This window comes from Bradyrhizobium sp. 147, from assembly GCF_023073935.1.
GTDB lineage: Bacteria > Pseudomonadota > Alphaproteobacteria > Rhizobiales > Xanthobacteraceae > Bradyrhizobium.
This window is the reverse complement of sequence record NZ_JADPKL010000097.1, coordinates 1-228,216: the sequence shown is the minus strand read 5'-3', so window position 1 is coordinate 228,216 and position 228,216 is coordinate 1. Positions and strand designations below refer to the sequence as shown.

Annotated in this window: 196 protein-coding genes, 1 tRNA gene, 2 other RNA genes and 8 pseudogenes; 128 read left to right on the top strand and 79 right to left on the bottom strand. The window is 63.7% G+C overall.

Annotation, left to right across the window (positions count from 1 at the left end; translation table 11 throughout):
• Positions 1-228: 228 nt before the first annotated feature.
• Positions 229-753, top strand: coding sequence for a PRC-barrel domain-containing protein (locus IVA87_RS25295; protein WP_247335593.1), 525 nt, complete (start codon positions 229-231; stop codon positions 751-753).
• Positions 754-851: 98 nt separating this feature from the next.
• On the opposite strand, the gene IVA87_RS25290 is transcribed toward IVA87_RS25295, so the two are convergent.
• The 8 genes from IVA87_RS25290 to IVA87_RS25255 all read right to left on the bottom strand — a co-directional run bounded on the left by IVA87_RS25290 (position 852) and on the right by IVA87_RS25255 (position 10,571).
• Complete coding sequence (locus IVA87_RS25290; RefSeq protein ID WP_247335592.1) at positions 852-2,066, bottom strand: ABC transporter substrate-binding protein; 1,215 nt, start codon at positions 2,064-2,066, stop codon at positions 852-854.
• Between the two features lie 158 nt (positions 2,067-2,224).
• Positions 2,225-3,055: an ABC transporter permease gene (locus IVA87_RS25285; protein WP_247335590.1), complete on the bottom strand. Its 831-nt coding sequence runs from the start codon at positions 3,053-3,055 to the stop codon at positions 2,225-2,227.
• The gene (locus tag IVA87_RS25280) at positions 3,052-4,314 is read right to left on the bottom strand and encodes an ABC transporter permease (RefSeq protein ID WP_247335588.1); all 1,263 of its coding nucleotides are present in this window, start codon (positions 4,312-4,314) and stop codon (positions 3,052-3,054) included. The genes IVA87_RS25285 and IVA87_RS25280 overlap by 4 nt, the downstream gene beginning before the upstream one ends.
• Before the next feature lie 281 nt (positions 4,315-4,595).
• A complete protein-coding gene (locus tag IVA87_RS25275; RefSeq protein WP_247335587.1) occupies positions 4,596-5,654 on the bottom strand; it encodes an ABC transporter substrate-binding protein in 1,059 nt (352 codons plus the stop codon).
• A gap of 76 nt (positions 5,655-5,730) precedes the next feature.
• The gene (locus IVA87_RS25270) at positions 5,731-6,840 is read right to left on the bottom strand and encodes an ABC transporter ATP-binding protein (RefSeq protein ID WP_247335584.1); all 1,110 of its coding nucleotides are present in this window, start codon (positions 6,838-6,840) and stop codon (positions 5,731-5,733) included.
• A gap of 132 nt (positions 6,841-6,972) precedes the next feature.
• A complete protein-coding gene (locus tag IVA87_RS25265) occupies positions 6,973-8,541 on the bottom strand; it encodes a DUF4403 family protein (protein ID WP_247335582.1) in 1,569 nt (522 codons plus the stop codon).
• 141 nt (positions 8,542-8,682) lie between these two features.
• Positions 8,683-9,321, bottom strand: a complete 639-nt coding sequence (locus IVA87_RS25260) for a PQQ-binding-like beta-propeller repeat protein (RefSeq protein WP_247335579.1) — start codon at positions 9,319-9,321, stop codon at positions 8,683-8,685.
• 29 nt (positions 9,322-9,350) lie between these two features.
• Positions 9,351-10,571, bottom strand: coding sequence for a helix-turn-helix domain-containing protein (locus IVA87_RS25255; RefSeq protein WP_247335575.1), 1,221 nt, complete (start codon positions 10,569-10,571; stop codon positions 9,351-9,353).
• Positions 10,572-10,721: 150 nt separating this feature from the next.
• Between IVA87_RS25255 and IVA87_RS25250 the strand changes: the two genes are divergently transcribed.
• Both IVA87_RS25250 and IVA87_RS25245 read left to right on the top strand, forming a co-directional pair.
• Positions 10,722-11,516 carry a thioredoxin family protein gene (locus IVA87_RS25250; RefSeq protein WP_247335572.1) on the top strand — a complete coding sequence of 265 codons (795 nt, stop codon included), beginning with the start codon at positions 10,722-10,724 and terminating at the stop codon, positions 11,514-11,516.
• Entirely contained in the window at positions 11,513-11,791 is a 279-nt protein-coding gene (locus tag IVA87_RS25245) for a hypothetical protein (protein WP_247335570.1), read from the top strand. Before IVA87_RS25250 ends, IVA87_RS25245 begins: the two co-directional genes overlap by 4 nt.
• Before the next feature lie 218 nt (positions 11,792-12,009).
• Here the strand turns inward: IVA87_RS25245 and IVA87_RS25240 are convergent, their stop codons facing one another.
• The 3 genes from IVA87_RS25240 to IVA87_RS25230 form a co-directional block, all read right to left on the bottom strand.
• A complete protein-coding gene (locus tag IVA87_RS25240) occupies positions 12,010-12,423 on the bottom strand; it encodes a c-type cytochrome (protein ID WP_247335568.1) in 414 nt (137 codons plus the stop codon).
• A 109-nt stretch (positions 12,424-12,532) separates the two neighbouring features.
• Positions 12,533-13,234, bottom strand: coding sequence for a L,D-transpeptidase (locus IVA87_RS25235; protein ID WP_247335566.1), 702 nt, complete (start codon positions 13,232-13,234; stop codon positions 12,533-12,535).
• Positions 13,221-13,376 carry a hypothetical protein gene (locus IVA87_RS25230; RefSeq protein ID WP_247335564.1) on the bottom strand — a complete coding sequence of 52 codons (156 nt, stop codon included), beginning with the start codon at positions 13,374-13,376 and terminating at the stop codon, positions 13,221-13,223. Before IVA87_RS25230 ends, IVA87_RS25235 begins: the two co-directional genes overlap by 14 nt.
• Positions 13,377-13,507: 131 nt before the next feature.
• Between IVA87_RS25230 and IVA87_RS25225 the strand changes: the two genes are divergently transcribed.
• The 3 genes from IVA87_RS25225 (at position 13,508) to IVA87_RS25215 (ending at position 16,179) form a co-directional block, all read left to right on the top strand.
• A complete protein-coding gene (locus tag IVA87_RS25225) occupies positions 13,508-14,560 on the top strand; it encodes a glycosyltransferase family 1 protein (RefSeq protein ID WP_247335561.1) in 1,053 nt (350 codons plus the stop codon).
• Between the two features lie 33 nt (positions 14,561-14,593).
• Complete coding sequence (locus tag IVA87_RS25220) at positions 14,594-15,283, top strand: methyltransferase domain-containing protein (protein ID WP_247278441.1); 690 nt, start codon at positions 14,594-14,596, stop codon at positions 15,281-15,283.
• 236 nt (positions 15,284-15,519) lie between these two features.
• On the top strand, positions 15,520-16,179 hold the full coding sequence (locus IVA87_RS25215; RefSeq protein WP_247335559.1) for a hypothetical protein: 660 nt from the start codon (positions 15,520-15,522) through the stop codon (positions 16,177-16,179).
• Between the two features lie 221 nt (positions 16,180-16,400).
• Here IVA87_RS25215 and IVA87_RS25210 read toward each other — a convergent pair whose 3' ends face one another.
• Positions 16,401-18,065, bottom strand: coding sequence for an aminotransferase class III-fold pyridoxal phosphate-dependent enzyme (locus IVA87_RS25210; RefSeq protein WP_247335558.1), 1,665 nt, complete (start codon positions 18,063-18,065; stop codon positions 16,401-16,403).
• A gap of 35 nt (positions 18,066-18,100) precedes the next feature.
• Here IVA87_RS25210 and asd point away from each other — a divergent pair, with 35 nt between their 5' ends.
• Positions 18,101-18,964 carry an archaetidylserine decarboxylase gene (gene asd / locus IVA87_RS25205; protein ID WP_247335557.1) on the top strand — a complete coding sequence of 288 codons (864 nt, stop codon included), beginning with the start codon at positions 18,101-18,103 and terminating at the stop codon, positions 18,962-18,964.
• 58 nt (positions 18,965-19,022) lie between these two features.
• The gene (locus IVA87_RS25200) at positions 19,023-19,580 is read left to right on the top strand and encodes an NUDIX hydrolase (protein ID WP_247335556.1); all 558 of its coding nucleotides are present in this window, start codon (positions 19,023-19,025) and stop codon (positions 19,578-19,580) included.
• A gap of 33 nt (positions 19,581-19,613) precedes the next feature.
• On the opposite strand, the gene IVA87_RS25195 is transcribed toward IVA87_RS25200, so the two are convergent.
• Entirely contained in the window at positions 19,614-20,390 is a 777-nt protein-coding gene (locus tag IVA87_RS25195) for a DUF2147 domain-containing protein (RefSeq protein ID WP_247335555.1), read from the bottom strand.
• Between the two features lie 456 nt (positions 20,391-20,846).
• On the opposite strand from IVA87_RS25195, the gene IVA87_RS25190 reads away from it, so the two are divergent.
• Positions 20,847-22,058, top strand: coding sequence for an extensin family protein (locus IVA87_RS25190; RefSeq protein WP_247335554.1), 1,212 nt, complete (start codon positions 20,847-20,849; stop codon positions 22,056-22,058).
• A 50-nt stretch (positions 22,059-22,108) separates the two neighbouring features.
• Here IVA87_RS25190 and IVA87_RS25185 read toward each other — a convergent pair whose 3' ends face one another.
• Positions 22,109-22,444: a DUF6665 family protein gene (locus IVA87_RS25185; protein ID WP_247335552.1), complete on the bottom strand. Its 336-nt coding sequence runs from the start codon at positions 22,442-22,444 to the stop codon at positions 22,109-22,111.
• Between the two features lie 55 nt (positions 22,445-22,499).
• Positions 22,500-23,135 carry a TetR/AcrR family transcriptional regulator gene (locus IVA87_RS25180; protein WP_247335549.1) on the bottom strand — a complete coding sequence of 212 codons (636 nt, stop codon included), beginning with the start codon at positions 23,133-23,135 and terminating at the stop codon, positions 22,500-22,502.
• A 191-nt stretch (positions 23,136-23,326) separates the two neighbouring features.
• Between IVA87_RS25180 and IVA87_RS25175 the strand changes: the two genes are divergently transcribed.
• From IVA87_RS25175 to IVA87_RS25155, 5 genes are all read left to right on the top strand, one after another.
• A complete protein-coding gene (locus IVA87_RS25175; RefSeq protein WP_247335547.1) occupies positions 23,327-24,652 on the top strand; it encodes an HlyD family secretion protein in 1,326 nt (441 codons plus the stop codon).
• A gap of 202 nt (positions 24,653-24,854) precedes the next feature.
• A complete protein-coding gene (locus IVA87_RS25170) occupies positions 24,855-26,441 on the top strand; it encodes a DHA2 family efflux MFS transporter permease subunit (RefSeq protein ID WP_247335545.1) in 1,587 nt (528 codons plus the stop codon).
• Positions 26,438-26,959 carry a hypothetical protein gene (locus tag IVA87_RS25165; protein WP_247335544.1) on the top strand — a complete coding sequence of 174 codons (522 nt, stop codon included), beginning with the start codon at positions 26,438-26,440 and terminating at the stop codon, positions 26,957-26,959. Before IVA87_RS25170 ends, IVA87_RS25165 begins: the two co-directional genes overlap by 4 nt.
• Before the next feature lie 72 nt (positions 26,960-27,031).
• Positions 27,032-28,831: an ABC transporter ATP-binding protein gene (locus IVA87_RS25160; RefSeq protein WP_247335543.1), complete on the top strand. Its 1,800-nt coding sequence runs from the start codon at positions 27,032-27,034 to the stop codon at positions 28,829-28,831.
• 53 nt (positions 28,832-28,884) lie between these two features.
• Positions 28,885-30,291, top strand: a complete 1,407-nt coding sequence (locus tag IVA87_RS25155) for an MATE family efflux transporter (RefSeq protein ID WP_247335542.1) — start codon at positions 28,885-28,887, stop codon at positions 30,289-30,291.
• A 48-nt stretch (positions 30,292-30,339) separates the two neighbouring features.
• On the opposite strand, the gene IVA87_RS25150 is transcribed toward IVA87_RS25155, so the two are convergent.
• Positions 30,340-31,083, bottom strand: coding sequence for a sulfite exporter TauE/SafE family protein (locus IVA87_RS25150; RefSeq protein ID WP_247335541.1), 744 nt, complete (start codon positions 31,081-31,083; stop codon positions 30,340-30,342).
• 237 nt (positions 31,084-31,320) lie between these two features.
• Here IVA87_RS25150 and IVA87_RS25145 point away from each other — a divergent pair, with 237 nt between their 5' ends.
• Positions 31,321-31,587 carry a hypothetical protein gene (locus IVA87_RS25145; RefSeq protein WP_247335540.1) on the top strand — a complete coding sequence of 89 codons (267 nt, stop codon included), beginning with the start codon at positions 31,321-31,323 and terminating at the stop codon, positions 31,585-31,587.
• Between the two features lie 7 nt (positions 31,588-31,594).
• Here the strand turns inward: IVA87_RS25145 and IVA87_RS25140 are convergent, their stop codons facing one another.
• Entirely contained in the window at positions 31,595-32,965 is a 1,371-nt protein-coding gene (locus IVA87_RS25140) for a PLP-dependent aminotransferase family protein (protein ID WP_247335539.1), read from the bottom strand.
• A 79-nt stretch (positions 32,966-33,044) separates the two neighbouring features.
• Here IVA87_RS25140 and IVA87_RS25135 point away from each other — a divergent pair, with 79 nt between their 5' ends.
• Positions 33,045-33,473, top strand: a complete 429-nt coding sequence (locus IVA87_RS25135) for a DUF983 domain-containing protein (protein ID WP_247335537.1) — start codon at positions 33,045-33,047, stop codon at positions 33,471-33,473.
• 239 nt (positions 33,474-33,712) lie between these two features.
• On the opposite strand, the gene rnpB is transcribed toward IVA87_RS25135, so the two are convergent.
• Positions 33,713-34,143, bottom strand: an RNA gene (gene rnpB / locus IVA87_RS25130) — RNase P RNA component class A.
• 149 nt (positions 34,144-34,292) lie between these two features.
• On the opposite strand from rnpB, the gene IVA87_RS25125 reads away from it, so the two are divergent.
• Together IVA87_RS25125 and IVA87_RS25120 are read left to right on the top strand one after the other, a co-directional pair.
• Complete coding sequence (locus tag IVA87_RS25125; RefSeq protein WP_247335535.1) at positions 34,293-34,646, top strand: YciI family protein; 354 nt, start codon at positions 34,293-34,295, stop codon at positions 34,644-34,646.
• A 132-nt stretch (positions 34,647-34,778) separates the two neighbouring features.
• A complete protein-coding gene (locus IVA87_RS25120; RefSeq protein WP_247335612.1) occupies positions 34,779-36,014 on the top strand; it encodes an RNA polymerase sigma factor in 1,236 nt (411 codons plus the stop codon).
• Between the two features lie 99 nt (positions 36,015-36,113).
• Here the strand turns inward: IVA87_RS25120 and IVA87_RS25115 are convergent, their stop codons facing one another.
• On the bottom strand, positions 36,114-36,977 hold the full coding sequence (locus IVA87_RS25115; RefSeq protein ID WP_247306832.1) for an N-acetylmuramoyl-L-alanine amidase: 864 nt from the start codon (positions 36,975-36,977) through the stop codon (positions 36,114-36,116).
• A gap of 444 nt (positions 36,978-37,421) precedes the next feature.
• Here IVA87_RS25115 and rsmH point away from each other — a divergent pair, with 444 nt between their 5' ends.
• The 18 genes from rsmH to recN all read left to right on the top strand — a co-directional run bounded on the left by rsmH (position 37,422) and on the right by recN (position 61,030).
• Positions 37,422-38,411, top strand: coding sequence for a 16S rRNA (cytosine(1402)-N(4))-methyltransferase RsmH (gene rsmH, locus IVA87_RS25110; RefSeq protein ID WP_247335534.1), 990 nt, complete (start codon positions 37,422-37,424; stop codon positions 38,409-38,411).
• Between the two features lie 3 nt (positions 38,412-38,414).
• Positions 38,415-38,807: a hypothetical protein gene (locus IVA87_RS25105; RefSeq protein ID WP_247335533.1), complete on the top strand. Its 393-nt coding sequence runs from the start codon at positions 38,415-38,417 to the stop codon at positions 38,805-38,807.
• Positions 38,804-40,558 (top strand): penicillin-binding protein 2, encoded by a 1,755-nt coding sequence (locus tag IVA87_RS25100; RefSeq protein WP_247335532.1) that lies wholly within the window; start codon positions 38,804-38,806, stop codon positions 40,556-40,558. The genes IVA87_RS25105 and IVA87_RS25100 overlap by 4 nt, the downstream gene beginning before the upstream one ends.
• Before the next feature lie 83 nt (positions 40,559-40,641).
• Positions 40,642-42,099, top strand: coding sequence for a UDP-N-acetylmuramoyl-L-alanyl-D-glutamate--2,6-diaminopimelate ligase (locus tag IVA87_RS25095; RefSeq protein ID WP_247335531.1), 1,458 nt, complete (start codon positions 40,642-40,644; stop codon positions 42,097-42,099).
• Positions 42,096-43,475: a UDP-N-acetylmuramoyl-tripeptide--D-alanyl-D-alanine ligase gene (gene murF / locus IVA87_RS25090; RefSeq protein ID WP_247335530.1), complete on the top strand. Its 1,380-nt coding sequence runs from the start codon at positions 42,096-42,098 to the stop codon at positions 43,473-43,475. The genes IVA87_RS25095 and murF overlap by 4 nt, the downstream gene beginning before the upstream one ends.
• A 169-nt stretch (positions 43,476-43,644) precedes the next feature.
• A complete protein-coding gene (gene mraY / locus IVA87_RS25085; RefSeq protein WP_247306744.1) occupies positions 43,645-44,748 on the top strand; it encodes a phospho-N-acetylmuramoyl-pentapeptide-transferase in 1,104 nt (367 codons plus the stop codon).
• Positions 44,749-44,755: 7 nt separating this feature from the next.
• Positions 44,756-46,156: a UDP-N-acetylmuramoyl-L-alanine--D-glutamate ligase gene (murD, locus tag IVA87_RS25080; RefSeq protein WP_247335529.1), complete on the top strand. Its 1,401-nt coding sequence runs from the start codon at positions 44,756-44,758 to the stop codon at positions 46,154-46,156.
• A gap of 196 nt (positions 46,157-46,352) precedes the next feature.
• A complete protein-coding gene (gene ftsW / locus IVA87_RS25075) occupies positions 46,353-47,504 on the top strand; it encodes a putative lipid II flippase FtsW (RefSeq protein WP_247278465.1) in 1,152 nt (383 codons plus the stop codon).
• A gap of 163 nt (positions 47,505-47,667) precedes the next feature.
• Positions 47,668-48,768: an undecaprenyldiphospho-muramoylpentapeptide beta-N-acetylglucosaminyltransferase gene (gene murG / locus IVA87_RS25070; RefSeq protein ID WP_247335528.1), complete on the top strand. Its 1,101-nt coding sequence runs from the start codon at positions 47,668-47,670 to the stop codon at positions 48,766-48,768.
• Positions 48,769-48,891: 123 nt separating this feature from the next.
• On the top strand, positions 48,892-50,295 hold the full coding sequence (murC, locus tag IVA87_RS25065) for a UDP-N-acetylmuramate--L-alanine ligase (protein ID WP_247335527.1): 1,404 nt from the start codon (positions 48,892-48,894) through the stop codon (positions 50,293-50,295).
• Positions 50,296-50,299: 4 nt separating this feature from the next.
• The gene (murB, locus tag IVA87_RS25060; RefSeq protein ID WP_247335524.1) at positions 50,300-51,220 is read left to right on the top strand and encodes a UDP-N-acetylmuramate dehydrogenase; all 921 of its coding nucleotides are present in this window, start codon (positions 50,300-50,302) and stop codon (positions 51,218-51,220) included.
• 105 nt (positions 51,221-51,325) lie between these two features.
• The gene (locus tag IVA87_RS25055) at positions 51,326-52,312 is read left to right on the top strand and encodes a D-alanine--D-alanine ligase (protein ID WP_247335521.1); all 987 of its coding nucleotides are present in this window, start codon (positions 51,326-51,328) and stop codon (positions 52,310-52,312) included.
• A gap of 344 nt (positions 52,313-52,656) precedes the next feature.
• Entirely contained in the window at positions 52,657-53,685 is a 1,029-nt protein-coding gene (locus IVA87_RS25050) for a cell division protein FtsQ/DivIB (RefSeq protein WP_247306732.1), read from the top strand.
• On the top strand, positions 53,682-55,004 hold the full coding sequence (ftsA, locus tag IVA87_RS25045; protein WP_247335519.1) for a cell division protein FtsA: 1,323 nt from the start codon (positions 53,682-53,684) through the stop codon (positions 55,002-55,004). Before IVA87_RS25050 ends, ftsA begins: the two co-directional genes overlap by 4 nt.
• 90 nt (positions 55,005-55,094) lie before the next feature.
• Complete coding sequence (gene ftsZ / locus IVA87_RS25040) at positions 55,095-56,885, top strand: cell division protein FtsZ (RefSeq protein WP_247306727.1); 1,791 nt, start codon at positions 55,095-55,097, stop codon at positions 56,883-56,885.
• Between the two features lie 363 nt (positions 56,886-57,248).
• Complete coding sequence (gene lpxC / locus IVA87_RS25035) at positions 57,249-58,211, top strand: UDP-3-O-acyl-N-acetylglucosamine deacetylase (protein WP_247306725.1); 963 nt, start codon at positions 57,249-57,251, stop codon at positions 58,209-58,211.
• 241 nt (positions 58,212-58,452) lie between these two features.
• Positions 58,453-59,343: an outer membrane protein assembly factor BamD gene (locus IVA87_RS25030; RefSeq protein WP_247306721.1), complete on the top strand. Its 891-nt coding sequence runs from the start codon at positions 58,453-58,455 to the stop codon at positions 59,341-59,343.
• 13 nt (positions 59,344-59,356) lie between these two features.
• Positions 59,357-61,030 (top strand): DNA repair protein RecN, encoded by a 1,674-nt coding sequence (recN, locus tag IVA87_RS25025; protein WP_247335516.1) that lies wholly within the window; start codon positions 59,357-59,359, stop codon positions 61,028-61,030.
• 89 nt (positions 61,031-61,119) lie between these two features.
• Here the strand turns inward: recN and IVA87_RS25020 are convergent.
• Positions 61,120-61,405 (bottom strand): annotated as a pseudogene (locus IVA87_RS25020) (GIY-YIG nuclease family protein).
• 111 nt (positions 61,406-61,516) lie between these two features.
• Between IVA87_RS25020 and ligA the strand changes: the two are divergent.
• A complete protein-coding gene (gene ligA / locus IVA87_RS25015; protein ID WP_247335514.1) occupies positions 61,517-63,667 on the top strand; it encodes an NAD-dependent DNA ligase LigA in 2,151 nt (716 codons plus the stop codon).
• A 36-nt stretch (positions 63,668-63,703) separates the two neighbouring features.
• Here the strand turns inward: ligA and IVA87_RS25010 are convergent.
• A pseudogene (locus IVA87_RS25010) lies at positions 63,704-64,977 on the bottom strand (multidrug effflux MFS transporter).
• A gap of 302 nt (positions 64,978-65,279) precedes the next feature.
• Complete coding sequence (locus IVA87_RS25005; RefSeq protein ID WP_247335512.1) at positions 65,280-67,109, bottom strand: aminopeptidase P family protein; 1,830 nt, start codon at positions 67,107-67,109, stop codon at positions 65,280-65,282.
• Between the two features lie 187 nt (positions 67,110-67,296).
• On the opposite strand from IVA87_RS25005, the gene IVA87_RS25000 reads away from it, so the two are divergent.
• Positions 67,297-67,476 (top strand): hypothetical protein, encoded by a 180-nt coding sequence (locus tag IVA87_RS25000; RefSeq protein ID WP_247306711.1) that lies wholly within the window; start codon positions 67,297-67,299, stop codon positions 67,474-67,476.
• A 66-nt stretch (positions 67,477-67,542) separates the two neighbouring features.
• On the opposite strand, the gene IVA87_RS24995 is transcribed toward IVA87_RS25000, so the two are convergent.
• Positions 67,543-68,430: a 50S ribosomal protein L11 methyltransferase gene (locus IVA87_RS24995; protein WP_247335509.1), complete on the bottom strand. Its 888-nt coding sequence runs from the start codon at positions 68,428-68,430 to the stop codon at positions 67,543-67,545.
• 155 nt (positions 68,431-68,585) lie between these two features.
• Between IVA87_RS24995 and IVA87_RS24990 the strand changes: the two genes are divergently transcribed.
• Positions 68,586-68,750: a Flp family type IVb pilin gene (locus tag IVA87_RS24990; RefSeq protein ID WP_247278481.1), complete on the top strand. Its 165-nt coding sequence runs from the start codon at positions 68,586-68,588 to the stop codon at positions 68,748-68,750.
• 291 nt (positions 68,751-69,041) lie between these two features.
• On the opposite strand, the gene IVA87_RS24985 is transcribed toward IVA87_RS24990, so the two are convergent.
• On the bottom strand, positions 69,042-70,652 hold the full coding sequence (locus IVA87_RS24985) for an NAD(P)/FAD-dependent oxidoreductase (protein ID WP_247335507.1): 1,611 nt from the start codon (positions 70,650-70,652) through the stop codon (positions 69,042-69,044).
• Between the two features lie 267 nt (positions 70,653-70,919).
• On the opposite strand from IVA87_RS24985, the gene IVA87_RS24980 reads away from it, so the two are divergent.
• Positions 70,920-73,199 carry a fused MFS/spermidine synthase gene (locus IVA87_RS24980; RefSeq protein WP_247335505.1) on the top strand — a complete coding sequence of 760 codons (2,280 nt, stop codon included), beginning with the start codon at positions 70,920-70,922 and terminating at the stop codon, positions 73,197-73,199.
• 134 nt (positions 73,200-73,333) lie between these two features.
• Here the strand turns inward: IVA87_RS24980 and IVA87_RS24975 are convergent, their stop codons facing one another.
• From IVA87_RS24975 to IVA87_RS24960, 4 genes are all read right to left on the bottom strand, one after another.
• Positions 73,334-74,257, bottom strand: coding sequence for a glycerophosphodiester phosphodiesterase (locus IVA87_RS24975; RefSeq protein ID WP_247335502.1), 924 nt, complete (start codon positions 74,255-74,257; stop codon positions 73,334-73,336).
• Between the two features lie 92 nt (positions 74,258-74,349).
• Positions 74,350-75,132 (bottom strand): L,D-transpeptidase, encoded by a 783-nt coding sequence (locus IVA87_RS24970; protein ID WP_247335500.1) that lies wholly within the window; start codon positions 75,130-75,132, stop codon positions 74,350-74,352.
• Between the two features lie 339 nt (positions 75,133-75,471).
• Positions 75,472-76,233: an ABC transporter permease gene (locus IVA87_RS24965; protein WP_247278486.1), complete on the bottom strand. Its 762-nt coding sequence runs from the start codon at positions 76,231-76,233 to the stop codon at positions 75,472-75,474.
• Positions 76,230-77,153, bottom strand: coding sequence for an ABC transporter ATP-binding protein (locus IVA87_RS24960; protein ID WP_247335499.1), 924 nt, complete (start codon positions 77,151-77,153; stop codon positions 76,230-76,232). Before IVA87_RS24960 ends, IVA87_RS24965 begins: the two co-directional genes overlap by 4 nt.
• A gap of 288 nt (positions 77,154-77,441) precedes the next feature.
• Here IVA87_RS24960 and IVA87_RS24955 point away from each other — a divergent pair, with 288 nt between their 5' ends.
• Complete coding sequence (locus IVA87_RS24955) at positions 77,442-78,161, top strand: hypothetical protein (protein ID WP_247335498.1); 720 nt, start codon at positions 77,442-77,444, stop codon at positions 78,159-78,161.
• On the opposite strand, the pseudogene IVA87_RS24950 reads toward IVA87_RS24955, so the two are convergent.
• Positions 78,158-78,460 (bottom strand): annotated as a pseudogene (locus tag IVA87_RS24950) (cytochrome P450); the annotation flags it as partial. The gene IVA87_RS24955 and the pseudogene IVA87_RS24950 sit on opposite strands and share 4 nt — an antisense overlap.
• A 240-nt stretch (positions 78,461-78,700) precedes the next feature.
• Here IVA87_RS24950 and IVA87_RS24945 point away from each other — a divergent pair.
• The gene (locus tag IVA87_RS24945) at positions 78,701-79,642 is read left to right on the top strand and encodes a LysM peptidoglycan-binding domain-containing protein (protein ID WP_247306693.1); all 942 of its coding nucleotides are present in this window, start codon (positions 78,701-78,703) and stop codon (positions 79,640-79,642) included.
• A gap of 154 nt (positions 79,643-79,796) precedes the next feature.
• On the opposite strand, the gene IVA87_RS24940 is transcribed toward IVA87_RS24945, so the two are convergent.
• On the bottom strand, positions 79,797-80,870 hold the full coding sequence (locus IVA87_RS24940; protein ID WP_247335497.1) for a tartrate dehydrogenase: 1,074 nt from the start codon (positions 80,868-80,870) through the stop codon (positions 79,797-79,799).
• A 142-nt stretch (positions 80,871-81,012) separates the two neighbouring features.
• Between IVA87_RS24940 and IVA87_RS24935 the strand changes: the two genes are divergently transcribed.
• The gene (locus IVA87_RS24935; RefSeq protein WP_247335496.1) at positions 81,013-81,837 is read left to right on the top strand and encodes an aspartate dehydrogenase; all 825 of its coding nucleotides are present in this window, start codon (positions 81,013-81,015) and stop codon (positions 81,835-81,837) included.
• A gap of 4 nt (positions 81,838-81,841) precedes the next feature.
• On the opposite strand, the gene IVA87_RS24930 is transcribed toward IVA87_RS24935, so the two are convergent.
• From IVA87_RS24930 to IVA87_RS24895, 8 genes are all read right to left on the bottom strand, one after another.
• A complete protein-coding gene (locus IVA87_RS24930) occupies positions 81,842-83,143 on the bottom strand; it encodes a sorbosone dehydrogenase family protein (protein ID WP_247335494.1) in 1,302 nt (433 codons plus the stop codon).
• Between the two features lie 142 nt (positions 83,144-83,285).
• Positions 83,286-83,495, bottom strand: coding sequence for a hypothetical protein (locus IVA87_RS24925; RefSeq protein ID WP_247306666.1), 210 nt, complete (start codon positions 83,493-83,495; stop codon positions 83,286-83,288).
• A 169-nt stretch (positions 83,496-83,664) separates the two neighbouring features.
• The gene (locus IVA87_RS24920) at positions 83,665-84,291 is read right to left on the bottom strand and encodes an isoprenylcysteine carboxylmethyltransferase family protein (RefSeq protein ID WP_247278494.1); all 627 of its coding nucleotides are present in this window, start codon (positions 84,289-84,291) and stop codon (positions 83,665-83,667) included.
• A gap of 27 nt (positions 84,292-84,318) precedes the next feature.
• Positions 84,319-85,350 (bottom strand): NAD-dependent epimerase/dehydratase family protein, encoded by a 1,032-nt coding sequence (locus IVA87_RS24915; RefSeq protein WP_247335492.1) that lies wholly within the window; start codon positions 85,348-85,350, stop codon positions 84,319-84,321.
• Positions 85,351-85,380: 30 nt separating this feature from the next.
• A complete protein-coding gene (locus tag IVA87_RS24910; protein ID WP_247335491.1) occupies positions 85,381-85,899 on the bottom strand; it encodes an Mpo1-like protein in 519 nt (172 codons plus the stop codon).
• A gap of 173 nt (positions 85,900-86,072) precedes the next feature.
• Positions 86,073-86,741, bottom strand: a complete 669-nt coding sequence (locus IVA87_RS24905) for an OmpA family protein (protein WP_247335489.1) — start codon at positions 86,739-86,741, stop codon at positions 86,073-86,075.
• Positions 86,741-87,157 (bottom strand): hypothetical protein, encoded by a 417-nt coding sequence (locus IVA87_RS24900; protein ID WP_247306656.1) that lies wholly within the window; start codon positions 87,155-87,157, stop codon positions 86,741-86,743. Before IVA87_RS24900 ends, IVA87_RS24905 begins: the two co-directional genes overlap by 1 nt.
• A 92-nt stretch (positions 87,158-87,249) precedes the next feature.
• On the bottom strand, positions 87,250-89,817 hold the full coding sequence (locus IVA87_RS24895) for a UvrD-helicase domain-containing protein (RefSeq protein WP_247335487.1): 2,568 nt from the start codon (positions 89,815-89,817) through the stop codon (positions 87,250-87,252).
• 237 nt (positions 89,818-90,054) lie between these two features.
• Between IVA87_RS24895 and IVA87_RS24890 the strand changes: the two genes are divergently transcribed.
• Positions 90,055-90,228 (top strand): DUF1328 domain-containing protein, encoded by a 174-nt coding sequence (locus IVA87_RS24890; RefSeq protein ID WP_008556598.1) that lies wholly within the window; start codon positions 90,055-90,057, stop codon positions 90,226-90,228.
• A gap of 3 nt (positions 90,229-90,231) precedes the next feature.
• On the opposite strand, the gene IVA87_RS24885 is transcribed toward IVA87_RS24890, so the two are convergent.
• Positions 90,232-90,738 carry a thioesterase family protein gene (locus IVA87_RS24885; protein WP_247335484.1) on the bottom strand — a complete coding sequence of 169 codons (507 nt, stop codon included), beginning with the start codon at positions 90,736-90,738 and terminating at the stop codon, positions 90,232-90,234.
• A gap of 85 nt (positions 90,739-90,823) precedes the next feature.
• Between IVA87_RS24885 and IVA87_RS24880 the strand changes: the two genes are divergently transcribed.
• Both IVA87_RS24880 and IVA87_RS24875 read left to right on the top strand, forming a co-directional pair.
• Positions 90,824-92,248 carry an FAD-linked oxidase C-terminal domain-containing protein gene (locus IVA87_RS24880; RefSeq protein ID WP_247278501.1) on the top strand — a complete coding sequence of 475 codons (1,425 nt, stop codon included), beginning with the start codon at positions 90,824-90,826 and terminating at the stop codon, positions 92,246-92,248.
• 100 nt (positions 92,249-92,348) lie between these two features.
• Entirely contained in the window at positions 92,349-93,647 is a 1,299-nt protein-coding gene (locus IVA87_RS24875; protein WP_247335481.1) for a Spy/CpxP family protein refolding chaperone, read from the top strand.
• A gap of 99 nt (positions 93,648-93,746) precedes the next feature.
• Here the strand turns inward: IVA87_RS24875 and IVA87_RS24870 are convergent, their stop codons facing one another.
• Positions 93,747-95,225, bottom strand: coding sequence for a caspase family protein (locus tag IVA87_RS24870; RefSeq protein WP_247335479.1), 1,479 nt, complete (start codon positions 95,223-95,225; stop codon positions 93,747-93,749).
• A gap of 417 nt (positions 95,226-95,642) precedes the next feature.
• Between IVA87_RS24870 and IVA87_RS24865 the strand changes: the two genes are divergently transcribed.
• The 4 genes from IVA87_RS24865 (at position 95,643) to IVA87_RS24850 (ending at position 100,995) form a co-directional block, all read left to right on the top strand.
• Positions 95,643-96,674 (top strand): TRAP transporter substrate-binding protein, encoded by a 1,032-nt coding sequence (locus IVA87_RS24865; protein ID WP_247335477.1) that lies wholly within the window; start codon positions 95,643-95,645, stop codon positions 96,672-96,674.
• Positions 96,675-96,696: 22 nt separating this feature from the next.
• A complete protein-coding gene (locus IVA87_RS24860; RefSeq protein WP_247335611.1) occupies positions 96,697-98,550 on the top strand; it encodes a TRAP transporter large permease subunit in 1,854 nt (617 codons plus the stop codon).
• 12 nt (positions 98,551-98,562) lie between these two features.
• Complete coding sequence (locus IVA87_RS24855; protein WP_247335473.1) at positions 98,563-99,540, top strand: NAD(P)-dependent oxidoreductase; 978 nt, start codon at positions 98,563-98,565, stop codon at positions 99,538-99,540.
• A gap of 156 nt (positions 99,541-99,696) precedes the next feature.
• Positions 99,697-100,995, top strand: a complete 1,299-nt coding sequence (locus tag IVA87_RS24850; protein WP_247335471.1) for an MFS transporter — start codon at positions 99,697-99,699, stop codon at positions 100,993-100,995.
• A gap of 98 nt (positions 100,996-101,093) precedes the next feature.
• Here IVA87_RS24850 and IVA87_RS24845 read toward each other — a convergent pair whose 3' ends face one another.
• Positions 101,094-101,705 (bottom strand): TetR/AcrR family transcriptional regulator, encoded by a 612-nt coding sequence (locus IVA87_RS24845; protein WP_247335468.1) that lies wholly within the window; start codon positions 101,703-101,705, stop codon positions 101,094-101,096.
• 130 nt (positions 101,706-101,835) lie between these two features.
• Here IVA87_RS24845 and IVA87_RS24840 point away from each other — a divergent pair, with 130 nt between their 5' ends.
• The 6 genes from IVA87_RS24840 (at position 101,836) to IVA87_RS24815 (ending at position 109,968) form a co-directional block, all read left to right on the top strand.
• Complete coding sequence (locus tag IVA87_RS24840) at positions 101,836-103,080, top strand: cytochrome P450 (RefSeq protein ID WP_247335466.1); 1,245 nt, start codon at positions 101,836-101,838, stop codon at positions 103,078-103,080.
• Between the two features lie 261 nt (positions 103,081-103,341).
• Complete coding sequence (locus IVA87_RS24835; protein ID WP_247335464.1) at positions 103,342-106,977, top strand: AsmA-like C-terminal region-containing protein; 3,636 nt, start codon at positions 103,342-103,344, stop codon at positions 106,975-106,977.
• A gap of 414 nt (positions 106,978-107,391) precedes the next feature.
• Entirely contained in the window at positions 107,392-108,510 is a 1,119-nt protein-coding gene (locus tag IVA87_RS24830) for a DUF2336 domain-containing protein (protein ID WP_247306612.1), read from the top strand.
• Between the two features lie 31 nt (positions 108,511-108,541).
• Complete coding sequence (locus tag IVA87_RS24825) at positions 108,542-108,778, top strand: hypothetical protein (protein ID WP_247335462.1); 237 nt, start codon at positions 108,542-108,544, stop codon at positions 108,776-108,778.
• Positions 108,779-108,833: 55 nt separating this feature from the next.
• Positions 108,834-109,082, top strand: coding sequence for a hypothetical protein (locus IVA87_RS24820; protein ID WP_247306606.1), 249 nt, complete (start codon positions 108,834-108,836; stop codon positions 109,080-109,082).
• A gap of 157 nt (positions 109,083-109,239) precedes the next feature.
• On the top strand, positions 109,240-109,968 hold the full coding sequence (locus tag IVA87_RS24815; protein ID WP_247335459.1) for a Crp/Fnr family transcriptional regulator: 729 nt from the start codon (positions 109,240-109,242) through the stop codon (positions 109,966-109,968).
• Between the two features lie 27 nt (positions 109,969-109,995).
• Here IVA87_RS24815 and IVA87_RS24810 read toward each other — a convergent pair whose 3' ends face one another.
• From IVA87_RS24810 to IVA87_RS24800, 3 genes are all read right to left on the bottom strand, one after another.
• A complete protein-coding gene (locus IVA87_RS24810) occupies positions 109,996-111,702 on the bottom strand; it encodes a response regulator (RefSeq protein WP_247335456.1) in 1,707 nt (568 codons plus the stop codon).
• Entirely contained in the window at positions 111,699-113,213 is a 1,515-nt protein-coding gene (locus IVA87_RS24805) for an ATPase domain-containing protein (RefSeq protein WP_247335452.1), read from the bottom strand. The genes IVA87_RS24810 and IVA87_RS24805 overlap by 4 nt, the downstream gene beginning before the upstream one ends.
• Before the next feature lie 143 nt (positions 113,214-113,356).
• Complete coding sequence (locus IVA87_RS24800) at positions 113,357-113,854, bottom strand: GNAT family N-acetyltransferase (protein WP_247335449.1); 498 nt, start codon at positions 113,852-113,854, stop codon at positions 113,357-113,359.
• A 220-nt stretch (positions 113,855-114,074) separates the two neighbouring features.
• Here IVA87_RS24800 and IVA87_RS24795 point away from each other — a divergent pair, with 220 nt between their 5' ends.
• Both IVA87_RS24795 and IVA87_RS24790 read left to right on the top strand, forming a co-directional pair.
• Complete coding sequence (locus tag IVA87_RS24795; RefSeq protein WP_247335446.1) at positions 114,075-114,677, top strand: hypothetical protein; 603 nt, start codon at positions 114,075-114,077, stop codon at positions 114,675-114,677.
• A 36-nt stretch (positions 114,678-114,713) separates the two neighbouring features.
• A complete protein-coding gene (locus IVA87_RS24790; protein ID WP_247335445.1) occupies positions 114,714-116,705 on the top strand; it encodes an EAL domain-containing protein in 1,992 nt (663 codons plus the stop codon).
• 203 nt (positions 116,706-116,908) lie between these two features.
• Here IVA87_RS24790 and IVA87_RS24785 read toward each other — a convergent pair whose 3' ends face one another.
• The 7 genes from IVA87_RS24785 to ssrA all read right to left on the bottom strand — a co-directional run bounded on the left by IVA87_RS24785 (position 116,909) and on the right by ssrA (position 122,491).
• Complete coding sequence (locus IVA87_RS24785; protein ID WP_247335444.1) at positions 116,909-118,780, bottom strand: ferrous iron transporter B; 1,872 nt, start codon at positions 118,778-118,780, stop codon at positions 116,909-116,911.
• A 23-nt stretch (positions 118,781-118,803) separates the two neighbouring features.
• Positions 118,804-119,079, bottom strand: a complete 276-nt coding sequence (locus IVA87_RS24780; protein ID WP_247278520.1) for a FeoA family protein — start codon at positions 119,077-119,079, stop codon at positions 118,804-118,806.
• A 111-nt stretch (positions 119,080-119,190) separates the two neighbouring features.
• Positions 119,191-119,442 carry a ribbon-helix-helix domain-containing protein gene (locus IVA87_RS24775; RefSeq protein WP_247306579.1) on the bottom strand — a complete coding sequence of 84 codons (252 nt, stop codon included), beginning with the start codon at positions 119,440-119,442 and terminating at the stop codon, positions 119,191-119,193.
• Positions 119,439-119,627 (bottom strand): DUF4169 family protein, encoded by a 189-nt coding sequence (locus IVA87_RS24770; RefSeq protein ID WP_247306577.1) that lies wholly within the window; start codon positions 119,625-119,627, stop codon positions 119,439-119,441. Before IVA87_RS24770 ends, IVA87_RS24775 begins: the two co-directional genes overlap by 4 nt.
• Positions 119,628-119,902: 275 nt before the next feature.
• Entirely contained in the window at positions 119,903-121,381 is a 1,479-nt protein-coding gene (gene fumC, locus IVA87_RS24765) for a class II fumarate hydratase (protein ID WP_247335443.1), read from the bottom strand.
• Positions 121,382-121,487: 106 nt separating this feature from the next.
• Positions 121,488-122,006 carry a ClpXP protease specificity-enhancing factor SspB gene (locus tag IVA87_RS24760; protein WP_247306571.1) on the bottom strand — a complete coding sequence of 173 codons (519 nt, stop codon included), beginning with the start codon at positions 122,004-122,006 and terminating at the stop codon, positions 121,488-121,490.
• Positions 122,007-122,123: 117 nt separating this feature from the next.
• Positions 122,124-122,491, bottom strand: a transfer-messenger RNA (tmRNA) gene (ssrA, locus tag IVA87_RS24755).
• A gap of 292 nt (positions 122,492-122,783) precedes the next feature.
• Here ssrA and IVA87_RS24750 point away from each other — a divergent pair.
• The 10 genes from IVA87_RS24750 (at position 122,784) to IVA87_RS24705 (ending at position 132,270) form a co-directional block, all read left to right on the top strand.
• Positions 122,784-123,545 (top strand): tripartite tricarboxylate transporter TctB family protein, encoded by a 762-nt coding sequence (locus IVA87_RS24750; RefSeq protein ID WP_247335442.1) that lies wholly within the window; start codon positions 122,784-122,786, stop codon positions 123,543-123,545.
• Between the two features lie 4 nt (positions 123,546-123,549).
• Positions 123,550-125,067, top strand: coding sequence for a tripartite tricarboxylate transporter permease (locus tag IVA87_RS24745; protein ID WP_247278527.1), 1,518 nt, complete (start codon positions 123,550-123,552; stop codon positions 125,065-125,067).
• 140 nt (positions 125,068-125,207) lie between these two features.
• Positions 125,208-126,188, top strand: a complete 981-nt coding sequence (locus IVA87_RS24740) for a tripartite tricarboxylate transporter substrate binding protein BugD (RefSeq protein WP_247278528.1) — start codon at positions 125,208-125,210, stop codon at positions 126,186-126,188.
• 170 nt (positions 126,189-126,358) lie between these two features.
• Positions 126,359-127,153 carry a thymidylate synthase gene (locus IVA87_RS24735; protein WP_247335441.1) on the top strand — a complete coding sequence of 265 codons (795 nt, stop codon included), beginning with the start codon at positions 126,359-126,361 and terminating at the stop codon, positions 127,151-127,153.
• A 5-nt stretch (positions 127,154-127,158) separates the two neighbouring features.
• Complete coding sequence (locus IVA87_RS24730; protein ID WP_247335440.1) at positions 127,159-127,644, top strand: GNAT family N-acetyltransferase; 486 nt, start codon at positions 127,159-127,161, stop codon at positions 127,642-127,644.
• A complete protein-coding gene (locus IVA87_RS24725; RefSeq protein WP_247335439.1) occupies positions 127,644-128,153 on the top strand; it encodes a dihydrofolate reductase in 510 nt (169 codons plus the stop codon). The genes IVA87_RS24730 and IVA87_RS24725 overlap by 1 nt, the downstream gene beginning before the upstream one ends.
• A 155-nt stretch (positions 128,154-128,308) precedes the next feature.
• Complete coding sequence (hflK, locus tag IVA87_RS24720; protein ID WP_247335438.1) at positions 128,309-129,451, top strand: FtsH protease activity modulator HflK; 1,143 nt, start codon at positions 128,309-128,311, stop codon at positions 129,449-129,451.
• The gene (locus tag IVA87_RS24715; protein WP_247278533.1) at positions 129,448-130,344 is read left to right on the top strand and encodes a protease modulator HflC; all 897 of its coding nucleotides are present in this window, start codon (positions 129,448-129,450) and stop codon (positions 130,342-130,344) included. Before hflK ends, IVA87_RS24715 begins: the two co-directional genes overlap by 4 nt.
• Positions 130,345-130,414: 70 nt before the next feature.
• Positions 130,415-130,621 (top strand): DUF2065 domain-containing protein, encoded by a 207-nt coding sequence (locus tag IVA87_RS24710; protein ID WP_027560516.1) that lies wholly within the window; start codon positions 130,415-130,417, stop codon positions 130,619-130,621.
• A 143-nt stretch (positions 130,622-130,764) separates the two neighbouring features.
• Positions 130,765-132,270: a Do family serine endopeptidase gene (locus IVA87_RS24705; protein WP_247335435.1), complete on the top strand. Its 1,506-nt coding sequence runs from the start codon at positions 130,765-130,767 to the stop codon at positions 132,268-132,270.
• 77 nt (positions 132,271-132,347) lie between these two features.
• On the opposite strand, the gene serB is transcribed toward IVA87_RS24705, so the two are convergent.
• Positions 132,348-133,253, bottom strand: coding sequence for a phosphoserine phosphatase SerB (gene serB / locus IVA87_RS24700; RefSeq protein WP_247335432.1), 906 nt, complete (start codon positions 133,251-133,253; stop codon positions 132,348-132,350).
• 11 nt (positions 133,254-133,264) lie between these two features.
• Here serB and miaA point away from each other — a divergent pair, with 11 nt between their 5' ends.
• The 8 genes from miaA to IVA87_RS24660 all read left to right on the top strand — a co-directional run bounded on the left by miaA (position 133,265) and on the right by IVA87_RS24660 (position 141,797).
• Positions 133,265-134,221, top strand: coding sequence for a tRNA (adenosine(37)-N6)-dimethylallyltransferase MiaA (miaA, locus tag IVA87_RS24695; RefSeq protein ID WP_247335431.1), 957 nt, complete (start codon positions 133,265-133,267; stop codon positions 134,219-134,221).
• A gap of 328 nt (positions 134,222-134,549) precedes the next feature.
• Entirely contained in the window at positions 134,550-136,325 is a 1,776-nt protein-coding gene (locus IVA87_RS24690; RefSeq protein ID WP_247335430.1) for an acetolactate synthase 3 large subunit, read from the top strand.
• 144 nt (positions 136,326-136,469) lie between these two features.
• On the top strand, positions 136,470-137,012 hold the full coding sequence (gene ilvN, locus IVA87_RS24685; protein WP_247278538.1) for an acetolactate synthase small subunit: 543 nt from the start codon (positions 136,470-136,472) through the stop codon (positions 137,010-137,012).
• A gap of 3 nt (positions 137,013-137,015) precedes the next feature.
• Positions 137,016-137,711 carry a class I SAM-dependent methyltransferase gene (locus IVA87_RS24680; RefSeq protein WP_247335429.1) on the top strand — a complete coding sequence of 232 codons (696 nt, stop codon included), beginning with the start codon at positions 137,016-137,018 and terminating at the stop codon, positions 137,709-137,711.
• 45 nt (positions 137,712-137,756) lie between these two features.
• Positions 137,757-138,647 carry an EamA family transporter gene (locus IVA87_RS24675; RefSeq protein ID WP_247335428.1) on the top strand — a complete coding sequence of 297 codons (891 nt, stop codon included), beginning with the start codon at positions 137,757-137,759 and terminating at the stop codon, positions 138,645-138,647.
• A 7-nt stretch (positions 138,648-138,654) separates the two neighbouring features.
• A complete protein-coding gene (locus tag IVA87_RS24670) occupies positions 138,655-139,257 on the top strand; it encodes a LysE family translocator (protein WP_247335427.1) in 603 nt (200 codons plus the stop codon).
• A 133-nt stretch (positions 139,258-139,390) separates the two neighbouring features.
• Positions 139,391-140,410, top strand: a complete 1,020-nt coding sequence (gene ilvC / locus IVA87_RS24665; RefSeq protein WP_247335426.1) for a ketol-acid reductoisomerase — start codon at positions 139,391-139,393, stop codon at positions 140,408-140,410.
• Between the two features lie 538 nt (positions 140,411-140,948).
• Positions 140,949-141,797, top strand: a complete 849-nt coding sequence (locus IVA87_RS24660) for an SDR family oxidoreductase (protein WP_247335425.1) — start codon at positions 140,949-140,951, stop codon at positions 141,795-141,797.
• An 11-nt stretch (positions 141,798-141,808) separates the two neighbouring features.
• Here IVA87_RS24660 and IVA87_RS24655 read toward each other — a convergent pair whose 3' ends face one another.
• Positions 141,809-142,429, bottom strand: coding sequence for a hypothetical protein (locus tag IVA87_RS24655; protein WP_247335424.1), 621 nt, complete (start codon positions 142,427-142,429; stop codon positions 141,809-141,811).
• A gap of 104 nt (positions 142,430-142,533) precedes the next feature.
• Between IVA87_RS24655 and IVA87_RS24650 the strand changes: the two genes are divergently transcribed.
• Both IVA87_RS24650 and IVA87_RS24645 read left to right on the top strand, forming a co-directional pair.
• Positions 142,534-143,184 carry a TetR/AcrR family transcriptional regulator gene (locus IVA87_RS24650; protein WP_247335421.1) on the top strand — a complete coding sequence of 217 codons (651 nt, stop codon included), beginning with the start codon at positions 142,534-142,536 and terminating at the stop codon, positions 143,182-143,184.
• A 210-nt stretch (positions 143,185-143,394) separates the two neighbouring features.
• Positions 143,395-145,107: an LTA synthase family protein gene (locus IVA87_RS24645; RefSeq protein WP_247335418.1), complete on the top strand. Its 1,713-nt coding sequence runs from the start codon at positions 143,395-143,397 to the stop codon at positions 145,105-145,107.
• Positions 145,108-145,223: 116 nt separating this feature from the next.
• Here IVA87_RS24645 and IVA87_RS24640 read toward each other — a convergent pair whose 3' ends face one another.
• A complete protein-coding gene (locus IVA87_RS24640; RefSeq protein ID WP_247335416.1) occupies positions 145,224-146,783 on the bottom strand; it encodes a glycine betaine ABC transporter substrate-binding protein in 1,560 nt (519 codons plus the stop codon).
• On the bottom strand, positions 146,780-147,562 hold the full coding sequence (locus tag IVA87_RS24635; protein ID WP_247335414.1) for an ABC transporter ATP-binding protein: 783 nt from the start codon (positions 147,560-147,562) through the stop codon (positions 146,780-146,782). The genes IVA87_RS24640 and IVA87_RS24635 overlap by 4 nt, the downstream gene beginning before the upstream one ends.
• A 136-nt stretch (positions 147,563-147,698) precedes the next feature.
• On the opposite strand from IVA87_RS24635, the gene IVA87_RS24630 reads away from it, so the two are divergent.
• On the top strand, positions 147,699-148,517 hold the full coding sequence (locus tag IVA87_RS24630; RefSeq protein WP_247335412.1) for an ABC transporter ATP-binding protein: 819 nt from the start codon (positions 147,699-147,701) through the stop codon (positions 148,515-148,517).
• Positions 148,517-149,305, top strand: a complete 789-nt coding sequence (locus tag IVA87_RS24625) for an ABC transporter permease (RefSeq protein WP_247335411.1) — start codon at positions 148,517-148,519, stop codon at positions 149,303-149,305. The genes IVA87_RS24630 and IVA87_RS24625 overlap by 1 nt, the downstream gene beginning before the upstream one ends.
• 44 nt (positions 149,306-149,349) lie before the next feature.
• Here the strand turns inward: IVA87_RS24625 and IVA87_RS24620 are convergent, their stop codons facing one another.
• A complete protein-coding gene (locus IVA87_RS24620) occupies positions 149,350-149,799 on the bottom strand; it encodes a cupin domain-containing protein (protein WP_247335408.1) in 450 nt (149 codons plus the stop codon).
• 138 nt (positions 149,800-149,937) lie between these two features.
• On the opposite strand from IVA87_RS24620, the gene IVA87_RS24615 reads away from it, so the two are divergent.
• The 12 genes and pseudogenes from IVA87_RS24615 (at position 149,938) to IVA87_RS24560 (ending at position 164,482) form a co-directional block, all read left to right on the top strand.
• Positions 149,938-150,963: an ABC transporter substrate-binding protein gene (locus tag IVA87_RS24615; protein ID WP_247335405.1), complete on the top strand. Its 1,026-nt coding sequence runs from the start codon at positions 149,938-149,940 to the stop codon at positions 150,961-150,963.
• A 29-nt stretch (positions 150,964-150,992) separates the two neighbouring features.
• Positions 150,993-151,697, top strand: a complete 705-nt coding sequence (locus IVA87_RS24610; RefSeq protein WP_247335401.1) for an NUDIX hydrolase — start codon at positions 150,993-150,995, stop codon at positions 151,695-151,697.
• Positions 151,698-151,792: 95 nt separating this feature from the next.
• Positions 151,793-153,103, top strand: coding sequence for an ABC transporter substrate-binding protein (locus IVA87_RS24605; RefSeq protein ID WP_247335400.1), 1,311 nt, complete (start codon positions 151,793-151,795; stop codon positions 153,101-153,103).
• Between the two features lie 15 nt (positions 153,104-153,118).
• Positions 153,119-153,889: an ABC transporter ATP-binding protein gene (locus tag IVA87_RS24600; RefSeq protein ID WP_247335397.1), complete on the top strand. Its 771-nt coding sequence runs from the start codon at positions 153,119-153,121 to the stop codon at positions 153,887-153,889.
• On the top strand, positions 153,889-154,593 hold the full coding sequence (locus tag IVA87_RS24595) for an ABC transporter ATP-binding protein (protein WP_247335609.1): 705 nt from the start codon (positions 153,889-153,891) through the stop codon (positions 154,591-154,593). The genes IVA87_RS24600 and IVA87_RS24595 overlap by 1 nt, the downstream gene beginning before the upstream one ends.
• A gap of 6 nt (positions 154,594-154,599) precedes the next feature.
• Positions 154,600-155,481, top strand: a complete 882-nt coding sequence (locus IVA87_RS24590) for a branched-chain amino acid ABC transporter permease (protein ID WP_247335395.1) — start codon at positions 154,600-154,602, stop codon at positions 155,479-155,481.
• Positions 155,478-156,525 (top strand): annotated as a pseudogene (locus IVA87_RS24585) (branched-chain amino acid ABC transporter permease). The gene IVA87_RS24590 and the pseudogene IVA87_RS24585 overlap by 4 nt, the downstream one beginning before the upstream one ends.
• Entirely contained in the window at positions 156,458-157,387 is a 930-nt protein-coding gene (locus IVA87_RS24580; protein ID WP_247335393.1) for a polyphosphate kinase 2 family protein, read from the top strand. The pseudogene IVA87_RS24585 and the gene IVA87_RS24580 overlap by 68 nt, the downstream one beginning before the upstream one ends.
• Positions 157,384-158,421: a patatin-like phospholipase family protein gene (locus IVA87_RS24575; protein ID WP_247335392.1), complete on the top strand. Its 1,038-nt coding sequence runs from the start codon at positions 157,384-157,386 to the stop codon at positions 158,419-158,421. The genes IVA87_RS24580 and IVA87_RS24575 overlap by 4 nt, the downstream gene beginning before the upstream one ends.
• Before the next feature lie 996 nt (positions 158,422-159,417).
• Positions 159,418-161,748, top strand: coding sequence for a mechanosensitive ion channel domain-containing protein (locus tag IVA87_RS24570; RefSeq protein WP_247335391.1), 2,331 nt, complete (start codon positions 159,418-159,420; stop codon positions 161,746-161,748).
• A 540-nt stretch (positions 161,749-162,288) separates the two neighbouring features.
• On the top strand, positions 162,289-163,941 hold the full coding sequence (locus IVA87_RS24565) for an NAD-dependent malic enzyme (RefSeq protein ID WP_346658379.1): 1,653 nt from the start codon (positions 162,289-162,291) through the stop codon (positions 163,939-163,941).
• A 316-nt stretch (positions 163,942-164,257) separates the two neighbouring features.
• Positions 164,258-164,482, top strand: coding sequence for a hypothetical protein (locus tag IVA87_RS24560; protein ID WP_247335390.1), 225 nt, complete (start codon positions 164,258-164,260; stop codon positions 164,480-164,482).
• 281 nt (positions 164,483-164,763) lie between these two features.
• On the opposite strand, the gene IVA87_RS24555 is transcribed toward IVA87_RS24560, so the two are convergent.
• Complete coding sequence (locus tag IVA87_RS24555; protein WP_247335389.1) at positions 164,764-165,801, bottom strand: P63C domain-containing protein; 1,038 nt, start codon at positions 165,799-165,801, stop codon at positions 164,764-164,766.
• Positions 165,802-167,134: 1,333 nt separating this feature from the next.
• Between IVA87_RS24555 and IVA87_RS24550 the strand changes: the two genes are divergently transcribed.
• Complete coding sequence (locus IVA87_RS24550) at positions 167,135-167,731, top strand: hypothetical protein (protein WP_247335388.1); 597 nt, start codon at positions 167,135-167,137, stop codon at positions 167,729-167,731.
• Here IVA87_RS24550 and IVA87_RS24545 read toward each other — a convergent pair whose 3' ends face one another.
• Positions 167,732-168,022 (bottom strand): hypothetical protein, encoded by a 291-nt coding sequence (locus tag IVA87_RS24545; RefSeq protein ID WP_247335387.1) that lies wholly within the window; start codon positions 168,020-168,022, stop codon positions 167,732-167,734.
• Positions 168,023-168,358: 336 nt separating this feature from the next.
• Here IVA87_RS24545 and IVA87_RS24540 point away from each other — a divergent pair.
• Together IVA87_RS24540 and IVA87_RS24535 are read left to right on the top strand one after the other, a co-directional pair.
• Positions 168,359-168,760: pseudogene (locus IVA87_RS24540) on the top strand (septal ring lytic transglycosylase RlpA family protein); the annotation flags it as partial.
• A 100-nt stretch (positions 168,761-168,860) separates the two neighbouring features.
• Positions 168,861-169,037 carry a hypothetical protein gene (locus IVA87_RS24535; protein WP_247335386.1) on the top strand — a complete coding sequence of 59 codons (177 nt, stop codon included), beginning with the start codon at positions 168,861-168,863 and terminating at the stop codon, positions 169,035-169,037.
• Between the two features lie 48 nt (positions 169,038-169,085).
• Here the strand turns inward: IVA87_RS24535 and IVA87_RS24530 are convergent, their stop codons facing one another.
• From IVA87_RS24530 to IVA87_RS24520, 3 genes are all read right to left on the bottom strand, one after another.
• The gene (locus IVA87_RS24530) at positions 169,086-169,391 is read right to left on the bottom strand and encodes a hypothetical protein (protein ID WP_247306442.1); all 306 of its coding nucleotides are present in this window, start codon (positions 169,389-169,391) and stop codon (positions 169,086-169,088) included.
• Between the two features lie 85 nt (positions 169,392-169,476).
• Positions 169,477-169,749: a hypothetical protein gene (locus IVA87_RS24525; protein WP_247335385.1), complete on the bottom strand. Its 273-nt coding sequence runs from the start codon at positions 169,747-169,749 to the stop codon at positions 169,477-169,479.
• A gap of 135 nt (positions 169,750-169,884) precedes the next feature.
• A complete protein-coding gene (locus tag IVA87_RS24520; RefSeq protein WP_247335384.1) occupies positions 169,885-172,575 on the bottom strand; it encodes an alpha/beta hydrolase fold domain-containing protein in 2,691 nt (896 codons plus the stop codon).
• A 227-nt stretch (positions 172,576-172,802) separates the two neighbouring features.
• Between IVA87_RS24520 and IVA87_RS24515 the strand changes: the two genes are divergently transcribed.
• Together IVA87_RS24515 and IVA87_RS24510 are read left to right on the top strand one after the other, a co-directional pair.
• Positions 172,803-173,012: a hypothetical protein gene (locus IVA87_RS24515; RefSeq protein WP_247335383.1), complete on the top strand. Its 210-nt coding sequence runs from the start codon at positions 172,803-172,805 to the stop codon at positions 173,010-173,012.
• An 80-nt stretch (positions 173,013-173,092) separates the two neighbouring features.
• Positions 173,093-174,565, top strand: coding sequence for a carboxylesterase family protein (locus tag IVA87_RS24510; RefSeq protein ID WP_247335382.1), 1,473 nt, complete (start codon positions 173,093-173,095; stop codon positions 174,563-174,565).
• A 7-nt stretch (positions 174,566-174,572) separates the two neighbouring features.
• Here IVA87_RS24510 and IVA87_RS24505 read toward each other — a convergent pair whose 3' ends face one another.
• Positions 174,573-174,752, bottom strand: coding sequence for a hypothetical protein (locus IVA87_RS24505; RefSeq protein ID WP_247278567.1), 180 nt, complete (start codon positions 174,750-174,752; stop codon positions 174,573-174,575).
• 155 nt (positions 174,753-174,907) lie between these two features.
• Between IVA87_RS24505 and IVA87_RS24500 the strand changes: the two genes are divergently transcribed.
• Positions 174,908-175,705, top strand: a complete 798-nt coding sequence (locus tag IVA87_RS24500; protein WP_247335381.1) for a class III extradiol ring-cleavage dioxygenase — start codon at positions 174,908-174,910, stop codon at positions 175,703-175,705.
• Between the two features lie 32 nt (positions 175,706-175,737).
• On the opposite strand, the gene IVA87_RS24495 is transcribed toward IVA87_RS24500, so the two are convergent.
• From IVA87_RS24495 to glgC, 3 genes are read right to left on the bottom strand one after another with little or no spacing between them, the layout of a single operon-like run.
• Positions 175,738-175,998, bottom strand: a complete 261-nt coding sequence (locus IVA87_RS24495; protein WP_247306424.1) for a SemiSWEET transporter — start codon at positions 175,996-175,998, stop codon at positions 175,738-175,740.
• Positions 175,999-176,029: 31 nt separating this feature from the next.
• Positions 176,030-177,484 carry a glycogen synthase GlgA gene (glgA, locus tag IVA87_RS24490; protein ID WP_247335380.1) on the bottom strand — a complete coding sequence of 485 codons (1,455 nt, stop codon included), beginning with the start codon at positions 177,482-177,484 and terminating at the stop codon, positions 176,030-176,032.
• The gene (glgC, locus tag IVA87_RS24485) at positions 177,481-178,743 is read right to left on the bottom strand and encodes a glucose-1-phosphate adenylyltransferase (RefSeq protein ID WP_247335379.1); all 1,263 of its coding nucleotides are present in this window, start codon (positions 178,741-178,743) and stop codon (positions 177,481-177,483) included. Before glgC ends, glgA begins: the two co-directional genes overlap by 4 nt.
• A 362-nt stretch (positions 178,744-179,105) precedes the next feature.
• Here glgC and IVA87_RS24480 point away from each other — a divergent pair, with 362 nt between their 5' ends.
• The gene (locus IVA87_RS24480; protein ID WP_247335378.1) at positions 179,106-179,546 is read left to right on the top strand and encodes a hypothetical protein; all 441 of its coding nucleotides are present in this window, start codon (positions 179,106-179,108) and stop codon (positions 179,544-179,546) included.
• Between the two features lie 125 nt (positions 179,547-179,671).
• Here the strand turns inward: IVA87_RS24480 and IVA87_RS24475 are convergent.
• Positions 179,672-180,654 (bottom strand): annotated as a pseudogene (locus tag IVA87_RS24475) (ABC transporter substrate-binding protein).
• Between the two features lie 474 nt (positions 180,655-181,128).
• Here IVA87_RS24475 and IVA87_RS24470 point away from each other — a divergent pair.
• From IVA87_RS24470 to IVA87_RS24435, 8 genes and pseudogenes are all read left to right on the top strand, one after another.
• Positions 181,129-182,232, top strand: a complete 1,104-nt coding sequence (locus tag IVA87_RS24470; RefSeq protein ID WP_247335376.1) for an ABC transporter substrate-binding protein — start codon at positions 181,129-181,131, stop codon at positions 182,230-182,232.
• Positions 182,210-183,232, top strand: a complete 1,023-nt coding sequence (locus IVA87_RS24465) for an ABC transporter permease subunit (protein WP_247335374.1) — start codon at positions 182,210-182,212, stop codon at positions 183,230-183,232. The genes IVA87_RS24470 and IVA87_RS24465 overlap by 23 nt, the downstream gene beginning before the upstream one ends.
• Positions 183,226-184,017: an ABC transporter ATP-binding protein gene (locus IVA87_RS24460; protein WP_247335371.1), complete on the top strand. Its 792-nt coding sequence runs from the start codon at positions 183,226-183,228 to the stop codon at positions 184,015-184,017. The genes IVA87_RS24465 and IVA87_RS24460 overlap by 7 nt, the downstream gene beginning before the upstream one ends.
• Positions 184,011-185,183 (top strand): acyl-CoA dehydrogenase family protein, encoded by a 1,173-nt coding sequence (locus tag IVA87_RS24455; RefSeq protein WP_247335368.1) that lies wholly within the window; start codon positions 184,011-184,013, stop codon positions 185,181-185,183. The genes IVA87_RS24460 and IVA87_RS24455 overlap by 7 nt, the downstream gene beginning before the upstream one ends.
• A gap of 27 nt (positions 185,184-185,210) precedes the next feature.
• Positions 185,211-186,311 (top strand): LLM class flavin-dependent oxidoreductase, encoded by a 1,101-nt coding sequence (locus tag IVA87_RS24450; protein WP_247335366.1) that lies wholly within the window; start codon positions 185,211-185,213, stop codon positions 186,309-186,311.
• 261 nt (positions 186,312-186,572) lie between these two features.
• A pseudogene (locus IVA87_RS24445) lies at positions 186,573-187,420 on the top strand (CmcJ/NvfI family oxidoreductase).
• Between the two features lie 102 nt (positions 187,421-187,522).
• On the top strand, positions 187,523-187,834 hold the full coding sequence (locus IVA87_RS24440; protein WP_247335365.1) for a septal ring lytic transglycosylase RlpA family protein: 312 nt from the start codon (positions 187,523-187,525) through the stop codon (positions 187,832-187,834).
• 48 nt (positions 187,835-187,882) lie between these two features.
• Positions 187,883-189,052 carry a Gfo/Idh/MocA family oxidoreductase gene (locus IVA87_RS24435; protein WP_247335364.1) on the top strand — a complete coding sequence of 390 codons (1,170 nt, stop codon included), beginning with the start codon at positions 187,883-187,885 and terminating at the stop codon, positions 189,050-189,052.
• A gap of 274 nt (positions 189,053-189,326) precedes the next feature.
• On the opposite strand, the gene IVA87_RS24430 is transcribed toward IVA87_RS24435, so the two are convergent.
• From IVA87_RS24430 to IVA87_RS24400, 7 genes and pseudogenes are all read right to left on the bottom strand, one after another.
• The gene (locus tag IVA87_RS24430) at positions 189,327-190,637 is read right to left on the bottom strand and encodes an ABC transporter substrate-binding protein (protein ID WP_247306393.1); all 1,311 of its coding nucleotides are present in this window, start codon (positions 190,635-190,637) and stop codon (positions 189,327-189,329) included.
• 181 nt (positions 190,638-190,818) lie between these two features.
• A complete protein-coding gene (locus IVA87_RS24425) occupies positions 190,819-192,054 on the bottom strand; it encodes an ABC transporter substrate-binding protein (protein WP_247335363.1) in 1,236 nt (411 codons plus the stop codon).
• Positions 192,055-192,094: 40 nt separating this feature from the next.
• Positions 192,095-193,576 (bottom strand): ATP-binding cassette domain-containing protein, encoded by a 1,482-nt coding sequence (locus tag IVA87_RS24420; RefSeq protein ID WP_247306388.1) that lies wholly within the window; start codon positions 193,574-193,576, stop codon positions 192,095-192,097.
• Complete coding sequence (locus tag IVA87_RS24415; protein ID WP_247335362.1) at positions 193,576-194,502, bottom strand: branched-chain amino acid ABC transporter permease; 927 nt, start codon at positions 194,500-194,502, stop codon at positions 193,576-193,578. The genes IVA87_RS24420 and IVA87_RS24415 overlap by 1 nt, the downstream gene beginning before the upstream one ends.
• 1 nt (position 194,503) lies before the next feature.
• Positions 194,504-195,379, bottom strand: coding sequence for a branched-chain amino acid ABC transporter permease (locus IVA87_RS24410; protein ID WP_247306385.1), 876 nt, complete (start codon positions 195,377-195,379; stop codon positions 194,504-194,506).
• Between the two features lie 434 nt (positions 195,380-195,813).
• On the bottom strand, positions 195,814-196,914 hold the full coding sequence (locus IVA87_RS24405; protein ID WP_247335361.1) for an FAD-dependent oxidoreductase: 1,101 nt from the start codon (positions 196,912-196,914) through the stop codon (positions 195,814-195,816).
• 91 nt (positions 196,915-197,005) lie between these two features.
• Positions 197,006-198,256: pseudogene (locus IVA87_RS24400) on the bottom strand (SMP-30/gluconolactonase/LRE family protein).
• Positions 198,257-198,434: 178 nt separating this feature from the next.
• On the opposite strand from IVA87_RS24400, the gene IVA87_RS24395 reads away from it, so the two are divergent.
• From IVA87_RS24395 to IVA87_RS35180, 6 genes are all read left to right on the top strand, one after another.
• Positions 198,435-198,701, top strand: a complete 267-nt coding sequence (locus IVA87_RS24395) for a hypothetical protein (RefSeq protein ID WP_247335605.1) — start codon at positions 198,435-198,437, stop codon at positions 198,699-198,701.
• A gap of 462 nt (positions 198,702-199,163) precedes the next feature.
• Positions 199,164-200,726: a 2-isopropylmalate synthase gene (locus IVA87_RS24390; RefSeq protein ID WP_247278588.1), complete on the top strand. Its 1,563-nt coding sequence runs from the start codon at positions 199,164-199,166 to the stop codon at positions 200,724-200,726.
• A gap of 216 nt (positions 200,727-200,942) precedes the next feature.
• Positions 200,943-201,944 carry a TRAP transporter substrate-binding protein gene (locus IVA87_RS24385; protein WP_247335359.1) on the top strand — a complete coding sequence of 334 codons (1,002 nt, stop codon included), beginning with the start codon at positions 200,943-200,945 and terminating at the stop codon, positions 201,942-201,944.
• A gap of 192 nt (positions 201,945-202,136) precedes the next feature.
• On the top strand, positions 202,137-202,733 hold the full coding sequence (locus IVA87_RS24380) for a Spy/CpxP family protein refolding chaperone (RefSeq protein WP_247278590.1): 597 nt from the start codon (positions 202,137-202,139) through the stop codon (positions 202,731-202,733).
• 167 nt (positions 202,734-202,900) lie between these two features.
• Positions 202,901-202,976, top strand: a tRNA-Lys gene (locus tag IVA87_RS24375).
• 438 nt (positions 202,977-203,414) lie between these two features.
• Complete coding sequence (locus IVA87_RS35180) at positions 203,415-203,543, top strand: hypothetical protein (protein WP_256466502.1); 129 nt, start codon at positions 203,415-203,417, stop codon at positions 203,541-203,543.
• A gap of 176 nt (positions 203,544-203,719) precedes the next feature.
• On the opposite strand, the gene IVA87_RS24370 is transcribed toward IVA87_RS35180, so the two are convergent.
• Complete coding sequence (locus IVA87_RS24370; protein WP_247335355.1) at positions 203,720-203,935, bottom strand: hypothetical protein; 216 nt, start codon at positions 203,933-203,935, stop codon at positions 203,720-203,722.
• Between the two features lie 709 nt (positions 203,936-204,644).
• On the opposite strand from IVA87_RS24370, the gene IVA87_RS24365 reads away from it, so the two are divergent.
• From IVA87_RS24365 to IVA87_RS24355, 3 genes are all read left to right on the top strand, one after another.
• Entirely contained in the window at positions 204,645-204,890 is a 246-nt protein-coding gene (locus tag IVA87_RS24365) for a hypothetical protein (protein WP_247335353.1), read from the top strand.
• Positions 204,891-205,171: 281 nt separating this feature from the next.
• A complete protein-coding gene (locus IVA87_RS24360; protein ID WP_247335350.1) occupies positions 205,172-206,212 on the top strand; it encodes a PqqD family peptide modification chaperone in 1,041 nt (346 codons plus the stop codon).
• A complete protein-coding gene (locus IVA87_RS24355) occupies positions 206,199-207,278 on the top strand; it encodes a nucleotidyltransferase family protein (protein WP_247335347.1) in 1,080 nt (359 codons plus the stop codon). The genes IVA87_RS24360 and IVA87_RS24355 overlap by 14 nt, the downstream gene beginning before the upstream one ends.
• 160 nt (positions 207,279-207,438) lie before the next feature.
• On the opposite strand, the gene IVA87_RS24350 is transcribed toward IVA87_RS24355, so the two are convergent.
• Entirely contained in the window at positions 207,439-207,822 is a 384-nt protein-coding gene (locus IVA87_RS24350; protein WP_247335344.1) for an H-NS histone family protein, read from the bottom strand.
• A 727-nt stretch (positions 207,823-208,549) separates the two neighbouring features.
• Between IVA87_RS24350 and IVA87_RS24345 the strand changes: the two genes are divergently transcribed.
• Positions 208,550-208,918: an H-NS histone family protein gene (locus IVA87_RS24345; RefSeq protein WP_247335342.1), complete on the top strand. Its 369-nt coding sequence runs from the start codon at positions 208,550-208,552 to the stop codon at positions 208,916-208,918.
• Between the two features lie 42 nt (positions 208,919-208,960).
• Here IVA87_RS24345 and IVA87_RS24340 read toward each other — a convergent pair whose 3' ends face one another.
• The 3 genes from IVA87_RS24340 to IVA87_RS24330 all read right to left on the bottom strand — a co-directional run bounded on the left by IVA87_RS24340 (position 208,961) and on the right by IVA87_RS24330 (position 215,018).
• Positions 208,961-210,427, bottom strand: a complete 1,467-nt coding sequence (locus IVA87_RS24340; protein WP_247335339.1) for an exopolysaccharide biosynthesis polyprenyl glycosylphosphotransferase — start codon at positions 210,425-210,427, stop codon at positions 208,961-208,963.
• A gap of 168 nt (positions 210,428-210,595) precedes the next feature.
• Positions 210,596-212,593, bottom strand: a complete 1,998-nt coding sequence (locus tag IVA87_RS24335; protein ID WP_247335336.1) for a hypothetical protein — start codon at positions 212,591-212,593, stop codon at positions 210,596-210,598.
• A 100-nt stretch (positions 212,594-212,693) separates the two neighbouring features.
• Positions 212,694-215,018: an AAA family ATPase gene (locus IVA87_RS24330; RefSeq protein WP_247335334.1), complete on the bottom strand. Its 2,325-nt coding sequence runs from the start codon at positions 215,016-215,018 to the stop codon at positions 212,694-212,696.
• Between the two features lie 532 nt (positions 215,019-215,550).
• Here IVA87_RS24330 and rfbC point away from each other — a divergent pair.
• From rfbC to IVA87_RS24305, 5 genes are read left to right on the top strand one after another with little or no spacing between them, the layout of a single operon-like run.
• The gene (gene rfbC, locus IVA87_RS24325) at positions 215,551-216,108 is read left to right on the top strand and encodes a dTDP-4-dehydrorhamnose 3,5-epimerase (protein ID WP_247335602.1); all 558 of its coding nucleotides are present in this window, start codon (positions 215,551-215,553) and stop codon (positions 216,106-216,108) included.
• A gap of 14 nt (positions 216,109-216,122) precedes the next feature.
• Positions 216,123-217,181 carry a dTDP-glucose 4,6-dehydratase gene (gene rfbB / locus IVA87_RS24320; protein WP_247281178.1) on the top strand — a complete coding sequence of 353 codons (1,059 nt, stop codon included), beginning with the start codon at positions 216,123-216,125 and terminating at the stop codon, positions 217,179-217,181.
• Between the two features lie 8 nt (positions 217,182-217,189).
• A complete protein-coding gene (gene rfbD / locus IVA87_RS24315) occupies positions 217,190-218,176 on the top strand; it encodes a dTDP-4-dehydrorhamnose reductase (RefSeq protein ID WP_247335331.1) in 987 nt (328 codons plus the stop codon).
• A complete protein-coding gene (rfbA, locus tag IVA87_RS24310; RefSeq protein ID WP_247335329.1) occupies positions 218,085-218,960 on the top strand; it encodes a glucose-1-phosphate thymidylyltransferase RfbA in 876 nt (291 codons plus the stop codon). The genes rfbD and rfbA overlap by 92 nt, the downstream gene beginning before the upstream one ends.
• A 54-nt stretch (positions 218,961-219,014) precedes the next feature.
• On the top strand, positions 219,015-220,184 hold the full coding sequence (locus IVA87_RS24305) for a hypothetical protein (protein WP_247335326.1): 1,170 nt from the start codon (positions 219,015-219,017) through the stop codon (positions 220,182-220,184).
• 22 nt (positions 220,185-220,206) lie between these two features.
• On the opposite strand, the gene IVA87_RS24300 is transcribed toward IVA87_RS24305, so the two are convergent.
• Entirely contained in the window at positions 220,207-221,112 is a 906-nt protein-coding gene (locus tag IVA87_RS24300; protein ID WP_247335324.1) for a glycosyltransferase, read from the bottom strand.
• 179 nt (positions 221,113-221,291) lie between these two features.
• Here IVA87_RS24300 and IVA87_RS24295 point away from each other — a divergent pair, with 179 nt between their 5' ends.
• The 6 genes from IVA87_RS24295 to IVA87_RS24270 all read left to right on the top strand — a co-directional run bounded on the left by IVA87_RS24295 (position 221,292) and on the right by IVA87_RS24270 (position 227,910).
• The gene (locus IVA87_RS24295) at positions 221,292-222,086 is read left to right on the top strand and encodes a WecB/TagA/CpsF family glycosyltransferase (protein ID WP_247335322.1); all 795 of its coding nucleotides are present in this window, start codon (positions 221,292-221,294) and stop codon (positions 222,084-222,086) included.
• Positions 222,087-222,089: 3 nt separating this feature from the next.
• Positions 222,090-223,214, top strand: a complete 1,125-nt coding sequence (wecB, locus tag IVA87_RS24290; RefSeq protein WP_247281172.1) for a UDP-N-acetylglucosamine 2-epimerase (non-hydrolyzing) — start codon at positions 222,090-222,092, stop codon at positions 223,212-223,214.
• Positions 223,207-224,469: a UDP-N-acetyl-D-mannosamine dehydrogenase gene (wecC, locus tag IVA87_RS24285; protein ID WP_247335320.1), complete on the top strand. Its 1,263-nt coding sequence runs from the start codon at positions 223,207-223,209 to the stop codon at positions 224,467-224,469. Before wecB ends, wecC begins: the two co-directional genes overlap by 8 nt.
• Before the next feature lie 34 nt (positions 224,470-224,503).
• Entirely contained in the window at positions 224,504-225,670 is a 1,167-nt protein-coding gene (locus IVA87_RS24280) for a DegT/DnrJ/EryC1/StrS family aminotransferase (protein WP_247335318.1), read from the top strand.
• Between the two features lie 19 nt (positions 225,671-225,689).
• On the top strand, positions 225,690-226,688 hold the full coding sequence (locus tag IVA87_RS24275; RefSeq protein WP_247335315.1) for an NAD-dependent epimerase/dehydratase family protein: 999 nt from the start codon (positions 225,690-225,692) through the stop codon (positions 226,686-226,688).
• 169 nt (positions 226,689-226,857) lie between these two features.
• A complete protein-coding gene (locus tag IVA87_RS24270) occupies positions 226,858-227,910 on the top strand; it encodes an SDR family oxidoreductase (protein WP_247335313.1) in 1,053 nt (350 codons plus the stop codon).
• The last annotated feature ends 306 nt before the right edge of the window (positions 227,911-228,216 follow it).

The following is a 228,216-nucleotide window of genomic DNA, read 5'->3' as shown; positions in this document are numbered from 1 at the left end:
AGCTGAGCTGAGCGACGTTCGGTCGGCGCGTTGTTCGCCGCGATCGTGCTTCTCTCCAGGGCGCGTGGGCGGGAATCGTGCGCTGCAATATGTTCCTGAGTGACGCAGGAACATGCCCTAGGCGCTTTTCGGCTCGCGCATCGCGCGACGAAATTGCCGTCCGCACGGAACTGGGCGTGATCAGCGCTGTTTTCTCCGCACAAGGTTTCTGTCGAAGGAGAGGACAACATGATGAAGTCGATCGTCGCCGGTCTTGCCGGCACAGCACTGCTCGCGACCGCTGCGTTCGCGCAAACGCCGCCCGCCACCACCGACAAGGCGCCGACCGCGGCCACCGCCACGACGACGAGCGCGTCCGACCAGTGGCGCGTGTCGAAAATGTCGGGCGTCAAGGTCTATAACGAGGCTAACGAGAACATCGGCTCGATCAACGACCTCTTGATGGACAAGAGCGGTAACATCAAGATCGCCGTGATCGGCGTCGGCGGCTTCCTCGGCATGGGCGAGCATCTGGTCGCGGTGCCCTATGAGAAGCTGAAGTTCGTCAACGAGGCCGTCGCCTACTCCGGCACAGGAGCCACCAACCCGCCCGGCCGGCCGGCTGCAACCACGACGACTGGCGCAGCGACCGGCACCGACAAGACCGCGACGACCACGACCTCGTCGGCGTCGAAATGGTATCCGGATCATGCCGTGTTCAACGCCAGCAAGGACGAGCTGAAGAACATGCCGGAGTTCAAGTACTCGGAGTAATGGACTTCTAAATACTTCAACGAAGCGCGCCCGGCTTTCCCCGGGCGCGCCGTCGTGTCTTTTCGTCATTGCGGCGAACTTGCGTATGACGACGCAGTTCAATGCCCCTTCACCAGAGGGCAGCCGCCCTTGTCGAGCGGACGGAAGGCCTCGTCGCCGGGCACGGTGGCGATCAGCTTGTAGAGGTCCCACTCGCCCTTGGATTCCTCGGGCTTCTTGACCTCGAACAGATACATGTCGTGGACCATGCGGCCGTCGATGCGGATCTTGCCACCTTTGGCGAAGAAGTCGTTGATCGGTGTCTTGCGCATCTCCTCCATCACCTTCGGCGCCTCGTCGGACTTGATGGCGTCGATCGCCTTCAGATAGTGCATGGTCGCCGAGTAGAGGCCGGCCTGGATCATCGTCGGCATGTGGCCGACCTTCTCGTTGAAGCGCTTGGAGAAGGCGCGCGTCTCCTCGTTCATGTCCCAGTAGAAGGCGTCGGTGACGATCAGGCCTTGGGTCGCCTTGATGCCGAGCGAATGCGTGTCGGTGATCTCCTGCAACAGCGCGATCATTTTCTGACCGCCCTGGGTCAGGCCGAACTCGGAAGCCTGCTTCAAGGCGTTGGTGGTGTCGCCGCCGGCATTCGCCAGTGCGACCACCTTGGCCTTGGAGGCCTGGGCCTGGAGCAGGAAGGAGGAGAAGTCCGACGAGTTGAGCGGATGGCGGACCTCGCCGAGCACCTTGCCGCCGCTCTCCTTCACCACGTTGGCGGCGTCGCGTTGCAGCGCCATGCCGAAGGCGTAGTCGGCGGTGACGAAGAACCAGCTGTCCTCGCCGCGCTTGACCATCGCCTTGCCGGCGACGTTCGACAGCGCATAGGTGTCGTAGGTCCAGTGCACCGTGTTGGGCGAGCAGGCGGTGCCGGTGATGTCGGACGAGCCGCCGCCGGAATTGATGTGGATCTTGTTCTTCTCGCGTGTCAGCGCCGAGACCGGCAGCGCCACCGAGGACGTCGGCACGTCGAAGATCGCGTCGACCTTGTCGTTGTCGTACCAGTTGCGGGCGATGTTGACGCCGACGTCGGGCTTGTTCTGGTGATCGGCGGCGACGACCTGAATCGGCTTGCCCGCAACCTTGCCGCCGTAATCGGCGACCGCCATCTCGATCGCGGCGAGCGAGCCCTTGCCGGTCGCGTCCGCATAGAGGCTCGACATGTCCGTGAGCACGCCGATCTTGACGATGTCATCGGAAATCTGGGCCTGTGCGGTGCTGCATGTTGCGGCAAGCGTGAAGCCCGCTGCGACCGCGGCGATGAGTTTTTGCACGTTCTTTCTCCCTGTGTGTTGTTGTTTGGGTTTTGTTGCGCGCCTGTTCTAGCCGCAATCGGCGCCGCCGGCTAAGCCAGGAGCGCCGTAGCGGAATGCAAAAAGGCGGGGGCTAGGCGGGGTATAGGGAGTTCTTCGAGATCGTTTGGCGACGCCGGTCAGGCGCTGCTGCTCTTGAGCCGTTCGTTGCGCCGACGCAAGCCTTCCAGGGTAGCGAGGAGGACGACCGATACCGCCGTCAGCACCACCGCCGCTGCCGTGATCGTCGGACTGATGTTCTCGCGGATGCCGGCGAACATCTCGCGCGGCAGGGTGCGCTGCTCGGGACCTGCCATGAACAGCACGATCACCACCTCATCGAAGCTGGTCGCGAAGGCGAACAGCGCACCCGACGCCAGGCCGGGCAAGATCAGCGGCAGGATCACGCGGCGAAACGCTTGAAGCGGCGAGGCGCCGAGTGAGGCGGCGGCGCGCGCCAGGTTGGTGTCGAAGCTTTGCAGCGTCGCGCCGACCGTGATCACCACAAACGGCGTCGCCAGCGCCGTATGGGCCAGGATCAAGCCGAGATAGCTGCCGGTCAGTCCGATCGGCGCGAAGAAGAAATACAGACCGACCGCGGTGATGACGCCAGGTACCACGACCGGCGACAGCACGAAGGCCAGCACGAGCGGCTTGAACCGGCTCCTCCACTGCGCCAGTCCCAGGGCGGCCAATGTGCCGAGCACCATGGACAGCACGGTCGAAGCTATGCCTATGATCATGCTGTTCTTCAGCGAATTCATCCAGCGCGGCGAATTGATGAAATCGTCGTACCAGCGCAAGGAGAGGCCGGGCAGCGGATAGGTCAAGTAGGAGCCTGAGCTGAAGGACAGCGGCATGATCGCCAGGATTGGCGCGATCAGGAAGATGAACACCAGCGTCGAGACAATGATCGTCGCGGTCCACGCGATGCGCTGGCTGGGCGTGCGGAGGGGGGAATTGTCGCTCAATTCTTCATTCCTCCCGTAACCTGCTGCCCATGCGCCAGCTTTCCGTAGACGAGAGCGAGCAGAAGAGTGGCCAGCAGCAGCACCGCGCCCAACGCCGAGGCAAGGCCCCAATTGGCGGTCTCGGTTGTGTAGAGCGCGATGAAGTAGCTGATCATCTGATCGGCGGCGCCGCCGACGAGCGCCGGCGTGATGTAATAGCCAAGCGCCAGGATGAAGACGAGCAGGCTTCCCGCGCCGATGCCGGGCAGGGTCTGTGGCAGGTAGATGCGCAGGAAGGCAGTCAGTGGTGGCGCACCGAGCGAAGCGGCCGCACGCATGTAAGCAGGCGAGATCGCCTTCATGCTGCTGTACAGCGGCAGGATCATGAACGGCAGGAGAACGTGGGTCATCGCCACGCAGACACCGAAGCGGTTGTAGATCAGGCGCAACGGCTCGTCGATGACGCCAAGCCAGCGTAGACTGTCGTTCACGACGCCCTTGCTCTGCAACAGCACGATCCAGGCGCACGTGCGGACCAGAAGCGACGTCCAGAACGGGAGCAGGACGAAGATCATCAGCAGGTTCGACCGGCCGGGCGGCAGCGTGGCCAGCAGGTAGGCGACCGGGAAGCCGAGGATCAGGCAGAGCGCCGTGACGCTGATGCTGATGAGGAAGGTGCGGGCGAAAACATCGCGGTAGATGGCCTGATCCGGCGGGGCCGCGACGATCGCGCCGTCCGCGTTTCGCGTCAGGTCGAGCGCCGCCAGAAGGTAGAAGCCGGTCACCGGACCGCTGGCGTCCTTGATCGTCGTCCAGGTGGCGCGTTCGCGCCAGGCCGGATTGATCTTGCCCAGCGTCTCCTTGGCCGTGCCGGGCTCCGGCACCGCCTTCAGATTGCGTGCCGTGCTGGTCAGGATCGTGCGGAAGCCATTCAATGCGTAGTTCAGCCGCTTGGCCGCAATGGCGATGGTGCCGGAGGCGCGCGCCGCCAGGATGTCGCTGGCCAGCGCCGCATAAGCCTTTTCATCCGGCAGGTCCCTGCCATCCCAACTGGCGAGCGCAGCTACCGCGTGAGGAAAGACCTGGCGTACCTCCCTGTCCTCGACCGAGCGCCACAACATGCCGGCGATGGGCCCGGCGAACGTGAAGAGCAGGAAGACGAGAAGCGGTGCCAGCAGCGCCAATGCCTTGACCTGCCGTGTCCGCTCAGCACGCCTCAGCCGGCGCTTAAGCGGCACCTCGGTCGACGCATTGGCGCCAGTCAAGAGCGCGTCCGTCACGGCAAGAGCCCCTTTGAACGGATATCCCTCGCTAATTTGGGTAGGTCAATCGCATGTGGCCTTTTGGAGCGGCCGGTGCAAGCGCCTCGTCCTTCGAGACGACTGCTTCGCGGTCTCCTCAGGATGAGGCTTATTGACATAGGTGCCTGTAAGGTCGCTGCCACAGACTCAGACCTCATCCTGAGGGCCCGCCGTAGGCGGGCGTCTCGAAGGATGCGCCACGGGCGAGTTGTCCGCCACGCACCCTATACCTCCTGCGTAAGTCGGGTTGCCGCCGCGCGCTACTTCGCCGCCCATTTGTTGAAGCGCTCGGTCAGGCGGTCGATGTTCTCGAGCCAGAAGCCAACGTTGATCTCGACCGCGTCCTTGATGTTGTCAGGCGCCGTCGGCAGGTCTTTCAGAACGGCGGGCTGTAGCCGCGCGGCTGCGTCCTTGTTCGAGGTGCCGTAAGCAATGTTCTCCGACAATCTTGACTGGTTCTCCGCCTTGCCGACGAAGTCCAGGAACTTGTAGGCGGCGTCCTTGTTCGGGCTCCCCTTCAGAATGACCCAGCTGTCGAGAGTGAAGAGCGCTCCATCCCATACGATGCCAAAGTTCTTCTTCTCGTTCTTGTTCGCGGTGTCGATGCGGCCATTGTAGACCGAGGTCATCGCCACCTCGCCGGACGCGAGCAATTGCGGCGGCTGGGCGCCGGCTTTCCACCAGACGAGGTCGCCCTTGATCGTGTCCAGCTTCTTGAACGCGCGATCGATGCCCTCGTCGGTCGCCAGCACCTTGTAGACGTCCTTCGGTGCGACGCCGTCGGCCATGAGGGCGATCTCCAGCGTTGTCTTCGGGCCCTGGCGCAAGGCGCGCTTGCCGGGAATCTTCTTGGTATCGAAGAAGTCGGCCCAGCCCTTCGGCGCCTCCTTCAGCTTGTCCTTGTCGTAGCCGAGAACGAAATCATAAAGGATCGCGCCGACGCCGCAGGGATTGACCGCCGGTGGGATATAGGCGGACTCGCCGCCGATCCTGGAATAATCCAACTTCTCGAACAGCCCTTCCTCGCAGCCGACCGCGAGTTCGTCGCTTTCGACCTGGACCACATCCCATGTGGCGGCGCCCCCCTGCACCTTGGCGCGCAGCACCCCGATGCCGCCGTCCCAGGACTCGTCGTTCATCGCAATCCCGGCCGCCTTCTTGAAAGGCTCGAAATAGACCTTCTTCTGGGCATCCTGATAGGCGCCACCCCACGATACGACGGTGAGGTCACGCGCCTGCGCCATTGTCGTCAGCGCGGCGCTGGCGGTGAGCGCCGCGGCGAAACCCAAGACAATCTTGCCAATCTTGCGCTTCAGCATGGTCTTTGTTCCTTCTTCATGTGAGTTGCGTTGAGATGCCCGACCGCTTGTTTTGGATGAAGGCTGCAGGGTTGGATCAGACGGGATCGAGGGCCAGGCAGTCCTCTGGGCGAAAGGTGATCGACACGCTTTCGCCTTGTCTCAGACTGTGATGAGCCCCGGGCTGAAGCTTGACCATGAACTCCGCATTGCCGGCGACATCGAGCACGGCCAGCGCGTGATCGCCGAGATAGATGGTGCTCTGCACCTTGGCCGGCAGGCGGTTCGGTCCGTCGTTGGAGGTGCCATCCGGGACAATGGAGATCCGCTCCGGCCGCACCGAGAGGGAAGTCGATGCGCCTGCGCGTGATACATTGACCGCCCGCGCGGTCACGGCGCCGCCACCGGCCAGCGCGACGCGGCAATATTCTTTTTCGATCGTTTCGACGGTGCCGGCCAGCACATTGTTCTCGCCGATGAAGTGGGCGACGAAGCTGTTCACCGGATGCTCGTAAAGCGAGTCGGGCGTATCGATCTGCTGCACAATGCCGTCGTTGAATACGGCGATACGATCCGACATCGTGAGCGCTTCACTCTGATCGTGGGTCACGTAGACGATCGTGATGCCCATTGTCTCGTGGAGTTGCTTGATCTCCAGCTGCATCTGCTCCCGCAGACGCTTGTCCAGCGCGCCCAAGGGCTCGTCCATCAGCACGAGCTGCGGATTGAAGACCAGCGCACGGGCCAGTGCGACGCGTTGCTGCTGACCGCCGGACAACTGCCCGGGCCGCCGGTGTGCCAGGCTTTCCATCTTGATCATGCGCAACGCCGCGCTGACGCGCTCCTGCGCTTCCGCCTTGTTGATTTTGCGGACGGATAGCGGGAAGGCGATATTCTCCGCAATCGTCAGATGCGGAAACAAGGCATAGTTCTGGAATACCATGCCGATGTCGCGCCTATGCGGCGGCACGTTCTTGATCGGCCGGTCAGCGAGGTAGATCTCGCCATGGGTCGGAACCTCGAAGCCAGCGAGCATCATCAGCGTGGTCGTCTTGCCCGAGCCCGACGGGCCGAGCAGGGTAATGAACTCGCCCTTTTTGATCTCGAGGTCGAGGTTCTTCACCACGAGGTGCTCGCCATCGTAGGTCTTCTGAATGCCTGAAAGGCGTACCAGTGCCGGCGCAGGCGTGACCATGCCGGCTTCCATGTCGTCCTCGCGTTATCAGCTACGATGCTGTCAGCGCCTCGTTCGAGGTTGCGAGGAACAGCTTAGCATCCTCCGATGAGAATGCCAGCGGTGCAAGCGAAGACGCGCACGGACCCGGTGAGCAAAGGCGGGCTACATCCCCGACAGCTTCGTCACAACCACCTTCAGCGAGCCGCCGGCTTCAGCGACGACGCGCAGGGTCTTGGAATCGAAGGCGATGTCGGCAAGCGTCAGGCTGTCGATCTTGGCTTCGACCTTGAGGCCATCCTCGCTCTTCTGGTAGTCTGCGATCGCGGCTGCGATCTTCTCGCGGGCGTTGGCGGCGATCGGCTTCAGGTCGAGCGTCGCCTTCTGCAGCAGGGCCTGCTGCATCTGCGGCACCACGGCACGCGCCGCCGCTCCTAACAGGCCGAACGCCGCCTCGGATTCCACCGCGAGCTGGATGTCGGCGAGCCGCAGCGTTTGCTGCGCCTGGTCGAGCATCGGCCGGCCCCAGATGTGCACAGTCGCCTCGGCGCCGAGGCCGAACCAGCTCTTCTTCTCGTTGGCGCGCACCAGCAGCGAGATCAGCAGGCGGTCGCCCGAGGGGGTCACGTTGACGGTCTTGACGGTCACGTCGACCGGGCCGGAGCCGTCCTCGGGATAGGTATGACCGACCATCTGCGCCGCGATCAGCTTGTTGATCTCGGTGAAGGGCACATCGATCGGCACGCCAATGTTCACGCCCGTGCCGGTCGGCGGCACGATCGAGATCTTGTCGGGAAACGGACACTCCGGCTTGGTCGGCGTCGAGGTCACGCGTGTCTCGGCCTCGAGGCCGAGCAGCAGCGTCACGGCCTGCGCATCGACGCGCGGCTGCGCCGCGATTGCGCGCACCGGCTTCATCTCGAGCCAGAGCGGCGGCAGTGCGGCCGATGAGCCCGAGCCTTGCAGCAAGATCGAGCGGCACGCCTTGGCCCATTGCACCCTGGCATTCTCTCGCAGCGAGGGATCGTTGCGGATGCGTTCGGAGACGGCGTTGATCTGCTCGCCGACATTCTTGTCGATCAATGGCTTCACCTGCGCCGGCACGTTGACCTTCGCGCCCGCGACGGCAACGTTGGTGTCGCCGAGATTGACCTGGGCGCCGAGATTGGGCTCGAGATACCAGTTGGCCGCGAGCTTGGGGCGCGAGGTGACGACCACGTTGCCCTTGATTTCGGCGCTGGCGTTCAGGTTCTTGATGTTGACCGCGCCGATCCGTTTCGCGGCGTCGCCGCCGAGCACACTGCCGAGCGCGTCGCCAAGCGCGCCGGTGGCCTTCGAGGACAGCGATCCCGTCACGTTCAGCCTGCCGGTGAGCGGCGTCGACAGCGTCAGCACGTCCTTGTCGCCTGTTGCCGCCATCGGTCCGCGCGCCGCCATCCATCCGATGTCGGCGTTCTCCAGGATCTGCGAGATCGGGTTGTCGGCCTTCCCTGCGAAATTGCGCGGCGAAGCCCTCTCGGCCTGCTCGCGGATCGCCGACAGCGCGATCGCGACCGGCGCGATCACGATGGAACTCTTCGAGGCCGGCGGCAGCGGCGGCAGTTGCGCGACCGTCGGCGCCGAATTGGTCCCGCGCGGCGACAGCAAGTCCATGGCCTTCAGGCTGATGAAGAACGACGCCGCGAGCACTGCGACGGCGATCAGGATCGTCTTCAGATTCAACGTTAGTCGCATCAATCCCCCAAGCCGCCCCGACGGGGGTTTTACAGGGCCGGCGAGGAGGGCGCTAGAGCGCACAGGTGGGGTGGAATTGGGGCGAACAGGTTAACGGCTGCGAACGCCCCGTTGCCGCGCGTTCAAATCGTCATCGCGAGGCTAGCTGCGTCGCGGACGGCGGATCGCCCTCACATTGCCGCGACCGCCGCCGCCGCAGAAGAAGCGATCGCCGCCGTCCGACTCCAAACCTGAGACCATCGTCCCGGCGGGCAGGTCGAGCTGCTCGAGAATCTTGCCCGTATCAGGGTCGATCCGCCGCACGTCACTCTCTTCGTTCTCCCAGGTGCCATGCCAGAGTTCGCCATCGACCCAGGTCACGCCGGTCACGAAGCGCTTGCTCTCGATGGTGCGGAGGACCTTTCCCGTTTCGGGATCGACCTGATGGATCTTGCGCTCGCGATATTGCCCGACCCAGAGCGACCCTTCGGCCCAGGCCAATCCGGAATCGCCACCGCCGCCGGGCGCCGGAATGGTGCTGAGCACCCTGCCGGTGGCGGCGTCGATCTTCTGGATGCGATCTTCGGCGATCTGGAACAGGTGCCGGCCGTCGAACGCCGTTCCCGCATGCGCGGCGACATCGATGGAGCGCGCGATCTTGCCGTCGGCCGGATCGACCGCGTTCAGCTTGTCGCCGGACGCGAACCAAACATGTTTGCCGTCATAGGTGACGCCATGCACGGCTTCGACGCCCGCGAAAGGCCCATACTCCTTGATGATCTCGGCGGCTGTACGCTTCATGTGCTTGATCCCTGTGATGTGACCTCACCCTACGTCTTCAGGAGCGGCGTGGGGAGTAACAAGCCTGTCGGGAAACCCGGGACGGGCGGGGTCATCCAACGCTTCGCCCGGCCATGTCCGAAGGACTGCACCTTGTGTGATCGCGCCAGGTCTTCGAGGGCCCGCTGCACGGTGCGGGCGCTCATTCCGAGCGCCAGCGCGAGCGCCGAGCTCGACCAGGGCTCGCCGTCGGACAGGAAGGCGAGCACTGCGGCGTGCTTCTCCTCGACCGGCCGCGCCAGCACAAGAACCTGTCGCGTTTTGCGCGGTGTCAGCGCAAAGCCGTGTTTGGTCGCGCTCACATCGGCAAGAGGCTTGAGCTTGGCGCGGAGCCGACCGATCTCGACCCGCAGCCGGGCGCGATGCGATTCATCGACGTGCCTGGCGCGAAACGCGGCGGTCATCAGAGCCTCTCGGGACACGTCCGCGGGCCACGCCTGCGCCAGGCGGCGGGCGAGCGCGAACAGCACCGGCCGCGTTCCCAGCGACACGACGATGCCCCCCTTCCGAACGGTGTGATGGAACGTGTCCACGACGAGCGCGTGAGACGCCGCCAGCGCTTCGACCTGTCCAAGCAACAGTGGATGCTCCTTGCCGCGTGCGATCAGGCGAGCCGCGGGCGTGTCGAGCACGAGGTTCGTGCTTTCGACTTCGGCCGTGAGCGCTGGAATCCCGGCCGACCGTGCCGCGTCGGCGGCGCGGTCGAGCGCCGCGCGCGCATCTTTGGTTTTGAGCCGCCGGATTGCGATGCCGGCGACCACGAGTTCACGGATGACCTGAGACGCAGGCGGAAGAGGGCCTGCGCCGAGCTCCGCCAGCGTGCGCTCGGCCTCGTCGAGGCGCCCGAGCAGAAGAAGGCGGCGGGCCTCGATGTGACCGGCATGGGCGGCATTGGCGAGATCGCCGTGCCTTGCGAGTGTCGCGCGCGCCGCTGCAAGCGTCCTCGCCGGCCAGCTCAGGTCGCGCGAGACCAGCGCGATCTCGGCCTCGGCCACGACGCATCTTGCGCGCGCCACCGCCTCTCTCGGACCGAAGGCACGTGCGGCGCTCCGCAGCAGCGTCTTGGCCTTGGCGAAATCGCCGAGCTGCGCCATCGCGATGCCGCGCAACGCCAGCGACGGTGCGTCGTTGCGCAGCGCAACGCGGTTCAGCGCACCGAGCGGATCGCCCGCCTCGAGCGCGCGCGCCGCGGCCGTGATCAGCGACTCCATTCAAATCCCGCCACACTTGTTACTCCCACCCCGCGACCGCGAGATGCCAGAAACAGTTTACGACCGACGATGTGCGGTGAAGGGCGAGGGGTTCCGCGTCTGTCATAACGCGATGCGGAATGATCGCCCAGGCAAGAGGTTTGGAGAGCCATGATGACATCAGTTGAAAGCGCAGGGACGAACGGACATTCCGCCATGCAGACACCGCCCGTGGTGTCGCCGCAGGACTGGGAGGCAGCCCGTCTGCAACTGCTCGTGAAGGAAAAAGCGCATACCCGTGCCCGCGATGCCCTGGCCGCCGAGCGGCGACGCATGCCCTGGATGGCGGTGGACAAAACCTATGCGTTCGAGGGCCCCGGCGGCAAGCTCAGTCTGGTCGACCTATTCCAGGGCCGGCGGCAATTGATCGTCTACCGCGCCTTCTTCGAGCCGGGGGTGTTCGGCTGGCCCGACCATGCGTGCCGGGGCTGCTCCATGGTCGCCGACCAGGTCGCCCATGTCGCGCACCTCAATGCCCGCGACACTACCCTTGTCTTCGCCTCGCGCGCGCCGCAGGCCGATATCGCGCGGCTGAAGCAGCGGATGGGCTGGATCATGCCCTGGGTCACCATCACCGACAGCTTCGATGCTGATTTCGGCGTTGACGAATGGCACGGGACGAACGTGTTCTACCGTGACGGCGACCGCGTCTTCCGCACCTATTTCGTCAAGAGCCGGGGCGATGAGCAGATGGGCGGTACCTGGAATTATCTCGACATCACGCCGCTCGGCCGCCAGGAGGTCTGGGAGGATTCGCCGAAAGGCTATCCGCAGACGCCGACCTACAAATGGTGGAATTGGCACGACAGCTACACGGAAGGTGCAGCGCCCGACGAGAAGTGGGTCGAGATCTCGACCGCCGGCGAGAAGGCTTTTCGCAAGGAGGCTGCGGGAGAACGGAAATGACCGCTTCCGCAAGCGCGGCCGCCAGCGTCAACCGCGACATCGTCGCGGCCGCGCGTCACCTCGCCCGATGGCTGGGACTGGCGGCCACGCCGACCTTCGCGATCATGGCCCTGCTGACCGCCGCGCTCGGCGGCGGTGCGGCGGACATGCTCTGCTCCGCCGGACAAGGATCCGTGCTCGTTGGCATGGTGCCGATGTATCTGTTGATGAGCGCGTTTCATTCCGCGGCGTGGCTGAGATTGATTGCGGAGCGAGGGCGCGGCGGTGAGCGGTAACGGACCGCCCGGTGTGAACGCCTCGTCCTTGGGGACGCGCGCAAGCGCGCTCCTCAGGATGAGGCTAACCGGCATCTTCGCCTCGGTGCAAGCGCTTCGTAGGGAACGGCGGGCCGCCACACTCCGCCCTCATCCTGAGGGCCCGCCGCAGGCGGGCGTCTCGAAGGATGGCCACGATGACCGACATCAAACAAAAACGACCCGCTTAGCGTAGGTCGTTACTGCGAAGCCGCCTGCAGATAAGCAATCACCTTAGCGGCTTCCTCCGCCGAGATGCCGCCATAAGGCTGCATCTTGTTGCCCCGCACCACCTCGTCCGACTTGACCATGAAGCGGGTGAGCTTGTCTTGGTCCCAGATGAAGCCGGCTTCCTTCATCGGCGACGAGTAATTGTAGTTCGGCAGCGCGCCGGCCTTGCGTCCGACGATCTTGTTAAGATTGGGACCGAGGCGATTGTCGCCCTCTTTCATGGAGTGGCAGGTGCGGCAGGAATTGTTGAAGGCCTGCTGGGCTGCATCGTCGCTCGCCGGCTGCTGCGCGCGCGAGAGAGGCGGTGACAAGAGCAACGTCAATGCCCCCGTGCCGATTGCGAGCAGCCATGCGCTTGACGAACGTTGCGTGCGTGCTTGCATCTGCGCCTCCATGCAATCGCGCTGCAGCAAGCGCGCTTCGGGATGTCGAGGGCAAACGAACACGGCCCCGGTGGGTTCCGGGGCCGTTTGCGTCACAATGTCCTGTCGCTCAGCGCATCGCAACTCCAAGCTCGGCTCGCCGCTCCGTCATCGGCAGCACGATCACCTTGGTGCCGACGTTGACGCGGGCGTAGAGGTCGGTGACGTCTTCATTGGTCATGCGGATGCAGCCGGACGAGACGTGCTTGCCAATGGTCTCGGGCGCGTTGGTGCCGTGAATGCGGTAGATGGTGCTGCCGAGATACATGGCGCGGGCCCCCAATGGATTGCCGGGGCCGCCGGCCATGTGGCGCGGCAGATAGGGCTGGCGGGCGATCATTTCCGGCGGCGGAGTCCAGGCCGGCCATTCGGCCTTCCGGCTCACCGATTGGATGCCGGACCAAGTGAAGCCGTCACGGCCGACGCCGATGCCGTAGCGCAGCGCCTGGCCGCCTCCGAGCACGTAGTAGAGATAGGTGTTGGGCGTGTCGATGATGATGGTGCCTGGCGCCTCCCGCGTTGCATAGGAAACGGTCTGGCGGCGGAAGCGGGCCGGCATCTCGACCGCGTCCTGATCCTCGGACGGCGCGGCTTGATAGGGCTGGTACGGCTGGAGCGGCTGCGGCGCCGTCATCGGCGGCAGCGGTTGGAAGAAGGGGAAGAGCTGCACCGGCGCAGCGTTGGCTGTATCTGCGAACGCGATTGCAGAGATCGCGACTGCACTGATCGCAATGGCGCGCGAATAGTTCTTGAACGTGTCAAGATTGATCATTGATCGCCCCTGTTTGCTCGGTGTTGTTGATCACCGCGGCACCGTTTCGGTGCTCCGTTGGGGTGATGACTAACGGCAGAACATTTCGGGACATTTGCGTGGAAAACCAAAAACGGCTTCGTGGCGGCAAGAATTGTTTCATGACAGTTTCGTGGCCGCGCGGGCCCGTTAACGAACAAAACAGAGCGCCGACACTTCTGTGACGTCATACGCCTGAAATATCCTTCGTTGATGGTCGGAAACCGAGAATCATCAAACTCTCGGGATTTTCCGATGCGGGTATTAATCGCGACCGACGCCTGGCATCCGCAGGTCAACGGCGTGGTGCGGACGCTGACCTCGCTGGCGAGCGCGGCCAAGGCCCTCGATGTCGAGATCGACTTCCTGACCCCGGACGGTTTTCCGTCATGGCCGCTGCCGACCTATCCGGGCCTGCGCATCGCGTTGCCGAGCTTCAGGGAAATCGCACGGCGGATCGACAAGGCCGCTCCCGAGGCGCTGCACATCGCGACCGAAGGCCCGATCGGCTGGGCCGCGCGAGCCTATTGCCGGCGCAACCGGCTCGCCTTCACCACGTCCTATACGACGCGCTTTCCCGAATATGTTTCGGTGCGAACCGGCATCTCCGCGAGCATCGGCTATGCCGTGCTGCGCCACTTTCACGATGCCGCCGCGATGACCATGGTGGCGACGCCCTCGCTGCGGCAGGAACTGTCTGAACGTGGTTTCAAGCGGCTCGGCTTCTGGACGCGCGGCGTCAACACCGAGCTGTTCCATCCCGACAGCCCGGCAGCTCTCGACCTGCCACGCCCCATCTTCATGACGATGGGCCGGGTCGCGGTGGAGAAGAATCTCGAAGCGTTCCTCGCGCTCGACCTGCCCGGCACCAAGGTCGTCGTCGGCGACGGCCCGCAGAAGCCTGCGCTGGAAAAGAAATATCCCGGCGCCGTCTTCCTCGGCGAGAAGAAGGGGGCGGATCTCACCGCGCACCTCGCCGCCGCCGACGTCTTCGTGTTTCCCAGCCTGACCGACACCTTCGGCGTGGTGCAACTCGAGGCGCTGGCCTGCGGCACGCCGGTTGCGGCGTTCCCGGTGACGGGCCCCAAGGACGTCATCGCCGATCATCCGATCGGCGCGATCGACCATGATCTGCGCACCGCGTGCCTGCGCGCGCTCACGATGTCGCGCCAGACCTGCCGCAACTTCGCGCTGGAGCGTTCCTGGGAAAACAGCGCGCGCCAGTTCGTCGGCAATCTCACCTCACTTCAGCCCAGCCGCACCTTGCGCGCCTCGCCTCGCATGGCGCGGCGGCCGGTGCGCGGTTGATCGTCCATTTGAACCACAGCGAGAACCTCATCGATGGCTAAGATCATGAACCTTGATGGCACCCAGCAGCTCGACCTCACCCGCGGCACGGTCGAGCAGGCCTATGACCGCTGGGCGCCGGTCTACGACCTCGTGTTCGGCGGCGTCTTCGCCAAGGGCCGGCAGGCGGCGATCGCGGCCACCAACAAGATCGGCGGCCGGGTGCTCGAGGTCGGCGTCGGCACTGGCATCTCGCTGCCGCTCTACGCGCCGAACTTGCGCATCTTCGGCACCGACATCTCGGAGGCGATGCTCGACAAGGCGCGCCGCCGCGTGAGCGAGCAGAAGCTGAAGAACGTCGAGGGCCTCGCGGTGATGGACGCCGAGAAGCTCGAATTCCCCGACAACTCCTTCGACGTCGTCATGGCGCAATACGTCGTCACCGCAGTGCCCAATCCGGAGAAGGCGCTCGACGAATTCGTCCGCGTGCTGCGCCCGGGCGGCGAGCTGATCATCCTCACCCGCGTCAGCGCCGATACCGGCATGCGCCGCTTCATCGAGCAGAAGCTGCAGCCGGTGGTGCGTCCGCTCGGCTTCCGCACCGCCGAATTCGCCTGGTCGCGCTATGCGAAGTGGCTGGCCGGCGCCCGCGGCATCGAGCTTGCCGAGCGCCGTCTGATTCCGCCGCTCGGCCATTTCTCGCTGGTGCGCTTCCGCAAAGTCGACGTCGCCAAGGCGGCGTAGCATCGCTGTTGCCCCTCAGGAGGCGCGCAAGCGCCGTCTCGGACCATGCAGGCCCGCCTGCTGCGGACGGGCCTCGCCCTTCGAGACGCTTGCTGCGCAAGCGCCTCAAGGTGAGGGGAGAAAGTAACCGTGCGTCATCGCGCCGCTGCATATCGTCACATGACAAAATGATGATGTCACACGGCCTACATCGAATCCGTTTAAATCCCGTACCCGAAAGCATCTTAGGGAAGAGCATGATCAAGAATTATCTCGAGCAGCTGCGCATCCAGCGCTGGGACGACCATCGCTACTATCACCACAGCCGCATCAATCAGAGCCTGCACTTCGTCAGCGCGCTGAGCTTTCTCTTTGCCTATGTCTGGCTGTTCATCGACCCCGTAGTGTCCGCGCTGGTCGGCTGGCTGGTCTCGATGACCTCGCGCCAGGCCGGTCACTTCTTCTTCGAGCCGCACGGTTACGACCACATCAACCAGGCGACGCACGAGCACAAGGAAGAGATCAAGGTCGGCTACAATCTTCAGCGCAAGGTGGTGCTGATGGCGATCTGGGCGCTCTCGCCGCTGGTGCTGTTCGCCGATCCCACGCTGTTCGGCCTGTTCACGCCCTGGGCGAGCGCGACCGACTTCATGCGGCAGGTCGCCAAGATCTGGCTCCTGGTCGGTGGCGGCGGTCTGTTGTTCCGTACCGTGCACCTGTTCTTCATCCGCGATGTCGAGACCGGTCTCGTCTGGATGACCAAGATCCTGACCGATCCGTTCCATGATCTGATGCTCTATCGCAAGGCTCCGCTCGCGCTGATGCGTGGCGAGCTGATGGACCCCGGCCTGCACCTCAACCCCGAGCACACGCTGGGCCTCATCGGCGAGCCGACGCTCGAAGAGCAGCACGCCTGAGCGCGCTGCGCATATCCAATACTCTGATGTCTGATGCTTGCGTCATGCCCGGGCTCGTCCCGGGCATCCACGTGTGTGGGGGTGCCTTAAGCGCCGTCATTCCGGGGCGGTCCGTAGGACCGAGCCCGGAAGCTCGAGATTCTCAGGTGCGCAATTGCGCACCGGAGTTCGATGCTTCGCATCGCCCCGGAATGACAGTGGTTATATGGAAAGAATCGGCCTCAACGCCCGAACCGCTTGGCCAGCATCTCTTTCAGGATCTGCCGCTTGATGCTCTTGTTGGTGAGCGTGCCGTCGTGCCACCAGAAACCGTCGGCCTTCATCTTCTGGGCCGCGCGGACGAAGCGCTCGGCGACCTCGGTGAAGTCGGCGTCGGTGTAGTTCAGACTGAAGATCAGCCGGCCGGTGCCGACCCAGCTCAGCGCCAGGCCTTCGGCGCGCAGATAATATTGCAGCATCCAATTGTAGCGGGACGGGGTGGTGTATTTCACCGTCCAGATCGAGGAGAAGTTGGCGAACCGCACCGGCAGGTCGGCATCGCTCATCATGTGGTTGAGCGTCTGGACCCGGCCGTTCCAGGTCGCCTCCAGCGCGTCATAGACGGCGCGGAAGTTGGGGCTGGCGAGGCGGCTCAAGAACTCGTCCATCGCCGTCATGACGTAGGGATGCGAGTTGAAGGTGCCGCGGGCGAAGCAGATGTCGGCGGGACGGTCGTCGCGGAAGCGGCGCATCAATTCGCGTCTGCCGCAGACCACGCCGACCGGCAGGCCGCCGGCGAGGCTCTTGCCGTAAGTCACCATGTCGGCGCGCACGCCGAAATATTCCTGGGCCCCGCCGGCGGCGAGACGGAAGCCGACGAACACCTCGTCGAAGATCAGCACGATGCCGCGTTGGTCGCAGACCTCGCGCAGCTTCTTGAGCCACTCGGTGTACGCCGCGCGGTCGAAATTGCCGCCACGGGAGGAATCGACCAGCGAGGAATCGCCAGGGGCATTGGCGTTCGGATGCAGGCCCTGCAGCGGGTTGACCAGCACGCAGGCGATGTCCTTGCGGGTCCGCAGCACGTGCAGGGTCCTCTCCGACATCTCGGCGAGGGTGTAGGTCTCGTGCGCGGGAATCGGATTGCCGACGCCGGGCTGCACGTCGCCCCACCAGCCGTGATAGGCGCCGGCGAAGCGGACGAGATGCGTGCGCTTGGTGTGGTAGCGCGCGAGCCGCACCGCCTGCATCACGGCTTCGGTGCCGGACATGTGGAACGAGACCTCGTCGAGGCCCGAGATTCGGCAGAGCCGCTGCACGTTGTCGAGGATGACGGGATGATAGGGACCGAGCACGGGGCCGAGCGCGTGCGCCCGCTTCTCGGCGCCCTCGATGCACTCCTTGTAGAAGTCGTTGCCGAAGATGTTGACGCCGTAGGAGCCGGTGAGGTCGTAGAAGCTGTTGCCGTCGATATCCGTGACGGTGACGCCGCGCGAGGATTCCATGAAGGTCGAGGTGCCCAGATGCTCGCGGACCAGTCGCGAGAACTGGAACGGCACGCGGTAGCTCTCGGTGAAGTTCAGATCGGAGATCCTCTCCGCGGCCTCCTTCGTCATCGCGCGTCCCCTGGGATAGCGCTCGGCGTAGAGGCCGGCGAGGCGGAAGAAGCCCTCCTTGCGCTGAGCCGCGATATTCACCGGCGCGCCATCGCAGGAGAAGTAGTCGTCGTTTCCGAACTCGTAGAACGGGATCAGCCGCGCCACGCGGCGCGACATCTTGGAATGCCCGGAGAGCGAGCGGTGCTTGGCGCGGGAGAGCTCGATGCGCGCCTTGAGCTTCGGGAAGGCGGCGGCAGCGGACGCTGCGGCGGCCACGGACATCGAGAGAATCGGGAGTGTCGTTTCCATGACAACAAGCGCTAACCCTGCGAGCTGACAGATTCATGACAGTCAAAGCCCTCATCGCCTCTTTCACCCAGCAGGAAGACCTCAACTTCCTGTTGACCAACCGCATCCCGCGCGCGGCCCTGACCCGCTTCATGGGCTGGTTCTCCAAGATCGAGAACCCGTTTGTGCGGGACTTCTCGATCGCGCTGTGGAAGCTGTTCTCCGACCTCGATCTGTCGGAGGCGCGAAAAGATCGTTTCAAGAGTCTGCACGACTGCTTCACCCGGGAGCTCAAGCCGGATCTGCGGCCGTTCGATCCGGACCCGGCGGTGGTCGCGAGCCCCTCCGACGGCATTGTCGGCGCCCATGGTCGGATCGCTGACACCGAACTGTTTCAGGTCAAAGGCGCGCCGTATTCTCTGCTCGATCTCGTCGGCGATTCCGCTCTGGTCGACCAGCACCGCAACGGAAGCTTCGTCACGCTGCGGCTGACCTCGAGCATGTATCACCGTTTCCACGCGCCTTATGATGCGCATATCGAGCGCGTCACGCTGATTCATGGCGACGTTTGGAACGTCAATCCCATCGCGCTGAAGCGCGTCGAGCGGCTGTTCTGCAAGAACGAGCGCGCGGTCATTCGCACGCATTTGCCGACCCGCGAGGCGGTGACGCTGGTGCCGGTCGCCGCCATCCTGGTCGCGAGCATCCGCCTGCACTTTCTCGACATGGTGCTGAACGCGCAGACCCATGGCCCCGTCAATTTTCCCTGCGACGTCAACGTGATCAAAGGCGAGGAGCTCGGCTGGTTCGAGCACGGCTCGACCATCATCATCCTGGCGCCCGGCGATTTCACGTTCTGCGACGGCATCACGGAGGGCACGCGCATCCGCGCCGGTCAAGCGCTGCTGAAGAGAAAGTAGCCTTCAATCCGCCGCGCCCGCCGCCTATATCGTCCGCGGGGACAACTGGATGTGAGTGATGGCGCGGGCGCCGGTGATGGCGGCGGGTGGTATTGTGCTGCGTCGATGTTCGACGCCGCTGATCGCCGTGGTGCGCCAGCGCAAGCGCAACGAATGGGTCTTGCCCAAGGGTAAGCTCGACGACGGCGAGACGCCGAAGGAGGCCGCGCATCGCGAGGTGCTGGAAGAGACCGGGCACGACGTCGCGGTGCACGAATTTCTGGGTACGCTGGGCTATCAATCGGGCGGGCGCACCAAGGTCGTGCATTTCTGGCGCATGGAGGCCGATGGCGGGCCGGTCCGCAAACCGATGAACGACATCAAGGCGGTGGACTGGCTGACGTTGGACGACGCAATCGCGCGGCTGTCGCGCGAATATGAGCGCGCGTTCCTGGCGCAGATCGGTCCGATTGCGCTCGCCGCTGCCGGTGTTGCGCCTTCGCCCGAGCCGACGCCGCCGGCCGATCACATCGATGCGGCCTTGCAGACGCTGACACCAGCCCAAGCCGCCTCGGTCGACGACTTGCGGCACGGCTTGTTGCAGAAGGTGAAGGCGTGGCTGCGCGGCGAGGCGTGAGCGCGCGCCGCGCGCTGGTCGAGACCTTCGATGTCAGCTCACGCGCTTCCAGGTCTGGCCCCCGCAGAACATACCGCCGAAGGCGCAGCCCTGCACGCGCATTGCATTCGGACCTTTCATCGCGATGGTCGAGTCGTAATTGCGGCCAGAGTTGGGATCGTGGATGCGGCCGCTCCACTTCGAGCCGTCGGGCTTCATGTTGATCAGGATGCGCTCATTGGTCTTCACGGCATAACCGCAGAGATTGGCGCCGCACTGTTCGACACGGACATTGCCTTTGTTCTCTTCGGTCGCCCACACGCCGATCGGCGAGTTTGGTGGCGCCACGGGCGCCGCGGCAACCGGAGCCGGGGCCGGCGCGGGAGCAGCAGCGATGGGAGCGGGTGCGGCGACGGGAGCAGGCGCCGCAACAGGTGCAGGCTGCGTGGTGTCGAGGCCGGCGGACGCGGCGGCGGGAGCCGTCGGGTCCGTTGCGGCGGGCGCAGCCGCCTGGACCGGCGCCTGTGGCACTGGCTGCTGCTGCACCGGAGCCGGCGCCGGCTGCGCATTCGTGGTCGCCGGAGCCGGCGTGGTGTCGACGTCATCCTCCTTGGAGCCGCCCAGGCCCTTGAGGTTGATGTTGTTCAGCTTGATCGGCTTGTCCGACAGCCCCGGCGCCACGATGGTCACGCAATTGAGTGAGGCGCAATTGCGCGGCGTCTCGATGCGGATGTGCTGGCCTTCGACCTGGAACGAGATCGAATTGCCCGCATGCGCGGCGGCGGTCGAAGCAACGAAGAGCGCCGTGGCGGCGATGGTGAGCTTGTTCATGACAACCTCCGTGGTCCCCGTATGGACTGGTGTCGCTGGTGGACTGAGCGTAGTTCGACCCTACGCCCCGGCTGTCCCTTCTTCCGTGATGGACATCACTACATCTGACCGTCGCCTGCGTGAACCGGCGCACATTCGGCTATCTTGGCCTAATGTTGGTGACGATCCATGAGATGGAGCGCGGCCCTATATGATGCCGAGCACGATGGCGCCGACGAAGGCCATGGCGAGGTACGCGGTGATAATGCTCAGTCTGCCGGCGAACGTCATGAGATCGCTCCCGCTGTCGCGCCGCGTTGCGCGAGCTTTATGGTTAACAGAGAGTCTCCTTCCGAAAAAGTCAGTCGTCCTGTCGCTCAGTCTGGCAGCATTTCGGCGCACGCGGGCCGGCATGGTTAAAGAAGGCTGAAACGACACGTTGAAGAGTCTTTAAGTAAATTCACCGAACGTGCGTTCATGACGCGCGGAGTTCGTTTGTATCTCGTCGGCTCCTTCGTCCTTGTTTCGCTTGCGGGTTGCGGACGCGGCTTCTTCCAGGCCGAACGCGAACCGTGGCGGGCCGAGGCGGAAGCGGCGTGCCTGAAATCTGGAGCGGTCAAGGAGAGTGCGGACATCGTCCGCATCGATCCGATCTCCGGCCCTGGCCAATGTGGCGCCGAATTTCCGCTGAAGGTCGCCGCCATCGGCGAAGCCTCCAACAGCTATGGCTTTGCCGACGAGGAGCTGCGTCCGCCGGGGAGCATCGGCAACCAGCCGCGCTGGCCGGTCACGCAGCCGCGATCGAACTATCCGCAGAGCCAGAATTATCCGGCACCCTCCCACCCGCAGCGATCGAACTATCCGGAGAGCGCGGTGCAGCAGCCTTCCGGCTATGGCACTTCAACCGGACCGATGTCGCTGAACGCGCCCGGCGTGGTGCCGCAGGAAGACGAGATCGATCTGCCGCCCGAGGGCACCGATGCCGCGGCGACCGCGCGCTACATGAATGCGCCGAGCTATCCGGCACGGCCGGCCGGTGCGGCACCCTACGGGCAACCGCCCGCGCAGCAGCCGCTGCCGCGTCTTGGCCCGGCGCAGGGCAATCCCGTCACCGCCGTCGGTCCGGTTGCGATCAAGCCGACCGCGACGCTGGCCTGTCCGATCGTGTCCGAGCTCGACCGCTGGCTCGCCGACACCGTGCAGCCCTCGGCCATGCGCTGGTTCGGGGTCCGCGTCGCCGAAATCAAGCAGATCTCTGCCTATTCCTGCCGCGGCATGAACGGCAACTCGCGCGCCCACATTTCCGAGCACGCCTTCGGCAATGCGCTCGATATTTCCGCCTTCGTGCTCGCCGACGGCCGCCGTGTCACTGTGAAGGAAGGCTGGCGCGGCATGCCGGAAGAGCAGGGATTTTTGCGCGACGTGCAGTCCGGTGCCTGCGCGCATTTCACCACGGTGCTCGCGCCCGGCTCCAACGTCTATCATTACGATCACATCCACGTCGATCTGATGCGCCGCGCCAGCCGTCGCCTGATCTGCCAGCCCGCCGCCGTCTCCGGCGATGAGGTCGCTGCGCGTGCGCAGTCACGCAGCCCCTATGCGAATGCACGCGATCCTTCCGTGACTGGTTCGCTCGGCCGCAAGAGCGCCGCGCACAAGCGCGAAGAAGACGAGTACGCCGACGATTGAGGCTTGCGCAAAACCCGTGGCTACGATGGGGGGCGTAGCCCGCCAGCAAGTCATTTCGAGGCCGGCTTCGATGGTGGGAGCCCCATGCACCGCTGCACCTCGCCAGGGACGTTGTAGGTTCGCATGATGTGACGGCTGTCGCGAAGACCCGACGCCTCGCGTTGCACTACGAACATCCACAGCGCATGGCCGGCCTCATGCACCAGCCTACGTCTGGCCGGTTGCAGTGAGGCCGGTATCTCCGAGGCCGCGTGGGCGGCGTCGAACTCGCGCAAACGCGTGAGGCTCTGTTCCAGCGCGCGGCCCATTCGTCCAAGCGCCGAGGCCTGCTCCTGGATGATCTCATAATGGAGAATATCGACAGGGGGGCGAAGATCACGAGGCATGGACGCAAATATAACCGCCCGCGACGCGCCTGCGCAACGCGTAGCCCGCTTGCAGTTACTTCACCCGATACGTCGCGAGGAACATCCGCGTCGCGCTGTCGACGACTTCGGTCATGCGCTCTTGCGACGGTGCGGGAGCAGCCTGGAAGACGAACGGCAGGAACAGCGAGGCCTTGCATAGTTCCATGAATTGCGAGGCGGCCAGATCGCAATCGTCGATGTCGAGATCGCCGGAAGCGACATGGGCTTTGAGATAATCGGACAACCGGTGGATGGTCTTGTCCAGCACCCGCGCATAGTAACGGCGGCCGACGTCGGGCATGCGCTCGGCGATTGCCATCACGGTGCGGATTGCCGATCCGCCGCCGGGCCGGCAGAGCAAATGGATATAGGCCTGGCCGAAATCCTTCAGCGTGGTCTCGGCATCGCGCGCGGGATCGAAATTGAACACGACCTGGCCGTGCTGGAGCGCCTCCTCTTCGAGAATGGCTTCGAACAGCGCGGATTTGTCGGCGAAATAGACGTAGAGCGTGCCCTTGGAAACCTGTGCCGCGCGCGCGATCTCGCCCATGCTGGCGCCGTCGAAACCGAGAGCCATGAACACTTTGCGAGCACCGTCCAGGATTTGACGTCGCTTGGAGCTGTCCTCCTCCGGGACGATGTGAAGACGTTCGCTGGCAGCTACAACCATTGGTTTAGGGTCTCGGAAGGTTTTTGGATCCGCGTCTGGGGCTATGAACCCGAATAAAGGATTCCGGCTATTAAGATGACACCGGGAATATTATGTAGATTGACCGAACCGTTCGGTCAAGGTATTCAGGACGAGCGAAAAGGGGGCGTGCCGTGGCGGCCACCCCTGCTCGCGCTTTTGGGGAGGCCTTTATGGCCGTATCGAGAGACCAGGCTGCGCGCGTCCTTCGCCAGGAAGCGGTGGAGACGACGCCGGAGCAGGCGAGCGGTGACGCGGCGAGCGAGAAACCCGCCGTCCTGGCTGAGAAATTGCGCTCTCATGTGGTCGAGGAAACCGAGCACCGCAGCGTCGAGGTGGCCGAGAAGCCCGCGACTGACAGGGCGGCCCCGGCTGCCCCTGTCCATAGCGCTGCTGCCGCCGCGCCCAAATCCGGCAAGCGCAAATTCGTCCTGATGGGCGTTGGCTTGCTGCTGGCGCTCGCGGTCGCGAGCTATGCCGGTTACTACACCTTGGTCGGCCGCTTCTACATCTCCACCGACGATGCCTATGTCCGCGCCAACAACACCATGCTCGGTGCGCGCGTCGCCGGCCACATCTCCGCGGTCCTCGCCGGCGACAACTCGCCGGTGCGCGCGGGCGACGTCGTCTTCCGCATCGACGACGGCGACTACAAGATCGCAGTCGATGCCGCCGCGACCAAGATCGCGACCCAGCAGGCCACGATTGACCGCATCAGCCGCCAGGTCGCAGCACTCGATAGCCAGGTCGCGCAAGCAAAGGCGCAGCTCGTCTCGGCTGAAGCAGGCCTCAAGCGTGCCGATCTCGACTATGAGCGCCAGCAGGCGCTGAGCAGCAAGGGCTTTGCCTCGCGCGCCACCTTCGAGAGCTCGGAAGCCGGACGCGACCAGGGCGCGGCCGCGGTCAAGGCCGCGCAGGCCGCCTACGACGTCGCGGTCAGCAATGTCGACGTCGCCAAGGCGCAGCAGGCCGAAGCGCAGGCGCAGCTCGCCGAGCTCAAGACCACGCTCGCCAAGGCTGAGCGCGATCTCGGATTCACCACGGTGCGCGCGCCGGTCAACGGCACGTTCTCGAATCGCCTGGTCAATACGGGCGACTTCGTCGCGGTCGGCCAGCGCCTCGGCAACATCGTGCCGCTCGACGATGTCTATATCGACGCCAATTTCAAGGAAACGCAGCTCAAGCGCATTCGCCCCGGCCAGCCGGTGACGATCAAGGTCGATGCCTATGGCATGCGCAAGTTCTCCGGCGTCGTCGACAGCATCGCGGCGGGCGCGGGCTCGGTGTTCACGCTGCTGCCGCCTGACAATGCCACCGGCAACTTCACCAAGATCGTGCAGCGCGTGCCGGTGCGCATCCGCGTGCCGAAATCGGTGGCGAAGCAGAACCTGCTCCGCGCCGGCATGTCGGTCTACGCGACCGTCGACACCAACAAGGGTGCCGCCGATGCCGACAGCGAGGTCGATCTCGACGATCCCATCGCGGTTCACCCGCAGTAGGCGCGGTGATATGAATCACGCTGCAGCCGCGAATGCAGGTGCGCTCCCTCTCCCGCTTGCGGGAGAGGGCTGGGGAGAGGGTGTTTCCAGAATGGGACAATCCCCTAGAGGAGAGAACCCTCACCCGCGCCTTCGGCGCGACCTCTCCCGCAAGCGGGAGAGGTGCCGCCAACTCGCAGCTTGCTCCTATCAGAGCTGACAAATGGCCGACACCTCCACCGCTTCACCTGCCATGATGGCGGCACCGGCTTCCGAGCGTATCGCGCCGAAGCGGCTGTTTGCCTTCATCATCATGGTGTTCGGGATGTTCATGTCGATCCTGGACATCCAGATCGTCTCGGCCTCCTTGAGTGAGATTCAGGCCGGATTGTCGGCAAGCTCCAGCGAAGTCTCCTGGGTCCAGACCGCCTATCTGATAGCCGAGGTCATCGCCATTCCGCTCTCGGGATTCCTGTCGCGCGCCTTTGGCACGCGGCTGTTGTTCGCGATCTCGGCCGCCGGCTTCACCGCCTCGAGCCTGCTCTGCGGCTTTGCCAGCACCATCGAGGAGATGATCCTTTGGCGCGCGCTCCAGGGATTCCTCGGCGCCGGGATGATCCCGACGGTATTCGCCTCGGCCTATACCGTGTTCCCGCGCTCGAAATTCCACATCGTCGGCCCCATCATCGGGCTTGTTGCGACCCTCGCACCCACGATCGGACCGACGGTCGGCGGTTACATCACCGACGCGATGTCCTGGCACTGGCTGTTCTACATCAACGTTCTGCCTGGCATCGGCATCACCGTCGGCGTGCTGGCGCTGGTCGATTTCGACGAGCCGCATCTCGAACTGCTCGACCGCTTCGACTGGTGGGGCCTGTTGTTCATGGCCGGCTTTCTCGGCACGCTCGAATACGTGCTGGAGGAAGGCCCGCAATATGAATGGATGCAGGAAACCTCGGTCGCGATCTGCGCCTGGATCTGCGCGGTCTCGGGAGTCGCCTTCTTCTGGCGCGTCTTCACCGCGGCCGAGCCGATCGTGAACTTGCGCACCTTCTCGGACCGCAATTTCGCCGTCGGCTGCACGCTGCAGTTCTGCATCGGGATCGGGCTCTATGGCCTGACCTATATCTATCCGCGCTATCTCGCCGAAGTGCGCGGCTACAGCGCGTTGATGATCGGCGACACCATGTTCGTCTCCGGCATCACCATGTTCCTGGTCGCGCCGCTGGTCGGCCGGCTCATGGCGAAGGTCGACATGCGCTACATGATCGCGTTCGGTCTTGTCGTGTTCGCGCTCGGCTCCTACCAGATGACCTGGATGACGCGAGACTATGATTTCTATGAACTGCTGGTGCCGCAGATCCTGCGCGGCATCGGCATGATGTTCGCGATGGTGCCGACCAACAACGTCGCCCTCGGTACGCTGGCACCCGAGAAGGTGAAGAACGCGAGTGGCGTGTTCAACCTGATGCGCAATCTCGGCGGCGCGCTCGGCCTCGCCGTCATCAACACCGTGCTCAACGATCGCACCGACCTCCACATCACCCGCCTCCAGGAGCGCGTGACGTGGGGCAATGCGACCGCGACCGAAACCCTGACCATGTTCATGCAGAAGTTTCAAGGGCTTGGCGATGCCACGCTGATGGCCATGAAGCAGCTCTCCCAGCTGGTTCATCGCCAGGCCGTGGTGATGAGCTTTGGCGACGCCTTCTTCGTGCTGACGCTGTTCTATCTCGCGCTCAGCGTCCTGGTCGCGCTGCTGAAGAAGCCGCCTTCGCCGTTTGGCGCCAGCGGCGACGCGCATTGACGCAACTCCACCTGTTCGGTGTCATCGTCGGGCTTGCCGTCTTCGCTGAAGCTTCGCCGGCCCAACACCGAATGCCCGGCGAAGCCGTTGGCGGAGCCGGGACCGGACGCTCCAGTATTCCAGAGGCAAGCGTTGCAGAGCTCGCTCTCGCACCACACTTGCCGCGGCGTACTGGATGGCCGGTCAAGCCGGGGCATGACGGCGGAGATTGGGGTGGGCAGCGCGCAACCAGCGATGCGGACGGGGTCGCGAACCAAATTGCAACACTCGTGCGTGATCTCGCGCGAGCCCCGTTGCAAAGCGCTTGCGACACATCTATAAAGCGCACCTCATTCAATCGAGCCGGGAGGGATTTGCATGATTTCGACGCATTCGCAGATCGCACGCCCGCGCTCGATATTCTGGCTCGGTATGTGCTCGGCCTCATAGAGGCTCTTTCCGCCAGCCTCGATTGGGCCAAGATTTCGACCAAGCGCCCCGATCGCTCCGCTTCCCAAGTCAAAGTCAGTTTTGAGTGACGCCGTCTCGGCCTTCGCGGCCGGTCTGTGTCCATCGATGGAGCCGGCCCGCGCGTGCGGCCGGATGATGTCATGACCGCTCTGTCTAAAAAGCCCGCCGCAATTCGCGTGGTGCTGCCCTTCGTGTTCCGCCACTGGCTGAAGCAGCCGGGGCGCGGCCTCGTTGTGGCCGCCGGCGTCTTGGGCGCGACTCTCGCCGACCTGTTCATGCCGGTGTTCTCAGGGCATCTGGTCGATGCGCTGACGCGCGGCCCGTCCGACCCGGACGCGCGCCACGCGGCGCTCACGGCGTTCGGCGCCATCGTGGCGCTGGGCGCGGCCTCGATGGTGTTGCGGCTCGTCGGCCTCCAGGCGATCGTGCCGTTCACGCTGACGACCATGTCCGAAGTCGCGCAGGACGCGTTCACGCGCGTGCAGCGCTTCTCGACCGACTGGCACGCGAACTCCTTTGCCGGCTCCACGGTGCGCAAGATCACCCGTGGCATGTGGGCGCTCGACCTGCTCAACGACACCATTCTGCTCGCGCTTCTGCCTTCGCTGGTCGTGCTGATCGGGTCGATGGTCCTGCTCGGCGTGCACTGGGCCTCGCTCGGCCTGGTGATCGCGCTCGGGGCGGTCGTCTACGTCACCATCACGGTGGTGTTCTCGACCCGCTACATCGCGCCGGCAGCCCGCGTCTCCAATGCCTGGGACACCAAGGTCGGAGGCACGCTGGCGGACGCGCTGACCTGCAACGCCGTGGTGAAGTCGTTTGGTGCCGAAGCGCGCGAGGATGCGCGGCTCGCGCGCGTCATCAACCGTTGGCGCGTGCGCGTGCGGCGGACCTGGCTTCGCTACAATTACACGGCGATGTCGCAGCTTTCCTTGCTGCTGTGCCTGCGCGCCTCCGTGATCGGCGGCTCGGTGCTGCTGTGGATGTCAGGTCATGCCACGCCCGGCGACGTCACGTATGTGCTGACGAGCTATTACGTCATCCACGCCTATTTGCGCGACGTTGGCATGCACATCAACAACCTCCAGCGCTCGGTCAACGACATGGACGAGCTGGTGGCGATCCACGACGAGCCGATCGGCATTGCGGATGCTTCCGATGCGCGTCCGATCGCGATCGAGGGCGGCGAGATCGTGTTCGACGACGTCACGTTCCATTATGGCGGCCACCGCGCGCCGCTCTATGACGGCCTGTCGGTGACGATCCGCGCCGGCGAGCGTGTCGGCCTCGTCGGCCGTTCCGGCTCCGGCAAGACGACCTTCGTCAAGCTGGTGCAGCGGCTTTACGACGTCACCAGTGGCTGCGTGCTGATCGACGGGCAGGACATCGCGCGCGCCACGCAGCAATCGCTGCGCAGCCAGATCGCGCTCGTGCAGCAGGAGCCGATCCTGTTCCACCGCTCGCTCGCCGAAAACATCGCCTATGGCCGGCCGGGCGCCAGCCTGGAGGCGATCGAGCAGGCGGCGCGGCTTGCGAACGCGCACGACTTCATTCTGCGCCTGCCCAAGGGCTACGGCACGCTGGTCGGCGAGCGCGGCGTGAAGTTGTCGGGCGGCGAGCGGCAGCGCGTGGCGCTGGCGCGCGCCTTCCTGGCGGATGCGCCGGTGCTGATCCTGGACGAGGCGACGTCGAGCCTGGATTCGGAGTCGGAGGCGCTGATCCAACAGGCGATGGAGCGGCTGATGAAGGGCCGCACCTCGATCGTGATTGCGCACCGGCTGTCCACCGTGAAAAGCCTCGATCGCATCCTGGTGTTCGATCGCGGCGAGATCGTCGAGCAGGGCACGCATGCCGTGCTCGCGGGCAAGCGAGGGGGCATCTATCGCGGCCTGTTCGAACGTCAGGTGGTGGAGCTCGGACACATCGCAGCAGCGGAATGAGGCGCGCGGCGGCGGGGCGAAGTCCCGACGCCACGCCGCCGGAGGTGAATGACATGAAAGACCTGACGAACGGCCCGATCGTGAGACACATCCTGGCCATGGCACCGCCGATCATGGTGGGCATGATCACGATTATGCTCTGCCAGCTGGTCGATCTCTACTTCGTCTCGGGATTGGGCGATGCTGCCGTCGCGGGTGTCGCCGCGGCCGGCAATGCCGGATTTCTCGTCAACGCGCTGATGCAGGTGCTCGGCGTCGGCACGGTGGCGCTGATCGCGCACGCCGTGGGACGCAAGGATCGGCAGGATGCCAATCTGATCTTCAACCAGGCGATCGCGCTGTCGGTGCTGTTCGGCCTGCTGACCCTGGCCGCGGGCGCAGCCTTGTCGCGTCTCTACATGCACTCGATCGCCGCGGATCAGGCCACGATCGAGGCGGGGACCATCTATCTTTTGTGGTTCATGCCCGCGCTCGCGCTGCAGTTTGCCACTCAGGTGATGGCGTCTGCGCTGCGCGCGACCGGCATCGTCCGTCCTGCCATGCTGGTGCAGGCGCTCGCGGTGGTCATCAATATCGCGATGGCGCCGGTGCTGATCGCGGGCTGGGGCACGGGCTATCCGCTCGGCGTTGCCGGCGCTGGGCTGGCGAGCTCGATCGCGGTAGCGATCGGCGTTCTGATGCTGCTGGCGTACTTCCGCCAGGTCGAGCGCTACGTCGCGTTCAACGCGGCGCAGTGGCGCCCGCAGCCGCGCCATTTGAAGCGCATTCTCAATCTCGGTCTGCCGGCCGGCGGCGAGTTCGCGATGATGTTCATCTTCATGGCCGTGGTCTATTACGTGCTGCGCGATTTCGGTGCGGCGGCGCAGGCGGGATTCGGTATCGGGCAGCGGGTGCTCGGCCTGATCCAGATGCCGGCGCTTGCGGTCGCACTCGCGGCCGGGCCGATCGCCGGCCAGAACGTCGGCGCCGCAAACGGCGCGCGCGTGCGGGAGACCTTCGCCAAGACGGCGCTAATCACCACAGCCGTGATGATCGGCTTCATGATCCTTGCGCAAGCGAAGCCGGAGTTGCTGCTCGCCGGATTCTCCAACGACCGGGAGGCGATGGAGATCGCCTTCCTGTTCCTGCGGATCATCTCGCTCAACATGGTGGCGCAGGGCCTGATCTTCACCTGCTCGAGCATGTTCCAGGGCCTCGGCAATACCAAACCGGTGCTCTTGAGCTCGGCGACGCGCGTGTTCACCTATTCCTTGCCGGCGATCTGGCTGTCGACGCGGCCGGGCTTCCGCATGGAGCACGTGTGGTACTTGTCGATCGCTGCGACGACGCTCCAGGCCGCGCTGAGCTTGTGGTTGTTACGCCGCGAGTTCGAAAGGCGCCTGGCGCCGCTCCGGCAGGTCGGGGCTCCCGGGCCGATCGAAGCTGAGCCTGTCGCACCTCCCGCGCGTGCGCCTGCGTAGCGGCAGTCACCTCCCCAGCGGCGCCGGATAATTTGCGGCGCCGTGGGGCTAATATGCGCCAACACTGTTCCAGACGAGGCCGAGGCCGGACAGGAACAGAAGGCCGAGCACGACATCGCCAAAATGCTTGTCGCTCAACGCGTGATAGACGCGTGCGCCGGCCCATGCGCCGATCAGCGTGCCCGGAAAGGCGACCAGCGCGAGCCAAACCACTTTGAAGGCGACGAGGCCCGACGCGGTCTGCAACGCCAGCGCGGTCGCGAGCACCGTGAAATTGAAGAGCTGGAAGATGCCACGCCGCTCGTGCTTGTTCCAGCCGCGGATGTTGGCCCACAGGATCGGCAGCGGCCCCGACAATCCGGCGAGGCCGCCAAGAATGCCGCCGGCAACGCCAATCGCGCCGTCGGCGATCCTGCCGCCGAATTTGATCGCGAGCGACCTCGTGTTCAGATACAGCGCGCTCGAGAAGATCAGAAGCAGCACACCGACGCTCAGCTTGAAAACTTTTGGATCGGCCGAGGCCACCATCATCGTTCCCAGCGGCACGCCGACCAGCCCCCCGATCAGGAACGGCCAGACCAGCGAGAGGTCAAAACTCTTCCACATCGACGGCAGCGTCGAGGTCTGGGCGATTACCGAGCAGATCAGCACCAACGGCACCGCAAGCGATGGCGGCAGGACGTAGAGCCAGATGCCGAGCGCCATCAGCGCCGTGCCGAAGCCGGCCAGTCCCGAGACGAAGCCGCCGGCCAGCGCGCCGAACAACAACAGGACGTAGGTGAGCGTTTCCAACGGATCATCCTTGTTGCAATGGGCGATCCCGAACTGTTGATCACCAGCGCCCGCATAGCACGCTTGCTGCCGTGCCGGTCAATCCGTGCTGCACGCAAGCGTGATCTGCAGCCTTCGGGCTTTCGCGAAAGACACGCCTACATGACGGTCGTACTTCAGTACTTCAATCCGGCGGCCCGTCCGACGCCATCGTGCGCTCCGTTCGGTCAGTCCCATACAAGATGATGGAGAATGACGATGACCCGCATGAACATTGCCGTTGCGGCCGCGCTGATGTCGGCGGCGGCCTTGATGCCGACAATAGCGCAGGCGCAGCTTTCCGAACCTGCGGCCTATCAGGCCGCCCATCCCGACCGCGACGTGCTGAATGGCGGCCAGCTCACGCCGGCGGCGCGCGCTGCGCTCGGCCAGCAGGGCATCCCGCGCGACGCCTATGCATCGCAGGCCTATCCGTCACCCGGTGTGCCTGCGCCTCGCGCGCGTCATCGCCGTCAGCATCGATAGGTTTACGCTAGACGATCTGCCTGGTGTCGGTCGGCTTGTGCAGCGCGCTGACCAGGATGCGCAGCGCCTCGGTCAATTCCGCCCTGTTGCGCGCTGCGCCCAGCGAGACTCGCGCCGCATGCGGCGGCATCCCATCGACGCTGAAGGCTTCGCCGGCCACCAGTGCGAGTCCATTCCGCAAGAGATGCCCCGCGACATCGGACCGGCCCTCCGGCAGCCTCAGCCAGAGATGATGGGCGGCGGGCCTGGCCAGGAACTGAAATCCTTTCAGCGCGCGCTGCGCGAGCTGCTGGCGGCCAACCGCCTCGTCGCGGATGGCGGCGATGATGCGATCGGCAATGCCGGTCTCGATCCAATGCGTCACCAGCGCCACCATCAGCGGCGCCGGCATCTGCACGGTGGCCTGCAAATGGCTGCGCATCGTCTGCTGTGCATCGTTGTTGGGCGTCAGCAGATAGGCGACGCGGAGGGCCGGCGCGATGCATTTTGACAGCGTGGTGACGAGATAGGTCCGCTCCGGAATGAGGCTCGCGATCGGCGATGCCGAACGGTCGAGCAGCCCGTAGGCATCGTCCTCGATCAGTGTCGTACCGGCATCGTGAATGATCTTTGCGATCGCGCTGCGCCGCTCTGGGGAGAGCGTCGCCGTGGTCGGATTGTGCAGCGTCGGAATGAGATAGACGGCTTTCGGCCTGTGGGTGCGGCAAGCGTCTGCCAGCGCGTCGGGCAGGATGCCGCCGTCATCCATGGCGACGCCGACGAGCTTGATACCAAGCCGCGCCGCGGCGGCCTTGATGCCCGGAAAGGTGAGCGCTTCGGTCAGCACGATGTCGCCGGGCCGCGCGAGATGGCTGAGCAGGTTGAACAGGATCGTCTGCGCGCCGGGAAAGATCACGAGCTTGTCGGCATGCGCATGCGCAACGCGGGCGCGCATCCAGCGTGCTGCAACTTCGCGCTCATGCGCGCTGCCGCCGGGCGGCTGGTAGTTGAGATGGGCCGTCAGGCCCGATTGCGCGCGGATGGCTTCCATTCCGGCGATGATGCGCTCGTCGAGCTGTGCCTCCAGCGGCTGTGGCGGCACGTTCATCGAGAGGTCGATCGCGACTGGGTGGGGCAGGTCGACCGCGCGGCGCGCGCTGGTCTCCGACACGAACGAGCCCTGTCCGACCCGGGCCTCCATGATGCCGCGGCGCCGCGCCTCGGTGTAGGCGCGCGTCACCGTGGTGAGGTCGATGCCGAGCGCTTTTGCGAGCGCGCGCTGCGTCGGCAATTGCTGGCCGCGCACCAGCCGGCCCGCGGCGATGTCGGCCTCCATGGCCTCGACGATACGCTGGTAGCGCGGGCCGGAAAGCTCGGAGATTGTAGGGGTCCAATCCATGCAATTTAGGTCCATATCCTTTGAATGTATGGATGCAATATATTATTGTATGGATCGTTGAAAGGGAAGAGGTGTGGTCATGGCGACGGTCTCTCTGGCGAAGGCGATGTGGCGCGGTTTCACCGGCAAATGTCCGAATTGCGGGGAAGGGCACATGTTCGGCCGCTTCCTGAAAGTGGCTGACGCTTGCGACCATTGCGGCGAGGAGCTGTTTCACCAGCGCGCAGACGACTTTCCGGCCTATCTGGTGATGGTCGTGGTCGGCCATCTCGTGGTGCCGGCGATCCTTGCGGTCGAGACCGCCTATGCGCCGCCGGAGTGGCTGCAACTCGCGGTGTGGCTGCCGGTGACGCTGTTCGCGTCGCTCGCATTACTGCAACCGACCAAGGGCGCCATCGTCGGGCTGCAATGGCAGCTCGGCATGCACGGTTTCGAGCCGAAGAAGCTGCGGCGCGAAGGCAATGCGCTTGCACCGGCGCTGGTGAGGGCGGACACGCGCGGGGCCTAAAGCGGCCGCAGCGTTTACATCGCGCATTCGTGCGCCGGAGGCGCTGATGGGCGTGCTGGAGAAAATCGTGGCGTAATTCTCGCCGTTATTCCGGGGCTCGCGAAGCGAGAGCCCGGAATCCATTCATCCATCAACTCCGCGGCTCCATGGATTCCGGGCTCGTGCTGCGCACGCCCCGGAATGACAATGGCCAAAATGGTGAGGGGCTCGGCGCGTTGGCGCCGAACCCCTCGTTGCAAGATATCAGCCGGCCTGTAAGCCGGGTTCTGTAAGGCACCGCCCGCTTGCGCGAACGGTACGTGACGGCCATTCCTCTGGGGTCATGTTTGCACATGGCCTCGAGCAACCTACCCGGACGGCGGGCCTGACATCGCCCCGCGGCGTTATCGCTTGCGCGAACAGCCCGCTGCGCCGTCCCTATTCGGTTTTGCTCCCGGTGGGGTTTGCCATGCCGGCTCCGTTGCCGGAGCCGCGGTGCGCTCTTACCGCACCTTTTCACCCTTACCGCGCCGAAGCCCCGAAGGGGCGAAGGCGGGCGGTTCGTTCTCTGTGGCACTTTCCCTGGGGTTACCCCCGCCGGACGTTATCCGGCACCGCATGTCAAGGGAGCCCGGACTTTCCTCCCCGGCGGCCTTTCGGCCCCTGCCGGAGCGGCCGTCCGGCCGACTGACGGTTTAGGCATGGAGCATTTGTGACGGTTCCGTCAAGCCGATATCGCCGCGCATGCGGGCTTCAAATAATTTATCCTGAAGGTGTCGTTTGGTGCGTGCCCCGTTCGACTGGATGTCGGCAACACAGCCGAACCACAGGAGTGAAGCAATGCAGTATCTGCTGATGATCTACCAGAACGAGGTCGAGTACGCCAAGAACGATGCGGCGACCAGCCAGAAGATACTGGCGGAATATCAGGCCTTCACGCAGTCCATCATCCAGAGCGGCAACTTCAAGGCCGGCGACCGCTTGCAGCCGACGACGACGGCAACGACCGTGCGCGTGCGCGATGGCAAAACGCTGACGACCGACGGCCCGTTCGCGGAGACGCGCGAGCAGCTCGGCGGTTACTATCTGGTCGAAGCCAAGGATTTGAATGCCGCGATCGAGATTGCGGCGCGGATTCCCTCCGCGCGCATCGGATCGATCGAGGTGCGGCCGATCTGGGTCTATGACAAGTGAATGATCTCACCCTCGTCATTCCAGGATGCGCCGCAAGGCGCAGGCCCGGAATCCATAACCACGATCGGGATTATGGATTCCGGGCTCGTCGCGGGCGCGACGCCCGGCAATGACGTTGGAGGTGGTGATCGCATGACCCCTTCCGAGATCGAAGCCATTTTTCGTGACGAGGCGGGGCGGGCGCTGGCCACGCTGATCCGCCTCGTCGGCGATTTCGATCTCGCTGAGGATGCGCTCCAGGATGCCTTTGCCGTCGCGCTGGAACGCTGGCGGGCATGCGAGATCCCCGACAATCCGCGCGCCTGGCTGGTCAATGTCGCGCGCAACAAGGCGATCGACCGCATTCGCCGCCAAGCCGTGTTTCGCGGCAAGCAACAAGCGCTGGTGCATGAGCTCGAGCTGAATGCGCAAGCGCCTGACGAGCCGCCGGCCGTGCTCGACGACGACATGCTCAGGTTGATCTTCACCTGCTGCCATCCCGCGTTCGCAACCGAAGTCCAGGTTGCGCTGACGCTACGCACCGTCTGCGGGCTCTCCACCGCGCAGGTCGCGCGCGCCTTTCTCGTCAGCGAGGAGGCAATGGCGCAGCGCCTCGTTCGCGCCAAGCAGAAGATCCGCCTCGCCGGTATTCCTTACGAAGTGCCCGAGCGCGACGCGCTGGCGCTGCGGCTCGACGGCGTGCTCGCCGTGATCTATCTCGTCTTCACCGAAGGCTACGTCGCGACGTCGGGTACGGACCTGATGCGGCCCGATTTCGCCGCCGAGGCCATCCGGCTCGGCCGCCTGCTGGACCGGTTGATGCCGGATCGCGCCGGCGTCAAGGGCCTGCTGGCCTTGATGCTGCTGCACGACGCGCGCCGCGCCGGGCGCCAGACACCGGCCGGCGATATCGTGCTGCTCGAACAGCAGGATCGCGCGCTGTGGGACCGCGCGCAGATCGATGAAGGGCTGCGGTTGGTCGATGACGCGCTGCGCGTGCCGGGCCGGCCGCAACCCTATGCCGTGCAAGCCGCAATCGCGGCGTTGCATGCTCGCGCGACCAGCTTTGCGCAGACCGATTGGCCGCAGATTGCGGGGCTCTATGAGGTCCTGCTGCGCATCAACCCGTCACCGGTGATCGAGCTGAACCATGCCGCGGCGGTGTCGATGGTCGATGGACCTTCACGTGCGCTCGCTCTCGTCGATGCGATCACCGCCCGCGGCGGGCTCGCTGGCTACGAGCTGTTGCCCGCCGTGCGCGCCGATCTGCTGCGGCGGCTTGGCCGCAAGGAGGAGGCGCGCGAAGCTTATCGCGCGGCGACGGAGGCGACGCAGCTGGAGCCGCTGCGGCGGCTGTACGCGCGAAGGATCAAGGAGATGGGTAACTAAATTTAGCACCGTCGTTCCGGGGCGATGCGAAGCATCGAACCCCGGAACCTCGAGATTTCGGGTCCGCACCTCGTGCGCCCCGGAATGACGGCTACGCCGTCACTTCGACGCGACCGCCGGCCCCTCGACGGGCAAGCTCGCCAGCAGCGCCTGCAATGTCGACAGCGTCGAATGATCGGCGATGCCATCCAGCCGCGCCGGGCGGAAGTGGCGCTGGAAGGCGGTGACGACTTCCATTGTCGCGGCGTCGTATTTGCCGGTCAGCGGCACGCCATAGCCGTACCGGGCGAGCGCCTGCTGCATGCTCAGCACGGCGTCGCTGATGGTGCCGAGCATCAGGCTCTCGCCGCGAACGACCGGGGCGGGCGTCACCCAATGGCCAACGCCGGAATTGGCCAGCGAATGCCACGGAAATTTTTCGCCGGGATCCTTCTTGCGCGCGGGTGCGACGTCGGAATGGCCAAGCACCCGGTGCGGCGGCACCTTGCGGCGGAGCATGATGCCGCGGCACAGCGCGATCACGGCGGCGATCTGGCGCAGCGGATACTCCGGATAGCCCCAGTCATGGCCCCGATTGATGATCTCGATGCCGATCGAGCAGGAGTTGATGTCGTCCTCGCCAGCCCAGGACGAGACGCCGGCGTGCCAGGCGCGCCTGGCCTCGGGCACGCATTGCACGATGCGGCCGTCCTCCAGCACGACGTAGTGCGCCGACACGTCGGTCCCTGCCGTGCACAGCCGCGCGAGGGCACCCTCGACATCGGGCATGCCGGTGTAGTGCAGCACGATCATATCGGGCTGCCGTCCCTTGGCGCGCTCGCCATGGTTCGGCGAGGGGATGATGTCGGAGACGATTGAGGAATCCGGATCGAACGTCCGCATGCCCGCCGCGGCTTTGGGAACCGGGAGAACGCGTTGACGCTTCGAATCAGCTCCAGACGGCGTGGACGAACCGGACGGCATGGACAGCTCGAGTTGGACGAGAGTGTGGGCCAAGCCCTTCTCTTTACTATTCCTTTACCCTTCGGCCGCGCGCAATCGCGCGACGCGGTTAACGGATGCATTTTGGCGCGTGTGTGTGGATGAAGCATCACCACGGCGTCACCTTTTCGACTTGTCGCGAGCCGATCAACGCTTTCTTAACGCTAGGGGCCGTTACTGAGAGATGAAGAGCCGACCCGCGTCCGGAGGCGGCCAAAGCGTATTTTGGCTCGAAATCCCATGGCTGCCCGACAAATTCCACTGGGAACACTGGGTTTGCGGCCCGGGACAACCGGGCTTGGGAACCATGCTAGACGGGGGCTTTGTCGTGGAACCGCCGCGACGCAGAATCATTCGAGGCGTCATGGGCTGCTTCGTCCCCAATCTGGCACCGATGCCAGGCTGGGTGTTCGGCAGGCGTGGCGCATGAGCTCGGCTCCGCACATTCCCGTTCTCGGCCGCGAGGCCGTTGACCATCTCGCCCCGCGCGCGGGCGGCATCTATGTCGACGCCACCTTCGGCGCCGGCGGCTATAGCCGTGCCATCCTCGATGTGCCGGGAACCCGGCTCATTGCCATTGACCGTGACCGCACTGCGATCGCTGGCGGTGCCGAACTCGTCGAACGCTCCGCGGGCCGGCTCACGCTGGTCGAAGACCGCTTCTCCAACCTCGCCGAAGTCTGCGCGGGGCAGGGCGTCGAGGCGATCGACGGCGTCGTGATGGATGTCGGCGTGTCCTCGATGCAGCTCGATCAGGCAGGCCGCGGCTTCTCCTTCCGTCTCGACGGACCGCTCGACATGCGGATGGGGCAGGCGGGGCCGACCGCGGCAGACGTCGTCGCCCGCGCTTCCGAAGGCGATCTCGCCGACATCATCTATCTCTTCGGCGAGGAGCGGCATTCGCGGCGCATCGCCCGCGCCATCGTGGCCGACCGGCAGGTGACGCCGTTCACGACCACGCGCGCGCTCGCTGATCTCGTCGGCAGGGTCGTGCGCTCGAAGCCCGGGGACATTCACCCGGCGACGCGGACGTTCCAGGCGCTGCGCATCTTCGTCAACGAAGAGCTCGAGGAACTTCAGACGGCGCTCGCTGCGGCCGAGCGCGTGCTCAAGCCCGGCGGCCGCCTCGTCGTAGTCTCGTTCCATTCGCTGGAAGACCGCATCGTCAAGAATTTTCTCGCCTCACGTTCCAAGAGCGGCGGCGGTTCGCGGCATCTGCCAGAGATGGCGCAAGCCGCGCCGAGCTTCCAGCTGCTGACGCGGCGGCCGATCGTCGCCGGTGAGGACGAAGTTGCGCTCAACCCACGTGCGCGCTCCGCAAAGCTGCGCGCCGCCGAGCGTACCTCGGCGCCCGCGCATCATGATGGCGAGCCATCGTCCTGGCCAAGACTCTCCGACGTCATGAGGGGCGGCTAGCGCATGCGCTTCATCCACCTCCTCGTCATCGGCGCGCTGATCTTCGCGGCAGCCCATGTCTACCGGATCAAGATGGACTCCACCGCGCGTACCGAGAAGGTGCTGCGCCTGCATGCGGAGATCCGGGAGCAACGCGATGCGATCGCCTCGCTGCGCGCTGAATGGGCCAAGCTCGATGCGCCCCTGCGCCTGCAAGGACTGTCCGACCGGCATCTATCGCTGAAGCCGGTCAACGGCACGCAATATGACTCGCTGAAGAACCTGCCGGAGCGCCCGCCGCGGATGTTCAGGCCGGGCGAGCCCGACCCGATCGGAGCGATGCTCAAGACTATCGAAGCCGCGAGCGATCCCGACACTGTGACGGGCTCCGTGCCTCAGCCGGAGGACAACCAATGAGCGCTCCGATCCCGGCAAAACCCACAGAAAAGCCCACCGAGCCCTGGCGGCAGCGGCTGATCCGCAGCCTGCTCTACGGGCGCAACGTCGATCGCGCCGCGAAGGCGCGCGCGCGCGTTGGCCTGGCGATGCTCGCCTTCGCCTCGGTCTACGCCCTGATCGGCGGCCGCCTCGTGATGTTCGCGATCGGGGCCGACGCTCACGGTGCCCGCCGCGCCGCGGCGCAGGAGGTGGTCGCAACCGCGCGGCCCGACATCGTCGACCGCAACGGCGCGATCCTGGCAACCGACGTCAAGGCGGCGAGCCTGTTCGGCGAGCCGCGCCGCATCATCGACAAGGACGAGGCGATCGAGCTTCTGACCGCCACCATCCCCGATCTTGACGAGGCCGAGGTGCGCGAGCGCCTGAAGACGCGCAAGGGCTTCGTTTGGCTCAAACGTGAGGTCACGCCGAAGCAGCAGCAGGACATCCACAAGCTCGGCATTCCCGGCATCGGCTTCCTGCGCGAGAACAAGCGCGTCTACCCGACCGGCAACGAGGTCGCCCACCTGATCGGTCTCGTCAATATCGATAACCAGGGCATCGCTGGTCTCGAGAAGTGGCTCGACAACCAGGGGCTCGCCGATCTCCACCGCGCCGGCTTTGCCACCGACCGGCTGCAAAAGCCGATCGAGCTCTCGGTCGATCTGCGCGTCGAGCATGCGCTCCGCGACGAACTGTTGAAGGCCAAGGACAAGTTCCACGCCAAGGCCGCCTCCGGCATCGTCTCCAACGTCAAGACCGGCGAGATCGTGGCGATGGTCTCCCTGCCGGACTTCGATCCCAACAACCCGAAGGAAGCGCACGACCCCGACCGCATCAATCGCCTGACCACCGGCGTCTACGAGATGGGCTCGACGTTCAAGGCGTTCACGCTGGCGATGGCGCTCGATTCCGGCAAGATCAATCTGAACTCGTCGTGGGATGCGCGCGGAAACCTGCACTACGGCAAGTTCACCATCCACGACAGCCACCCGCTCGGGCGCTTCATCAACACCAAGGAAGTGTTCACTTACTCGTCGAACATCGGCGCGGCACGGATCGCGCTCAACCAGGGCGTCGAGGCGCATAAGGCGTTTCTCGCCAAGATGGGCCAGTTGACGCGGCTGCGTACCGAGCTGCCGGAGAGCGCGGCGCCGCTGATCCCGCGCCGGTGGAGTGAGCTGAACACGGTCACGGCCGCCTTCGGCCAGGGCCTCTCGGTGGCACCGCTCCAGGCGGTGATGGGCATCAATGCATTGGTGAACGGCGGTTATCTCATTCCGCCGACCTTCATGAAGCGCAGCGAAGCGGAAGCGGCGGCGCTGGCCAAGCGCGTGATCAAGCAGGACACCAGCGACAAGATGCGGTATCTGATGCGGCTCAACGCCGAGATCGGTACCGCCAAGACTGCCGACATCAAGGGCTATTACGTCGGCGGCAAGACCGGCACGTCCGAGAAGGTCATCAACGGCCGCTACGCCAAGAAGCGTGTGCTCAACTCGTTCACCGCCATCCTGCCCTGCGACGATCCGAAATATCACGTCCTGATTATGCTCGACGAGCCGCAGGCGATTCCTGAAACGAAGGGTTTCATCACCTCGGGCTGGAACACGGTGCCGACCGGCGGCAAGGTGATCGAGCGGATCGCGCCGCTTCTGGGCGTCGAGCCGCGGTTCGATCTGCCGCCTGCGGACCGCCTTATTCTTGCAGCATCCAGGACAACCCAGTAATCAACCGGGTAGGCCATTGCCGCTGCTGAGTCGGGCTTTTCCGACGATTCGGCCTTCCGGCACGGCGTGTCGACTGGAAGACCATGAAGCTGCGCGAATTGTTAGGCAATGATGTCATAATCGAGCCCGCTGCCGCGGCGCTCGATGTGACCGGCCTTGCCCTCGACAGCCGGCAGGTCAGGCCGGGCGATCTCTTCTTCGCACTTGCGGGCAGCAAGACGGACGGTGCGCGCTTCGTCGATGCTGCGGTTGCGGCCGGCGCGGTGGCCGTCGTCGGCGACCATGCGCCTGATGGCCGCAAGGTGCCGTTCGTGACGGTCGCCAACCCCCGTCGTGCGCTGGCGCTGGCTGCAGCAAAATTCTTCCCTGCGCAGCCTTCGACAATTGCCGCGGTCACCGGTACCAGCGGCAAGACCTCGGTTGCGGCGTTCACGCGCCAGATCTGGGAGCGGCTGGGGCATGCCTCCGCCAGCATCGGCACCATCGGTCTCGTCTCGCCCAAGCACACCGTCTACGGCTCGCTGACGACGCCGGATCCGATCGCGCTGCACCGGCAGATCGACGATATCGCGCGCGACGGCGTCACGCATCTCGCCTTCGAGGCGTCCTCGCACGGGCTCGACCAGTACCGCCTCGACGGCGTGCGCGTCTCGGCCGCCGGCTTCACCAATCTCTCGCGCGACCACATGGATTACCACCCGACCGTCGCGCATTACCTTGCGGCCAAGCTCAGGCTGTTCCGCGAGTTGGTCGCCCCTGACGGCGCGGCTGTGATCTCGGCCGATCATGATTGCTCGGCGGACGTCCTCGACGCAGCGAAGGCACGCGGCCTGCGCGTGATGGCGGTCGGCCGCAACGGGGACGGTGCAAGCGAGGGCATTCGTCTCGCGGGTGCCGAGGTCGAGGGCTTTTCGCAAGTGCTCGCGATCGAGCATCGCGGCAAGCGTTACGTGGTCCGTCTCCCGCTGGTCGGCGAGTTCCAGATCGAGAATGCGCTGGTGTCGGCCGGCCTCGCCATCGGCACAGGCAGCGATGCCGCCGATGTGTTCGCGAGCCTCGAACATCTCGAAGGCGCCAAGGGCCGTCTCGAACGGGTCGGCGAGCGCAACGGCGCACCGATCTTCGTCGACTATGCGCACAAGCCCGATGCGCTGGCGAAAGCTTTGCAGGCGCTCCGTCCCTACGCCAGGCGCAAGCTGGTTGTCGTGTTCGGCGCCGGTGGCGACCGCGATGCCGGCAAGCGGCCGATCATGGGCGAAATCGCGGCCGAGAACGCCGACGGCATCATCATCACCGATGACAATCCGCGCAGCGAGAAGCCGGAAGCGATCCGCGCGGCGATCCTCGCCACCGCGAAGGGCGCCCGCGAAATCGGCGACCGCACTGCTGCGATCCGCGCGGCGATCGAGGACTTGCAGGAGGGCGACGCGCTGCTCATCGCCGGCAAGGGCCACGAGACCGGACAGATCGTCGGCGGCGAGGTGCTGCCCTTCAGTGATCACGAGGCGGTCGCCGCCGCACTAGCATCGAGGGTTGCATGAGCGCGCCGATATGGACGGTTGCCGAGGTGGCGCGTGCGCTGGGCGTCGGCGGATCGTTCCCGGATACGCCGATCGAGTTCGTCACCCAGGACAGCCGCCTGGTGAAGCCGGGCAGCCTGTTCGTCGCGCTGAGCGGAACACCGAGCGGCGGCTTCGTCTCCGCCTTCGCCAGCGCGCGTGACGGCTGGGAGTTCGCGGACAAGGCGGAAGCTTCCGGAGCGGTCGCGATGATCGTGCCGCACGAGATCGCGGGCATCCGCATCCCCCAGATCGTCGTCAAGGACACATTGATCGATGGCCTCTGGGGCCTCGCGCGCGCCGCACGCACGCGCTTTCGTGGTGCGGTGATCGGGCTGACCGGCAGCGCCGGCAAGACCAGCACCAAGGAGTTTCTGGCCGCTTACCCCAACGCCTATGCCAGCCCCTCGAGCTTCAACAATTTCTGGGGCGTGCCGCTGACGCTGTGCAATGCGAGGCGAGATGCCAGCGTCTGGGTCGTCGAGATGGGCATGAACCAGCCCGGCGAGATCGCGCGGCTCAGCGAGTTGACCCGGCCGACGGTCGCGCTCGTCGTCAACGTCCAGCCGGTGCATCTGGAAAAGCTCGGCTCGCTCGAAGCCATCAGGCGCGAGAAGGTGTCGATCGTACGTGGCCTGCCCGAGGACGGCATGCTGGTGTTGCCCGCCGGGATCAAGGCGCCGGAATGGAAGGGCAAGGTGGTGCGCTTTGGTGAGCATGCCGAGGTGCATGAGGTCGCGCACGCCCCGCACGGCGAGAGCTGGCAGGTCGTCGCCAGGCTCGGCAAGAAGGAGATCGCCTTCAGTCTGACGCCGGGCGCGCCGCACCGCGTGCAGAATGCGTTGGCCGCGCTCGCCGCGATCCGCGCAGCGAACCTCGATGCGGCGACGCTCGCGATCAAGCTCGATCGGGTCGGCATCATGACCGGCCGCGGCGTCGAGCAGGCGGTCGGCGGTATCACCGTGATCGACGACAGTTTCAACGGCAATCCGGCCAGCGTCGCAGCTGCGCTGCAAAGCTTGCAGGCGCGCAACGCGACCGGCGGCCGTCGCATTGCGGTGCTCGGCGACATGCTGGAGCTGGGCGCTGACGCGCCAACCTACCACACCGGCCTCGCCAAGTATCTCGAAGGCATCGATGGCGTCTATTGTGTCGGCCCCTTGATGCGCCACCTCTTCGACGTGCTGCCATCAGGCAAGGGCCTCGGCTGGCACGACGATCCCGCCACGCTGAAGCCGGACGCGGTTGCGAGCTTGCTGAAGGCAGGCGACGTCGTGGTTGTCAAGGGCAGCAAGAAGATGTTCTGGGTCAACAAGTTTGTGCCGGGCCTGGTGGCTGCCTTGCAGGCAAAGGCGTAAACTGCTTGGAAGGCGCTGCTCCCGAATCCCGCCCTTTGCGGCGCAAAACCGTGCGTTTCCCTGAGGTCGCGACCGATCCGATGATGAAAACCAGCGAATGCGCGTGAGCACGTTGAGGCCAACAACAAAGCCAAGGCCGCGTGTGCAAAGGCGTCATAGGACCGTCTGAATGTTTTACTGGCTGATCGAGCTCTCCAACACATTTCCGGGATTCGGTGCGTTCCGCACCTTCCTGAACGTCTTCCGCTACATCACCTTCCGCACCGGCGGCGCCATCGTCACGGGCGCGCTGTTCGTGTTCCTGTTCGGTCCCTGGATCATCGATCATTTGCGCATCCGTCAGGGTAAGGGCCAGCCGATCCGCAGCGACGGTCCGCAATCGCACCTCGCCAAGAAGGGCACGCCGACCATGGGCGGGCTGATGATCCTGTCCGGCCTCACGGTCGGCACGGTACTATGGGCCAATCCGCTCAATCCCTACGTCTGGATCGTGCTGGCGGTGACGCTCGGCTTCGGCTTCGTCGGTTTCTATGACGATTACCTCAAGGTGACCAAGCAGACCACGAGCGGGTTCGGCAGCAAGCTTCGCCTATTGATCGAGGCCGTGATCGCGCTGGTCGCCTGCTACGCGCTGGTGCGGCTCAACCGCGATCCGGCGTCGACCGCGCTGACGATTCCGTTCCTGAAAGACACCGTGCTGCATTTCGGCTGGTTCTTCGTCGTGTTCGGCGCCTTCGTCATTGTCGGTGCCGGCAATGCCGTGAACCTCACCGACGGCCTCGACGGGCTTGCCATCGTGCCGGTGATGATCGCGACCGCGAGCTTTGCGATGATCGCCTATCTCGCCGGCAACGCCGTGTTCGCCGAATATCTCCAGATCAAATATGTCGCCGGAACCGGCGAGCTCGCGGTGCTCTGCGGCGCATTGCTGGGCGCCGGTCTCGGCTTCCTCTGGTTCAACGCACCGCCGGCCTCGATCTTCATGGGCGACACCGGCTCGCTCGCGCTCGGCGGCATGCTCGGCGCCATCGCGGTGGCGGTGAAGCACGAGATCGTGCTCGCGGTGATCGGTGGCCTGTTCGTGCTGGAGGCGGTCTCCGTCATCGTGCAGGTGGTCTCGTTCAAGCTCACGGGAAAACGCATCTTCAGGATGGCGCCGATCCATCACCATTTCGAGCAGCTCGGCTGGACCGAGCCGCAGATCGTGATCCGCTTCTGGATCATCTCGGTGATGCTGGCGCTCGCCGGCCTGTCGACGCTGAAGCTGCGGTGATCGATCGATGATTCCGGTCACGTCCTTTGCCGGCAAGACTGTCGCTGTTTTCGGCCTCGGCGGTTCGGGGCTCGCCTCCTGCCATGCGTTGAAAGCCGGTGGCGCCGAGGTGATCGCCGCCGACGACAATGCCGAGAACATCGCCAAGGCGGCGCAAGCCGGTTTCGTTACCGCGGATTTGCGCAACATCTCGTGGGCGAGTTTTGCCGCATTGGTGCTCGCGCCCGGCGTGCCGCTGACCCATCCGGTGCCGCATTGGAGCGTCTTGAAGGCGCGCGAGGCCGGCATTGAGGTGATCGGCGACATCGAGCTGTTCTGCCGCGAGCGGCGCCGCCACGCGCCGGATGCCCCGTTCGTCGCCATCACCGGCACCAATGGCAAGTCGACCACGACGGCGCTGATCGCGCACCTGACGAAAGTGGCCGGCTACGACACTCAGATGGGCGGCAATATCGGCACCGCGATCCTGTCGCTGGAGCCGCCGCGCATGGGCCGCGTCCACGTCGTCGAGATGTCGTCCTACCAGATCGACCTCACACCCTCGCTCGATCCTTCCGTCGGCATCCTGCTCAATGTCAGCGAGGACCACATCGACCGGCACGGCACGATTGCGCATTACGCAGCGGTGAAGGAGCGTCTCGTCGCCGGTGTGCAGGCGGGCGGCACCGCGATCGTCGGCGTCGACGATGGTTTTTGCCGCGACATCGCCGACCGGCTCGACCGCGCCGGCAAGAACGTGGTGCGCATCTCCGTCAAGAACCCGCTGGCGAGCGGCATCCATGTCGAGCACGGGAATATCGTGCGCACCTCGGGTGGCGCCCGCAGCGAAGTCGCTGCGCTCGGCGGTATCGGGGCGCTGCGTGGCCAGCACAATGCGCAGAACGCGGCCTGCGCCGCGGCCGCCGCGCTCGCGATGGGCATCAATCTTGATGTGCTCCAGAACGGCCTGCGCAGCTTTCCCGGCCTTGCGCATCGCATGGAGCAGGTCGGCCGCCGCGGTAACGTGCTGTTCGTCAACGACTCCAAAGGAACCAACGCCGACGCCACCGCGCATGCGTTGTCGTCCTTCGCCGACATCTTCTGGATCGCCGGCGGCAAGCCGAAGGCGGGTGGCATCACCGGCCTGACCTCCTTCTTCCCGCGTATTCGCAAGGCCTATTTGATCGGCGACGCCGCGCAGGAATTCTCCGGCACGCTGGGCCGCGAGGTTGCGCACGAGATCAGCCAGACGCTGGACGTCGCGGTCGAGCATGCCGCGCGCGATGCGGAAGCCTCAGGGCTCACCGACGCGGTCGTGCTGCTGTCGCCCGCCTGCGCTTCCTTCGACCAGTACCGCAATTTCGAGATCCGCGGCACCAAGTTCCGCGAGCTGGTGCAGGCGCTGCCGGGCGTGAGGCCGGTGATGTAGGGCGTTCTCCTCCCGCAACTCCGTTGTTGTCGCCCGGCTTGCCGTCTTCGCTAACGCTTCGAAGACGGCAAGCCGGGCATGACAGTGAGTTGTGTGGCGGCAGTGGGGATCATCTCCAAACATCCCCGTTTCCTTAACCCCCCGGTAACCAACCTCGGCGACCAATGGACGGACCTCTGTCCGAAAGCGGCCGCCCATGCTCTCCCGTGAAGAACGCACCCCCTTTTCCGAGTGGTGGTGGACCGTCGACAAGCCGCTGATGGGGGCCATCCTGGCGCTGATGCTGACCGGGGTGATCCTGTCGCTGGCGGCGAGTCCGCCGGTTGCGACTCGCATCGGCCTCGATCCCTTCCATTTCTTCGGCCGCCATGTGTTGTTCCTGGCGCCGTCCTGCCTGGTGCTGGTCGGCGTCTCCTTCCTCTCGCCGCGGGCGATCCGCCGCTCGGCCCTGATCATCTTCGCAGCGAGCATCATCCTGATCGTGCTCACGCTGGCTATCGGCCCGGAGGTGAAGGGCTCGCGGCGCTGGATCACGCTGCTCGGCGTCAACATCCAGGCCTCCGAGATCGCAAAGCCGTCGTTCGTCGTCATCGCCGCCTGGCTGTTCGCGGAATCGACCAGGCGGCCGGAGATGCCGGCGACCTCGATGGCGCTGGTGCTGCTCTTGATGCTGGTCGCGCTGCTGGTGATGGAGCCGGATTTCGGCCAGACCATGCTGATCCTGATGGTGTGGGGCTCGCTGTTCTTCATCGCCGGCATGCGCATGGTCTGGGTGTTCGGGCTTGCAGGCCTGGGCGCGGCCGGCCTGTTCAGCGCCTACCTTTTTGTTCCCCATGTAGCGGGTCGCATCAGGCGCTTCATGAACCCGGCCTCCGGCGACACCTTCCAGGTCGATACTGCCATGGAAGCCTTCTACAATGGTGGCTGGTTCGGGCTCGGACCGGGCGAGGGCATTGCGAAACGCAGCCTGCCGGACAGCCATACCGATTTCGTGTTCGCGGTCGCCGCCGAAGAGTTCGGCATCATTCTGTGCCTGGCCATGCTGGCGCTGTTCGCCTTCGTCGTCATTCGCACGCTGTCGCGCGCCTATGCCAATGAGGACATGTTTTCGCGCTTTGCGGCCTCTGGCCTTGCCATCCTGTTCGGCGTGCAGGCGGCGATCAACATGTCCGTGAACCTGCAGCTCATCCCCGCCAAGGGCATGACGCTGCCGTTTATCTCCTATGGCGGCTCCTCGATCGTGTCGCTGGCCTATGGAGTCGGCATGATGCTGGCGCTGACGCGGCTGCGTCCGCGCACCGAGGTTGAGGCAAGCGGCCACGCCGAGGCCATGCGCAGCTACGCGTGATCCTCACCCGAGGAGCCGCGCTTCGCGCAGCGTCTCGAAGGGCGCGGCCACTGGTCGGGCCTTCATCCTTCGAGACGCGCGTTCCGCGCTCCTCAGGATGAGGAGCTGGTCGTCCGGCCGACTGCGCTCGCAATGACAGCGGAGGACTTGTAAAAGGGCATTTATGGACACGTCCCCCCTGATTCTTCTCGCCGCGGGCGGCACCGGCGGCCATCTGTTCCCGGCCGAGGCGCTCGGCGTCGAATTGATCCGGCGCGGCTTTCGCGTCCGCCTCGTCACTGACGAGCGCGCACTGCGCTATAGCGGCCTCTTCAGCAAGGACATGATCGATGTGGTCAGCAGCGAGACTGCGCGCGGCCGCAATCCGTTCCAGCTTGCCTATGCCGGCCTCACGCTCGCCGCCGGCACGCTTTTCGCCTACACTCTGATCAAGCGATTGAAGCCCGTCGCCATCGTCGGCTTCGGCGGCTATCCGACGCTGCCGCCGCTGGTCGCGGCAAAATTCGCCGGCGTGCCCGGCATCATCCACGACGCCAACGCTGTGCTCGGCCGCGCAAACCGGTTCCTGTCGAGCCGCGTCCGCGCCATCGCGACGTCCTTGCCCGGCGTGCTCGACCGCGATCCGGCGCTATCGGGCAAGACCACGACGGTCGGCACGCCGATGCGGCCCGCGATCCTCGCGGCCGCCGCGGTGAAATATGTCGCGCCTGAAGTGAGCGGCCCGCTGCGCCTGCTCGTCGTCGGCGGCAGCCAGGGCGCGCGCATCATGGCCGACATCGTGCCGGGCGCGATCGAGCGGCTCGAGCCTGCGCTGTGGAGCCGCCTCGTCCTCACCCAGCAGGTGCGCGAAGAGGACATGAATCGCGTGCGCGCGGTTTACGATAAGCTCAGGATCAAGGCCGAGCTCGCACCCTTCTTTACGGATCTGCCGGCACGGCTCGCCTCCAACCATCTGGTGGTGTCGCGTTCCGGCGCGGGTACGGTCGCCGAGCTTGCCGCGATCGGGCGGCCCTCGATCCTGGTGCCGCTCCCCGGCTCGATCGACCAGGACCAGTTCGCCAATGCCGGCGTGCTGGTGAAGGTCGATGGCGCCATCCGCATCCCGCAGACCGAGTTCAGCTCGGATCGCCTTGCCGCCGAAATCTCCGCCTTCGCCGCCGAGCCCGGGCGTCTTGCTGCCATGGCTGAAGCGGCCCGCAGCGCGGGCCGGCTCGATGCGGCTGAGCGGCTCGCCGATCTGGTGGTCAAAGTCGCGGGAATCTGACGCGAAAAAGCCCTTGTCATCGCCTTCTAAAGCGGGGCATCCAGTAGGAAAGGCGCGCGGCTGATTTGGCCGTGACCTTCGCCAGATGCCGCCTTCGCGGGCGGCGAGGTCAGGGAACAGAGCATGAGACTGCCGCGCGAGATTGGACCCATCCACTTCGTCGGGATCGGCGGGATCGGCATGAGCGGCATCGCCGAGGTGCTGGTCAATCTCGGCTATGCCGTGCAGGGCTCCGACGCCGCCGACAATTACAATCTCGACCGTCTGCGCAAGAAGGGCGCGAAAGTCTCGGTCGGCCACAAGGCCGAGAACGTCGACGGCGCAGAGGTCGTTGTGGTCTCCACCGCGATCAAGCGCGACAATCCGGAGCTGATGGCGGCGCGCGGGCGACGCATTCCCGTGGTGCGTCGCGCCGAGATGCTGGCCGAGCTGATGCGGCTGAAGAGCTGCGTCGCGATTGCGGGCACCCACGGCAAGACCACGACGACCACGATGGTGGCAGCGCTGCTCGATGCCGGCGGGCTCGATCCCACCGTGATCAACGGCGGCATCATCAATGCTTACGGATCCAACGCACGTCTTGGTGCCGGCGACTGGATGGTGGTCGAAGCCGACGAGAGCGACGGCACGTTCCTGAAGCTGCCGACCGATGTCGCCATCGTCACCAATGTCGACCCCGAGCATCTCGATCACTTCAAGACCTTCGATGCCGTGCAGGATGCGTTCCGTCATTTCGTCGAGAACCTGCCGTTTTATGGCTTTGCCGTGATGTGCATCGATCATCCCGTGGTGCAGAGCCTCGTCGGCAGGATCGAGGATCGTCGCATCATCACTTACGGCGAGAATCCGCAAGCCGACGTGCGGCTGGTCGACCTCACGGCGGGCGGCGGCGGCTCGAAATTCAAGGTCGTGATCCGCGACCGCAAGAGCGGGGCTGTGCACGAGACCGCCGACCTCGCGCTGCCGATGCCGGGCCGGCACAACGCCTCGAATGCGACGGCGGCAATTGCGGTCGCGCACACGCTCGGTGTTCCCGACGACAAGATCCGCAGCGCCATCGCAGGCTTTGGCGGCGTTAAGCGGCGCTTCACCAAGACCGGCGAGTGGAACGGCGTCACCGTCATCGACGATTACGGCCATCACCCGGTCGAGATCGCCGCCGTGCTGAAAGCGGCGCGCGATTCCTACACCGGCAAGGTGATCGCCGTGGTGCAGCCGCATCGCTACACCCGCCTGCAATCGTTGTTCGAGGAATTCTGCACCTGCTTCAACGATGCGGATGCGGTGATCGTCGCCGACGTCTATGCCGCCGGCGAAGCGCCGATCGAAGGCATCGATCGCGACCATTTCGTCGAGGGCCTGCGCGCCCACGGTCACCGCGAGGCGATTCCGCTGCCGGCGGCGTCGGAACTCGCGGGCATCGTCAAGGCATTGGCGAAGTCAGGCGATCTCGTCGTGTGCCTTGGCGCCGGCAACATCACACAATGGGCATATTCCTTGCCGGATGAGTTGAAGGCGCTGGGGTAGGGCGGTGGAATTTCCCGACATCACGCCCTCACTCAAAGCCACGATGCCGCAACTGCGCGGTCGGCTGCTCGCCAACCAGTCGCTGGCCGAACTCACCTGGTTTCGCGTCGGCGGTCCTGCGCAGGTGCTGTTCACGCCGGCGGATGAAGACGACCTCGCTTACTTTCTTGCGCATCTCGCTACCGACATCCCGGTCTATGTCGTCGGCGTCGGCTCCAATCTTATTGTGCGCGATGGCGGTATTGCGGGCGTAGTGATTCGTCTTGCACCGCGGGCCTTCGGCGAGACGAGCGCGAGCGGCGATGTCGTCACCGCGGGTGCGGCGGCACTCGACAAGCGCGTGGCGGAAGTTGCGGCCGCCGCCAATATCGGCGGCCTCGAATTCTATTTCGGCATTCCCGGCACCATCGGCGGCGCGCTGCGCATGAATGCGGGAGCCAATGGCGGCGAGACCAAGGACGTGCTGATCGAGGCGCGAGGCGTCGGCCGCGACGGCACGAAGCATGTCTTCTCCAATGCCGAGATGAAATTCGCCTACCGCAACAGCGGCGTCGATCCATCCATCATCTTCACCTCCGCGCGATTTGGCGGCGAGATCAGGGATACCGATGCGATCCGCGCGCGCATGGCGGAAGTGCAGAGCCATCGCGAGACCGCGCAGCCGATCCGCGAGAAGACCGGCGGCTCGACCTTCCAGAATCCGCCCGGCCATTCCGCCTGGAAGCTGATCGACGCGGCCGGGTGCCGGGGCTTGCGCGTCGGCGGAGCGCAGGTCTCGGAGATGCACTGCAATTTCCTGATCAACACCGGCGAGGCCACCGCGCATGATATCGAGACTCTGGGCGAGGCCGTGCGCGAACGCGTGAAGGCGAATTCCGGAATTGAGCTACACTGGGAAATCAAGCGGATCGGGGTTTCCGTATAATTGTCGTTCCGGGGCGGTGCGCAGCGGTCGAACCCGGAACCTCGAGATTCCGGGTTCGCGCTTTGCGCGCCCCGGAATGACAAAAATCAGAGGCGACGAGACACCATGCGCATCACCATCCTCTTCGGCGGCTCCAACCGCGAACGTCTGGTTTCGGTCGCCTCGGCCCAGGCGCTGCACCAGGCGCTGCCCGAGGCCGATCTGTGGTGGTGGGACGTCGAGGACAAGGTGCATGTCGTGCAGTCGAAGCAGTTGCTCGAACATGCCCGTCCGTTCGAGGACGAGTTCAAGCCCGGTACGCGCGGCATTCCGCTGGCGCAGGCGCTCGACCAGGCCAAGGCGGAAGGCCGGGTGCTGGTGCTCGGCTTGCATGGCGGGCGTGCCGAGAACGGCGAATTGCAGCTGATGTGCGAGGCGCGCGGCGTGGCCTTCACCGGATCGGGTTCGGCCTCCTCGCATCTCGCTTTCGACAAGATCGCGGCCAAGCGGTTTGCTGCGCTCGGCGGCGTGACGCCGCCGGCCAACGTTGCGCTCGACGACATCGACGAGGCTTTCGCCGAATACGGCCGGCTGATCGCAAAGCCGGCGCGCGACGGATCGAGCTACGGCCTGATCTTCGTCAACGCCAAGCAGGATCTCGTCGCCGTCCGCAACGCGGCGAAGCACGAAGAGTACGTCATCGAGCCCTACGTCGCCGGCATCGAGGCGACCTGTGGCGTGCTGGAGCGCACCGATGGCTCGATCATCGCGCTGCCGCCGATCGAGATCATTCCGGGCGAGGGCAATTTCGACTACGCCGCGAAATATCTTTTGAAGTCGACCCAGGAGATCTGCCCGGGCCGTTTTGCACCCGAGATCACCGCCGCGCTAAGGGAGCAGGCGATGCTGGCGCATCGGGCGATGTCCTGCGATGGCTATTCCCGCTCGGACTTCATCGTCTCGGACAGGGGCCTCGTCTATCTCGAAACCAACACGCTCCCCGGGCTGACGAACTCTTCGCTCTACCCCAAGGCGTTGAAGGCCGAGGGCATCGCATTCGTCGACTTCCTGCGTGGCCTGATCGAGCTCGCCGAGCGGCGGGCCCGGAAATAATTAGGACTGGTTAACGGCCGAACCGCCGAAACGACCCGATTTGCGGCCGAAAGCCGGCGAAATGCCGGACATCGCGGCATAAATGCCTCACATCGCGAGGCAAAAAGCATCCCGCGTTAACGAATTTTACCTTTTGTTTACCAGGAGGTCCGAAGGTTAACGCTGGCGGCGCATATGGCGCTTTGGCTGCCGGCGCGTGAGCTGTTGCGGGTGATGTCACCTCCAGCGAACGCTTTGAAGGGAGAGGTTTTCTTCTGAAGACCAGCCCCCCGGCCCGGCAGGCCCAAGACGTCATGTTCGCCAGGATCCGCGCGATGTCGCGGGCAAACTGTTGAGCTCGTGCAATGGATGGTGCAGGAAGCCTCACCCGGTCGCTTCTGAGATCGCTGAGGCCCCAAGCTGACCTGAAGGCGGCCGCTGTCGGAGCGGTCGTGCTTCTGCGCGAGTGGGTGCAGGACAAGCACGCCGAGGCGCGCGCCGCCGCCAAGGACAAGATCAAGACCAAGGCGAGGGTGAAGGCCGTCGTCGAGCGTGAGCCGCCGCCGCGCGTGGTCGCGCTCGTCGAGCGCTATCTGCCGCGCCGGGTCGGGATCAGCATGACCGTGCTGCTCCTGATCGGAAGCTGCGGCTTCGGCATCGTCAAGGGCGGCCATCTCCAGGATTTCATCACCGCGGTGAACGATGCCCGCAACGCGCTGGCCAATTCCGCCGGTTTCCGCATCACCTCCGTCGTGATCAACGGCCGCAAGCAGCTGACCCAGGACGAGATCCTCGCGATTGGCGGCGTCAGTGGTCGCTCCTCGCTGCTGTTCCTCGACGCCGAGGCGGTGCGCGACAAGCTCAAGGCCAATCCCTGGATTGCGGACGCAACCGTGCTGAAGCTCTATCCGGGCCAGCTCATGATCGAGCTCACCGAACGTAAGCCGTTCGCACTGTGGCAGGAGGCCGGCCGGCTCTCCGTAATCGCCGATGACGGTGCGGTGCTCGAACCCTATGTCTCGCGCCGCTTCCTGTCGCTGCCGCTCGTGGTCGGCAAGGGCGCCGAGGCGCAGGCTCGCGATTTCCTGGCCCTGCTCGCGCGTTATCCGCAGGTCAATTCGGTGACGAAAGCCGCGATCTATGTCGGCGAGCGGCGCTGGAATCTGAGGCTCAAGGACGGTCTCGACATCCGCCTGCCCGAGCAGGACGTCGGCAACGCGCTCGCGATGCTGTCCAAGCTCGACAAGGAGGACAGGCTGTTCTCCCGCGACATCGTCGCGGTCGACATGCGCCTGCCCGATCGTCTGGTGGTGCAGCTGTCCGACGACGCCGCCAAGGCGCGCGAGGAGCAGTTCAAGGACAAGAAGAAAAAGAAGGCCGGGGATTCCGCATGACCGGTCTCGATCGCACCCAGACGCCGAAGACACGCCCGATGCCGCACAAACGCGGCGGCATCGTCGCCTGCCTCGATATCGGCACCAGCAAGATCGCCTGCATGATCGCGCGGCTGAAGCCGTCGCCGCCGAGCGAGGCGTTGCGCGGCCGCACCCACGCCGTGGAATTGATCGGCTACAGCCAGATCCAGTCGCGCGGCATGAAGGCCGGCGCAGTGATCGACCTTAGCGAATGCGAGCAGGCGGTGCGACAGGCCGTCGGGCTCGCGGAGACGATGGCCAAGGTGCGGGTCGAGTCCGTGCTGCTGTCGGTCTCCGGCGGCCGGCTCTCCGGCCAATTGGTCGAGGCTGCCGCCGACATCCGAGGCGGCGCTGTGACCCCGGCCGATGTCAGCCGCGTCACCTCGACCGGCATGCGCCATGCCACCGGCGAAGGCCGCACCGTGCTGCACGCGCTCCCGGTCGGCTACACCCTCGACGGCGTCAAGGGCATCCGCGATCCCCGTGGCATGGTCGCGCACCAGTTCGGCGTCGACATGAATGTCGTCACCTGCGACGCCACCGTGGCGCGGAACCTGATGCTGGCGGTGGAGCGCTGCCACATCAATGTCGAAGCCATGGCGGCAAGCCCCTACGTCGCCGGCCTGTCGGTGCTGACCGATGACGAGGCCGATCTCGGCGCTGCCGTGGTCGAGATGGGCGCAGGCACCACCACGATCGCGGTCTATTCCGGCGGCCGTTTCGTGCATGCGGCCGGTTTTGCGGTCGGCGGGCAACACATCACGATGGATCTCGCGCGCGGACTCTCCGCGACCATTGCCGATGCCGAGCGAATCAAGACGTTATACGGGACCGTTATCACCGGCGGATCGGACTCCCGTGAGCTGATGTCTGTGCCGACAGCCGGTGACGAGCAGGATCTGCCGCAGATCGTCTCCCGCGCCACGATCGCCAACATCGTCAAGCACCGGGCCGAGGAAGTCTTCGAAATGGTTCGGGACAAGCTGAAGGATTCGCCTTTCGCCTCAGAGCCCAACGGCCGCGTCGTGCTCTCCGGCGGCGCCTCGCAACTGACCGGCCTCGTCGAGCTCGGCACCCAAATTCTCGGCCGGCCCGTGCGGGTCGGACGTCCGCTCGGCTTCGGCCGGCTGCCCAACGAGGCGAAGAACGCCGCGTTCGCGGTGCCGGCCGGACTTCTCGTCTACCCGCAATATGTTCACCTCGAACATGTCGAACCGCGGCATACGCGGCAGCAGGTCAAGACAGGGACCGGCGGATACTTCGGAAAGGTCGGACGATGGCTACGCGAGGGCTTCTGATGACTGCTTTCCGCAATTGTCGATTTTCACCAACTCCCGCGGCCGCCGGCCGGGGCGAACCCACGCGCGCGTGATCGAGAGGCAGCAACCATGACCATCAGCATCAATGTTCCTGATATTCACGAACTGAAGCCCCGGATCACCGTGTTCGGCGTCGGCGGCGCCGGCGGCAATGCCGTCAACAACATGATCACGGCGGGCCTCCAGGGCGTCGACTTCGTGGTCGCCAACACCGACGCGCAGGCGCTGACGATGTCGAAAGCGCAGCGCATCGTGCAGATGGGCACGGCGGTCACCCAAGGCCTCGGCGCCGGCTCGCAGCCAAACGTCGGCGCCGCGGCGGCGGAAGAGGTGATCGACGAACTGCGCGACCATCTCTCGGGCGCCAACATGGTGTTCGTCACTGCCGGCATGGGCGGCGGCACCGGGACCGGCGCTGCACCCGTGATCGCCAAGACCGCGCGCGACATGGGCATTCTCACCGTCGGCGTCGTGACCAAGCCGTTCCACTTCGAGGGCGGCCGCCGCATGCGCACCGCCGAGGCGGGCATTAACGAGCTGCACAAGGTCGTGGACACGCTCCTGATCATCCCGAACCAGAACCTGTTCCGGGTCGCCAACGAGAAGACCACCTTCGCCGACGCCTTCGCGATGGCCGATCAGGTGCTCTATTCCGGCGTTGCCTGCATCACCGACCTGATGGTCAAGGAAGGCCTGATCAATCTCGACTTCGCCGACGTCCGCGCCGTCATGCGCGAGATGGGCAAGGCGATGATGGGCACCGGCGAGGCATCGGGCGACAAGCGCGCGCTGACTGCCGCAGAAGCTGCGATCGCCAATCCGCTGATCGACGATAGCTCGATGAAGGGCGCCAAGGGCCTCCTCATCTCCATCACCGGTGGCAAGGATCTCACTCTGTTCGAGGTCGACGAGGCCGCGACCCGCATCCGCGAGGAGGTCGACCAGGACGCCAACATCATCGTCGGCGCGACTTTCGACGAAGCGCTCGATGGTCTGATCCGCGTCTCGGTCGTTGCCACCGGCATCGAGCAGGCCGCGATCGCCCGCAACAGCCAGGCGACCTCCGCTCCTGTCGCGAACCCGGCTCCGCAGGCACAGCAGGCCGCCGCTGCTCCGGCCGTCGCTGCCGAGAGCCGTCTTGCCGACTTGACCGCGCGGCTCCGTGCCGACAATCAGCGTCTGGCCGAACGCGCCCAGAAGCTCGACGCGCAGGCCCCGGCGGCTGCTCCGGCCGGTGCCGCGCCCCGTCAGAACGTCGAGCGCGCTGCGCTCGCCGCCATCGCCGCCGCCGTCGCGGACGTCCCGCAGGCGCCCGCGCCGGTGCAGACCTACGGTGATGTCACCGTGCGCCCGATCGCGCAGAAGCCGACCCTGTTCCCGGAGCCGGAGCAGGCCCCGATCGCGATGCAGGAGCCGATGACGCCCGAAAACTTCATCCCGCCACAGGCCGAGCGCCCGCCGGTTCGTGCGCCGCGGATGCCGCGCCTTGAGGAACTGCCGATGCCGGCTCAGGCCGAGATTCGCCAGGCCCGCGGCGAGGTCGAGGAAGAGACCCCCCAGAAGACCCGTCTGTCGCTGCTCCAGCGTCTCGCCAATGTCGGCCTCGGCCGTCGCGACGAGGAGAGCGAGGCGCCGATCGCCGCCCGCACCGCTGGTCCCGCGATGCCACCGCTGCCCGAGCGCCGACCGCAGAAGACCGTCGCGCAGCAGATCGCGGCGAGCGAGCCGGTATCTGAGTATGCCCGCCGTCCGGCGCCGCAGGGCTTGGACATGCACGGTCGTCCCGCGCCTGTTGCGCCGGCGCCACAGGGAGACGACCATCTTGATATCCCAGCCTTCCTGCGGCGGCAGGCGACCTGAGGATTGTTACACTAAGCGAGACGAAAAAAGGTCCGGGCAACACGCTTGCCGGGACCTTTTCTTTTGTCCCGTCCATGCCCGGATTGCGCGGCTAAGCAACTGATTTCAAATCATTAATTACGCAGTTGGTGGTTCAGTGAAACTGCCGATGACGGCCCCCGACCTCGCTGCAATTTGGTTAAGCCTTGGCGCGAATACGGCGGGTTTGGGGTAACAATCGGTAAAAAAGCGTGAGTTGGCGCTGTTTGGGGCAGTGACTATGGTTTGCCCGTGACTTGGGGATACGGATTCGCGGGACGTCGGCACTGGCCGGCCGGGCGGGTCTCGTATAAGTCGCGGTGGTCGTAGTGGGGCGGGTTCCTGATGAAATTTAGCCGGCAAACAACGCTTCGTGCGCAAGCCTCGGTGGCAGGCGTGGGCGTTCATTCCGGTCTTCCCGTCACTCTCACGCTTGGGCCTGCGCCTGTCGACGCGGGCTTTGTTTTTGTCCGCACCGGGCTCGAGGGAAGTGACCGCGAAGTTCAAGCGACCGCCGAGCAGGTGATCGCGACCGACTTCGCTACCGTCCTCGGTGATCGCGACGGCCCGCTGGTCTCCACCGCCGAGCATGTGCTTGCTGCACTGCGCGGCATGGGCGTCGACAATGCCATGATCGAGATCGACGGGCCCGAAGTGCCGATCATGGACGGCAGCGCCGCCGCCTTCATTGCCGCGATCGACCAGGCCAGCATCGTCACCCAATCGGCCCAGCGCCGCTTCATTCAGGTTTTGAAGCCGATCTCGGTCAAGATCGGCGACTCCTTCGGCGAGATCAGGCCCCACGCCAACGGGTTCCGCGCCGAGGTCGAGATCGACTTCACCAACCCCGTCATCGGCCAGCAGAACTACGCCTTCGACCTCAGCCCCGAACGTTTCCGCCGCGAAGTCGGCCGGGCCCGGACTTTCGGGCTGATGGGCGATGTCGCGCGGCTCTGGAGCGCGGGTTATGCCCTCGGCGCCTCCTTCGACAATACCGTCGTGTTCGACGACGAGCGGCTGCTCAATACTGAGGGCCTGCGCTATGCCGACGAATGTGCCCGCCACAAGGTGCTGGATGTGATTGGCGACCTCGCGCTGGCGGGGCTGCCGCTGCTTGGCGCCTACCGCTCGGTGCGTGGCGGCCACAAGCTCAACCATGCCGTCCTGACCGCGCTGCTGGCCGACCGTACCGCCTGGCGGGTGGTCGAAGGCGAAGCGGCCCGCCGCACCACGCGTCCGCAGGGCGAAGTTGGTCGCGGTATCGTCGGCGGCCGGATCGCCGCGGCCTACGGGCCGGACGTGTCCTGACAGACCTGTTGTTGCAGCCACGGCTTGGGACCGACCCCGGGAAATTCCTGGTAACCATGATCGACTAGCATTGCGGCACGTTCGCCTTAATCCGGGCGAAATGCCTGCCTATCCGGTTGGTAACGATCGTTTTTCGGATAGATCGGCGTGGTCGTATGGCAGGCACCACGGTCACATTTCGCGCCCATGACGGGGTCATGGGCTGGCGGGCACCGCATCACAGGGCGTCAAGGCAAAACTCATGTCGGCACAGCGTATGACGCGCGGATATCTCCCGGTCTCGTCTCGAGCCAACGGCCTGCTTCACGCCGTCACCTTCATCCTGCTCGCGCTGCCGCTGGCCGGCTGCGGCACCGGCGCACTCTGGGACAAGTTCACCGCCAAGGACGACACCTTCGTCGAGGAGCCCGCCGACAAGATCTACAATGAGGGCCTGTACCTCATGAACGAGAAGAAGGACATGAAGGCGGCGACCAAGAAGTTCGAAGAGGTCGACCGCCAGCATCCTTATTCCGAGTGGGCCCGCAAATCGCTGCTGATGTCGGCCTACGCGTCCTACCAGGGCGGCGACTATGACGGCTGCATCGGCGCCGCCACCCGCTATGTCACGCTGCATCCCGGCAGCCCGGACGCGGCCTATGCACAATACCTGATCGCCGCCTCGCATTACGACCAGATCCCGGACATCAGCCGCGACCAGGCCCGCACCGAGAAGGCCATTGCCGCGCTCGAAGAGGTGGTGCGCAAATATCCGAACTCGGAATACGCTACCTCGGCCAAGGCCAAGATCGAGGGCGCGCGCGACCAGCTCGCCGGCAAGGAAATGAATGTCGGCCGCTATTACGCGCAGAAGCGCGACTACACGGCCGCGATCAACCGCTACAAGACCGTCGTCACACAGTACCAGACCACCCGCCACGTCGAGGAGGCGTTGTTCCGGCTCACCGAGGCCTATATGGCGATCGGCATCGTCGGCGAGGCGCAGACCGCGGCGGCCGTGCTCGGGCACAATTTTCCTGATAGCCGCTGGTACAAGGACGCCTATAATCTTGTAAAATCCGGCGGTCTCGAACCGAGCGAGAATCAGGGGTCTTGGATCAGCCGGACCTTCAAGAAGATGGGTCTCGGCTAGGAAATTTGGTTCCATGCTGGCGCGTCTGTCGATCCGTGACATCGTCCTGATCGAACGGCTCGATATCGAATTCGCCACCGGCCTTGCGGTTTTGACCGGCGAGACCGGTGCGGGCAAATCAATCCTGCTCGATGCCTTTGCGCTGGCGCTCGGCGGCCGCGGCGACGCCGGCCTCGTGCGCCATGGTGCGGAGCAGGGGCAGGTCACCGCCGTGTTCGATGTCCCCAAAAATCACCCCGCGACGAAGATCCTGGCCGAAAACGGCTTGGATGACACCGGCGAGATGATTCTCCGCCGCGTGCAGCTCGCCGATGGCCGCACCCGCGCCTTCATCAACGACCAGTCGATCAGCGTGCAGACATTGAAGGCGGTGGGCGCCGCCCTGGTCGAGATCCACGGCCAGCACGATGAGCGTGCGCTGGTCGATGCCGCGACCCATCGTCGCCTGCTCGACGCTTTCGCCGGCCTCGAAAAGGACGTCGCCGCGGTCGAGATGCTATGGGACGCGCGCCGCACCGCCAACACCGAGCTTGAGGAGCACCGCGCCGGCATGGAGCGCGCCGCCCGCGAGGCAGATTATCTGCGCCATGCCTCCGACGAGCTGAAGCAGCTCGCGCCCAAGGACGGCGAAGAGACCTCGCTGGCTTCGCGCCGCACCATCATGATGCAGGGCGAGAAGATCGCCTCCGATTTGCGCGAGGCGCAGGAGGCGGTCGGCGGCAATCATTCGCCGGTCGCGGCGCTGTCCGCCGCGGTGCGACGGCTGGAGCGCCGCGGCGTCAACTCGCCGGCGCTGGTCGAGCCCGCGGTGAAAGCGATCGACGCCGCGATCAACGCGCTGGAGGAAGCCGACCAGCACCTTCAGGCCGCCTTGGCGGCAACCGATTTCGATCCCGCCGAGCTCGAGCGCATCGAGGAGCGGCTCTTTGCTTTGCGTGCGGCGTCGCGCAAATATTCGACGCCGGTCGACGGGCTCGCCGCGCTTGCCGCCAAATATGCCGCCGACGTCGCGCTGATCGATGCCGGTGCCTCGCGGCTGAAGAAGCTGGAGCAGGCCGCGATCGAGGCCGATGCGCGCTATGCGGCCGCCGCCAAGAAATTGTCACTGGCGCGGCAGAAATCGGCGGAGAAGCTCAACAAGGCCGTCAATGCCGAGCTCGCGCCGCTCAAGCTCGAACGCGCAAAATTCATGACTCAGGTCGAGACCGACGAGGCCGCGCCGGGACCGCAGGGTTTCGACCGCGTCGAGTTCTGGGTGCAGACCAATCCGGGTACCAAGCCGGGTCCGCTGATGAAGGTCGCCTCCGGCGGCGAGCTCTCGCGCTTCCTCCTGGCGCTCAAGGTCGTGCTGTCAGACCGCGGCTCGGCGCCGACCCTGGTGTTCGACGAAATCGACACCGGCGTTGGCGGTGCGGTCGCCGACGCCATCGGCGGCCGTCTGGCGCGGCTTGCCGGCAAGGTCCAGGTGATGGCCGTGACCCACGCCCCACAGGTCGCCGCCCGCGCCGACCAGCACCTCTTGATATCGAAGGACGCGCTTGACAAGGGCAAGCGTGTCGCCACCCGCGTCAACGCACTGGCCGCCGATCACCGCCGCGAGGAGATCGCGCGGATGCTGGCGGGTGCGGAAATCACGGCCGAAGCCAGGGCGGCCGCGGAACGGCTGCTCAAGTCGGCGACGGCTTAGTTATCCGTCATTCCGGGGCGGCTCGAAGAGCCGAACCCGGAATCTCGAGATTCCGGGTCTGGTCCTGCGGACCATCCCGGAATGACGCCTCATTTGCAGATCGACTCGTAGAGATCATTCCAGTTTGGATTCTCCTTCGATCAGCTGAGTTTTCCAAGCCCGCTTCCACTTGTTGAGTTCTTTCTCGCGTGAAATTGCAGCTATTGGATCATCATAAGTCTCAAACCAGACCAGCCGTGTGATGTTGTACTTGGTCGTGAAGCCCGGCACGGCCTTGACTCGATGCTCATAGACGCGACGCACAAGGTCATTGGTGATGCCGACGTAGATTGCCCCATCCCGTCGGCTTGCTAGAATATAGACGTAATAAGCCACGAGCCCCTCCCACTGTCATTCCGGGCGCACGACGTGCGAACCCGGAATCTCGAGGTTCCGGGTCTGGTCCTTCGGACCATCCCGGAACGACGAGCTAGAACCTTAAGCACCATGGCAAGAGCAGCAAGATCCAAACCGCCGCTTCGCGACGTCGCCGAGCTCACCCAGGCGCAGGCCAAGGTCGAGCATATGCGGCTCGCGCTTGAACTCGGAGAGCACGACAGGCGCTATTATCAAGAGGACGCGCCCACCGTCAGCGACGCCGAATATGACGCGCTGCGCCAGCGCCTCAACGCCATCGAAAAGCGCTTTCCGGAGTTCGTCAGCGCGGAATCGCCGTCACAGAAGATCGGCGCGGCGCCGTCGGGCCGCTTCAGGAAGGTCCGGCATGCCGTCCCGATGTTGTCGCTCGACAACGCCTTTGCCGAAGAGGACGTGCGCGACTTCGTCGGCCGCATCGTGCGCTTTCTGAAGCTCGACGACGATCAGGTCAATTTCTCCGCCGAGCCGAAGATCGACGGCCTCTCGATGTCACTACGTTATGAGGGCGGCGAGCTCGTCACCGCCGCAACCCGCGGCGACGGTGCGGTGGGCGAGGACGTCACCGCCAACATCCGCACGCTCGAAGACGTGCCGCAGAAGCTGAAGGGCCGCAACGTCCCCGATATCTGTGAGGTGCGCGGCGAGGTCTATATGACCAAAAAGGCGTTCCTGGCGCTCAACGAGCGGCAGAAGGCGGAGGGCGGCACCATCTTCGCCAATCCGCGCAACTCGGCCGCAGGCTCCTTGCGGCAGAAGGATCCCACCATCACCGCCTCGCGTCCGCTCGGTTTCTTCGCTTATGCGTGGGGCCAGATGAGCGCGATGCCCGAGGGCACGCAGAGCGGCATGATCGCCTGGTTCGAGCGTTGCGGCTTCAAGACCAATCCGCTGACCAAGCTGTGTCATTCCGTCGAGGAGCTGCTGGCGTTCCATCACTCGATCGAGGAGCAGCGCGCAAAACTCGACTACGACATCGACGGCGTCGTCTATAAGGTCGACCGTATCGATTGGCAGGAACGGCTCGGCTTCGTCTCGCGCACGCCGCGCTGGGGCATCGCGCACAAATTTCCGGCCGAACGTGCCATGACCGTGCTGCGCGACATCGAGATCCAGGTCGGCCGCACCGGCTCGTTTACGCCGGTCGGCAAGCTCGAGCCGGTCGGTGTCGGGGGCGTGATCGTGCAGAACGTCTCGCTGCACAACGAGGATTACATTAAGGGCATCGGCAACAAGGGCGAGGTGCTGCGCGAGGGCCGCGACATCCGCATCGGCGATACGGTCGTGATTCAACGCGCCGGCGACGTCATCCCGCAGGTGGTCGACGTCGTCCTCGACAAGCGGCCGAAGGCCGCCAAGGAATTTCACTTCCCGAAGAAGTGCCCGTGTCCGCTGCACACCGACGTCGTGCGTGAGGAGACGGCGACCGGCGAGGAGGGCTCGCGCGCCCGCTGCACCGGCGAGTTCGCCTGCCCCTATCAGAAGATCGAGCATCTCAAGCTGTTCGTCTCCCGCCGCGCCTTCGACATTGACGGTCTCGGCGAGAAGCAGCTCCAGTATTTCTTCGACCAGGGATGGGTGAAGGAGCCTGCCGACATCTTTACGCTGGAGAAGCGCAACTCAAAGCTCAAGCTTGAAGAGATCGAGGGTTACGGCGCGACGTCGGTGCGAAATCTGTTCGGCGCCATCGAGAGCCGCCGGAAGATCGCGCTGGAGCGCTTCGTCTATGCGCTCGGCATGCGCCATGTCGGTGAGACCACGGCGCTGGCACTCGCACGCGGCTACGGCTCCTGGGACGCCTTTCACGAGGCCTGCCTCAAGGTCGCCAAGGGCGACGAGGAGGCGATGGCGGACATGGACGCGCTCGACCAGATCGGCGACACCGTGATCAAGAGCATCGCCGACTATTTCGGCGAGAGCCACAATCGCGGCATCGTCGAGCGGCTGACGAAGGAGGTCGAGATCGTCGACGCCGAGAAGCCGAAGAGCAATTCGGCCGTCGCCGGCAAGACCGTGGTGTTCACCGGCTCGTTGGAAAAGATGACGCGTGACGAGGCCAAGGCAACCGCGGAGCGGTTGGGTGCAAAGGTGTCGGGATCGGTGTCGAAGAAGACCGATCTCGTGGTCGCCGGTCCGGGCGCAGGCTCGAAGCTCGCCGAAGCCAATAAGCACGGCGTCAAGGTGCTGACCGAGGACGAGTGGCTGAAGCTGATCGGGGAGTGAGGTTTTCTTCGTCGTTGCGAGCCGACGAGCCGTCCCTCACATCATCCCGCTCTCTTCCTCTTCCGCTTGCCCGATGAGGGTCTCGCTCACCACCATCTCCCGGCGGGGCACGACGAACATCATCATGCAGGCGCAGAGCAGCGAGATCGCGAGGACCGCGGAGGTCAGCGGCAGCGTGGTGGCGGAGTGACCGCCAAGATAGGCGCCGAATTGCGACATCAGTGCGCCGATACCCTGTTGAAGGAAGCCCATCGCGCCGAGGCGGTGCCGGCGGCTTCGGGACGGATGCTAATGGCGCCGGCGGCCGAATTCGCCATCACGAAGGCATTGCCGACCATCACGATCATCTGGGTGCCGAACAGCCAGCCGGGCGCTTCGTTCCAGCCGGCGAAGCTCCATATCAGGTTCAGCAGGCTGCCGCAGAGCTGGAGGGCAAGCCCGAACCAGATCAACTTCTCCAGCGAGTGCCGCGGCGCAAAGCGCACGCAAAGCAGATTGCCAACGAGATAAGCGAAACCCGTGGTCGCAAACCATGCGCCGTATTCGGCGCTGCTGCGGCCCATCTGCGTCACCACGATATAGGGGCCGCCGCCGGCGAAGGTGAAGATGATCTGCGAGGCCAGCACCTGGCACATCACATAACCCACGAAGGCGCGGTTGCGGAACAGGATGCCGACGTCGCCGCGAAAGCCGCTGCCGGCGGCACGGTTGCGGCGCGTCTCGGGCAGTGCGACCGCGATGCCGACGGCGACGATGATCGCGGCGATCGTGATGGCGTAGAAGATCGCGCGCCAGCCGAACGCGGTCTCGATTAAGCCGCCGGTGAGCGCGGAAACCATCTGTCCGATCATCAGAGCCGCGACCACGAGACTGATCATCGAGGCGACGCGGTCGCGCTCATAGATGTCGCGGATGATGGCGCGGCTGATCACCATGCCGGAGGCGCCGCCGAGCGCCTGGAAGAAACGGGCGGCGATCAGCTGCGGCAGGTCTTGCGCGAAGATGCAGGCGACGCTCGCCGCGATCATCAGCGCCAGCCCTCCAAGCAGCACCGGGCGCCGGCCGAACCTGTCCGAGAGCGGCCCCATGATGAGCTGCGACAGCGCGATGCCGACCATGTAGAGCGATACTGTCATCTGCGCGATCGAGATGTCGCTGCCGAAATTGGTCGCCAGCACCGGCAGCGCCGGAACGAGCATGTAGAGCGAGATCGGCGCGATCCCGGTCATGACCACCAAGAGCAGCAGCACCAAGCGCGACGTCGCGAGGTTGGTCGCCGCTCCCGGCGGCTTGCTGATCATGCCATGCATGCGTATCCGTCTCTTCAAAATGCGAGTCGGACTGTAGCTTGCTCGGGCAAGGCGTATATCGGCGTTTCGGAATGCGGCTATACGGATTCCGGGAGGGTTATGGTGAGGGTGATCGCGATCGACTGGGCGCGTTGCCCGTGCGCCACTCTAGTTGTCATTCCCCGCGAAGGCGGGGAATCCAGTATTCCAGAGGCAGTCGTGCTATGCGGAGAAGCCGCGGCGTACTGGATGCCCCGCCTTCGCGGGGCATGACAGCTCGGTGGGGCGAGGAGAGTTGCGTAGCGCGTGCGGCGCCATGCGCATTACGCCATCAACTCCGCCGTCGCCTGATCGAGCCAGGCCTGCGTCGCTTCGTCCAGGGCCGGCCGCACCTCGGCCCGGACGCGGCCGTGGTAGGCATTGAGCCAGTCGAGCTCGTCTTTGGCCAGCATCGCCACATCGATCAGCCGGCGGTCGATCGGCGCCAGCGTCAGCGTCTCGAATGCATTCATCGGCTTCTCGGCACCCTTGATGTCGGCGGCGACCACCAGTTCGAGGTTCTCGATGCGGATGCCGAAACCGCCGGTCTTGTAGTAGCCCGGCTCGTTGGACAGGATCATGCCGCGCTTCAGCGGCGTGGTGCCGAGCTTCGAGATCCGCGCCGGCCCCTCGTGCACCGAGAGATAGCTGCCGACGCCGTGGCCGGTGCCATGCTCGAAATCGACGCCGGCGGCCCAGAGATATTGCCGCGCGAGGGTATCGAGCTGCGCGCCCGTGGTGCCGTCGGGAAAGACCGCGCGCGCAATCGCGATATGGCCGCGCAGGACGCGGGTGAAGCGGTCGCGCATCTCCGCCGTCGGTTCGCCCACGGCCATCGTGCGGGTGACGTCGGTGGTGCCGTCTTCATACTGCGCGCCGGAATCGATCAGCAGCAGGTCGCCGGGGGTGATCCGGCGGTTGCTCTTGCGGGTGACGCGGTAGTGCACGATGGCGCCGTTCGGGCCAGTGCCCGAGATGGTCGGGAACGAGACGTCCTTCAGCGCACCGGTGTCGCGGCGGAATGTCTCCAGCGCCTCGACCGCGTCGATCTCGGTGAGCTTGCCGCTCGGTGCCTCGCGATCGATCCACGCGAGGAAGCGCGCCAGCGCCACGGCGTCGCGCACATGTGCCGTCTTCGTGCCCTTGATCTCGGTTGCGTTCTTCACCGCCTTGAGCAGCGCGACCGGGTCGCTGCCGCGCACCGGCTTGCCGCCGGCGCCTGCAATCAGCCGGCTGAGCGCGTCGGCTGCGGTGGCATTGTCGAGCGCGATTGCGGCGCCGCTCTTGGCCAGCGCCATCAGCGTCGGCGCCATCGCATCGGGCTCACGGACGTCGGCGGACTGTTCGAGATGGTCGCGCGTGCTGTTGGAGAGCTTGCGCTGGTCGATGAAGATCGTTGGCCGTCCGTCCTTCGGCACCAGCGCGTAGGACAGCGGCAGCGGCGTATGCGCAACGTCGGCGCCACGGATGTTGAAGGTCCAGGCCACGGCATGGCTGTCCGACACCACCAGCGCGTCGACGCCGAGCTTGTCGATCTCGGCTCTGATCTGGGTCAGCTTGTCGGCTTCAGTGAGACCGGCATGTTGCATTCCGTGCACGGTCACCGGCGCGAGGGGAGGTTGCGGTCGGTCCTGCCAGATCGCGTCGACGGGATTGTTGTCGACCGCAACCAGCTCGGCGCCGGCCTTGGCGCAGGCAGCGGACAGGCGCTCGGCTGCTGAAGAAGTGTGCAGCCATGGATCAAATCCGAGGCGCTCGCCGGGCTTCAAGTGCGCCGACACCCAGCTCTCCGGCGGCGGATCGATCAGCGATTCCACCGCCCAAGCCCTGGCGTCGACCTGCTTGGCGGCCTGGAGCGTATAGCGGCCGTCGACGAAAATCGCGGCCTCCTGGGTCAGCACCACCGCCAATCCAGCCGATCCAGTGAAGCCGGTCAGCCAGGCGAGCCGCTCTTCCGACGGCGGCACATATTCATTCTGCTGCTGGTCGGCGCGTGGGATGACGAACCCTGTCAGCTTGCGGCGGGCGAGTTCTTCGCGGAGCGCAGCGAGGCGCGCCGCCAATGCGACGCCGGCCTCGGGCTCCTCGAATGTTTGGAAGTGCGCTTCGAACATGGTGGATCACTTTAGGATGATGGGGATCAGTCCGCAATCTAGACGCATTTGCGTCGCATCTGGCATGGACTGTGCTTGAAATGGTTCCATTCGAATTGAGTGGAGTAAAGGGTGCGGCAGTTGCGCTTCGTCCGGATAACAGGGAAATTCGAGCAGGTGGTTCATCTCAACGGCGAGGGGACACACGATGCCATCATTCACGTTTGAGAAGATTTCGCCGCCGGTGCGCCGCGCGCCGGCTGCGGCGACACCGAAGAAGCCGCGCGGCCTCATCAGCCAGATGATCGATCGTTTCGCCGAACGCCGCGCGAGGCGGGCGTTGCAGGACGAGCGCGCGACGCGCCAGGACGAGAAGCCGGGGGAGTAGTGGGCGTTCGCGAATGAGGTTGGTGGACACGCTGCGTTTGGCCCAACCTAGGGCAGCTTCGACCAGTCACCCCATCTTCCGCAGCAATAGACTGCTCCATCCCTCGATCCGCAGGTGCCGCAGCGGCACGAGGCCGCGCGCGCGGTAGGCGGCGATCACGGCGGTGGCCTGATGCGTCAACAGGCCGGAAAGGATGACGCAGGCGCCGGCTGCGAGATGCCGCGCCATCGGACCCGCCAATTGCCGCAATGGATTGGCAAGGATGTTGGCGAGCACCAGGTCGAACGGACCCCATTTGCCGAAATCTGCCGCGGCGAAGCCGGTGGCGCGGATCACCCGGACATGGTTGCTAACTTCATTCAGCGCGGCATTCTCAGCCGCCACCCGCACCGAGGGTGGATCGATGTCGGAGGCAAGCACTGCGCGGTGCAACGCCTTCGCGGCTGCGATCGCCAGCACGCCGGTCCCGGTACCGAGGTCGAGCAAGTTGCGCGGCCGGGAACTCTTCAGGACATGGTCAAGCAGCAGTAAACATCCGCGCGTTGTGCCGTGGTGACCGGTGCCGAAGGCGAGCGCCGCCTCGATCTCGATGGCGAGCTTGTTCGCCGCCAAGCGGTCGCGGTCATGGCTGCCGTGCACGATGAAACGGCCGGCCGGGACGGGGACGAGGTCTTCCAGGCTCGCTTTGACCCAGTCCTTGGCTTCGACGATATCGAAGGCGAGCGTCTGTGCGATCTCATTTCCTGCTGAAGTTGCAACGAGTTCGCGCAGCCATGCTTGGTCCGGCGCGGCGGCAAAATGCAGGGTGACGTCCCATTGGCCGTCGGGCCGCTCGAAAGCAGCGACCGCCGCATCCGCCTCGAAAAACACCTCGGTGAGCAGGTCGACGACACGCCTGGCCGCGGCCTCGCTGCCGATCGAGAAGCTGGCGCGATGGGTAGGGGAGGGCTGCATCCTAAGGCTCCGTCGGGTTCAATTTTTGCAGTTTTTAGTCCCAATTTTCAGCACAAGTTGCAGCTCTCAGATTAACCGGGCCGTAGGTCGTATGCCGTAAATTTCCGGATGTTTGGCGGCGCCAACACAGCTTGAAATGGAAACGGAGGCAAATCTTGAAGCGCATGGTTCAGAAGTTCTGGTCGGACGAGTCCGGTGCAACTGCGATCGAATACGGCTTGATCGCAGCCGGTATTGCCCTCGCGATCATCACCGTGGTGAACAGCCTGGGCACCAGCCTGAACGAGAAATTCGGTTCGATTAGCACCTCTTTGAAGTAATTTCCGCCTCCCATTTCCCGGCGGGGGCTACTTTTCTTCATAGGCTGTTTTTGACCCAGCGCCCGCGAGGGGGATTGCCCCCTGGCGGGCGAGGTCGTTTTGCGACATGTGCTATCGAGCGGTCTCCACAGGTTATCCGCACCTTATACGACGCCTATCCACGAACTTTTTCCCGCAATGGCCCCTTAGTTCTCCACTGTCTTTCCCCAGGCCTGTCCCGCCCGCCCGTCCCCAGGCATCCTCTTCCTGAACCACAGACCTCGACAGGCGATCCACAGCTCGTCCACAGACCTATCCACGGCTTCCGAACAGCGAGCGGTGATCCCTCAAGATCACCTGTGCGGCGTTGTGGCCTGGAGCGCCGGTGACACCGCCGCCAGGATGGGCGCCGGAGCCGCAATGGTAGAGGCCTTTCAGCGGGCCGCGATAGTCGGCATGGCCCAGCATCGGCCGCGCCGAGAACAGCTGGTTCAGTGTCAGCGCGCCGTGGAAGATGTCTCCACCCAAGAGGCCGAACTGCCGCTCAAGATCGAGCGGCGAGAGGATTTGGCGGCCGAGCACGCTCGCCGCAAAGCCCGGGGCATATTTGTCCACCGTCGCGATCATGAGATCGGCGACCTCGTCACGATGGTCGTCCCAGGACTTTCCACCAGGAAGCTCCGGCGCGACATGCTGGCAGAATAAGCTCGCAACATGTTTGCCTTCGGGCGCCAGCGTGTCGTCCAGCGTCGAGGGGATCAGCATTTCGACGACGGGCTCTCGGCTCCAGCCCTGCGCGCGCGCATCGTGATACGCGCGGTCCATGTAGCCGAGGCTCGGTGCCAGGATGATGCCCGAGGTGAGATGATCGCCCCGACCGGGGAGCGCCGTGAACGAGGGCAGGCGGTCCAGCGCCACGTTCATGCGGAAGGTGCCGGAGCCGTTCTTCCAGTGCCCGATGCGGGCGAGGAAGTCTTGGGGCAGGGCGTCGGCCGCAACCAGCCGCGTATAGAGCAGTTTGGGGTTGACGTTGGCTGCGACATATTTGGCGCGGATGGCGGCGCCGTTCTCCAGCACCACGCCGACCGCGCGGTCGCGCTCGACGATGATCTCGCGCACGCCCGCGTCGGTATCGATCGCGACGCCCCGATCGCGCGCAGTGCGCGCCATCGCCTGCGTGATCGCGCCCATGCCGCCGATGGCGTGGCCCCAGACGCCCTTCTTGCCGTTCACCTCGCCGAAGGCGTGATGCAGCATCACATAGGCCGAACCCGCCGCGTAGGGACTGGCATAATTGCCGACGATAGCATCGAAGCCGAACAGCGCCTTGACAAGATCATGCTCGAAACGCTCGTCCAGCATCTCGCCGGCGGAGCGGGTGAAGAGGTCGAGCAGGCTGCGGCTCTGCTCCAGCGTCAGCCCGCGCAGAATGTTGGCCGTCTTTAACGCATTCACGGCCTCGCGGATCGCGCTCGTGCCAAAGCCGTCAAGCAGGTTCGGCGGCGCGCGCAGCACGAACTGCCTGAGCACGTCGGCAATCTCTTCCAGCTCACGCGTGAAACCGTCGAGCGCATCGGCGTCATACGCGTTCAGCCGCGCGACGGAATCCTTCGTCCGCCCCTCGCCGGTGAGGAGATAGCTGCCGTCGGGCGCGGGCAGAAAATTCTGCGCGCGCCGTTCGACGATGCGCAGGCCTTGTTCCGCAAGATTCAAGTCGCGGATCACCTGCGGATTGAGCAGGCTCACGGTGTAGGCGGCGACCGAATTTCGGAATCCGGGGTGAAATTCCTCTGTCACCGCCGCTCCGCCGATCACCTTGCGGCGCTCGACCACGCGCACGCGCAGACCTGCCGCCGCGAGGTAGGCTGCGCAGGTGAGGCCGTTATGGCCAGCGCCGATGATGATGACGTCGGTCTCTGTCATGAAGGGTTCAAGTCCAATCCGCCGTCATCCCGGGCGCGCGGAGCGCGGCCCGGAATCTCCAGGTTCCAGGTTCGATGCTTCGCATCGCCCCGGGACGACATCTGTATATCAAGCATTCCCCGCTGCAACATCGGGAGCGCCTTTATTGCCCGTTCAGGCGCCTTGTGCTCCATTGCGCCCATCCGGCGCCCGCCGGGGGCATCGTCCGACGCGTGCTCTCGCGCGAACGGGTGCCCACTTCGCTGGAAAACGCTTGCCGGAGCTTCCATGGATTCGATCGTGCAACCCGCCGCCACGGAGCAGTCGTCCTCATCGCGCAACCGGCTGTTGCTGACGGTCTACACCGCCGCGATCTTCGTCAGCGCGCTCTTGCTGTTCTCGGTGCAGCCGCTGTTCACCAAGATGGTGCTGCCGCGGCTCGGCGGCTCGCCGGCGGTGTGGTCGGTCGCGATGGTGTTCTTCCAGTCGCTGCTGCTGGCGGGTTACGCCTATGCGCATCTGTTGATGCAGGTCAAAAGCCGCATCGTTCCGGTCGCAGTGCATCTGGTGCTGCTGATCGCGGCCTTGGCGACCCTGCCGCTCGGCATCGCCTCCGCCTATGGCGAGCCGCCCGCTTCGGGCTATGCGGTCTGGCTGCTCGGCCTGTTCGTGGTCTCGATCGGCCTGCCGTTCTTCGCGCTCGCCGCCAACAATCCGCTGTTGCAAGCCTGGTTCGTCCGCACCGGCCATCCCGCCGGGCACGATCCCTATTTCCTCTATGCCTCCTCCAACATCGGCAGCTTCCTCGCGCTTTTGTCCTATCCGTTCCTGCTGGAGCCCATGTTCACGCTGCACACGCAGAACCGGTTGTGGACCGCCGGCTATGGCTTCCTGATCCTGCTGATCGCCGCCTGCGGCGTGCTGCTGTTGCGCTCGCCGCAGCTGACGGTGGTCGATGCGCGAGCGGAGGAGGTGAATGCGCCGGCGCCTTCTCTGGTGACGCGGCTGCGCTGGATATTCCTGGCCGCGGTACCGTCGGGTCTGCTCATCGCGGTGACCGCGCACATCTCCACCGATGTCGCCGCGGCACCGCTTCTGTGGGTGCTGCCGCTGTCCCTGTATCTGCTCACCTGGGTCGTCGTGTTCCAGTCGCGTCCGCTGCTGCCGCACAAATGGATGCTGATGCTCCAGCCGGTCGCGATCGCGGGCGTGGTTGTCCTGCTGGCTTTCGGCGGGGAGCAGAATCTGCTGCTCACGCTCGGCGGTCATCAATTGTGCTTCTTCCTCATCGCCATGGCCTGCCACGGCGAACTGGCGCGGACGCGGCCGGCAGCCAAATATCTCACCGGCTTCTATGTCGCGCTGTCGTTCGGCGGCATGGTCGGCGGCCTGTTCGCAGGGCTCGTCGCGCCGTTCACCTTCTCGTGGGTCGCCGAATACCCGATCCTGATTGCGCTCGCCGCGCTGTGCCGGCCGCCGGCGAACGAGCGGCTGGCGGGCATCGTCAAATGGTACTGGCTGGCGCTCGCCGCGCTCGCGGTGGCGCTCGTCGCGCCGTCCACTACGACGGGCGACCTCTCGACCTGGTTCGAGGATCATCGCGTCTGGATCGCCGGCGCCGTCGGCGTGCTGGCAGCTCTTCTGGCGCTGACGCTCAATGCCGGCCGCTGGAAGATCTTTGCGACCGTCGCCCTCGCGTTGGCGTTGATCCGGGTCTATCCCGCAGACGAGGGACGCGTCACGACCGTGCGCAGCTTCTTCGGCGTGCACAAGATCGTGGTGACGCCCGGCGGTTACTTCCACGTGCTGATGCACGGCACCACGATCCACGGCGCGGAGCGCTTCCGCAACGATGATGGCACGCCGGTCGTCGGCCGGCCCGAGCCGATCACCTACTATCACAAGGACGGCGGCATCGGTCAGGCCGTCAGCGCGATCCGCGAGCGCAAGGGCGCGCCACTGAAGGTTGCTGCGATCGGTGTCGGCTCCGGCACGCTTGCCTGTGCTGCTGAACCCGGCGAGACTTGGAAGTTCTTCGAGATCGACCAATCCATGGTCGACGCAGCGCGCGACCCCAGGAATTTCCGCTACATCTCGAGCTGTCTGCCGGATCTGAAGCCTGTGATCGGCGATGCGCGGCTCACCTTCGCAAAGGAGCCCGACGGCGCCTACGACCTCATCATCGTCGATGCCTATTCGTCCGATGCGATCCCGATTCACCTTGCGACCAAGGAGGCGATGAAGATCTACAAGGACAAGCTCGCCCCGCATGGCGCCGTGGTGATGCACGTCTCCAACCGGCATCTCGATCTCGAGACCGTCGTGGTCGGCATTGCCGATGCCAACGATCTCACGAGCTGGGTCTTCAACGAGGATTCCGGGCGCGATTCCGATTACATCTTCTCGACCGACGTCGTCATCTCCGCGCGAGAGGAGGCGGACATCGGCAGGCTGGCTTCCTCGAAGTCATGGGAGCAGACCGAAGCTGACGACAGGATGCGGGTCTGGACCGACGACTATTCCAATATTCTGGGTGCACTGTATCGGCGCTTGCGGGACGGGGAGTAGGGCGGCCGAAGGTATGGCGCGCAGATCCCCAAGAGGTCGTCATGCCCGGGCTTGTCCCGGGCATCCGCGTTCTTCGGACGACGACGGAACGCGTGAATGGCCGGGACAAGCCCGGGCATGAAGACAGATAAACCTTACGGCGCCACCGGCGTCCCCGCCGGCAACGCAATTCCTTTCTCGCCGGCGATCTGCCGCAACAGGTCCGGCCTGTCGGAGATGATGCCATCGACGCCGAGGTCGATCATCCGCGCCATGTCGTCGGGCTTGTTGACCGTCCACACCACGACGCGCAATCCAAGTCCGCGGGCCTCCGAGATGAGCGCCCCGGTCACATCGCCGAAATAAGGCGACCAGACCGCGCCACCCGCGGCCTTGATCGTCCGCGGCAGCGAGCCGCCGTGATCGGCAGGACTGAAGCCCGCGGTCCAGTTGGTGGCTTTGTCGAGCGCCACCGTCTGGCCTGACCCGCGCTGGAGCGTGAGGTACACGGTTGGTATTTTCGGTGCTTGCTGCTGCACGAGCTGCAACGTTCTCCAGTCGAACGACTGGATCATGACACGCTCGGAAAACTGTTCGGCCTCGATCAGGCTGAGCAGCCTGGTGACGAAAGCCTGCGGGTCGAGCGTTTCGTCCGGATGGTTCGGATCGATCTTGGTTTCGATGTTGAAGCGCACGCGCATGTTGCCGGACTTGCGCACCAGCGCGAACAGCTCGCTCAAGGTAGGAATGCGTGTCCCTGGTATGGCCCGCTGATCGGGAAATTGCTTCGCGTACGCACTGTCCGGCCGGATCCGGCCCACGTCGTAGGTCCTGACCTCGTCGAGCCGCAGTTTCACGAACGGGATGCCGGGCGGAGTGATGTAGGCCCCGTCGGGGCCGCGCGTGAGATCCGGATTGAGCCCGCGTTCATGCGAGACGACGACTTCGCCGTCGGCAGTCACGCCGACATCGAGCTCGAGCGTGTCTACGCCCATCGACAGCGCGTTGGCGAAGGCCGGCAGGGTATTTTCCGGCAGCAGCGCCCGCCCGCCGCGATGCGCCTCGAGGTCGAATCCCATGGCCGGTCCCGCTAGCAAAGCCCAGAGCACAGGCAGAATGGTCGTGGCACGTGACGGCATGGTGCCTCGGTCGGGGAGGGAACGCGATAGCGTCAGTTCTGATAGTAATAGCCGCGCGGCTGATAAACTTGCCGGGGCTGCTGCTGATAATAGTAGCCCTGCTGGCCATAGCCCTGGTCGTAGGTTGGCTGCGGCAGTTGCTGATAAGCCTGCGTGCCATAGGGGCGCGTGATCGGGCGCGGTGCCGGGTAGCGCGCGCCGGTATCGCTGCCGTCGGCGGGATAGATGTAATTGTCGTCCTGCGGCATGTAGCGGCGCGGGGCTTGCGCCGGCGGTGTGAGATTTACGGGATCGCCGGCCGCGCTGTATTGCTCTTCGGGTGGCTGCTGCGGAGCGCGCGCGACTGCGGTGTTGGTGCGGCCGCGCGGATTGCGCGCCAGCGCCACCTGCGCCGAGCCGGTCAACGTCACCGTGGTGTTGAGCACGCCCTGTTGCTGCACCAAGGCATAGAGCGTCGAGGCATTCTGACGCGACAGCCGCACGCAGCCATGCGAAGCCGGCGAGCCGAGCCGGCCGACCGAGTCGGTGCCGTGGATGGCGTGCCCCACCTTGGTGAAGAAGATCGCGTGCGGCATCGGCGCGTCGTCGAATTCCTTGGAATAGTGATCCTCTTCCATGCGGAAGGCGCGGAACGCGCCGTTCGGCGTCTCGCGCGAGGGGATGCCGGTCGACACCGGCCAGTGATAGCGCGCGACGCCGTCGACGGCGACGGTCATCTGCTGATTGTCCTTGTCGATGGTGATCTCGACCTTGGCGTGCGCGGCGCCCGCGCTCAAAAGCATCAGGGATGTGAAAGCAATCAAAAATGTACGCATCTGACTTCCGGCCTCCGGCCTGTTCACGCTAGGCGCCGCGGCTCTCCGTCCCCGGCGTGCATTATGCCTGTCATTCGGCGTTGGTTCCAGTGGCCTGCCTGCCCATCGTTAATGTCATGCGTGATGTAAGCAAGGCCACTTTGTGCCGCACGGGGCCGGCAGCGCTGACATTTTCGCGAGCCGGACGTGCATTCACAACGCCGGCAAAGGGGCGATTGGTAACTCACCCTCGTCATTCCGGGGCGCCACGCAGTGGCGAACCCGGTATCTATTCATCGACCAACTCTGCTGCACGATGGATTCCGGCTCGTGCTTCGCACGCCCGGAATGACGGCAGGCTCAATTCTTCAGCCGATACCCCGTGCGGAAAATCCACCAGATCACGATCAGGCAGGCCACCAGGAATGCCAGCGTCATGCCGACGCTGACGGACACGCTGACATCCGCGATCTCGTAGAAGCTCCAGCGGAAGCCCGAGATCAGATAGACGACCGGGTTGAGCAGCGCCACCGTGCGCCAGCCGGCCGGCAGCATGTCGATGGAGTAGAAGCTGCCGCCGAGGAAGGTCAGCGGCGTCACCACCAGCATCGGGATCATCTGCAGCTTCTCGAAGCCGTCGGCCCAGATGCCGATGATGAAACCGAACAGGCTGAACGTCACCGCCGTCAGCACCAGGAAGGCCAGCATCCAGACCGGATGGTGAATATGCAATGGAACGAACAGCCCGGCGGTGGCGAGGATGATCAGGCCGAGGATAATCGACTTGGTCGCGGCGGCGCCGACATAGCCGAGCACGATCTCGAAATAGGAGATTGGCGCCGACAGGATTTCATAGATCGTTCCGGTAAATTTCGGGAAGTAGATGCCAAATGAGGCATTCGCGATGCTCTGCGTCAGCACCGAGAGCATGATCAGACCCGGCACGATGAAGGTGCCGTAGCTGACGCCCTCGACCTGACTGATGCGCGAGCCGATCGCGGCGCCGAACACCACGAAATAGAGCGAGGTCGAGACCACCGGCGAGACGATGCTTTGCAGCAGCGTGCGCCAGGTGCGCGCCATTTCGAACAGGTAGATGGCGCGGATGGCGCGGTGATTCATGACGTCCTCACGAGATCGACGAAGATGTCCTCGAGCGACGATTGCGTCGTGTCGAGATCGTTGAAGCGGATGCCCGCGGTGCGGAGGTCGCTGAGCAGGCTGGTGATGCCGGTGCGATCACCCTTGGTGTCGTAGTCGTAGACCAGCGTCGCGCCGGAATCGCACAGGTCGAGCTTATAATGGCTGAGGCTCTGCGGCAGCGCGTCGAGCTTGCCCTGCAAATGCAGCGTCAGCCGCTTCTTGCCGAGCTTCTGCATCAAGGTCGTTTTGTCCTCGACCAGCACGATCTCGCCCTTGTTGATGACGCCGATGCGGTCGGCCATCTCCTCGGCTTCCTCGATGTAGTGCGTGGTGAGGATGATGGTGACGCCGGACTGCTGAAGGCCGCGCACGACCTCCCACATGCCCTTGCGCAGCTCGACGTCGACGCCGGCGGTGGGCTCGTCCAGGAACAGGATCTGCGGCTCGTGCGACAGTGCTTTGGCGATCATCACGCGGCGCTTCATGCCGCCGGAGAGCGTGATGATCTTGTTGTCCTTCTTGTCCCATAGCGAGAGATCCTTGAGGACCTTCTCGATGTGATCAGGATTCTTCGGCTTGCCGAACAGGCCGCGGGAGAAGCTCACGGTCGCCCACACGCTCTCGAAGGCATCGGTGTGCAGCTCCTGCGGCACGAGGCCGATCAGCGAGCGCGCCTTGCGGTAGGAGGTCTGGATGTTCTCGCCGCCGACGAGGACGTTGCCCTCGCTCGGATTGGCGATGCCGCAAATGATCGAGATCAGCGTGGTCTTGCCGGCGCCGTTGGGGCCGAGCAGCGCAAAGATCTCGCCGCGCTTGATGTCGAGATTGACGTTCTTGAGCGCCTTGAAGCCGGACCCATAGGTTTTCGACAGATTGGCGACGGAAATGATAGGGGACATGATGGCCGCAAGGCTGAGGGCAAAGGCTGGGGAGGGAGGCTGGAACCCGTCCCGGGAGGGCGGGCCAGCGGAGCCATGAGATAGGAACGCCGTTGCCGGGTCGCAATTGGTCAGAGAAAAATGGTCTCAAAACAGGCCCTTCGGTGGCAGGTTTCAGGCGAGTGTTGCGCGATGGTCACGGAGCGCGGCTAAGATTGTCGCTCACGCGGCTCTTTGTTGCGTCTGCGAGCAGGCCGTGGCTACGATTCCGACCAATCGCGAAGCGTATCGTCCCCAGGGAAAACATCGATGAGACCGAACGGCCGTCACACCGCCGGCGCCAGCCAGTTGTCCGCCCTCCGCATATGGGCGATGGGCCTGCTTCTGCTGTCAGCTGTTGCCATAAGCCCGACCGGCGCCAAGGCCGCGCCGAGCCAGGCAGCGGCAGCGACCACGCATGTCTACCTGCTTCGCGGCGTGCTCAACATCTTCTCGCTCGGGCTCGACACGATTGGCGCCCGGCTCCAGGCGCAGGGCATCCCGGTGACCGTCGCCAACTTCGTCTCGTGGTCCTCGCTCGCCGATGAAGCGGCGATCGCCTACAAGGCCGGCCGCCTCAAGACCATCATCCTGGTCGGCCATTCCTCGGGCGCGACCGCGCTGCCGGACATGATCGCCAAGCTGAACCAGCTCGGCGTTCCCGTGAAGCTTGCGATAGGCCTCGACTCCGTGTTCAAGACCAAGCTCTCGACCGGCGCCGAGCGCTACATCAACATCTATATCGGCGATGGTCCCGGCGAGCCGGTGCGGGCCGCGGCTGGCCTGCGGGGCAAGCTCGACAATGTCGATGTTCGCGGCACCGGTGTTGGCCACATCTCGATCGACAAGAACGAGGCGATCCAGCGCCGCGTCATCGCGGAAATCAACGCCGCGATCATGCGCTCGCGCGCCCCGGCTGTGCCGGTTGCGGAGTCCGGTGTGCCGCGGTCAGCGCGCTCGGCGGCGGCAACGGCTCCGGCCAGGAACTAGGCCGCCATCACCCGCACCGGCATGCTCGCAAGGCCGCGCAGCGAATTGTTGAGCCTGCGCCTCGGCTCTGCCGTGAGCTCGATGGTCTTCACGCGCCTTGCGAGCTCGCTTAAGATCAATTCGCCTTCCAGACGCGCGATCATCTGGCCGACGCAGGCGTGGATGCCGGCGCCGAAGCCGACATGGCCCGTCGCAACCCGCTCGACGTCGAAGCGGTCGGCTCTGTCCCAGCGTGCGGGATCGCGGTTGGTGGAAGCCATGAACAGCAGCACCTTGCGATGCGCCGGGATCACGCCGCCGCCGCAAGGCGGAGCAGCGCATGCTGCTCGACCTCTTGAACCGGATTCTGCCGCTTTAGCGTCTCGCGACGCCGGCCTGAGGCCGATCGTCGCAAAGCCTGTCATCTCCCGCGGATACGCGGCAGCTCGATAGAATTTGCGAGGGGGGCAGCCGGTTCCCGTGCCCCAAAATCCACCCAATCGGTGGTCACTAAGCCCGGCAGGGAGGCTGTTGCCTTCCGTGGTGGGACTGGTGGACTGATGATTCATTTGAGGCGACTAGTCGCGCTGGCCGCGGTTGCGCTGCTCGCCATGAGCAGCGGCATGGCCGCGGCCTCACCGGCCAAGTCCAAGGCCACCGCGGCCGTCCCCGCCGCGCCGCCGCCGCCCCCGTTCGAGCCATTGCCGCCGCCGAGGGTCTACCTGTTCCGCGGCGCCATGGGCCCGATCTTCTCGACCGGCATGGACCGGCTCGGCGAGAAACTGACCCAGGCCGGCTTCTCGGCCGATGTCTATGAATTCACCCTGTGCCGGCTGATCGGCAACCGTGTCATCGCCAGCTACAAGGAGAAGGCGGCACCGATCGTGCTGGTCGGCCATTCCATGGGCGGGCTGTGCTCGATCGTCATCTCCGAGATGGCGGCGAAGGAGAACGTCCCGATCAGCCTTGTCATCGCCATCGATCCCGCGCATGCGACCGGCGACGTCCCGCTCAATGTCGAACGCTTCATCAACATCTTCCTGTCCGACAGCGTGCTGGGCGGCGGCGACGTCGTGGCGGTGCCCGGTTTTCGCGGCCATTACGCGAGCTATGATCTGAAGGAAAACGCGCGCGTCTCGCACATCAACATCGAGAAGTCCGACGACATCCATCGCCAGATCGTCGAGATGGTGACGCAGTTGCCGCGCATCCCACCGCAGGCCCAGGCTGACGCCGTGCCGCTGCGCTATCTCGTGCCCGGCGATGCACTGGTCGAGTTGTGGGATAGCGGAGTTCGGCTGCCGATTCGTCGCGGCGACACCATGGAGAGCATCGCCGCTGCCAACCGCGTGCCGCTGTGGTCGCTCGCGCAGAGCAATTCATTGCCGGAGAACGCGCAGCTCGTCCCGGGCCAGACCATCATCGTTCCGCGCCACCTCACCCCTCCGGCGCCGGCCGCCGCGATGGCGACGCCGCCGGCGGCTCCCGCGGGGCGGAGGTAGAGCGCATCATCGCTGCGAAAGCAGCATTCATTGAGCGTCCGGCTGTTCCGCAAATTCGTCACGCCCGGGCTCGTCCCGGGCATCCACGTTCTTGGTGCCGCACGAAAGGTCGTGGATGGCCGAGGACAAGCTCGGCCATCACGGAGAGTGGCGATCAGACGTTCGACCCGTGGATCGCATCGATCACGGCATCCGTCACTTCCTTCGTCGTCGCCTTGCCGCCGACATCGGGCGTCAGCACGCCGGCTGCGCAGACGCGCTCGACGGCGGCCATCAGCCGGCTCGCCGCATCCTTCTCGCCGAGATGCTCGAGCATCTGCGCGCCGGTCCAAAACGTTGCGACCGGATTGGCGATGCCCTTGCCGGTGATGTCGAAGGCGGAACCGTGGATCGGCTCGAACATCGAGGGGAAGCGGCGCTGCGGATCGATGTTGCCGGTCGGCGCCACGCCGAGACTGCCCGCCAGTGCGCCGGCGAGATCTGAGAGGATGTCGGCATGCAGATTGGTCGCCACGATCGTGTCGAGGCTCTTCGGATGCAGCGTCATGCGCACCGTCATGGCATCGACCAGCATCTTGTCCCAGCTGACGTCGGGAAAATCAGCGGCGACCTCGGCCGCGATCTCGTCCCACATCACCATGCCATGGCGCTGCGCGTTCGACTTGGTCACGACCGTGAGCAGCTTGCGCGGGCGCGATCGCGCGAGCTCAAATGCATAGCGCATGATCCGGGTGACGCCGACGCGGGTGAAGACCGCGACTTCGGTGCCGACCTCTTCCGGCAGGCCCCTGTGGGCGCGGCCCCCCATGCCGGCATATTCGCCTTCCGAATTCTCGCGCACGATCACCCAGTCGAGATCGCCGACGCCGACATTGCGCAGCGGCGAGGCGACGCCCGGCAGGATTTTTGTCGGCCGCACGTTGGCGTATTGGTCAAAGCCCTGGCAGATCGGCAGGCGCAGCCCCCACAGCGTGATGTGGTCAGGCACGTCGGGCGCGCCGACCGCGCCGAAATAGATCGCATCGAATTTTTTCAGCTCGGTGAGCCCATCGACCGGCATCATCACGCCGTGCTTCTTGTAATAGTCCGAGCCCCAGTCGAACGTTTTGACGTTGAAGGCGAGGTCGCCGCTGCGTTTTGCCAGAGCCTCCAGCACGCGGATTCCGGCCGAGATGACCTCGGGACCGATCCCGTCGGCGGGAATGGCTGCGATCGAATGGGTGCGCATGAGAATACTCCGTATCAGTGGGATTGCGGCGGCGGATCACAGTCCACGCCATGCCGGGGACTGGTAAGGCGAGCTCAATTCGCACTGGCTTATACAGAAAACGATACGCTATGACATCAATCCAGCCAGAAAGTGGGATGCGATGACCGAACATAAGGCTTCGAGCGATTTGCGGATTGCCATCGCGGGATTGGGCTCGATCGGCACCAAGATCGCATCTGCGTTGGATCAAGGCATCGAGGGACTGACACTGTCGGCGGTGGCGGTGCGCGATCCCGTCAAGCATCGGGCGTTTCTCAGCGGCCTGCGGCGGACGCCATCCGTGCTGTCGATTGATCAGCTCGGCGATGCCGCCGACATCGTGGTGGAATGTGCACCGAGCCGGCATCTGCGCGAGATCGTCGAGCCAGTGGTCAGGCGCGGCAAGGCCGCGCTCGTGGTCAGCGTCGGCGGGCTGCTCGACAATTTCGATCTCGTCGATGTCGCCCGCGCCAATGGCGGCCGCATCATCGTGCCGACCGGCGCGCTGATCGGGCTCGACGCCGTCAACGCGGCCGCAATCGGCACCATTCATTCGGTGAAGATGGTGACGCGCAAGCCGATCGACGGCTTGAAGGGCGCGCCGTTCATCCTCGAGAACAGCATCGATATCGACAAGCTGCGCGAGCCGCTCAAGCTGTTCGAAGGCAGCGCGCGCGAGGCCGCAAAGGGTTTCCCGGCCAATCTCAACGTCGCGGTCGCGCTGTCGCTTGCCGGCGTCGGGCCGGATCGCACCCAAGTGCAGATCTGGGCCGACCCGAACGTGACGCGCAACGTTCACCGCATCGAGGTCGAGGCAGATTCCGCACGCTTCTCGATGGGAATCGAGAACATCCCGTCCGAAAATCCCAAGACGGGGTTGATCACGGCGCTGTCGGTGATCGCGCTGCTGCGCAAGCAGCGCGCTACGCTCTGCGTTGGGACGTGATCCTCTAAGCGCCCGTCACGCGCCAGATCACGTTGCCGACGTCGTCGGCCATCAATAGCGACTTGTCTGGGCCGATCGCGACGCCGACCGGGCGGCCGTAGGATTCCTTCTCATCGGGCGCGAGGAAGCCCGAGAGGATGTCGCGCGCGGGGCCGGACGGACGACCATTCTCGAACGGGATGAACACCACCTTGTAGCCGGACAGCTTGCTGCGATTCCACGAGCCGTGCTGGCCGATGACCATGCCGTCGGGGAAGCCGGGCAGGGTGCCCGCGGGCATCCAGCACAGGCCGAGCGAAGCGGTGTGGCCGCCGAGCGCATAGTCCGGTTGCAGCGCCTTGGCGACCATCGCCGGATCCTGCGGCACGCGGTCGTCCACCGTCTTGCCCCAGTAGCAATAGGGCCAGCCATAGAAACCGCCGTCGCGCACCGAGGTCAGATAATCCGGCGGTGTCTCGTCGCCGAGCCCATCGCGCTCGTTGACGACAGTCCAGAGCACGCCCGTCGTGGGCTCCCAAGCCAGGCCAACCGGATTGCGCAGGCCGGCAGCAAAAATGCGATGCGTGCCGGCGGCGAGGTCGAGCTCATAGATCGCGGCGCGGCCTTGTTCGACCTCCATCCCCATCTCGGCGATGTTGCTGAGCGAGCCGACGCCGGCAAAGAGCTTCTTGCCGTCGGGGCTCGCAAGCAGGCTACGGGTCCAGTGGCCGCCCGGCTTGAAATTGGTGAGCCTTTTGCCCCGCGCAGTTATGCGATCGGCGCCCGCGACGTAGGGAAACGCCATCACGCCGTCGGTGTTGCCGACGTAGAAGGTGTCGCCGACCAGCGCCATGCCGAACGGCTGGCTAAGGTTTTCCATGAAGGCGCCGCGAACCTCCGCAACGCCGTCGCCGTCCCTGTCGCGCAGCAGCGTGATGCGGTTGGCGGAAACGCCGAGCGCGGCGGCGCGCCGCATCGTCGCTTGCATCGCGTAGTGAAACACGGTGCGCGGAGGGCTGGCGATCTGCGTCGCTTCCGCGATCAGCACATCGCCGTTGGGCAGCACCTCGATCCAGCGCGGATGATCGAGGCCGGTCGCGAACGCATTGACCTGGAGCCCGGGCGCGACGGACGGCTTCTGGCCTGCGCTCCAGCCGCGTGCGGTCGGCATCTTGAGCGTCGGGATCGTGCCTTGCGGCTTGGCCTCGGGGATCGCAGGCTTCTCTCCCCAGGCGGGTGCGGGCTCGGTGCCCGATAGCTTCCGCCATTGCAGCGCGATGCCGCCGAGGAGCGCAACGAACTGCGCAAAGATGCCTGAAAACGTCATGAGAAGCCCCTGTTTGCGCGCGCATCCAACTGGCTGGCGGCTCGGACGTCAACCTGTGCGGTGCGTCGTCAGGGTCTATTCCATTGGAATGGCAGCCGATCGAATTTGCATGGGATGAGCGCCGACGGGCTGTGCGGGGAGATCAGCGGCCGATCTGCCGCTCAAGCCGCCGTGCCGCGCGAAAATCATCGAGATGATGGATGTTCGGCGCAAGCGCGGCCTCCTTGGACAGGAGGTGATAGACCCGCGCCACGGTGCGCTGCTTTCGCTTCGGCCGCCCGGGCGGCAACGCCCGCGCCTTACGGACGGCGGCAATCGCGTGCTCGCGAAAATAATCGTAGGCATCAGACATGGCGAGGCTCTGCGGTTAGTTGCAGGCGTCGTGGGTAACCGGGGCAGGGAGCGGTGGTTCCTCATAACAGGCAGCGTTGATGCGGTCCCACGCACTGCTTCCCCAGCGTCGTCCTGGAGATAGCCAAGCTTTCGTCAGGACGACGTCGGACGATATGCGGCTGGTTACGTCACCGCGGCGACAGGAACGGAATGATCATCGGCACGCGGCGGCAATAGGCGCCGTAGGCGTCTTCGCCCAGTTCCTTCGACAGGAACACCTCTTCCATCCGGCCCTTCTGCCACATGCCGAGCGAGATCAGGATGGCGCCGAGGATTGCGGTGACGGTGCCGACCGCGATGCCGGTCGCCAGCATGCCCGCGATCAGGCCGGTATAGATCGGGTGGCGCACGATGCCGTAGGGGCCCGTGTCGACGACGCGATGATCTTCCTTATGGGTAATGGTGTTGGACCAGAACTTGCCGAGATGCAGCCGTCCCCACCAGGTGAAGGAGATGCCGGCGAGCACGATCAGGGCCGTGATGTAGACGCCGGTGTTGCTGAACACCCAGAGCGGCTTCTCGTTCAGCACTTCGGCCGTCCACGGCGTGAACAGGATGCCGCCGACCAGGATCGGGATTCGATAGCGGCCGGATTCCAGCGTCATCACCTGCTTCTGGGTGCGGCCTTGCCAGAACGAGGCCCCGACCCAGCTTACGAGCCAGGCGAGCCAGATCAAGGCGAGCAGTTGCGTCGGCCAGGTCGTGGTCCAACCACCCCAGGCGACAGAGAGAAGCTTGCTGAAATCGAAGGACATGAAGGTTCTTTGCGTTGGGCGGAAAGCTCAGCTCGCGCGCGAAGAGAGCGCGTGATGCTCGAGCGCGCCGGAGGCCGACTGACCGTTGCGGGCGAGAAGATGGGTGATGGTTTCGCGCAGCACAGGCTCGATCGGACGCGGCGAATAGCCGAGCTCGGTGCGCGCCTTGCCGATCGAGAGGTCGCTCGCGGCCAGCGCAATGCGCACGCCCTCGGCAGTGCCGTTGGGCGGCCGGCGCGTGATGCGATCGGCGATGTATTCGAGCATGACCGCGGAGAGCTCGGCGATCCTGCCGGGCACGACGATTGGAAACTGCCGCCGGCCGCTCATCGCCGACATCATCCGCAGGATGTTGCCGAGCGGGACGCAGTCGCCGCCCAGGATGTAGCGCTGGCCAACCCGGCCCCGTTCCATGCTCAGCACGAGGCCCATGGCGACGTCGCGGACGTCGACGAGGTTGACCAGGAAGTTGAGATGCGGCTGCACCTTCTTCTGGAGGAAGTACCACAGCATCGCCGTCGGCGGCGTCAGATTGTGGTCGGCGGCACCGATCGGCATGGTCGGCGTGCCGATCACGAGCGGAAAGCCACTTGCTGCGGCCTTCGCGGCACAATGCTCGGCGAGCGACTTCGAGCGTGTATAGGCGCCGGGCATCGCATCGGCAGGCTGCAGCGCCTCTTCGGCGGGGACACCGTTGAGGTCGGAATAGGGGAACAGGATCGATTCGGTCGAGCAGTGCAGGAAGCGCGACACGCCGCGCTTGATTGCGGCCGCGAGCACGATTTCTGTGCCGCGGCAATTGACCTCGTGAAAGTCCTGCTTGTTGGCGACCCACATGCCGGGGAGGCCGGCGAGGTGATAGACCTGATCGACGCCGGTCAGCGCGGCATCGACCGCATCGCGGTCCAGCACCGAGCCATGGGCATATTCAACGTCCGCGTGCGCCGCGGCCGGCGGACGGACATCGAGGACACGCACCCGCTGCCCGCGGGCGCGGAGCGCTTCTACGAGATGATGTCCGATGAAGCCGCTGCCACCGGTAACCAGTACGAGAGCCATGAAGACGGTTTGCTGTTTCGCTTCTGGAAGTTATCGGGTCGAAAGGGAATTGGCCGGAAGAGGCGCCAGAATCGCGGCAAGGTCGCGACGGAAGCCCAATGCAATGAATAATTTCGCCATGACAAACATCGGTCCAAGCAGGAAATGCGTGGGGTGGTCGACCATCGACGGCTGCCGTTCCTCGAAAACCTTGTGACCGACGATTTGCGCTGCGACGCCAATGCCGATCAGCACGGCAAAAATCGACCACATCATGGCGAGCGAAACCTGATTGCCGATTGCGGTTGCGACCGAAAGCAGCACGATCATCGCGACCAGGATGGCGAACCCGATCCCGGCGTCCAGCATCAGCCAGTAGACCAGTACGGGCAGCGCCATGATCACCGCCAGGCTGACCTCGATCCCGAAGACGGAGACATCCACGAGGGTCAGCGGCAGCACGGCGCCGGTGAACAGCAACAGGATGCCGACCACGTGCATCGCGCAGTTCCAGGGATCGCGATGATATTCGACGTAGTCGGCCAGTTGGCGTTGAAAATAGCCAGCCATCTCGCTCTCGTTCAGCACAGGGTCGGGGAAGGACGAAAAAAGCGTATAGCACCTGACCGGGCGGTGCACAAACCGGCCCTATTGTCGCGCGAAACCGTGCTGTTGCGCTGTGAGACAGGTCACAAAATGGTCAAAACTTCAAAGGGTTCCGTTGGACGCTGGGATGCACGCGCTCAGCGTTTCTTGGCGGGCTTTTTCGCCGCAGGCGCAGGTGCCGCAGCAGGGTGCGCAGGCTCTTCCGGCAACCTGGCATAGGTCAGGATCTGCAACTGGCCGTTGACGGCGGATGTCGGCTTGGCCCGGTCGAGAAGTTGCTCTTCACCGAGGCCGATCGGATGCAGCCGTTTGGTCGAGATCTTGAACGTGTTCACCAGCACGTCGCGGATCGCGTCTGCCCGGCGCTGGCTCAGGATCGCGTTCGCCTCGCGCGTCTTCGAATTGGACTCGACATGGCCGACGATCAGGAAAGTGTAGGGGAGCAGCGAGGAATGCACCAACGCGTCTGCGATGCGGCCCACCGTCTGGTAAGACGCCGGCTGGATGATCGGCGTGTCGGCGTCGAACTGAATCTGTGCGTTGAAGGCGGGCAGCTTGGCAAGATCGGGCGCGATCAACGGCCGGTTCACCGGACCGGGATCATTCTTGATCCTGGCCTTGGCGCGCTCCATCACCTGCTGCTTCAGCGCGGGAAGATCGACCTCGGCGGCTTCCTCGAAATGGTTGAGCTTGCCGACGATGTCGTCGCGGGTCGGTGCTGCCGTCTGCGCGCCGGCCGCGCTCGCGAGCAGGACCAAGCCCAGCGCGATGCCTAGTCCGGCGGTGGCGAGCCCCTTCGCGCGCATCAGCGATACCCCGCGTCGTCGATGGCCTTCAGACAATTGTTGCTGATGCCCTTGGGGGTCGAGGCCAGGCAGGGGATCGACTTGCTGGTCTCCCTGGTCGAGCCGCCGCAGACCTTGACGATCTCGCGCTGGCAGGCGTTCGCCACCGTGACGCGCGCGGCAACGCGTTTCTGGATGGCGTCGAAGACGCCGAGATAGTCGCTCTGGCACTGCGGCGACAGCACGTCGCGGTTGCGCGACAGGCACTCCTTCAGGCGGGTCGAGTCCGGATTGACGCCGCGGCAATTGGCGACGATTTCCGCGCCGCAGCTCGCCGCCAGCTTGCCGATCGCATCGCCAAAGCTCATGGTCTCCGCCGCTGCGAGCGACGGCAATCCCAATGCAAGCACGATCAATGTGATGGAGCCCCGGACCATGGGCTTCATCTGATACGGGGAAGTTCGTGATGGTCAAGGGGCGAGCGGAAGAAACGCGGCGGCGTAACACCGCTGCAACAGGGGACGGGCGCTCACGCCCGCTGCACAAAGCTGTCCACGACCTTCTTCTCGCCGGCCTTGTCGAAGGCGATGGTGAGCTTGTTGCCGTCGATCTTGGTGACGCGGCCGTAGCCGAATTTCTGGTGGAAGACGCGGTCTTCCAGCGAGAATTCGGACGTCGTGCCGGTGGATTTGGCGACCAGCTCGCCCTCGATGGTCAGGGGCCCGCGGCGGCGCGAGGAGAAGCTGCCGAAATCGGGCGAGGACGAAGACGAGAACGAGGCGGCCTCTTCCTCGAAACCGCCGCTGCCGCCGCCGGTGCGGCCGCCGCCCCGATTGCGGTTGGCCTGCGCCCGCTGCCAGCCCGGCGTCGAATAGCTGGAGCCGAACGCCTCCATGTCGTCGAAGCGCGAGGCGCCGTAGCCGCCGGTGCCGCCCCAGGCCGAGCCGCCCTTGGATTCCGTAATCTCGACATTGGCCGCCGGCAATTCGTCGAGAAAGCGCGACGGGATCGTGGTCGACCAGGTGCCATGGATGCGCCGGTTGGTCGCAAAATAGATCATGGCACGGCGGCGGGCGCGGGTCAGGCCGACATGGCCGAGCCGGCGCTCTTCCTCGAGGCCGGCGCGGCCCTGCTCGTCCAGCGTGCGCTGGCTCGGGAACAGGCCTTCCTCCCAGCCGGGCAGGAAGACGTTGTCGAACTCGAGCCCCTTGGCCGAATGCAGCGTCATCAGCGACACGGCGTCGTCCTCGGCGCCGCCGTCGCGGTCCATCACCAGCGAGATATGCTCGAGGAAGCCTTGCAGGTTCTCGAACTCCTCCATCGAGCGCACCAGTTCTTTCAGGTTCTCCAGCCGGCCTGCGGCATCGGCCGAACGGTCCTTCTGCCACATCTCGGTGTAGCCGCTCTCGTCGAGCACGATCTGGGCGAGGTCCGTATGCGCCGTGACCTCGCGCTGGACGCGCCAGCGGTCGAACTGCGTGATGAGATCGCGAAGCGAGCCGCGCGCCTTCGGCTTCAGCTCGTCGGTCTCGACCACCGCGCGGGCCGCTTCGAACAGCGGGATGCGGCGCTTGCGGGCGTGATCGTGCAGCATCTGCACGGTGGCGTCGCCAAGGCCGCGCTTGGGCGTATTGACGATGCGCTCGAAGGCAAGATCGTCGGCCGGCGAATTGATGACGCGCAAGTAAGCCAGCGCGTCGCGGATTTCGGCGCGCTCGTAGAAGCGCGGCCCGCCGATGACGCGATAGGGCAGGCCGAGCGTGACGAAGCGGTCTTCGAACTCGCGCATCTGGTATGAGGCGCGCACCAGGATTGCGATCTCGTTCAGCTTCTCGCCCTGGCGCTGGAGCTGCTCGATCTCCTCGCCGATGCCGCGCGCTTCCTCTTCGGAATCCCACGAGCCCGTCACCGTGACTTTTTCGCCGTCCTGGTCCTCGGTGCGCAGCGTCTTGCCGAGTCGGCCTTCGTTATGCGCGATCAAATGCGAGGCGGCGGCGAGGATGTGGCCGGTCGAGCGGTAGTTGCGCTCGAGGCGGATCACCTTGGCGCCCGGAAAATCGTGCTCGAAGCGCAGGATGTTGTCGACCTCGGCGCCGCGCCAGCCATAGATCGACTGGTCGTCGTCGCCGACGCAGCAGATGTTTTTGGTGGGGCCTGCAGCCGCCACCGTCATTCCGGGATGCGCCGAAGGCGCAGACCCAGAATCTCGAGCTGAGGACTCATCTCCAGATTCCGGGTTCGCGTCTTCGACGCGCCCCGGAATGACGGCTTTGGTTGATGCCGGCGCCTGCGACAGCAGCCGCAGCCACAGATATTGCGCGACGTTGGTGTCTTGGTACTCGTCGACCAGGATGAATTTGAAGCGCTGCTGGTACTGCCGCAGGATGTCCGGATGCTCGCGGAAGATGCGGATGTTTTCCAAGAGCAGGTCGCCGAAATCGGCGGCGTTCAATATCTTCAGCCGCTCCTGGTAGCTTGCATAGAGCTTGCCGCCTTTGCCGTTGGCAAAGACAGCGGCCTCGCCCGAGGGCACCTGCGACGGCATCAGGCCACGGTTCTTCCAGCCGTCGATCAGCCCGGCCAGCATGCGCGCCGGCCAGCGCTTGTCGTCGATGTTCTCGGCTTGCAGGAGCTGCTTGAGCAGCCGGACCTGGTCGTCGACGTCGAGCACGGTGAAGTTCGACTTGAGCTGCGCCAGCTCGGCATGGACGCGCAGGATGCGGCCGCCGATCGAGTGGAAGGTGCCGAGCCACGGCATGCCCTCGACCGCGTGGCCCAGCATCTGGCCGAGCCGGTGCTTCATCTCGCGCGCGGCCTTGTTAGTGAAGGTCACCGACAGGATCTCGGCGGGGCGGGCGCGGCCCTGGCTCAGGATGTGGGCGATGCGCGTGGTCAGGACGCGCGTCTTGCCGGTGCCGGCACCAGCCAGCACCAGAACCGGGCCGTCCAGGGTCTCCACCGCCTCGCGCTGCTCCGGATTGAGCCCGGAGAGGTATTTCGGACCGACGGAGGCCCGCGCACGCGCGGCAATGCCGCCGGCTGCGGGCTGGTGGTCGGGAGCGTTGGTGATCTTGCTCGGCTCGGTCATGCGAATCATTGGCCCCACGATCGCACCGCGGGGTGGCGGAAGGGAGCTTCTTAACAGGGATTAGTCCCTATATGGGGCGATGGACAGGGTTTTCCACGTGCGCGGCGGGCCGATTTGTTCCTGCGAAAGCAGCGAATTTCGCTCCTGCGTGGGCCGGAACCATCGTTCTCGCGTCGAGATTGTCTGGGCAGGCGGCGCGGCCAGCCGCGCCAGACGCAAGACGGACATCAAGACGAGGGTTTGACCATGCTTGGCTGGGTTGTGACGTTTCTGGTTATCGCACTGATCGCGGGTATCCTGGGCTTCGGCGGCATCGCCGGTGCCTCGATCGAGATCGCCAAGATCATCTTCTTCATCGCGGTCGTCCTGTTCCTGGTCTCCGCCGTGGTCGGCTTGGCCCGCGGCCGCAACAGGATATAGCGGCTACCGCTTCGCGGGCATCGCCACGCTACGGCCGATGCCCACGGGGCGGGGCAGGGTGCTGTGCGCCTTTGTGACCGCGGCGATGCGCGCCTGGATATCGGGCGGAAATGGCGCAACGCGCCGCGCCTTCATGTCCATGTGCAGCGACATGTTCTCGGAAGTTGCCGACAGCCAGCCTTCGCCTGCATGACGCATCTCCTCAAAGGTGTGCAGCCGCTTGTCGTCGGCGTCCAGCAGCCAGACGAAGATCTGTACGGGATCGCCGAGGTGGATCTCGCGCAGATACCGCACATGGCATTCGGCGGTGAAAGTCGAGCCGCCTCGCTCCTTCATGTAGGCCGGCCCGATCCCGAGCTCGAGCCAGAGCTGGTCGATCGCGCGGTCGAACATCACGTTGTAATAGGCCATGTTGAGATGGCCGTTGTAGTCAATCCATTGCGGCTCGATCTGCATGATCGCGGCGCGGAATGGCTCGGCTTGTGGCGCTGAGGCGGCAGTCTCCGGCATATGTCCTTCCCTAGCCATGTGTCCGGTCCCTTGACTTGACCGATTTTATGTCCTTTGCCACGGTCCTTCTGTCGGGAGGAATTCCGTGGGCACGACCATCACCAATAATCCGCCGCGGCCGGAGCCGAAAGCCCTCACAAGCGCGCTGGAACAGCTTGCCGCACGCTTCGGCAACCGCCTCATCACCTCGCAGGCCGTTCGCGAACAGCACGGCCATACCACGACGTGGATTCCGAACCAGCCGCCTGACGGCGTGGTGATGGCGCAGGAGACCGCCGACATCCAGGACGTGGTGCGGATCTGCGCCAAAAATCGCGTCCCTGTCATTCCCTTTGGCACCGGCACCTCGCTCGAGGGCCAGGTCAACGCGCCCGCCGGCGGCATCTCGATCGACCTGCGCGACATGAACAAGGTGCTCGCGGTGCATGCCGAGGACCTCGACTGCGTGATCCAGCCCGGCGTCACCCGCAAGGCGCTCAACGAGCATCTGCGCGACCAGGGCCTGTTCTTCCCGATCGACCCCGGCGCGGATGCTTCGCTCGGCGGCATGGCCTCGACGCGCGCTTCAGGCACCAATGCGGTGCGCTACGGCACCATGCGCGACAGCGTGCTGGCCTTGAAGGTGGTGCGCGGCGACGGAGAGATCATCACCACCGGCACGCGCGCCAAGAAATCATCCGCCGGCTACGACCTCACCCATCTGTTTGTCGGCGCCGAAGGCACGCTCGGCATCATCTCGGAATTGACCATTCGCCTGCGCGGTATCCCCGAGACGATCGCGGCGGGTGCGGTGTCATTCGAAACCGTGCACGGCGCCTGTCAGGCCGTGATCCTGGCGATCCAGACCGGCATTCCCGTGGCGCGCATCGAGCTGCTCAATGCCGCGCAGGTCAAGGCCTGCAATGCCTATTCGAAGCTGACGCTGCCGGAGACGCCGCTTTTGCTGATGGAATTCCACGGCAGCGAAATCGAGGTCGCCGAGCAGTCCAAGGCCTTCGGCGAGATTGCGAAGGAGTGCGGCGGCGGCGAGTTCTCCTGGACCACAAAGCCGGAGGACCGCACCAAACTGTGGCAGGCGCGGCACGATGCCTATTGGTCGGTGAAGGCGCTGCGGCCCGGCGACAGCATCGGCGTCGTTGCGACCGACGTCTGCGTGCCGATCTCGCGCCTCGCCGACTGCGTCAGCGAGACCGAGGAGGATCTCAAGCGGCTCAACTTGCTGTCGCCGATCGTCGGTCATGTCGGCGACGGCAATTTCCATTGCTCGCTGGTCTGCGACGTCAATGATCCCGACGAGATGGCGCGCGGCGAGGAGTTCATGCATCGCCTGGTCGAGCGCGCGCAGGCGATGGACGGCACCTGCACGGGCGAGCACGGCATCGGCCAAGGCAAGCAGAAATATCTCAAGGCCGAACTCGGTCCCGAAGCGCTGGATGCGATGCGGGCGCTGAAAAAGGCGCTTGATCCGCTCAATATTTTCAACCCCGGCAAGATCGTGCCGGAGGCCTAGGGCCCGCGCAGCGAGAGCCGGGAACTTTCGGCAACGTTGCCGGTTCCATTCCCGCTAAGTTCCGATGCCTCAATGGCAGGGCTTTGCGCGGGAGGGCGTGATGATGCGACCGGTCGTTGGAATTGCCGCGGTGGCGTTTGCCTGCATGCTGGCAGGCGCGGCGCTGGCGAAGGGCGGACATGGCGGTGGCCATGGTGGCGGGCACGGAGGCGGGCACGGCGGTGGTCATCATGGTGGCGGCCATTTCCGCGGCCACGGCGGCGGGCACGCGCACGGCGGCGGGCATCACCGCGGGATGCGGTTCGCAACAGGCACCCGGCGCGGCAGCCCCAATTTCGGTCACATCCGCAACGCGGCGATACGGCCCGCGAACTTCCGCAATGCGCTCAACTCAAGCACATTTCGGAACGGCCGGCTGATCAGCAATCCAGTGGCGCGTGCGCAGATCGCGACCGCGGCCGCACTGGCCGGCTGGAGCGGCGCAAGCAGTGGATGGTGGCAGCATGCGGGTGGCGGCTATGGCTGGGTCGGACCGCTGTTCTGGCCCTTCGCCTACAATGATCTCTACGACTACACGATCTGGGGCGACGGTCTCGGCTTCTGGGGCTACGGTTATCCGGACATCTACGCCGGCATTTTCGGCCCCTACGGTTATGATCGGTTGTCGGCCTATCTGCCGCAGCAGCCGCAGGGACGACGGCGGGCGCGCAGCGCGCCGCTCGATCAGCTCTGCGGCAGCGACCGCCGTGCCATCGTCGGTCTGCCGATCGATCAGATTGCAGCGGCGGTGCAGCCGAGCGATGCGCAAGGCGCCGATCTCGATGCGCTCGGCAATGCCTCGATGGACGCTGCAGCGCTGATCCGCACATCCTGTCCGACGCAGGCCGCAGCGACGGCGCCCGGCCGGCTCGCGGCAATGCAGCAGCGTGTCGAAGCCATGCAGAAGGCCGTCGATCTGGTCCAGCCTGCGCTCGACAAGTTCTATGGCTCGCTGACTGACGAGCAGAAGGCGCGCTTCAATGCGCTGGCCGGCGACCAGCGGCGCGCGACCGCATCGAACGATGCGAGTCGATCGCCGGTGCAGAATTGCGGCGCGTCCTCCGCGTTCGATTGGCCCGGCGCCACGATCGAGGAGAGGATTCGTCCGAACGATACCCAGCGCGCGGCCCTCCAGGTGCTCCAGGATACCAGCGCCAAGGTCAGTGCATCGCTCAAGGCAGCCTGCGAGCCCAATGACGTGATGACACCGCCGGCACGCATGGCCGCAATCCGCCAGCGCCTCGGCGTGATGCTGGATGGGATCAAGTCGGTGCGCGCGGCGCTCGATGATTTCTACGCCACGCTCGATGACGAGCAGAAGGCGCAGTTCGAGGCCATCGGCCCGCGCCGCATGTCCTGAACGCGACGACGCCGTGCGCCGCATCGTCCGGTGCTGTTGCAGTAGATCCGGCTTGCGCCACATGGGCGCGAGCCGGATCTCTGTTTTTGCCGGGCCGGCTCAGTATCTGCGGTAATCGCCGCGATAATGATCTCCGCCGCGGCCGCCGCCCATTCCCATGCCGATCCCGATACCGATGCCGATGCCCTGCATCACGGCGCCGGGCGGCGGCCCCGGGGGCGGCGCACGCTCGTAGACGACCTCTTCGGGCGGCGGCCGGCGCTTCGGCGGCGTCTCGACCACCTTGCGCTTGGGCGGCGTGTCGTCGACGCGCTTCTTGATGATGGGCGCGACGCTCGGATTGACCGGCGTTGCCGGCGGCGACGGTGTCGAGCACGGGCAGGTCGGCGCCATTGCGACGGCGACCGGGGCAGGCGCCGCAGCGGCGGCAACGGGCTGGCCATAATTGCGGTTCTGGACGCGAAGCAGCAGCCTGCGCGCGGTCGCAGCTAAGTCGCTGTTGTCCCAGTTCGCAAGATAAGCTTCGAACGAGGCGCGGGTGTTGATCGAGACCGCGCGCTCCCAGGCCAGCATCTGCCGCCGCCGCTCCAGCACCGTGCGCAGGCGCGGCGTCTGAGCGTCCTGTGCGTAGAGCTCGATATAGGCCTGATAGGCCGGCACCGTATCCTCAGTGATCACGAGCTCATAGGCGACCTTGGCGGGCTTGCCCTGCAAATCCTTGCGCCAGTCCTCGACGCTGCGCGTGGCGCTGGCGAGCGCCATCGAATTTGCGCCTGGAAGGGCAGGCGGCTGGTCGCTGCTCTCGCCGAAGAACTTGAAATCAGTGGTCAACGACGAGCTTTCCCAGGGGATCTGCCGCCCGTCGGTCGATTGCGCCACAGCGACGCGGATGCGCTTGAACACCTCTTCGATCGGCAAATTGGGCTGCTTGGCGATGGTCAGCGCGGCGGTGGTATAGGGGCTGTCGATGCCGTTGCCGTCCTCGGCTTCGGCGCCGGGCGAAGTCGAATAGGAGATGAAGGAGCCGGGCGCGCCGGCCTTGGTGTCGACGATCGCAAGCCCATGGCCGGCGCCGCTGAGCGCGGGGAACGGATTGTTGCGGCAGGCATCGAGCATGAAGATGCGCGCCCGCGTCGGCAGCGCGCCGAGGGTGTTGAGCAGGTCGTTCAGCCGCACGCCCTGGAGCGGAATGTCCGCCTCGCGCTTGGGGTCGAGATCGACCGGCACCAGATAGTTCTCGCCGTCGATTTGCAGGCCATGGCCGGCATAGAACACCAGAGCGACGGTGTCGGCGCCGCTGGCGCTGACCTTGCCGGCGAAATCCGAGATCGTCGCACGCATCTCGCTCTGCGCCAGATTGGCCGCCGTGGTGACGGTGAAGCCGGCATTGCCGAGCAGCTCCGTCATGCCCTTGGCGTCGTTGGCGGCGTTGGGCAGTTCCGGGACGGTGCGATAGGCGGATTGGCCGATCACCAGCGCGAGCCGTGCCTCGGCGGCAGCGACGTTCGCCGTCATCAACTGTGCGAGCGCAAAAAAACCGGATGCTAGAAGCAAATTGGAAAAGACTGGACGGCGCATGGGCGTCACCTCCATCGGCGCGACGATGTCACCTTTTGTACGTTTGCGCCATCACGCTGTCTGTGCGCCGGATCACGCAGCGGGCCGCGGCAAATGGGGCAGGGGACCTGCCGGGAGGAGAGCATCGTTCGTTCGCTATCCATGTGAATTGCGCATTGATCCATGCGCCAATTAGATCAATCCGTGGCACCGCACGAAACCCTCGTCCTCACACATCGGGCGCAAGCCGATCCTCATCGATAATCCCGGATAACCTCGACGTTTTCACGATCGGCCCATGCTGCCGCCAGTCACCGCGCGCCGCCCTGCCGCGACTGGCGCTAGCCTTGCCTGCTTCGTCGCTTTGGCCATACATTCTGCGTAACAGGCTGCGGCAACGACCGCGGCGAACAAGAATAATCGGGGAGAAGCCGCACCATGACCATCGTGCCCGTGAACCGTCGCGCGTTCATCAAGTCATCGGCGGCGGTCACCGCCGGCCTCGTGCTCTCTCCCGCGATCGTCGGCCGCGCCGAAGCTGCGACCTTGAAACTGAAGTGCTCGTCCTCGCTGCCGAACGATCCCAAATACGCCAACGGCCGCGTCTACTACGACAATCTGGTCAAGAGCCTGAAGGCGAACGGCCTCGGTGAGCAGATCGAGGTCGCCTTCTTTCCAGACAACCAACTCGGCCAGGAGATCGACGTCATCAATTCGGTGAAGCTCGGCGTCATCGATCTCATGGTGTCGGGCTCGTCGATCTCGGCCAATCTCGTGCCGCTGGTCGGCACCTTCGACCTCGGCTTTCTCTTCTCGAGTTTTCCGCAGCAGACCAAGGCGTTCGACGCCGGCGCCGCCAAGCCGATCGAGGATGCGCTGCTCAAAGGTGGCAACATCCGCATCATCGCCTGGGCCTATAATTTCGGCTCGCGCAGCGTGCTGGCGAGGAAGCCGGTCAAGACGCCCGAAGATCTCGCGGGGCTGAAGATCAGGACGCTGCCGAACCCGGTCATCACCGAATGCCTGCGCCTGATGGGTGCCGCGGCGACGCCGCTGGCATTCGGCGAAATCTACACGGCGTTGCAGGCCGGCGTGCTGGACGGGCTGGAGCATGATCCGCCGACCATCCTGGCCAGCAAGTTCTTCGAAACGGCGAAGTTCTATGCGCTGACGCAGCACAATTTCTCGCCGCTCGCGATCTATTTCAGCGACATGACCTACAACCGCATGGATCCGAAGCTGCGCGAGGGCTTCCTCGATGCCGCGAAGAAGGCCGCGGCCGACACGCGCACCCATGGACTTGCGGTCGAGAAGGAGGCGCTGGCGGCGTTGACGGAGAAGGGCGTGACGGTGGCCGAATGCGACCGCGAAGCGTTCAGGAAACGCGTGGCGCCGCAGACCGAGAACTTCATCAAGGCGCGGCCGGAATCCAAGGCCGTCATCGATATCATCCGCGCGACGCAAGCCTGAGATGGCCAAATCTGAGCTGGCGATGACAGCCGCCGTGCCTCTCTCGGGCGGCCGCCACGGGAGCATCACCATGCTGCTTCGCCTCAGCGACGCGATCGCAGCCATTCTCTTGGTCGCCGATCTCGTGGTGGTCTGCGCCTCCGTGCTGCTGCGCTTCTTCTTCAACGCGCCGGTCGAATGGTCCGACGACGTCGCGCGCGGACTGATGGTTGGCTCGGCCTTCTTCGGCGCGGCGAGCGCGCTCGCGCGCGGCGAGAATGTCGGCGTGTCGTTCTTCCGGGATCTGCTGTCACAGCGATTGCAGGCGCTTGTCGATGCCGCCAGCGCGCTCCTGGTCGTGCTGATCTCCGGCTATGTCGCCTACAACGCCATCAAGCTGGGTTCGCTGACGGCGGGACAGACCACCGGATCCGGCCTGCCACTGGAGCTGACCTTCTATCCGATGGGTGTCGGCGCGCTGTTCATGACGGTGTTCGCGATCGACCATCTCTGCATGCGGCCGCTCCCTGATATCGTCAGGGGCCTCATTGCGATCCTGGTCGTCACCGGCCTTTATCTCGCCTGGGATTTTCTCTCGCCGTCATCGGTGCCGTCGGCGGGCATCTTGATGCTGATCGGCTTCTTCGCCACCCTGTTCGGCGGATTGCCGATCGGCTTTGCGCTGGCACTCGCCGCGCTCATCTTCATCTGGATCGAGGGCGCGCTGCCCGGCGTCATCTTCGCCCAGCAGATGGCGCGGGGCATCGACAATTTCGTGTTGCTCGCGATCCCCTTCTTCATCCTCGTCGGCTATCTCATGGAAGCCAACGGCATGTCGGTGCGCCTGATCGAGCTCTTGCAGCGCGCGGTGGGGCGGATGCGCGGCGGATTGAACGTCGTGATGGTGGCCTCGATGGTGCTGTTCTCCGGCATCTCCGGCTCGAAGATGGCGGACGTCGCCGCGGTCGGCTCCGTCTTGATCCCGGCGGCGCGGCGCTCGAAGCAGAATCCGGGCGGCGCGGTGGCGCTGCTTGCAGCGTCCGCGGTGATGGCGGAGACCATTCCGCCCTGCATCAATTTGATCATCCTCGGCTTCGTCGCGAACCTGTCGATCGGCGGCCTGTTCGTCGCAGGCCTCCTGCCGTCGGCGCTGATGGCGCTGGTGCTGATCGCGGTGTCCATCATCTTCGGCAAGCGGCCGGACAAGATAGAGGAGGTCGAGCCGCAGATGCCGGTGTCGGGCCTGTGGAGCGGCGCGATCGCCTCGTTCGGCCTGATCTTCATGATCTTCTTCGGTTTCAAGACCGGCTTTGCCACCGCGACCGAGATCTCGGCCTTCGCCGTCGCCTATGCGCTGGTCGTCGGCAGCGTGGTGTTCCGCGAGCTCGGCTTCAAGTCCGCCGCGCACAGCTTCGTGCAGGCGGCGACGCGCGCGGGTCTCGTGCTGTTCATCGTGGCCGCCGCGCAATCGCTGGCCTTCACGTTGACCTTGCAGCAGGTGCCGCATGCGGTCGGCGACTTCATGCTGGGACTGTCCAAGACCTCAGGCGTCTGGTTGTTCATCCTGTTGGCGATTGCCGTGCTGATCGTGATGGGCTCGGTGCTGGAAGGCGCGGCCGCCCTCATCATCTTCGGACCGCTGCTGCTGCCGGTCGCCGTGCAGCTCGGAATAGATCCCCTGCATTTCGGCGTCGTGCTTGTCATCGCCATGGGCATCGGCCTGTTCGCGCCGCCGCTCGGGCTCGGGCTCTACGGCGCCTGCCTGATCGGTAACGTGCCGATCGAGCAGACGGTGAAGCCGATCATGGCCTATCTCGGCCTCTTGTTCCTCTGCCTGCTCGTCATCGCCTTCGTGCCGTGGCTCTCGACGGCGCTGCCGCGCGCGTTCGGCTATTGAAGGAGTGTCGTCGTGAAAGTCCTGCTCGCCCACACGCCGGAGATGCGGCGGAACTACTACGGCGATCGCAGCCTGAATGGCCTGCGCGCGACCGCCGAGGTGATGCTGCACGATGGCGACGAGCCGCTCGACGCTGCCGGGCTCGTGCGTGCGGCCAAGGACGTTGACATCATCGTTGCCGATCGCATGACGGAGGGGCGCGGCGAGATCTTTGCGCAGCTGCCGCGCCTGTGTGCATTCGTCCGCTGCGCCGTCGACATCCGTAACATCAATGTCGACGCGGCATCAAGGGCGGGCGTGCTCGTGACCCGCGCCGGCCCGGGCTTCGTGCAGGCGGTGGCCGAGCTCGCGCTCGGCTTCATGGTCGATCTCTCCCGCGGCGTCTCGCGAACCACCGCCGACTACCAGGCCGGCCGCAAGGCGGAAGCACGGATGGGCCGCCAGCTCGCGGGCAGCCGGATCGGCATCATCGGCTATGGCAGCATCGGGCGTTATCTCGCCGAGGTGGCAAAAGTGCTGCGCATGGAGGTGCTGGTCGCCGATCCCTTCGCGACCGTCAGCGATGCTGCGATCCGGCAGGTCGGTCTTGATGAGCTGCTCGCCGTGTCGGACTACGTCGTCTGCCTCGCGATTGCCAACGAGCAGACCGAGAACCTGATTGGGGAAGCGGCACTGGCGCGCATGCAGAAGCATGCCGTCTTCATCAATCTCTCACGCGGCAATCTCGTCGACGAGGCGGCGCTGGCGCGGGCATTGATCGAGCATCGCATCGCCGGCGCGGCAATGGATGTCGGCCGCGCGCCCGATCAGATGCCGACGCCGGAGCTAGCGAAACTGCCGAACGTGATCGCCACGCCGCATGTCGGTGGCCTGACCCCGCAGGCAATCGAATATCAGTCGCTGGAAACGGTGCGTCAGGTCGAAGCGATCGTGCAGGGAGCGATCCCGCAGGGCGCCGTCAATGCCGACCACTGGACGCGGCGGCGTTAAAGACGATCCACCGCTTTGAACGTCCCTCCTTCGGCGTTCGAGATGATCTGGGCGGTGCGCGCAAATTGCGCGGCCGCTCAAGAGGCATGCACGAAAAGCGCTTGACCCGGGCATCTCCGGATGGTCGGAAGGATCGTCCAGGAATGAAACACAAACATGCGGTTTCCGTTCTTCTACGGCTGGGTCGTAGTCGCCGTGACCTTCGTCACCATGGCCATTGGCGTCAACGCGCGCACTGCCTTTTCATTGTTCTTTCCTCCCATCATCTCCGAGTTCGGCTGGGAGCGTGGCGTCACCGCGGGCGCGTTCTCCTTCGGCTTCGTGGTGTCGGGCGTGGTCAGCCCGCTGATTGGCCGCCTCATGGACCGCGCCGGCCCGCGCGCCGTGATGGAGCTCGGCGTCGTGCTGATGGGCGGCGGTCTGCTGCTCGCGCCGCTCACCAGCGCGCCCTGGCATCTCTACGTCACCATCGGCGTCATGGTCGGCGCCGGCTCGGTCTGTCTCGGCTATTCCGGCCAGTCGCTGTTCCTGCCGAACTGGTTCATCCGCAAGCGCGGCTTCGCCATCGGCATCGCCTTCGCCGGCGTCGGCATCGGCTCGGTGACGCTGCTGCCATGGGTGCAGCACATGATCGAACAGACCGGCTGGCGCACCGCCTGCACCGCGATGGGGCTGCTGGTCCTGATCGTTCTGGCGCCGATCAATCTGCTGCTGCGCAAGCGCCCCGAGGACATCGGCCTTGAGCCGGACGGCGATGCCGCCCCGCTCGCGGGAGCGGCAAAGCCCGTCTCCAATGTCGTCGATCCGGTCTGGGCCGGCACCGAATGGACGCTGAAGCGTGCCGTCGCAACTGCACGATTCTGGTGGATCGCGCTCGGTTATTTCTGCGGCCTGTATATCTGGTACGCGGTGCAGGTGCACCAGACCAAATTCCTGCTCGATATCGGCTTCAGCCCTGGCGTCGCGGTGTGGGCGCTCGGCATCGTCAGCCTGCTCGGCATTCCCGGCCAGATCCTGCTCGGCCATGTCTCCGACCGGATCGGGCGGGAATGGGTGTGGGCCATCAGCTGCGCGGGTTTTGCCATCTGCTTCGCGGCGCTGATGGCGCTGAAGTTCCAGCCGTCATTGTGGCTGGTCTATCTCATGGTGTTCACGCAAGGCGCGCTCGGCTACGGCCTCACCTCGATCATGGGCGCGGTGGTGTTCGAGATCTTCCAGGGCCGGCACCAGGGCAGCATTTTTGGCACGATCATGCTGGCCGCGCTGGCGGGCGGTGCCGCCGGTCCCTGGGTGACCGGCTGTCTCTATGATCGCGCCGGCGATTACACGCTCGCCTTCGGCATTGCCGTGATCGTGAGCGCATTGTCGGCGCTCTCGATCTGGCGGGCCGCGCCGCGCAAGGTGCGGGTGGTGGCCGGCCGGCTGCACGCGCTGCAGAGCGAAGCTGCACAATAGGTTCCGCATGCACCGCATTGTCGCTCTCGCCCTGGCGGCACATTATGCGCCGCGTCTCGGCGGGACGTGGAAACGCGACGATCCTGCGAAGCCACATCCTATTCCGACGCCAACCCAGTCCTCCGCCGCAGATCCGTGATCGCGCGCAGAAAGCTGTCGGCCGGCGTCGTCTCGGGGTCGATCAGCCGGTGCAGGCGGAAGCCGTCTTCCAGTGCGAGCACGACGGCGGCCATCCAGGGCGGGTTCAGACTGTCATTCCGCCCGTTGCTGTTCAACGTCGCCTCGACGATGTCGGCGACCAGCTTGCGCCGCGCGCGCAGGCGTTTTGCCAGTTCCGGGCGGCGCTTCTCGGCGCGCGCGACGAACAGGATCATCTCCATGTGCAGCAGCGGCGAGCGGCCGAGTGGATCCTGCTTGCTGCGGTCCATCGTCTTCAGCGCCGCGATGAAATCGTCGAGATTGTCGTGCTGCGCGAGGATGTCCATGTTGCGCCGGATCGACTGCTCGACATGGTCCGCGAGCATGGCGATGATCAGCTCGTCCTTGCTCTTGAAGTTGGAATAGAACGCGCCGCGGGTAAAACCCGCCGCGGCCGCGATCGCCTCGATGCTGGCGCCGCCGATACCGTCTTGCTCGAACACGCGCGCGGCCGCCTCGAACAATCTGTCGCGCGTATCGTCCCTGGTCGGCCTGGTTCTCACCCTTGACATCCCGGCAGCCTAGGGCAGAATGCAACTCGATACAACAATGTATCGAGTTGATAATTCGAAGGGATGGTTACGCCGGGCTGTGGGGCAGCCTTGCGTATGCGTGTCATGCGGCAACCGATCTGAGGTCACCATGAACGAGCAAGTGCAAGGCGTGAATCAAGGCCCGAACACCGATCCGCTGTTCAACCCGCTGTCGCCGGACTTCATCCGCGATCCCTATCCGCATTATGATCGGCTGCGCACGATCGATCCGATCCATGTGACGCCATTCGGCCAATTCGTCACCAGCCGACACGCCGATGTCAGCCTGGTGCTGCGCGACAAGCGCTTCGGCAAGGATTTCGTCGAACGCACCAAGCGCCGCTATAGCGAAAAGATCATGGACGAGCCGGTGTTCCGCAGCATGAGCCACTGGATGCTGCAAGCCGATCCGCCCGATCACACCCGCCTGCGCGGCCTGGTCGTGAAGGCCTTCACCGCCCGCCGCGTCGAGGACATGCGCCCGCGCATCCAGGAGATCGTCGACCAGACCATCGATGCGGTGATCGACGGCGGCCACATGGACCTGATCGAGGATTTCGCCTTCCGTCTGCCTGTCACCATCATCTGCGACATGCTCGGCATCCCCGAGGAGCACCGCGAGGTGTTCTACAAGAGCTCGCGCGACGGCGGGCGGCTGCTCGACCCGGTGCCGCTGTCGCCGGAAGAGATCAAGCAGGGCAACGCCGGCAACCTGATGGCCCAAATGTACTTCCAGCAGCTGTTCGAGCTGCGCCGCCGCAGTCCCGGCGACGATCTCATCACCCAGCTCGTGCAGGCCGAGGAGGACGGCAACAAGCTCACCAATGAGGAATTGACCGCCAACATCATCCTCTTGTTCGGCGCCGGTCACGAGACCACCGTCAATCTGATCGGCAACGGCCTTTTGGCGCTCCACCGCAATCCGGACCAGCTCGCGCTTTTGAAGGCGCGGCCCGAGCTGATGGTGGGCGCGATCGAGGAATTTTTGCGCTACGACTCCTCGGTGCAGATGACCGGGCGCGTCGCGCTCGAGGACATCGACGATCTCGGCGGGGTGAAGATCCCCAAGGGCGAGACCGTGCTCTGCCTGCTCGGCTCGGCCAACCGCGATCCGGCGGTCTATCCCGACCGGCCCGACCGGTTGGACGTCACCCGCCAGAACGTGAAGCCGCTGTCATTCGGCGGCGGCATCCATTTCTGCCTGGGGGCCCAATTGGCGCGCATCGAGGCCGAGATCGCCATCGCGACGCTGCTGCGGCGGCTGCCCGATTTGCGCATCGACGATGTCGAAACCCCGGAATGGCGGCCGACCTTCGTGCTGCGCGGCCTGAAGCGGTTGCCGGCAAGCTGGTAAAGGCGTCAGCGCTGGTTCTGCGAGCGCAGGTCCTCATCCCGAGGAGCCCGCGAAGCGGGCGTCTCGAAGCATGGCCGCCGGCGGAAGCGGGGCGCTTTGCGCCTCCTCAGCAAGAGGGCCTCGCGCCGCCGTTAACCTCCGCGCGCAACGGTCGCTGTGACTTCGCCATACTTCCCCCTATATAAGGGGCTGTTCCGGCCCGCCTGAAGCCTTCCGAGGGCAAGGTCTGGTCCGGGCGCCGTTTTGGCCGAGGGGAGACCCGTGCAGACGACGCTGCTCGGATTGGCGATTGCCTTCATCATTGCGCTGCTGGCCGCGTTGATCGGGCCTTACTTCGTCGACTGGAACCAGTTTCGGCCCCAGTTCGAGGCGGAGGCGGGCCGAATCATCGGCGTGCCGGTGCGGGTGGCGGGCGAGCTCGACGCGCGGCTGTTGCCGGCGCCGACGCTGCGGCTGCGCGCAGTCACCTTCGGCGGCAACAACGATCTCGGCCGCCTGCGCGCCGACAAGCTCGACGTCGAGTTCAGTCTTGGCTCCCTCATGCGCGGCGAATGGCGCGCCACCGAGCTTTCGGTCGGTGGCATGGCGGCCGACCTCGGCCTGGACGCGCGCGGGCGGGTCGATTTGCCGTCTACTGCGAGCGGTGCCTTCAATCTCGCCTCGCTCGCTATCGAGCGGCTCAATCTCACCGGCCGCATCGCCCTGCACGATGCCGCCAGCCGCTCGACGCTGGAGCTGAGCGACATCGCCTTTTCCGGTGACGTGCGCTCGCTCGCCGGCTCCGTGCGCGGCGACGGCCGTTTCACCGCCAACGGCGTGCGCTATCCGTTTCGTATCTCCTCCGGCCCGAGCGCCGACGGCAACGCCACCCGCCTCCACCTCAACATCGACCCGGGCGAGCGCGCCGTCCTCGCCGATCTCGAAGGCGTGCTCGCCTTCGACAACCGCCTGCCGAAATTCGATGGCGCACTGACGCTCGCCGTGCCCGCGACAAAGAAGGCGGGCGAGGTAGGGCCGACGCCCTGGAAGCTCACGACGAAGCTGAAGGCCGATCCGGCCGGCGCAAAGTTCGACCAGATCGACGTCAACTTCGGTACTGACGACGCCGCGCTGAAGCTCGGCGGCGTCGGCGACCTCAAGTTCGGCGCCTCGCCGCTGCTGCGCGCGGTGCTCTCGGCGCGGCAGGTCGATGCCGACAAGCTGGCGGCCAAGGATGCTGCCAAGGATGCTGCCAAGGACGATGCCGATCCGCAGCGCGTCCTGCCGGCGCTGCGCGCAGGGCTGGCCGCGATCCCGCAGGCGCCGATCCCGGCGCAGATCGAATTCAACTCCGACCAGATCATGCTCGGTGGCCGTCCGCTCCAGAACATCACCGCCGAGCTGCAGACCGACGGACGATCCTGGACCTTCCAGCGGCTCGAGCTGCGCGCTCCCGGCATGACGCAGCTCTCGCTCAATGGCGCCACTCCCGGCGCCGACAGCTTCAGCGGCCGCCTCAGCGTCGAATCGTCCGATCCCGATACGCTGCTGGCTTGGCTGCAGGGCCGCAGCGAGATCAACCGGCGCAGCACCCGGCCGCTGCGCCTTGCCGGCGACGTGACGATTGCCGCCAACCATCTCGCCATCGACAGGTTGAAGGCCGAGATCGAGGGCGGTGCGGTGGAGGGCCGCATCGCCTTCGTCCAGACCGGCGCCAGCAAGGGCTCCCGGATCGATGCCGAGCTCAAGGCCGATCGTCTCGACCTCGATGCCGCGGCAAGTTTTGTGCGCGCGCTTGCCGGGCCGCAGGGCGAATGGCCGGAGGAGGCAAAGCTCTCGCTCGATATCGGCCGCGCCATCTCCGCCGGACAGGAGCTGCGGCCGTTTACGGCAAAGCTTGGCTATGGCCCGGCGGCGCTATCGCTGGAGCAATTGCGGTTCGGACAGGCCAGCGGCGTGACCACCGAGGCGAGCGGCAGCTTCGATCGCACCCAGCTCACCGGCAGGCTCGCGCTGAAATCCTCCGGCAATTCGCTGCACGAGCTCACGGCGCTGATCGAGCCGTTTGCGCCCGCGGTGCGCGCGCGCTTCGATGCCATGCCGGCATTGCCCGGCGCGACGCGCCTGAAGCTCGACCTCAGCCTCGACAAGAATGCCGAGCATGCCGATCGCAGCAGCGCCCGCGCCGTGTTCGATCTCGACGCGCCGCAGCTCAAGGCGACCGCGACGCTGGTCGCGCAGACGCCGGTGGCCGCCGTCAGCGGCTTCGACATCGAGCGCCTGCGCAACAGCGACTTCACACTCGATACTAAACTATCGGCGCCGCAGGCGGGCGCGCTGCTGGCGCTGCTCGGCCTCGATCGCGTAGTGGCCGCAGGCGAGGGCGCTTCGCAGTTCGAAGGCAAGGTGACCGGCGCCTGGGGCCGGCCGCTGCAAGTGAACGCAAAACTCTCGGGCGGGCTGGACGCGGATGCGCAAGGCAATTTTGACTGGCCGGCTTCCAAGGGCAGCGCGAGCCTGCGCGTGCGCAATGCCAATCTGGCGCCACTGTTCGGGACCAGCGCGGCCGACAAGCCGGCGCAGAAAGTCAGCCTGTCCTCGCGCGTCAGCCTGTCCGGCAATCGCCTGACCTTCGATGATCTCGACAGCACCGCGGCCGGCTCGCATCTGCGCGGCCATCTAACGGTGACGCTCGACCAGGACAAGAGTGTCGATGGCGAGGTGGGCCTCGATACGCTCGATCTTGCCCCGGCGCTCGCGATGGCGATCGGCGCCGCCGGCCACGAGTCCGGCGAGCCGCTGAGTGCGGGGCTCATCGGTGGCTGGCGCGGCCGCATTGCCTTCCAGGCATTGCGCGGCACATTGCCCGGTGGCATCGAGCTGCGCCCCTTCGCCGGCACGATCCGCGGCGACGGCCAGTCGCTCGCGCTCGATGCGCTCAAGGGCGGCATCGGCGGCGGCGAAATGTCGGCAAGTCTCGATGCGCGCAATGGCGCAAATGGGCTGGCCCTGAACGCGCGCATCGAACTCGGCAATGTCGATGCGGCGGCGCTGCGCTACCGCAATCTCGCGCTGCCCAAGGGACGCGCCTCGGTACAGATGGCGCTGACCAGCCAGGGCCGCAGCGTCGCCGCCCTCACCGGCGCGCTCGCCGGCAACGGCACGGTGACGCTCGATTCCGCCGAAATCAGCGGCCTCAATCCACGCGCCTTCGAGATCGCCATCCGTGCCAGCGACGGCGGCCAGGTCAGTGACGACAACCGGCTGCGGCAGCTGGTCGAGCCCGCGCTGTCGGCAGGCCCGATCGCGGTCGCCTCGGCGCAGATCCCGTTCACGATCCGCGATGGACGCCTGCGCGTCGGCGCGACGCCGCTGGAAGCGAAAAACGCCCGCGCCATCGTCTCCGGCGGCTACGACATTCCCGCCGACCAGGCCGACATCCGCGCCAGCCTGACGCCGATCATGACCGGACTGTCCGGCGCCCCGCCGGAGATCCAGCTGTTCGCGGCAGGCCCTCCGGACAAGCTCAATCGCACCGTCGATCTCGCGCCGCTGTCTTCCTGGCTCGCCGTGCGCACCATCGACCGCGAGACGCGCCGGCTCGATGCGATCGAGCGCGGCGAGCCGCCGCCCGCCACCGCCGCGCTGCCGACACTGGTCTCTCCCGATGGTGCGCCGGAGCAGGCGCCTGCGAATGTGCCCCTGCCGGGCCAGGATCCGCGGCGCGCACCGGCCAAGGCGAAGGTTGCGCCGACGCCGAAAGCTCCGCACGCGGCCCCCGCCGCGCCGAGTCCACCGCTGGCAAGCCAGCAACTTGCCCCTTTGCCGCCGCCGATCGACGTGAAGCCCGCTCCGGGCCCGCCGCCCGCCAAGCCCAGGCCGAAGCCGCCGCTGGTGCTGACGCCACAGAATCCGTGAGGCGGTGCTCGCGGCCGGGCTCGCTCTTCACCTCTCCCCAGCGGGGAGAGGTCGGATTGCGCTCGGCGATGCAGAGCATCGTCCGGAGCAATCCGGGTGAGGGGCGGCGGCATCCGCTGAAACCGTAACCCCTCACCCGGATCGCATCTTTCGATGCGATCCGACCTCTCCCTACGGGCCCCTACGGGAGAGGTGAAGCAGCACCTTGCCCGCGCCTTAACCCATTCCCACGCATTTGAATGAATTTTGGTCGGCAAAACTGATTCGCCGGTTTTACTGAATTCTCGCGTTTGATCTCTAGCGTCGGTTCCTGAGGAATCCGGTGTCCTGCCACGAGCGGCGGGACGGCTCGCCAAGCTGCTCGTCAAGAGCTGCTCGGCAAGAACGGCTCGCCAAGAACTGGGGGTTATCGAGATGAACGGGGCGAAAACGCTTCTACAGGATCTGGACGACGCGATCGCGCGCGGCACCGACGAAAGCCGTGTGAAGGCGTTGTGGCATGCGACCGACATCCTAATCACCGGCCGCTACAGCGACGACGAGATCAGCATGTTCGGCGAGGTCATCGGGCGGCTTGCCGACGAGATCGAGGTCGCGGCGCGGGTGCAGCTCTCGGAGGTGATGTCGGCGTGCGACCATGCCCCCTTCAATGTGATCGAGAAGCTCGCGCTCGACGACGAGATCGAGGTCGCGGGTCCCGTGCTGCGCGAGTCCAATCGTATCGACGAGAAGATGCTGGTCGAGAGCGCCATGACCAAGAGCCAGTCGCATCTGCTGGCGATCGCACAGCGCAAGTCGATCGGCGAGGCCGTGACCGACGTGCTGGTCAAGCGCGGCAACCAGGAGGTGGTGACGTCCGTCGCGAAGAACGAGGGCGCACGCTTCTCCGGCTCAGGCCTGCTGCACATGGTGCGCCGCGCCGAGGGAGATTCGATTCTTGCCGAACAGCTTGGCCTGCGCAAGGACGTGCCGCGCCACATCTTCCAGCAGCTGATCTCGAAGGCGTCGGAAGACGTCCGCCGCCGGCTCGAGACTGAACGACCCGAAATGATGACGCAGATCCAGAGCTCGGTGACCGAGGTCACCGGCGATCTTCAGTCCAAGTTCGGTCCGTCCTCGCGCAGCTATTTCGTCGCCAAGCGCGTTGTAACGACGCAGTACCGCCAGGGCAATCTCAACCAGGACTCGATCTCGAACTATGCGCGCCAGCATCGCTTCGACGAAGTGCAGATCGGCTTGTCGCTGCTGTCGGCGCTGCCGGTCGACGTGATCGAGCGTGCGCTGATGGACCGCAACCGCGAGATGATCCTGGTGCTGTGCAAGGCACTCGACTTCTCCTGGGACACGACCATGTCGCTGCTGTTCCTCGGCGCCAAGGATCATCTGATCACGGCCCGCGAGCTGCAGGACAATGAGCGCGAGTACGGCCGGCTCAAGATCGAGACCTCGCGCAGCATCCTGAAGTTCTACCAGTCGCGCAAGAACAGCGCGGGTGCCGATGCGGGCCGTCAGCCCGAGCTCCAAGTACACTGAGAAGTACACTGAGGACAGGGGAGTATCTGCAATGTTGCCTCAATTCGGCACCGCCGTTCGCAAGAAGATCAACAAGGCACCGGCCGCCGATCTCGGCGGTGCGCCGGACAAGGCGTCGGTCGACGCCGCCTGGCTCGTGCTGGAAGCCGCCAACGACCTCGGCGACCAAGCTGCGATCGAAGCCTGCCGCCGCGTCATCGACGCCGAGCTGAACGGAACGCTGGCCGGCAGCTCGGACATCGATCTGGTGCTGGGGTATTTCCGGTAAGCGCACAAACGGCTTGGGAGCGAGGAACGGACGCGTTGGCCGTCAGTTTGCGTGCATGCCACGCTATTACTTCGACACGCGGGACAATGAGACCTTCATCGCCGACGAGATCGGCGTCGATATCGCCTCCTTGGAGGAGGTGAGGACTATGGTCTCCACTGCGATGGCCGAGTTCGCCAGGGACGTGCTGCCCGGTTCGGCGTTCCGCACGCTGGCAATCGAAGTTCGCGATGATTTCGGCCCGGTTTTGCTGGTTTCGTTGCGCTTCGAGATCGAGCGGGTATCAGACCAGAAATTAACTTAGACCCCGTTGGAACCTTCCCATTAACCTGTGATTGTCCCTGATCACCGGCCGCGACTCTTGGGCGCTGGTGGCTGAGAGTTTTGTGCTCCCGCCTTATCGGCCGGAGCGGCGAGTTCCCTCTCCGGCTCAGACTTCCTCAAGCGCGGAGAGGTGTGCGATGCCCGGAACGTTAACGGCTGCGCTCGTTCAAAAACTCAGTAAAGTCAATCGGCTCGACCAGGACGATGTCCTGGCACTTCAAGAACTTTCTATTCATAGCAAGCGCGTCCCGGCCCAGCAGCGCTTCGTGCGTGACGGTGACCGCCCCTCGGAATCCTGCCTGATCGTTGATGGTTTTGCATTCCGCTCCAAGCTTACGCCGGACGGACAGAGGCAAATTCTCTCGCTCCATATGCCGGGAGAGATCCCGGACCTCCAGAGCCTGCACTTGCACGTCATGGATCATGACCTGACGACGCTCACGGAATGTACCCTCGGTTTCATCAAGCACGACGCCTTGCGTGAGCTAAATCAAAGGCGACCGAACGTAGCGGCTGCGCTCTGGCGCGAAACGTTGATCGATTCTGCAATCTTCAGGGAATGGATCGTCAATGTCGGACGCAGGCCGGCGCGTGTTCGAATGGCGCACCTGTTGGCAGAGCTTTACGAGCGGCTTGAACTGATCGGGCGCACGACAAAGGGGTCCTTTGAGCTCCCGATTACGCAAATCGAACTGGCGGACTGCCTTGGATTATCGGTCGTCCACGTCAACCGGATCTTGCAGCAGCTTCGTCACGATGGTCTCGTCGCAACCGAGCGCAGAACCTTCCACTTGCTCGACAAGGCCAAGGTGGAGGAGGTCGGGCAGTTCGAAAAGATCTACCTGCATCAGCGCCCATCGGTCTGATTTCGCTTTCGCGTGCGTCCGCCCAGCTCAGCGGCAATTCGAGCGCCTTGAGTCCGTGTCGAGCCGAAGCTTTGACTTGACCGCGTGAAGGGCGGCGGCCAGTTCGTCGATATGATAGGGCTTTGCCAGGATCTGAACGTCCTCGGCCTCGGCTTCATGGACGGCCGCTTCGGCGTATCCACTGGTCAGCAAGACGGGTACGTCACTGCGTCTTTTCTTGATCTCTCGCGCGAGCTCGACCCCGTTCATACCGCCCGGCATCATGATGTCCGAAAAGATCAGATCGATGGAGCGCCCGTCGGCCAGGGCACCAAGCGCCGCCGCGGCGCTGGAGGCATGCGTGACCTCATAGCCGAGTTGGCCGAGCATCTCGCTGACCAATGCAGCCACCTCGTCATCGTCTTCGACCAGGAGGATTCGACCGTGGTTCTTCTTCTTCGGCCGCACCCTGGTGAGGTCGATGAGGTGTCGCTCTCTGGAAGGAACGTCGAACGACCGCGGCAGGTACAGCTCGATGCTGGTGCCGCGGCCGACCTCCGATTGGATGCGCACCGTGCCGCGCGACTGCGTCGCAAATCCATGGACCTGCGCCAGCCCAAGGCCGGAGCCCTTTCCGACGTCCTTGGTCGTGAAGAACGGCTCGAAGACGCGGGACAAGACGCCCGGAGCCATCCCAACACCGGTGTCGATAACGGAGAGACGCACATAATCGCCGGAGATCTCTTGGTCCTTCAGGTCGGGTAGATTCTCCCCGCGCACGACGATCGTGCCGCCATTGGGCATGGCGTCGCGTGCGTTGACGGCCAGATTGAGAATGACCAGCTCGAGCTCACCGGGATCGACCTCTACCGGCCACAGCGAATCCGGAAAATCGAACTCGACATGAACATCGCCCCTCAGACTGCGATCGAGCAGTTCGCGCATGCCGCCGATCTGCGCGGCGACGTCGACGGGCTCCGGCCGAAGCTTCTGCCGGCGGGAAAACGCCAGAAGCTGCTTGGTCAGGCTGGCGCCGCGCTGCGCCGCCTGGATCATCCCGTCCATCAGACGCCGGCGCCGGTTTGGATCTGTCTGGCGGTCGAGCATGTCGAGCCCGCCGGAAATCACCATCAGCAGATTGTTGAAATCGTGAGCCACGCCGCCGGTGAGCTGGCCGATGGCTTCGATTTTCTGAGCCTGGCGTAACGTTTCCTCCACGCGAGCGCGCTCGTTCATTTCGAGGCGAAGCTGCTCGTTGGCCTCCTTCAGCTCTCGCGTCCGCTCGATCACCAGCTTCTCGAGCTCCTGCGCCGTCTGCTCGCGCGCCTCAAGCAGAGCCCGGATCTCATATTGACGCCGCCGTGCCCGCATCGCGGATTGCACCGCGCTGGTCAGCGTAATCGGCTGCACCGGCCGCTCGAGCAGCGAAACGTTACGCAGAAGCTCGACGATGCTGCGGCGCCAGGCGACGACCGCCGGCTGCTCTCGATGGCTGGTGAGAACGACAAATGGGAGGTCGGACCACGGCGGTTGGTTCGCGATCCATTGTGCCAGCGGCGCCGTATCTTTCCCGAACAATCCCTCCTCGGCCAGAAACACGGTGCCCACGCCAGCGGTCATCTCGTTGACGAGTTCGAGCAGGCTTCGGCAGTTGACCGCGTCCAGATTCGCGCCGCGGAAAAGCTCGGCCGATGCCGGTCCGTCCCGGCCGATCGGCGCGTATACGAGAACACGGTTGTCCCGGCGGGCGCTCATTCGGCCAGCCCTTCCGGGAGTTCCGAGCCGGTATAATGCGGATTGCCGGAAAAGATGCCGCTGAATTCGTTGAGAGGTGGGCCCAGTTTGATCCCGGTGCTGCCGAGCCGAAACTCGCGGATACTGTGCTCGTGATTGCCGCTGCGCTTCTTGACGACAGACAAGGCGCGCCGCACTCGTCCGCCGAACTCGAAATAGCGCAGCATCAAGACCGAATCGCTCAAATAGCTGATGTCGAGCGGCGTATCCATCGGGCCGACCAGTCCATGCTGAGCGAGGATAAGGATGGTCAGCACGCCCTGCTGTGCCAGGTAGCTCAGGAGCTCATGCATCTGCAGGATGAGAAACCGCTCATCCGGCATCGCATTCAAATAACCGTTCAGACTGTCGATGATCACCACGCGCGCGTTGTCGACCTCGACGCTCCGGCGCAGGTTCGCCGTGAACTCGCCGGGAGACAATTCGGCGGGATCGATCTGCTGAAACCGAATTCGCCCCGAGTCAATGTGAGCCTGGAGAGGCAGGCCGAGCGTGCGGGCTCGCGCCTCCACGGTACCGCGGCCTTCATCGAAGGCGAAGAACACGGCGTGCTCGCCACGTTCCGCCGCCGCTATCGCATAGGTCAGCGCTAGCGATGATTTGCCGACGCCGGCAGCGCCAATGAGAAGTGCGTTGGTGCCGCGCTCGAGGCCGCCTCCCAGCAATTGGTCGAGCTCGGCGCTGCCGCTGGGCGTGAACTCGCCGGAAAAGGGCTTGTGATGTTCGGCCGCGACCAGCCTGGGGAATATCCGCAAGCCGCCTTCCGAGATCGTGAAATCGTGGTAGCCGCCGCGAAACCTTATGCCGCGCATCTTGATCACGCGAAGCCGCCGCCGCTCGGCCCCGTACTCGATTGCCAGCTGTTCGAGCATGACGACGCCGTGTGCGATGGAATGAAGCTGCAGGTCGTCTTGGGACGATGAGAGATCGTCGAGCAGGACCACCGTGCAATTGCGATTGGTGAAATAATGCTTCAGAGCCAGAACCTGGCGTCTGTATCGCAGCGGGTTTTGAGCCAGCAGGCGCAGTTCGGACAGGCTGTCGAGCACCACGCGCGTGGGGTCAACGCGTTCGACCTCCTTGAAAATCAAATTGGTGGTTTCGCTCAGCTCCATCTCTGCGGGATGGAACACCGTGAGCTCGCGTTCGGGATCGAGCGTTGTCTCCGGCGGGACCAGTTCAAAGATATCCACACCTTGCAAAGACCAGCCGTGCCGATGCGCGACAAGCTCCAGCTCCCGTCTCGTTTCAGAGAGCGAGACATAGAGCACGCGTTCGCCATCGCGCACGCCCCTGAGAAGGAATTGGAGCGCGATGGTGGTTTTGCCGGTGCCGGGCCGTCCCTCATAAAGATACATCCGATTGGCGTCCAAGCCGCCGCCCAGGATGTCATCCAGGCCATCGCTGCCCGTCGAAACTCTCGGCAAATCCTTAAGGTGACTGTCCGACACAGACCTGGACGTACCGGTCATTGAACCCCCGTTGCACTTGTTTACCGGATGGCCGCTGCTTGCCCCAAGGGCCCCGAGGCGGGCAGCCGCATTTGCACTGTAAGGTCGGTAAGGAACTCTCGGGCCGCCGCCGGGTTCCACCGGGCCGGGCCCGGATCAGTCTCTCACCGCCGTTTGCGGTAGATCGCGACGTCCTCGCCGTGACGGTTCGTGCGCCGCTCGAGCAGATAGTGCGACTTCTCCAGCACGCGGCGCGATGCGCCATTCGCGACATAGACGATGCCGATGAGGGATGGCAGCGCGAGCTGCGACAGCCCAATGTCCGTCAGCGCGCTCGCGATCTCGCTCGCAAGTCCCTGGCCCCAGAGATCGCGCTTGAACGCGTAGGCAATCTCGATCTCCGTGACGTCGTCGACGAGGATGTGCCGGATTCCCGCCCGCCCGGCGAATGCGCCGTCGCTCGTTCGCAGCGCCCACAACCCAAAGCCGTGCCGGTCCCAATGCGCCAGGTTGACGTCGAGGTAAACCTTCGTTGTCTCCGGCGAACGTGCGCCGCCGATATAGCGGGACACCTCGGCGTCGAGATGCAGCGCGACGAGGTCGGCGAGATGATGTTCGTGCAGTCGCTCGGCTGTCAAACGGGGGGTGGTGAAATTGTCCATGGCCCAGACAGTCACGCTCGGGGTTTGGGTCGACGAATGTCCGGGCGTCGTGCTCACTCCTGCATAGAAGTGCCGGATCGCCCGCCAGCGATCAAGGTTAATCCGGCGCGAAAGTCCTGCCTCAGTGCGCCCTGGCATCCGTATAGTTGCGGAGCTGCGCCGTATCGGTTCTTTAACCCGCTGATGCAACTGTTCAAATCTCCACGGGGAGAGCTTGCAAATGCGTCGGCTGGTGCTTGTTACTGCAATCTCGGTCCTCTCTGGGGTCAGTGCGACCTGCGCCGCCGCCGAGCCTATGCTCAAGGCGCTGAAGGCCGGCGGCTATGTCGTCTATCTCCGGCACGATCAGACCGATACGTCACGCAGCGACACTGATCCGGTCGACCTGAATGACTGCACGAAACAGCGTTCCCTGTCGGACGCCGGCCGCGCACACGCACGTACGATTGGGCTCGCCTTCAAGACGTCAGGCATCCTGGTCGACCGGGTTTTCGCCAGCCCGATTTGTCGCGCCGCCGAAACAGCCTCGCTCGCGTTTCCCGACATCAAGCAAACGACTCCCCGGGCGCTGGTCTACACGTTGGCCCTGCCGAAGGAGGATTTGGGCGCCGTGGCCGATGAGCTCAGAAGGATGCTCGCAACACCGCCGCAGGCCGGCACAAATACTGTTCTCGTCGGCCACACGACGAATCTGAAGGAAGCTGCCGGCCTCTGGCCCAAGTTCGAAGGTGGCGCGCTGATCTTTCGGCCCGATGGACGAGGCGCCTTCACGCTGGCCGGCACCATCGATCCGGCGGAGTTTGAACGAGCCGCCTATGAATGATCTGGGCAAGCTCCACGCCACTCGCGAGGAGCGATCGTGAGTCTTGGATTCAACACCCTCCGCGCACGGTTGATCGGCAGCTCGGTTCTTGCGGTCATCGTTCTGCTCGCCGTTTGCATTGAGTTCCTGCGGGCGTTCTCGCATCAGGACGCGGTCGTACACGAAATCAAGCAGGACCAGATCACGCGACTCGAGAAGATCGGCCGCCTGATGCTCTCCCTTTCGGAGAACCAGGTGCAGCTCTCGGATCTGCTCGCCGGCGCGATGGATCGGAAGTTCGACGAAGAGGCGGTCTTCGAACGTGGCCGCGCCACGATCGACGCGGTGCGGGCCATCGTCAAGCAATATGGCGAAGTGCAAGCCTCGTTCCAGCACGATGAGGAAGCGCTCCCGGTCTACACCGCGGCCGACCGCGAACTCGCGCTGTACCGGGCATCGTTGTTTTCGGTCGTGGATCTGTGCACCGTCAATGTCCGCCTCGCGCCGGTCGAGATGCTGAAGGTCGGCAGCAGCTACGTGCGGATCACCAATCACATGAACAGCGTCGTCAATCTGACGAACGCCCGGGTCGCTTCAGAGCTGGACCGGATGCAGGCCGAATCGAAGCGCGCAAGCCAGTACTTGCTTGCCAGCGGCGGCGCCTCATTGCTTGCGCTGATCCTCGGCTCCGCGCTGTTCTATCGCGACATGCGCCGGGCCGAGATCGCCCTCGAGCGCGGCAAAGAGCAGATGCAGCACCTGGCCCATCACGATACGCTCACGGGTCTGCCCAATCGCGTGCTGTTCGCGATCGAGCTCAAGCGAGCGCTGGCGCGCACGAGTCGTGGCGAGAAGGCCGCGCTGCTCTATCTGGATCTTGACCACTTCAAACGCGTCAACGATACGCTCGGTCATTCCAGGGGCGACGAGCTCTTGCGCCAGGCCGCAGACCGGTTGCGTCACTGCGTCCGGGATACCGACGTGATCGCGCGTCTTGGCGGCGACGAGTTCGCGGTGGTGCAGACCCTTCTGTGCCGCCCCGCCGACGCCGCCGCGTTAGCGACGCGCATGAAAGAGGCTCTCAAGCCGCCCTTCCTGCTCGGCAACCAGGAGGTCGCGGTTGCTGTGAGCATCGGCATCGCGATAGCGCCGGAAGACGCCGCCGACCCCGAGCAGCTCCTCAAGAATGCAGATCTTGCGCTCTACGCGGCCAAGGCGGGTGGACGCGGCGCGTATCACTTCTACGAGGAAGCGCTCGATGCCCGCCTGAAGGTCCGTCACCAGGTCGAAGCCGACCTCCGCCTCGCGCTCGCAGAGGAGCAGTTCGAGCTGTACTACCAGCCGATCGTCGATCTCAAGAGTGGAGAGGTGACGTGCTGCGAAGCGCTGCTGCGCTGGCATCACCCGGTCCGCGGGATGGTTTCACCGCTCGAATTCATTCCGGTTGCCGAGGAATGTGGCTTGATCGGAGCGCTCGGACAGTGGGCGCTGCGGCAGGCCTGCATGGCCGCGGCGAGCTGGCCATATGGCATCTCGGTCGCCGTCAACCTCTCGTCCTCACAGGTCAGGCCCGACACGCTGGTCCTGCAGGTCGCCGCCGCGCTCGCAGCTTCGGGGCTTGCGCCTGATCGCCTGGAGCTGGAGGTCACCGAATCGGTCTTGATGCAGGATACGTCCGACACGCTCGTGACCTTGCACCACCTGCGCCAGCTTGGCGTTCGCATTGCCATGGACGACTTCGGGACCGGCTATTCGAGCCTGAGCTATTTGCGCACGTTCCCGTTCGACAAGATCAAGATCGACAAGTCTTTCATCGACCATATCTCGGACAAGGATGACTGCGTCGCGATCGTGCAAGCCGTCACCATGATGGCGCAGCGGCTCAGCATGACGACCGTTGCGGAAGGCGTGGAGACGGACGCCCAGCGGCTGAAGCTGACCGAGCTTGGTTGCACCGAAATGCAGGGCTACCTGATCAGCCGGCCCCGTCCGGCCAAGGAGTTGATGCGGCTTCTTCAGGAGCGTACCGGAGCAATGAGCGCGGCGTAGATCGACATTGCGTCGGCTGCAGGCGCACTTTGATCATGCCATCATGCCGGTGTTTTGCCCGACGGCGCAACTGATTTTCCGAAATTTGCCCGGTTACCCCAGCTATGGTCGGATGACTTTCGCAGACGCGTAAGCCATTGATTTCATGACCCCCGTCTACTGTGCATGGGGTTGTTTTCGCAGCTTTTGTTTTGGGAGGGGCTTTAGCCCGCCCCTAGCGCGACCGCGACATTGTAGGTGACGAGGCTCGCCGCATAGGCCAGCAGCAGCATGTAGGTGAAGGTCACGGCCATCCAGGCCCAGCTTCCGGTCTCGCGCCGGATCACCGCCAGCGTGGAGGCGCATTGCGGGGCGAAGATGTACCAGGCCAGCATCGACAGGGCGGTCGCGAGCGACCATTTCGTCGCCAGCACCTGACCGATCTGCTCGGCCGCCTCCTTGCCGCCCTCGATCGCATAGACGGTGCCGAGGGCTGCGACCGCGACCTCGCGCGCCGCCATGCCGGGGATCAGGGCGACCGCGATCTGCCAGTTGAAGCCGACCGGCGCGAGCAGCGGCTCGAGCGCCTTGCCGATCATCGCAGCCAGGCTGAAATCGATCGCCGGCTCCGTGGCGCCCGCAGGCGGCTGCGGGAATGAAGCCAGGAACCAGATCAGCACCATCATCGAGAAGATCGTGGTGCCGGCGCGCTGCAGAAACATCTTCGCGCGGGTGTAGATGCCGATCGCGATCGATTTCAGCCGCGGCACTTTGTAGTCCGGCAACTCCAGCATGAACGGCGCCGGGGCATAGTCGCGCAGCATGAAGAACTTGATCACGAACGAGACCAGCAGCGCGCTGGCGATGCCGGTGGCATAGAGGCCGAACATCACGAGGCCTTGCAAGTTGATGAAGCCGCAGACGTCCCTGGCCGGAATGAAGGCGGAGATGATCAGCGTGTAGACCGGAATGCGCGCCGAGCAGGTCATCAGCGGCGCGATCAGGATCGTGGTCAGCCGGTCGCGCTTGTTGTCGATGACGCGCGTCGCCATGATGCCGGGAATGGCGCAGGCAAAGCTCGACAACAGCGGAATGAAGGCGCGGCCGTGCAGGCCGGCGCCGCCCATGATGCGGTCCATCAGGAACGCGGCGCGCGCCATGTAGCCGAAATCTTCCAGGAGCAGGATGAACAGGAAGATGAGGATGATTTGCGGCAGGAACACGATGACGCTGCCAACGCCGGAGATCACGCCGTTCTGCAGGAAGCTCTGCAGCAAGCCGGCGGGCAGGGTGGCCTGGACGACCTCGCCGAGCGCATCGAAGAAGGACTTGAGCAGTTCCATTGCCGGTTGCGCCCAGGCGAACACCGCCTGGAACATGACAAACAGGATCAGCGTCAGCACGATCAGGCCGCCGACGGGATGCAGCACGATCGCGTCGATCCGGGCGGTCCAGGTGTCGGGTCGAGCAGGCAGGCTGACGCAATCGGCGATGATGCGGTCGGCCTCGCGCTGGGTGGCGCGCAGCTCGGAGACGCTGAGCGCGCGCCAGTTGTTCTCGCGCAGCTCGGCAGCGAGCTTGGCCGAGAGCTCGTCGGTCAGCTGCAACAGATCGGCCGTGCCGCCCTTGCGCACCGCGATCGAGGTGACCACGGGCACGTCGAGCTCCTTGGCGAGCCGTTCCACGTCGACATTGATGCCGCGGCGCGTGGCGATGTCGAACATGTTGAGCACGAGGATCATCGGCCGTCCCGTGCGCTTGAGTTCAAGCAGCAGGCGGATGGTCAGGCGCAGATTGGTCGCGTCGGCCACGCACAGCACGAGATCGGGCATCGTCTCGCCGGAGGCCTTGCCGAGCACGAAGTCGCGGGTGATCTCCTCGTCCGGGCTGCGGCCGCGCAGCGAATAGGTGCCGGGCAGGTCGACCACGGAGACCTGACGGCCCAGCGGCGTGACGAAAAAGCCTTCCTTGCGCTCGACCGTGACGCCCGGGTAGTTCGCCACCTTCTGCCGGCTGCCGGTCAGGGCATTGAACAGCGAGGTCTTGCCGCTGTTTGGTGTGCCGACCAGGGCGAGATGCAGCAGGGGTAATTCCATGGGAGCAAATATCCGGCCGCTATCTAAGCGACGATGATGGCCATGGCTTCGCGACGACGAACCGCGATGGTGATGTTGTCGACCCGCACGGCGATCGGGTCGCGTCCGACCAGCCCCTCATGCAGGACCTCGACCCGGGCGCCCTCGACGAAGCCGAGTTCGATCAGCCGGCTCTCGAGTTCGATGTCCGACAGCGCCGAGCCCGCCTCGCGGGCAGACAGATGCTGGATGACGCCGGTATAGCCGCGCTGCGCCAGGCCTAGCGGCATCTGCGAACGCGTATCGTTGGTGTCGGTCATGCCCTGTATTTTCAACCCAGGGCATTGAGGTCAAGCGCGCTTGCTCGCCGAAGCTGCACCTTAGAGTGATTTTAAAGTGCAGAGCAGGTCGCCCGGGGAAAGTCCCGGCGGCTACTGGGCGGAGACCTTTTCCGGCTGGACGGCCATGGCGCGGCTCTTGAAGTAGTCCAGGACGAACAGCCGGATCGCCGACGACAGATTACCCTGCTGGCGGTTACTGTCGATCTCGCCGACCAGCTCGGACAGCGTCATGTTGCGCAGGCCCGAGATCTCCTTCATGCCGTTCCAGAACGCCTCTTCCAGGCTGACGCTGGTCTTGTGGCCGGCGACGACGATCGACCGTTTCACGACGGGCGACTTCATGGCTGCTCCTCGCGATCGATCTGGTGCTGATCCAGATGCTCCTTCGCCCGGTCCGCCCGCTTCTCCTCCGCCGACCGCTCCGCTTTCGTGCGACCGAACTTCGCCCGGTTGACGTCCGCCTGCTTCGCCGAGGCTTCCCGCTCGGCGCGCTTCCTGAAACGATTCAGGTTGATGACGTTCCCCATGCCGCGTCTCCATCACCCGATCCTCTTCAGGCAGGTTGAAACGTTCAGAAACTGGGCGCTGCATTGCGCCCCAAAAGACTTGATTGCCATTCGCTCGTCCTCGTCAATCGGCCACTCGGCCATCAAACGATGAATTTCGCCCCGTCGAGGGCAGAAGGGCTGCGCAGCACGCCGCCCCGCAGCGCCATTGACGGTAATCAAATCCCGCCCCCAAAGCCGCATATTTCTGCGGGTCTGGCGTCCGTATCACTACGGATGGCTATCGGAATTCGGAATTATCCCGGGCTGGTCATCTTCTCGGGGCGGACCAGGCGGTCGAATTCATCGGCCGAAACGAAGCCGAGCCGCAGCGCCTCTTCCTTCAGCGTGGTGCCGTTGGCATGCGCGGTCTTGGCCACCTTGGCCGCATTGTCGTAGCCGATTTTCGGCGCGAGCGCCGTCACCAGCATCAGCGAGCGCTGCATCAGCTCCCTGATGCGCGTCTCGTCGGCGCGGATGCCGCTGACGCAATGTTCGGTGAAGGAGCGCGCGGCGTCCGCCAGCAAGCGGATCGAGTGCAGCATGCTGTAGGCCAACACCGGCTTGTAGACGTTGAGCTCGAAATGGCCCTGGCTGCCGGCGATCGTGATCGCGGTGTGATTGCCGAACACCTGGCAGCACACCATGGTCATCGCCTCGCACTGCGTCGGATTGACCTTGCCCGGCATGATCGAGGAGCCCGGCTCGTTCTCCGGCAGGATCAGCTCACCGAGACCCGAGCGCGGGCCGGATCCGAGCAGGCGGATGTCGTTGGCGATCTTGAACAGGCCCGTCGCCACCGAATTGATGGCGCCGTGCGCCAGCACATAGGCATCGTTCGAGGCCAGCGCCTCGAATTTGTTGGCGGCGCTGGTGAAGGGCAGCTTCGTGATCCCGGCAACGTGCTTTGCGAACAGCTTTGCAAAGCGCGGCTTGGAGTTGAGGCCGGTGCCGACGGCGGTGCCGCCCTGCGCCAGCGGATAGAGCTCCTTCACCGCGACCTTGAGCCGGGCGATGCCGCTCTCGACCTGCGCGGCATAGCCCGAAAACTCCTGGCCGAGCGTCAGCGGCGTCGCATCCTGGGTGTGGGTGCGGCCGATCTTCACGATCTTGGAAAACTCCTTCTCTTTCTTACGCAGCGCGCGGAGCAGCTCATTAAGCGCAGGGACGAGATCGGCATTGATGCGGCTTGCGGCGGCAATGTGCATCGCGGTGGGAAAAGAGTCGTTCGACGACTGGCTCATGTTGACGTGGTCGTTGGGATGCACCGGCTTCTTGGCACCGAGCTCGCCGCCGAGCAGCTCGTTGGCACGGTTGGCGATGACCTCGTTGAGGTTCATATTGGTCTGCGTGCCGGAGCCGGTCTGCCACACCACCAGCGGGAAATGATCGTCCAGCTTGCCCTCGATCACCTCGCGCGCAGCGCGGATGATGGCGTTGGCGCGGCGCTGGTCGAGCAGGCCGAGTTCGCGGTTGGACTGTGCCGCGGCGAGCTTGACGATGCCGAGCGCGTGCACCAGCGAGATCGGCATGCGATCCGTGCCGATGCGAAAATTCTGGCGCGAGCGTTCGGTCTGCGCCCCCCAATAGCGGTCGGCGGCGACCTCGATGGGGCCAAAACTATCGGTCTCGGTGCGGGTGGCGGGGCGGTCGGTCTTCGAGCGAGCAGTGTCTGAGCGCGCAGTCTCTGAGCGGGCAGTCTCTGAGCGGGCAGTTTTGGCCATGAGCATATCCATTTCGCCGTGCGGAACGCCGCGCGGCCCCTTGTATATGCTCTTCTATATAGGGCGTCGGATATATAGGAAGTCCGGCCGCGCGCGACGGGGGCGGGCCCAGTCTAGATCATTTCTTGCGGAAACGATCGAGCCGTACGACTTCGGCGCCGCCCTGGTTCGGGGCCGCCGGCGCTTCCGTGCTTTCCCCCGGCTCAGCGGCGGGCGCGGGTACCGCGACGGCCGACGGTGCGGGTGCTGCCGGCAAACTCTCGGGCACCACCTCGGCGATGTCGGAGGTGTCGAACTGGAGGCCGAATTTCACAGACGGATCGAGGAAGCTCTTGATGGCGCTGAACGGCACCACCAGTCGCTCCGGAATGCCGCCGAAGGACAGGCCAACCTCGAAACGGTCCTCAAGCACGGTCAGGTCCCAGAACTGGTGCTGGAGGATGATCGTCATCTCTTCCGGATATTGCGCGAGCAACCGCGGCGACAGCTTCACGCCCTCGGCCTTCGACACGAAGGTGATGAAGAAATGGTGCTCGCCCGGCAATCCATGGGTCGCCGCATCGGTCAGCACCTTGCGCAGCACGCCGCGCAGCGCATCGCGGGCCAGCACATCGTATCGGATATGATCGGTCGCCATGGTGGTCCTGTTGCATCCCCGAAGCCGGGGCCCTGCCGGCCCGACTCGCCAAGCCGCAATAGTACCGCGCCTGACGGGTCAGCAGGAGTCCCCGCCGGGGAAGAAATCAAAGAGTAAAGTGGAGGCTTCTGTTGCCAGGTGCCTCCGAACCCCGCCTAGCGGAGCTTAACCCGCTAGGACTTTAGAGTGGTCTTTCAAACTGCGTTACGCAGCCTGAGCAACCGGAGCAAAGTTGTCGTTGGCAACTATTGCAGTAGCCCGATAACGGCGGAACAATACCGGGAAAAAGTACGCCCTTTACGCCCTCGTCGATCCTATTTCGCCCCCGCCAAAGCCCGCTTCTTGGGCCAGCCCATCGGTGGGCTTTGGTGGAGGCGCCGGGTACCGCCCCCGGGTCCGAATGGTTTATTGCGACGACCGTTTATTTCCATAGCCGGCGAACCGGCATCCCCAATATAGGGGGCAAACGTTTCGAAAAACAGGGGTTTCAAGCGGTGATCCAGCGGTTTCCATGCGCAGGTTCCGGATGGTCGTCGGCTGGAATCTGGCACGTTTCATCGCCATTGATGGATCCCGCTGCCGCACCAAGAGCGCGACGGTTGCGGTGATCACCTCCGTTCGCGCATCAATCCACTCTGCTCCTGCTCGCCGGAGCCTGTTGGGTTTTGCTGGCATTGTGTGATGAAAATCGCTAGGCAGTGATTCGGGCGGGGGATCCAGTTCCAGCCGATTTAGAACAACAGTGCTCGTGACTTACGGGTCGCGGAGGAGACAGGCATGGCCGACACGATGGGCCACTCAGCGACCGCCACCCGAAACACAAAGGTGGCGCTCGGCTTTTGTCTGCTGGCGCTTGCGCCGCAGATTTTCGAATTGATCTGGTCGATCGGGACGATCTTCGGCTGGGGCGCCGGGCGCGGCCCGGCGACGGTGGTCACCAACCACGCGACGGCGCTGCTCGCCGGCGCGCCCAGCGCCATCCTCGGATCGTTCAGTGGCGGTGCCAAGAAGGCCTCGTCCGAGGTGCTGCTGGCGCTCATCTATTCCTATCCGCTGTTCGTGGTGGCGATTCTCACGCTGTTCATGACGATCCGATCGGCGCAGGACTATGTCGGCGGCGTCGTCCTGATGGCGCTGGCGCTGTTCGCGTTGTGGGCATCGAGTGATTTGCAGGGCATGCGGGGCTTCTCCTTCGGCGCAGGGACCGCGCCGCGCATGTTCGGCGGCCTGCTGGTCGCCTTGTCCGCCGGTATCGCCCTGACCGGGCTCCTGACGGAGGGAGCCCCGCTTGCCCATTACGCCTGGCGCGGGCCGCTGTTCGTGGTGGCGGCGATCGTCTTTTTCGCACTGGCGATCCGGCCTCTTGGCCTCGTGGTCACAGCCTTCGTCAGCTTCATGATTGCGGCGACGGGCTCGCACGAGACGCGCTGGCTCGAAGCTGCGATCGTCGGCGCCTGCCTGACGTTCGGTTGCGCAATCCTGTTTCCGTACGTGCTCGGGCTGCCGATGCCGATGTTTCCGCGTTTCCTGATCCAGTGAGGGCGTGATGGATATCTTTGCCAACCTCGCTCACGGCTTCGCCGTCGCGCTCTCTCCGATCAACCTTCTGATGTGCCTGATCGGCGCTCTGGTCGGGACGCTGGTGGGCGTGCTCCCGGGCATCGGCACCATCGCGACCGTCGCGATGCTGCTGCCGATCACCTTCGGACTGCCGCCGGTCGGCGCGCTGATCATGCTCGCCGGCATCTATTACGGCGCCCAGTACGGCGGCTCGACCACGTCGATCCTGGTCAATATACCCGGTGAGGCGACATCGGTCGTTACCGCCATCGATGGCCATCAGATGGCCAAGCAGGGCCGCGCTGGTCCCGCGCTGGCGATCGCCGCGATCGGCTCGTTCTTCGCCGGCTGCGTCGCGACCGTCTTGATTGCCGTCCTCGGCGCGCCGCTTACGAAGCTCGCGCTGGCGTTCGGCCCGGCCGAATATTTCTCGCTGATGGTGCTCGGCCTGATCTTCGCGGTGGTCCTGGCCAAGGGCTCGGTGCTGAAGGCGATCGCAATGATCGTGTTCGGCCTGTTGCTCTCGATGGTCGGCTCGGACATCGAGACCGGCGCCTCTCGCATGGCCTTCAACATTCCGGAACTCGCCGACGGCCTCGGCTTTGCGACGGTGGCGATGGGCGTATTCGGCTTTGCCGAGATCATCCGCAATCTCGACGCCGGCGCCGAGATGAGCCGCGATCTCGTGCAGCAGAAGATCACCGGCCTGATGCCGACCAGAAAGGATCTGATCGACTCGACGCCTGCCATCCTTCGCGGCACCGTGCTCGGCTCGATCCTCGGTATCCTGCCCGGCGGCGGTGCGACGATCGCATCGTTTGGCGCCTATACGCTCGAGAAGAAGCTTGCCAAGAATCCGTCGCGGTTTGGCCGCGGTGCGATCGAGGGCGTGGCGGGGCCGGAGAGCGCCAACAATGCCGCCGCGCAGACCTCGTTCATCCCGCTGCTGACGCTCGGTATCCCGCCCAACGCGGTGATGGCGCTGATGGTGGGCGCGATGACCATCCACGGCATCGTGCCGGGCCCGCAGGTGATGCAGAAGCAGCCGGATCTCGTCTGGGGCATGATCGCCTCGATGTGGATCGGCAATCTGATGCTGATCATCATCAACCTCCCGCTGGTCGGAATCTGGGTACGGCTGCTGCGCGTGCCGTACCGGCTGATGTTCCCCTCGATCGTGATCTTCTGTGCGATCGGCATCTATTCGGTCAACAACGCACCGGTCGACGTCATCCTCGCAGGCGTGTTCGGCCTCGTCGGTTACTGGCTGATCAAGCACGATTTCGAGCCGGCGCCGTTGCTGCTCGGCATGGTGCTGGGGCCGCTGATGGAGGAGAACCTGCGCCGTGCGCTGCTGATCTCGCGCGGCGACTGGAGCGTGTTCCTGACGCGTCCATTGTCCGCGGTGCTGCTGGCCGTCGCGGCGGGCCTCCTGGTTCTTACGGTGCTGCCGGTGTTGCGCGCCAAGCGCGACGAGGTGTTCACCGAGTCTGAGAACTGAGGGGGTGCGCCCTGCGTCGGCGCCGCGCCCTGCGTCCGCGCGCCGCATTCGGAAGTCGAATCGACTTGTATGACGGCTTCGTGGAATGAAAATGCCGGCCTTCGTGGCCGGCATTTTTGTTTGTCTCCCGGGAGATCGAGATGACTGTCATTCGCGCGCTTGCGGGCGCATGTGCCGCGGCGTTCGCATCATTGTGCGTCCTTGCCGCACCGGCTGAGGCACAGACCTATCCGACGCGCAGCATCACCATGATCGTGCCGTTCGCGGCCGGCGGACCGACCGACGTCGTCGCGCGCATCGTCACCGCGCACATGGCGCAGACGCTGGGGCAGAGCATCATCATCGAAAACGTGGTTGGCGCCGGCGGCACCACCGCCACAACGCGCGCGGCGCGTGCGGCCAACGACGGTTATACGCTCATCACCGGGCATATGGGCACGCATGCCGCCTCCGTGCCGCTCTATCCGAAACTCGCCTATCATCCCGAAAAGGACTTCGAGCCGGTCGCGCTGCTCGCGGGCACGCCGATCCTGATCCTGGCGCGCAAGGATTTTCCGCCGAAGGACCTCAAGGAGTTCGTCGCCTACGTGAAGGCCAACGCCGAGAAAGTGAATGCCGCGCATGCCGGCGTCGGCTCGGTCTCGCACGTCTCGTGCGAGCTTCTGCACTCCATCCTCGACATCAAGCCGGTCGGTGTGCCCTTCAATGGCACGGGCCCTGCGATGAACGCGCTGGTAGCCGGCCAGGTCGACTACATGTGTGACCAGATCGTCAACGCCGTGCCGCAAATCAATGCCGGCACCATCAAGGCCTATGCGATCGCGACGGCGGAGCGCAATCCGTCGCTGCCGAACGTGCCGACCACGGCGGAAGCCGGCCTGCCGGCATTCCAGGCCCAGGCCTGGAATGCGATGTTCGCACCGAAGGGAACCTCACCGGCAATCGTTGCGAGCCTGAACGCCGCGGCCATCAAGGCGCTCGACGACGAGACCGTGCGGAAGCGCCTGCTCGAGCTCGGCAGCGTCATTCCCGGCCCCAAGGACCGTACGCCAGAGGCGCTGGCGACCCTCGTCAAGAACGAGATCGCGAAATGGAGCCCGGTGCTCAAGCCGGCAACTTAGCCAGCAGGATCAGGCTGATAGGCGAGGGGCGGGCCGCTGGGTTCCGCCCCTTGTCGTTTGCGCCGGGAACGCTCACTTTTCCGGGTATAATCGGCGCGAACAGCGAATCGCCGCTGTCGCAGCGCGGAGGCGGCCGCTAAATTTCCAGCCTCCCCAAAGGCGCACGACACATGCACCAATATCAGGACCTGCTCGAGCGGATTCTTTCAGACGGCGCCGAGAAGACCGACCGGACCGGTACCGGTACGCTGTCGGTGTTCGGCCACCAGATGCGCTTCAATCTGTCCGCCGGTTTCCCGATGCTGACCACCAAGCGGCTGCCGCTGAAGGCGATCGTGCATGAGCTGCTCTGGTTCCTCAAGGGCGACACCAACATCAAATATTTGCGCGACAACGGCGTCACCATCTGGGACGAATGGGCCGATGCCAACGGCGATCTCGGCCCGGTTTACGGGCATCAGTGGCGCTCCTGGCCCACGCCTGATGGCCGCAGTATCGACCAGATCGCGAACGTGATCGACATGATCAAGCGCAATCCGGACTCGCGCCGCCTGATCGTCTCGGCCTGGAATCCGGCCGAGGTCGACAAGATGGCGCTGCCGCCGTGCCACTGCCTGTTCCAGTTCTACGTCGCCAACGGCAAATTGTCTTGCCAGCTCTATCAGCGCTCTGCCGACGTGTTCCTCGGCGTGCCCTTCAACATTGCCTCCTATTCGCTACTGACGATGATGGTCGCGCAGGTCACCGGCCTCAAGCCCGGCGACTTCGTGCATTCGTTCGGCGATACCCACCTTTATTCCAACCATCTGGAGCAAGCGAAGCTCCAACTCACCCGCGCGCCGCGCGCGCTGCCGGTGATGCGGATCAACCCCGACGTGAAAGACATCTTCTCGTTCCGCTTCGAGGATTTCGAGCTCGTCGGCTACGATCCGCATCCGCACATCAAGGCGGAAGTCGCGGTCTAGCGCCTATGTCGCTCAACATCCGCCGCGTGCGCCCGGGCGAAGCCGGGCTCGTTCTTGCTTTCATCCGCGAGCTCGCCGAATACGAAAAGCTCTCGCACGAGGTCGAGGCAACAGAGGCGATGATTGCGGACGCGCTGTTCGGCGAGCGGCCGCAGCTCCATTGCGCGATCGCCGAGTGGAACGGCGAGGCGGTCGGTTTTGCCGTGTGGTTTGCGAATTTCTCCACTTTCAGCGGCCGCCACGGCATCTATCTCGAAGACCTCTATGTGCGGCCGTCGCATCGGGGCAGGGGCCTCGGTAAGGCGCTGCTGGTCTATCTCGCGAAGGAATGCGTCGACAACGGCTGGTCACGCCTGCAATGGGCGGTGCTCGACTGGAACGCGCCGTCGATCGCGTTCTACAAATCGCTCGGTGCCGTCATGATGGACGACTGGACGCTGTGTCGCGTCACCGGGCCAGCGTTGACACGGCTTGCCGGGAGCGCGACCTGATGGAGATCGTCTTCGTCGTCGCGATCGCCGAGAACGGGATCATCGGCGCCGGCAACGCCATGCCGTGGCGAATGAAATCCGACATGGCGCGCTTCAAGGCGCTCACGATCGGCAAGCCCGTGATCATGGGCCGCAAGACCTTCGAATCCCTGCCCCGGCCGCTGCCGAACCGCACCAACATCGTGATCACGCGGGATGCAGACTATCGCGCCAACGGCGCCATCGTCACGACGTCGGCATCGGATGCGGACGCGATTGCGCGGGGCGACGCCCTGCGGCGTTCGGTCACTGAGATCGCGGTGATCGGCGGTGCCGAGATCTTTCGGCAGTGGGTCGATCGGGCCGATCGGCTCGAAATCACCGAAGTACATGCCAGGCCCCAAGGCGATACGTATTTCGACATCGACAAGGCCGAGTGGGACGAGGTGGCGCGCATCCGTCATCCTGCCGGCCCCGACGACAGCGCCGACTTCTCCTATGTGACATATCGTCGGCGGGCGGGCCATTAACCGCATTCGCCAATGTTTACATTGACTTTTTCGTGCCCGAGCATAGCTCGGAGGACGGTCAGGGCTGCGTTGTAAGGGACCTGCCTGTCCCCTATAAAGCCGGACCGGACAAAGCGGGCGGGGGGGCCATGCCACCCTGCCGAGGAGAGCGTCGAATGCCGTGGAAGAATCAGGGCGGTGGCCCATGGGGCTCGGGTCCAAAGGGACCGTGGGGCTCAGGCCCGCAACCGGTCGGGCCGAGGCCGCCGGATCTGGAAGACCTCCTGCGGCGCGGCCAGGACCGCCTCCAGCAGATCATGCCGGGCGGCTATTTTTCCGGCGTCGGCATCACGCTGATCATCCTGCTCATCGTCGCGTTCTGGCTGCTGTCGGGCTTCTTCCGCGTGCAGTCCGAAGAGCGCGGCGTCGTGCTGCGCTTCGGCAAGCATGTCCGCACCGTCGATCCGGGCCTGAATTATCACCTGCCGTATCCGATCGAGACCGTGCTGCTGCCGAAGGCGCTGCGCGTCTCCACGACCTCCATCGGCATGACGGTGATCGAGGAACCGGCGCGGCGCGGCCGCTCCATTCGCGACGTGCCGGAAGAGAGCCTGATGCTGACCGGTGACGAGAACATCGTCGACGTCGACTTCACCGTGCTCTGGCGCATCAAGCCCGACGCCGGCGGCGTCGGCGATTTTCTGTTCAACATCCAGAACCCCGAAGGCACCGTGAAAGCGGTCGCCGAGAGCGCGATGCGTGAGATGATTGGCCGTTCGCAGATCCAGCCGATCCTGACCGGTGCCCGCAATACGATCGAGCAGGGTGTGCAGGAGCTGATCCAGAAGACCCTCGACAGCTATGGCGCGGGCATTCTCATCACCCAGGTGCAGATGCAGAAGGTCGATCCGCCAGCGCAGGTGATCGACGCCTTCCGTGACGTGCAGGCGGCGCGCGCCAATCTGGAGCAACTGCAAAACGAAGCGCAGACCTACGCCAACCAGGTGGTGCCGCAGGCGCGCGGACGTGCAGCGCAGATCCTGCAGGCCGCCGAAGGCTACAAGGAGCAGGCGGTCGCCGAGGCCAAGGGCCAGAGCGCGCGCTTCCTGAAAGTGTACGACGAATACAAGAAGGCGCCCGACGTGACGCGTGAGCGGATTTATCTGGAGACGATGGAGCGCGTGCTCGGCGGAGCCGAGAAGCTGGTCTATGACGGCGGCCCTGGGGGGCAGGGTGTCGTGCCCTATCTGCCGCTTCCCGAGTTGACGCCCAAGCGGCAGCCTACGACCGGTCCGCAGTCGAGCGGGGGCAACCGATGAGGTCTCCGGTTACAGGTTTCGTCTCGCTGCTCGGACTCCTGCTGGTCGTGATCGTCGGCTACATGTCGCTGTTCACGGTGCAGCAGACCGAGCAAACCATCGTGCTCCAGTTCGGCAAGCCCGTCGACGTCGTCACCGCACCCGGCCTGCATTTCAAGGCGCCGTGGAATTCGGTGATCAACATTGACAAGCGGATTCTCGACCTGGAGAACCCGTCGCAGGAAGCGATCGCCTCCGACCAGAAGCGGCTGGTGGTCGACGCCTTCGCGCGTTACCGCATCAAGGATGCGTTGCGCTTCTATCAGAGCGTCGGCTCGATCCAGGCCGCCAACATTCAGCTGACCACGCTTCTCAATGCGGCGCTGCGCCGCGTGCTCGGCGAGGTCACCTTCATCAACGTGGTTCGCGATGATCGCGAGAAGCTGATGCAGCGCATCCGCGATCAGCTCGACCGCGAGGCCGATGGCTACGGCATTCAGGTCGTCGACGTCCGGATCCGCCGTGCCGACCTGCCGGAGCAGAACAGCCAGGCGGTCTACCAGCGCATGAAGACCGAGCGTGAGCGAGAGGCCGCTGAGTTCCGCGCGCAGGGTGGCCAGAAGGCTCAGGAGATCAAGTCCAAGGCCGATCGCGAGGCGACCATCATCGTCGCGGAGGCCAATTCGCAGGCTGAGCAGACCCGCGGTGCAGGCGATGCCGAGCGCAACCGCCTGTTTGCGGAAGCCTACAGCAAGGACGCCGATTTCTTCGCCTTCTACCGGTCGATGACGGCCTATGAGAACGGGCTACGCTCGAACGACACCCGTTTCCTGCTGCGGCCGGACTCGGATTTCTTCCGGTACTTCAGTAACCCGTCCGGCAAGATGGCAACTGAGACGCCGGCGAAGCCCTAAGCCAGACAAGGGCGGCCGGCTCGGCCGCCCTTGCCCAGACAAGAACAGCATAACGGGAGGTTCCATTCCGATGAGGTCCATTGCGTTTGCCGACTTCCTCATCGGCCTGGGCATCCTGTTCGTGCTGGAAGGCTTGATGTTCGCGGCCAGTCCCAACTGGATGCGCAAGGCCATGAAGAGTGCTATCGCCACGCCGGACAACATCCTGCGGGCTGTCGGGATCGGTTCGGCCGTGGCCGGCCTGATCCTGATCTGGGTGATGCGGCGCCCGGTTTAGACGTCATTCCAACGCCAAAGTGAAGGCAATCGACCGGTTTTCGCCGTATTATCGGGGTGTTGAGACCCGTTAAGCTCTGCGCTTGCGTCGTCCCCCCGTTCGAGCGCAGGCTGGCGCCGAACCCCTATTCTCTGGAGATCACAATGACCGCTGCCACCATTGCCCCGTCCCGCTTGCGCCACTGGCTGCGAACTGGGCTGGCCGCGCTCGCCATCGGTGCTTTCGGCGCGTTCGGCACGCCGGCTCATGCGCGTGGACCGGACGGCATCGCCGACGTCGCCGAGAAGGTGATCGACGCGGTCGTCAACATCTCCACGTCGCAGACCGTCGAGGCCAAGGGCGGCGGCAGCAACACCATGCCGCAACTGCCGCCAGGTTCGCCGTTCGAGGAGTTCTTCGATGACTTCTTCAAGAATCGCAGGGGTCCCGGCGGTGGCAGCAAGGGCGGCGACAACAACCCGCCGCGCAAGACCAATTCGCTCGGCTCCGGCTTCATCATCGACGCAGCAGGCGTGGTCGTTACCAACAACCACGTCATTGCCGATGCCGACGAGATCCATGTCATCCTTAACGACGGCACCAAGATCAAGGCCGAGCTGGTCGGCGTCGACAAGAAGACCGACCTCGCCGTGCTCAAGATCAAGCCGCCGAAGCCGCTGGTCGCGGTGAAGTTCGGCGACTCCGACAAGCTCCGGCTCGGCGACTGGGTGGTTGCGATCGGTAACCCCTTCAGTCTCGGTGGCACGGTGACGGCCGGTATCGTTTCGGCCAAGAACCGCGACATCTCCTCAGGGCCATATGACAGCTATATCCAGACCGACGCCTCCATCAACCGCGGCAATTCCGGCGGCCCGCTGTTCAACCTCGACGGCGACGTCATCGGCGTCAACACGCTGATCATCTCGCCGTCCGGCGGCTCCATCGGCATCGGCTTCGCCGTGCCGTCGAAGACGGTCGTTGGCGTGGTCGACCAGCTCCGGCAGTTCGGCGAGCTGCGCCGCGGCTGGTTAGGGGTGCGCATCCAGAGCGTCACCGACGAGATTGCCGAGAGCCTCAACATCAAGCCGGCGCGCGGCGCGCTGGTCGCCGGCGTGGACGACAAGGGTCCGGCGAAGCCCGCCGGCATCGAGCCTGGTGACGTTGTCGTCAAATTCGATGGCAAGGACGTCAAGGATCCGAAGGACCTGTCCCGCGTCGTCGCCGACACGGCGGTCGGCAAGGAGGTCGACGTGATCATTATCCGCAAAGGCCAGGAGCAGGCCAAGAAGGTCACGCTCGGCCGGCTCCAGGATCCCGAAAAGGTGCAAGCCGCGGTGAAAACCGACGAGCCCGCACCCGAGAAGCCGGTGACGCAGAAGGCGCTCGGTCTCGATCTGGCAACGCTGAGCAAGGATCTACGCGCGCGCTACAAGATCAAGGACACCGTCAAGGGCGTGGTCGTCACCAATGTCGATGCCAATTCCGACGCCGCCGAGAAGCGGCTCTCCGCCGGTGACGTCATCGTCGAGGTGGCGCAGGAGGCGGTGTCGAGCGGCGCCGACATCCAGAAGCGGGTCGATCAGCTCAAGAAGGACGGCAAGAAGTCGGTGCTGCTGCTCGTCTCCAATGCTGAGGGCGAGCTGCGCTTCGTGGCGTTGAGCGTGCAGTAGGAAGGGCTGGTCGTCCTACCATTCATTGTCATTCCGGGTTCGATGCTTCGCATCACCCCGGAATGACGCAGAGAACGTTATCCCTCCACGAACTCCTCGCGCCGATACCCTTGCGCATACAGCAGCGCGGTGAGATCGCCGTGATCGATCCGCGCTGCGGCGGCCGCGGCCACCGCTGGCTTGGCGTGATACGCCACACCGAGACCCGCCGCCTGGATCATCCCAAGGTCATTGGCGCCGTCACCGACCACGACCGAGTCGAGGTCGTCGAGATCGAAAGATTCCATCAGATCCAACAGCGTCGCGAGTTTCGCGGCGCGGCCCAAGATCGGTTCCTTCACCTCGCCGGTGAACTTGCCGTCGCGCACGACGAGCTCATTGGCGCGGTTTTCCTGGAAGCCGATCTTGGCGGCGACCGCGTTCGTGAACAGCGTGAAGCCGCCCGAGACGAGGCAGGTGTAGGCGCCGTGCGCGCGCATGGTCGCGACCAGCTCACGGCCGCCGGGGGTCAGCGTGATGCGCTTGGCCAGTACTTCGTCGACCGCGCTGGCGGGCAGATCCTTGAGCAGCGCAACGCGCTCGCGCAGCGCCGGCTCGAACTCGATCTCGCCGCGCATCGCGCGTTCGGTGATGGCGGCCACATGCGCCTTCACCCCGACCAAGTCGGCGAGCTCGTCGATGCATTCCTGGCCGATCATGGTGGAATCCATGTCGGCGAGAAAAAGCTTCTTGCGCCTGAAGCCGACTGGCTGCACGACGATGTCGATGGGCAGGTCGCCGCGAAGCTCGCGGAGCCGCTGTTCGATGGCGTGGCGGTCGCCTTCGAGGTTACTTTCGGCGCCGAAGGGAATGTCGACCGCAATCCCTTCGAACAGCCAGTGTGCGGGAGCTGCCTGTGGCAGCACCGCGCGGGCGCCGTCGACGATGGTAGAGTCGAGCGCAGGATTGTCGGGATTGCAGATCAGCGTGGCGACGAGGGACATTTGAGGTTTTCGTGAGCGAGGGGCAAGTCAGCGGAAGGCATGTTGGCAAGGCCGTGCTTATCGCAGGCCCGACCGCCAGCGGCAAGTCGGCGCTGGCCCTCGAGCTTGCGCTCGCCACCGGCGGCGTCGTCATCAACGCCGATTCCATGCAGGTTTACCGCGATCTGCGCATCATCACGGCACGGCCGACAGCGGCTGATGAGGCGCTCGTGCCGCATCGTCTCTATGGCCATGTCGATGCGGCCGTGAATTTCTCGGCCGGCGCCTGGGTAGGCGACGCGGCGAAGGCGCTCGAAGCGGCGACGGCCGAACGCCGCCTGCCGATCTTCGTCGGCGGCACCGGGCTCTATTTCAAGGCACTGACGGCGGGCCTCTCCGTAGTGCCGCCAATTCCTGCCGAAGTGCGCGAGGACGTGCGCGCGCGGCTGCAGCAGAACGGCGTCGAAGCGCTACACGCGGAACTCGCGCACCGCGATCCGCGTGCGGCCGAACGATTGAATCTGCGCGACCGCACCCGGATCGCGCGCGCGCTGGAAGTGGTCGAAGCGACCGGCCGTTCGCTGCTCGATTGGCACGGCGAGGGCCAGCCGCCGTTGCTGCCGAAGGACAATTTTCGCGCGGTGTTTCTCGCCCCCGCGCGCGACGAACTCTATGCCCGCATCGATGCGCGCTTCGATGCCATGTTGAGCGCCGGCGCGCTGAGGGAGGTCGAGCGGCTTGCCGCCAGACACCTCGATCCGCTGTTGCCGGCCATGAAGGCCCACGGCGTGCCGGCGCTGATCCGGCATCTGCGCGGTGAACTCAGCCTGGAAGAAGCTGCCACAATCGGCCGCGCCGACACCCGCCACTACGCCAAGCGCCAGTTTACCTGGTTCCGGCATCAATTGCCTGAGTTCGAATGGGTGAAGCCGGAGGAGGCGAGGGGATGGCTCGCCGCGATCGTACACGCGACACGGGATGCGAACTGACGACCTTTTGTGCCCGGTTCCTGAATTTACCGCTCGCCGAACCCGGGGAACACCGCTACACTGCCAAAATCGCGCGGGAACGGCCACATTGCCTTGACATCCGGGCTTTGGCCGCTATGTTTCGCGCAACCTTTGGGAAGCCGAGCGCCTGCCATGCGTAACATTATTACCAAACTCCTTATCGCCGTCGTACCCAGGCACACCGCCGGGGGTGGCTAGCTGCCATCCACAAGACAGGCGGTGTGCGTGGGCCCTCTTCGGGGCCTTTTTTATTTCCCGAACCCGACACGAACGAAGCCGCTGACAACAGCGCATCCGGAGCAAGCCAATGAGCGAGAAGAGCCACGATCCGAACCAGATGACCGGCGCCGCGATGATCGTCCGCGCGCTCATCGATCATGGCGTGACCGACATTTTCGGCTATCCCGGCGGCGCGGTGCTTCCGATCTATGATGAGATCTTCCAGCAGAGCGAGGTCCAGCACATCCTGGTCCGCCACGAGCAGGGCGCCGGCCATGCCGCCGAGGGCTATGCGCGTTCGACCGGCAAGCCCGGCGTCGCGCTGGTGACCTCCGGTCCCGGCGCCACGAATATGGTGACGCCGCTGACCGACGCGCTGATGGACTCGATCCCGCTGGTGTGCATCTCCGGCCAGGTGCCGACGCATCTGATTGGCAACGACGCCTTCCAGGAATGCGACACCGTCGGCATCACGCGCCCCTGCACCAAGCACAACTGGCTGGTGCGCGACGTCAACGATCTCGCCAAGGTGCTGCACGAGGCTTTCTATGTCGCGACCTCCGGCCGTCCGGGTCCGGTGCTGGTCGACGTTCCCAAGGACGTGCAGTTCGCGACCGGTACCTATCATCCGCCGCGCAAGTCCGACGTGCACCGCTCCTATGCGCCGCGCGTGAAGGGCGATGCCACGCAGATCCGCAAGGCGGTGGCGCTGCTCGCCAACGCCAAGCGTCCGGTGATCTACAGCGGCGGTGGTGTCATCAATTCCGGTCCCGAGGCGACCAAGCTCTTGCGCGAGCTGGTCGAGGTTACCGGTTTCCCGATCACCTCCACGCTGATGGGCCTCGGCGCCTATCCGGCTTCGGGCAAGAACTGGCTCGGCATGCTCGGCATGCACGGCACCTATGAAGCTAACATGACCATGCATGATTGCGACGTCATGCTGTGCGTCGGCGCGCGCTTCGACGACCGCATCACCGGTCGCGTCGATGCGTTCTCGCCGGGTTCGAAGAAGATCCATATCGACATCGACCCATCCTCGATCAACAAGAACATCCGGGTTGACGTGCCGATCATCGGCGATTGCGGCAACATCCTCGGCGACATCCTCCAGGTGTTCAAGGCAGAGGCGAAGAAGCCCGAGATCAAGTCGTGGTGGCAGCAGATCGCGCAGTGGCGTGCCCGTAATTCGCTTTATTACAAGAAGAGCAACGACGTCATCCTGCCGCAGCATGCGATCCAGAGCCTGTTCGAAGCGACGCGCGGCAAGGATACCTACATCACGACCGAGGTCGGCCAGCACCAGATGTGGGCGGCCCAATTCTACGGCTTCGAGGAGCCGCATCGCTGGATGACGTCGGGCGGCCTCGGCACCATGGGCTACGGCTTGCCGGCCGCGATCGGCGTGCAGGTTGCCCACCCCGATAGCCTCGTGATCGACATCGCGGGCGATGCCTCGGTGCAGATGACGATGCAGGAGATGTCGACGGCCGTGCAGTACGAGCTGCCGATCAAGATCTTCATCCTGAACAACCAGTACATGGGCATGGTGCGGCAGTGGCAGCAGCTGCTGCATGGCAATCGCCTATCGCATTCCTACTCGGAGGCGCTGCCGGATTTCGTCAAGCTCGCCGAAGCCTATGGCGGCGTTGGCCTCCAGGTGCACAAGCCTGGCGATCTCGAGGGCGCCATCAAGGAGATGATCGCGGTCAAGCGCCCGGTGCTGTTCGACTGCCGCGTCGCTGCGCTCGAAAATTGCTTCCCGATGATCCCCTCCGGCAAGGCGCACAACGAGATGCTGTTGCCGGAGCAGGCCAACGACGCGGCCACCGCGAAGGCATTCGCCGGCGGCAAGGCGCTGGTGTGAGCGCAATGGTCACAAGCTCCGCTGCCATCGTTCGGCTCGGCCGGCCAAACCAGTACGCCGCTCCCTGTGTAGGGATCTCACGCCGTGGCAATTGCTGGCGGCCCGCCTTCGCGGCCATGACGAAGAAGATTTGAGGGGACGACAATGAACCAGCCGGCATCCGCCTATTTCATCGAGGACCGTCACGATCCCAACGAGACGCACACGCTCGCCGTGCTCGTGCAGAACGAGCCCGGCGTGCTTGCGCGCGTCATCGGCCTGTTTTCGGGCCGCGGCTACAACATCGAGAGCCTCACGGTCTCGGAAACCGAGAGCCAGAAGCACCTGTCGCGCATCACCATCGTCACCACGGGCACGCCAATGGTGATCGAGCAGATCAAGCACCAGCTCGATCGCATGATTCCGGTCTATCGCGTCGTCGACATGACGCAGACCAAGCGCTCGATCGAGCGGGAGCTCGCGATGGTGAAGGTGCGCGGGCAGGGCGAGCACCGGGTCGAGGCGCTGAGGCTTGCGGATGCGTTCCGCGCCCGCGTGATCGACGCGACGACCGAGAGCTTCGTGTTCGAGATCACAGGCAATACGGACAAGATCAATCAGTATATCGACCTGATGCGCCCGCTCGGCCTCGTCGAGGTGTCGCGCACCGGCGTTGCCGCGATCGGTCGCGGGCCTGAAGGGATGTGAACCATGCTGGCGCGCGACTGGTACTATAACGAGCGGAACCGGATGGGGATCGAGCCCGCAGTGGCGTCGATCTATGACAGCCATGACGATGCCGACCTGCGGGCGCGCGCTGCGCTGAAAATGCTAGGAGTCCAGCGCGGCTGGCGCATCGCCGATATCGGCTGCGGTAACGGCGTGCTGGCCACCGAAGCGGCGCTGATGGGCGCCGAGGTCGATGCTATCGACATCTCCCCCGCGATGCTGGCGCTCGCCGAAATCTATGCACGTGACCGCAAGGCGCCGGTCCGCACCCAATCGGCCGGCCTGCTGAGCTTCTCCTACCGTCCGGAATCCTACGATTTGATCGTCAGCGAGTTCACGCTGCACCATCTGCCGGACTTCTGGAAGGCGGTGGCGATGTCGCGGATCTATCGCGCGCTGAAGCCGGGCGCGAGCTTCTACCTGCGCGACATCGTCTACACTTCAATGCCGGACGCCATTGAGCGCGACGTCGAGCAATGGGCCGACTTCCAGATCAAGAACCACGACTTTTCGCGTGAAGGTGTCGTCGCGCACATGCGCGACGAATATTCCACCTTCAGCTGGGTGATGGAACGGATGCTGACCGACATCGGCTTCGGGCTGGTCTCGGCCGACTACCACGCCCCGATGCACGGAACCTATCTGCTGCGGAAACCGAAAGCCGGCGAGCAAGGCTAGACCAGAACAATAACAGGACTGCACGACAGGGCAGGACCGACAACAATGAAGCCGGCCGACATCCTCATCGCCATCCTGGTGGCGATCATCTGGGGGCTTGCCTTCGTGGCGAGCCGGATCGCGCTCGACGAGTTCTCGCCGGAGCTGATGACGGCGATGCGCTTCACCATTGCCGCAGTACCGTGCCTTTTCATTCCCAAGCCGAAGGTCGCCTGGCCGCTCCTGATCGCGATCAGCGTCACGCTGTTCCTCGGCCAGTTCCTGAGCCAGGCCTATGGCATCGCCCGCGGCGTGCCGGTCGGCCTGGCCAGCGTCGTCGTGCAGAGCCAGGCGCTGTTCACGATCGGCTTCGCCGCTGTCGCATTCGGCGAACGTCCGACGCCGATGCAGACGCTCGGCATCGTCATCGCAGCAGCCGGCCTTTTGATGATCTGCGGGACCGTCGGCTATGATTTCAGCGTCGGCGCCTTCGCGGTGCTGATGATCGCGCCGGTCTGTTTTGCCGTCGGCAATCTCCTGCTGCGGGGCGCCCGTGGTGCGCCGATGTTCGACCTGTTCGCCTGGCTGTGCCTTACTGCCGCGGTGCCGTTGTTCGCGCTCGCGCTGGTCGTCAACGGGCCAACGCCGACCTGGCAGTCGCTGATCCACATGTCTCTGACAGGCCTGATCTGCCTGCTGGTGATCGGCGCCATCTCCACCAGCATCGCCTACTGGCTGTGGGGCCGATTGCTGCGCGATTATCCGGCGGCGCAGGTGGTGCCGTTCGCACTGCTGGTGCCGTTCGTGGGATCGGCCGCCTCCAGCATCGTGTTCGACGAACGATTCGGACCCCTGCGCCTCGCTGGCATGCTGACCGTGATCGGCGGTATCGCGGTGATGGTGCTGGCGCAGCGGCCCAAGGCGTTGCCCAAAGAGCCGCTGCCGAAAGTCGCGTGAGGCGAACATGTCACACTCGCTGTTCTATGCCTTCCTCACCTTCATGGTCGTGATGTACTTCACGCCTGGGCCGAACAACATCATGCTGCTGTCCTCGGGCCTGACCTACGGCTTCCGGCGCACCATTCCCCACATCGTCGGCATCGTCATCGGCTTCGCCTTCATGGTCGCCGCAGTCGGCCTCGGGCTCGGCTCCGTGTTTCTGGCCTATCCTGTCCTCCAGACCATCTTGAAATATGCCGGTGCGGTCTACCTGATCTATCTCGCCGCCGCGATCGCCATGTCCGGGCCGACCAAGCCGGGCGACGGCGCCGCACGCAGCCCGATGACCTTCTGGGGCGCGGCGATGTTTCAATGGATCAACGCCAAAGGCTGGGTGATCGTGATCGGCACCATTACCGCCTACGCGGCGATCGCCCAATTCCCGCTCAACATCGCAATCCAGACCCTGATCAGCCTGCTCTTAGGCACGGTCTCGACCGTGGTCTGGGCTCTGTTCGGCTCTGCATTGCGACCGGTCCTGACCTCAGAGCGGCTGGTCCGTGCCTTCAATGTGCTGATGGCGGTCCTGCTGCTCGCTTCCCTCTACCCCGTCTTCATGGATGCATGATGCCGCAGATTTCCATGCAGAAACGGGTTTCCCAGCGGGCCTAAAATGCTCTAGACAGCCCCCGAAATCCGTCAATTCACCTTCGAAAGATCTGACCATCGGCCGATTCCGGCCCCGAACGAGGAAACGAACTATGCGTGTTTATTACGATCGCGACGCCGACCTGAACCTGATCAAGGGCAAGAAGGTCGCCATCGTCGGCTATGGCAGCCAGGGCCACGCCCATGCGCTGAACCTGAAGGACTCCGGCGTCAAGGAGGTGGCGATTGCGCTGCGCAAGGGGTCGGCCTCGGCCAAGAAGGCGGAGAACGCCGGCTTCAAGGTGATGGAAGTCGCCGAAGCCGCCAAATGGGCTGACCTCGTCATGATGCTGACCCCGGACGAGCTCCAGGGCGACATCTACCGCGAGCACCTGCACGACAACATGAAGAAGGGCGCCGCCCTCGTGTTCGCGCACGGCCTCAACGTCCATTTCAATTTGCTCGATCCGCGCGCCGACCTCGACGTGCTGATGATCGCGCCGAAGGGCCCCGGCCACACCGTGCGCTCGGAGTACCAGCGCGGCGGCGGCGTGCCCTGCCTGATTGCGATCGCCAAGGACGTCTCGGGCAACGCCCATGACCTCGGTCTGTCCTATGCCTCCGCGATCGGCGGCGGCCGCGCCGGCATCATCGAGACCACTTTCAAGGAAGAGTGCGAGACCGACCTGTTCGGCGAGCAGGTGGTGCTCTGCGGCGGCCTGGTCGAGTTGATCAAGGGCGGCTACGAGACTCTGGTCGAAGCCGGCTACGCCCCCGAGATGGCCTATTTCGAGTGCCTGCACGAAGTGAAGCTGATCGTCGACCTGATCTATGAAGGCGGCATTGCCAACATGAACTACTCGATCTCCAACACCGCCGAGTACGGGGAGTATGTCACCGGTCCGCGCATCATTACCGACGAGACCAAGAAGGAGATGCGGAAGGTTCTCGCGGACATCCAGGGCGGCAAGTTCGCGCGCGACTGGATGCTCGAGAACAAGGTCAACCAGACCTCCTTCAAGGCGACCCGCGCCAAGCTCGCTGCCCACCCGATCGAAGAAGTCGGCGCGAAACTGCGCGACATGATGCCCTGGATCAGGAAGGGCGCGCTGGTCGACAAGAGCAAGAACTAAGCCGTTGTGCCCCGGACGCAGCGCAGCATTTTGGTGATGCCCTGCTGATCCGGGGCCAAGCGGCCTCTGGATCCCGGCCCCGCGACGCATCGCTTATGCGCTGCGCCTTGTCGGGGACACGCGAGCGAAAGCTTCGCTCACCAAACAAATCTTTAAGCCTTCGCGACTATGTTCGAGCGAGATCGCAAACGCGATCTTTCTCTTCCTCCTCGCGCGAAGCATAGTTGCTTCATTCAAATTCTTCGCGAGTTGACGCGCTGCTTGAACGCCAAGAACTGACGCTTAAACCACATTCTTGATCTCGCGTCCCTTTTCAAAAATTCTAGAACTCCCTGATCGTGAAAAGGGCTGCGTCGTCAGGGTGAAAGATTCGACTCTTCATCCGCCTGTTCAAGGTGCCTTCGACCTCATGTCGCAACGTTCGCGCGCCGCTTCATCTTAAGAACCGACACCTGCCGCGCGGACTTGCGCGCTGGGCGCCATTTGCACACAGGCACCTTCCTCCTGCATGATCACGCCAACCCGAGGTGGAAAGACCATGCGATCTGTCGTCGTTACCGGGGCGTCTACGGGCATCGGCTGGGCCGTTGCGAAATTCCTGATCGGGCGCGGCTATCGCGTGTTCGGCAGTGTCCGCAAGCAGGCCGACGCCGACCGGCTGCAAGGCGAGTTCGGTGCGAACTTCACCCCGCTGCTGTTCGACGTCACCGACGAGGCGGCAGTCCTCGCGGCCGGGCGAAACGTTCGCGCGGCGTTGGGCGGCGAGACGCTGGCCGGTCTCGTCAACAATGCCGGCATCGCGGTTGCCGGTCCCGTGCTCGAATTGTCGGCCGATGATTTCCGCCGCCAGATGGACGTCAACGTCATTGGCCCTGTCATCGCGACGCAGGCGTTCGGGCCGCTGCTCGGCGCAGACCCCATGCTGAAGGGGCCGAAGGGCCGGATCGTGATGATCAGCTCGGTCGCTGGCAAGAGCGGCAATCCGCTGTCGGCGCCTTACAGCACCTCCAAGCACGCCATCGAGGGCCTGTCGGAGAGCCTGCGCCGCGAGCTGATGCTGTTCGGCATCGACGTCATCATCGTCGCCCCCGGCGCGGTGAAGACGCCGATCTGGAGCAAGGCCGAAGAGATCGACCTTTCCGTCTACCAGAACTCGCCCTATCTGCCGGCGCTGAACAAGGTGATGGCGTTCATGATGGACATCGGCGCCAAGGGCCTGCCCGCCGAGCGCATCGCCGAAATCGTGTTCGAAGCGCTGACGGCGCCAAGCCCGAAGGTGCGCTACCAGATCACGCCGGACCCGCTCCGTCACCTGATTGCGGCCGTGCTACCGAAACGGATGCTCGACCGCATCATCGCCAAGCGGCTCGGATTGCTGCCGCAGTGAGCTTGGGCGTTTCAGCCCGCGGCGACGGTTTGCCCGCGCGGGTGGCGGGCTATCGCTATGATGCGCAACGTCAGCACGATCAGCAGCGGAATGAGGAATGCGGCGTAGAGCGGCATGGCCGGCACGCGCTTGCCGAACGACACCATGAACTGGAAACAGAGATAGTAGCCGCCCGCGACGTGCAGTATGCGCCAGGTGCGCGGTCCGAGCAGCGCGGCGGTGCGGTCGAACGAGGTCGCACTCATCGCGATAATGAAGCCATAGCCGATGCCGCCGAAGATGTAGGAGGCGGCGGAGGTCGCCTGGGCAAAGCCGGCCGGATCCATCCTGGCGAACGCGACGATCGCCGCCGCGTGGATGGCGTGGGAGGACGCGAAGCTCAAGCCTAGATAGCGGCGGTTACGGTGCTGCCAGCGCGTCCAGGCATTGGGCGAGAGCCGCGCCAGCGCCGCGGCACTGAAGGCGAGGCAGAACAGCAGCAGCGAACTTCGCGCCGTGAAGCGGATCACCATGCGAACGCCCTCAACCTCGAACAGCCGCATCGAGGCGATCCACAGGCTCAGGGCGATCAGACTGAGCGTTAGGACGGCAAGCAGCCGCCAGCCTTCGAGCCAGCTTTGACGTTGTGACATGGCGAATCTCCTTTGATGTAATCAGTGATTACATATACAGCAGCAAGATCGTCAATGGTGTAATCGCTGCTTACATTCACGTTCGGGTGATGCTAGAAGACGCCATGCCCGCCCGTCAGACGTCCAAGCCGCGTGCCCGCCGAACACCCGAAGCCCGGCCGTATCACCATGGCGACCTTCGCCGTGTGCTGATTGACGCTGCGCTGCAATTGGCGGCCGAAGGTGCCGAGGTCTCCGTCCGCGAGGCGGCGCGCCGGGCCGCGGTGTCGCCGGGCGCGCCGTTCCGGCACTTTCCGAACCGCGATGCCTTGATGGCGGCGGTGGCCGAGGAGGCGCAGCGGCGCTTCCGCGCCGAGATCGAAGCGGCGCTCGGCGAGGCAGCGCCCAAGAGTCCACTGGAGCGTTTTCGCGCCTTTGGCCTCGCTTACCTGCGCTGGGCCATGCGCAATCCGGCCCATTTCGAGATCATCTCCACCGGACGCTACTTCGCCCATGGCAGCTCGGCGGAGCTGACCCGCGACAATGCCGAGCTGATCGCGCTGTCGGAACGGATGCTGACTGATGCGGCCGAGCAGGGCCTGCTGAGGTCGGCGGATCTGAAGCGCATCCAGATCGCCGCTCGCGCGTTGGTCTACGGTTTTGCCCGGATGAACCTCGATGGCCACTTTCCGCGCTGGGGCATCGAGGAGGGCGAGATCGAGCGGATGGCGGAGGGGGTGATCGACCTGTTCATCGCTGGGATCGCCCAGCCCTGACGTTGAGTAGCTGCCTGCCGGCTGCGGCCCACCGTCTTTCGCTAACAATAAGCGATGTCGGATCGCCGAACGCGTTGCCTGACCTTGACCGTTCCGTTACAGTTTTATGACACGGCGCAGGCTTCCGGCTGCGCTGGGCGCCGCCAGCCGTCTTGATGCCGGCCAAGCGGCTTGGCATCACCGCGCCGGACCAGAAGTTGCGTGTCGTCGATGGCGTCCGCGCCCAATCCAGGTCCTTCTGCCACCACCGCCGTGCTTGCGAGCGTCGCCGCGCTCGGCATCTGGCGGCTGCTCGCGGTCACGGCGCCGCATTTCGCAGCGCTGGCGCTGATGTACGAGACCGAGACCGATTTCGGCTCGCGCCTCTCCTTCGCCCTAGCCTGGGGCATCCTCAACTTCTTCTGGATCACGCTGCTGCGGCGCCCGGCGCTGTCGGGCGCGCTGTCGCTGACCATGGTCGTCGTGCTGGTGCTGCTGTCGCGGCTCAAGCACGAAGTCGTGCAGATGACGGTCAACTTCATCGATTTGATGATGATCGACCGCGACAGCGTCGCGTTCCTGTTCACGATCTTCCCGAATCTGCGCTGGTCGGTGATCCTGGCCGGCCTCGTCACGTTGCCGCTGATGTATGCGCTGTGGTGGCTTGATCCGTTCCGCATCCGCCGGCTGCCGGCGCTTGCCTGCAAGCTCGCCTGTGTTGCCGCACTGGTCGGCTATTCGCTTTATCATCCTGACCAGGCCTGGCGCGGCTATTACGACGATGGCTATCTCTCGAAATTCTTCCGCTCCGGCGTCACAGCGGTCGCCGACTTCGTGCAGTACGGTTTCATGGAATCCGCAGCCTCCACCAACGAGCGGCTCAACGTGCCGCTGGTGGACGCCTGCCATCCTGCGGGCCGCCGCCCCAATATCATCATGATCCATGATGAATCGAGCTTCGACATCCGCGCCGCGCCGGGCATCAAGGTGCCACCGCGTTACGGCGACCATTTCACGTCCTGGGACGGCAAGCAGCGCACGTTCCTGGCCGAGAGCAATGGCGGGCCGAGCTGGTTCACCGAATACAACGTGCTTGCGGGGCTCTCGTCGCGTTCGTTCGGCCGCTTCGCCTATTTCGTGACGCGCATCGCCTCGAACCGCGTCGAACGCGGCCTGCCATTGGCACTGCGCCGTTGCGGCTACGACACCCTGTCGCTTTATCCCGCCCATGGTGGCTTCATGGGCGCGCGCAGCTTCCAGATGACGACCGGCATCGAACGTTTCCTCGATTCGGAGGATCTGGGTGCCAAGGACGTCGAGCCGGACTCCTTCTTCTACGACAAGGCGCTTCAGCTGATAGGGCAACAACCGCCGAACAAGCCGCTGTTCACCTTCATCTATCTCGGCGCCAATCATTTCCCCTGGGAGACGCGCTTCCGTCCCGATCTGCTGCCGAACTGGCGCGCGCCGGGCAACTTGCCGTCCATCGACGAATATCTGCGCCGCCAGGCGATGAGCGCCGAGCAGTACAAAGCTTTCGTCGCCGGTCTGAAGAAGAACTTTCCCGGCGAGCCTTTTCTGATCGTGCGCTACGGCGATCACCAGCCGGAATTCGCGCCGAACCTGCTTGAGCCCGGCCTCGACGAGGGCGCCCTCGGCAAGAAGCTCGACGCTTACGATCCGCGTCTCTACGCAACCTATTATGCGATCGACGCCATCAATTTCGAGCCGGTGAAGAGCGATGCCGTGATGGACACGATCGACGGTCCCTATCTGCCGCTAGTGATCCAGGAAGCTGCCGGCATCCCGCTCGATCCGTCCTTCGCCGAGCAGAAGGAGATCATGCTCCGCTGCAAGGGCATCTTCTATGGCTGCAGGGATGGCGCCGAGGCGCGGCGGCTGAACCGGCTGCTGATCAACGCGGGGATGATCCGGGGGCTGTGATGTCTCTCACGCTCCTTGCGATGAGAGCGCCGTTGGAGCACCCATGCCCCTCCAACGTCTTCCTGGCGAAGGCCCATGGGCGAAAGCCATGACGACGCTGAACCAGTCGCGCCAGCCTACCTGTTGCTCACTTTCTCCCACAGCCACTTCGCCACTGCATCGGGCGATGAATTCGCATCGTTGCCGCTTGCGCGCAGATTGGCTTCGCGCATCGTCGCGATGTCGACCCTGCCGAGCAGCGGCCTCAGCGCAGCCTGCAACCGCTCGTCACCGGCTCGCTTGGGCGCGAGCAGCAGGATCGCGTCGTAGGGCGGGATGGCGTGCCGGGGATCATCGAGCGCGACGAGATCGTATTTCGCAATCAGGCCGTCGCTGGTGTAGCCGGCGATCACGTCGACCTCGCCGCTCGCGACCGCCGCGTACATGAAGTCCGGCTGCATCTGGCGTTGGGTGTGGAATGAAAGCCCATAGGCCTTTTGCAGCGCGGCCCATTCGGGGCGTGAGAAGAACTCGTAGTCGCCGGCGATCGACATGGTCGATGCGTGCGCGGCGAGATCGGCGATGCTGCGGATGCCCAGCGCCTCGGCGCGCTTCCGCGGCATCACCAGCGCATACGCATTCTCAAAGCCGAGCTCGCCGAGCAAGGTGATGTTCTCTTTCCCGAGAGCTGTCCTCAGCTCAGCGAGCAGTTCCGCGCGCGGCTTAATGTCGGTGCGATGCAACTGATTGGCCCAGAGTGTACCGGAATAGTCGACATAGAGATCAATGTCGCCGGCCTTCAGTGCCTCGAAGATCACGCTGGAGCCGAGGCCCGATCGCGCCGTCGCCGAGAGGTCAGCCGCCTGGAGGCGATCCCTGAGCAGGGCAGACAACACATATTGCTCGGCGAAAGTCTTGGCGCCGACGACGTAGCTCTGGGACGAACGCCCCATCGTCGGCACCAGCGTTGCGGCGACCAGTGCCGCGATCCCGATCGCGCCGAGCCCGATGCGCATGCGGCTGCGCTGGCGCAGGCCGGTCTCGAGCAGGCCGAGCAGTTGGTCGACGGCAAGCGCGAGCAGGGCCGAGGCCAGGCAGCCGAACAGCACGAACACCCAGTTCTGGGTCTGAAGCCCCGCGAAGATGTAGTTGCCGAGGCTGGTCTGGCCGATCGGTGTCGACAGCGTCGCGGTGCCGATCACCCACACCGCGGCGGTGCGGATGCCCGCCATCATCACCGGCAGCGCCAGCGGCAGCTCGACCATCACCAGCGATTGTCGCGCGGTCATGCCGACCCCTTTGGCGGCTTCGATCAACGCGGGATCGATGCCGTTGAGGCCGGTGATGCCATTGCGCAGCACCGGCAGCATCGAATAGAGCGCGAGCGCCAGCACGGCCGGCAGGAAGCCGAAAGCGGAAAAGGAAAAGCCGAACCAGGCGAGCGTGACGGAGGCCAGCAGCAGCAGGAGCGGATAGAACAGCGCAAGAAGCGCAAGTCCAGGGACTGTCTGCACGATGCTGGCAAGCGCAAGCAGGATGCCGCGGGGCGCCGGGTGGTTGCGTGTGAGGAGTGCCAACGGCAGGCTCGCAATCAGGCCTAGCGCAAGCGCGGCGAGACTCACCCGCACATGGTTGCCGAGATAGTCGGGCAAATGCGACAGCGCCTCGCCCCAGCGCGGATCGGTGAAGAGGCTCATGCCGCACCGCTCGTTGGCAGCCGCGCATTCAATCGCTCGACCTGGCGCCGCGGCGTGCGCAACAATTCCAGCACGTAGGCGTCGCCGCTTTCCGACAGCTCTGCCGGCGTGCCCTGTGCGAGCAGCTTTCCAGCGCGCATCACCGCAATGCGGTCGGCGAGCAGGATGGCCTCCGTCATGTCATGCGTAATCATGACAGAGGTCAGGCCGAGCTTGCGGTGCAGGTCGCGAAAATCCTCGCCGAGCGCATCGCGGGTGAGGGGATCGAGCGCGCCGAACGGCTCGTCCATCAGCACGATCCGAGGTTTTGCCGCGAGCGCCCGCGCCACGCCGACACGCTGGCGCTGGCCGCCGGAGAGCGCCTCCGGCAGCCGGTCGCGATGCGCGGCGCGGTCGAGCTGCACGAGCTCCAGCAGCTCGTCGACGCGCGCGGCAATATCCGCAGCCGGCACGCCCAGCAGCTTTGGCGTGACACCGATATTGTCAGCAACGCTCAAATGCGGAAACAGCCCACCGGCCTGGAACACGTAGCCGATCCGCCGCCGCAGCGCGACTGGATCGACATTCTGCACGTCCTCGCTCTCCACCGTGATCGTGCCGCTGTCCGCCTCGATCAATCGGTTGGCGAGCCGCAGCAGGGTGGTCTTGCCGGAGCCCGAGCCACCCACGATGGCCAGAAACTCGCCGTCGGCGATATCGAGCGACACGTCGTCGACGGCTTTGAGCGGGCCGAAGCTCTTGGTGACACGTGCATAGCTGATCGCCAGCTTGGAGGGCATCGCGGGTAAGCTCGCTCTTACCTTCCCATGCAGGGGAGGGTGAAGGGGAAGAGCTGCATGCGTAGCACGCTTGGCGCCTTGATTGAACTTGGTCGCGCGAGCGGCTAAGGCATCGGTCCAGGTTTGGAGGAAGCACATGACGACGCCCACGGCAGTGGCGCTGGAAGATGCCAAGGTCGCGTTCCATCTCCGGGACGGACGGGACTATACGGCGGTGGAGAAAGCCCATCTCACGGTGGCGCAGGGCGAGTTCGTCGCCATTGTCGGCCCGACCGGCTGCGGGAAATCCACGCTGCTCAACGTCGCCGCCGGGCTGCTCAAGCCCGCAGCCGGCAGCGTCAGGATATTCGACCAGCCGCTCGCAGGGCTGAACCGGGATGCCGGCTACCTGTTCCAATCCGATGCACTGTTCCCGTGGAAGACCGCGCTCGACAATGTCGCGATCGGGCTCGAGATCAAGGGCACGCAGCGCTCCGAAGCGCTGCCGCGGGCGCAGCAATGGCTGACCTCCGTCGGCCTCGGTGCGTTCGCAGGCCGCTATCCACACATGCTCTCGGGCGGCCAGCGCAAGCGCGTGGCGCTGGCGCAGGTGCTGATCCGCGATCCAAAAATCCTGCTGATGGACGAGCCGTTTGGGCCGCTCGATGCGCAGACGCGCCAGGTCATGGGCAATCTGCTGCTCGATCTCTGGAACGCCGACCGCAAGGCGGTGCTGTTCGTCACCCACGATCTCGAAGAGGCGATCGCACTCGCCGATCGCGTCGTGATCATGTCGGCGGGGCCGTCCTCGCGCATCATCGGTGACTGGCGCGTGCGCTTGCCGCGCCCGCGCGACATTTTTGAGGTCCGGCTCGATAAGGAGTTTCATTCACTGCATCGCGAGATCTGGGGCGTGCTCAAGGACGAGGTGATGAAGGGTTACGTGCAATCCACGCAGGCGGCGGAGGCGGTCTGATGTCGCGCCCGATGCTGCTTGCGCTGCAAGTCCTGGTCGCGGTCGTCTGCATTGTGCTGTGGCAAGTGCTCTCGACCGTCCCAATCTTCGGCAAGATCCTGCTGCCGCCGTTCTTCTTCTCCAATCCGTTCGACGTATTCAGCCAGATCGTGAAGTGGTTCGCGTCCGGCGTGATCTGGAAACATCTCGGAATCACGCTCGCGGAATCGATCCTCGCTTTCGTGATCGGCTCGATCGGCGGCGTGCTGGTCGGCTTCTGGTTTGCGCGCCAGCCACTGGTCGCAGCCGTGTTCGACCCTTACGTCAAGATGGTCAACGCGCTGCCGCGCGTCGTGCTGGCGCCGATCTTCGCGCTGTGGCTCGGCCTCGGCATCTGGTCCAAGGTCGCGCTCGGTGTGACGCTGGTCTTCTTCATCGTCTTCTTCAACGTCTATCAGGGCGTGAAGGAAGTCAGCCGCACTGTGCTGGACAATGGCCGCATGCTCGGCATGAGCGAGCGCCAATTGATGCAGCACGTCTATTGGCCGTCGGCGCTGTCCTGGATGTTCTCCTCGCTGCATACGTCGGTCGGCTTCGCCGTGGTCGGCGCGGTCGTCGGCGAATATCTCGGATCGGCCGCCGGGCTTGGCTATCTCATTCAGCAGGCCGAAGGCATCTTCGACGTCGCCGGCGTGTTCGCCGGCATGTTCGTGCTGTCCGCCTTCGTGATCCTGATCGACTTTGGCGTCACGCTGGTGGAGCGGCGGCTATTGGTTTGGCGGCCGACGGCGTCGGACGGTCGCGGCTAGGGCGCAAGGGGCCGCGCGTCGGCGCGAGCCCCGATCGCGAACGTTCAATCCAGCAGCTTGGTGTCGTCGGGTGCCTGCGGCGGTGTCTTGATCGCGATCGCCTTGACCTGGCCGCTGATCGGCTTGGTGCCGCCATGCGGCGTGCCCTTCGGGATGATCACGAGATCGCCGGGCTTCACCGTCACCTCCTTGTCGCCGAGCCAGATCGTCCCGGTGCCGTCTAGGATGTACTGAATCTCGTTGGTGTTGGGATGCATGTGCTTGGGCACGTTGCCGACCTGGATCGAGACCGTGGCACCGTCCGCGCTCGCGAACATCTTGGAGCGGTAGCCGACAGCGTTTGCGGGCCCGAGCGCATCGCCCTCCATCTCGCCGGTATGGATGATCTGCGCGGTGATGTTTTCGGCGGCGAGCGCCGGCCGGAGCAGTTGGGTGGCGCCGCATCCGGCGGCAAAGGCGGCGGCGATCGACAGGCCGGCAGCAAGGCGATTCATGGATGATCCTCCCCATCAAGAATTGTTCTTGTTTTCGCATGCTATTGCGCCGAAAGGCCGATGGCCAGCCCACTTAGGCGGTGCTTCTCAAGCCTGCCCCGCTGCTCTATGGTGCCGCCCGCCGAACGGAGGAAACCAATGAAGAACACGATTGCCAGGCTCGCCGGCGCGCTGCTCGCGCTGACGCTCACCATCGGTCTTGCCGCGGCGCAAACCAAGGTGACCATCGCGGTCGGCGGCGGCTCTTGCCTGTGCTACCTGCCCACCGTGCTGGCCAAGCAGCTCGGCGAATACGAGAAGGCCGGCGTCAGTGTCGAGCTGGTCGACCTCAAGGGCGGGTCGGACGCACTCAAAGCCGTGCTCGGCGGCAGCGCCGACGTCGTCTCCGGTTACTTCGACCATTGCGTCAATCTCGCCGCCAAGAAGCAGGAGCTTCAGGCCTTCGTGGTCTATGACCGCTATCCCGGCCTCGTACTGGTGGTCGCGCCCTCTCGGACCAATGACATCAAGTCGGTGAAGGATCTCGCCGGCAAGAAGGTCGGCGTGAGCGCCCCTGGCTCCTCCACCGACTTCTTCCTGAAATTCATGCTCAAGAAGAACGGCCTCGATCCCGCCGGCACCGCCGTGATCGGCGTCGGCCTTGGCGCCACCGCGGTCGCAGCCATGGAGCAGGGCCAGATCGACGCGGCAGTGATGCTCGATCCGTCCGTCACCGTGCTTCAGGGCAACCACAAGGATTTACGCATTCTTTCCGACACCCGCACCCAGAAGGACACGCTCGAGACGTTCGGCGGCGAATATCCGGGCGGCGCGTTGTACTCGACGGCAGCCTGGGTCAACGGTCATGAGAAGGAGACACAGGCGCTTACGAATGCGATCCTGGCAACGCTCGCCTGGATCCATTCGCATTCGCCCGAGGAGATCATGGCGAAGATGCCGGAGGAGACGGTCGGCAAGAACAAGGATCTCTATCTCGCTGCGCTGAAGAACACGATCCCGATGTTTTCCGAAACCGGCAAGATGGACCCGAAGGGCGCGGAGGCCGTGCTTGCGGTGTTCAGCGTCGGTTCGCCCGAGGTGGCGAACGCCAAGATCGACGTCAGCAAGACCTTCACCAACAAGTTCGTCGATCAGGCCAAGAAGACCACGGGGACTGCCAAATAAGTGACGCGAAGGCGTAGTGGTCAGGCGTCATGACGTCACCGGTCATTCATCGCGTCTCGGCGCTTGATCTTGCGGTGCGGCCCGTCGTGTGGCCGTTCGCCGAGGAGCGTCGCGCCGAGATCGCGGCGCATTTTGCCGAGAAGCAGCGCGAGCGCCCGAAGATCTGGAATGGTCGCGTGCTGCTCGGGCGCGACGCCGTGTTCACGGACGGCCATTTCGCCGCGACCTATTTCGAGACCGATTTCGCCAGCTTCCTCGCCTGGCGCGACTGGGGCTTTCCTGATCCGGCCGTGTTCAACGGTTTTGGCATGGGCGCGCTGCGCACCTCCGACGGCGCCTTCGTACTGGGTGAGATGGCGCAGCACACGGCCAATTCGGGCCGCATCTATTTCCCTTCGGGCACGCCCGACCTCGACGACATCAAGGACGGGGCTCTCGACATTCCCGGCAGCGTCGTCCGCGAGGTCGCGGAGGAGACGGGGCTGACCGCCGACGACTACGCGGCGGAGGCGGACTGGCACTGCGTGGTCTCCGGCCGTGTGATTGCGATGATTCAGGTCCTCAACCTGGACATGTCGGGCGAGGTGGCCCGCGCCCGGATCGAAGCCAATCTCGCGCGCGAGGCCGAGCCCGAACTGTCGGCCATTCATCTCGTGCGCGGGATGAGCGATCTCACGCCGTCCATGCCGCGATTTGTCACGGCCTTTATTGCACAGCGGCTCGCCTCTCGCTGACGCGCGAGGCTTGACATCGCTTCTCTCAGCCCATGTGATGGGCGAAAAAGCAAAAGCAACAAGAATGCGATGCACAATCGTCCAGGGAGGTTCTGATGCGCCTGCGCATGGCTACCCGTTTGGTACGTGGGCTGTTGGTCGCGATTGCCGCGACGGGCTTGGCGGTGTCCGCCCAGGCTCAGGAGAAGAAGATCAAGATCGGCGTCGTCTTCGATTTGACCGGACCTCTCGCCGGCGGCGGCTCCGAGCTTGGCTATATCGGCGCAAAGATCATCCTCGACCATTTCGCCAAGACCGGCGTTGAAGGTTACAAGGTCGAGGCGGTCTACGCCGACGCGCAAAGCAAGCCTGACATCGCCATCAACGAATCCGTCCGCCTGCTCGAGCAGGAGAAGGTCGACATGGTGCTCGGCTTCTTCTCCTCGGCGCAATGCGTACCGGTCGCCGCCCGCGTCGAGCAGCTCAAGAAGTTCATGTGGATCACGACCTGCATCTCGTCGGCCGTGTTCAACGAGAAGGGTTACAAATACGTGTTCCGTCCGCAGGCGAGCGGCGACCAGTTCGGCATGATGACGATGGATTTCATCGCGCAGAACGCCAAGGAGAGGTTCGGCAAGGAGCCGAAGGACCTGCGCGTCGCCATCATTCACGAGGACGGGGCCTATGGGGTCGATGTCTCCAAGGGCAACGAGGCCGGTGCGAAGAAGGCCGGTTTCAACGTCGTGCTGAAGGAGGGCTATTCGGCGACCGCGCCTGATCTCTCCGCGCTGGTGACCAAGTTGAAGCGCGCCAAGCCCGATGTCATCTTCCACACCGGCTACAACCCCGACATCACGCTGCTGCTGCGCCAGGCCCGCGAGCAGGGCCTGAAGTTCGGCGCGTTGATGGGGCATGGCGCCGGTTATGGCGTCTACGAGAAGCTGAAGGAAGGCATGGGCGCGGACGCCGCGTACATCTTCAACACCGACCCGATATCGATCTGGCTCGCCAACCAGAAGACCATGGATCCGAAGCTCCCGCCCGTGATCAAGATGGTCGGCGACGAATTCGACAAGATCAGGCCGGGCGTCGCCATCCGCTCGGCCCATGTCGGCATCGGCGCGTCCAACACGTATGTATTTATGAGCGACGTGCTGCCGCGAGCGATCAAGAAGTATGGCGGTGTCGATCCCGACGCGCTGCGCAAGGCGGCGCTCGACACCGACATTCCCGAGGGCGGCACCATGCTCGGCTTCGGCGTGAAGTTCTACGGTGAGGGCACGCCGATGGCCGGGCAGAACGAACGGTCGTTTCCGGTCGTGATCCAGTACATCGACGACAAGTCCTCCGTGGTGTGGCCCAAGAGCCAGGCGCAGCGCGAGGCGGTGCTGCCGCTGCCGAAAGGCACCACCTACAGCAACCAGTAGCGGCGGAGTGCTTCGGTGTTGGAAGTCAGCGGGCTGGTGAAGCGGTTTGGCGGCTTCACAGCCGTCAACAACGTCTCGTTCAGGGTCGAACAGGGCGAGATCCTCGGCCTGATCGGACCCAACGGCTCGGGCAAGAGCACGATCTTCAACATGCTCTCGGGCACGCTGGTGCCGACCTCCGGTTCGATCCTGTTCGCCGGGAATGAGATCGCAGGCCTTGCACCGCACCGGATCATCAACCGCGGCATCGGCCGCACCTTCCAGATTCCGCGGCCCTTCCGTCGCCTGACTATCTTCGAGAATGTCGCGCTCGCCGGCTTCTACGGCCAGGGCCGCCACAGTCGCGTCAAGGCCGAGGAAGCGGCCGAGCGGTCGCTGGCGATGGTCGGCCTGCCGATTGATCGCCATGCCAGTGTCGATGGCCTTGGCGCAGCCGGCCTGAAGAAGCTCGAGCTTGCGAAGGCGCTCGCCACCGCGCCAAAGCTGTTGCTGGCGGACGAAAGCCTCGGCGGCCTCGACGAGACCGAGATGGATCAGGCCGCCGACATGCTGCGCAACATCCGCGACGAGCTCGGCATCACCATCATCTGGGTCGAGCACATCATGGGCGTCTTGATGCGCGTCGTCGATCGCGTCATGGTACTCGATCACGGCGAGAAGATCTCGGAAGGCTTGCCGAGCGCGGTTGCGGGCGATCCGCGGGTGATCGAGGTCTATCTCGGGACTGATGCCGAGACGACGCAGGCCGCGGCCGCCGAAGCGCGCCGCCGCGCGGGAGGGCAATGATGCTGGAGCTCCGCGGCGTCAATGCCGGCTATGGCACGTTCCAGGCGCTGTTCGACGTCAATCTCGACGTCAAGGCCGGCGAAGCCGTCGGCGTCATTGGCCCCAACGGCGCCGGAAAGACCACCTTGATGCGCGTCATCTCCGGCTTGATCCGGCCCTCGCGCGGCTCGATCAAGATGGAAGGTGTTGATGTCGTGGCGACGCCGTCGCACAAGATCGTCGGCCTCGGCATTGCGCATGTGCCGGAGAACCGGCGGCTGTTTCCGCAGCTCACGGTGGACGACAATCTCAAGATGGGCGCCTTCATGAGAGAGGCGCGCGGGCACTATGCCCAGCGGCTCGACGTCGTGTTCGAGCTGTTTCCGCGCCTGAGGGAGCGCCGCCACCAGATGGCCGGCACCATGTCCGGCGGCGAGCAGCAGATGTGCGCGATCGGCCGCGCGATGATGTCCAATCCGAAGCTTCTGCTGCTCGACGAGCCATCGGCGGGCCTCGCCCCGCTCGTGGTGCAGCAGGTGTTCGAGCTGGTGAAGCGGATCCGTGCCAGCGGCCTGACCGTGCTGATCGTCGAGCAGAACGTGCAGCAGGTGCTGAAGGTGGTCGATCGCGCCTATCTGATCGAGGCGGGCACGATCCGCGCCTCCGGCACCTCGGCCGAGATGCTGGCGAGCGACACGGTCAAGGAAGCGTATCTCGGGGTGTGAGGGGGCATGCAGGCATTTCTGGACGTCTTCGACATTTATCTGCTGGAGGCCGTGATCAACGGCATCCTGCTCGGCGGCGTGCTGGCGCTGCTCGCGCTCGGCCTCAACCTGATCTTCGGCGTTATCGACGTGACCTGGATCTGCTATGCCGAGCTCGTGATGATCGGCATGTACGCCATGTACTTCATGGTGCAGTATTACGGCGTCAGCTATTTCGTCGCTGCGCCCTTCACTATCCTGCTGGTTGCGCTCCTCGGCGCGGCGCTCCACTACCTCGTGATCGCGCCGCTGCTCACGGCGCCGCCGATCAATCAACTGCTCGCGACCGGCGGCGTGCTGTTCGTGCTCCAGAGCTTTGCCACCGTCGCGTTCGGCATCGACTTCCGCAATCTCGGCATCCGCCTGCCGGTGCTCGCCTTCGGCGACATGAATTTCAGCTACGCACGGCTGCTGTCCTTCGTGGCGGCACTGGTCGGCATGGTTGCGGTCTACCTGTTCATGACGCGCACCTTCACCGGCACCGCGATCCGCGCCATCTCGCAGGACCGGCAGATCATGGCGCTGATGGGCGTCGACACCAAGCGGATCTATCTCATCACCTCGGCTCTTGGAGGTGCGCTGGCCGGGCTCGCTGCCTGCCTTCTGGTACTGCAATATGACGTGCATCCCTTCGTCGGCCTCTCCTTCGGGCCGATCACGTTCCTGATCTGCGTGCTCGGCGGCTTAGGCAATTTCATCGGCGGCTTCATCGCCTCCTTCGTGTTCGCTGAGATCATCTCGCTCGGCGGCCTGTTCTCCGATCTCGAATGGGGCTACGTGCTCGCCTTCGCCTTCTTCATTGTCATGATGTTCATCCGGCCCGCAGGCCTCCTGGCGAGGCGCCGATGATGGGGCAGGGACGACTTGCAGCCTGGGGGATCGGTCTGGCGGCGCTGGTCGCGCTCCCTTTCGTCTATCGCGATCCCTATCACCTGCACATTCTCGTGCTGATCCTGATCTGGTCGTTCGCCTACACGTCCTGGTCGATGATGGGGCGGTTCGGCCTCGTCTCGCTCGGGCACGGCGGCTTCATGGGGATCGGCGCCTATGTCACCGCGCTGTTGTGGAATCACCTCGGCCTATCGCCATGGATCGGCATTCCCGTCAGCATGGCCGCGGCCGGTGCGCTGGCGCTGATCGTCGGCTATCCCTGCTTCCGCTTCCGCATCACCGGGCATTATTTCGTGCTGGTGACGCTGGCGCTATCAGGCATCGTGCTCCAGGTGATCACCGCAACGCGCGATTATACCGGCGGCTCGCTCGGCTACACGCCGAACCGGGCGTCGGGCAACAGGCTGCTGGCGCTGCAATTCGACGACAAGACCACCTGGTACCTGATCGCGCTCGCGATCTGGCTTTTTGGCATCGTGGTCTGGCACTGGGTCGATCGCAGCATGGCTCGCCATGCGCTGGAGGCGATCTCAGAGGACGAGGATGCCGCCGCCGCGGCCGGCGTCGACGTCACCGCGGAGAAATTGAAGATCACGCTGCTCAGCGCGCTGATGACGGCGCTCGCCGGCGCGATCTACTGCCAGTACCAGATGTTCATCACGCCCGATACCGTCAGCGGCATCGCCGTGTCGCTCCAGATGGTGTTCGCGGCCATCGTCGGCGGCTTGTTCGTCTCGCTCGGCCCGACTGTCGGCGCCATCATCACCATCCTGCTTGCGGAGACCTTGCGCATCGGCTTCGGCACCAAGGCGGTCGGCTGGGACAATCTCGTCTATGGCGTGCTGCTCGTGCTTTTCATCATATTCCTTCCCAAGGGCATTCTTGGTAGCGTGCTGGACCGACTGAAGCCGCAACGCAAGGTGTCCCCGAACTCATGAGCAAGAAGCCGTCCAAATCGATCGCCCAGGAGCTCGACCGTTATATTACGCCGTTCCGTTATGATGGATCCGGCAAGTTTCGCCTCAAGGACCACAAGACCGACGAGAAGGGCGATCTCGACAAGGAGATGGCGCAGGAGATCCTGGAGGCCAACAAGAAGCGGCTGATCGCGTTTCAGGAGACGCTCTACGCCCAGGACCGCTGGTCGCTTCTGATCGTATTCCAGGCCATGGACGCCGGCGGCAAGGACAGTGCGATCAAGGCGATCTTCGACGGCATCAATCCGCAGGGCTGCGAGGTCCATTCTTTCAAGGCGCCGAGCAGCAATGAGCTCGATCACGACTTCCTGTGGCGCCACGTGGTCGCGCTGCCGGAGCGCGGCCGTATCGGCATCTTCAACCGCTCCCATTACGAGGAATGCCTGGTGACGCGCGTGCATCCGGAGATCCTCGCCAAGGAGAAGCTGCCGGCAAAGCTCGTCACCAAAAACATCTGGAAGGAGCGGTTCGAGGACATCTCCGCCTTCGAGCGCTATCTCTGCCGCAACGGCACCGTGGTGCTGAAGTTCTTCCTCAACGTCTCCAAGGAGGAGCAGCGCGAGCGCTTCCTCGACCGGCTGGAAGAGCCGGCCAAGCAGTGGAAGTTCTCGATGGACGATATCAAGGAGCGCGCGCTGTGGCCGCGCTACCAGGCCGTCTATCAGGACATTGTGCGGCACACGTCGACACCTCATGCGCCGTGGTACGTGGTGCCCGCCGACCACAAATGGTTCGCCCGCGTCGTGATCGGCTCCGTGATCAATGCTGCGCTCGAAAAATTGGAGCTGAAGGTTCCTCGCGTCGACAAGGCCTCGCTGCAGGAGTTCGACGAGGTGCGCAAGGCGCTGGAGAAAGAAGGAAAGGGAGGCAAGAAGCGGGCAAAGTGACAGCCACGGGCACCGCGGATCGCAAGAACGTCAACTTCGCGCTCCAGGGCGGCGGCGCGCACGGCGCCTTCGTCTGGGGCGTGCTCGACCAGGTGCTCGAGGACGGCAGGCTCGCAATCGAGGCGATCAGCGCCACCAGCGCCGGCGCGATGAATGCGGTGGCGCTGGCCTCCGGCATGGCAAACGGGGGCGCGGAGGCGGCGCGGCAGAGCCTGCACGCATTCTGGTACGAAGTCTCGCGCATGGACCGGGCGTACGATTTGCTCTCGCCGCTCAACCAGTGGATCCAGGCCCTGAAGCTGCCGCCGGAATATCATCCGGTCCACGCCTTCATCCACACGCTGACGCACACGCTGCCGCCGAACCTGCTCAATCCCTTCCATTTCAATCCGCTCCGCTCGCTGCTGCAGCGCGTGGTCGATTTCGACAGGCTCAATTCCGCGCCCGAGGCGCCGCAGCTGTTTCTCAACGCCACCAACGTCCGCACCGGCAAGATCAAGGTATTCCAGAGCCCGTTTCTCACCGCAGAAACCGTGCTCGCCTCGGCCTGCCTGCCGCCCTATTTTCAGGCCGTCGAGATCGACGGCGAGCATTATTGGGATGGCGGCTATCTCGGCAATCCCGCGATCTATCCGCTCATCTACCGCAAGGGCAGCCACGACGTCATCATCGTGCAGGTCACCGCGATCCGGCGCGACGCGCTGCCGACCAGTGCGGCTGACGTCCTCCACCGCATCAACGAGATCAGCTTCAATTCGTCGTTGATGCGAGAAATGCGCGCGATCGCCTTCGCCACGCGGCTGATCGACGACGGCGAGCTCGACAGCGACAGGCATAGCCGCATGTACATGCACTGGATCGGCAACGACCAGCTGATGTCGCAGCTCGGCACGGCCACGCAATTCCACCCGGAATGGAGCCTGTTGTGCCGCCTGCGCGACGAAGGCCGCGCGGCGGCGCAAAGCTGGCTGGCGCAAAACTTCGACCGGGTCGGGAAGTCCTCGTCGGTCGATCTGGCAGATATGTTTCTCTAGGCGAGCCGGCCATGGATCAAAACTGCGAAAACAACCCCATGCACAGTAGCCGCAGATAGCGGAATCAATGGCTTGCCGGTCACGTCGCGCGCTTGCGGATTTTACGAAGTCCGTTTGACACGTCGGGCAAAACAGGGGCATGATGTCACCATGCCCCGTTCAGGGAACTCGCGCCTTCAAATGTGATCCTTCAGATCATCGATCCCGCTTGACAGTTTTGTGTCTCGGGAGGAGCATCGCAGTGGTCGCAAACAAGCGACGCGCAACGTCCACCTCATGAGCAAGGGGAGGTCTATGACACCACCTCCGCAAATCCAGCCGCTAAGTGCGATGGAGCTCGTTCGGACTATCGCATAGCGGCAAAAACCGCGAACGGCACGCCGGGTCAAGGTTTAGCGGGCTGCATCAGTGAGGCAAAGCCCCTACCTTCCCGGCGCTGTATTTTGCATCACGTCGATCATTGGCTGGCCGCGCCGAGGCCGCCGCCGCGTACGTATTCAAGTCCTGCCTTGTCCCTCCTCCCTCCCTGTCGTCATTCCGGGCCAATTCCCGGAATGGCGCAGGGCAGTCGCATACGATCTCCTGGACCGGCCTGAGCAAGCGCCTCGTCCTTCGACCGCGCCGTGGTCTCCTCAGGATGAGGCTAATTGGCTTCGAGTCCATTGAAACTGCTGCCGTACACTCCGCCCTCATCCTGAGGAGCCCGCCAAAGCGGGCATCTCGAAGGATCGGCCGCAGGGAATCCGCTTCCCGGATGCGATAGCCCTGCGGAACGGCGGGAGAGCCCTTGCGCGCACAGTATCCTCATGACGTCTCGCTGGCTGAGCCTGCGCCATCTTCGATCCTGCATCGCGGCAAATGCCAAGAGAATGTCGCCTCGAAGGCCAACTTCCGACACAGGTCCGGGGCGAATAACGGTCATCCGACATGACGCATGTGCTTCGGTGGTGACGATTCCGACTCCGCCGGCGCATCTGTTTTATCCAAGGAATCTTCGTGTCGCATAAGTTCGCCCCGGCGCTCCTCGCTGCTCTCTTCCTCGCGATCTCATCTCTCTGCGGCGCCCGCGCCGAGACGCCGGCTGCGAGCAGTGCGGCCGCGCTGTCGCCTGAGCAAGCCAAGCGTGCGCTGGAGACACTGCAGGACGACAAGAAGCGTGCGCACATGATAGACACGCTGCGCGCGATCGCGAATGCATCTGGTCAGCAGCCTGCACCGGCCGCGCCCGAGCAGAAATCGCCGATCCCGCTCTCGGCCGACGGCCTCGGTGCACAGCTCCTGCTCACCGTGTCGGAGGAGATCGGTTCGATATCGAGCGAGATCGCCAGCATGGCGCGGACGCTCACGCATTTTCCGGCGTTCTATTACTGGATCATGCGGACCGCGAACGATCCCGCCGCCTACAATCTCCTGATCGAGACCGCCTGGAAGCTGGCGCTGGTGCTCGGCTGCGCCCTTGCGGCCGAATGGGTGATGTTCCGCCTGATCCGGCGTCCGGTTGCGTTCCTGGAAGGACGCGTGCCGCAGACCGCGCGCCTGCCAGCACAGGCGCTGCCGATTGCCGATCCGCCGTCATCGGTGGCCGATGTCACCCCAGCGCCCGAACTGCACAGGCGCCGCCACAGTCTGGCGCGGGTCTGGCAGATCCTGCTGCGGCTGCCCTTCGTGCTGGGACGCCTCGCGCTCGAACTGCTGCCGGTGGTCGTCTTCGTGGGCATCGCCACCGCGCTGCTCGGGACCGAGATCGGCGAGCCTACGACTGTTCGCCTCGTGATCCTTGCGGTCGTCAATGCCTATGCGTTCTCCCGCGGCCTCATCTGCGTGATCCGGGCGCTGGCGGGACCGTTCGGCCTGTTCCCGGTTCGGGCCGAGACCGCAGCTTACATCGAGATCTGGGCGCGCCGCATCGTCGGCGTCGGCGTATCCGGAATCGCCTTTGCCAATGTGGCCCTGCTGCTCGGCCTGCATCGTGCCGGCTATGCCGCGCTGCTGCGCATGGTGATGCTGGTCGTGCACCTCTTCATCGTCGTCATCATCCTGCAATGCCGCCGCCAGGTCGCCGAAGCCATCCGTGCGCCGGCCGACCGGCAAGGGATCGCGGCCCGTCTGCGCAATCGCATCGCCGGCGGCTGGCACTATCTTGCCATCGGGCTCGATCTTGCGCTTTGGGCCGTGTGGGCGCTCAACATCCGTAACGGCTATTCGCTGCTCTTGCAGTATTTCGTCGGGACGCTCGTGGTGGCGCTGATGACCCGCGTCGCCATCATGCTGACGCTGAGCCTGATCGACCGCGGCTTCCGGATCCGGCCGGAGATCCTTCAGCGCTTTCCCGGCCTCGAGATCCGTGCCAACCGCTATCTACCGCTGCTGCGCAAGATCGTATCCGGCGTGATCGCCTTCATCGGGTTCGTGGCGGTGCTCGAAGTCTGGGGCGTGGACGCGATCGTCTGGTTCTACGGCGGCCAGATCGGCAGCCGGCTGATCTCGGCGGTGGTGACGATCGGCGTCGCAGTGTTCATCGCGGCCGCGATCTGGGAAGCCAGCAACGCGCTGCTGGACCGGCAGATCAATACGCTGTCCCGGGACGGCCATTATGCCCGCGCCGCGCGGTTACGCACCTTCCAGCCGATGCTGCGGACGGCGCTGCTCTGCCTGATCGCCACCGTCGTCGGCCTCACCGCGCTGAGCGAGATCGGCGTCAATGTCGCCCCGTTGCTCGCGGGCGCCGGCATCGTCGGCATTGCCATCGGCTTCGGATCGCAGAAGCTGGTGCAGGACCTCATCACAGGCCTGTTCCTGCTCCTGGAGAACACGGTGCAGGTCGGCGACAATGTCAGCGTGTCGGGGCTGTCAGGCGTGGTGGAGAACGTCTCGATCCGCACCATCCGCCTGCGCGCCGGCGATGGCGCCGTGCACATCGTGCCGTTCAGCGCGGTCACGACCATCACCAATGCCAGCCGTGGCGCCGGCAACGCTTCCGTCAGCGTCAACGTCGCCTACAAGGAAGACACCGACCGCGCCGGCCAGATTCTCAAGGACATCGTGGACGAGATGCGGCGCGAGCCGGAGTTCCGTGCGCTGATCCGCGGCGATCTCGAGCTCTGGGGCATCGACAAGGTCGATGGCGCAATGGTGTCGATCGTCGGCCAGATCCGCTGCACCGAGGCCGGCCGCTGGCCGGTCCAGCGCGAATTCAACCGCCGCATGAAGCTGCGCTTCCAGCAGAGCGGCATCGAGGTCGCCTCGGCGACCCAGACCATCTTGATGCAGATCGCGCCGCCGGCCGACAACGCCGCCCATCTGACGCCAAGACGGGCGGCCGGATAGCAGCTCTATTATCTTCCGGCTTGCCTCCGCTCGCCCGGCAGCGTTCACTCCGCATCAGCCCGCTGACGACAAGCGGGCGACAAAAGGGTGGGACGCCCGCGGTGCTCGCGGCCTTCCAGAAGGCCGAGACCGAGAAATGGCGGCCGATCGTAAAGTCCGCCGACATCAAGGTTGAGTAGTGCTGCCGCCTCATAACAATTCCTCATCGTGACAGATCGTGAGGTATTCTCGTCATTCCGGGGCGCGACGAAGTCGCGAGCCCGGAATTCATTGGGCCGCAGACACGGCCGCGCAATGGATTCCGGGTTCGCGCTGACGCGCGCCCCGGAATGACGAGGGGAGAGAGCAGGCTCTCAATCCTCATCATGAGGAGCAAGAGCTTGCGGCGTTAACCTTTGCATCGCGCGACCTGCGATCTCGCGCGACAATCTCGCTGCGGTGCGAGATCGCAATAGATGCCTCAGTCCCAACGTCCTTGATCTCGGGGGAGCGCTGGCCGACAATGTCCGCGGTTCAATAAGAAACTCCTTGGGGGAATTCGTGAAGAGACCTGCCCGGGTCGCTGCCCAACCGACATCGTCCGATCAATCACACGGCATGACGCTGCTGCGCGATCCCCTGCTCAACAAGGGCACCGCCTTCACCGAATCCGAGCGCGAGGCGTTGGGCCTGCGGGGCCTGCTGCCGCCTTGCGTGCTGACCATGGAGACGCAAGCTCAGCGCGTGCTGACCAATCTACGCACGCTGCCGACCGATCTGGAGAAATACGTCGCTCTGAACGCGCTGCATGACCGCAACGAGGCGCTGTTCTTCCGCGTCGTCGTCGACAACATCGACGAGATCCAGCCGATCATCTACACCCCGACCGTCGGGCTTGCCTGCCAGAAATACGGCCTGATCTTCCAGCGGCCGCGCGGCATGTTCATCTCCTCGCGCGATCGCGGCCAGATTGCCGAGATCCTGAAGAACTGGCCCTATCCGGCCAGGCTGATTGTCGTCACCGACGGCGAGCGCATCCTGGGCCTCGGCGATCTCGGCGCCAACGGCATGGGGATTCCGGTCGGCAAGCTCTCGCTCTATTCGGCCTGCGCCGGCGTGCATCCCGAGCTGTGCTTGCCGATCATGCTCGACGTCGGCACCAACAACGAAGAGCTCTTGAACGATCCCTATTATCTCGGCCTGCGCGAGCGGCGGCTGACGGGCGAGGCCTATGACAGCTTCGTCGACGAATTCATGCAGGCCGCGCGCCAGACGTTCCCGGGCGTGCTGATCCAGTTCGAGGATTTCGCCAACCATTCGGCGTTCAAGCTGCTGCACAAATACCGGGATGAGGCCTGCGTCTTCAACGACGACATCCAGGGCACCGCGGCGGTGGCGCTCGCCGGCCTGTTCTCGGCTCTGCGCGTCTCCGCCGGCAAGCTCAGGGATCAGCGCATCCTGTTCCTCGGCGCTGGCGAGGCGGCGACCGGCATCGCCGATCTCGTGGTTTCCGCCATGATGGCGGAAGGGCTGGCGGAGGCCGAAGCGCTCCGGCGCAACTGGCTGGTGGATTCCCGCGGCCTCGTCGTCGGCGGCCGCGATGGCCTGTCCGGCCACAAGCTGCGCTATGCCCATGCCGGTCAGGCGCCGATCGCCGATTTCCTGACTGCGATCAAGACGCTGAAGCCGACGGCGATCATCGGCGTCGCCGCGGTCGGTGGCGCCTTCACGCCCGACGTGCTCAAGGCGATGGCCGAACTCAACGAGCAGCCGATCGTGTTTGCGCTCTCCAATCCGACCTCGAAGGCCGAGTGCGCGGCGGAGGATGCCTACCGCTACACCGGAGGCCGCGCGCTGTTCGCCTGCGGCAGCCCGTATGATCCAGTGACGCTCAACGGCCGCACCTTCGTGCCGCGCCAGGGCAACAATTCTTACATCTTCCCCGGCGTCGGCCTCGGTGTCGTCGCCAGCCGCTCGCGCCTCGTCACCGACGAAATGTTCATGGCGGCCGCCCACACGCTCGCCGATTGCGTCGGCAAGGACGACCTAGCGCAGGGCAGCCTCTATCCGGCGCTGCCGCGCATCCGTGAGGTCTCGGTCCGCATCGCCGCAGCCGTTGCAGACGTCGCCTTTCAGCGCGGCCTCGCCGACGGACCCGCGCCCAACGACGTGAAGGCCCTGGTCCAGTCGCAGATGTACCAGCCGCGTTACTGAGCCATCGACGGTTGTGGCGCTGGCCTGTTTCCGACCCCAGTGGCTAATCTGATTTTGGGAGCGGCCTATTTTGCCGAAGTAGCAGCAGATGTCGGTGATAACTTATGGGCTTAGATTTTAGGCGACCTTCGACCGATGTCTATGCCTTGAGCGCAAGGGGCGAACTCCTTCATCTTAGGTGGCCACACTAATTATTGACGGGGATAGGTACTATAGCACCGTCAGGAACTAAAAAGTAAACCTATTGTTGACATGCGGTTCGAGATTATCTCCTCTAGAGAACCAGAGAGAGTGCCGCCTGGGCTGGTGACCATCAATGTCTCACTTTTTCCATGAAATCGCTAATCCCCGTGTGAGCTTCAATGAAGGCTTTAAGGCCTTCTTCGGCTTCGCTGTACTCGCGATTGTCTTAGTCGGTGCAATCATAGGCTTTACTAGCGAATCGAGACTATCATTCGGTCTCGGTGTCATCAGTGGCATGATTGGCGGGGCTATTGGTTTTGTCGTGGCAAACGTTCTCGTGGGTCGTTCCAAGAGATGAGGACAGCGTCTTCGTTTTTATAGGCGCTGTTCTTATATTGTATGTTGTTATTTCCTACCTCTTAGATCTGCTCAGAATCCCTCAAACTACCGACGCGAACAAAGCGATCTTTGATCGCTGCTTTAACGCGGGCACATTCGCAAGCTCATTAATACTCCTCATTGGCGTTTTCGTTCCTGACACTCTTAAAGCCATTGGGAACCTGAAGCCCTTCCTTCTGTTCGCTGGAGTTGCCGGAGGAGCTTACAGTCTTAGGGCTCTAATCTTGGGTTGAGCCCGCCTCAGTTGGCGGTCTCATTCGGCGGATCGTAGTTGTCAGGGAACGGGAGCATCAAGTTGCTGCCCCACTGCGGAAACTCCCTGTCTAACCTGTCCATGAATACTTTCCAGTTGGGAGAGTACTTCATGAGCATAAGAACTGCGGCCAAGTGCTCCCGAAGCTTGGGATGGCCTACATCCTCAGTGAGCCTTTGGAACAGCTTATTTTTGTAGTCTCCACCCGGAGTGCGGGGAGTGAGACGCTTCAATTCCTCCCACACGCCAGGCGCTAAGCGCTTGTAGACGATGTTGTTCGTCCAATGACCGATGACTCCGGGGCGCCCCGCGTTCTCGGTGTAGGGCCAGTTATTGAGCCGGTATATCTGCTTGTAGAAGTCAGATGGGAAGGTTTTGACCCACGGGCGCAGTTCCTTCGCAACGAACTTTTCCAGAATCCGCGCGAGGGCATCGCGCTGTCGGAAGTCTTGATAGCCCGTCGCTTCATCAACGAGGGCAATGATTCCAACTGTCGCAAAGCCGTGCTGGAGGATCGCGGCGCGGGTCGCCAGATGCTCTCTATACTTGCCAAGCTTGCCTTGCTGGTGGGCGTCAATCAGGACGGCGCAAATGTCAGGGAGAATCGTCGCTTCATAACCATCTGCGGGGTTGCCGCCATGCGGCGGAATGAATCGAATCGGCGAATTTACGCGCGCGATCAAGCCCCTAATATCTATGCCTTTTCCTGCCAAACTAGACATCAAATCGACGATTTTGCGCTCGCCGCTTTTGCCACCGCCAAGAGATAATCCGATACCTGTGTAAAGGCCGCGCAACGCGAGAACGCGCGTACCATCCGCAAGCACGTAGCAGGGGATTTCGATCTCTCCGATTCTTAGTGGCCGATCCTGAGCGCCATACTTGGCGAACAAGAGAACCGGGGACTTCCCTTCGTCGGCCCAACGTTTCATCGCCGCGCCGCGCGCAATTTCAGAGCGACGCGAGGGAGGCAAAATCTCTGCCCGCCGCGCCCCCCCCTTCCTGCCCGCACTCTCCTTGCTCATGCCGCCTCCTATGCTTAGCAAAATGTATCTTAATGCTTAACAGAAAATTTGGCAAGCATAAGTATGCTAAGCATGGTTGCTTAGGCACAAGCACCCACCGGCCTTTCGGCTAGCGGAGCGTTTTTGTGTGCGGACGCGTGGCGAGTGGCGTATTGGAGCGAGCTTCAAACCCCTCGCAGGATCCCGTCAGTTTCGAATCTAACCGCTTCCACCATCAAACCAGTGTGGCCGCTGTGGTTGCAGTCGCAATGACACCTGATAGCAAACTCCGGGATTCGGCCCAGTGAGTGCAACCTACTGGTATTGCGCCTTGCAGGACGTGTTTTCCAGAACGCTTGCGGGCATTCCCCAATGACGGACTCGGCCCGCCATGAATGTACTCCCCCGCGAAAAGCAGATTGAAGTCATTGCCGCCCTTTGCGCAGGCGTTGGCGTCCGTACCGCTGCGCGCCTGACCGGTGTCAATCGTGGCACCGTCGCCAGCCTGGCTCTCCGTGTCGGCATGGGCTGCACGGAATTGCGCGACCGCATCATGGTCGGCATCCCACCGAGCGACTTGAGCTTGACGAAATGTGGAGCTTCGTCGGCAAGAAAAGAACCTCCAGCGCTATGAAATCCACGCGAAGGGCGATCAGTACGTTTTCATCGGCATGGCCGGGACGCAGAAGGCGATTAGCTGGGGCGTCGGCAAGCGGAATGCCGAAAGCACCACGGACTTCCTGCACGACCTCCGCACCCGGCTATCGGCCAGCCGGAGATTTCAATGGACGAATTCCATCCCTACCGCGTAGCGATCCGCGACGCCTTCGGCCCGAACGCCTTGCATGGTGTGATCGTAAAGACCTACAGCGTAATATGTCTAAAGGAAGCGCAGGGCCGCTACTCGCCTGCCGCCGTAGTAGCAGTAAGCCGTGACATAGTATCAGGAGATCCCGAACAGTAGATTTCAACGAGCTACGTGGAGCGCCAGAACCTTTCGGTCCGCATGGCGTCGCGACTGTTCACCCCGGCTGATCAATGGCTTTAGCAAGAAGCTGGACAGCCACGTTGCGGCCGTCGGGCTATATGTGGCGCACTACAACCTTTGCCGCGTTCGTGAAGCCTTGCGCACGGGGGCAGCGAAGGCGCTAGGCGTGGCAGACAAGGCTTGGACCATTGCTCAGTTTGTTGATGCCGCGCTCTCCGTGGCGCCTGCGCTGGCAACGGAGACTCCACCGGAGCGCCGCCGGAGTTTCAAGGTAATTCAGGGCGGGAAAGGGTGAGTCACAAATGACTCATGAAAAAACCTTGCGGAATCAATGATTCTGTTACTCTGCCATCCAAGGAGATTCGGATGGCAGACCCAACTTACAACTTGAACGGTGGCTTTAAGCCGACAATGAAAAGGTTCGCTGATCTCAGCGGACCTGATTTTTTCCCGACCCCGCCATGGGCAACGTTCGCTCTGATCGACAACGAAAACTTCAACGGGGAAATTTGGGAGAGCGCATGCGGTGACGGGACTATGTCCCGCGTGCTAGAGCAAACTGGGCAGTCTGTTCGCAGCTCCGATTTATACGATCGTGGCTATGGCGAGGTCGGCTTTGACTTCCTTGACCCGAAATGGTCAGCCGACAACATCGTAACCAATCCTCCATACAACTGTGCCGAGGGGTTTGTCGCGAGCGGGGTCAAGTACTCGAACCGCAAGTTCGCGCTGCTATTGCGGCTGGCTTTCCTAGAGGGTGCGAACCGAGCGAATACGATCTTTGCGAAGATGCCGCCCGCCCGTGTTTGGGTCTTCAGCGAGCGGATCACTTTCTACCCTAGTGGCATTGAGCCGAAAGGCAGTGGGACAACGGCCTATGCATGGTTCGTTTGGGATAAAGACGCGCCGGGCCGAACCGAATTGAAATGGTTCAAGCCCGGCTACAAGGCAAAGTTTGGGTGACTATGCAGCCACCTCGCGCCCCAGCAGCGCCAAGCCGCCCGGAATCGCGACAAGCTTGCCTTCATAGATGGCATTTCCGGGTGACGATTTATGTGAGGTGATGTTGCGGACCTGTTGTTCCCAAAGCGCCTCGCCCGATCTAGTTGGTGAGGGCGCAAGGTCTTCAGCGGATAACGTCAAATAATTCGGAATTTCTTCAATCAACTCTTTAATCGTCGCGCGGCCAGTAGCGCCGTCAGTGAGAACTTTGATGGCCGCTTCGGCAACTTCAGCCTCAGTAACTCGGGACATATTCCCTACTCCATTCCGGTGGAGTCCGAACATAAGGTTCCACGTTGTATTTACTAATGGCCTAATTCAAAAAGCGAGTGGCCTATTTCGGCAAGTACCAGACGGTTCATCAGTGCCAGAACCAATCCGGTCAGGCGCTCGCCAGGCGTCTGGTGGAGCGCCTGATGTTCGTTGTCCCGCGCTGGTTAGGGGCCGTTTGTCCCGATTCAGAACAGGCCAGTGTGGTGGAATCGTCACAGCTGACGCGAAACGGCGGCGGCCTCAGGCCTGCTTTTGTTCCGACAAGGTTCTGCCCTCATTGCCCACCGAAAATCGGGGCCGTTCGGAGGGCGTACCATGTCTCGCATTGCACGTGCCGAAACTGCCCGGATTTCCTTCGCAACCTCGTGCCGGCTGCTGCTCGCGATCGGCGGCGCCGCCTCGCTTGCTGCCTGCGCGCAATCGCCGGTCAGCCGCCAGAAGGCCGATCTCGCCGGCACCAGCCGGCAGGCCGCGGTGGAGCGACCGCACAGGGTGGCGGCGCTGCATCCAAGGCCGATCATAAGGTCGCGCGGCTCCGACGGTGACGCAAAGCAGACCGCCTCGCATGGCGTTGCCAGCTTCTATTCGGATACGGAGACCGCAAGCGGCGAGAAGTTCGACAAGAACGAATTGACCGCGGCGCATCCGAGCCTGCCGTTCGGCACCAAGCTGCGGGTGACCGATACCTCCTCCGGCCGCTTCGTGACCGTCAGGGTCGTGCAATGAGCCTCAAGCCGATCGCAGCGCTTAACCGGCTGTTAGTTGCTCTGTCGCACCATACCTGTCCAGCAAATCCGGGGCTTTGGGGAGGCGGCGCTTGAACACGATCCAGTATCTCGAAGATCAGGCCGCGCGCGCTGAGCGGCTTGCCAAACGGATCACGGATGCGCTGACGATCGAAAAGCTGCTGACCTTCGCGGGCGAGCGCCGCCGCGAGATCGAGGTGATCGGCGGCAAGCACCGGCGCGCCCAGCTCCGGCGAACCGCGCGCTAAGCGCATCCGCGCTTGCTTCCCTATCTGCGCAATTGAAACGACGCCCGCTCAGCGGTGGCTTTCGACGAAGTCGCTGAGATAATCGGGCAGCTCTACACCGTCGATGTCGCAGCGTGCACGGATCTCGCCGGCGACGTCGGTCGAAATGTCCTTCATCCAATGCTCGAGCGTGTTGAATGAAATCACCTTGATCGGGTCGTTGAAGCATCCGGCGACAAGCTCGCCGATGGTGGTTTCGAGATCGCTGCGCTCGATGCGGATTTCGGTCGCCTCGTCGCGGCGATCGATCACCACGAACAGGGTCTGGTCTGCGCCGTAGGGCACGACGGGAGATGACACGCCGGCGTCAAGCATCTTGAGGCGCTCACGTCTTTGCTTCCGATCCCTGACAACGGGAAAAACCGGAAGAAGGTTCCTGCTCGCGTGCTTGTGAAGGCCGTCAGAGAAATTCCCTTAAGCGCGAGAGCTCGATGACGTGCTCGGGCGAAAGGATTTCAGTGACGAGCGGTGGTTGCGCCACGGTGCGAATCTCATAGAGGTGCCGAGTCGTCGCGGGCTTCTGCATGAAGACCGAGATGCACTCGTCGAGCGTGCCTTCACTCACCTGGTAGGGATCTCTGTCCAGCCTTCGCTGGTTTGCAAGCGAGGGCCATTTATACAGCACCGCAAGCGCGCCGAAATCGACCTTTGACTCCCCGACCACATCCCCCATCGTCCTGCCTCACGCAAAAGACGACCCCAGCACACGGGGTCGCGTGCCGGGGCCTACACACTTGTCGCTGCATCTCAATGCCACGAACATTCAACGCGGCAACCGGGAAAAGGTTCCCGGCGGCCCTGTCCCTATTCAGCTCGCGGCGGCCGCGATTCTGTGCCCCGGACTGTCCTGGCCCCGGCTGCTCTCGTCGCCGCGGCTGACCTCCGGCGGAAGTCCCGCGAAGCGCCGCAAGGCTCCGGCCATTTGCACCCGGCCGGGCACGCCGGTGATCACCACATCGACCATCGCGAACGACGAGTGGAAATGGCCGCGCGCCCGAAGCTGCTCGACCGGAACGCCCGCGGCGGCCATCGCCTCGGCATAGGCGACGCCCTCGTCGCGCAACGGATCGAACTCGCAGGTGACGACGAAGGCCGGCGGTAATCCTTCAAGCTTGCCGCGGAGCGGCGAGACGCGCGGGTCGGTGCGATCGGCCGGCGAGCAATAGAGGTCCCAGAACCAGTACATCAGCGAGCGCGTCAGGAAGTAGCCGGTCGCATTGTCGTTGTAAGAGGGCCGATCGAAGGTGCAGTCGGTGACCGGGCAGACCAGGAGCTGGCCGGCGATCTCGGGTCCGCCACGGTCGCGTGCGAGCTGGCAGGTGACGGCGGCGATGTTGCCGCCGGCGCTCCAGCCTGCAACCAGCACCGGCCCCGGCATGCCGCCGAGCTCGGCGGCATGCTCGGCGATCCAGCGCGTTGCCGCATAGCCGTCCTCGGCCGCGGTGGGGAAGCGGTGCTCCGGCGCATGGCGATAGCCGACGCTGACGAAGATCATGCCGGTCCGCCGCACCATGTCGCGGCAGAACGGCTCGTCCGACTGCTCGTCGCCGAGCACCCAGCCGCCGCCGTGGAAATAGACCACGACCGGATGCGGGCCCGGCGTTGCCGGCTTGTAGACACGGTAAGCCAGCGCACCGTCGGTAACTGGGAGGGTGCCGTCGACGATATCGCCGATCGGCCGCCCCGCAGGCCGGCCCTTGTTGAACTCGCTGACGAAGGCGCGGGCGCCGAGCGCGCCCATCGACTCGATCGGCGGCAGGTTCAGCGACGTCAGCAGGTTCAGCACCAGCCGCACGTCCGGCTGCAGGCGCACCACCTCGCCGTCATTGCACTGCGTCGCGACGTTGGGGCCGGCCAGCCTGAAGCCGAGCATGCCGCGGCTGACCACCTCGTCGCAGATGCTGCGATAGGGGCCGACGCCGCCGGTATAGGGCATCAGGCCCTGGACCTTGCCGGGCACGTTGGCGCCCGTGTACCAGGTGTTGGCGAGGCGATGCAGCGTCAGCATCGAACAATCGGCCATGTGCCGGCCCCAGGCGGCCTGCGCCGTTTCGGTCGGCTCGATCGTGGTGAAGCCGGCATCGCGCAGCTCCGCAAGGCGATCGACGACCCAGTCGACATGCTGCTCGATCGACACCGCCATGTTCGACAGCACCGACGGGCTGCCGGGGCCGGTGATCATGAAGAAGTTCGGGAAGCCCTCGACCGTGAGGCCGAGATAGGTCTGCGGTCCCTGCGCCCAGACATCCGAGAGCGATCGGCCGCCCCGTCCCGTGATCGGATGCACGGCACGGATCGCGCCGGTCATGGCGTCGAAACCGGTCGCGAACACGATGACGTCGAGGTCGACGCTGCGCTTGGCAGTCGTGATGCCGGTTGCGGTGATCGTCTTGATCGGCTCCTGGCGCAGATTGATCAGCGTGACGTTCGGCCGGTTGAAGGTCGCGTAGTAATTGGTATCGAGGCAGGGACGCTTGGCGCCGAATGGATGATCGTGCGGCATCAGGGCCGCCGCGGTCTCGGGGTCCTTGACTGCGGCGCTGATCTTTTCACGGATCAGGTCCTGCACGATCTTGTTGCCGTCGACATCGACGGCCTGGTCGGCCCAGAGCTGGGTCAGGATATAGACGAGGTCGCCCTTGCCCCATGCCTCTTCAAAGCGCGCGCGACGCTCGGCGTCGCTGAGCTGCCAGCTCACCGCGGTCTGCTGAGGATAGGGCACACCGGCCATCGATTGGCGTGCCTGCGCGCGATAGGCCGCGCGGTCGCTTTGCAGCAGGCTCATGCGGTCCGAGGGCGCCGGGCCGTTATGCGCGGGCAGCGCGAAATTTGGCGTGCGCTGGAACACGGTCAGATGCGCGGCCTGTTCGGCGATCAGCGGGATCGACTGGATGGCCGACGAGCCCGTGCCGATCACGGCAACGCGCTTGCCGGCGAGATCGACCCCGTCATGCGGCCAGCGTCCGGTGAAATAGACTTCGTCCTCAAAATCCTTGACGCCGTCGATCTCGGGCGGCTTTGGCGCCGAAAGGCAGCCGGTGGCCATGATGTAGTGGCGGCAGGAGACCGGCGCGCCGTTATCGGTGGTGAGCTGCCAGCGCCCCGTCGCTTCGTCCCATGTGGCTGCGCTGACCTTGGTGTTGAAGCGGATGTCGCGCCTAAGGTCATAACGGTCGGCGACGAAGCCGAGATAGCGCAGGATCTCGGGCTGGGTCGCGTATTTCTCGGACCAGGTCCAGGCCGTCTCGAGCTCCGGATCGAAGGTGTAGCTGTAATCGATGGTTTGGATGTCGCAGCGGGCGCCCGGGTAGCGGTTCCAGTACCAGGTGCCGCCGACGTCGCCGGCCTCATCAAGGGCGATCGCCTTGAAGCCGGCCTTGCGCAGGCGATGGAGGAGATAGAGGCCAGCAAACCCGGCGCCGACCACGGCGACATCGACCTGTTGGGCTGCTCCACTCGCCGCCCTCGATTCGCGTGCGGCGACCATTGCGTCAGGCATGGCATTCCTCCCGTGTATTTTGTTTTGCCGGCAGGCTATCGCTGCAGGTTCGGCTTGTCATCAGGACAAGTGCAATCTTCGGTAGTCGTTTGCGGCGTCATCGTGGCCACGCGAAGCTTGTGACGATACACGCATCGCGATGCACAATCGCCGGGATTGTCCGGGCTAATCAGACTACATCCTTCTGTGTATGCTTGCGCTTACTAGCCACGCGTACCCAGGGCGTCATGACAGAGTTGAGTGAGCGAACCAAAGCGAACATGGACGTCGTCCTGGAGGAGACGTGCCGCCAACTGCCGCATGGCGGCGATCACGACAGCCGCAGATTCATCGCCGAGCGCCTGATCGAGGCGGCGCGGTCGGGACATTCCACGCTTGGCGAACTCGGCATCGTCGCCCGCCGCGCGCTGGCGGAGCTCCTGGCCAAGGGGAGTTAGACGCGGCGAGAGACTTGCCTCGCTGACGGTCAGGGACATAACCTGCCGGGAACCCTTTCTCGCATCGAGATATCTAGAAGATGCGGTCCTTGCTCGCGCTTGTTGCGGCTTCCGCAGTTCTGGGCTGCGCCGGCCTGGCCCTGGCCCAGCCGGTCGGACAGTTTCCGTTCGCGCTGACGCGCGAAGGACAGATGCTTGGCGCCGTCGAAGGTGAGGTGGCCTCCTTCAAGGGGCTTGCCTACGCGGCGCCGCCGGTCGGTCCGCTGCGCTGGCGCCCACCGCAGCCGACGGCCGAGAGCTCGGAGATGCGCACCGCCTACGACTACGGCGCGCCTTGTCTTCAACCGTCGCTGCCTGGCGCGAGCGAGGATTGCCTCACGCTGAACGTGTTTCGTCCCTTCGGAGTCGATGGTCCGCTGCCGGTGATGATGTTCATCCATGGCGGCGCCTTCGTCACGGGGACCGCGAACGATCCGCTGTTCGATGGCGCCAGGCTGGCGCAGGCCGGCCTCATCGTCGTCACCGTGAATTATCGCCTCGGTGTGCTCGGCTGGCTTACGCATCCCGCGCTGTCGGAAAGCGGCTCTGGCAATTACGGTCTGATGGACCAGATCGCGGCGTTGCATTGGGTGCACGACAATATCGCGGCGTTCGGCGGCGATCCAAACAACGTCACCCTGTTCGGCAACGGCGCAGGCGCGACGTCGATCGCGCTGCTGATGCTGTGCCGGCAGACGCGCGGGTTATTCCACAAAGCCATTCTGCAATCGATCCCCGGTCGTGCGCGCCTTCGCTCGGCGCAAGAGGCGGAGGCTGTCGGTCGCCAGTTCGTCGCCGCGCTAGGAGAGCGGACGGACTTGCGCGCAGTTGGGCCGAGCCGCTTGCTTGCCGTCGCAAAACAGCTGCTGGACAAATCGCCGCGCAGCTTTGCGCCGATGCTGGATAGAAGCCTGGTGACTGAGGACGTCGCCGCGGGCTTTGCAGCGGGACACCAAAGCCGCATTCCCCTGATCATCGGCTCGAACGACGATGAGACGGGTTTCGACAGCGAACTCAGTATTGAGGAGGAGCTGGCGTCGGCAGGCGTCACAAGCGATGACCTGCGCAGTCTTTATCCGGATCTTGCGAGGTCATCGGATCGCGCCGCAAGATTCTTCACCGACAAGGACTTCTCCGAGCCGGTGAGGCTGCTTGCGCGCCTGCATGCCGCAAGCGGCGCGCCGACCTTCCGCTATCGCTTCGGCTATGTGCCTGAAGCGCAGCGCGCAAATCCTGATCATGGGCACGGACGCGAGTTGCAGTTCATCTTCGGTGTCGAAGGCGTGCCCGGTGCAGGAATCTTCTCGCGAGCAGATCGCGAGGTCGCGAGCCGCATCCGCGGCTATTGGATCAATTTTGCGAAAAGCGGCGATCCCAATGGCCCCGGTTTGCCCCATTGGGACGCGGCCGCAGACCGTGATCGGCTGCTGCTGATCGCGGACGATCGTATCGCGAGCGGAGACGACCCCTTCGCGGAGCGTCTCGATCGGATCGCAGGTGAGGGCAGGAAATGAGTGGGATTTATGCCGCGAGCTCGACGCGCGGCGCCGGGCTCAGTCGGTCTTCTTCCAGATAGTCCATCGCGCCGTCCTTCTCGACGGCATAGAACTGCTGGCCGTCCCGCGACTTGTAGGCGGCGCGAACGACGCCGCGGCGACCCTTGTCACTGTTGACGACGTCCCCCAGCGCAAACTTCCTCATCTCACGTCTCACTTGTCTTCAGGCCGACTGCTTCGGCCACGGCGGGATTTTGGAAGCCAAATCGTTAACGGCTTGCTAACCATCCCGGTTTGCCTATGCTCGCCGCGAACCGCGCGGGCAGCTCGCGCGCGCCTGTTGCCAGCGAGACGAGCCTGATGACGCGATTTCCGACCCTGTTCCTGTCGCATGGTGGCGGCCCCTGGCCGTTCATGGAGGACAGACGGGTGCAATATGCGAAGACCGCCGCGGAGTTCGGCCGATTACCGCAAATGTTGCCGGAAAGGCCGAAGGCCGTGCTCGTCATCACCGGCCATTGGGAGGCCGACGCCTTCACCGTGTCGACCTCGGCGCATCCGCCGATGGTGTACGACTATTACGGTTTTCCCGAGCATACCTATCACCTCAAATATCCGGCGCCGGGCCAGCCCGAGCTCGCAGCCGAAGTGAAGGTGCTGGTGACGCGCGCCGGGCTCGATTGCCGCGAGGATCCCGATCAGGGCTTTGACCACGGCACTTTCGTGCCGCTCGGCCTGATGTATCCGAACGCCGACATGCCTATCGTGCTGCTGTCGCTGAAGTCGAGCTACGATCCGGCCGAGCATATCAGGCTCGGGCAGGCGATCTCATCGCTGCGCGACGACGGCGTCCTGATCGTCGGCAGCGGGCTGACCTATCACAACATGCGCGGCTTCAATCGACCGGAGTCCAAGCCGGTCTCGTACGACTTCGAGGCCTATTTGAACGAGGCCATCAGCAATCCGGATGCGACACGGCGCAACGCCATGCTCGTCGACTGGGAGAACGCGCCCAGCGCGCGCCTCGCGCATCCGCGCGAGGACCATCTGCTGCCGTTGATGGTCGCCGCGGGCGCCGCCGGCAGCGACATTGGCCGCCGCGTCTTCGTCGACGAGGTCGCCGGCGTGGCGATGGCGTCTTATGTGTTTGGTGGATGATCTTCCTTCTCCGATAAGGGAGAGGGTCATCCTCACCCGTATTTCAGCTTCATGAACAGGATGCCGCCGGCGAGCACCATGGTGATGGCGTTAGCGGCGACCAGCGGGCCGTCGCCGGAGAGCAGGCCGTAGAGGAGCCAGAGCACAAGGCCCAGCACCATGACCAGGAACATGCCGAGCGAGATGTCGCGCGCCGAGCGCGTCTTCCAGACCTTGATGAACTGCGGCGCATAGGCGACGGTGGTGCAGGTGGCGGCGGCAAAGCCGAGCAGCTTGATCGCGAAGGGGTCCATGCCGGCTCTATAGCATGGATTCGGCCATGCCTCACGCGCGGGCCGCCATGAGCTCGCGGTAGAGCGCGGCATAGTCGCCGGCGCGGTTGCGCCAGGAGACGTCGGTCGCAAGGCCGCTCAATTGCAGCCGGCGCCAGGTCAGCTTGTCGTGGAAGACGCTGTTGGCCTTGCGCAGCGTGCCGGCGAGGGCGTCCGCCGTCACGGGGCTGAACTTGAAACCGGTGGCATCGTGGCCGGATGCGTCGGCCTCGCCAATGTCGACGATGGTATCTTCGAGCCCGCCGACGCGCGACACGATCGGGACGGCGCCATAGCGCAGCGCGCAGAGCTGGGTCAGGCCGCACGGCTCGAAGCGCGACGGCACGATCAGCGCGTCCGAGCCGGCCTGGATCAGATGCGCCAGGATCTCGTCATAGCCGATCACGACTCCGATCTGGCCGGGATTGGCGCGTGCGGCGGCCTGGTAGCCGTCCTGCAGATCGCGATCGCCGCTGCCGAGCAGCGCGAGCTGCATGCCTTCACCCAGTATGGTTGGAATGGCCTGGAGCAGGAGATCGAGTCCCTTCTGCCAGGACAGGCGGCTGATGACGCCGAGCAACGGCGCCTCGTCGGAGGAATCGAGATTGAACTGCTGCTGAAGCGCCGCCTTGTTCGCGGCCCGAAACGTGAGGTCTTCCGCGCCGAAGCGGTAGGCGATGTGCGGATCAGTTTGCGGATTCCACACCGAGATATCGATGCCGTTGAGAATGCCGCTGAGCACGCTCGCGCGTGCGCGAAGCAGGCCGCCGAACCCCATGCCTCCTTCGTCGCTCTGGATCTCCCGCGCGTAGGTCGGCGACACCGTGGTGATGCGATCGGCAAATTGCAGGCCCGCCTTCAAAAAGCTGATGCCGCCGAAATATTCGATTTCGTTGACGTTCAAGGAGTGCCAGGGCAGGCCGATCGCGCCAATCAGCTCGGGAGCAAACTTGCCCTGATAGGCCATGTTGTGAATGGTCATCACGGTGCCGGGCCGCGGCCGGTTGTCATAATGCAGATAGGCCGGCACAAGCCCCGCCTGCCAGTCATGGGCGTGCATGATGTCGGGCACGAAAGCCGGAACCAGGCCGTGGCCGATATCGGCGGCGACGCGCGAGAGCGCGGCGAAGCGCACGCCGTTGTCCGGCCAGTCGACGCCTTCGCTGGTCACGTAGGGGTTTCCCGGCCGCGCATAGAGATGCGGCACGTCGAGCACGAACAGATCGAGGCCGTCGTGCGAGGCTGCGAGCAGGCGTCCAGGCCCGCCGAAATAATCCGGCCAACGCCGGATTTCCTCCGCTCCGGCGAGCAGCCGCGTTACGTCGGGATAGCCGGGCATGAGGGTGCGCATCTCGACGCCATGCGCCTTCAGCGCAACCGGCAGCGCGCCGGCGACGTCCGCGAGGCCGCCGGTCTTGACGATGGGGTAGACTTCAGAAGCGACCGCGAGGACGCGAACAGGCGTCATTTATTGAGCCCATCGATCATCGGCTGGGTGATCAGCGAGATGCCCTGCTCGGTGGTGCGGAAGCGCTTGGCGTCAAACTCGGGATCTTCTCCGACGACGAGGCCCTCGGGGATTTCGACGCCGCGGTCGATCACGACGTTCTTCAAGCGAGCCCCGCGCCCAACATTCACGTAGGGCATGATCACCGCATTCTCGACATTGGCATAGGAGTTGATGCGGACACCGGTGAACAGCAGCGAGCGGCGCAGCGAGGCGCCGGAGATGATGCAGCCGCCCGACACCAGGGAGCTCACGGCCTGGCCGCGCCGGCTCTCCTCATCGTGGACGAATTTGGCCGGCGGTGTGATCTCGGCATAGGACCAGATCGGCCAGGCGCGGTCGAACAGGTCGAGCTCCGGTACGACATCGGTGAGATCGATGTTGGCGGACCAATAGGCGTCGACGGTGCCGACGTCACGCCAATAGGCGCCGTTGTGGCTGCTGGAGCGCACGCAGGAGGTCGAGAACTGGTGCGCGAACGCGCGGCCGTTCTTGACGAGGTATGGAATGATGTCCTTGCCGAAATCGTGGTTCGAGTCCGGGTCCTCGGCGTCGCGCCTGAGCTGGTCGAACAGGAATTTCGCATTGAACACGTAGATGCCCATGCTGGCGAGCGAGACGTCCGGCTTGCCGGGCATCGGCGGCGGGTCTTTCGGCTTCTCCAGGAAGGACTGAATCCAGCCCTTCTCGTCGATATGCATGATGCCGAAGCCCGATGATTCCGTGCGCGGCATCTCGAGGCAACCTACGGTGACGTCGGCGCCGCTCTCGACGTGCTCGCGCAGCATCACCTCGTAGTCCATCTTGTAGATGTGGTCGCCGGCGAGTACGACGATGAAGCGGCAGGCGTGAGATTCGATGATGTCGATGTTCTGGTAGACCGCGTCCGCCGTGCCGACATACCACATGTTCTCGGAAACGCGCTGGCTCGCCGGGAGAATGTCAAAACTCTCATTGCGCTCGGGGCGGAAGAAGTTCCAGCCCATCTGAAGGTGCCGGATCAGGCTGTGCGCCTTGTATTGGGTGGCGACCGCGATACGGCGGATGCCGGAGTTCACCGCGTTCGAGAGCGCGAAGTCGATGATGCGGGACTTGCCGCCAAAATAGACCGCCGGCTTGGCGCGCCGGTCGGTCAGCTCCAAAAGCCGGCTGCCGCGTCCACCAGCGAGGACGAACGCCAGCGCCTGGCGGGCAAGCGGTTCACTACCGACGGCACTCATGTCATCCTCCCGCGCTCTGGCGCTTGCCGAGGCCTTTTGTCGCGAGAAGCCCCGCGGTCCCGCGCCCATTGGAACCGATAGTAACGGTACGAATAGTAAATCGGGAAGTAGGTTGTTAGTTGCGAGCGCGGGAAGCTTAATGCTTTGCCCTGATGCCGTTCTTGGCCACCGAGCTCCGGCGTCGCGCCGGTGTCACATGGCGACCGAGCAGGCGCGCTGGCCCGCCAGCGGCCGTCTCGCAGCGAGACGTGAAGGGCACTTGTGCGCCGCACGCAAATTCGAGGCTTTGACTAGGCGCAAGGATGTTCGATCATGGCGATGCGATCCATTTCCAAGCGAAACGTCAGACAGGGAGTAAGACGATGAGGATCTGGAAAACGGCAATTGCCTGTTCGCTGGCCGGCGCGGTCATGGCTGGCCAAATCGAGCAGGCCGCGGCGGGTCCGATGCCGACCAACGTCGCGAGCATGAAGGCTGCCGTCGGCGATGATGTCACGCAGGTGCATTGGCGCGGCGGCGGCTGGGGCTGGGGTCTCGGCGGCCTCGCGGCCGGTGCGATCATCGGCGGCGCCATCGCCGCCAGCACCGCGCCTTACGCCTATGGCTACTATGGCGGCCCGTACTACGGCGGCTATGGCTATCCGGGGTACGGCTATGGTTATGCCCCGGCTTATTACGGCTATGGGCCCGCCTACGCTTATCCGCGATACTATCGGCCGTATCGTCCGTACTACGGCTATCGTTACGGCTACTACCGGCCATATCGGGTCTTTCACCGGCCTTACTATCGTGGATATTGGTAAGGTTTTGCGCGGCTAGAGCGCGAGCCACACGATCATGCTCATGCTGGCCAATTGCATGAGCACGATCGCGGCGAGCTGCAGCGGGCCGGCCTCGAGGCGAAGTCTGCGCATCCCGCCGGGTCCAATTAGTTCGATCCTGCGGCCGCAGGCGTGAAGCTGCGGTCGACGGCTTTGCCGACGTCGAGCTTTTTCGGCAGGATGCCATAGCGCGTGGAGCGGTCGGAGGCTTCCTGCACCTCCTTCACGACGTTCTCGTCGATCACGATCGGGCTGGTGCGCTGCGCGGTGTAGGCCGAGAGCAGCACGTCTTCCGGCAGCTTGGTCAACTCGGCCGTGTTCCTGGCATACTCGGAAAGGTGATCAAGCGACCATAGCCGCGCCTTGTTCAGCCGCTGCACAAGATCCTGCACCGCCGCGCGCTTGGTGGCGATGGCGTTGTCGGAAGCGACGATGAAGGTGATGGTTGGCGTCAGGCCTTCGCCGTCGGCGATCACGCGGGCTTTGTCCTTCAGCGTCGCGAACGAGACGTAGGGCTCCCACACCGCCCATGCATCGATCGAGCCGGCGAGCAGCGCGATCTTGGCGTCGACCGGTCCGAGCGGCGCGAAGGTCGCATCCTCCAGCTTGATCTGCGCCTTCTCCAGCGTCGCGTCGATCAGAAACTGGCCCCAGCCGCCGCGCGTGCCGGCGAGCCGTTTGCCCCTGAGGTCGGCGGCCGACTTGATCGGCGAATCCTGGCGCACCAGGATGGCCTGCGTCTTCGCGTCTGACCTTGTGCCGCCGATCGCTTTGATCGGCGCGCGCCGGCCGCATAGACCGACAGGAACGAGAGATCGCCGGTATAGCCGACGTCGAGCGCACCGGCGTTGAGCGCTTCCAGGATCGGCGCGGCCGCGGGGAATTCCGACCACTCGATTCTATAGGGCAGGTCTTTCGTGTAACCGGAGATTTCGAGCAGCGACCGGTTGCCGCCTTTCTGGTCGCCGACGCGCAGCACGACGGTGTCGGCCGCGAACGATGCGGCGGCCGTCGACAAGGTGAGGGCGGCGGCAAGCAGCGATGCCGCGAGACGGCGGGTGATGGGATGATGATGGGAGTTGATGCGCATGTGGCCTGTCTTGTTGGTTTGCTCACGACGCGTGAGCGAGCGATGCAGCGAGATGATGAAGTCTATGACCGCGCGCTGCGCAGTCAATGAAATGGCTATCCGTATTGCAGAGGCGGCAGGCAAGGACGTTTTAGCAAAGTGATGCTTTCGAGAAAGTGCGGTGTGCGCGGCCGAAATTGCGTAGGAAAGAAGCAGGGAGCGGGAAGCCCGGCGCTCTGCCAAAGGATGCAGCGGTGAAAATCCTTTCATCGTTCGCGAGGGTGGCGATGGAGAGAATGACTTCGCTTCGCCAAACATTCGAAATTCCATTTCATTGACGATGCGGCGACTGCGCCGCATCATTTGCGCATCGCATCAACGCGGCGCGTGAAGCGCCGGCGAAAAGATTTTCTCTCAAACGCAGCTCCGTACGGAACATGCGCAAGCGAGCCGTTGCGCATGTAGCGGAGCCGTGCCAGCGCAGGAGTGGGACCGATGAGCAACGACGACAAGCGCAGTGGATCGAGGCTCGACCGGCGCCATCTGCTCCAGGCGGGGCTTGCGGCAGCCTTCGCTGCGCCGTTCGGCGCTCTTGGTGCGGCACACGCGTTTGCGCCGCGCGGGTTCGCGCCCGGCGTCGACTTCTCGGAATTTCCATTGTGCCAGACGGCATCGAATGCACCTGCGCTCACTGGCGCTCCGCGCAAGCTGAAACTGTCGTGGAATGCCGGCGCGGTCTGCCTCGCGCCCGTGCCGGTCGCCATCGAGCACGGCTTCTTCCAGAAGCACAATCTCGACGTCGAACTCGTCAACTATTCCGGCTCGACCGACCAGTTGCTCGAGGCGATCGCGACCGGAAAGAGCGACGCCGGCCTCGGCATGGCGCTGCGCTGGCTGAAGCCGCTGGAGCAGGGGTTTGACGTCAAGATCGCCGCCGGCACCCATGGCGGCTGCATGCGGGTGCTGTCGCGCAGCGATTCCGGCGTCGCGAAGCTCGCCGATCTCAAGGGCAAGATCGTCGCGGTCGGCGACCTCGCCGGCCCCGACAAGAATTTCTTCTCGATCCAGCTCGCCAAGCTCGGCATCGATCCGATCAAAGACGTCGATTGGCGCGCCTATCCCGGCAATTTGCTCAACGTCGCCGTGGAGAAGGGCGAGGTGCAGGCCTTCCTGTCCTCCGATCCGCTCGCCTATCTCTGGCTGAAGGATACTCAGTACAAGGAAGTCGCTTCCAATCTCGACGGCGAGTATCGCGAAAAGAGCTGCTGCATCCTCGGCGTGCGCGGCAGCCTGGTGCGCGAGGAGCCGCAGATCGCCCGCGCGATCACGCAAGCGCTGCTCGATGCCGCGATGTTCACCGCGCAGAATGCGACGATTGCCGCACAATCGTTCCAGCCCTACGCACCGAAGGCGGCCACGCTCGCCGACATCGAGGGCATGGTGCGCTATCACACCCACCACCATCATCCGGTCGGCGACGCGCTCAAGCGCGAGCTCAAGGCCTATGCCGATGATCTGAAGAGCGTGCAGGTCTTCAAGCCGAGCACCGACACGGCCAAATTCGCGGAGCGCATCTATGTCGACGTATTCGCTGTCTGACGGCCTCGCCTCCGGCGCGCCGCGCCTCTCTCGCGCGCCACTGCTTGCGAAGTGGGTCCGGGAGACCGGCGCCGGCGTGCTCGCAAGCATCGCCTGGATCGGCTTTGGCCTGTCCTGCCTGTGGTGGCAGGATGTCGGCGACTGGTCGCGCACGCATTCGGTCGGCATTGCAGCCTTCATCGTCGCTGCCGTCGCCCTGTTCGGAACGGTGGCTGCCGATTATCTCGGCTCCGCAGGCCGCGGCTTGCGCAAGCGCGCGCCCTGGCTAGTGGCGCTCGGCGCGTTCCTGACCTTGTGGGAGGTCGCGACAGCAAAATTCGCCTGGCTGCCGCTGCCGTTCTTTCCGCCGCCGCAATCGATCGTCGAGGTCTATACCGATGATCTGCCAAAGCTGCTCGACAGTGTCTTTGCGTCCGTAAAACTCCAGCTCGGCGGTTATCTGGTCGGCGCCACGATCGGCTTTCTGACCGGCGTCTCGATCGGCTGGTCGCGTGCAGTCGGTTATTGGATGCATCCGGTGCTGCGCTTCATCGGTCCGTTGCCGGCGACCGCGTGGCTGCCGATTGCCTTCTTCACGTTCCCGTCGAGCTGGAGCGCCTCGACCTTCCTGATCGCGCTGGCGACCGGCTTTCCGGTCACCGTCTTGACCTGGTCCGGCGTCGCCAGCGTCAGCAACGCCTATTACGACGTCGCGCGGACCTTGGGGGCCAAGCCGTCCTTCCTGGTGCTGAAGGTCGCGATTCCGGCGGCACTGCCGCACGTGTTCGTCGGGCTGTTCATGGGCCTCGGCGCGTCCTTCGCGGTGCTCGTCGTCGCCGAGATGATCGGTGTCAAGGCGGGCCTCGGCTGGTACCTGCAATGGGCGCAGGGCTGGGCCGCCTATGCCAACATGTATGCGGCATTGATCGTGATGTCGCTGCTCTGCTCCGGCGCGATCACGCTGCTGTTTTCGATCCGCGACCGCCTGCTGGTCTGGCAGAAGGGGACTGTCAAATGGTAGCTCTGGCTCAAGCGATCGCGCGTCCGGCTGCCGGAGCCGCGCTCGATATCGAGCAGGTCAGCCATGCCTTCGACATCGACGGCGCCGAGCTGCCCGTTCTCAGCGACGTCAGCATCTCCGTCGAGCCCGGCGAGTTTGTCGCGCTGCTCGGTCCCTCCGGTTGCGGCAAGTCGACCTTGCTGCGGCTCGTCGCCGGCCTCGATAAGCCGAGGTCCGGAACGCTGCGCGAGGACGAGAGCCGCATCATCAGTCCACATCCCTCGCGCGTGGTCGTGTTCCAGGATCCGACCCTGTTTCCCTGGCGGTCGGTCTGGGACAACGTCGCTCTGGGCCTCGAGGCCCAGGGCATTTTGAAGAGCCAGCGCCACCGCGTCGACGATGCTCTCGATCTCGTCGGGCTGTCGTCTTTCCGCAACGCTTATCCGCACCAGCTCTCCGGCGGCATGGCGCAGCGCGTCGCGTTGGCGCGAGCGCTAGTGAACGATCCCAAGATCCTGGTTCTCGACGAGCCATTGGGAAAACTCGACTCGCTGACCCGCATCACCATGCAGGCCGAGCTTGTCTCGGTGTGGCAGCGCAGGGGCTTTACCACGCTGCTGGTGACGCACGATGCCGAGGAAGCCTTGGTGCTCGCCAACCGCGTCATCGTCTTCAGTGACCGCCCGGCAGGGGTCAAGGCCGACATCCGTGTCGATCGGCCCTATCCGCGCCACCGCGGCGATCCCTATCTGGCCGATCTGCGCCGCCAGATTCTCGGTCTGCTGGGGTTGGACGCGACATGGTGACTCCCGTAGCCAAAGGACGCACGGCCCCCGCCGAGCCCGATTACATCGCGCGTGCTGAAGAGTTGGCAGCAGGTTTTGCCGCACGCGCCGCCGAGCATGACCGCAATGGCAGCTTCCCTTTCCAGAATTTTCGCGAGCTCTCCGAAGCGGGCCTGTTGTCGCTCACGGTTCCTGCGGCTCATGGTGGGGCCGGCGCCGGCGCACGATACGCCGCGCGCGTGATCGGCATCATCGGCAAGGCCGATCCGTCGACGGCGCTGGTGCTGTCAATGCATTACATCAATCATCTCGTCATGCCGCGGAGCCCGACCTGGCCGGCGCGGCTGTCACGCAAGCTTGCGTGCGAAAGCGTCGAGGGCCTGGCGCTGATCAACGCGCTGCGCGTCGAGCCGGAGCTCGGCTCGCCCGCGCGCGGCGGTCTGCCGGCGACGATCGCGCGGCGCACCGAAACCGGCTGGCGCCTCTCCGGTCACAAGATCTATGCGACGGGATCGCCGATCCTGAAATGGTACCTGGTCTGGGCGCGGACCGACGAGGCGGAGCCGCGGGTCGGGCAGTTCCTGGTGCCGGCGGGCCTGCCGGGCACGCGCATCGTCGAGACCTGGGACCACCACGGCCTTCGTGCCAGCGGCAGTCATGACGTCATCTTCAACGACGTCGTGATCCCGCTCGACGCCGAGGTCGATGTCCGCAAGCCGGCGGATTGGCGCACGCCCGACATGACGCAGGCGACCATCCATACGGTGTTCGTTGCCGCGATCTATGACGGCGTCGGCCGCGCCGCGCGCGACTGGCTGATCACGTTCCTGAAGCAGCGCGTTCCCGCCGCCCTCGGCGCGCCGCTCGCGAGCTTGCCGCGGGCGCAGGAGATTGTCGGTGCCATCGAGGCGCGGCTCGCGGTCAATGCACGGCTGATCGAATCATTTGCGCGTGATTTCGATGATGGCGTCCAGCTCTCGGCGAGCGAGTCCAACGTCATCAAGCTCACCGTCACCAACAATGCCGTCGCGGCGGTCGAGGATGCGCTGTCGCTCTCCGGCAATCACGGCCTCAGTTGCACCAATCCGCTGGAGCGCCACTATCGCGACGTGCTGTGCGGGCGCGTGCACACGCCGCAGGACGATTCCACGCGCAGCGGTCTCGGCCGCGCCGCATTGGGCCTCTAGCTTTCAGAAAAAATCAGGGAGACGGTCATGTCGATCCAGTTCATCGGCTTCATCAGCAACAACAATTCGTCCGAGACCATCGTCCGCGAAGGGCCGGTGCTCAATCCGACCCACATCGAGACGGTGGCGAAAGCGCATGAGAATGCCGGCTTCGATCGTGCGCTGCTGGCGTTTCATTCGACCTCGCCCGATGCGCTCCAGGTCGCGCAGCACGTCCTCGGCGTCACCGATCGCCTGAACGTGTTGATCGCGCAGCGGCCCGGCTTCACCGCCCCGACGCTGCTGGCGCGGCAGTTCGCGGCGCTCGACCAATTCTCGCGCGGCCGCGTCGCGATCCATGTCATCACCGGGGGCAATGCCACCGAGCTCCGGCAGGACGGCAACACGCTCGACGACAAGGACGAGCGCTACGCTCGCACTTCCGAATTCCTCGACGTCCTCAAGCTGGAATGGACCAGCGACAAGCCGTTCACCTACAGGGGCAAGTACTACCAGGTCGAGAACGCCTTTTCGCAAGTGAAGCCGTATCGCCCGGAAGGCATCCGCGTCTATTTCGGCGGTGCTTCCGATGCGGCGATCGACGTTGCCGGCAAGCACGCCGACACCTTCGCGCTGTGGGGTGAATCCTATGCGCAGGTACGCGACGTCACTTCCCGCGTCCACAACGCGGCGGTCCGGCACGGGCGGCCGACCCCGCGCTTCAGCCTGTCAGTGCGGCCGATCATCGCGCCGACGGAGAAGCAGGCCTGGGAGAAGGCGGAGGACATTCTGGCGCGCGCGACCGCGGTTCAGGACAAGACCGGCTACCGCAAGCCCGCCGACGGCCACGCCACGGCCGGCGCGCGGCGCCTGCTCGCACTCGCCGACCAGGGCAGCCGCATCGACAAGCGGCTCTGGACCGAGATCGCGAAGCTCACCGGCGCCAACAGCAACACCACCGCGCTGGTCGGTACGCCCGAGCAGGTCGCGGAAGCCTTTGGCGACTATTACGACCTCGGTATCAGCCATTTCCTGATACGCGGCTTCGATCCGCTGATTGATGCCATCGAATATGGCCGCGAGCTGATCCCGCTGACGCGTGAACTGATTGCGAAGCATCAGGCTGTCCGCGGCGCGGCCGCGGAATGATCCGTCTCACGTGTCCGGTGCGCTGCTAGAGTAGGATACACTCTTGTTCCGGACACGGCGGCGTCCGAGGCACGAGATCTCACGCATTGCTCAAGCGTCCGTGAAATGAGAGTGCGCCCTTCTACGCGAAAAGCCGCTCTCGAAACGTTCCTTCTGCATTTCGCGTCCCCGACAACATCCCCATTGCTATTTGCGCCCGCTCCCTTGCGCCACGCCACTTCCCGCCGAGATGCTTTAGACGACCACATCGGGAGACCGGCCATGGGCCTACAAGAAACAAAAATCGAATCGCTTCCCTTCGTCACCGCCGAACTCAACTATCTCGCGCCGGTCTCAGGCAAGCCGCGTACCTACGCCTTCGATCCCCCGCCGGGCGAGCCGAAGAGCACGGCGATTGCCGAGCCGCATCAGGTCCCGATCTTTGATGCGCGGCTGATTGCGCAGAATTTCTCGCTTGATCGCAAAGGCTTCGCGCTGGTGCGTCATCCGACCCGCGTGAAGGATTTCTACAACGAGGAGGAGGTCAGGGCGGTCTATTATCCCGCCGTGGAGGCGTTCCTGCGCGCGACGCTGAAGGCCGATCGTGTCTTCATCTTCGACCACACCGTGCGCAAGCGCATCGAGGGTGCCGCCGACATTCGTGGCGGTGGCCCGCGCCAGCCGGCGACGCGCGTGCATGTCGACCAGACCGCCGTCTCCGGCGCCAACCGCGTGCGCGAGCATCTGCCTGACGAAGCCGAAGAATTGCTGAAGGCTCGCGTCAAGGTGATCAATCTGTGGCGGCCGATCCGCGGCCCTTTGCGCGATTCACCGCTGGCAATGGCCGACGGCACGACGGTTGCGCCCGACGATCTCGTCGCTTCCGATTTGATCTATCCCAATCGTCGCGGCGAGACCTATTCGGTAAGGTACAATCCGAACCACCGCTGGTTCTATTTCCCCGAGATGACCTCAGACGAGGCGCTGCTGCTCAAGTGCTATGATTCCGCAACCGATGGCCGCACGCGGTTCGGGCCGCACACACCGCCTTCGTCGATCCGACCACGCCGCCAGATGCCGCGCCGCGCGAGAGCATCGAGGTGCGCACGCTGGTGTTCCACAAACAGTAACAAAGTGTGATGGTACTGCCGGGCGTTGCCCGGCACTGTTTCCGGAACTTTGGGGAACAAAGCGACGTTTGCAGCGCCGGGCTGGGCAACCGGGAGGGTGCCGTGCAAGCGCAGACGCTATTGGTGTTTCTTGCCAGCTTTTTGCTTTTTGCCTTTTCTGCTGCCCACGCCGAAAGCGGGCTTGCTTCGTACTACGGATACGCCAAGGCTGGCAGAGGCGGCGAACTGACATGCGCGCACCGGACGCGTCCTTTCGGCACCGTGCTGAGAGTGTCCTATAGCGGTCGAACGATCCAGTGCCGCGTCAACGATCGTGGCCCGTTCATCCGCGGCCGCATCGTCGATCTTTCAGTACCGGCCGCGCGGGCGCTCGGCATGATGAGCGCCGGCGTGGTGCGGGTCTCGGTGGATTAGGCCGGCCAGCGGGTTATAGTGCCTCCCAAAGCAAGGGTGAGGGGCGCTATGGCCAGAATCAGAGTCGGACTCGTCGGCTGCGGCTTCGTGTCGGAGCTGCACATGTATGCGTTCCAGCGCGTCTATGGCGTCGACGTCGAGGTCGCGGCGGTGGCCGCGCGCGGCGATCACGTGATCGAGTTTGCGACCCGCCACCATATCCCGCGGGTCTATCGCAGCTTCGCGGAAGTGATTGCGGACCGTGAGCTCGATGTCATCGACATCTGCACCCCGCCCAATCTCCATGCCGAGATGATCGTCGCCGCCATGCAGGCGGGCAAGCACGTCATCTGCGAAAAGCCCTTCGCCGGCTATTTCGGCCACAACGGCGACGAACAGCCGATCGGCAAGCGCGTGCCGAAGGCGCTGATGTACGAGCGCGTGCTCGAGGAGATGGACGCGACGCGGGCCGCGATCGAGCGTAGCGGCAAATTGTTCATGTATGCCGAGGACTGGATCTACGCGCCCGCGGTGACCAAGACCGCGGAGATCATCAGGGCTACCGGCGACAAGATCCTGTTCATGAAGGGCGAGGAGAGCCATTCCGGCTCACACGCCGCACATGCCGCGCAATGGGCGATGACCGGCGGCGGCTCGCTGATCCGCATGGGCTGTCACCCGCTCTCGGCCGTGCTCTACCTCAAACGGGTCGAGGCAAGGGCGCGCGGCGAGACCATTCGCGTCGGCAGCGTCACTTGCGACGTCGGCAACGTCACCGCTGGCCTCAGGCCCGAAGAACGCACCTATATCAAGGCCAATCCGATCGATGTCGAGGATTGGGGCACGCTGACTGCGACCTTCTCCGACGGCACCAAGGCGACGGTGTTCTCCGGCGACATGATCATGGGCGGTGTGCGCAACCTGATCGAGACCCACACGAGCGGCGGCTCACTGTTCGCCAACATCACCCCGAACACGCATCTCATGAGCTACCAGACCAGCGAGGAGAAGCTCGCCAGCGTCTACATCACTGAAAAGGTCGATCGGAAAACCGGCTGGCAATATGTCTGCCTCGAGGAGGAATGGACGCGCGGCTACTTGCAGGAGATCCAGGACTTCATGGAATGCGCCGCGACGGGACGGCAGCCGCTGTCGGACCTCGCGCTCGCGTACGAGACCATCAAGGTGAACTACGCGGGCTATTGGGCGGCGGAGGAGGGGAGAAGGGTGGTGTTGTAAGGGCATAGCTCTCTTACCATCCTCTCGAGGGAGGGCAATCGCATATGGGAAGCGGCTTCCATGCGGCGCATCCTTCGAGACGCCCGCTTTGGCGGGCTCCTCAGGATGAGGGCGGAGTGTGCGGCAGCAGTTTCAACGGGCCCTATGCCAATTAGCCTCGTCCTGAGAGCCCACGCAGCGGGCGTCTCGAAGGACGAGGCGTTTGCTCAGGCCGCTCCAAAAATTCATATGCGATAGCCCGTCCAGGGGAGGGCGGCACGAGAGCGCAGCCGTCTCACGCCCCGTAGGTCGAGCCCTTCGGTAGCGGGAAGACCGGCTCCCGCGTGCGGATGTTCGTCGGCCACACCACCGAGATGTGCTCGCCGGCGTTCTGCATCACGACCGGGGTCGAGCGCTCGTTCTGGCCGGAGAGCGGCGTGCCCGGCCGGAAGAATTTCACGCCATAGCCCTGGATGGTGCCGCCGGCGGGGATGTCGACGTCGAGCGCTGCCTTGCGGATGGCTTCGGGGTCGAAGCTGCCGTACTTCTCCTTGGCGACGGGCAGCACGTTGTTGAGCAGCACCCAGGTCTGGTTGAAACCCATCGAGCAGTGCGGCGGCACGTCGGTCGCGCCGGTCTTGGCCTGGTAGCGCGAAACCATGGTCTTGATCAGGTCGCCCATGCCCGGCGCGAGCTTGGCGGGATCGAGCAACTGCGCCGGCACCGGATCGATGTTGCAGAAATTGTCGATGTCGGCACCGAAAGTCGCGCGCAGCTTGTCGAGCTGGCTGTAGCCGGCGCCGGCCCCGAACAGCATCTTGAAGCGCAAACCGCTCTCGCGGGCCTGGCGCAGGAACAGGGTGATGTCGGGGTTGTAGCCGGCATGCGAGATCACGTCGGCCTTGGCACGCTTGATTTTTGTCACCAGCACCGAAAGATCGGGCGCGGAGGCCGAATACCCTTCGCGCAGCACGACCTGGATGCCGGCCTCCTTGGCATAGGCCTCGTCGGCGGAGGCAACGCCGACGCCATAGGGGCCGTCCTCGTGGATTAACGCGACCTTGACCTCCTTCGGATCGATGCCGAGCTTGGCTTTCGCATGCTCGGTGATGAAGCTTGCAAAGGCCTGGCCGTACTGGTCGGAATGAATCTGGGCGCGAAACACGTATTGCAGGTTCTTGTCCTTGAACACGGCGGTCGAGACCGCGGTCGTGATCCAGAGGATCTTCTTCTGCTGCTCCACCTTCGCCGCCATCGGCACCGCGTGCGCGCTGGAATAGACGCCGTTGATGATGTCGATCTTTTCCTGGCTGATCAGCCGCTCGGCCTCGTTGATCGCGACGTCCGCCTTGCTCTGGGAGTCGGCGGCGACCGGCACGATCTTGGTCTTGCCGCCGATGCCGCCCTTCTCGTTGACGAGGTCGATGGCGATCTGCGCGCCGACCGAGGAGGCGACCGAGCCGCCGGCGGCAAAGGGGCCGGTGAGGTCGTAAATCAAGCCGATGCGCAAATTCTCGGCTTGCGCCTGGGCCCGTGTCCAATCGAGGCTGAGTGCGGCGGCGGCAGCCGCCGATGTCTTCAGCAGCTGCCTGCGTGAAGTCGGCATCCTATCCTCCCTCAAAAACCGTCTTGTGTTTGTTTTTTTCGAAGTATTGGGAGCAGGATGGCGAAAGTCAACATCGCCCAAGGTCGATAGGCGTCGGCCGCGACACAACGCATCTGCGAAAGACAAAGGAAAAGCCCACCGCTCCGCGCGGGAGCGATGGGCTTGCATGGGCGCGGCTCGATTACTGCGACAGCTTCACGAAGCTCGGAAACTTCATCTTGCCTTCCGCGATCTTCTCGGGCCAGACCACGACCTGCTTGGAATCCTGCCACTGGAAGACGAGGCCGGTGACAGTGCCGGGGCCTGACTTGATACCGTGGGTGAACTCGTCGTTCTTGCCGTAGAACTGGATGCGGCCGATCGTGCCCTCGTAGTCGGTCTTCTCGAGCTCGGCGACCATCTTGTCGGGATCGGTCGAGCCGGCGCGCTTGATGGCTTCCGTGATGAAGTAGACCTCGTCATAGGCGGTGTAGCCGGTATAGGCCGGCGGTGCGCCGAACTTGGCCTTGAAGGCAGCCGCGAACGGCTTCGTCTTGGGGGTGACGGCGACGTCGGGTGTCGCAACCGCCAGCGACGGTATGCCGTCGGCCGCGCCATTGGTGTCCTTCCAGAAGGTCGGGCTCAGCGCCTGCGCGCTGATGCCGAACATCGGGATCGGCACCTGCTGGTTCTTCCACTGCACCGTCGGCTGCACGCCGACATGGGAGATGCCGGTGACGATCACGTCGGGCTTCTTGCTCTCGATGTTGTTGAAGATCGGCGTGAAGTCGGTGGTATCAGGCGAGAAGCGGACGTGCTCGACGACCTTCAGACCGGCCTTCGGCAGGCAGGCCTCGTAGCCGACGTCGAGCGGCTTGGTCCAGGCGGCGTCCTCGCTCATGATCGCCACGGTCTTGAACTTGAGCTTGTCGACGAGCAGGTCCTTGGCGGCGTCGCAGACGAGCTGGGCCTGCGCGGCCGAGGTCAGATAGCCGTGGAAGGTGTACTTGTTCTTCTCGTAGTCATTGTGGATCGCCTTGGTGATCTCGTTCGAGGCCGCGCCTGGCGTGATCAGCGGCATCTTCAGCCGCGCCGCCCAGGGCTCGAGCGCCAGCACGACCTCGCTGATATAGCTCGCGATGACGGCGGAGACCTTGTCCTCGCTGACGGCGCGCTGGAAAGCGCGAACGGAATCCGCCGACGAGCTCTTGTTGTCGTAGGTCACGATCTCGATCTTGCGGCCGAGCACGCCGCCCTTGGCGTTGATCTCGTCGGCGGCAATCTGCGCACCGCCTGGCGTCGCCGCGCCAGCGATCGACTGCACTTCTGCGATGACGCCGATCTTGATCGGATCGCTCGACTGCGCGTAGGCGGGAGCGGCAAGGCACAAGGCCAATGCGGAGGCGAGGAGGCTGCTGCCGAGAACTGATGGTCGCATGGTCGTTTCCCTTTCTATGTTTTTGTTGATGTTGACAGACTTAAAGAAAATCGGCTCCGGCCTCGCTCGCGAAGCGGCCGGGATCGCCTTCCCACACGATCCTTGCATGCTCCAGCACATAGACGCGGTCGGCATGTGGCAGCGCGAAGGTCACGTTCTGCTCGCCAAGCAACACCGTGATCGATGTGGTCTGCCGCAGCTTGGTCAGCGCCTTGGAGAGTTGCTCGAGGATGACGGGGGCAAGGCCCAGCGTCGGCTCGTCCAGGATCAGGATCTGCGGCTGCATCATCAGGGCACGGCCGATCGCGAGCATCTGCTGCTCGCCGCCGGAGAGCGTCTGCGCCATCTGGCTCTGGCGTTCCTTCAGGATCGGGAACAGCTCGAACAGCCAGGTGAGCTGTGCGGCGCGCTTCTCGTCGGAAAGATGCTGGCCGCCGAGATCGAGATTTTCGCGCACGCTCATCTCGCCGAACAGCTCGCGTGATTCCGGACATTGCACGAGGCCGCTGCGTGCGATCTTCGCCGGTCTCGTGCCGCGGAGTTTCTCGCCGCCGCGCACGATCTCGCCGCTGTAGGGCAAGAAGCCGGAGATGGTGTTGAACAATGTGGTCTTGCCGGCGCCGTTGAGGCCGACGATCGAGACGAACTCGCCCTCGTGGACATGGATCGAGACGTTCTCCAGCGCCTGCGCCTTGCCGTAGAACACGCTGACATTCTCGACCTGGAGCAGCGGCACCTTATCCTTGAAGCTGGTCTCGGGCCGCGCATGGGTCTCGATCGCGCCGCCGAGATAGACCCGGCGCACGGTCTCGTTCCTCATGACCTCGTCGGCTTTGCCGGTGACGATCTCCTCGCCGAGATACATCGCGAGCACGCGGTCGACGAGGGCGGCGACGCTCTTGACGTTGTGATCGACCAGCATCACCGCGCGGCCTTCGTCGCGAAAGCTGCGGATCAGGTCGGAGAACATCTCGACCTCGGCGCGCGTCAGCCCAGCGAAGGGCTCGTCGACCAGCACGACCTTTGGGTCACGTGCGATGGCCTTGGCGAGTTCGAGCCGGCGCAGATCGGCAAACGGCAGGGTCGGCGGGCGGCGGTTCATCACATTGCCGAGCCCAACGCGCTCGGCGATCCATTTGGCGCGCTCGATCAGCGCCTTGTCGGGGAACAGCATGAACAGACTGTCCGGCAGCAGCGCGACCAGGATGTTCTCCAGCACCGTTTGCCGGTTCAGCGGCCGCGAGTGCTGGAACACCATGCCAAATCCCTTGCGCGCGATCTTATGCGCGGGCAGGCCGGCGACGTTCTCGCCTTCGAAGACCACTTCGCCTGATGTCGGGCGCTCGATTCCCATCACGGTCTTCATCGCGGTCGACTTGCCCGAGCCGTTCGGCCCGATCAGGCCAAAAATCTCGCCGCCATTGACCTCGAAGCCGAGGTTCTTGACTGCGGTCAACCCGCCGAAGCGTTTAGTCAGGCCGCGGACTTCGAGCACGGCCCTGTTTGGAAGCCTCATATCCATCACGAGCGCGCCTCGCGCGAGAGGGCCGCTCCGAGGAAGCCGCCAGGGAAGAACAGCACGACGAGGAGCGCGACCGCCGAGACGATGAAGGTCGCGAGCTCACCGGTCGGCCGCAGGAACTCGCCGGCGACGATCAGGAAGATCGCGCCCAGCGCAGCGCCCAGCACGGTGCGCCGGCCGCCGAGCACGGCGGAGACGATCACGTTGACGCCGACCGCGACGTCGACGACGGTGCCGACCGAGGCGGTGCCGAAGTAGAATACCAGCAGCGCGCCTGACAGCCCGGAGAAGAACGCGCTGACAATGAAGGCGGCGAGTTTGTGCTTGACGATGTTGAAGCCCAGAGCGCCGGCCTGCACCGGGTCCTGGCCGCTGGCCTGGAGCACGAGGCCGATCGGCGATTGCGACAGGCCATAGAGGATTGCGGCCGAGATCGTCATGAAACCGAGCGCGATCCAGTAATTCACGCCGGCCTTGATAGAGATGACGTCGGGAATGGTCAGCCCGATCTCGCCGCCGGTGAGGTCGGCGAACACCACCACGAAATTCTGCAGCATCAACACCGCGACCAGCGTGGTCAGGCCGAAATAGGGCCCGCGCACGCGCAGGGCCGGCAACGCCAGCACCAGACCGGCGATGACGGAGGCGAATGCGCCGAGGACGATGCAGAGATAAACCGACCAGCCGAACTGGGCATTGAGGATGCCGGCGGTGTAGGCGCCGACGCCGATCAGGAAGGTCGGCCCGAAATTGACCTCGCCGGCAAAGCCGAACAAGAGGTCCCAGGCCATCGCGAACACACCGAAATAGAATGCGACGGTGAGCAGGCCCAGCACATAGCCAGAGACGTAGAGCGGCAGCGTTGCCGCGATGACGACGAGCGCGAGCGAGACGAAGAAGAGGCGAGAGGTGAAGAAGGTGGCCATCTCAGCGCCTCCCCAGAAGGCCCTGGGGCCGGATGTACATCACAAACACGAGCAGCAGCAGCGCCGGGATGGTGCGATAGGCCGGCGAGATCAGATAGGCGGTCAGGGTCTCGAGATAGCCGACCACGAAGGCCGCGATCAGCGAGCCGGAGACGCTGCCGAGGCCGCCGAGCACGACGATGGAGAACGCGCTCGCGGTCAGCGGACCGACGCTGTAGGAGCTGACGCCCAGAAACATGCCCAGCAGCACGCCGGCGATGCCGGCGAGGATACCATAGATCGCCCACACCACGACGTAGATGTTGGTGAGCTCGAGGCCGAGCAGCGTGACGCCGCGCGGGTTCATCGAGGCGGCCAGCACGGCCTTGCCGGTGCGGGTGCGGTTCACGAGGAGCCACAACAGAGCGATGACCAGGCAGCAGACGATCGCCGTGAAAATCTCATTGCGCGGCGTGCGGACGCCGAGGATCTCGACCACGCCCTCGACGATCGGCAGCACGGTCTTGGCGTTGTTGGTGAAGAAATAGGCGATCAGCTCCTGGATCATGATGCCCCACAGCAGCGTTCCCGTGAGGACGAAGATCTCCTTCTCCTCGTTCGGAATGCGGCGCGAATCCTGGATCGGCTTCACCACTGCGAAATAGGTGGCAAATGCCGTGATGAGGGCGACGCCGACGCCGATCAGCGCACCGGCATAGGTGCCGACGCTGAGAATGCTGGCGGCGGCCCAGGCCGCCACCGCTGCGGCCACCATGATGGCGCCGTGGGAGAGGTTGAGCACGCCGGAGACGCCGAATATCAGCGTGAAGCCGGTGGCACCGAGAGCGTAGAGAGCGCTGATGGCAAAGCCATCGATCAAAATCTGAAATGCTCGCATTGATGATTGGCCGGGCAATCTGGCTGCCAATTGGAGGAAAAGGTGCTGCGTGCACCGCATGCGAAAGGCTCTCCAGGCAAGGCCCGGATGCCGTTCCGATCAGTTCGCGGTTAACTTGATGGAGCTCGGGAGACTGACGTCACTCCTGACGGCGTCCTCCGGCGCGCCGATCACGGCGGCGTCGAGCGAATTCGCAACGCAACAGAGAGTCTCTTCTTCATGTTGTTTTTCTCCCTTGAACAGCCTCTTGTGAGCTATTGGGGCGCGACTATACCGGCGAGGGCATTCTCGGCAAGTGAAACTGCATTCAGGATTGTGAGAGGCCGGTTAAAGTCCATTGCTGCGCAAATAGAGTGCAGCGTGACTCGGGCACGTCAGGCATGCAGATTCGGTCGAGGCCCATGCACGTGTGCCGCCAGCATGCTCCCATCTGTTCAACGGGCGTGCAGCAGCGACGGATCGAGCGCGGCGAGGCGCGAGGGCTCGAATGGCGAAAGGTCGATCTGCGTCGTGCCCTCGGCGATCAGCTGCGCCAACGCCTCGCCGGTCGCGGGTGCATTGAGGATGCCCCAGACATTGTGTCCAGTCGCAACGTAGAGGCCCTCGCTCTGCGGCACCCTGCCGATCAGCGGCAGACCGTCCTGCGTCACCGGGCGGAAGCAGGCCTGGCGCGCGACGATCTTCTCGGGCCGGAACAGCGGCGACAACCGCTCGCTCATCGCCTGCAGGCGCGCGATCGCGTCCTGGTCGGGTGTCACGGCTGCGGGATCGAGCGGCAACGGCGCGATGTCGGAAAGCGCCGTGATATGCGTGCTGCCGTCGGCACGTGGGAAAACCTCGATCGACACCGCGCCGCCATTGTCCTCATGCTCCAGAAACAGCGCATCGGCTGGCACATCCGCGCCGGTGTCATAAACGATGCTCGGGCTGCGCTGGCCATAGATGGCGGGCAGGTTCATCCATTGCGCCGCGAGCAGCGACCACGGCCCCATCGCGATGACGACGGCGTCCGCCTCGATGACGCTGCCCTCGACCTGGACGCCGCTCGCTGTGATGCCATCCGCATCGCGCACGATGCCGCTGACCCGGCCGCGACGAAGCTGCACGCTTTGCGTGAGCGCCGCATCCATGACGAACGAGGTGAATTTGCGAGGGTGAACGATCGCGGTCGTCGCGGTCGTGCCGATGGTTTGCGCGATGGCGACGCCGTTGGCGAGCCAGCCAAGTGCCGAGGGCAGATTCCGCCGTGCGTCACCATCGGGGACAACGAGGCCGCTATAGGCGGTCATGGGGCGGTAGCCCCAATCGCCCGCGATCTCCCCGGGCAGTTGCGCATGAAGTGCGAAGCTGCGCCGCGCCAGTGCGTCGAGCGGCGTGCCGGTGCACCAGTCGCGTGCGAGGAAACCGCCGGCCTTGCCGGAGGCTGCGGCCGCGATCTCTGTCCGTTCCACCACAATGACGTCGATGCCGCGGCGACGAAGAAACCAGGCGGTGCAGGCGCCGATCACGCCACCACCGCAGATCACAACACGCATGGCCTTTTTTTCCTCGCGCGCCGAAGGATTATCAAAACGATTGGCGCCGGCGAGGAACGCCGGCGCAGCGTCGCAATGGAGCTTGTGTCGCTCAGCCCGGGCCTGCGCCCTGCGTCGCCGTGTAGACCGCGTAGAGCGACTGGCTCGCCGCCATGAACAGCCGGTTGCGCTTGGGGCCGACGAAGCAGACGTTGCCGCACACCTCCGGCAGGCGGATGCGGCCGAGCAGCTTGCCCTCCGGCGACCACACCGTCACGCCGCTATAGCCGACGGCGCGCCCGGCATTGCTGGAGGCCCAGATATTGCCGTTGACATCGCAGCGCAGGCCATCCGGCCCGCACTTCACGCCGTCGATCACGCAATCGCTGAACTTCTTGGGGTTGGAGAGCTTGTTGTCGCTGCCGACGTCGAACACGAAGATCTCGCCCTTGCCGCCCGCTCCGGTGTCGCCCGGTCCCTTGCCGGTCGAGGCGATGTAGAGCTTCTTGTAGTCCGGTGAGAAGCACAGGCCGTTCGGATCTGGCACCTGGTCTTCGGTGACGACGAGATCGATACGGCCCGAGGGGTCGATGCGATAGCAGTTGGTCGGGAGCTCGCGCTTGCCCGGCACGAAGCCGGCGGGCTGTCCGATCCGCGGATTGAGCTTGCCGCCGGCATTGCTCGGGCCGCCCGCGACGTCGGGCTCGCCTTCGTAGAGCTGGCCGCCATAGGGCGGATCGGTGAACCAATAGCTGCCGTCGGGGTGTGCGACGATGTCGTTCGGCGAATTCAGCTTCTTGCCCTGATAGGAGTCCGCGAGCACCGTGGCGGTGCCGTCATGCTCATAACGCGTCACCCGGCGCGTCAGGTGCTCGCAGGAGAGCTGGCGGCCCTGAAAGTCGAATGAGTTGCCGTTGGAATTGTTTGAGGGCGTGCGGAACACGGTGACGCGGCCGTCATCCTCGCTCCAGCGCATCTGCCGGTTGTTGGGAATGTCGCTCTACAAGAGATACCGGCCCTGCGCGCTCCAGGCCGGGCCTTCGGCCCACAGCACGCCAGTATAGAGACGCTTGATCGCGGTGTTGGGCTGCGCGAGATCGTTGAAGGAGGGATCGACGGCGATGATGTCGGGATCCCAGAAATACGTGGTCGGCGCGCCCTGGGGACCGAAATCGCGTGGCGGGGTGGTGATCGTCGTCGGCGGTGCGGCGGGGCCGGTCTGGGCCAGGGCGGAGCCGGCTCCGGCCATTGTGGCGGCGGCGCCGAGCGCAAGCCCTTGTACAACTCCTTGGACGAGTGTTCGTCGTGAAAGCGCAGCATCCTGGTCACGCTGCCCTTCGTCACGAGCCTCTTGGCGTGTCATCGCGTCCTCCCGATCATGTTCGCTGACCGGTTGATCCGGCCGAGCGGGCGGAGGTTAGTGCGGTCCGCTGCCGGTTGCGAGGGGTGGAATCGAAACCGCTGCGCGATGGCGGGTCGCAATTTCGTCACCTTCGAATGCGTTTGGATTGGAGGCGCTAACGGGGATAAAGCCGGAGTTCATTGTGCAAGTTGTCGTTCTGGTCATCCTGCTCGCGATCGCATTTGCGGCCGGCTATTTCACGCGGGACTACGTCTCCCGCAAAAGGCGGGCGGAGGCGCGCCGCTGGCGTGAGTACACTGAGCCGGACTGGCTGCCTGCCAACGCGCCGGCGAACACCAACGAGATCACGAATGCCGGCGCCGCTGTGGTCGCCACCGGCGAACTCGGTCAGATGCTGAACCGCTGGGAGAACAGGGCCCGCGCCCGCCGCACTGGCACGGGATAGCCGGCGCGTCTTGCGCTCGTCTGGTAACCTGGATGCAGCGAAGCGTATCCGGGACAGTTTTCGTTGTGCTTCATGCGGGCTGCAATCTCTCCTATTTAGGTCAGTTCCACTGACTATCTTTTAGGCGTTGCAGTTGCAGGCGTTTCTCGTTTAGAAACGGGCGGATCGAGCCCCTCCCGGCAACCAACCGTCAACGGTTTTGACCGAGGATTGAGGGCTCAAAGGGTCTGGCAATGCTGATTCGCGGCCAAATCGATGGGATTTCGGGGGAGGTGGCCGTGGCCGCCGCCACGATCCCGGCCGCGCTGCTGCCCACCCTCCTTGTTGGCGGGCTTCTTCTTAGCTGCCCCTGAGGGCCGGCTGGGCGCCACGCGCCTGGGCGCTCAGGGGTTGTACGAGATCACCGGACACCTCAAGCGCCCAGACCACTGAACGGCGCAAAAGCTCAAAAGGAAATCTAGAATGGCCACCGTGAACAAGTCCGACAAGGACCGCGTCATCATTTTCGACACCACGCTGCGCGACGGCGAGCAATGTCCCGGCGCCACCATGACCTTCGAGGAGAAGCTCGAAGTCGCCGAACTGCTGGACGATATGGGCGTGGACGTCATCGAGGCCGGCTTTCCGATCACCTCCGAAGGCGACTTCCAGGCCGTCAGCGAGATCGCCCGCCGCTCCAAGAATTCGGTCATCGCCGGCCTGTCACGCGCCCACCCTGCCGACATCGACCGCTGCGCCGAGGCGGTGAAATTTGCCAAGCGCGGCCGCGTCCACACCGTGATCGCGACCTCGCCGCTGCACATGCGGGTGAAGCTGAACAAGACCCCGGAGCAAGTAATCGAGACCTCGGTCGCGATGGTCGCGCGCGCCCGCAACCAGATCGACGACGTCGAATGGTCGGCCGAGGACGGCACCCGCAGCGAGATGGACTTTCTGTGCCGCATCGTCGAGGCCGTGATCAAGGCCGGCGCCACCACGGTGAACATCCCCGATACCGTCGGCTACACGGTGCCGGAGGAATACACCCACTTCATGAAGACGCTGATCGAGCGTGTGCCGAATTCAGATAAGGCTGTGTTCTCCGTGCACTGCCACAACGACCTCGGCATGGCGGTCGCCAACTCGCTGGCCGGCATCGTCGGCGGCGCGCGTCAGGTCGAGTGCACCATCAACGGTATCGGCGAGCGCGCCGGCAACGCCGCGCTGGAAGAGATTGTGATGGCGATCAACGTGCGCAACGACAAATTCCCGTACTGGAACAAGATCGACACGACGCAGCTCACCCGCGCCTCGAAGGTGGTGTCGGCGGCGACCTCGTTCCCGGTGCAGTACAACAAGGCTATCGTCGGCCGGAATGCGTTCGCGCATGAGAGCGGCATCCATCAGGACGGCGTGCTGAAGGACGCGTCCACCTACGAGATCATGCGGCCGGAGATGGTCGGCCTCAAGCAGTCCTCCCTGGTGCTCGGCAAGCATTCCGGCCGCCACGCCTTCGTGCACAAGCTGGAGGAGATGGGCTACAAGCTCGGCCCCAATCAGCTGGAAGATGCGTTCACGCGGATGAAGGCGCTGGCCGACCGCAAGAAGGACATCTACGACGAGGACATCGAGGCGTTGGTTGACGAGGAGATGGCAGCCTCGCACGACCGCATCAAGCTGACCTCGCTGACCGTGATCGCCGGCACCCACGGTCCGCAGCGCGCCACCATGAAGCTCGACGTCGACGGCCAGATCAAGATCGAGGAAGCCGAGGGCAACGGTCCGGTCGACGCAGTGTTCAACTGCATCAAGCGCCTGGTGCCGCACGAGGCCAAGCTCGAACTGTACCAGGTTCACGCGGTGACCGAAGGCACCGACGCGCAAGCTGAAGTCTCGGTGCGGCTGTCGCAGGACGGCCGCTCGATGACGGCGCGCGCGGCGGATCCGGATACGCTGGTCGCCTCCGCAAAGGCCTATCTCGGCGCGCTGAACAAGATCGTCATGAAGCGCCAGCGCGACACGGTGACGACGGCAGCGGCGAGCTGACAAGCGAAGCCTTGTCATTCCGGGCGATGCGCGTGGGCTTCACCTCTCCCGCTCGCAAAGCGGGAAAGGGCGCGCAGCGGTGCTCGTGGCATTCACCATGAATACCTGCCCTGCTAACGGCCAATAGCCGCATGGCGCGCCGCCCTGTATTGATGCAGCCGGCATGAGGACGGTCGCCCGCGCGCCGGGCGGCCCAAATAACATCAGGGAGAGATTATGCGCACCTTCGCGATCGCGGCCTCCGTCGCGGCATTGGCCTTAGGCCTTGTCGGCCCCGCCAGCGCCGACCCGATCATCATCAAATTCAGCCACGTCGTCGCCACCGACACGCCGAAGGGCAAAGGGGCGGAGAAATTCAAGGAGCTCGCCGAGAAGTACACCGGCGGCAAGGTCAAGGTCGAAGTCTATCCGAACTCGACGCTCTACAAGGACAAGGAAGAGCTCGAGGCGCTCCAGCTCGGCAGCGTGCAGATGCTGGCGCCGTCCAACTCGAAATTCGGCCCGCTCGGCATCCGTGAATTCGAGGTATTCGATCTGCCTTACATCCTTCCCGATCTGAAGACGCTGCGGAAGGTGACGGAGGGCCCGCTCGGCGCGAAGTTGCTCAAGCTCCTGGACGCCAAGGGCATCACCGGACTTGCCTATTGGGACAATGGCTTCAAGCAGATGAGCGCCAACAAGAAGCTGGTCTCGCCTGCCGACTATCAGGGCGTGAAATTCCGCATCCAGTCCTCGCGCGTGCTCCAGGCCCAGTTCAAGGCGCTCAGCTCGCTGCCGCAGGTGATGGCGTTCTCGGAAGTCTACCAGGCACTCCAGACCGGCGTCGTCGACGGCCAGGAGAACACCTGGTCCAACATCTATACCCAGAAGATGCACGAGGTGCAGAAGTACATCACCGAGACCAATCACGGTTACATCGGTTACGTCGTGATCGTGAACAAGAAGTTCTGGGACGATTTGCCGGCCGACATCCGCGACCAGCTTTCCAAGGCGATGAAGGAAGCGACCGCCTTCAGCAACGCGCAGTCGCAGAAGGAGAACGACGACGCGCTCGCCGAGATCAAGAAGAGCGGCAAGAGCGAGATCATCAAGCTCACGCCCGAGCAGGACGAGGCGATGCGCAAGGCGATGGAGCCGGTCTACAAGGACGCCGCAGGCCGCGTCGGCCAGGCGCTGATCGACGAGTTCCAGAAGGAAGCCAAGAGCACGACGAACTGATCTCGATGCACGATGAACGGGGCTTCCGTGCCAGCTGCACGGAAGCCTTTTTGTTGCAAACGATTTCCGATTGTGGCTGGCGGTAAATCAGCCGTTACGTAGTCCTAAGAACACCGCTTCCTGTCCAAGTTGTAAGTTGCGCGTCGGCGGCGCCGCCCTCATCCTCAGGGCATCCTTCCAGAGGAGGTCCGTATGAGGAAGTTCACCATCGCTGCCATCGCCGTGCTCAGCGTCGCCGGCTCGGGCGCGGTCTATGCTCAGTATCATCGCCCGTGGATGGAGCGCTTCCATCACATGCGCATGAACCCCGAGGACCGCGCCGCCTTCATCGACGCACGGATCGCCGCCGTCCACGCCGGCCTGAAGCTCAATGCCGATCAGGAGAAGCTGTGGCCGCCGGTCGAGGCCGCCGTGCGCGATTTCGCCAAGCTGCGCATCGACCGCGCCAATGCGCGGATGAATGCCGGCCCCGGCGATACCGACAGGCCGGAGGATCCGATCGCCCGCCTGCGCCAGCGCGCCGAGGACATGGGCGCCAGCTCCGCGGCCCTGAAGAAGATCGCCGATGCCGCCGATCCGCTCTACAAGACGCTGGACGAGGGCCAGAAGCGCCGCCTCGCGGTGCTGACCCGCCACCGCGGCCCATTCGGCGGCGGCGAAGACGGCCTGCCCCGTCACTTCATGGAACACCGCATGGACCGCATGATGGAGCGTGGCATGGGGCACTTCCACCGTGACCGTTTCGACCGCGACGGCGGTCCGGATGGGGACCGCGAGGGGCGGCTCTGAGCAGGGCCGGATTGTCCCGCGATTAATCCTGGCGAAGCCGCTGGAATCCGGCGGCTTTTCGCTATTTTGGACTTGTGGACGAAGCCTTGGAAAACTTGCGGCCGATCGCTTGCCATACCCGGATCGCTTTGCTAAACGACCGGCCTCGCAAGGCCTTACCGCCTTTCGGGCGCATAGCTCAGTTGGTAGAGCAGCTGACTCTTAATCAGCGGGTCCCAGGTTCGAGCCCTGGTGCGCCCACCAAGCTTTTCAATGGCTTGGATGTCTGGCGATACGGGTATTCTAGCAAGCGATCAGCGGCCTTTCAGCGATCACCGTCCTCAATTCGGATCGAGGAGTGATCGTGGTCTGCTCGTCTCTTTATTCTCGGCAAGATGCCCCACGTCGCTGAATTTAGTCCGGGCCGAAAACATGCGCATCGTACAACTGGATATTCGCAGCGCATCATCGGACCGCTACTCGCGCTGAGACGATCGATGCCTCGCGCAAGCGCGCGTCGCGCGTAGAGTTTCGGAACAATAGGACGCTTGCAGGTGATCTTGGTCAGGGTCACGACGGCTACAGCCGCGTGCGATACCTTGTTGCTCGGGGCGTTCGCGTGCGCGAGGCGGATGCCGATCGCCCCCTTTCTCCCGAGCGACGTGCTTCCGCTCTTCGTACTTTCTCCCGGAGCCGCTGCAATTGAGCGAGCAGGCCAACGAGTTCGATCGTTGCGTGACGCAGAACAGCCAGGCTGCAAACCCCACTACTCACTACAACATCCCCAAACAGGCCCTTGCCGAATCCGTGACGGGAAGCTCGAATTTGTGATGACGTGCCAATAACGTCTAAGCGATGGATCATCGCGCCGTCCGTTCGCTTTACGACGATACGCGGAAATATTTTCGCGCATTCCATTTTCGAGCATTCTAACGCGTCGCAACAAAATGCCTGCATCAGGAAAAGGGAATTTGGACGCACTCTCTAGAACGGCCACGTCTTTTGCATCAGCACGAGGGAGCCGCGCGAAGCATCTCCGCCGTCCGGATGATCGGCTCTTCGACCCAAGCCTCGCGGGCGAACCAGTTATGATTAGCCTGACAGGTCGGACAACGAGTATTGCCGAAAAACACGATGCTCCGCAGGAAAGTCTCACGATCGGATTTGATGCCGGTCGGGATCGCGCGACCGGTTTGCGGGCACTTGACCATAATCATACCCATGCGAGCCTCCCTGAAATAATTTGACGGTTGAATAAAAGGGCCGGCTGGCTGGAGTGCGCTCTCGTCGGTGCGGGTTAACTGGGGGGCATCGCACCTGGGGTCGTTGTTCGAGCAAGGGGCAGCTTGCTCGTGACGACGCTTCTCCAACCGACCGGATTCCTGCTTGGCGAAATGGGGATACCGCCGGCTTTCGCTCGGCAACCCTGAATAGTGCTGCGACCTCAACCGAAAGCTTCTGGGAGGCGCTTAACAATTGTCATGTCCAAATCCCTGCGGCTTCGCGCGGAATGTTCCGCTCGTAACGAAACCATTATCTTGGTCTTGACGGACAGATCAGCCCACCGGATCACTGGTCTCACTCCCCTCGTGCAGTTCGTTAATATTCTCCGTCTTTATTTAATGTGCAAATTAAAATTTGCATTGTCGGTCTGATTTGCGACTCTTGGCCAATTTATTTCTTACGCGGGGGCTGTACGGCACGATGTCCCTCGCCAAAGATGTCCGGCCTTTCCTCGTTTGGCTTCAGCAACCCCTCATTCTCGTCATGGCGTTCGCTGCGTGCTGCGGCTTGCTCGTAGGTATTAAATAGTTACGCGAGGTTCAAATATGGAACAAATTTTGATTATGCGATAAATATGCAAATATCGTTGTTAATTGCTGCCAATCACGTAAGCTAAACTCGTCCAAGTTCGTGCGACTGGAGGAGACGATGTGGGAATCAATTCTTAACAAGCACAACCTCACCTCGAATACACCGCAGTTGGCTCAGATGCGCGCTGAATTGCTAAGCATTGGCGAGAAGGAGCGCATTCTGAGAGAACGGAGTGCCGATCGCGAAGCTTATCGGTACCTATTGGATGCTCATCGGTTGATCGCGAGAGCGAGCCTTCTTGGAAAGCAGGTGTTGAACATTTCTCCGCAGGGAGGGGGCAAGGACGGTCAGCTGGCGGCCTGACCGGCCGGATTGTCATTTTTGAAACGAGCCCGATCGGATGGCATGTGTTCGGCTGAACGGGAATTGCAGCGCCGCAGGCCGGGCTAGACTGAATCTCGCGGGCGACGGCCGTCTCGTTGGTGCCGCGACAATAGCGCCTCCCAGACGCTGTCGCCGCCTCGTCGGTGCAGAGCGAGGCAGACCTGTTCACATTGGTTGGAGCCGTGCTGGAAAGATCGTCGGCAGAGATGGTGTTGAGACCGGCTCCGGATACAGTATTCGCGCTGCTGGAGGGTCGATCAATGCTCTTCAGCGAAGCAGGGCAGAAGATTTTTGAGTTGGACCGAGTAGGGGCATTCATTTGGTGTAAGTTGGCACAAGGCGCCTCTCTGGAAGAAATTTGTCAGGGGCTTGGTGCGCTAGGCATTGACGAGCAAACGGCACGCCAGTTCACGCGACAGGTTGTAAATGTCTGGATCGATCGAGCGTTGCTTGAAGTCGATTGGCGAATGCCGACCGATTGTGCCTTCTCAGCGATCCTGGGTCGGCACAGAATAGGCGTCCGGGCCGCAAATCGGGACCTCTTGAATCGGCTGCTTCCGTTATTTTGTGTTCCGGACCAGAGCGCCGGCTGCGACGTCGACGTTGCCATCGAAGCAATGATGCTGGACGGGCACGTGTTCTTCCGCGGAGAGGATGCCCGCATCTCCAGATGTGAAGTCGAAGCGCTGGCCCCCACGATCAAAGCTTACATCACCGAGCGGCTCATTCGAAACAGTCGTTGGGTCTTCTCCCTTCATGCCGCTTCTCTCGTGAAAGACGGTATGGGCCTGCTGTTATGCGGCCAACCGGGAGTTGGGAAGTCTACCTTCACACTGCAACTGGTGGACGCCGGACTTCGGTATGCCGGCGATGATGTTGCGCTGGTTGAAGCTGACGGAACGATCTGCGGACTCCCGTTTGCTCTCACCCTCAAGCAGGGATCGTGGGGCTTTCTCTCGCGACTAGATGGCGACCGGCACGACGCGACGCATTGCCGCTCCGACGGCGTTCTGGTGCGGTACGTACCAATTCCGGCTGCACAGAACCAATGCTTTTCCGCAAGCTGGGTCATCTTCTTGAACCGGGTCGCGAGCGGTCCGGCCGAACTGACCGCGATAGATCAGTTGGATTCGATGAAGCGGCTCATCGAGAACGCATTTGCTGCTGACGGACGACTTTCGCAGGCCGGCTTTTTTGCTTTGAAGCGGATTGTCGCGGGAGCGCGATCGCTTCAACTCACCTATTGCGAGGCCGTGGAGGCTCGGCGATTGATTATGGATTTGTGCAATGGCAAGACATAGCGCCGCACTGACGAGCCTTTGCAATTGCTTGCGAGGCATGCCACCGGTCAATGTAGAGTGGACGCCCGTAATCGGGCTCGCAAACCAGACTCTGACGACGCCGGCGCTCATCGATTTTGTCGACAAATTCGCATCGATGCTGCCGGAGGACGTCTGCACATATATTCGCCAGATCCACCGCCGAAACGTGCTGCGCAACAATCGGCTCATCGCCCAACTGGAAGAAGCGGTCGTTGCGATGAACAGCTTGGGAATTACGCCGATCATGCTCAAGGGGGCATCGACACTGGCGACCGCGCCCGAGGAGCGACGAGGCGTTCGGTTAATGTCTGATCTGGACATCATGATTATGCCAGACGAAGCCAGAACGGCAGTCGCCGCTCTATGTGCAATTGGATACGATATCGATTACCAGGCCCCTTCCGAAAGCCAGAGATGGCACGTCGAGCTGAATCGGTCGCAGGATGTCGGCACCATCGACCTGCAGCGGGCAGCTCCAGGTCCTGCGTACCTCTACCAGAGCTTCGGGCATGCGCTGAACCATTGCGTCCCTGCGCCGCTGGGACGGGGACGCGTCTATATCCCCAGGCCTACCTACCAAGCGCTCATGTTGATCATCCATGATCAGTTTCAAGACTATGGTTATTGGCTCGGCGACCTCGACCTGCGGCACCTTGTTGAATTACGCGATCTAAGCAATTCCGCCGAGGGCCTCGATTGGGGGGAGCTTAGCTCTCTTGTCTCGAGCGAGTTGATGAAGAACGCAGTCGAAACCCAGCTGTTCGCTCTTGCTGAGCTGCTTGGCGTCGAGATTCCGCACGCGTTGCGCTCCCGACTGATTCCGCGCCTGCAGTTCATGCGACAGTTGATGCAAGCACGCTTACCGGCCACACGCGTGCCCCTCCTGGCGATGAACGTTCTGGACCTCAGAAACTACCGCAGGGAGGCGGCCGTTGTCTCGACAAGAACCAGCGCGAACCGACGTGGATTGTGGTCTGTGCCAAGAGCTAGAACCTTACAGTTTCTGCTGAATGCGACGACCGCAGTTCGTGCGGGAAAGGTCTAGAGCCTGCGACCGTCACACGAGCGTTCTCGAGAGATCGTGGCGGCAGGTCTTGGCAGAGCGGGTTTTCGATCTGCTACATGCTCCAGGTGGGTAGGCGGCTGCCCCAATCCGCAGGACTGAACATTCTCAGCCGACCCGAGGTGCGTCCAGTCGCGCAGAGCTAGGAATGCTCTCGACCACCAGCATTCCCTTCGGACGATTCGCCGTTCTCGCGGATTTTGAACTCCTCCAGCGTGTGGCCTGATTGGAGGGCGGCAACCAGCCAGCGGGGCTGCTTACCACGTCCTGACCAAGTCTCTGTTGGCTGGAGCGGGTTGTAGTACTTCGGTACGACCTTCGGGTATTTGCGACGGGGCTGGCCGGTCCCCGTCTCAGACGCCCCGATTTCAGCTTCGCCGAATTGATCCGGCTGGTTGAGTTGCGCAAGACGCTTTTCCAGTTCCCGCTTTTCGGCGGTGATCTTTTCGGCGAGAATCTTCGTCAGCTCCTCGTGAAGGAGCCAGAGTTCCTCGAAATCCATGGCTTCGAGATCTTGCCTTCGCATAGCATTTCTCGTCACCGTTCGACTGATGCCCCTACCTGCCTGTCATCTCCACGCCGAATATCGTTGTTGGCGCGGCGAGTTACGGACAGGGACCGAGACCGGTCTTTCAAATTTGACGCGACAATAAATAAATAGTATATTATTTAATATTATATTGCGAGCATTATTTTTAATCGACGTATTGAAAGGCCAGAAGCCTTGCTGCAAGCCCGAAAAGAAACATTGGACGCTATTGATTGCCCAATGGGGCGCCTTGAAGCGGCGATCAGCCGGTTTATCGCTCCGTCGGCTGCATTGACCGACATCCAGGCTTTGAAGCTGCAAATCCAGCTGCGAGGGCTCGCGCTAAGAGACATCGCAATCATAAGCTCGCGATTGCGGCAGGCCGATGGTCGCAATTCAGGTGGATTGTCGACTACGAAAGGCGGCCTCGCGCGCCGGGCCTATCCGCCGAGAGTGCGGCGCGGCAGATTGATCCCACGGCCCGCTTAACGTGCATTCTTCGCTTGAGTGGAGGCGTCGGTGCACGTAAGGCGCGTGACGTTGCTTTGGCCGAATTAAATTGAGGGGGATAGTGCATTTTTCTGTCTTGATTAGAACCGGCGACGCAGTTATGTGGAGCACGAACTTGTCGTTCGGTTCCACATGTTTTTGTAATGTTGACCCTCTTGGTTCTTGATTACCCGGCCGGGGCAATATTAAATGGGCGCAACTACAGGATGCTAGCATGTCGACCAAGAAGCTCGAACTAGAAGCGATGTCCCTCGACGATCTATGGTCGCTTCATGAGGAAATTAGCGGCATTTTGTCGGATCGAATCAAGGCGGAAAAGCAGGAACTGGAGAAGCGCCTGGCGGTTCTCGGCGGTGGCATGGCTGTATTAGCCGAAACAGGCGGGCCAGGCGTCTCTGCGACCGGCAAACCGAGGCGCAAATATCCGCGCGTGCTACCGAAATACCGCAACCCGCAGACTTCCGAAACCTGGTCGGGACGTGGCAAGCGGCCGCGGTGGTTGGTTGCTGCCATGAAATCCGGCCGTCGGATCGAGGAGTTTCGCATAGGGGAACCGGCTCCGAAGTTTCGGCAACGGGCGTGAATTGCCGTCCATGGGCCGGCGTGGCGCCGCGATCCTGTTCGCTTAACAGGCGTTGCGCCCCCGCAGCACTTCCATGGGAGTTCGCAGCAGGATTGCGAGGTCTAGCCGAAGACTCCAGTTGTCGATATACCAGAGATCGTACTCCACACGTCGCTCAACCATGGTCGCTGTAGGCGTTGGTCCACGGCAGCCATGGATTTGAGCCCATCCGGTCAATCCGGGTCTCACTCGGCGCCGGAAGGCGTACTTCCGGACGAGCTTTTCGAACTGTCCGTCGTGGGCCACGGCATGGGGGCGTGGGCCTACCAGTGACATGCTGCCGTCGAGGACATTCAACAACTGCGGCAGCTCGTCGAAGCTCGTTCGCCGTAGCCATCTGCCAACCCTGGTAATGCGAGGATCAAGAGGCGTTGCCTGAACGACGACAGGTCCATTCTCAAGCACATGCATCGTCCGAAACTTTCGGATGGAAAATATTCGGCCATTGAAGCCGCATCTTTGTTGCTTGAAGAGGATCGGACCGGGAGAATCCAGTCTGATCGCGACCGCAGCCATGGCGAGCAATGGTGCAAAGACCATCAAAGCAAATCCCGCGCCGATAATATCAATTATTCGCTTGCTTGCGCGCTCGATTGCCGTGAGGGGGCCCGGCTGGATTTCCACGCAAGCGGCACTTCCCAAGCTCCTCGTCGGATGTCGAAGCAGTTCGGATGCGGCACCTACCGGGACGAACACGATAGGGAATGGCAGCACCCTCAGGTCGGAGATAAAGGCACGAAGGTCGGCCCAACGTTCGGGATTGGCCTCCAGCACGATTTTATCGACTTCGGAATTCCGAATATGTTCGATCACGCGGCAGCTGAGCCGTTTTCTGGAACCGGGGTCCGAGCCCATCGCAGGCAACCCAAAGCGGCCCTTAACGCAATAGCCGAGGACCGCAAGAGTCTCCGACAGACCAGCATGATTCGAAGGCGGCTGATCGGTGATCAGGACGAGATTCGTCCGAGCGAATTTCCTGCCGCTGAAGCATTTTATTAGCAGTGTCCTGGCAACGCACCGTTGCGCAATCAAAGATGCCAGGCCGAGTGCCGCAAACAGGAGGCCGGCACCTCGGAAGAACTGTGGCTTGTCATCCAGCATCTCTACAGCGGCGGCCAGCACATGCAACAAAATCCACGTGAGGCAAATGGCGCGAACTTGGCTTCGGAGAACGAGGAGTTCTGTTGGCCGATACAGTCCCCTGCCTTTCAGAATGTAGACAAAAGATACTGATGCTGCGGCCGCGTAGGCGCATGCCTGGCCTAGGCCAGCTGGTGCCGGGCTGCCGTGTGAAAGAAGCGCGGAAAGGAAGCCGGCGAATAGAATGGTCGCGATATCGGCGCAGATCGCTACGAATTCAACAGAGTCGTACCGGACGGGCCATTTGCCTTCATCAGCAATGGACGATCGTGAGTTGACGAGAGCTAGATCGCTCTCATGGTCGCCGATATGCCGGTTGATAAAATTCATGGCCAATCAACAGGAGCGCATGCGGTTAATAATTAATATATTATGAATTTAAATATATTATTCAACCTGAATTGGTCGCAACATGATAAATTTAATCGGATCTTTACCGCCAGCCCGATTATCAATCAGGACCGATCTGGGCGCGATCGGACACACTGCTGGAAAACGCTATGGGCCTTGCGAACGCAACTTGTGGAGGTAGCTTGGGTCGAGCTCCGAAATCGAGCTCTCGGCAAGCGCCCTGCCGTCGGCCGATGCCGATTGGTATGCGGCGGCGATAGCTGGCCCGAGTGCGGTGCGGCCGGTAATCGCAACTTTAAGGTCGCGCCGGATAAGATCTCGTAGCTCAGGATCCTTGATCGCAGCGTCAATGCCGAGAGCGACGGAAAGCCGTAGTGGAATAAGATCCAGCGCGTTTGGTGCAGTATAGTAGGACATCCTAAGTAAGCTTGTCGTGTCATAAGTCGCCGCGTGCTGCTTTGAAAGCGCCGCCAGCATGAGCCAAACGTCGCCTCGAAGGGGCGAGTATTCCAGCACTGCAGAAAAAGCATTTAAGTCCGTGGACCGGCCGGTGTTCTGCGGGTCCGTGGCCTTGTCAGACTTGAGGCGCACAGTTGCAGCGGCGACTTCCCCGCGCGTGGATTGGTGCGCTGAGATCAAGGCTTCGTTCGAACCGGCAACCGATGTATCAGAGAGGCGATCACCAAACGGCCAACTTTGCGAAACCATCAAAGCTGCTTGCGCAGCCAACAGCAATCCGATCATTGTCAGAACAACGCGTGTCAGAGGCCATGGGAAAGCGAAGATGGCCGAATGAATTCGTCGCGCTGCCGTGGCTCGGTCGCTGGCGTCCTGTGTAGGCTGCCGCAACTTGATGGATTCCACGTCGCGGGCTGTACCGGACAGGCTTTGAGCGAAAGCCAGGCCGTAGACCGTCGCCACCAACAGTGATGTCCATAAATCGAAAAGGCCGTTTTCGGCAAAGGCCAGTATTGTCAACGATACGCAAGCGCCTGCGCCGACGGCTGGATATAGGTAAGCCTGATTGCGAGACAACGCGCGCCCGAACAAGATGCAGGCGCTGATGACGGTGACTATCAATAGCCCGCAGAGGAACGTACGTCCCATTTCGACCGCGACCGCCGCGGCAGCGGTCGGCCGTTCGCGCATTGGGACCATGCCAACGTCTCCATAAATCGGCAGAAGCACAACAAAAGTGCCTGCACCGGTCCCGATCGGGTGAGTGTCCTGTAGCATCCGCTCGGTTGCGGCCCGAGTTTGCGTCGATAAGGCAATCGTCAGGTCAGCATTCCGATTGATCGGAACGAAAGTGAGGCTGGCGACGAACAACATGGTGGCGGTTGAGAGAACACCAGCTCTGCCCCACAGGCCAAAGAACCATTTGCGAATTGCGACCACCGTGAGGATGATTGTCACCCCGAGCAGCACGGCAATCAGCGCTGTCGAACCGCTACAAAGTGCGATCGCCACAAGCGAGATGATCAATGATAGAAACGCGCTGCTAAGAATGGCGAGCGGTCCTGTCGGCGAGCGAGGCGATCGTCTAGGCCGCCGCAATTGGTCGATCGCACGGATAGCCATTGCAGTGGAGAGAAGGACACCAAGTGCTGCCGCGGTCGAGCCGGTCCAAGCTTGTTCGGCGGGCCAGGAGCCACCCAGGTTGTTGTTTCTCCAGATCGAAAATATACAGCTGACGGCGGTGATCGATACAAGGATATAGAGGACCTGCGCCGCCCGATGTGTGTCCAGAGCAACGACCGCGGTGACGAGGGCGGCAGCGAGGACAATGTTGTAATGTGAAAGCGCCAGTACCGTCTCGTGTACATCAACCGAGAACCTCTGTGCGAGAGGTTGGTGTAGAGCGGCCGACGCCGTCGCCCAGATCTGATTTCCGAGCCCGCGGAGCGGGATCGGAACAACTTGCAGTGCGATCCAAAGCACGGGTGCGGCAAGAGCCAGAATTATAAGGGGCCGCAGAAGCTTTGCGAAGGAGGTGAGGGTTGACGGCTTGGCGAAGAGGCCGACGGCCAGTATAGCGGCCGCAAGAATGCCCGATAGCACCACTGGACTCTTTAGGTTCTCGACCACAGCAAAAGCCGCAGCGACCGCCGCAGGCACAGCGAGCATTGCAGATTGGACAACCATTTTACACCACTTCTGGCTCTGACCCGCTCAAACCAAGTGCATGTTGCAGAAGGCGCCTGACTCCATCGTTTTGGCTCGACGCAAGTTAGAGGGGGTCATCCTAAGAGACCGACAAGCCATATCTGACGTAGTGGCTGTCATCGTAGTAATCACTCCGGTGAGCGTCGTACCGTGCCATTGCCCTTATATCGGTCTTGTTAAGGACGACGCCGATCAAGGAATCGGAGATGGTCGGCGCAGTATGCAGGGCATGCTGAACCACATCGATTTTCGTCCGTCCCCATTCGACGACGAGAACGTAGCAGTCGACCAACGGCGCAGTGACACGCACGTCTACCAGGGGCGAGAGTGGCGGGAAATCAACTATGACGTAGTCATAGGTCTGCCGCAAACGGTCGAATAGCTTGCTTATGTTTTCGGCGGAAAGGATCTCGCTCGTATGAAGGATAGGGCCACGCCGGACGGCTGGCAAGAATGCAAGATTGGTTCTGGGGTCGTGCCACAGCGCTTCTTCGAGCGAACGCTTTCCGTTCGCCACCTCGAGTAAACCGAATGCAGCTTTCGGAGCCATAGCCGCAGAGAGTGAAGGGTTTCTAAGGTCGCAATCGACGACAATAGCTCGCTTACCGCTATGTCCGATGAGGTGAGCTAGAGAGGCTGCAATCGTCGTCTTGCCCTCATTTGGCAGAGCCGACGTGATTCCGATCACTTGGTTGGAGGCCTTCGCGGGGGTGTGGTCTATAGCGAGCTTGATCGAACGGATGGCTTCCGTGAAGCGGGAGAGCGGCATCCCGATGACGGCTCGGTGAAGCGTCGGAACGTTTGAGATCGTGCGTGATCGCAGATCTTCATCCGGTTGCTGGGATCGGGCGGTAGACTTCTGCCCCTTCGGAGACGACAGCAAGGGGACCAGCGACAAGCACGGCAGCTCCAGTGCAGTCTCCACCTGTGAGGACGTGCGGAAAACTCTGTCCAAAACATCTCTCAGAAGAGCCAAGCCGATCCCGAGTGCTAGCCCGGCGGCCAAGCCGAAACCGAGCACCAAGTTTGCCTTCGGCTTGCTCTTGCGCTCCGGCGGGGAGGCGGGAAAGATCACCCGTGTTTCCGAAATCGGAAATGTCTCCTGCTGGGTCGCCCCCATGGAGTGCTGCAGAAAGGCCTCATGCATGGCGCGCAGACTTTTCGCTCGGCTCTCCAACTCCCGTATTGTCAGTTCTGCTGAGTTCGTCAGGCGTGATTGCGAGACGGCGCGAGCAAGTTGCTTCTCGAGCTCCTGCTGCCGCTGCTGAGCAGCTTCCAATTCGTTTCTGCTGGTTTCGGCGAGCCTCTTAACTTCTTCGAGGATGGATGTGCGAATGTCGCGTATCCGAGTGCGCAGGTTGACAACCGCCAGATGGTCGCGGCCGAACCGGGCTGACCAATCGGCTTCGCGACGTGACAACTCGAGATATTGCTGGCGAAGCGTATTGATGATCGCGCTCTGGAGGACCTCGGCACTCGCCGCGTCAGGAGCGCTGATGGTGGAGGAGCCAGCTGCATTGGCGCGTAGGACGGCGTCGAAGCGGTTGAACTTGACCTGTGCATCGGAAGTCTGGGTTCGGGCAGCGACCAATCGGGCGTTGAGATCGTTGACGGGCTGTTCATCAATCGATTTTCCGCCGGTCGAGACGATGTTATTTTGGGACTTATATGCGCTCACGGCGCGTTCGGCCGTCAGTGCTTGCTCATTGAGGTTTTGGAGACGTTCCTGCAGCCAACTCGCTGCCGTTCGCGTGGCCTCGAATTTCGCATTCATCTGGTCGTTAATGTACGCGTTGGCCACGGCATTGGCGATCTCCGCCGCGCGTTCCGCGTTGCTCGAACTGTAGCTAACCTCGATGATCTTGCTATATCCGATCCTGTACGCGGAGAGCCTATCCAGCAACGCGGCGATCGCGCCTTCCGTGGGCGTATCAGCCTTCGAATCGTGCTCCGGCTGCTGACCGCGGTTTCGAATGCGATACAGTAGCGAGCTGAAGGACCAACGTGAACCCGTAAAGTCTGGATCGTTGGCGAGATTCAGCTGCGTTATGACTGCTGCTGCAATCCCCCGCGACCTTATCATCTGAAGTTGCGTTTCGATTTGGGCCGCGTCGACGACCGGCTCTGGAAGGAGTGACTGCTGCTGGACGAACTGAGCTCGAGGATTCGACAGCAGGATTTGTACTTGAGCTGTGTAGGTTGGGGGAGCGAACCGCAGGTAGAGCATCGCGGCTGCGAATACGAGAGCGGCGGTGACGATGATCATAAGATATCGACGCCTTGCAAAGATGACCGCGAACTTGACGAGATCGCCGATTCCCCCGCCGTTGATCTGGTTCGACTGGGCCTGGCCGCCCAGAGGCAAGCGTGTTCTGTCGGTCTGTAGAAGATTGCTCTGAAGCATGGGGTACCTGTCTGGCTCGGGAACACGTCGGTTTGGTCGCCCGCATGCGAGCGTTTGGTATATGATTTATTAAATGAATATAACGCAGAAAAATATGATTGCCAAATTAAATGTTATTCGGGTATTAATTGAACGACGGTCCACGGAAGGGGCCTTTTTGGCCAATTTTGCGGGGAGTCGCTGCTGCGCCCGACGATAATCGGCGGATGGAATTAAATGATATTTGAATTATGGTGGTTAAAGGATGGCCCGGCGGGACCGATCGTGCAGGAAGAAGCGTGGCGGGTCTTCGCGATCATTCAACGACATTCGAACGCCTTGAATGAGCCGCGTGCTGGCATGGCGATGCGACTCGGCTCAAGAAGTCGAATTCCTCCCGCACTGGAGACGCGTGGCATGTGCGAGCGCCCATCATGACGGCTCGAAGGACAACGGCGAAGGCAGTTTCGACGAGAGCAATTTCGATCGGTGCTTTGAAGACTTCGTTGCGCCTTCTGGCGGGACTGAGCACCACGTACGGGAGGACGCTTTCATGCTGGAAGTACGGTGTTTAGAGATCCCAGATATAAAGATCATTCAAACGGATCGAGTATCCGACGCGCGGGGTTATTTCTGCGAGACATTCCAGCGATCTGCATTCGCAGAGAAAGGGATTCTTGTCGATTTCGTTCAGGACAATCAATCCAGCTCAGATCAGGTCGGGACAATCCGGGGCTTGCACTTCCAGCGACCGCCGTTCGCCCAGGCCAAGCTCATACGAGTGCTAAGCGGCGCCATCCTGGATGTCGTGGTCGATCTTCGGCGTTCCTCGGCGACCTTCGGAAGGCATCTAGCTGTCAAGCTGGATAGCAAAACGGGCGAGCAACTGCTTGTCCCGAAAGGCTTTGCGCACGGTTTCTGCACGCTGCAACCTGAGACCGTCGTGTTCTACAAGGTCGACCAGGTCTACGCTCCAAGCCATGACGGAGGGCTCTATTGGGCCGATCCGGCACTGGCGATCGAGTGGCCGGTGACAACAGTCGAGGCCCAAGTGTCGCCAAAAGACAGGTCCCTGCCCAGGCTGGACCAGCTTACGGCCATTTTCGAGTGACGGAGAGCGGTCAGATGCGCGTTCTGGTGACCGGGGGAGCGGGATTTATCGGCTCTGCAGTGTGCCGTAGCTTGGTGCTACAGAAGGGCGCTGCAGTGATCAATGTCGACAAGCTGACCTATGCGGCCAACTCAGCCTCGTTGGCGTCTATCGAGGGGCGAAAGTCATACTTGTTCGAGCAGCAGGATATCTGCGACCGCGAGGCCATGGATTTCGTGTTCAGCAGCTACCAGCCTGACGCGATCATTCACCTCGCAGCCGAGAGTCACGTCGACCGCTCGATCACCGGCTCGGCCGCTTTCATTGCCACGAATATCGTGGGGACCTACACGTTATTGGAAGCAGCCAGAAAATATTATGAGGGCCTCTCGGTGTCACGACGAAAGCGGTTTCGCTTCGTTCACGTCTCGACAGACGAGGTCTACGGCTCACTCGGACTTGCCGACTTCTTCCGGGAAGAAACGCCTTACCAGCCGAGCTCGCCCTATTCAGCGAGCAAGGCAGCCTCGGATCATCTCGCGCTTGCATGGTTCAAGACCTATGGCCTGCCGGTCATTGTATCGAATTGCTCGAACAACTACGGCCCGTTTCAATTTCCAGAAAAGCTCATCCCCTTGATGATTCTTAATGCGATCGAGCGCAAGCCGCTGCCGGTGTACGGCGACGGCCGAAACGTGCGCGACTGGCTGCATGTTGAAGATCATGCGGCAGGTTTGATCACGCTTCTGTCGGAAGGTAGGCCCGGCGAGAAGTACAATTTCGGCGGCGATAGCGAACGCTCGAACCTCGACGTGGTTACCCAGATCTGCGACGTCGTCGACAGGTTGTATCCCGGTCCGGCAACGCGACGATCGATGATTACCTTTGTGCCGGATCGTCCGGGACACGATGTCCGCTACGCGATTGACGCGTCGAAAGCTCGCCGTGAGCTCGGCTGGCGGCCCACAAGAACGTTCGAGCAGGGGCTGACCGAAACAGTCGCATGGTATCTCAAGAGCCGCGCGTGGTGGGAGCGTGCCCGCAGCGGGGTTTATGACGGCTCGCGTCTAGGGCTCTTGGCTACACAACATTGAGGCTGAGAATGACGGAAAGGCCCATTTTCATTGCTGGTCGCAACGGTCAGTTGGCAAGGTGTCTTCATGACCTCGCGGTGCTGCACAGCATGCCCGTGGTCTCCCTTGGACGCAGCGAACTCAATCTGGAGACTCATGGGGAACTCCGACGGGCGATCGATCCATTCGCACCGTCCATGATCATCAACGCTGCCGCTTACACGGCGGTGGACCTAGCAGAATCGGAAGTAGCAAGAGCCTTCAGCATTAATCGCGACGCAGCGGCCGCGTTGGCCGATGTCGCATGGCAAATGAATATACCGTTCATCCAAATCTCAACCGACTATGTCTTTGACGGCACAAAGCTGGATGCTTACGAGGAAAGCGATGTTCCTGCGCCAATGAATGTGTACGGCGCATCGAAGCTCGCGGGCGAAGCTGCCGTTCTAGCGGCTCACCCGCTCGCAACGGTAATTCGCACTTCATGGCTTTATAGTCCCCACGGCAACAATTTTGTTCGGACGATGCTGCGGCTCTGTGAATCGCAACCAGTCGTCAGAGTCGTTCAGGATCAATGCGGAAATCCGACTTCCGCGCTCGACCTTGCGTCGGCGATCCTTCAGCTCTCAGCGCGGCTGCTAACCCGCGATCGTAGAGCCATGGCCGGCATCTTTCATCTTGCCGGACAGGGTGAGACGACTTGGCATGGGTTTGCCCAAGCGATTTTCGACTTGCTCGCTCATCGCGGAATCCGAGTGCCGCAGCTTGAGGCGATCACGAGCGAACAGTACCAGACGGCCGCGCGACGGCCGCGGAATTCGCGCCTCGATTCATCCAAGGCAGAACGCGTCTTAGGCATTCGATTGCCGTTATGGCGTTGTTCTCTCGAAACTTGTCTCGACCAACTCCCGGAAGGTAGAATCGATGCTGAAAGGAATTGTGCTGGCTGGTGGCAGCGGAACTCGACTGTATCCAATCACGAGAGCGGTGAGCAAGCAGCTACTGCCCATCTATGACAAGCCGATGATCTACTATCCCTTGTCAACGCTGATGCTGACAGGCGTGCGCGAGATTCTTATCATAACCACACCATCAGATCGGTGTCAGTTTGAGCGCCTATTGGGGGACGGCAGTCAATGGGGAGTTAGGCTCAGTTACGCGGAGCAGCCCCGACCCGCCGGTCTGGCGGATGCGTTCATTGTCGGCGCAGACTTCATCGGGAGCGATCGTGTTGCGATGGTGCTTGGAGATAACATCTTCTTTGGCGACGGCCTGAGCGAAATGCTCGCAAGGGCTGCCGAGCGTGAGGAAGGTGCAACCGTTTTCGCCTATCATGTACGAGACCCGGAGAGGTATGGCGTCGTTACGTTCGACGAGGGCGATCGCGCGCTGCGGATCGAGGAGAAGCCGAAGCAGCCGAGCTCGAACTGGGCGATCACAGGTCTCTATTTCTTCGACAACAACGTCGTGCGCTACGCACGGCGCATTGAGCCGTCGTCGCGCGGGGAACTCGAGATCACCGATCTGCAGATGCAGTATCTTTCGGCCAAGGCGCTCCATGTCGAGCGGATGGGACGGGGGTTCGCTTGGCTAGATACCGGAACAGTGGAGTCGCTAATCGATGCGGCTATGTTCGTGCAGACGCTTGAAAAGCGCCAGGGCATGAAGGTCGCTTGCCTTGAGGAAATTGCGTTGAGGCAGGGATTCATCGAGCGCAACCAGATCGAAGAGTTGGCGCGACCGTTGGAGAAGAGTGGCTACGGTCAGTATTTGCGCGAGATCGGGTCTCTCCTGACTTGAGTCTCGGGTTGAGTCATCCGCAGACATTGGAACGAGTTAAATCATAGTTCTTCGATGAACATCAACCCGATCAACAGTGGGACTTTGATGCCCGATCTCTCGCAAAATTCCCCGCTGGTGCGCTATGCGCTCAGAGGATTGGAGCGGTGTTGGCTACCTGAACACGGCTGCTGGTCACATATCTACCATCTGGACGGGCGCGCTTCGCCGAACGAGTCTTTACGGCGCAGCGATGTGTTCTACACGCTTAACGTTCTGCTCGGAATGTCAAGGATAAAGGACGTTCCTGGCAGCATCAATCTATCGGAAACATTCCATCGGAATGCGGTCCAGCTCACGGTCCTTTCGGTACCAAAGTATGCACTCGGCATGGCGCTTTGGGTTTCCGCAGAACTCAGCCTCGAGCTGCCCGAGCAAGTTGGGCGTGAAGTGAAGGCGCTCTTGAGCGATCAGGGGACGTGGAAGACGTTTCGGGCCCAAGATTTGGGTATGCTGTTGACGGGCGTGGTGGCTCAGGCCAGGGCCGGCGGCAAGGAGTGGGCGCCTTTCGCCGCTCCGCTGTATCGCTTTCTCCAAGAGCGATTTTACACTGGATCAGGGCTATTCTTCGACGCAGCATCGGGATTTCGGCGACGCTTCGCTTCGTTCGCGACGCAGATCTATCTCTCAATTGCGTGCTATCACTACGGTGAATTCGCAGGCGAGTCATCCGCACTCGCCATGGCAGAGGCCTGCGTGCGCAAGTTGATTGCGCTTCAAGGCCCCGACGGCGAGTGGCCCTGGTTCTTCGATGCGGCTGGTGGGCGCGTGCTTGATTTCTATGAAGTCTACTCGGTGCACCAGTATGGCATGGCTCCGGCGTTGCTTGAATGGGCAGAGCGCTACCGGGTTCGGGGGGCGCGGGATGCCCTAGTCAAGGGATTTACCTGGGTACTGGGCAAGAACCAGCTTCGCCGCTCGATGCTGGTGCCCGATCTCGGGCTGACCATCCGATCTCAGCTCCGCAAGCAGGAGCTGACAACGAGGGCGCCCAGGATGCTGCGCGCAATCACAAACGCCTACTCCGGACACGAGTCCGGGCTAATTGAAAATGCCGGTGTCGGACTTCGGCTGGAATGCCGTAGCTACGAACTGGGCTGGATATTGTGGTCGTTCGGTCAGCGAAGTGACTTGCTGGAACTGACCCACAACTCGGCCTTTGGCAAGGTACCCATGCCGGCCTGACGCCGTCGGACGAACGCTTGTGCTAACGGTTCCAGATGACGGCTCGCCGATTGCGCAGCAGCGACAGCATTGTTGTGACCCGATGCATTCTTACGGCACACATGACTGCGATAGCTTTGATGCGGGCCCTGATACCGTAGAGCCGATCACTCGTTAAGATCGTGATGATGCCCGGAGCGGGCGAGGCCAGAACAAGTAGGGCCTGCGCAATCCAGCGTAATCTCCATGCCGGCTTACCGTCGGCCATGTTGCGGTAGTGCAGAAGCTGTCGGTCCCATTTGACATAGAGCTCCTGGAGAGAACTCCTGGCCGGGTGGAAGACGATCATTTCCGGGATATATTGAAATCGAAGCCCGGCACGCTGCGCCCGTTGTCCCCACTCCATATCCTCCGCCACTTCGATCCCTGCGAACGGACCGACGCAATGGAAATCCGGGCGAAGCATCGCCATGTTGCCAGTGCCACAATAGCCATCGCGCTCGATATAGAGCTTGAATCGATAAGCGAAGACGCTCTCGTAGGCCGCGATGGCATCCTGATGTGGCTTCGTGCCACGCCAGATGCGGACGTCCCCTCCGAGCACTGTTCGAGGCGGCAACGAATGCAGTGAGCGCCACACGCTGCTCAGCCAATCCGGATGTGCCCTGCAATCGGCATCAATGAAGGCAAGCACCTCGCCGCTCGCAGCAGCAACTCCGGTGTTGCGCGCCGGGCCAGGCCCGGGCCGCGCCTCGCACAACAGTCGTACGCCCGGATATTGAGCGAGGACGTCGGTTGGCAAGGTTGCGGAGCCGTTGTCAACGACAATGATCTCGAACGAATCCCGGGGAATGCTCTGCGCCTCGAGACTGGCCAGGCATGTTTTCAGCTCGCTTGGCTGATTCAAATGTGGAACAATCACCGAAATCGCCCGCCATTTAATGTCCATTTAATTCCCTCCGCCACCGCCTGTCGCGATTTGACCGCTTACGCGGCTGTCGGCCTCGCATTTAAGGTCAAAATATAATATCAATATAACTTGCAAATAAAATCGCTATCATTATTATATCGATATTATTTAAGTTCAATTGAAAGCGGTCTTTCGCTCAAATGGCCGGGGAGGAACCCATGCGTGCCTACTTTTTGGGATGCCCCATCGATGTCTTGACTATGGCAGAGACTGTCGACCTTGCTCGTAAGGCCATGCGAAACCGTCAGCGTCTGCAGCATGTGGCGCTCAACGTAGCGAAGTTCGTCAACATGCGCTCCGATCCAGTGCTTGCCGCTGATGTCGCCAACAGCGACATTGTCGGAATCGACGGCATGGGAATCCTTTGGGGGGCGCGGGTGCTTGGTCTCCCGGCAACGTCGCGAGTCACCGGCGTAGATCTACTCAGCGAGTTGCTGAAAGTGTGCGCGCAAGAGGGCCTCCGACCGTATTTTCTGGGAGCCTCACCCGCCGTGGTGCAACAGGCGGCGCAGCGTGTTCGGGACGAGCACCCTTCGCTTGTCTTTGCTGGGTTGAGGCACGGCTATTTTTCAAGCGAGCAGGAGAACGAGGTCGTCCGCGATATTCGGTCCAGTGGCGCTGATTGCCTGTTCATCGGCATGCCCACGCCGCGGAAGGAACGATTTCTTGCGGCCCACCGCGACGAACTCGGCGTACCGTTCATCATGGGCGTGGGCGGCGGGTTCGACGTTCTCGCGGGCTCGGTTCTGCGAGCTCCCACTCGCATGCAGCAACTCGGCCTCGAATGGTTGTACCGCATCTATCAGGAGCCCAGGCGGATGTGGTGGCGGTATGCCAGGACCAACACGCTATTTGCGGGAATCTTGACGCAAGCCTTCATGTGGCAGGCAGTTAGACGGGCGCCTGGCATGTACAGTGTGCTGCCCCCCGGGGCAGGTCGGATCGGAGGGTGAGGCGTGCGAAAGCATTTTCTCATCCTGTTAGGAACCAGGCCGGAAGCGATCAAGCTGTTTCCGGTCATCAAGCGGCTCAAGGCCGAAAAGAACAAGGACATCGCCCTCACTGTTTGCGCGACAGCGCAGCACAGGGAGTTGCTCGACCAGGTTCTCAAGGTGGCCAAGGTGGTCCCGGATGTCGATCTCGACGTCATGACAGTGAATCAGACGCTCGATAGTCTAACCGGCCGGCTATTGTCGCAGATCGGAGAAGTGCTGGAGAGGGTGAAGCCCACCAGAGTGATCGTCCAGGGCGACACTGCGACTGCTATGGCAGGTGCGCTGGCGTCGTACTATCACCGCGTTCCGGTCTCACATGTCGAGGCGGGACTGCGAAGTGGAGATATCTTCGCACCCTGGCCCGAGGAGGTGAACCGCAAGATTGTCGGCTCGATCGCCGATCAGCATTTCGCGCCGACCGAGCGTGCTGCGAGAGCGCTGCGGGCGGAGAACGTCTCCAAGGATCGCATTCATGTTACAGGAAATACGGTCGTTGACGCGCTGATCCTCGCGAAAGCCATGGTGGAGGCCGATCCGCAGCTCTCGTCCCGCTGGGACGGGATCAAGAAGCGCCACGGCAACCGGCGCATTATCCTAGTCACTTGCCATCGCCGAGAGAATTTCGGCGGGGGAGTTTTCAACGTCGTCAATGCACTGGAGACAATCCTGAGCAGGGAGGACGTTGCCGTCGTACTTCCGGTTCACCCGAACCCGAACGTTCGCGACGTGTTCGCGAGCCGCCTCGCCGATCATCCGCGTGTCGTACTCATTTCTCCCCAAGAGTACACCGATTTTGTCAGCCTTCTGTCGCTCTCGTATTTGGTTCTCACTGACTCCGGAGGCGTGCAAGAAGAGGCGCCGACGTTCGGAAAGCCCGTCCTTGTCATGCGTGAAACGACGGAGCGTCCGGAGGGCGTCGAAGCCGGCACCGCACGACTGGTCGGCGCGAACTACGATAGGATCGTCCAAGAAACATTCCGTCTTCTTGACGACGATGAGACTTATTCGGCTATGGCTCGCTCCCATAATCCCTTCGGTGACGGGCGGGCGAGCGAGCGGATCGTGAAGGTGCTTCTTGATGCCTGAATTCCATAAAGTTGCTGTCATCGGACTTGGCTACATCGGCTTGCCGACAGCCGCGCTGATAGCCAGCCGCGGCCTTCAGGTGGTTGGGGTGGACACAAAGGAATATGTGGTCAGGACGGTTGGTTCCGGATCCATTCACATTTCGGAGCCCGATCTTGATGGTCTCGTTTCCAAAGTGGTGTCGAGCGGAGCGTTGACGACATCAAGCGAACCGCAAGCCGCCGACGTCTTCATCATCGCGGTACCCACACCTATTGACGGAAACAATCGGCCGGATTTGTCCAACGTGAATACCGCGGTCGAGTCCATACTCGATCTGCTTCGACCGGGTAATCTCGTCATTCTCGAATCGACCTCGCCGATCGGAACGACTGAAGGAATCGCCAAGCGGATTAGCGAACGCAGGCCCGACCTGAGAGTTGGTGTCAACGGTCATGAGGATGGTGCAATCTACGTCGCTTATTGTCCGGAGCGCGTATTGCCCGGGAGGATCTTGAGTGAACTCATCAACAATGACCGATGCATCGGGGGAGTGACCCCTGCCTGCACTCGGCGGGCTCAGCGCTTCTATAAGATGTTCGTTCGGGGCGCCTGTGTTGCAACCACTGCGCGCGCAGCCGAGTTGGTCAAACTCACGGAAAACGCGTTCCGCGACACGAACATTGCATTCGCCAATGAGCTCTCATTGATCTGCGATAGGTTCGAAATCAATGTTTGGGAGGTTATCGATATTGCCAACCGTCATCCGCGCGTGACTGTGTTGCGACCGGGACCAGGTGTGGGTGGTCATTGCATTGCGGTCGATCCCTGGTTCATCATCGACTCGGCGCCGGACCTCGCGCGCCTCATGCGGGCGAGCCGCGAGGTCAACATTGCCAAGACGGAAAGCATTATTGAGCGAGCCGAGGCTCTGATCGACGATCATCCATATGCAAACGTGGCTTGCTGCGGGCTGACGTTCAAGGCAAATGTCGATGATTTGCGCGAAAGCCCGGCAATGGAAATCGCAATGCACCTCGCGAAGAAGTACGGGGAGCGCATCAAGTTTGTGGAACCGAATCTGCGGCGGTTACCGCCCGAACTTGCCGACTACCGGCTCGGCTTCTTGAGCATCGACCAAGCATTGCGCACGTGTGAGATCGCCCTTCTCCTGGTCGACCACGACGAATTCAAGATGGTTCCACTAGCCGAACGCCGTCACCTCGACGTCATCGACACTCGGGGTATATGGCAAGATATGCCTGCGCGAACGTGAAGCTGCCGAACCCTCCAGAGGCGAGACTACCAATTTGATACCCTTCTTGGACTTGAAAGCACAAGCTCGGACAGTCGGATCGCAAATCGACGTTGCGATCGCGCGTGCGGTTCGAGACCTGCGGTCTACATGGAGGCCCGAAGCGACGGCTTTCGAGAAGCGGTTTGCCGACTACTGCAATGTCGCGTGCTGTTGCGCTGTCAACAGTGGCACATCGGCGCTCCGTCTCGCATTGCTGGCGGCTGGAGTGGGGCCGGGCGATGAGGTGATCACGGTCTCCATGAATTTCGTCGTGGCGACCGCTGCCATCATCAGGTGCGGTGCAACACCCGTCTTTGTGGACGTTGATCCAGTCACGTGGACGATGAACCCTGCTTTGATCGAGGCTGCGATTACGAACAGAACGAGGGCGATCCTGCCGGCCCATCTGCATGGGCTCATGGCGGACATGGATCCGATCATGTCGATTGCCCGCCGCTATGGTCTCTTTGTGATCGAGGACGCTTCGCAGGCGCATGGTGCTGTGTACAAGAGCAGGCGTGCCGGCTCGATCGGAGACTTGGGTTGCTTCAGCTTCTATCCCGATAAGAATCTCGGAGCCCATGGTGAGGCCGGAGCAGTTGTTACCGATCAGCCGGAACTCGCGCGACGTGTGTCGTGGCTCCTCGATCGGAATCAGGATGACGAGCGCAATCACGTTTTCGCAAGATACGATGATCGAATGGACGAATTGCAGGCAGCAGTACTGAACGTAAAGATGGACTACATCGAATCCTGGACTGAGACACGTCGAGCGATCGCGGTGCAATATGACCAGGCATTGTCGATTGCTGCACTCGCGAGTCCGCGGCCACCCAGCCACAGCCGGCATGTCTATCATATCTACGCTCTTAGGCTTCAGCATCGCGATCAGGCTCTTGCCATGTTAGGCCGCGCGGGGATCGGCGTCGGCATTCATTACGCCGTTCCGGTGCATTTACAACAGAGCTACGTAGAACTTGGATATCGCGTCGGCGATCTGCCTGTAAGTGAGAGGCTTGCGCGTGAGTTTCTATCGCTTCCCATTTATCCCGAGCTGTTGCCGGAGCGAGCCGGCATTGTTGCTTCCGAAGTGAGAAAAGTGGCTCCACGAGAGGCCCAGATATTCCGGAGCGACTGGGCATTTCAGAACAAAATGCCTCGAGATGGCCGATTAGCCTAGAAGCAGGAGAGCGGTCAGCATGGATCTCAAGGGCAAACGCGTTCTCGTTACCGGAGGGGCCGGATTCATCGGTTCGCATATCGTAGATTTGTTGTGCGACGAAGGCTGCGTCGAGATCGTCGCGCTGGATAACATGACGACCGGCCGACCGGAGAATCTTAGGAAGTCGCTTAATCGAGGCCCCGTTCGACTAGTCCGCGGTGATTTGCGCGACACCAAGTTGGTAGAAGCTCTTGTAAAGGGAGCCAACATCATCTTTCACCACGCTGCACCATGCAGCGCCCATTGCATGGCCGAGCCGCGTCTTGCCATGGAGGTCATGGTGAACGGTACCTTCGACCTGCTTGAACTTTGCGTCAAGTATGACGTCGAGAAGTTCATCGCTGCGTCTTCCGCTGCGGTGTACGGCGCGGCGGAGGAAGTTCCGACGACGGAGCATCAGAACCCGTATGGAAACCGTACGGTCTGTGGAACAGCGAAGGTGTGCATTGAAGGCCTGCTCCGCGCCTATAACGATATGCATGGTCTCGACTATATCGCTTTGAGATATTTTGATGTGTATGGCAGCCGAATGGATGTGCACGGCCGCTACGCCGAAATGTTGATCCGCTGGATGGAGGAAGTGGAGGCTGGAACGCCGCCAGTAGTAATTGGGCACGACCAGCAGACCTTGGATTTAGTGCATGTCCGTGACGCAGCACGAGCAACAATCCTTGCTGCGAGGGCAAAGGTCAGCGACGAGGTATTCAACGTGGGGAGCGGTGTCGAGACAAGCTTGGTGCAGCTCGCTTCGGCCTTGGCTTCCGTTACGGGCAATGACGGCGTGCTCCCGCAGATCGCGCCCGAGCACTCGATCAATCCTGTACCGCGGCGGGTGGCGTCGACTGGCAAAGCGGAACGGCTGCTGGGCTTCCAAGCCACAGTGCGGCTCGAACTCGGACTGACGGAGTTTGTGAAGTGGTGGCGCTCCGAACGAGGACTTGCAACAGCGCGCCAACGGCACGCTCTGGCTTCATGAGTCCCTTGCTGTGCCAAAACATCCTGCGAAGGAGCCGAAGCCCTGCGTGCAGCCGTCCTGCATTGCACTTTGCGTGGTCCAGGCGGGGCCGCCATTTGCCAGAACGCTGGCCGAAACACGGAAACCGGGCAAGTTTCGTTCATGAAATTGAGTGCGATGGAGAATGGCAATGCGAGTTCTTGTAACGGGTCATCTTGGCTACATCGGCACGGTCTTGACGCCAATGCTGATCGGTGCCGGTCACGAGGTGACTGGAATGGACAGCGATATCTACTCCCGGTGTACATACGCTGCTGGCGGTAGCATTCTCGAGGTCCCGACGATTTGGAAGGACGTCAGAGACGCGGAGGTCGCGGATCTCGTTGGCTTCGACGCTGTGCTGCATCTAGCAGCGCTCTCCAACGATCCGCTCGGCAATCTGAGGCCTCAGCTGACCGACGAGATCAATCATCGCGCAAGCGTTCGCATCGCCGAGATAGCCAAACATGCCGGCGTACGTCGTTTCTTGTTCGCCTCGTCCTGCAGCAACTATGGAAAAGCCGGCGAAGAAATGATCGATGAGACCGCCGCGCTCAATCCGGTGACCGCCTACGGGGAATCCAAGGTTGCCTCCGAACGTGATATTTCGACGTTGGCCAGCGACGGGTTTTGCCCGGTGCATCTGAGGCCAGCGACAGCGTACGGAGTCTCACCGCGGCTGCGCTTCGATATTGTCCTGAATAACCTTGTTGCATGGGCGTTTACAACAGGAAGAATTCATCTGAAATCGGATGGCTCGCCCTGGCGGCCAATCGTCCACATCGAGGATATTTCTAGAGCTTTCATCGCCGCATTGGAGGCGCCTGCCGAATCCGTCTTCAATGAGGCATTCAATGTCGGTCAGACTGCTCACAATTATAGAATTCGGGATCTAGCCGAGATCGTCGCGAGCGTGGTGCCGAATTCTACGGTGGAGTTCGCCGAGGATGCGAGTCCAGATGAGCGATCCTACCGAGTGAGCTTCGAGAAGATCCGCTGTAAGCTGCCAGGGTTCCAGCCGCGCTGGGACGCTCGGATGGGCGCCGAACAGCTCTATAGGGTCTACCGTTCGTCAAATTTGACGTTGGAAGAATTCGAAGGGCCGCGATATCAGCGGATCAGCCACATTCGGAAGTTGCTTGCGGAGGGAGTGCTTAATAGCGATTTGCGCCACTCGAAACTGCAGCTTCAAGCCGCGTCATGAATGCCAGCTGATCGGTGCGGCAAAACTCGACGAGCTGGAGATCGCCGAGGAACCGTCAAGCTCATTCGTCAGAGTCGGCCTGACACGATCACAGATAGTGCACTGCCAGGTCGCGCTCCCTCGAAGAGTCGCCGACGGTTGCAATGGCCTGAGGGGACGCCGGCCGAATGTCGCGAGAATGATAGGACGAAGAGCGTGACGTTGCCCCCAAGTTTTATCCAGTCCTGAGTTCGCCCCGGCTGTTGGATTTACCCGAATGGGCGGTGGTAGCGACGGGAGCTGGTGCGGAGCCATCGGCATAGCGCA

Bases quoted from the DNA above. Each gene is read 5' to 3' on its own strand.
- IVA87_RS25220 (WP_247278441.1), top strand. From the start codon at position 14,594: ATGGCTAAGATCATGAACCTTGATGGCACCCAGCAGCTCGACCTCACC.
- IVA87_RS24415 (WP_247335362.1), bottom strand. From the start codon at position 194,502: ATGGCCACCTTCTTCACCTCTCGCCTCTTCTTCGTCTCGCTCGCGCTC.
- IVA87_RS25160 (WP_247335543.1), top strand. From the start codon at position 27,032: ATGACCGCTCTGTCTAAAAAGCCCGCCGCAATTCGCGTGGTGCTGCCC.
- IVA87_RS25245 (WP_247335570.1), top strand. From the start codon at position 11,513: ATGACCGCTTCCGCAAGCGCGGCCGCCAGCGTCAACCGCGACATCGTC.
- IVA87_RS24345 (WP_247335342.1), top strand. From the start codon at position 208,550: ATGTCGACCAAGAAGCTCGAACTAGAAGCGATGTCCCTCGACGATCTA.
- IVA87_RS24970 (WP_247335500.1), bottom strand. From the start codon at position 75,132: ATGCGTACATTTTTGATTGCTTTCACATCCCTGATGCTTTTGAGCGCG.
- IVA87_RS24530 (WP_247306442.1), bottom strand. From the start codon at position 169,391: ATGCTTGACGCCGGCGTGTCATCTCCCGTCGTGCCCTACGGCGCAGAC.
- IVA87_RS24725 (WP_247335439.1), top strand. From the start codon at position 127,644: ATGGAGATCGTCTTCGTCGTCGCGATCGCCGAGAACGGGATCATCGGC.
- IVA87_RS24360 (WP_247335350.1), top strand. From the start codon at position 205,172: ATGCTCTTCAGCGAAGCAGGGCAGAAGATTTTTGAGTTGGACCGAGTA.
- IVA87_RS24500 (WP_247335381.1), top strand. From the start codon at position 174,908: ATGACGCGATTTCCGACCCTGTTCCTGTCGCATGGTGGCGGCCCCTGG.
- IVA87_RS24810 (WP_247335456.1), bottom strand. From the start codon at position 111,702: ATGAGCGCCCGCCGGGACAACCGTGTTCTCGTATACGCGCCGATCGGC.
- IVA87_RS25135 (WP_247335537.1), top strand. From the start codon at position 33,045: ATGGCGACGGTCTCTCTGGCGAAGGCGATGTGGCGCGGTTTCACCGGC.
- IVA87_RS25270 (WP_247335584.1), bottom strand. From the start codon at position 6,840: ATGGAAGCCGGCATGGTCACGCCTGCGCCGGCACTGGTACGCCTTTCA.
- IVA87_RS25255 (WP_247335575.1), bottom strand. From the start codon at position 10,571: ATGGAGTCGCTGATCACGGCCGCGGCGCGCGCGCTCGAGGCGGGCGAT.
- IVA87_RS24885 (WP_247335484.1), bottom strand. From the start codon at position 90,738: ATGCCGGAGACTGCCGCCTCAGCGCCACAAGCCGAGCCATTCCGCGCC.
- IVA87_RS24625 (WP_247335411.1), top strand. From the start codon at position 148,517: ATGTCGCGCCCGATGCTGCTTGCGCTGCAAGTCCTGGTCGCGGTCGTC.
- IVA87_RS24785 (WP_247335444.1), bottom strand. From the start codon at position 118,780: ATGGAATTACCCCTGCTGCATCTCGCCCTGGTCGGCACACCAAACAGC.
- IVA87_RS24480 (WP_247335378.1), top strand. From the start codon at position 179,106: ATGAGGATCTGGAAAACGGCAATTGCCTGTTCGCTGGCCGGCGCGGTC.
- glgA (WP_247335380.1), bottom strand. From the start codon at position 177,484: ATGACGCCTGTTCGCGTCCTCGCGGTCGCTTCTGAAGTCTACCCCATC.
- IVA87_RS24905 (WP_247335489.1), bottom strand. From the start codon at position 86,741: ATGCGCGCGAAGGGGCTCGCCACCGCCGGACTAGGCATCGCGCTGGGC.
- IVA87_RS24670 (WP_247335427.1), top strand. From the start codon at position 138,655: ATGTCACACTCGCTGTTCTATGCCTTCCTCACCTTCATGGTCGTGATG.
- IVA87_RS24800 (WP_247335449.1), bottom strand. From the start codon at position 113,854: ATGGACAATTTCACCACCCCCCGTTTGACAGCCGAGCGACTGCACGAA.
- IVA87_RS24710 (WP_027560516.1), top strand. From the start codon at position 130,415: ATGAGGTCCATTGCGTTTGCCGACTTCCTCATCGGCCTGGGCATCCTG.
- IVA87_RS24805 (WP_247335452.1), bottom strand. From the start codon at position 113,213: ATGACCGGTACGTCCAGGTCTGTGTCGGACAGTCACCTTAAGGATTTG.
- IVA87_RS24385 (WP_247335359.1), top strand. From the start codon at position 200,943: ATGCGCACCTTCGCGATCGCGGCCTCCGTCGCGGCATTGGCCTTAGGC.
- IVA87_RS24560 (WP_247335390.1), top strand. From the start codon at position 164,258: ATGTCTCACTTTTTCCATGAAATCGCTAATCCCCGTGTGAGCTTCAAT.
- rfbA (WP_247335329.1), top strand. From the start codon at position 218,085: ATGCTGAAAGGAATTGTGCTGGCTGGTGGCAGCGGAACTCGACTGTAT.
- IVA87_RS24275 (WP_247335315.1), top strand. From the start codon at position 225,690: ATGGATCTCAAGGGCAAACGCGTTCTCGTTACCGGAGGGGCCGGATTC.
- IVA87_RS24840 (WP_247335466.1), top strand. From the start codon at position 101,836: ATGAACGAGCAAGTGCAAGGCGTGAATCAAGGCCCGAACACCGATCCG.
- IVA87_RS24890 (WP_008556598.1), top strand. From the start codon at position 90,055: ATGCTTGGCTGGGTTGTGACGTTTCTGGTTATCGCACTGATCGCGGGT.
- IVA87_RS25195 (WP_247335555.1), bottom strand. From the start codon at position 20,390: ATGAACAAGCTCACCATCGCCGCCACGGCGCTCTTCGTTGCTTCGACC.
- serB (WP_247335432.1), bottom strand. From the start codon at position 133,253: ATGTCCCTCGTCGCCACGCTGATCTGCAATCCCGACAATCCTGCGCTC.
- IVA87_RS24555 (WP_247335389.1), bottom strand. From the start codon at position 165,801: ATGAGCAAGGAGAGTGCGGGCAGGAAGGGGGGGGCGCGGCGGGCAGAG.
- IVA87_RS24915 (WP_247335492.1), bottom strand. From the start codon at position 85,350: ATGGCTCTCGTACTGGTTACCGGTGGCAGCGGCTTCATCGGACATCAT.
- IVA87_RS24860 (WP_247335611.1), top strand. From the start codon at position 96,697: ATGACAGCCGCCGTGCCTCTCTCGGGCGGCCGCCACGGGAGCATCACC.
- IVA87_RS24380 (WP_247278590.1), top strand. From the start codon at position 202,137: ATGAGGAAGTTCACCATCGCTGCCATCGCCGTGCTCAGCGTCGCCGGC.
- rfbD (WP_247335331.1), top strand. From the start codon at position 217,190: ATGACGGAAAGGCCCATTTTCATTGCTGGTCGCAACGGTCAGTTGGCA.
- mraY (WP_247306744.1), top strand. From the start codon at position 43,645: ATGTTTTACTGGCTGATCGAGCTCTCCAACACATTTCCGGGATTCGGT.
- IVA87_RS24820 (WP_247306606.1), top strand. From the start codon at position 108,834: ATGCCACGCTATTACTTCGACACGCGGGACAATGAGACCTTCATCGCC.
- wecC (WP_247335320.1), top strand. From the start codon at position 223,207: ATGCCTGAATTCCATAAAGTTGCTGTCATCGGACTTGGCTACATCGGC.
- IVA87_RS24450 (WP_247335366.1), top strand. From the start codon at position 185,211: ATGTCGATCCAGTTCATCGGCTTCATCAGCAACAACAATTCGTCCGAG.
- IVA87_RS24730 (WP_247335440.1), top strand. From the start codon at position 127,159: ATGTCGCTCAACATCCGCCGCGTGCGCCCGGGCGAAGCCGGGCTCGTT.
- asd (WP_247335557.1), top strand. From the start codon at position 18,101: ATGACAGTCAAAGCCCTCATCGCCTCTTTCACCCAGCAGGAAGACCTC.
- IVA87_RS25175 (WP_247335547.1), top strand. From the start codon at position 23,327: ATGGCCGTATCGAGAGACCAGGCTGCGCGCGTCCTTCGCCAGGAAGCG.
- IVA87_RS24675 (WP_247335428.1), top strand. From the start codon at position 137,757: ATGAAGCCGGCCGACATCCTCATCGCCATCCTGGTGGCGATCATCTGG.
- IVA87_RS24270 (WP_247335313.1), top strand. From the start codon at position 226,858: ATGCGAGTTCTTGTAACGGGTCATCTTGGCTACATCGGCACGGTCTTG.
- IVA87_RS25190 (WP_247335554.1), top strand. From the start codon at position 20,847: ATGACGCGCGGAGTTCGTTTGTATCTCGTCGGCTCCTTCGTCCTTGTT.
- IVA87_RS24615 (WP_247335405.1), top strand. From the start codon at position 149,938: ATGAAGAACACGATTGCCAGGCTCGCCGGCGCGCTGCTCGCGCTGACG.
- IVA87_RS24660 (WP_247335425.1), top strand. From the start codon at position 140,949: ATGCGATCTGTCGTCGTTACCGGGGCGTCTACGGGCATCGGCTGGGCC.
- IVA87_RS25250 (WP_247335572.1), top strand. From the start codon at position 10,722: ATGATGACATCAGTTGAAAGCGCAGGGACGAACGGACATTCCGCCATG.
- glgC (WP_247335379.1), bottom strand. From the start codon at position 178,743: ATGAGTGCCGTCGGTAGTGAACCGCTTGCCCGCCAGGCGCTGGCGTTC.
- IVA87_RS24495 (WP_247306424.1), bottom strand. From the start codon at position 175,998: ATGGACCCCTTCGCGATCAAGCTGCTCGGCTTTGCCGCCGCCACCTGC.
- IVA87_RS24435 (WP_247335364.1), top strand. From the start codon at position 187,883: ATGGCCAGAATCAGAGTCGGACTCGTCGGCTGCGGCTTCGTGTCGGAG.
- IVA87_RS25140 (WP_247335539.1), bottom strand. From the start codon at position 32,965: ATGGATTGGACCCCTACAATCTCCGAGCTTTCCGGCCCGCGCTACCAG.
- IVA87_RS24940 (WP_247335497.1), bottom strand. From the start codon at position 80,870: ATGCGCACCCATTCGATCGCAGCCATTCCCGCCGACGGGATCGGTCCC.
- IVA87_RS25125 (WP_247335535.1), top strand. From the start codon at position 34,293: ATGCAGTATCTGCTGATGATCTACCAGAACGAGGTCGAGTACGCCAAG.
- IVA87_RS24910 (WP_247335491.1), bottom strand. From the start codon at position 85,899: ATGGCTGGCTATTTTCAACGCCAACTGGCCGACTACGTCGAATATCAT.
- fumC (WP_247335443.1), bottom strand. From the start codon at position 121,381: ATGGATATGCTCATGGCCAAAACTGCCCGCTCAGAGACTGCCCGCTCA.
- IVA87_RS24830 (WP_247306612.1), top strand. From the start codon at position 107,392: ATGAACGGGGCGAAAACGCTTCTACAGGATCTGGACGACGCGATCGCG.
- IVA87_RS24620 (WP_247335408.1), bottom strand. From the start codon at position 149,799: ATGAATCGCCTTGCTGCCGGCCTGTCGATCGCCGCCGCCTTTGCCGCC.
- IVA87_RS24980 (WP_247335505.1), top strand. From the start codon at position 70,920: ATGGATTCGATCGTGCAACCCGCCGCCACGGAGCAGTCGTCCTCATCG.
- IVA87_RS24365 (WP_247335353.1), top strand. From the start codon at position 204,645: ATGTGGGAATCAATTCTTAACAAGCACAACCTCACCTCGAATACACCG.
- IVA87_RS24610 (WP_247335401.1), top strand. From the start codon at position 150,993: ATGACGTCACCGGTCATTCATCGCGTCTCGGCGCTTGATCTTGCGGTG.
- IVA87_RS25225 (WP_247335561.1), top strand. From the start codon at position 13,508: ATGCGGGTATTAATCGCGACCGACGCCTGGCATCCGCAGGTCAACGGC.
- IVA87_RS24705 (WP_247335435.1), top strand. From the start codon at position 130,765: ATGACCGCTGCCACCATTGCCCCGTCCCGCTTGCGCCACTGGCTGCGA.
- IVA87_RS24455 (WP_247335368.1), top strand. From the start codon at position 184,011: ATGGTGACTCCCGTAGCCAAAGGACGCACGGCCCCCGCCGAGCCCGAT.
- IVA87_RS24650 (WP_247335421.1), top strand. From the start codon at position 142,534: ATGCCCGCCCGTCAGACGTCCAAGCCGCGTGCCCGCCGAACACCCGAA.
- IVA87_RS25120 (WP_247335612.1), top strand. From the start codon at position 34,779: ATGACCCCTTCCGAGATCGAAGCCATTTTTCGTGACGAGGCGGGGCGG.
- IVA87_RS24870 (WP_247335479.1), bottom strand. From the start codon at position 95,225: ATGCGCCGTCCAGTCTTTTCCAATTTGCTTCTAGCATCCGGTTTTTTT.
- IVA87_RS24770 (WP_247306577.1), bottom strand. From the start codon at position 119,627: ATGGGGAACGTCATCAACCTGAATCGTTTCAGGAAGCGCGCCGAGCGG.
- murF (WP_247335530.1), top strand. From the start codon at position 42,096: ATGAGCGCGCCGATATGGACGGTTGCCGAGGTGGCGCGTGCGCTGGGC.
- IVA87_RS24525 (WP_247335385.1), bottom strand. From the start codon at position 169,749: ATGGGGGATGTGGTCGGGGAGTCAAAGGTCGATTTCGGCGCGCTTGCG.
- IVA87_RS24590 (WP_247335395.1), top strand. From the start codon at position 154,600: ATGCAGGCATTTCTGGACGTCTTCGACATTTATCTGCTGGAGGCCGTG.
- IVA87_RS25055 (WP_247335521.1), top strand. From the start codon at position 51,326: ATGCGCATCACCATCCTCTTCGGCGGCTCCAACCGCGAACGTCTGGTT.
- IVA87_RS24460 (WP_247335371.1), top strand. From the start codon at position 183,226: ATGGTAGCTCTGGCTCAAGCGATCGCGCGTCCGGCTGCCGGAGCCGCG.
- IVA87_RS24960 (WP_247335499.1), bottom strand. From the start codon at position 77,153: ATGTCCCCTATCATTTCCGTCGCCAATCTGTCGAAAACCTATGGGTCC.
- murD (WP_247335529.1), top strand. From the start codon at position 44,756: ATGATTCCGGTCACGTCCTTTGCCGGCAAGACTGTCGCTGTTTTCGGC.
- IVA87_RS25215 (WP_247335559.1), top strand. From the start codon at position 15,520: ATGATCAAGAATTATCTCGAGCAGCTGCGCATCCAGCGCTGGGACGAC.
- IVA87_RS24975 (WP_247335502.1), bottom strand. From the start codon at position 74,257: ATGGGATTCGACCTCGAGGCGCATCGCGGCGGGCGGGCGCTGCTGCCG.
- murG (WP_247335528.1), top strand. From the start codon at position 47,668: ATGGACACGTCCCCCCTGATTCTTCTCGCCGCGGGCGGCACCGGCGGC.
- IVA87_RS24945 (WP_247306693.1), top strand. From the start codon at position 78,701: ATGATTCATTTGAGGCGACTAGTCGCGCTGGCCGCGGTTGCGCTGCTC.
- IVA87_RS25275 (WP_247335587.1), bottom strand. From the start codon at position 5,654: ATGCTGAAGCGCAAGATTGGCAAGATTGTCTTGGGTTTCGCCGCGGCG.
- IVA87_RS24900 (WP_247306656.1), bottom strand. From the start codon at position 87,157: ATGGTCCGGGGCTCCATCACATTGATCGTGCTTGCATTGGGATTGCCG.
- IVA87_RS24295 (WP_247335322.1), top strand. From the start codon at position 221,292: ATGCGTGCCTACTTTTTGGGATGCCCCATCGATGTCTTGACTATGGCA.
- IVA87_RS24300 (WP_247335324.1), bottom strand. From the start codon at position 221,112: ATGGACATTAAATGGCGGGCGATTTCGGTGATTGTTCCACATTTGAAT.
- lpxC (WP_247306725.1), top strand. From the start codon at position 57,249: ATGAAATTTAGCCGGCAAACAACGCTTCGTGCGCAAGCCTCGGTGGCA.
- IVA87_RS24515 (WP_247335383.1), top strand. From the start codon at position 172,803: ATGACAGAGTTGAGTGAGCGAACCAAAGCGAACATGGACGTCGTCCTG.
- IVA87_RS24735 (WP_247335441.1), top strand. From the start codon at position 126,359: ATGCACCAATATCAGGACCTGCTCGAGCGGATTCTTTCAGACGGCGCC.
- ftsZ (WP_247306727.1), top strand. From the start codon at position 55,095: ATGACCATCAGCATCAATGTTCCTGATATTCACGAACTGAAGCCCCGG.
- IVA87_RS25185 (WP_247335552.1), bottom strand. From the start codon at position 22,444: ATGCCTCGTGATCTTCGCCCCCCTGTCGATATTCTCCATTATGAGATC.
- IVA87_RS24655 (WP_247335424.1), bottom strand. From the start codon at position 142,429: ATGTCACAACGTCAAAGCTGGCTCGAAGGCTGGCGGCTGCTTGCCGTC.
- IVA87_RS24645 (WP_247335418.1), top strand. From the start codon at position 143,395: ATGGCGTCCGCGCCCAATCCAGGTCCTTCTGCCACCACCGCCGTGCTT.
- IVA87_RS24340 (WP_247335339.1), bottom strand. From the start codon at position 210,427: ATGAATTTTATCAACCGGCATATCGGCGACCATGAGAGCGATCTAGCT.
- IVA87_RS25115 (WP_247306832.1), bottom strand. From the start codon at position 36,977: ATGCCGTCCGGTTCGTCCACGCCGTCTGGAGCTGATTCGAAGCGTCAA.
- IVA87_RS25005 (WP_247335512.1), bottom strand. From the start codon at position 67,109: ATGTTCGAAGCGCACTTCCAAACATTCGAGGAGCCCGAGGCCGGCGTC.
- IVA87_RS24405 (WP_247335361.1), bottom strand. From the start codon at position 196,914: ATGCGTGTTGTGATCTGCGGTGGTGGCGTGATCGGCGCCTGCACCGCC.
- IVA87_RS25145 (WP_247335540.1), top strand. From the start codon at position 31,321: ATGACCCGCATGAACATTGCCGTTGCGGCCGCGCTGATGTCGGCGGCG.
- IVA87_RS24305 (WP_247335326.1), top strand. From the start codon at position 219,015: ATGAACATCAACCCGATCAACAGTGGGACTTTGATGCCCGATCTCTCG.
- IVA87_RS25295 (WP_247335593.1), top strand. From the start codon at position 229: ATGATGAAGTCGATCGTCGCCGGTCTTGCCGGCACAGCACTGCTCGCG.
- IVA87_RS24595 (WP_247335609.1), top strand. From the start codon at position 153,889: ATGCTGGAGCTCCGCGGCGTCAATGCCGGCTATGGCACGTTCCAGGCG.
- IVA87_RS24410 (WP_247306385.1), bottom strand. From the start codon at position 195,379: ATGCGAGCATTTCAGATTTTGATCGATGGCTTTGCCATCAGCGCTCTC.
- IVA87_RS25095 (WP_247335531.1), top strand. From the start codon at position 40,642: ATGAAGCTGCGCGAATTGTTAGGCAATGATGTCATAATCGAGCCCGCT.
- IVA87_RS24545 (WP_247335387.1), bottom strand. From the start codon at position 168,022: ATGTCCCGAGTTACTGAGGCTGAAGTTGCCGAAGCGGCCATCAAAGTT.
- IVA87_RS24895 (WP_247335487.1), bottom strand. From the start codon at position 89,817: ATGATTCGCATGACCGAGCCGAGCAAGATCACCAACGCTCCCGACCAC.
- IVA87_RS24635 (WP_247335414.1), bottom strand. From the start codon at position 147,562: ATGCCCTCCAAGCTGGCGATCAGCTATGCACGTGTCACCAAGAGCTTC.
- IVA87_RS24640 (WP_247335416.1), bottom strand. From the start codon at position 146,783: ATGAGCCTCTTCACCGATCCGCGCTGGGGCGAGGCGCTGTCGCATTTG.
- IVA87_RS24875 (WP_247335481.1), top strand. From the start codon at position 92,349: ATGATGCGACCGGTCGTTGGAATTGCCGCGGTGGCGTTTGCCTGCATG.
- IVA87_RS24965 (WP_247278486.1), bottom strand. From the start codon at position 76,233: ATGAATCACCGCGCCATCCGCGCCATCTACCTGTTCGAAATGGCGCGC.
- IVA87_RS24390 (WP_247278588.1), top strand. From the start codon at position 199,164: ATGGCCACCGTGAACAAGTCCGACAAGGACCGCGTCATCATTTTCGAC.
- IVA87_RS24425 (WP_247335363.1), bottom strand. From the start codon at position 192,054: ATGCGACCATCAGTTCTCGGCAGCAGCCTCCTCGCCTCCGCATTGGCC.
- IVA87_RS25105 (WP_247335533.1), top strand. From the start codon at position 38,415: ATGCGCTTCATCCACCTCCTCGTCATCGGCGCGCTGATCTTCGCGGCA.
- IVA87_RS24605 (WP_247335400.1), top strand. From the start codon at position 151,793: ATGCGCCTGCGCATGGCTACCCGTTTGGTACGTGGGCTGTTGGTCGCG.
- rfbC (WP_247335602.1), top strand. From the start codon at position 215,551: ATGCTGGAAGTACGGTGTTTAGAGATCCCAGATATAAAGATCATTCAA.
- IVA87_RS24630 (WP_247335412.1), top strand. From the start codon at position 147,699: ATGACGACGCCCACGGCAGTGGCGCTGGAAGATGCCAAGGTCGCGTTC.
- IVA87_RS25100 (WP_247335532.1), top strand. From the start codon at position 38,804: ATGAGCGCTCCGATCCCGGCAAAACCCACAGAAAAGCCCACCGAGCCC.
- IVA87_RS24750 (WP_247335442.1), top strand. From the start codon at position 122,784: ATGGCCGACACGATGGGCCACTCAGCGACCGCCACCCGAAACACAAAG.
- IVA87_RS24850 (WP_247335471.1), top strand. From the start codon at position 99,697: ATGCGGTTTCCGTTCTTCTACGGCTGGGTCGTAGTCGCCGTGACCTTC.
- IVA87_RS25155 (WP_247335542.1), top strand. From the start codon at position 28,885: ATGAAAGACCTGACGAACGGCCCGATCGTGAGACACATCCTGGCCATG.
- IVA87_RS24780 (WP_247278520.1), bottom strand. From the start codon at position 119,079: ATGACCGACACCAACGATACGCGTTCGCAGATGCCGCTAGGCCTGGCG.
- murC (WP_247335527.1), top strand. From the start codon at position 48,892: ATGAGACTGCCGCGCGAGATTGGACCCATCCACTTCGTCGGGATCGGC.
- IVA87_RS25230 (WP_247335564.1), bottom strand. From the start codon at position 13,376: ATGAAACAATTCTTGCCGCCACGAAGCCGTTTTTGGTTTTCCACGCAA.
- IVA87_RS24370 (WP_247335355.1), bottom strand. From the start codon at position 203,935: ATGGGTATGATTATGGTCAAGTGCCCGCAAACCGGTCGCGCGATCCCG.
- ilvN (WP_247278538.1), top strand. From the start codon at position 136,470: ATGAACCAGCCGGCATCCGCCTATTTCATCGAGGACCGTCACGATCCC.
- IVA87_RS25050 (WP_247306732.1), top strand. From the start codon at position 52,657: ATGGATGGTGCAGGAAGCCTCACCCGGTCGCTTCTGAGATCGCTGAGG.
- IVA87_RS25235 (WP_247335566.1), bottom strand. From the start codon at position 13,234: ATGATCAATCTTGACACGTTCAAGAACTATTCGCGCGCCATTGCGATC.
- IVA87_RS24335 (WP_247335336.1), bottom strand. From the start codon at position 212,593: ATGGTTGTCCAATCTGCAATGCTCGCTGTGCCTGCGGCGGTCGCTGCG.
- IVA87_RS24510 (WP_247335382.1), top strand. From the start codon at position 173,093: ATGCGGTCCTTGCTCGCGCTTGTTGCGGCTTCCGCAGTTCTGGGCTGC.
- IVA87_RS24355 (WP_247335347.1), top strand. From the start codon at position 206,199: ATGGCAAGACATAGCGCCGCACTGACGAGCCTTTGCAATTGCTTGCGA.
- ftsW (WP_247278465.1), top strand. From the start codon at position 46,353: ATGCTCTCCCGTGAAGAACGCACCCCCTTTTCCGAGTGGTGGTGGACC.
- IVA87_RS24430 (WP_247306393.1), bottom strand. From the start codon at position 190,637: ATGCCGACTTCACGCAGGCAGCTGCTGAAGACATCGGCGGCTGCCGCC.
- IVA87_RS24760 (WP_247306571.1), bottom strand. From the start codon at position 122,006: ATGGCGACCGATCATATCCGATACGATGTGCTGGCCCGCGATGCGCTG.
- IVA87_RS25210 (WP_247335558.1), bottom strand. From the start codon at position 18,065: ATGGAAACGACACTCCCGATTCTCTCGATGTCCGTGGCCGCCGCAGCG.
- IVA87_RS24580 (WP_247335393.1), top strand. From the start codon at position 156,458: ATGAGCAAGAAGCCGTCCAAATCGATCGCCCAGGAGCTCGACCGTTAT.
- rfbB (WP_247281178.1), top strand. From the start codon at position 216,123: ATGCGCGTTCTGGTGACCGGGGGAGCGGGATTTATCGGCTCTGCAGTG.
- IVA87_RS24865 (WP_247335477.1), top strand. From the start codon at position 95,643: ATGACCATCGTGCCCGTGAACCGTCGCGCGTTCATCAAGTCATCGGCG.
- IVA87_RS24465 (WP_247335374.1), top strand. From the start codon at position 182,210: ATGTCGACGTATTCGCTGTCTGACGGCCTCGCCTCCGGCGCGCCGCGC.
- IVA87_RS24930 (WP_247335494.1), bottom strand. From the start codon at position 83,143: ATGACGTTTTCAGGCATCTTTGCGCAGTTCGTTGCGCTCCTCGGCGGC.
- IVA87_RS24350 (WP_247335344.1), bottom strand. From the start codon at position 207,822: ATGCGAAGGCAAGATCTCGAAGCCATGGATTTCGAGGAACTCTGGCTC.
- IVA87_RS24505 (WP_247278567.1), bottom strand. From the start codon at position 174,752: ATGAGGAAGTTTGCGCTGGGGGACGTCGTCAACAGTGACAAGGGTCGC.
- IVA87_RS24995 (WP_247335509.1), bottom strand. From the start codon at position 68,430: ATGCAGCCCTCCCCTACCCATCGCGCCAGCTTCTCGATCGGCAGCGAG.
- IVA87_RS24825 (WP_247335462.1), top strand. From the start codon at position 108,542: ATGTTGCCTCAATTCGGCACCGCCGTTCGCAAGAAGATCAACAAGGCA.
- IVA87_RS24550 (WP_247335388.1), top strand. From the start codon at position 167,135: ATGGCAGACCCAACTTACAACTTGAACGGTGGCTTTAAGCCGACAATG.
- IVA87_RS24715 (WP_247278533.1), top strand. From the start codon at position 129,448: ATGAGGTCTCCGGTTACAGGTTTCGTCTCGCTGCTCGGACTCCTGCTG.
- IVA87_RS24330 (WP_247335334.1), bottom strand. From the start codon at position 215,018: ATGCTTCAGAGCAATCTTCTACAGACCGACAGAACACGCTTGCCTCTG.
- IVA87_RS24920 (WP_247278494.1), bottom strand. From the start codon at position 84,291: ATGTCCTTCGATTTCAGCAAGCTTCTCTCTGTCGCCTGGGGTGGTTGG.
- IVA87_RS24985 (WP_247335507.1), bottom strand. From the start codon at position 70,652: ATGACAGAGACCGACGTCATCATCATCGGCGCTGGCCATAACGGCCTC.
- IVA87_RS24680 (WP_247335429.1), top strand. From the start codon at position 137,016: ATGCTGGCGCGCGACTGGTACTATAACGAGCGGAACCGGATGGGGATC.
- ilvC (WP_247335426.1), top strand. From the start codon at position 139,391: ATGCGTGTTTATTACGATCGCGACGCCGACCTGAACCTGATCAAGGGC.
- IVA87_RS24690 (WP_247335430.1), top strand. From the start codon at position 134,550: ATGAGCGAGAAGAGCCACGATCCGAACCAGATGACCGGCGCCGCGATG.
- ftsA (WP_247335519.1), top strand. From the start codon at position 53,682: ATGACCGGTCTCGATCGCACCCAGACGCCGAAGACACGCCCGATGCCG.
- IVA87_RS25200 (WP_247335556.1), top strand. From the start codon at position 19,023: ATGGCGCGGGCGCCGGTGATGGCGGCGGGTGGTATTGTGCTGCGTCGA.
- IVA87_RS25265 (WP_247335582.1), bottom strand. From the start codon at position 8,541: ATGCGACTAACGTTGAATCTGAAGACGATCCTGATCGCCGTCGCAGTG.
- IVA87_RS24955 (WP_247335498.1), top strand. From the start codon at position 77,442: ATGAGACCGAACGGCCGTCACACCGCCGGCGCCAGCCAGTTGTCCGCC.
- hflK (WP_247335438.1), top strand. From the start codon at position 128,309: ATGCCGTGGAAGAATCAGGGCGGTGGCCCATGGGGCTCGGGTCCAAAG.
- IVA87_RS24520 (WP_247335384.1), bottom strand. From the start codon at position 172,575: ATGCCTGACGCAATGGTCGCCGCACGCGAATCGAGGGCGGCGAGTGGA.
- IVA87_RS25260 (WP_247335579.1), bottom strand. From the start codon at position 9,321: ATGAAGCGTACAGCCGCCGAGATCATCAAGGAGTATGGGCCTTTCGCG.
- recN (WP_247335516.1), top strand. From the start codon at position 59,357: ATGCTGGCGCGTCTGTCGATCCGTGACATCGTCCTGATCGAACGGCTC.
- IVA87_RS24925 (WP_247306666.1), bottom strand. From the start codon at position 83,495: ATGTCTGATGCCTACGATTATTTTCGCGAGCACGCGATTGCCGCCGTC.
- IVA87_RS24845 (WP_247335468.1), bottom strand. From the start codon at position 101,705: ATGTCAAGGGTGAGAACCAGGCCGACCAGGGACGATACGCGCGACAGA.
- IVA87_RS24740 (WP_247278528.1), top strand. From the start codon at position 125,208: ATGACTGTCATTCGCGCGCTTGCGGGCGCATGTGCCGCGGCGTTCGCA.
- IVA87_RS24815 (WP_247335459.1), top strand. From the start codon at position 109,240: ATGCCCGGAACGTTAACGGCTGCGCTCGTTCAAAAACTCAGTAAAGTC.
- IVA87_RS24775 (WP_247306579.1), bottom strand. From the start codon at position 119,442: ATGAAGTCGCCCGTCGTGAAACGGTCGATCGTCGTCGCCGGCCACAAG.
- IVA87_RS25180 (WP_247335549.1), bottom strand. From the start codon at position 23,135: ATGGTTGTAGCTGCCAGCGAACGTCTTCACATCGTCCCGGAGGAGGAC.
- IVA87_RS25030 (WP_247306721.1), top strand. From the start codon at position 58,453: ATGTCGGCACAGCGTATGACGCGCGGATATCTCCCGGTCTCGTCTCGA.
- IVA87_RS24935 (WP_247335496.1), top strand. From the start codon at position 81,013: ATGACCGAACATAAGGCTTCGAGCGATTTGCGGATTGCCATCGCGGGA.
- IVA87_RS24795 (WP_247335446.1), top strand. From the start codon at position 114,075: ATGCGTCGGCTGGTGCTTGTTACTGCAATCTCGGTCCTCTCTGGGGTC.
- IVA87_RS24420 (WP_247306388.1), bottom strand. From the start codon at position 193,576: ATGGATATGAGGCTTCCAAACAGGGCCGTGCTCGAAGTCCGCGGCCTG.
- IVA87_RS25240 (WP_247335568.1), bottom strand. From the start codon at position 12,423: ATGCAAGCACGCACGCAACGTTCGTCAAGCGCATGGCTGCTCGCAATC.
- rsmH (WP_247335534.1), top strand. From the start codon at position 37,422: ATGAGCTCGGCTCCGCACATTCCCGTTCTCGGCCGCGAGGCCGTTGAC.
- IVA87_RS25000 (WP_247306711.1), top strand. From the start codon at position 67,297: ATGCCATCATTCACGTTTGAGAAGATTTCGCCGCCGGTGCGCCGCGCG.
- ligA (WP_247335514.1), top strand. From the start codon at position 61,517: ATGGCAAGAGCAGCAAGATCCAAACCGCCGCTTCGCGACGTCGCCGAG.
- IVA87_RS25170 (WP_247335545.1), top strand. From the start codon at position 24,855: ATGGCCGACACCTCCACCGCTTCACCTGCCATGATGGCGGCACCGGCT.
- IVA87_RS24470 (WP_247335376.1), top strand. From the start codon at position 181,129: ATGAGCAACGACGACAAGCGCAGTGGATCGAGGCTCGACCGGCGCCAT.